The organism is Amycolatopsis sp. cmx-11-32 (assembly GCF_047608695.1).
In the GTDB taxonomy this organism is placed as follows: domain Bacteria; phylum Actinomycetota; class Actinomycetes; order Mycobacteriales; family Pseudonocardiaceae; genus Amycolatopsis.
This window is the reverse complement of record NZ_JADNQN010000005.1, coordinates 110,474-336,043: the sequence shown is the minus strand read 5'-3', so window position 1 is coordinate 336,043 and position 225,570 is coordinate 110,474. Positions and strand designations below refer to the sequence as shown.

Sequence of the window (225,570 nt, the reverse complement as noted above, 5' to 3'; positions counted from 1 at the left end):
GCCCTCCCGGTTCCTCGCTCCAGTCTTCCACCCGGAACCGGCGCGGCCCCTCGTCGTCGACGATGAAGAACCAGCGCGGGACGAATCCGTCGCTCGCGATCGGCAACCAGCGCGACAGGGTGTCCTGCTGAAGGGCCGCATCGGCGGACGAGGGCAGGTCGACCGAACCGTCGATGTCGTCACGCCATTCGTAACGGCAGGATTCACCGGTGGCGAGATAACGCGCCAGGCGCTGGAAGAAATCCGTCCAGCCGGTCAGCAGTTCATCCGATTCCGCCGGGGTCCGGTGCGGGTCGCGGTCCTCGACGGCGATTTCGGTGCCGTCCGGCACCACCTTCGCCGTCCAGCGGATCCTCGCGATCGGCGAGAGCCCGAGAAAACGCCATTCGAAATCGATCACCCGGCACTCGGTGACCTCGTGCGTGAGCACTTCGAAGAAATCGCCGTCGCCGAATTCGATCCGGTCTCGGCTGCCCGGCAGCCACGGCCCGCCGATTTCACCGAACCAGCGAGCCAGCCGCACCGGGTCGGCCAGTGCGAGCCAAGCCTTCTCGACCGGCACGGTGACCTTGAGCCCGACCCGGACCACTCCCGGTTCCATCACCGAACACTCCAGTACCGGACCGTCCACCTCGGCCTCCCCGGCGGCCTCCTGCTGATCGGACACGGCTGCTGGGAACACCGCCTGGAACGACCAGAATCACCATATGTTCTTTTAGCATCCTACTGGCCGAACCCAATCAGTACCATCACTCATCCATACGAATCACCCGGGCGTCGGTGATCATTTTCCGGTCCCGGAGGAAAGGTGAACAGACGCTCCAGCCGGGCCAACTGCGCGCGTTCCGGAGCGAAGCTCATCAGCTTTTCCCGCAGCAGGCACGCCAGCGGATTGCGCCACCCGCCGATCCGGGCGAGCATCCGGGCCTGCGACCACGCGGCACGCGCACGACGCCGTCTGCGCCGTTCGTACTCCGCCAGCGCCGACTCGATCCCCGCGCCGCCACCGAGACAATCGGCCAGCACCGCGGCGTCCTCGAACGCCTGCGAGGTGCCCTGCCCCATGTTCGGCATGCTCGGGTGCGCCGCGTCGCCCGCCAGCACCACGCTGGCCGCGCTCCACGCGCGCAGTGGCTCACTGTCGTAGATATCGGTCGCGGTGATCTCTTCGCTCCCGGTCGCGGCGAGCAATTCCGGAATCGGCGCGTGCCAGTTTTCGAAGAAGGCGGGCGGCCTCGATTCGCGCGCACCTTCGACGGCGGGCGCGGACGCGAACCAGTAAACCCGGCCTGCCGGCAGCCGCCAGATTCCGAATTGACTCGGCCCGCCCATCGAGAGCACCCCGGGAAACGGCGGCAGCTCGAATTCGATCGTCGCACGCCAGACCGTGAAACCGGCGTACCGGAGCGGCTCGGCCAGCCCGATGCCGTCCCGCACGGAAGACCGGATGCCGTCGGCGCCGACTACGAGATCCGCGCGCGCCTCGGTGCCGTCGGCGAAATCGGCCACCGCGCGCCCGGCTTCGGTGCGCGCACCGACGCAGCGGACGCCGAAGATGGGGCGTTCGCCGAGCACTCCGGTGAGCGCTTCGAGCAAATCCTTGCGGTGCATACCCACTCCGCGTCCACCGATCGTGTCCATGACGGGCCCGGACACCTCGTAGAGGGACCGGCCCGCCTTTGACCGCATCGAAGTACCCGGTGCCGGCATCGCCCCCGCACGCACCGCGGCCCCGGCGCCGATCGCGTCCAGCGCGCGAAGACCGTTGGGCCACAAGGTAAGTCCATTGCCGGGCCGCGGCTCGGCCGCTCGCTCGCGGACCTCGACCCCGAACCCGGCCCGGCGCAGCGCGATCGCGGTGGCGAGCCCGGCAGGCCCGGCGCCGATGACCATCGCGGTGCGGTCGTGTGTCACGAAAGCCCTCCTCGCGCCACGACGAACTTAAGACCACCCATACGGGTAACACTTCTCTCCCATTGCTGGGGAAAGGGGCGGTTGCGGACCGGAATAGCAATCTCGAAGAAGTTCTTCTCCGACGCCGGAAAAGACTGTTTCTGCCACTCCGGGGGCGGCTGTGCCGTGCGATCCGGTTTCGGTACCTTGGGCATCCGCGTAGCGAGCCGGTTACTCAACGCCGAAGGCCCGCGCTGACATTTTGGGAGTTTCGCCTTGTCTTCGAATACCGCTCTCGCGATAGAAACCACCGGACTGGTGAAGAGATTCGGCGACACCACCGCCGTGGACGGGGTCGACCTGGTCGTCCGGCCCGGCGTGGTGCACGGCCTGCTCGGGCCGAACGGCGCCGGCAAGACGACCACCATCCGGATGCTCGCCACCCTGCTGCGCCCGGACGCCGGTTCGGCGCGGGTGTTCGGCCACGACGTGGCCACCGAACCGGACGCCGTGCGCAGCAGGGTCAGCCTCACCGGGCAGTTCGCCTCCGTGGACGAGAACATCAGCGGCTACGAGAACCTGGTTCTGGTGGCGAGGCTGCTCGGGCACTCCAGGGCGGCGGCCAAGGCCAGGGCGACCGAGCTGATCGAGGCGTTCGACCTCACCGAGGCCGCCGGGAAGCAGGCGGCCAAGTACTCCGGCGGCATGCGCCGCAGGCTCGACATCGCGGCGAGCATCGTGGTCACCCCGGACCTGCTCTTCCTGGACGAGCCGACGGCGGGGCTGGACCCGCGCAGCCGCAACCAGGTGTGGCACATCGTCCGCGAACTGGTCGAGGCCGGTACCACGATCCTGCTCACCACCCAGTATCTCGACGAGGCCGACCAACTGGCCGACCGCATCGCGGTGCTCGACCACGGCAAGACGATCGCGGAGGGCACCAGCGCCGATCTGAAGTCCTCGCTCGGGTCCGGCGCGCTCCGGGTGCGGCTGAAGGACCCCAGCGAGCGCCCCGAGGCCAAACGGCTGCTCGACCTCGCGCTCGGCGTGCCGATCACCCTCGACAGCGAGCCGACCGCCCTGTCCGCGCAGGTTCCGGACCCGGACCGGGTGGCGCCCGCGCTGGCGATCCTGTCCAGCTCGGGGATCTCCGTGTCGGACTTCTCGCTGGGCCAGCCGAGCCTCGACGAGGTGTTCCTCGCACTCACCGGTCACCCCGCCGAAGCCACCACCGAAGACGACGTCGACAAGGAAGAGGCAGTCCGATGACCGCGCCCGAAGCCACCGCCGTCCCGGACACCAAACTCCGCGGCGCGCTCGCGGCGCACGACCGCCCGTCCCGGCCGAATCCGATCTACGCGTCACTGACTTTCGCCTGGCGCGCGATGCTCGGCTTCAAGCACGCGCCGGAGCAGCTGAGCGAAGCCGTCGTCATGCCGTTCATGTTCGTGCTGATGTTCACCTATCTCTTCGGTGGCGCGATCGCGAACTCCAGCGGCGAATATCTGCACTACTTCCTGCCCGGCATCCTGGTGATGACCGTACTGATCATGACCGTGAACACCGGTGCCGCGCTGAACGCCGAAATGGCGAAGGGCATCTTCGACCGGTTCCGTACTTTGCCGTTCTGGCAGCCGGCGCCGATCGTCGGGGCGCTGATCGGCGACATCGTCCGCTACACCTTCGCGATCGTGCTGACCGTCGGGCTCGGCCTGCTGCTCGGCTTCCGGCCCGACGGCGGTTTCGCCGGCGTCGTGCTCGCCATCCTGGTGCTGCTGGTGTTCGCGTTCAGCGTGGGCTGGATCTTCACCACGCTCGGCATGCTGGTGCGCAAACCGGAGTCGATCACGAACACCAGCATGATGCTGCTGTTCCCGCTCAGCTTCATCAGCAACATCTTCACCATGCCGGAGACCATGCCGTCCTGGATGGCCGCGATCGTGCGGGTGAACCCGGTCAGCCACGCCGCGACGGCCGTGCGCGGGCTCATGCACGGCACCGCGACGGCCGGTCAGATCGTGCTGGTGCTGATCATCTCGGCTGCGCTCGTCGTGGTGTTCGGCTCGCTGACCATGTTGCTCTACCGCCGGAAGAGCTGACCGGGCTCCGCGAGCAATGCCTCGAGTCGATCTTCGCCTACCCAGCCTGCCGGGGGTGGAAACCCGGGTACTGCATGCCCTGCGGCTCGAACAACCTGATCCTGCTCGCGGGCTCCGAAGCGCAGGTGAGCCGGCGGTCCACCGGGACGTATCGTTCGCGCAGGTACACCGTGCAGCCGGGTTCGGCGAATTCCACCCGCCAGTCGGAGCCGCTGACGCGAACGTCCTCGACCAGGCGGAGAGCGTCGATTCCGGTGGTGCCGGTGGCCACGCGGGCATGATGCTGGGCCGCTTGAACGATCTGGTCGAGCGAAGACCTCCCACGGAGGAACTCCGTGCCGAGCGTGCCACGCAGATACCGGTGGACGAGGGCGCCCGCCTCGTCCGGCCGCACGCCGCCGAAGGTGAAACCGTGCGGCAGCACCACCATCGAGGGAGCGAACCGGCAGCCGCCGAGGTGACTGCACTCCCAGGTGGCGTCGGGGAATTCTTCGGCGAGTGCGGCCGCGAGCGAACGACCGCGGACCGCGCAACACGTGTCGTGTTTGCCATGAACGCACACGAGCACCAAAGGCCCTGGCAACACGTCCCCCGGTGCGGACGGGACGAGGGAGAGCCCGGCGGCGTCGGTGAATTTCCCGGTTCGGATCTCTTCTTGGCCGGGGCGCGCGTCGATCCTGAACCAGCGAGAGGGCCGAACCCGGGCCTCAGGACGGCGGTTGCGCCGGCGCACCAAGGCGATCCGGCCGTTCACCCGTGCCGCCCAAGAGGTCAGCGAAGCGACCACCCCCGGATCGAGACCGGACTCCTTGAGCGCGAACCTCCCCCACGGACCCGGATGCTCGATCAGCAGCCACTGCTCCGCCGGCGAGGCCGTGCCTTCACCGGGATCGCCCGCGGAGTCGGCTAGGTCCGCGCACCGGCCCGCCGGCGCGGTCATGCGCTCGCGGCCATCAGCACGCCTTCCCGGAGCAGGCGGCGCACGAGCACGAGCTGGTCGGTTCGGTCCATCCCCGGTATCTCCCCCACGCACCACGTTCTGCCGTCGAGCAACGCCGACAAGGCTGTCAAGGTCGAATCGGGTAGCGAGAGGTGCCGATCCTGGAGTTCGAGGACGACCTCGCCGGTCCCAGTGTCACGAACGCGGAAACGCAGGCCTTCGCGGCGCCGCACGGAGTCTCCCTCGCCGAGGTTCAACACGAACGTGGCGGCGGCGACCGGGGGCAGGGGCTCCGGTCGGTTTCCCTTCCACACCCTCTCGCGAACATGCCTCGCGACATCCTCACTCGGCACGGTCCGCAGCGCGGCGATCAGATCTTCCCGGACGGATTCGAGATGGCCGTCCAGCCTGCCCGGATCGGCGACGTCGATTCCCAGTGGCAAGGTGGCACGTAACCGTTCGTCGGACGCGACGAGTGCGGCGAGCGCTTCCACCACGGCGAATCTCGTGACGACGTGGACGCCGACGGTCAGATGCGCGGAAACATCGCCGAGCGCGGTCGCCGAGTGAAGCCAGCCGCGGGGCAGATACATCACGTCGCCGGGTTCGAGGACTTCGTCGATGACCGGGGCATCGTCACGAGCCCGAGCGGCGACCGCGTCGGCATGCTCGCTCCAAGGCTGGTCGCGCAGCGGCGCTGGGTGGACGGGCTCGTGGACCTTCCAGTGCTTGCGGCCCGCCAGCTGAAGGACGAAGACGTCATGCACGTCGTAGTGGGCTGAAAAGCCCTGTGACGACGGCGGCGTGATGTAGGCGTTGACCTGCGCCGGGTGACCGAGCTCGTCGGTCAGGCGGGTGGTGAAGTCGATGATGCTCGGCCAGGTGCGGTGCAGGGCCTGCAGCACGATGGTGCTGCCTTCGGCGAAGAGAGCGGCGATCCGGTCGTCGCGGACCTGATCCCCGATTTCGGCGCCGACCCCGCCACCCTCGGTGAACGAACGGGAATCGACCACCGATCCGTTCCGCGCCAACCGCAGGAACGGCGTACGCAACCCTCGGCGGGACAACATCTCGTCGACCCCATCGAGGTCGAGCAGATCCCCGAAGCCGCCGCCGGTCCGCCGCAACAACGGCTCACGGCCCCAGTGCCGGGAAGAGAACTCCTCGACGTCGGAACCGACCAATCGGGCCAAAACACCCTTCGGAGCGCGGCCGGCGACCGGTACCGGGAGGCTTTCGCCGCCTCGCCCGGTACCGGTGGCCGGTTCGCTCAGCTCAGCTCGCGCCACTGTCCGCGCCGCCGTCGGCGCCGCCGTCGTGCTGGCCGACAGTGCCCTCACCGGCGCCGGAGTCGGCCGGACCTTCGGCACCGCCGTCCGCCCCGCCGTCGTGCTCACCGGGAGTCCCCTTGCCCGCACCGGAGTCGGCCGGGCCTTCGTTTTCCTTGTCCGTCGTGGTGGAGATGTCGTCGTCGTTCAGGCTCACGTCAGTTCCCTTTCGGATGATCCGGATGCGACACCCGGGTGACTACCCCCGACTGGCACCGCGCACACCTGTGGCTCCTGACACGAAAGAGCTTTCCGGCGGAATCGCATAAAAAAGGCCAGGGCGGGGTATACGCGGCGCACCACCACTCTCGGCAAGGAGAATCATGCCCCCGAAACGTCAGCGCGAGCAGACAGCACCGGCCGAAGACGAATCGAACGCGACGGTCGGCCGGTCGGGTGAGGGGCAGCGTGGGAACTACCTGACGACGGCTCAAGGGGTCCGGCTGCCGGACACCGACCACTCGCTGAAGGCAGGCCCGCGAGGACCGTCTTTGATGGAGGATTTCCACCTCCGCGAAAAAATCACCCATTTCGACCACGAACGCATCCCGGAACGGGTCGTCCACGCGCGGGGCGCGGCCGCGCACGGCACTTTTCGCGCCTACGGCAACGCGTCTTCGGTGACCAAGGCCGGTTTCCTGGAGAGGGGCCGGGAGACTCCCGTCTTCGTGCGGTTCTCGACGGTACTGGGATCGCGGGGCTCCGCGGACACCGTCCGGGACGTCCGCGGGTTCGCGGTGAAGTTCTACACGGACGAGGGCAACTTCGATCTGGTCGGCAACAACATGCCGGTCTTCTTCATCCAGGACGGCATCAAGTTCCCCGACGTCATTCACGCGGGCAAGCCCCATCCTGACCGTGAAATCCCGCAGGCGCAGACGGCGCACGACACTTTCTGGGACTTCGTTTCCCTGCACACCGAAGCGACGCACCACGTCATGTGGGCCATGTCCGATCGCGGGATCCCCCGCTCCTATCGGACCATGGAGGGCTTCGGGGTGCACACCTTCCGGCTGGTCGACGCCGAGGGCGGGACCAGCCTGGTGAAGTTCCATTGGAAACCGGTGGCCGGGGTGCACTCGCTGGTCTGGGAGGAAGCCCAGATCGCCGCGGGCGCCGATCCCGACTTCCACCGCCGGGACATGGCCGACGGCATCGACGCCGGGGCGCCGTTGGAATACGAGCTCGGCCTGCAGGTCCTGCCGGACTCCGACGACGAGATGTTCGAGGGGATCGATCTGCTCGATCCGACCAAACTCGTCCCGGAGGAACTCGCCGAGGTCCAGCTGGTCGGCAAGCTCACCCTGGACCGGAACCCGACCAACTACTTCGCCGAGACCGAACAGGTCGCCTTCCACACCGGCAACCTGGTGCCGGGCATCGAGGTGACGGACGACCCGCTGATGCAGGCGAGGCTGTTCTCCTATCTGGACACTCAGCTCACCCGGCTCGGTGGCCCCAATTTCACCCAGCTCCCGATCAACTGCCCGCATGTGGCCGTGAACGACAATCTGCGTGACGGGATGCATCAAACTCTCATTCACCACGGGCAGGCCCCGTATCTGCCCAACAGCGTCGACGGCGCCCTGCCGACGACGGCGACGGAAGCCGAAGGCGCCTACGTCCACCGGCCCATCGAAGTGGCGGGCCCGAAGATCAGGGCCAACCCGGTGTCGTTCGACGATCACTTCTCGCAGGCCACGCTCTTCTGGAAGAGCCTGTCCGGGATCGAGAAGGTCCACGTGATCGAAGCGTTCACGTTCGAGCTCGGGAAGTGCTTCGCACAGACGATCCAGGCACGTGTCCTCCAGTCGCTCGCCCGCGTCGACAGCGAACTCTGCGCGGCGGTCGCCGCCGGACTCGGGCTGCCCGCTCCGGAAGGCACTCCCGCCCGAGACGTCACCCCGTCGGCCGCGTTGTCACAGATCCCCACGGGCCCGGGCCCGATCACCGGCCGCATCATCGGGGTCGTGGCGACTCACGGGTCCGACCTCGGCGGGATCGGCAAGCTCCGCCGGACCGTCGAGGCTCAAGGCGCGATTCTGCGGGTTCTGGCGCCGGCCGGCGGAACACTGAAGCGAGGACGCGGGCAACTGCCGGTGGCGAGGACCTTCCTCACCGCCCGTTCCATCGAGTTCGACGCGGTGGTGGTCGCCGGCGGTACGGCCGGCTTGCACGACATCAAGCTGACCGTGCTGTTGCAGGAGATGTTCCGTCACTGCAAGGCCATCGGCGCGTGGGGTGACGGAGTGCGAGTGCTGACCGACGCCGGGATCGACGTCGGCGCGCCGGGAATCGTGCTCGCCGACGAGGTCGCCAAACCGTTCTCCTCGGGGCTGGTGAACGCCGTGGGGCTGCACCGCGCGTGGGAGCGGGCCGAACAGGTGATGAACGACTGAGGAATCGCACTTTGATGAAGACCTTGCTCGAACCGACCGCACCGGAACCTTTGCCGGGGCCGCGATCCGTCGAGACCATCACCACCATGGTGCGGCTGTTGATGGCGAACGGCGTTCTCGACCTGCCACGCCCCGGCGAGGGCGACACATGGGGCCGTTGGACGACACTCGCCGGGCTCGGGCGCCGCGATCTGGTGCTCGGGCGGCTCGCCGAAGGCCACACCGACGCCCTCGCGATCCTCGCCGAAGCCGGTCGTGAACCCGTACCGGACGCGCTGTACGGCGTCTGGGCCGCCCGGTCCGGCGGTACCGGCGCGGTCGTCGTGGGCGGCGCCCTCACCGGTACCGTCCGGTTCTGCTCCGGCGCTCAGGTCCTCGACCGCGCCTTGGTGGTGGCGGAGTACGAGGACGGTCCGCCGATCCTGCTCGAGATCGGCCTGGACGAGCCGGGCGTCCAAGCACTGCCGGAAACGTGGCAGGCGATCGGGATGGACGCCTCCGACAGTGGTGACGTCCGGTTCGACGGGGTCCCGGTGACCGCGGCCCATATCGTCGGCGAGCCGGGCTGGTACGTGTCCAGGCCGGGGTTCGCCCTCGGCGGAGCGGGCGTCGCCGCGGTGTGGCTCGGCGGCTGCGCGGCCGTCGTGGACTCGGTGACGGCGTACCTGCTGGCCCGGGGCGCGGCGGACGACCACCAGTACGCCCACCTCGGCGCGCTCCACACCGCGATCCACCAGGCCGACGCGCTGCTCGTGCGGACAGCGGGCGACATCGACACCAATCCGGACGAGGACCTGACGCTGCTGACCGGACTCTGCCGGGCCGCCGTCGAGCACACGGCCCGGCAGGTCCTCGACCGCGCGCCGGAGATCACCGGGCCGACGGCGCTCTGCCGCGACCGGCGGCTGCCACAGCAGCTGGCCGACCTGATGGTCTACGTCCGGCAGCATCACGGTGCGCGCGACCTCGCCGCTTTGGGCGTCGAACTGGTGAAGGACGGGCGGCGATGAGCACGGGCCCGTTCCACCCCGAAGCGGGCTGGCGTGACCTGGCGCGGCTCCCGCCGTTCCCCGTCGAGGACGTCCGCCGCGTCTGTGTCGTCGCCGCACACCCGGACGACGAGACCCTGGGTGTTTCCGGGCTCCTCCAGCGTCTGCACGCCCGTGGAGCCGAGATCCGGCTGGTCGTCGCCACGGACGGGGAGGCCGCGTTCCCCGGGTCGTCGGCCGCCGAGCGCCAGGCTCTCGGCGCGCGGCGTCGAGCCGAACTCCTGGAGGCGCTGCGGTGCCAGGGAATGGGCGACGTGGAGCCGGTTTGGGTTGGTCTTCCCGATTCGGCGCTCGTCGAGCACGAGCCCGAACTGGCCGACGTCGTCCGTGTGGTCGCCGCGGACAGCGAGCTCTGTCTGGCACCGTGGCCGGAAGATCCCCACCCGGACCACCGCGTGGCGGGCCGGGCCGCGTTCCGTGCCGCGCCGCTGGGCGCGCACCGGTGGTCCTACCCGATCTGGCTGTGGCACCTGGTGGCGCCGGACGACCCGGCCATTCCCTGGGCCCGGGCCGCGGAAGTCCGGCTCGACGACGCGACGGTGGCGGTCAAGGCGAAAGCCGTCGAGGTCTTCCGGTCACAGCTGGAGCCCGGCCCGAGCGGCGAGGATCCGATCCTGACGCCGGCGGTGCTGGAACATTTCGCGCGCGACCGGGAGATCCTGTTCCACGAACCGAGGACGACATCGACCCCGGTGAGCAGATTCGAGACGCTCTACCGCGAGCCCGATCCGTGGACGATGGACAGCTGGTACGAGCGTCGCAAAAGGACGGTCGCCTTGGCGGCCCTGCCGCGCGAGCGATACGCCTTCGCCGTGGAACCCGCCTGCGGCACGGGTGCGCTGACGCTGGAGCTCGCCGGTCGCTGCGACCGCGTCCGCGCGTTCGATCCGGTGCCTGCCGCTCTGTCGATCGCGCGGGATCGCTTGGCCCATCTGTCCACTGTGGAGTTGTCCGCGGGTTCGCTCCCCGGCGATGTACGAGGCCCGGCGGATCTGGTGGTGCTGAGCGAAATCCTCTACTACCTGAGCGAAGCGGATCTGATGGCGACGCTGGACCGCACCGTGGCGTCACTGGGACCGGACGGGCAGGTGCTGGCCGTGCACTGGCGCCCGCAAGCGCCTGACGCGCCCCACCACGGCTTCGAAGTCCACGCAAAGCTGCGGGCGCACCCAGGTCTGCGGAGCCTGGTGACGCACAGCGAGGACGAGTTCGTGGTCGACGTCCTGGAACGCCGTTGATCACGTCCGTGGGCGTGCTGATTCCGGCGCGCGACGAGGGAACCGACCTTCCGGCATGCCTGCGCGCGCTGGCCGTCGCCCTGCGCGAACTGCCTCCGGAGCTGGAGCGACGTGTCTGCGTGGTGGCCGACCGTTGCCGCGACGACACCGCCGAACTGGCCAGGGGTGCGGGAGCCGAGGTCCTTGTCAACACTCGCGACCTGACGATAGGAGCGACCCGGGCGCTGGGCGCACGGCATCTGCTTCGCGGTCTGGATCATCACGCCTCGGCCCGCACCCTGTTGCTGAGCACGGACGCGGACACCGTGGTCGACCGCGACTGGGCGGTCCGGCATGTCCGCAGGGCGGACGCGGGCTGGGACGCCGTGGCCGGAACGGCGAAGCTGAACGCCCGGTTGGCGGCCACCGCGCAGCCGCGTTACGAGGCCCTGCTGGCCACCGTGCGGAGCCCGGCGGGTCACGGGAACGTCTACTGTCGATCAGGGCGAGCGCCTATCACGCGGTCGGCGGCTTCTTCCCGATCCGGACCGCCGAGGACCACGACCTGTGGCGCCGCCTCGCCAACGCCGGATTCCGGCTGGCCTATGCCGAGGAGGCGAAGGTGATGACGAGTGCCCGGTTGGACGGCCGGGCGCCGGACGGTCTTTCGACCCTGCTGCGCGCGCTCGCCAGTGCCTCGTGAACCATCCACCCGCATGGAACCGAGGCGACGGTGAGCATCTCGCCCAGGCGCGAGCACGAACCCGGCCGGGCTCCTCCTGGTCAGTTCGCTGTGCGCGCAGCGGATCGGATTCCACCTACGCCTAAGCTGTCCTGTACAGCGGGAAGTGTCAGGCTTGGCGGGAGGGCAACGACGTGGAGAACGCCGCGGTCTCCGGCGGTCAGGACCACGACCAGCGAGACGACGACCTCGGGTTGCGGATATCCGACCTGCCCGGAGCGAGTGGGATACAGGTGTCGGGAGCGATCGACGTCACGACCCGGGCGACGTGGGGCAAGAGCCTGGGCGTCCTGGTGACAACAGGTGGCACCACCGTGGACTTGTCCGGCCTGACATACACCGACGTCCATGGGGTAAGCGCGCTGGTCGAAGCCGCCCGCCAGGCCCGGGCGATAAAGATTCGGCATCCACCAGAAAACGTGCAGAAGGTTCTGCGCCTGTTCTGGCCGGAGGAATCCGAGCAACTCCTCAGCGACGATGGCAGGCCACGATGAACCCGACCACGACGGCGACAGCCGACGACCCGTTCGTCCATCCCGCGCTGTTCTACCAAAGCCCGGATGACTACCTCGCGGGCACCATCCCGTTCATCCGGCAAGGCCTCCGTGCGGGAGAGCCGGTCGCGGTGTCAGTGCCCGGCCCCAACCTGGAATTGCTCCGCGCCGCGCTGGGCCGAGACGCCGAGCAGGTCCGAATGCTGGACATGACCAAGGAAGGTCGCAACCCCGGCCGGATCATCCCCGGCGTCCTCCGCGCATTCGCTGACACGCATCCCACCAGGCGGGTCCGTATCATCGGCGAGCCGATCTGGGCCGACCGTTCGGAGCTGGAATACCCGGCCTGCGCCCAGCACGAAGCCTTGATCAACCTCGCGTTCACCGGCCGTGAGGTCACTATTCTCTGCCCGTACGACACCACACGTCTGGACGCGCGCACCCTGGCGGACGCCGAGACCACCCACCCGGTCTTGGTCGATACCGCCGGTGAGCGCACCAGCACCGTCTACGACCCCGACCGCATCATCACCGGATACAACACACCGCTGCCTGAGCCTGTCGCCCCGGACACGGTCACCGCCATCGACGCTGTCACAGGCGACGCAGCCTCCCTGTCCCAGGCCCGCGCCTTTACCCGCGAACAGGCACAACGGGCCGGGTTCGCTCCGGACCGGATCGGGGAAGTCGAACTCGCCGTAGCCGAACTGCTGGGAAACAGTATCGACCACGGCGGCGGACAGGGGCGGCTGCGCATCTGGCGTGAGGAAGATCGGCTGGTCTGCGAAACCCACGACGCCGGTCACCTCACCGACCCCCTGGCCGGACGACACCCCGCCCCACCTGGACAGTTGCGCGGCCGCGGACTGCTCTTGGTCAACCATCTGGCCGATCTCGTGCGTATCCACACCGGGCCGCGTGGCACCACCATCCGAGTCTGCTTCATCGACCCGCCCAGGGTGCCGAACTGATCCGGTCTCGGGCATCAGTCCCCGTGCGGGTTCAAGACCGGGCGTCTCCCGAGCCCGCGCGGTGACATCCGGTAGCCGGGGTTGAGTTTGCGGCCGAGGCGGTCGGCCTTGGGCCAGCGGACATCGGTCGCCCAGCGCGTCTTCTCGAACAGCCAGATCAGCCGCGCGGAAATATCCAACTGACCACGCCGGACACCATGCCGGGCACCGGTCGGATCAGCGTGATGAGAGTTGTGCCAGGACTCACCCATCGACGCGATGGCCAACGGCCAGAAATTCGCGGACTTGTCACGAGCGGCGAACGGACGATCACCGATCAGGTGACACAACGAGTTCACCGACCACGTGACATGGTGCAACAACGCGACACGGACCAGACTCGCCCAGAAGAACGCGGTCACCGCACCCCACCAGGACATCGTGAGCACACCACCGAGCACAGCGGGCGCGACCAGCGTGACCACGGTGAGCACCGGGAACAACCTGTCGATCCGGGCAATGTCCCGATCGGCCAGCAAATCCGGGGCGAAACGCTGAGCGTTGGTCTTCTCCCGGTCGAACAGCCAGCCCATATGGGCGTGCCAGAAACCACGGGCCAACGCGGCCGGACCAGTGCCGAACCGCCACGGCGAATGCGGATCACCCTCACGATCGGAGAACGCGTGGTGACGCCGATGATCGGCCACCCAGCCGATGACCGGACCCTGCATCGCCATACTGCCGGTAACCGCGAGCGCGACCCGCAGACCACGAGTGGCCTTGAAAGCCCCATGAGTGAAGTACCGGTGAAACCCGACCGTCACCCCGAGACCTGTCAGGAAATAGAACCCCGCGGCCAGACCCAGATCCACCCAACCAAGCCCCCAACCCCAAGCAAACGGAACAGCCGCGGCCAGCGCCAGCAACGGCACCACCGCGAACAGCTTGACGAGAAGATTCTCGGTACGGGACTGCTCCCCGGACAACATCGGCTGCGGTGCTCGATGCTCCTGCTTTCGGGGATATTCCAGTGCTTGTGTCATAGAGATTGCTCTTCCAGAGTCGTGTTCTGACGCCAGGGGCCGGGGCGATCACACAAGGGTGTACCCGCTGATAGCGGGCGGAAAACTGGTTCACGAGCGTGTGCCCTCCGCGAGCGGGGTCGCGGCCCGCCCTGCCTTCACGTTCGCCGGGAAGCCTTTCAGCGGTGAACCAAGTCACGTGTCAGACGACTACTTCCCCGGCTTACCCCGCAAGAAAGCAGTGAGACGCCCGCGACAATTCCTCTTACCGTAGCGGGCTTCGCCTGGGTTGCGGGTGCTTCAAGATCGCGGTCAGGTCCGCGTCCGCGGTGCGTCCGGAGACCGCGTAGGCGAGTTCGGTCAGCCGGTGGTGGTGGGTGCGGGCGTAGCCGCGCAGCCGCGTGAACGCCTCGTCCATCGTGACCTGGCCGTGCTCGGCGAGCACACCTTTGGCCTGTTCGATCACGACGCGGCTGTCCAGCGCGGTTTGCAGTTGCTCGGTGAGCTGGTCGCCGCGCTGGATGCTGCGCTGCTGCAGGATGCCGATGGTGGCGACGTCGGCAAGAGCTTGCCCGAGTTCGATGTCGTCGCGATCCGGCCCGCCGGTACCGATGTTCAAGAGCGTCATGACGCCGACGACCTGGTCCCGCAGCCGCATCGGCAAGGCTTGAACGGCGCGGAACCCGCACTCCGTCGCCGCCGCGGAGAACCTCGGCCAGCGGTGCGCCTCGGCAGGCAGGTCCGCGCTGGACACCGGGGCGCCACCGCGGACACAGTCGATGCACGGCCCGTCATCGGTCTGCACCGCGAACAGCTCCAGCAACTCGGCCCGTTCCGAGGAGGTGGCCGCGACCCGCAAGCCGCCACTGGAGTCGAGCAGGATCACGCCGACCGCGGAGACACCGAGCAGGTCGACGCACTGCTCGGTGAGCATGCTCAGGAAGTCGGCGATGTCGAAGTCGGCCACCAGGGTGTCGGCGAGGCTGACGAACGTGCGGGACACCTGCCTTTCCCGATCACGCGACGTTTCCTGCAACGAGTCGGGAGTCTGAGACATGAGCTGCGCTCCTCTGTCTTTTCGCGGGGTCACGACCGAGTGACGTCGGCCGTGCCGGTCAGCAGGGCGTGCGGGTCCAAAGACGTGGTCGCGACGTCTCGCGCGATTTCGGACAACCGCCGTCGGTGCGCGTGGGCATAGCCGCGTAACGCGAGGTACGCCTGGTGCATGTCCAGCCCACCGGCTTCGGCCAGCACACCCTTGGCCTGTTCGACGACGGTGCGGTGATGCAGGGCCGCTTGCAACTGCTCGGACACGATCTCGTCGTGCAGGATCGCGCGATGCTGCAGGATCCCGATGGTGGCGATGTCGGCGAGTGACTGACCCAAGGCGACACTGGCGTCGTCGATGGCCACCGGGTCGGTGCTCAACAACGTCAAGGCGCCGATGACGTCGTCACGTAGCCGCATCGGCACGGCGCACGCGGCACGGAAGCCCGCGCTGACCGCCGCGGGCGCGAATTGGGGCCACCGTTCAGTCTCCGCGGACAGATCAGCCGTGGACACCGCCTTGCCACTGCGGACGCAGTCGAGGCACGGTCCCTGCCGGGTTTGCGCGGCGAAGACCTCGACCAGGTCGGCCTGCTCGGACGACCCGGCCGTGGGCCGCCATCCGCCGCGCTGATCGGACAGGATCACCGCGGCGGCGTCGACGTTGAGCAAGTCGACGGCCCGTTCGGTGAGCAGACCGAGGAAATCGAGCACGTCGAAGTCCGCGACCAGCGTGTCCGCCAGCGACACGAATGTATCGGCGACTGTTTGATCCCGGTCAGTGGGCATCTCGTGGGCCTCTCCCTCGCTGCGCATGGTTGCCGTCCTCGTTGTCGGTGAAGCGCAGGGAACGCTCGACGACCTGCTGGGCGACCTCGGCCAGGGGAACATCATGGGTGAAGGCGTAGCCACGGAGTCGCATCAGCGCCACCTCCGTGGTCGAATTCAGCTGGACCTGCACCATTCCCGCGGCCTGATGCACCTGCACATGCGGATCCGCCAGCCAGCTCACATCCTCGACACTGTGCCCGTTCAGGTCATCCACCACCCCTTGCGTGGCCAGATCGGTCAAGATCAGCGCGTCAGCCAACTCGACCCGCGTCAGCGGTCCGACCTTGTCGCGATAGAGATCCAACGATCCCAACCGCGCCACCCCGACCTGCAACGGGAACGAGAACACCGCCGCGGCGCCCAGCTCGCACGCCGCAGGCGTGAACGCCGGCCACCGCGCCACCTCCGCCGCCAGATCGGCGACCAGCACCGGCCCCCCGGTGGCGAACGCGTCCAGGCACGGCCCCTCCCCGACAGTGAGCTGCAGATCTTCCAACCCCGCGCTCACCGTATTCGTCGCGTGCACCAGACCACGACTCTGACGACCATCACCATTGCCTCTTCCAGCGGGTATCTCAGCCAGAACAGTCGCCCCTGCGCCGGTGACGGACAGTTCCACCACACATCGACCGCATGTCAGGCTCACCACCGAGGCGGGATTGGCGGCACGGTCGGCGGCCAGCAGCGCCTGCAGCCGCTGACGCCGGTTCTCCACCATCGGTCCTCCCTGGCGCTCGACACCCGCACGGATTACCCGCAGCGTACGGCTCCCACACACACGCGGCCGTTCGGAGGCTTTTTGCGAAAGGTCCACCGGATCGGTCGCGGTCGATCTGTCCTTCCGCGGCGAGCAGGGTGGCGCCCCAAGGCTTCAAGCCGTGTCAGCGGGGTACTCGGGTTCTGCCACCCCAAAACAGGAGGACACCGTGACCGAGGTCAGCCGCATCATCGATGTACCGCCGGACGCCGTTTTCGCCGTGCTCGCCGATGGCTGGCTCTACGCGGGCTGGGTGGTCGGCAGTTCCCACATCCGTGACGTCGATGAGGACTGGCCTGCCGTCGGGTCACGGATCCACCACAGTGTCGGGCCGTGGCCGCTGCACATTCAGGACGTCACCGTGGTCAAGGCCGTCGAACCCGGCACTTTCCTTTCCCTGGAGGCGAGGGGCTGGCCGCTGGGTGCGGCCGACGTCGGGCTCACCCTGCTCCCCCACGGCGAAAACAAGACCGAGGTCCGGATGACGGAAAAAGTCATCCGTGGTCCCGGCAAAGTGCTGCCGGAGGCGGTTCAGGCGCTCGTCGCGAAGCCTCGCAACACCGAGGCCCTCGCGCGGCTCGCCGATCTGGTGACCGGGAAGTACGCGAACCGCAAGAGCGCTCAGTCGTAGACCGCCCGGTTCGCGGCGCGGATCACCGCCGCGTAACCCCCGCCGAACCGACCGGCCCGTGCCAGCGCGGCGCGGGCCGCGTTGGCTCCTGGTCCGCCGTGGACCGCTCCTCCCGGATGGGCCGCGGAGCCCGCCAGGAACAAGCGGTCGACCGGGGTGTCCGCACGGCCGAGGCCAGGGATCGGACGGAAGAACAACTGCTGGTGGATGGCCGTGGTGCCGCCGTTGATCGCGCCGCCGACCAGGCCGGGATCGTGACCCGCGAGTTCGAGGGGGCCCTGCACGTACCGGCCCTGGATCAGGTCGAGGAATCCCGGCGCGTTCGCCTCGACCGTCTTCTCGATCCTCGCGACCTGCCGGTCCAGTGCCTTCCGGTTCTCCATGATTCCGCGTGGTGCGTGGGTGTACGCCCAGGCCGCTTCGGTGCCTGGAGGTGACCTGTCCGGGTCGCTCGTCGTCATCTGCCCGAACAACAGGAACGGAGTACGCGGGCTCCGGCCGCGCACAAGGTCGCCGCCGAACGCCGACAGGCCGTCCAGGTCGGTGCCGAGGTGGATTGTTCCCGCGCCGCGAGCGCCTTCGGCCTTCCACGGAACGGGGCCGGACAGCGCCCAATCCACCTTCACCGTTGCGCTGTCCCACTGGAACCGGCCGAGATCGTCGAGCAGCCGGGACGGAAGCCATTCCGGCGCGACCATTTCGCCGTACAACGTCGGCGCCGGTACGTCCGCGAGAACGGCTTTGCGGGCCCGGATCGGATCACCCGCGCTGTCGCGCACTCCCATCGCACGTCCGCCCGCGACAAGTACTTCCGTGACAGGACAACGGCATCGGACCTCCCCGCCGCGAGCGACCAGTCGCCGCACCAGCGCGGCGGTCAGCTCCCCCGCTCCGCCGACCGGCACCGGAAAACCAGCGTCCTGGCCGATCATCGCGAGCAGCCAGCCGAACACCGCGCTGCCCGCGTTGTCGACGGAAAGGTCGCTGTGCGCGGCGTTCCCGGCCAGCAGCAACCGCGCCCCTTCGCCGTCGAAGAGCTCTTCCCCGAAACGGCGCGCGGGCAACGTGAGCATCCGGGCCAGGCGCAGCGCGTCGGCGGTCCCCGTGTGCCGCAGCAGCCGCAGAGCCGGGCGCACCGGCGGGAACGGGGTGAACAAGGCGTTGAGCAACGGCTCGCGGATGTCCTGCCATTGCGCGAAAAGACGCTTCCAGGCGGCGCCGTCTCCCGGCGCGAACTCGTCGGCCGACGCCGCCGTTCGCTCGATGTCCCGTGAGAGCACCACGCATCTGTTGTCGGGCAACACGTGCGCGAGCACTTCGGGAGCATGCCGCCAGCGCAGGCCTCGCTCCTCCAGACCCAGTCCCCTGATCACCGGCGACACCGCGGTGAGCGGGAAGAAGGCACTGCAGAGGTCGTTGCGGAAGCCCGGCCCGGTGACTTCTTCGGTCCGCACCGCGCCGCCCGGCTTGTCCGCCTGTTCCAGTACCAGGACCGACCAACCCTCGTCGGCCAGGAGGTTCGCCGCTACCAGGCCGTTGTGGCCGGCACCGATGACGACCGCGTCGAAGACTTCCGTGCTCATCCGAGCCTCCCGATCGTCGGGTCGTCAGGTCGTCAGGATTGCGATTGGTGGCTCGGCCTCACCCGGGCGAGCGAGCGGAGCCGGGGAAGAAGGCCGTCGCCGCGCGGTGGGGCGAGCGGCGGGCTCGCCGCGCCCTCACCCGCCCGGAGTCCGGCGACCAGTTCGGCGATCACACTCGCGGCGTCGTGGCGGGGATTCCACCCCAGTACGGTCTCGGCGAGCGTGGTGTCCATGAGCGGCGCTTTGTCGGCGAGATCCAGCCAGCCGGGGTGCAGTGGCAAGGCACCGGCCCGCCAAGCGGCGAGCGCGGCCACGCGGACGAGCGATCGCGGCGCCGGGACGCGGATCCCGCCGAGCAGACCGGCCAGCGCGTCGGCGTCGAGCACTTCGGGCGCGGCCAGATTGACGGCTCCGGTGAAGCGGCTCGCGAGCACCAGGCGGATGGCTTCGGCGACATCGGCACTGTGCACCGCCTGCGCTCGCAAATCCGTCCACAGTGGAATCGGCAGCCATCGCCTGCCCACGATGCCGGCGGGCACGGCCGGACCGAGCAGCCAGCGCTCGAACTCCCCCGCCGCCCCTCGCTGCAAAATCGCGCACGGACGCAACCGCGCCACCCCGATGTCCGGGTTGTTCCCCTCGAACCGGTCGAGCAGACCCTCCAGCGCGGCCTTCCCGCGACTGTAGGCGCTGGTCGCGATCCCCTCGCACGGCCAGTCCTCGGTCACCTTGTCCCACCGCGGCGCGACCCCGTATGCGGCGACCGACGACAGGACGACCAGATGCGGCACCCCGGCCGCCGCCACCGCGGCGAGCACGTTGCGGGTGCCGTGATCGTTCGTCCGCCACATCGGCGGATCGTCGCGCCCCGGCGAAATCGCCCAGGCGAGATGGACGACCGCGTCCGCACCTTGGACCAGATCCGCCAGCTTCGCGCGGCCGACGTCATCCCCGAGGTCCGCCGCCCACCAGCTGGCCGCGCGATACGGCTCGGCCGTGGTGTCGGGGAGTCTCCGTGCCACCCCGATCACCTCGTCGTCACCGGGTTCGAGGGCATGAAGCAGCGCTGTCCCGACATTGCCGGTGGCACCGGTGATCACAATCCGCACAAGGGAGGCTTACCCGGCCGGATGGAGGTGGAAACCCTGGCGTTCCGGCCATCCGAGGCGTTTGCCCGCTGTTCACCCCGGGTGGTTGGTCGGCTGCGCGGCCGTCTTGCTTCTGACCGTCGGCCTTCTTGGGCCAGGCGAACGTCGTGGTCGAGACCATGACCGTCGGCGACCCTGAGGTCACTGGTGCTGGATTTCGGGTTCGGGATATTCGCCGCGCCGTCGCTCGATTCCAGTGGTGATCAGCCCCAACGCGATCATTCCGATCCCCAACCCGAAGTGCAGCCAGTTGTCGGCGCTGTTCACCGGAAGGAAATTGGCGTCGCCGTGACCGGACGAGCCCCGACAGACACACCTTGTTCGCTGGAAGCATGACATCGGTGGCGTTTTCGAAATGCGGCATGCCGTCTTCCAAGGGATAGGGCGAATTCCGGGCGACAGAACGCGGCCGGTCCCCCTTCGAGAATGTCCCTCACGAAGGGAAACCGGCCGCTATGCGGCGGCGGACCTCCGGAGTGGAATCCGCCGCCTGCCCTCGGATCCGCGAAAGCGGAAGCGGAAGTCAGCTCGGCTGCTGGGGCGCGCGGTCGACGTCACCGCGCCAGGAGCCGGTCGCGTGACCGTCCCGGTTCTCGATGAAGGTCTTGAAGCGGTCCAGGTCGCTTTGGACGCGACGGTCGATGATGCCGAGCTTGTCCGCGACGTTCTCCACGAATCCCTCGGGATCGATGTCCATCTGCACCGTGACGCGCGTGTGGGCGTCGTCGATGCGATGGACGGTCACCACGCCGGCGTGGTTGGGGCCTGAAACAGACTGCCAGGCGACTCGCTCGTCGGGATGCTGCTCCGTGATCGTCGCGTCGAACTCACGGGTCACCCCGCCGATGGTGGTCTTCCAGTGCGTGTGCGTGTCGTCGATCTGGTCGATCTGATCGACGCCTTCCATGAACCGGGGGAAGTCGGAGAACTGGGTCCACTGGTTGTACACCGCCGGCACGGTGGCCTCGACGTCGACCGACTTGATGATGGTGCTCATTGCGGCAGCTCCTTGAGGTGGTGGTTCGGTTGCCGCACCTGCGTGCGCGGGCATTCCCTGGCTACCCGCCCAGCGCGGAGGTAAACCGATCCGTATTCGACTCGCTTCGGGAACGGGCTCGCCGCCACAACCGGGCGGAGGCGCGGCGCATCGGCGGCCGGGCGAATCAGCCCTTCACACTTTCGGCGGCGAGATCCAGCGCGTCGGTCAGCTCGTCGACCCGAGGGACGTCGTCGACGGCGCGTTCCTTCCAGCCAGGGCCGGCCAGGGCGACGTCGAAGCCCCGGCGCCGCAGGCGCTGGCTCAGCATGTCGTCGGCGGTGTTGACCGACATCGACCACAGCAGGGTCAGGGCCGGATCCAACCTCGACGCCATCCCGAGAGTGGTCTCGGCAGGGGCCATTTGCCCGAGGAACACGGCGGGGATTCCGACTTCCGCCATCGATGCCCGCAGGACCTCCATCGGCAGACTGTGCCGCTCTTCCGGGCAGCAGGCGAGGAGCACGACACGACCGGAAGCCGTGGACGCGAACCTGCCGCTGAAACGCTGAAGCGCGAGTGAAACCTCGGCCGTCAGCGCCCATTCCGATTCGAAGCACACATCGCCACGCAGCCAGCGGCCCCCGAGGTCGCGCAGGACCGGGATCACCACATCGGCCCACATCCCGGCGGGGCCGAGCGCGTCGAGCGTCTCGTCCAACAGCACCGCCAGCGACGCGAACTCGAGCGCTTCCGCCGCGCTCTCGATCTCCTCGACCCTCCGGCCGATCGAGATTTCGGGGATCGCGTCTTCCTCGCCGGAGAACACCGCCCCGGCGGCTTCGCGCGCCCGCATACCGCGGTCTATGAGTCGCTGCATATGCTGCAGCCGACGCACGTCGGCATCGGAATAGCGGCGATGGCGCCCATCCGCCCTCAGCGTGGGTCCAACTCCGTAACGCGCCCCCCAAGTACGCAGCGTAACCGGTGAGACACCCAGCAGTTCCGCGACTCTGCCCGGGGTCCACGAGCCCGCACCCCGGGGTCCGGCAGGGTGGTTCATCTCGTCGACGTCCATTTGCTCCGCGTTTCCACGGGCCGGAAACCGCCCCGTTGCCACGCTCCGTGCCTCTCCACTTCCCTTTGCGCCGTCCGACAACCGGCCGACGCCCGCCTCTACGGATACGGCATTCGACGACAGAAGGACACTCGCCCAGGGCAACAATCGTAGCCGTCGGCACATTTTGTGACCTAAATCGCAGTAGATCACCCACTGGAGGCGGTGAAGCCACGACCCGCCTCGTCGGTGGACAAGCCCACCCAGGTGTGAAACGGTTGCGAATCGAATAGCTCGGCGACGGAGTTACCGCACGCCGGGCCGCGTGCGGCTCGGCGTGCGGCGCACTGCTATCGACCCGCCCGTCGCGTTCGTGGACCTCACCGACGGGAGAATCAGATGACCGAAACACCCGATGTCCTCGTCGTCGGAGCGGGCCTCGCCGGACTGAGCGCGGCGACCCGCCTTCACCGGAGCGGTGTCCGGGTCACCGTGCTCGAGGCGGCCGACGACGTCGGCGGCCGCGTGCGCACGGACGAGCTCGACGGCTTCCGCCTGGATCGAGGTTTCCAGGTCCTCCTCCCCGCCTATCCGGCGATCCGTCGTCTGGTCGCCGTGGACGAACTGCGGCTGCGGAAGTTCACGCGCGGGACCATCACCGCCGACCATCGCTGGCTGGCGGGCCCGTGGCACGGCCTCCCCGCGATCGAGGGACTGACCTGGTTCCTCGCGCGTCATCCGAGTGACGGCGTCCGCATGGCGGCGCTGGTTTCGCGGGATTTCCTCGCGCCCGATTCGGTCGTCCGCAAGGACAACCAGCGCACGACAGCCGAGGAGTTCCGACGCTGGGGACTGTCGGCGAGCACAATCGAGAAGGTGCTGAGGCCGTTCCTCGCGGGAGTGTTCCTCGATCCGGCGTTGAGCACCTCTTCCCGGCTCTTTCACTTGCTGTGGCGGAGTTTTCTCCGCGGAGGCGGTGCGCTGCCCTCGGAAGGAATGCAAGCTCTTCCCCGGTCGCTGGCGGCCGGCCTGCCGACCGAGACGATCCGGACGGACAGCGCGGTCGCCGAGGTCACCCACGACGGTGTCCGGACGAAATCAGGCAAGCACCTGACCGCCCGTGCCGTCGTGGTGGCCACCGACGGAGAAACCGCCTCGCAGCTGCTTCCCGGGGTGGAACCACCGGAATGGCACGCGGTCACGACCTTCTATTACCGGGCGAGCGCGCCTCCCCTGCGTTCGCCCACTCTGCTCGTCGACGGCACCAGTGGCCTGCTGATCAACACCGCGGTCATCAGCGAAGTAGCCCCGGAATACGCGCCAGAGGGCTCGGCTCTCATCGCCGCCTCGGTGCCCGACCGAGCCGACACGCACCTGGAAGCACAGGTACGGGAACGCCTGGCTTTCCTCTATCGAACCGACACGAGCGCTTGGGAACTCTTACGCGCTTACGCGCTGCCACGAGCTCTGCCGGTCTTCCCCGCCGGCGCCCCGTTACGACGTCCGGTGCGCGTCGGTGACGGCCGCTACGTCTGCGGCGACCACCGCGACACGCCTTCCGTCCAGGGTGCGCTGGTGTCTGGTCAGCGGGCCGCCACCGCCGTCCTCGCCGACCTCGGACGTCTTTGATCGAGCCGGCCGCCGGGCGCCGGCGCGTCGTTTCGATCCCGGCGGGCCGGGTATGCGCCGAAGGACAAGAGAGGAAGGTGTCACGATGGCCACTCGGGCTACGGCCAACCCATCATTGTGGTCGCAAGACGTTCCGGCCACGGCGTCCGAAGTGCTTTCCGGCAGGCACACCAGCCACGTGGTCGTCATCGGAGGCGGGATCGCCGGCCTCACCACCGCCCTTCTGCTCCTGCGTCGCGGCTTCGAAGTCGCACTCGTCGAGGCCGAAACCGTCGGTAGCGGGGCGAGCGGCAACAACACCGCGAAGGTGACGGCGCTGCAGTCCACAAAGTACTCGACCTTGACCAAGTCCCACAGCGCCGCGACCGCGGCAGGCTACGCGTCGGCCGCCACAGCCGGTGTGGAACTCCTGTCCACATTGGCCGAACCGCTCAGCTGCGACTTGCGGCGCGCTCCGGCGGCGACCTTCGCCTTGACCGAGGCCGAACGCGACACCGTCCGTTCCGAAGCCGACGCGGCGGGAAAAGCCGGCCTCCCCGTGGAGTGGGCCGAGGAGTTGGATCTGCCCTTTCCCACCTACGGCGCCGTCCGCCTGCCCGGTCAACTCGTCCTGCATCCGGTGAAATACCTGCGGGGGCTCGCTGCCGCGTTCGTCGCCGAGGGTGGCCGGTTGTTCGAACACAGCAGGGTCCTGAGCGTGTCCAACACCATGCCGTTCGAGGCCAGGACCGCCGGCGGAACCGTCCGGGCCGAGCACATCGTGGTGGCGACCCACTATCCGATCCTGGATCGCGGCCTGTTCTTCGCCCGGCTCGACGCCGAAAGGTCCTATTGCGTCGCGATGCGCCTGCGTGACGAGGCCCTGCCTGAAGACTTGTCGATCAGTGCGGGAAGTCCGTCTTACTCCTTCAGCCGTCACGGCGAACACCTCATCCTCGGAGGCCAGAGTCATCCGGTCGGAGACCGCGGCATCGACTTCGAGCGTTATACCGCCCTCACCGACTTCGCCCAGAAGTACTTCGACGTCACCGAAGTAACCCACCGCTGGTCAGCGCAGGATCCACACGCCTACGACGACTTGCCCATGGTCGGCTCCTATTTGCCGGGAGCTTCGCGACTTTGGGTCGCGACAGGATTCGCCAAATGGGGCCTCGCCATGGCCACGATCGGCGCCGAGGTCCTCGCCGATCGCATCAGCGGTGCCGGAAATCCGCACGCCGCCCTGTTCTCCCCGCATCGCCTCAGTCTCCGGAACGTTCCCGCGCTGGTTCAGCAGAACACGAAGACCGCCAAAGACCTTGTCGGAGACCGGTTTTCCCCGGTGGACGGACACGACACGGCCGAGGTCCCGATCGATGAGGCACGGGTATGCCGTGACGGAACCGGCAAGAAGGGCGTGTACCGGGATCAGTCGGGCGCCCTGCACGCGGTCTCGCTACGGTGCACCCACCTGGGTTGCCTTCTGCGCTTCAACGGGGCCGAACGCAGCTGGGACTGCCCCTGCCACGGCTCTCGATTCGACGTCGACGGAGCAGTTCTCGAAGGACCTGCCGTCGAGCCGCTCCCCCAGCGCGATCCCTGAAGCATCGGTCAGTGAGGCTCCGGCCAGTGCCCGTGTACGCGTTCACGCGCGGGCACCGGCCGGTGTACGTTGCCCGCGGTGGGCTTCGAGTGCCCGCGGCTGAGCGCGGCCAGCCGGAACAGCGGGCCGACCAGCCTGTCGTAGAGCATCGGCAGGAGCCGGAATCCGGCGATGACCATCGGATTGCCCGGTCCGACCGCGACGGACACGTGTCCGCGCGGCCGGTCGGCCAGCCGGACGATCGCCGCGCCCACCCGTTCCGGGGCGAGGACCGGCCACGGTGGCCGGACGACCCGGCCGGAGTAGTTGGCGGCCTGGTAGTAGATCGGGGTATTGATACTTCCGGGACTCACGACGCAGACGTGGACCCCGGGTTCGTCCCGCGTCTCTTGTTGCAGGGTGCGCAGCACTGCGCGCTGTCCCCATTTCGACGCCGCGTAGGCACCCATCTGCGGGACGGTGACCGAGCCGAGCAATGAGTTGACCCCGATGAACGTGCCCGTGCGCTGTCTGCGCAGTACCGGGAGAACCGCGCGGCTCAAGTGGACAGTGCCGTGTACCGCGGTGTCGACGACGGCGGTGAACACATCCGCCGGCATCGCCTCGACAGTGCCGTAAGCCATCACCGTCGCGGTGTGCACGACGACGTCGATGCGGCCGTGCCGGTCCAGCGTCCGCGCGACGATCCGCTCGGCGGCGGCCGGATCGCCGATGTCTTCGACAACGGCGTCGACTTCACCGCTCCCCGCGTCCCGGCACGCCGTTTCCGCGGCTTTGAGCGCGTCGGCGCTGCGCGAGACCAGCACCAGGTCGTCATCGCGGGCGGCGAAGGCGATCGCGGCGGCCAGCCCGATCCCGCTGCTGGCACCGACGATGATCACGACCCGACCGGTCAAGGGTTGAGCACCACCTTGACGCAGCCGTCGAGCTTGTCCCGGAACATCTCGTAGCCGCGCGCGGCGTCAGCGAGGGGAAGGTGATGCGTGGTGAGGTCCAACGCGCCGAGCGGGTCGGCCGGGTCGAGCAGGAGCGGCAGGATCTCATCGGTCCACAGCCGCACGTGGGCCTGGCCCATGCGCAATTGAATGCCCCGGTCGAACATCTCCATCATCGGCATCGCGTCGACCTCGCCGCCATACACGCCGGAGATCGACGCCGTCCCACCCCGTCGCACCCCCTTCACGGCCGCGTGCAGAGCGTCGAGCCGGTCGACGGCCAGCTTGTCGGTCACCTTCTGGGCGAGCGCGTCCGGGAGGAGGCCCATGGCCTTCTGCGCGGCGGCGACGAGTCGTCCGCCGTGGGCTTCCATCCCGACGGCGTCGATGGTGGCGTCCGGACCGCGGCCGTCGACCAGGTCGATCAACGCGGCGGCGACGTCGTCGACGTGATCGAGGTTGACGGGTTCGGCCCCGTATCGCGCGGCGAGCGCGAGCCGTTCCGGTACCCGGTCGACCCCGATGATCCGGCCGGCCCCGAGGTGGGCGGCGATGCGGACGGCGAACTGCCCGACCGGGCCGAGGCCGAGGACCGCCACCGTGCCGCCGGGTGGCACGTCGGCGTAGCGGACGGCTTGCCACGCGGTCGGCAGGATGTCGGAGAGGAACAGGAACCGCTCGTCCGGCGTGCCCTCCGGGACGACGATCGGCCCGAACTGGGCTTGCGGCACGCGGAGGTACTCGGCCTGTCCGCCCGGCACGGAGCCGTAGAGGGAGGTGTACCCGAAGAGGCTCGCGCCTTTGCCCTGATCGCGGACCTGCGTCGTCTCGCACTGCGCGAACAGGCCGCGGCCGCACATCCAGCAGTGACCGCAAGAGATGTTGAACGGCACCACCACGCGGTCCCCCACCGACAGATGACCGGCGGCGTCGGAACCCACTTCTTCGACGATGCCCATCGCCTCGTGACCGAGGACGTCACCCGGCTTGAGGTACGGGCCCAGCACACCGTAGAGGTGCAGGTCCGAGCCACAGATCGCGGTCGAGGTGACCTTGATGATCGCGTCGGTCGGCTCCTCGATGCGGGGGTCCGGCACCTCGGTAACCTGAACCTTTTCGTTTCCTTGCCATGTCAATGCTTTGATGTCGACTCCCGGGTTCGTGCTTTCAGGCGACCGCGGACGAGGCCGACCACGGACGGCATACCCTCGCCCGTCGGCGGCAAACGGGCTGTCGCTTCCGCGATCAGGCGGTCGCCGCCGAACCGCCCCGACGGCTGAGGACCACTGCTCGTTCGGCGACCGTCAGGCCGCCCCAGACGCCGTAAGGCTCCCGTACTGCCAAGGCATAAGTGCGACACGACTGGATGACCGGGCAACGGAAACAGACCGCCTTGGCGCGATTGGCGCGGCCGCCGGCGGCCGCGCCGCGTTCGTATTCCGGATGAAAGAACATGTCGCTGTCCAGTTCGCGGCACGCGGCGTCGATCTGCCAATCCCCGAGCGTCGTGATCGGGCGGGGCAACCGGCTCACGTCGGCCATGACGGCCCTCGCGAAGACAAATGCATGTCGACCGGCCTCCTCGATGCATGGTTTTACCGGGCGGGTTCCGCCATGGACCGGGGCGGTGACGCGAGCCGGATCGGTCGCGCCGTCCACCGGCGCGCCGCGTGCCGAGATCGACAACTCGGTCTTTCATAGCGTTGCACAATCGATTCAACGCGGCAAGAGGTGCGATGTGTGAGATCACCGCCGAGGGGTATCCGCCCGTCAATCGATGCCAGACCGATGCAAACCCCCAGCAAGGACGGTACCCATGGGTGACTACCAGAAATCGATCACGGTCGACGTCACGCCGGCGCGTTTGTTCGCCTACCTCTCCGACGTACGCAATCTTCCGAAGTACATGCCTCGCTTGACCTCCGCCGAGCCCACCGACGGAAACAAGGTCGAGGTCACCGCTCAGATCTCCCCGGACGACGCTCCCGACCGGAAGGTGGAAGGAGAGGCCTGGGTCAACGTGATCGAAGACGGCAAGCGGCTGGAATGGGGCGCCACCGGTCCTCACGACTATCACGGTGAGTTGCACATCGGCCCCGGTGACACCGCGCAAAACGCCACTCTCGTCGTCGAGTTGCACACCGAACGCACCGAAGGAGACCAGGTCGATCGCGGACTGACCGAAACCCTTTCCGGTATCAAACAGGCTGCAGAACACGGCTGAACACCGTCGTCACAGCAAGGTCCGAACCACTCCACAGCAAGGAGAACCAAGATGGTCGAGGTCACCCGGAGTTTCACCGTCGACACGTCCCCGGATGCCGTCGTGGACTATCTGCGCGATTTCTCTCGTGCCGTCGAATGGGATCCGGGGACCGTAGCCTGCGAGCAGATCAGCCCCGGACCGATCGCCGCCGGCGCTCGATGGCACAACACGTCCAAGATCGGCGGCATCGAAACGGAACTGACCTACGAATTGACCCGGCTCGAGCCAGGCAGGGTCGTCTTCGTGGGAAAGAACGACACCGCGACGTCGACCGACGACATCACCGTCACCATCGGCGCGAAGAGCGGAACGGCGAAGCTGACCTACCACGCCACCATCGAATTCCATGGCGCGGCGAAACTGGCGGCCCCCATCGCCAAGGTCGTGTTCGAGAAGGTCGGCAAGGACACCGAGGACAGTCTCATCCGGATTTTCAGCGCCTCGGCGAAATAGGACAACGATCCTGAACCCGCCCCCACCGGTTCGAAATCCGACGACAGACGGGATCATTGATGTTCACGGTGACCGAGTCCGCCATCGAGGCGATCACCAAACTGGTGCAGGCGGAGAACGTGCAGTCCGACGGCGGCCTGCGCCTGACCCTGGACGGTCTCCCCGAAGACGGGGCGAAGCTGGATGTCGAAGTCGCCGCCCGGCCTGCCCAGGGTGACGACATCATCGCGACCGCGGGCACTCAGGTGTTCCTCGCCAGGGAGACCAGGGTCCGCCTTACAGACAAGGTCCTCGATGTCCGCAAAGACGTCAACGGGCACTACACGTTCCTCATCACGTCAGAACTCTGAGCCCGTCTACGGACTCGTCGGAGACCACGACTCCGACGCGGCATCCCACCCGCGCACTTCGGTGCCCAGCGAACCGTGGTCTCCGCCCATCGGCGCGGCGATCCGCGCCGATGGGCCAACTCCCCGGCAGTCGATCGACTGTACCGGTGCCGTGTCGTTCGTCAAGGGAATTTATCTTGCGGTGGCGGGAATTCAGAGGACTTCCGCCACGCGATGGGGGAAGTTCCTTCGTCTTGCCCAGCGCGGACTCCCCTGATCACGAACTCGGCCCGGGGTCGTAAACGGGGTGCTGCAGTGCCACTTCTCGTACCGCATCGGACAGCCGCGGATAGACCGGCACCCGTACATCGAGGGCGAACAGCCGCAAGATCCGCAGCACCGATGACGTGGCGGTGACCAGACCCATCCGGCGACGCTCGGCTCGAGTTCGGGCGCAGGCAGTCTCGAGCACGCCCAGCCCCGCGGCGCCGAGGAACGTCACCCCGGACAGGTCGATCACGGTGCAGGCGGGCAAAGGCTGGTTCAGCTTCCGTTGCAGCAGCGGCGAGGTGGTCACGTCCAATTCGCCGGACACAGCGAGGATCAGCAGGTCGGCGGAGTAAACGTGCCCGACAACTTGCGTCCGCCGGTACACGAAGGGCTGGGCGTAGAAACCAAGGCGGTCACCGGAGGCCGTGGCCTCGAGGACCGTAGCGGCATGGTCGTGATCGAGCCGCACCGATGACTGGAACGGAGAGGTCATGAGGATCTCCCGGAAAGCGGGACGACGAGCAACCTGCGAACGGGACCCTGCACAGCATGCGAAAGCCTCGCGGTAGCGCGTCGCCAGGCCGCACGTCGCAAAGCGTGGACAGTGCGGAGGCGGACATTGGCGTCAGTCACGCGAAGCTGGGTCCGGAGCCCACGCACCATCAGCATACTCCGTCGAGGGATTTTTAACAGTGCTCGCACCAGGGGTTTCCGAACCATGAATCGATCGTGCATCGTTTCGCGTGTGCGCTCTTTGCGCCGCCTCTCACCCGAACCGATACCTGGTCTGCCCAGAGTGGCGACGTGTTTGCCGACTGAGTGCCGGGGTAATCCAGTGGCACAAGGGCTGCCCCAGTCCCCGGCGGTGTGAGTCTTCCCGTCCACTTGGGAGCGGCCTGGTGACCGACACCGACAATCCAGCACTCTGCCGGAGACTGCTGCAGCGAGCAGGGCACGGCGATACCGCCGCCTTCGCCGAACTGTACGACCGCACCTCTCAAAGCGTCTTCAGGCTTGTTCGCAGCATCCTGACTGAAGCGGGCGCGGCCGAAGACGTCACCTGTGAGGTGTACCTGCACCTTTGGCGCACAGCGCCCCACTATGGACCCGGCGACGGCGACCCGTTCACTCTCTTGATGACCACGGCACGCAGGTACGCGCTCGACCAGATCGACAACACTCCGACCGGTGACGGGGCATCAGAACAACTACCGCGAACCGTGTCTTCCGAGTGCGTCGCCGGACTCGTCGAGCAGTGGGCGTGTACTCACCTGCTGGCCGCGGTTCCCCTCGAGTCCCGCGAGACCCTTGTCCTGGTTTACGTTCGCGGTCGGACGCCGTCGGAAGTCGCCGAGCAGATCGGTATCCCGGAGGCCACGGTGATCTCACGGCTACACGATGCCTTCTCGGCTTTGCGTCGGCAGGGCTGCGACCGCCCTGGCATTGCTTCACCCCAGGCCGCCGCGCCGAGTCAGTCCCGACCGCGGGAGGACGCACGATGACCGACGTCATGCCACAGTCATCGGTTTCCGCCGCGGCGGAGACCGTCTCTTTCCGTTCGGCCGACGCCGTGCTGCTGTTCAGCCGGCGCGCGCTGACCGCTATCCACCACGCCACCCACCACGGGCTGTTCACCCTGCACGAAGCCTCCGCCATGGCGGACCGTGTCCGTACTCTGACCGCCGAGACGCTCATGTCGCTGGCGGCAGCCACAAAAGACCAGGACGGCCTCGATCGGCAGGCGGTGCCGGGATCCACTTCGGATATCCGCGCTCGCACCTAGCGACGAATGATCGCGCGCTCGCACCCAACTGAGCCGCCGATGCCCGGACCGAGCGGGCTGGGCGACGTTGCCGCTTGCCGGTTCTGCGCGAGTGAGCCGCGCGCTACGGCTCGTTGCGGGGAGATCACCCGCAACGAGCCGTAGCCGCGATCCGTTGACCAGGCCCGTGGCTCTGCGGCGCCTTTCCCCCAGTGACACCAGGCTGCACCGGCAACTCAGATACAGAAGGACTCCCGAGGTCACGTCTGGTAGCGCAGGTACCGCATACCGAGACCCACCGCGGCGCAGAACACCAGCCCGACAACGACCAGTACTCGGCGCACACCCTTCGGCTTCGGCTCTCGAGCCTCCATCGACAACCCGAAACCGAACAGCGCGCCGAACACCACCCCGATGACACCACCCAGCACCGGGTCCAACCAACTCACTTCGGCATCCGCGGTGGAGCCGTACCACACACCCAGCCCGCCAAAGACCACAGCCGGAACAACCGTCATCACTCCGGCGTGACCGGCAATCCAGCGCCTGCGCCGGTGTTGCCCCTCCGACACGGCAGCTTCCTCACCCAGTGAACTCGACATGACCGTGTGCTTCCCGAACCGGACACCCGCCAAACCCGAACGATGCTCAGATTACGCAGGGATCGGGACTGCCCCGACGCGTCGAGCACCTGAGGGGACGTGAACGATCACAGGCGCAGGTCAGGGTCCTCGGAGACGGAGCGAAGCGCGGTCACCGTCGGATAGCCGTCGGCGAGCAGGCGAGCGTCGCTGTCGGGTGCCAGGTCTCCGTCGACGGTCACAGCGGTGAGAGTGAACGTGCCGTCTTCGCCGTCCTGGATGTGGCTGCGCACCGCGCCGAACTCGGCCAGCCCGGCGGACTTGGGGGTGTCCGTCTCGGCGCGGTCGGGAACGTTGAGGTTGAGGACAGCGCCCGCCGGCAGCGCCGTGAGCCTGTCGAACAGCGTCGCGGCGACGGTGACCGCGGCGTCCCAGTGTGGTTCCGGACCTGGATCCAAACCGACGTCAAGGGAGACCGCGAGCGCCCGCGCGCCGTTGATCGACGCGGTCAGCGCCGCGCCCACGGTGCCGGAATGCAGGACCGCGCGGCCGACATTCGCCCCGCGGTTCACCCCGGACAGGACGATGTCCGGTGGCTCGCCGAACGCTCCCTGGGCGGCTGCCAGCACGATCAGACCGGGATGTGCGGTGACGGCGTGCGCCGGCACACCAGGTAAACCGGGTAGCTCTCGCCGTTCGGCTGTGACCCGCCCCTTCTCCCCGGCTCCGGTCAGGCCCGCGCTCGTACCGCTGGCCTCCGCGGCGGGCGCGGCGACCACAACGGTCCAGCCGTGCTCCACGGCACCGCGCACGAGGGCGGCGAGACCCGGTGACTCGATCCCGTCGTCGTTGGTGATCAGCGCACGCATCAGGAGCCCTCCCACGGCGTCAACCGCACACGTTCGGTCAGTTCCCGTACCGCTTCGTCATTACCCGAACCGAGGCCGTGCCGGGTCACGTTGACCGCTCCCGCGGCCGCCCCGAGCTTCAGCGCCTCCTCCAGTGAACGGCCCTGCGCGAGGCCGACGGCGAGCCCGGCGGTCATCGAGTCGCCGCCGCCGCGGGTGTCCACGGGCGTCAATTCGGGGGACTTCACCAGGACCAGCCGATCCTCGAGAAGGGCGAGCGTCTCCTCGGCCGCACGGGACACCACGACCACGCGAGCGCCACAGGACGCCAGCTTGCGGCATCCGGCCGCGAGGTCGTCCAGCGAGTCGGACTCGGCCAGGCCGTCGCCGACCATTTCTTCGTGGCTGATCTTGATCACCGCCGGGCCACCGTCGAGCGCCCTGGCAAGCCGTTCCCCGGACAGATCCACCACCACCTGCGTGCCCTGGGAACCGAGGTCACGGGTAAGCCGCTCGTATACCGAATGTGGCACCGGGACATCGTCTTCGGCGGGGCCGCTGAGGATGGCGACGTCCGCACGTAGCCCCTGGACCAGCATCAGTTCGTAGAGATCGTCCAGCTCGTGCCGGGTCAGCGCGTCGGCGGGCATCCGTACGACTTCGTCGCGGTGACCGTCCCGTCGATCGTGCACGTAGGCGCCGTTACGCGCGGCCACCTCGCGGACCTCGACGTCGACACCGATCAGGTGCCGCAGCACCTGACCGGTCTCACCGCCCAGCGCGCAGCACACCACCGCCCGCGCGCCCAGAGCGTCGATCATCCGCGACTGCCACACCCCCTGCCCGCCCGCGTGCACGTGGACATCGGGCACGCCCTCGATCTCTTCCACCGTCACCGTCAACTGCGGAGACGGCGCGAACACCGCTACTCGACCTTCAGCCATACTCGCTGTTACCCGTATTGTCTGATTTCATGCATTCGTGTGGTGTCAGATCAAGACACCTCGACGGAAACCGTGGGCGACGGCTTGGGCCCGGTCTTGCGCCCCGAGCTTCTTGAACAGCCGCTGCGCGTGGGTCTTCACCGTGTCTTCGGCCAGGTGCAGTTCACGACCGATCTCACCGTTGCGTTTGCCTTGGCTCATCCCGGTGAGGACCTGTAGTTCACGACCTGTCAGCTGGACGCCGAGAGACGACGGCTGACGCGGCGCGGGTACCGAAATGCTGCTGAGGGTGTCGGTGAGGGCGGCGACGACCGCCGGCCAGGCCGAGTCCCAGCGAACGTAACCCCGGGCGCCGCCGATGATCGCGCCCGCCACCACACGAGGATCGTTGGCGACCCCGAAGACCAGGACGTTGGCCCGGCCGTGCGCGGCGACGAGCCGTCGAACCGCCTCCACGCCGGTCGGCGCAGTGCGCTCCAGACCGACAAGGACCAGATCGGCAGGCCGTTGGGAATACCTGACCAGCAACTCCTCGGTCGTTGCCACGCAGTCGATCTGGCCGACGCCGGGAAGTGTGGACACGACCCGGCTGACCGCGTCCCGTACTTTGCCTCGGCTGTCACAGATCAAGATCGCTGTCACGGCGTTACCCTTACTCGCATGTGCGACCACAAAATGAGCACACAACCTCTTCGTATTTGACTTGCCGTAGCGACGCTGCGCGAATACTCGTAGACCGGGAAGTTCCGCGGCCTGACCCACGAGCGCCTGCCGGGGCCCGGCACACCCGGGCCCCGGCCACGATCGAACCTCGCCGCTACTTGCGCAGCAGGGTCCCCGCCGAGTCGGCGACTTGCCGCACCGCCGCCAAGACGGGCGCGTCCGTCAGCGAAGGCGCGACAAGGCCGGTCGAGGTCTGGCCGCTGTCGAGCAGGGGCACCTTTTGGGCCAGCGTGGCGAGCCCTCCGAGGTCGGGTGTCGAGACGCGGCTCAAGGCTTCGCGGGGGGTTGCGATGTCCGGAGTATCAGCGTGGAGAGTGGTAACGCGAGTCCCCGTACCGACGTCGAGCGAATCGGCGGAGACAGTCCCGTTCACCGGAAGCGAGTCCTGCGCGTGCTCCACGCGCGAGAGAACCGGCAGAACAGCGGGTTCGACGGCATCCAGCACGCTGGTCAGGTCCGGGTCCGGGTAGATCGGCCCGACCGGTGTCGTGGTCGGAGGCACCGCGGCCGGGACATCGGTCGTCACCGTCGCGATGGCGGGCCGCAGTGAATCCTGGTTCGCCGTGTCCAGCTGTTCCAGCGGCCGCGCTTGCCGCAGGGCCTCGGTCGATCCGCTCACCGCGGGGGTGACGATGTGCTGGTCCAGCGCGGAGGCAGGCAGATCGGGGTTGACGTTCTCGGTCGCCGAGGCGACACCCGTCCCCAGCATCAACAGGCCACCACTGGCCAGCGTGGTGCGCAGGAGGTACTTCACCCAATTTTGCATGACAAATACTCCTTGTTCTTGAACAGGAAACGTTCGTGGCGGCCCGTTGACAGGTGTAGTGGGCAAATCCACCACAGGGAAAGAGAACTGAAGATCGACCGCCGAACTCGTGGACGGTCAGCCAGGCGTGGCATCGGGCCGGATCACTGCGGCCTGTGCAGCCTCGTGCCCGAATTCGCCGTAGGCCAAAGAAATTCGAATGGTCCTTGCCGCGCAGCCGAGTACGACAGCGCAACTCCTGTGCTCACCGCCGCATGCCACGGCGAGACTTGGCGAGGTTCCACATGCCGACAACGGCGACCGCGGTGGATCCGGCTCCCCCGCCAGGTGACCGGTTTCGCGCGGGTGCGGCGCCGGAGGTGAATGATCATCGAGGACCTTGTGCCGACTCGACGACGGAAAAGCAATGGCGTCGCCTGCCCCACTCCAGGAGGCCAGGACTAAAAAGGTGCCGTCCGGATTCGATACCGGCAGAGCACGGGGAAAAGTCGCGACTTCGACGCGGCCGCGTCTGGCATCGATCGGCTGCCGCGAAGTGGATACGTCAAGCGACGCGGCCGCATGGCGAACTGTCCCGGCGTCGGCGGCGACCTCACTCGCTGCGGGACTCGCCGCGTCCTCAAGGTGTTTCGTCGAAGCGGCGGCGCGTCCGATGAGCGCTTCCGCGACCACGTGCGGGGTTCGGCTCGCTACCGCGAATACAGGATCAGGCAACCGAAAACGGGTCGCCGCGGCCGTCGGAGCGCTCGGCCCGTCGGCGATCGGGGTATCGGCCCCCGCGGTGACATCGCCTGCGATCCATGCCACGGCGGTAGCCGCGACCACACCGCCCACCAGGATGAGCGTCCGAGCCAGAACCCGACCGGCACGCACCGTGTCGATCGTCTGGCCACCCGCGTCCATCACAGCGTCTGACTCCGATTACTCGTCGATTCTGTTCGTCTCCGACATCAGCACTCCGATGTCGCGAGCGAATCATAATTACGACGCGTGGCCGCTATCCGGCACCCCTGGCCCGAAAATTCGCCGATGCCGACACGCCTCCGCTCCTGCGAACGCCGAGTCGAAGCTGACCAGCGACAATTCACTGAGTGCCACGAAAGCGGTGCAGTCAATAGGCGCAATACCAATCCACTCGAATCGGTGACCACGGCGTGGGTAAACGGCGTCTGGGCGTAACACGATCGCGGGTATTGCTCGCCTGGAGACCAGATGCTCGCGTAGCTCTTGAAGAACCTTCGTGAGCAGTCGGGGACGTTTTCATGGTCCGCTAAAGTGGTCTTAACCTCTCGGGAAGCCCGGGAACACCCGGAGGGCAGCGGTCAGTTCGGCAGGTGACAGGAGTACGCCAGAGATGTCAGCCGATTCCTCAGCCTTTGAACTGGCCCACGAGGTCTCCGCGGTATCGGCCCAGGCCGCCCGCCTGAGGAACGTGCTCGCCGAGTGGGCCCGTGCTCAAGGTCTGTCCGCCGAGCTGGCCGAGGACGTCAAGCTCACCGCGTATGAGGCCATGACGAACGTCATCCGGCATGCCTATGCGGGCGGAACCGACAACCTCATGACGGTCACCGCGGTGCGCGCGGCGGGCTGGATCACGATCACCGTCGCCGATACCGGCAGCTGGCGAGAAGGTCATCGTCCGGGCGGTGGCCGCGGAGTGCCGATCATCGCCACCTTCGCGCCGAAATCCTCGGTGACCACCACCTCGGCCGGCACCACCGTCAGCGTCTCCTGGCCGCTGGCCCACCACTGACAGCCGGCCCGGAAAAGGGGAATTCCCTTTTTCACGAGAAATCGATCACACTGCGAGGAATTCGCTTCGGAAAATTGACGCGACAAAACAGCCCTATGCCGCCGATGGGGCGCGGACGCGCCTTCTCGGCCGGAGCGCGGTTCACGTTAGTGCGTCAGGGAAACGGCTGATGGGGAGCACTGCGGCGTCTCGCTCGGCGGGATGCGGCTGGCTGCTCAACCGTTGCGGCATAGCCTAGTACAACTTCGCTATGCTCGGGAACGCCCGGGTCGTTCCTTCCCGCCCGTGCGCTTCAGCTGGTTAGTTGGTTCTTTTCCTCGACGCTACAAATGAAGAGACGTGGTGACGGATGGGCGGGTCGGCAGCTGCGACGATGAGTCGTGCCGGAGAAGAAGAGCTGCGCCAGCTCCTGGCCGGGCTGACTGCGGTCCGGGACGGGGACTTCGGCATCAGGTTGCCGGACGGTGCCGACGGTCTGCTGGGCGACATCGCCACCGTGTTCAACGGGATGGCGGACCAGTTGTCCCTGTTCACCTCGGAGGTCACCCGTGTCGCACGGGAGGTCGGCAGCGAGGGGCAACTCGGCGGCCAGGCGAAGGTTCCGGGGGTGTCCGGTACCTGGAAGGACCTCACCGACTCGGTGAACGCGATGGCGGGAAACCTCACCACCCAGGTGCGGGACATCGCCCAGGTGGCGACGGCGGTGGCACGGGGTGATCTGTCGCAGAAGATCGACGTCGACGCGCGCGGCGAGATCCTCGAACTCAAGGACACCGTGAACACCATGGTGGACCAGCTGTCCTCGTTCGCCGACGAGGTCACCCGCGTCGCCCGCGAGGTCGGCAGTGAGGGGCGGCTGGGCGGCCAGGCGGAGGTGCCGGGCGTCGGCGGTGTCTGGCGCGATCTCACCGACTCGGTGAACTTCATGGCGGGCAACCTCACCGACCAGGTCCGGAATGTGGCGCAGGTGACGACCGCGGTCGCCAAGGGCGATCTGTCGCAGAAGATCACGGTGGACGCGCGCGGGGAGATCCTCGAACTCAAGAACACCATCAACACGATGGTCGACCAGCTGTCCTCGTTCGCCGACGAGGTCACCCGCGTCGCCCGCGAAGTCGGCACCGAAGGACGACTCGGCGGCCAAGCCGACGTCAAGGGCGTCTCCGGCACCTGGCGAGACCTCACCGACTCCGTGAACTTCATGGCGGGCAACCTCACCGACCAGGTCCGCAACATCGCCCAGGTCGCCACCGCGGTCGCCAAGGGCGATCTGTCGCAGAAGATCAACGTGACGGCTCGTGGCGAGGTACTGGAACTCAAAGACACGCTGAACACCATGGTGGGCCAGCTATCCGCCTTCGCCGACGAAGTCACCCGCGTCGCCCGCGAAGTCGGCACCGAAGGACGACTCGGCGGCCAAGCCGACGTCAAGGGCGTCTCCGGCACCTGGCGAGACCTCACCGACTCCGTGAACTTCATGGCGGACAACCTGACGGCGCAGGTCCGCTCGATCGCCGAGGTCACCACCGCGGTGGCCCGCGGGGACCTGTCGCAGAAGATCCGGGTCGACGCGCGCGGCGAGATCCTGGAACTCAAGGACACCATCAACACGATGGTCGACCAGCTGTCCGCCTTCGCCGACGAGGTCACCCGCGTCGCCCGCGAGGTCGGCACCGAGGGAAACCTCGGCGGGCAGGCGACCGTCCGGGGTGTCTCGGGAACTTGGAAGGACCTGACCGACAACGTCAACGTGATGGCGTCCAACCTGACCGGTCAGGTGCGCTCGATCGCACAGGTCGCCACGGCGGTCGCGCGAGGTGACCTGTCCCGCAAGATCACCGTCGAGGCCAAGGGCGAGGTCGCGGCGCTGGCCGACGTCATCAACACGATGGTCGACACGCTCTCGGCCTTCGCGGACGAGGTCACCCGCGTGGCCCGCGAGGTCGGCACCGAGGGCATCCTCGGCGGACAGGCCCGCGTGCCGAACGTCGCGGGCACCTGGAAGGACCTCACCGACAACGTCAACTCGATGGCGAACAACCTCACCGGCCAGGTCCGCAACATCGCCCAGGTGACCACCGCCGTCGCACAGGGCGACCTGACCCGCAAGATCGACGTCGACGCGCGCGGCGAGATCCTCGAACTCAAGACCACCATCAACACGATGGTCGACCAGCTGTCCGCGTTCGCCGCCGAAGTCACCCGCGTCGCGCGCGAAGTCGGCAGTGAGGGACGGCTTGGTGGGCAGGCCGAAGTCGAAGGCGTTTCGGGCACCTGGAAACGCCTCACGGAGAACGTCAACGAACTCGCCGGGAACCTCACCCGGCAGGTCAGGGCGATCGCCAAGGTCACCAGCGCGGTCGCGGAAGGCGACCTCACCCGCTCGATCACCGTGGACGCCTCCGGCGAGGTCGCCGAACTCAAGGACAACATCAACTCGATGGTGGAGTCGCTGCGCGAGACCACGCGGGCGAACCAGGAGCAGGACTGGCTGAAGTCGAACCTGGCCACCATCACCGGCCTGATGCAGGGGCGCCGCGACCTCGCCGTGGTCGCGGCCGCGGTGATGGACGAGCTGGTCCCGTTGGTCGCCGCACAGTACGGCGCTTTCTATCTCGCCGACGAGACGACGGAAACGCCGGAACTGCGACTCGTCGGCGCCTACGGGCATCCCGACGCCGGCGAAGGCCCGGTGGTGCGCTTCCGGATCGGTCAATCACTGGTCGGACAGGCGGCACGCAGCCGTCGCCCGATCATGGTCGACGACGTCCCGGAGGACTATGTCGCCATCTCCTCCGGGCTGGGGAAGACAAGACCGGCGAACCTGATCGTTCTTCCGATCGTGGTGGAAGACCAGGTCCTCGGGGTGATCGAGCTGGCCTCGATCCACGGTTTCACCGCGGTGCACCGGGCCTTCCTCGAACTGCTGATGGAACAGATCGGCGTCAACGTCAACAGCATCGTCGCCAACGCGCGTACGGACGAACTGCTCGACGAATCGCAGCGACTGACCGCCGAACTCCAGACGCGTTCGGAGGAATTGCAGTCACAGCAAGAAGAACTGCAACGTTCCAACGCCGAGCTGGAAGAGAAGGCCGCGTTGCTGGCCACCCAGAACCGCGACATCGAGACGAAGAACCTCGAAATCGAGCAGGCCCGCCAAGAACTCGAGACCCGCGCCCACCAGCTGACGCTGGCGTCGAAGTACAAGTCGGAGTTCCTGGCCAACATGAGCCACGAACTCCGGACCCCGCTCAACAGCCTGTTGATCCTCGCGCAGCTCCTGGCCCAGAATCCGACCCGCAACCTCACCTCCAAGCAGGTGGAGTACGCGGGCATCATCCACTCGGCGGGTTCGGATCTGCTGCAGTTGATCAACGACATCCTCGACCTGTCCAAGGTCGAGGCGGGGAAGATGGACGTCACGCCGGAGCAGATCCCCTTGCGTCAACTGCTGGACTACGTCGAAGCGACCTTCCGGCCGATGACCTCGCAGCGTCATCTCGACTTCCGGATCGTCGTCGGCCAGGACTCCCCCGCCCAGGTGCTGACCGACGATTCCCGCCTCCGGCAAGTACTGCGGAATCTCCTCTCCAACGCCGTGAAGTTCACCAGCACGGGCGGGATCGAGCTGCACATCGCGCCGGTCGGGATCGAAGAGCTGCCTCCGTCCATGCGTACGAACGGGCCCGCGGTCGCCTTCCGGGTCGTCGACACGGGTATCGGGATCGCGGAACACCAGCTCGAATCGATCTTCGGCGCGTTCCAGCAGGCCGACGGCACCACCAGCCGCAAATACGGCGGAACCGGCCTCGGGTTGTCGATCAGCCGGGAGATCGCGCAGTTACTCGGTGGTCACCTCACCGCGGAGAGCACTCTCGGTGAGGGCAGTACGTTCACCTTCTATCTCCCGGTCGCTCGACCGGACTTCGCGGTGCGGCCTGCCCTCGATTCGGAATCGGCCGCCAAGGCGGTCGTTCGAGAACCGCCGCCCCGGACGCACCGGCGGTTGCTCGTGGTCGAAGGACGTCAACGCGGCTTGCTGACCCTCGTCGCCGAAAGCGCCGCCGGCGATCTGGCCGACAGCAGGGACTTCGGGGTGGTGACCGCCGACGTCGAGGTCGTGACCGCGGCAGGCACGGAGGAAGCGGCGGCCGCGCTCGCCACCGACGCCTACCACTGTGTCGTTCTCGACCTCGATCTGCGGGAAGGGACCTCCTTCACCTTCCTCGACGCCATGCAGGGCGACAGCGCGCTGCGGACGGTGCCGATCCTGGTCCACAACAGCAGACGTCTCGAGCAGGAACAAGAACAGCTTCTGCAGGCAAGAGCCGAGACCCTCTCGCTCGAAGTACTTTCCGGCCTGGACGAACTGCGCGAACGGATCGCTCTGCACCTTTCGGCGGAGGAGCCGGGGGCGGTACTACCGCTGGTCCCCCCAGGTGAGAAACCGGCGGCGGTTCATTCTCAGGACGTCGACATCACCCTCCACGGCCGCACCGTGCTGATCGTCGACGACGACCCACGCAACGTCTACGCCCTGACCGGAATCCTGGAACTGCACGGTCTGCAGGTGCTGCACGCCGAAGACGGCCGCAAGGGTGTCGAGCGGGTGGCCACGCATCCGGGCATCGACCTGGTCCTGATGGACATCATGATGCCCGAAATGGACGGTTACACGGCGACCGCGACGATTCGGGCGATGCCCGAGCACGCCCGGCTGCCGATCGTCGCCGTCACGGCGAAGGCGATGCCGGGAGACCGCGAGAAGAGCATCGCCTCTGGCGCGAACGACTACGTCACCAAACCCGTGGACACGGACGAGCTGATCGCCGTCCTCAAACGGCACCTGACGGTCTGAGCGGGGAGCGAGAATGTCGGTCGACGAAACCGGTCCGGTGCGCCCTGCCGACCTCGCCCCGAACCTGGAACGGTTGGCCGCCACGGTTGGCCGCCTTCGCGAAGAGGTCGATCACGCCCAGGCGGTCGCCGACGGCCGCGCCCTGATCGAACTCGCCAAGGGCGTGCTGATGGAGCGACTGCGCTGCGGCCCCGGCGAAGCCGCGCGGCAGCTCACGACCCTCGCCGAACGCGCCGGGGTGACCCGGCTGGAATTCGCCGCCGACGTCGTCGGCGACGCCGCCAAGGACCGGCTGAGCGAGGTCGCGGCGGAATTCCTGGCTCGTACGGACAAATCCGGCGGTGACGACTCGGTCGCCGTCCGTCTGCGCACGGCGGAAAGCGGCGTGCTGGCGGCCGACGATACCCAGCGGGCCGCCGAGGCGATCCTCGAGCACGCCCTGCGCCCCCTCGGGGCGACCGCGGTCGCGGTCTGGCTCGCGGGTCCGGACGGATCTCTCACCTTGGCGGGCTCGGCCGGATTCTCCGCCGAGGAGGCCACCCGCTGGCGCTACGTCCCTCCCGGAGTGTCGACCCCCGCGCAGGCGGGTCTCGCCGAACGCGAGCCGGTGTGGTTTCCGACGCTGTCCTCGTCCGGCCTGCCTTCGATCGGGCAGCACACCATGGGCGCCGGCACGCGGATCGCCATTCCGACCGGTACCGGCGGGCGGATCATCGGTGTCGTCGAAATGTGCTGGCCGGCGCAGGTGAGTCTCGAAGCCGACCGGATGCGACGGCAACTGGAGGCGCTGGCGGAGCTGTGCGCACACACCCTGGACAACGCCGACGGAACCGTCGCGGCCGCGTCCGTCCCTCCCTCGACGGGAGTGCTCGGCGAGCTGGTCGATTTCGTGGACGGCTTGCCCGACCCCACTGTCCTGCTCTCCCCCTGGGTGGACGATGGAGACCGGCTCAGCGACTTTCGGATCCATCACGTCAATCCCCGTTTCGTCGACCCGGGCGGACGACCGCGCGCCCGGCTCATCGGAGCCCGGTTGCTCGAGATGTATCCGCTCGCGGCCGAGAAAAGCGGTCTGCTGGACACGATCCACCGGGTCTACGCGACGGGAGAGCCGTTCCGCGACCAGAACATGACGATCACCACCTCCGTTGACCAGGTGCCACTGCCGGTACTCGCCGACGTCAACATCAGCAGGCTCGCGGACACGGTCCTGCTCGGCCTGCGCCTGCAGGACGATGCCGCGAAGCTGGGCATGCTGTTGCAGCACGCCCAGCGGCTCGGCCGAATCGGTGGCTTCGAAGAGAACCCGGTGACCGGAGCCGTGCTTTGGAACTCGGAACTGTTCGCCCTCTACGGACTGCCTTCCACGGCGTCCCCGCTGCCACTGGCCCTGCTCGCCGACTACGCGCACCCTGATGATTCGGCCTCGATCGGGCGGTTCCTCCGCACCCTGCTGCACCACCGGCGATCCGCGTCGACCGCGTTCCGGCTCCAGCGCTCCGATGGCGTCTCCCGCTACATCCGGGTCGTCGCCGAGCCCGTCGTCGACAGCCGGGGAGACCTTCTCGGCATCCGCGGTGCCTATCAGGACGTCTCCGCCCAGCACTGGGCCGAAGTCGCCCTCGCAGCCACCCGCGACCGGCTGGCCGCCACCGAACAGCAAGCGATCGAACACAACCGCCTCACCCTGCAGCTGCAGCATGCGATCATGCCGCCCGCACGAGATCCGCTGGACGTCGCCGGAATACGGACGGCTGTCCGGTACCGGCCCGCCGAAAAGGAGAACCTCGTCGGTGGCGACTGGTACGACGCCGTCGCCTTGCCCGGCGGTGAGATCCTGCTCTGCGTCGGCGACATCGCCGGACACGGCATCGACGCGGCCACCGGCATGGTCAACCTGCGCAACGCCTTGCGCGGCCTCGCCGCCACCGGCGCCGGGCCCGCCCAGCTGCTCACCTGGCTCAATCTCGTCGCCTACAACCTCACCAACCACGTCACCGCCACCGCCGTCGCCGCCCTCTACAACCCCGCGACCAGGATCCTGCGCTGGGCACGCGCAGGCCATCTCCCGCCTATCCTCCGGCGCCAGGGACGGACCACGACGCTTCCGCTCATCAAGGGCGCCTTGCTCGGAGCCGTTCCCGAGGTGACCTATCAGGAAGAACAGCTACATCTCGACAATGGCGACGTCCTGCTCCTCTACACCGACGGCCTGATCGAACGCCGCGACCGGCCGGTGCAGGACTCGATCGCCCACCTGGTCGGCCTCGTGGACGAGCACAACGGCACCCTGGAGCAGCAGCTCGACGCTCTGCTCACCTACAGCACCGCCGACACCGACGACGACACCTGTGTCGTAGCGATCGAAGTCACCGAAGCGTCCTGATCCGTCGAGCCGGGGTCGCCCTTCCGGAGGCTCATCGCGTCGTCGTGACCCACGGATTGGGGCGGCAGACCGCTCCGTCCGGGCGGACCTTCGCCGCCGCCAGCGGCTCAGCGCGATTGAGATCCGCTACGTAGCTGTTGGACAGCCCGAAGGTCTGCTGCATCATCACCGGCGCCACCGCTCCGGCGGCGGGACAGCCGACATGCCCGTGCCCGAGGGCATGCCCCACCTCGTGGTTGATCGCGTACCGGTGATAGTCCAGAAGATCTCGCTCGAACGAATGGGCGCCACGAACCCAGCGAGCGAGGTTGACGACGACCCTGTGATCGCGGGTGAGGTAGCAAGACGAGTCGTAGGGAATTTCGAACCCGCAGAGGTCAGGGCGGCGACTCGTGGTGTGGCTGGTGAGACTGATCCGGAACGACGGGGAGGTGCCCGGATCATCGATCCGCCGGAGCGACACGTCGTCGAGCCCGATCCACCCCCGCGGGTCCGCGAGGATCGTCTCCACTTCCGGGGCGAACGAGGGGAACTCCACCCCGTCCTCGATCTCGACGGTGTAGGTCAGTTGCCGCGCCCCGGCGCCTGCCACCGGATCACTGACGCTGGGTAGCACCCGCCAAGTTCCCGCGCCGGCCGGTGTGAAGGGAGCGCCATCCGGCAACGCGGCGGACTCTGGCGGGTGGGCGGCCGGCTGCGTGGCTGTCGGCTGCGTGGCTGTCGGCTGAGGCGCCGTCGGCTGAGTGGCTGTCGGTTGTGGCGACGGCCACGGATCAGGGAGACCCGGGGCGACTCGAGTCTCCATGGCGAAGGGCGCCACGAAAAGCGCCAACGAAAGCACCAGTGCGAGGAGGATGGCGATCAACGGCCACCACGTCCGGTCAGCCTCCGAAGCCTTCCATGGCACGCGAGTCTTCTCCGGACAACTCGCGGTCGTCTCCTGGCTACGGGCGGGCAGCCGGTGTTTCGGAGGCGACGCCGGTTCGGGGCTCGCGGGAACCGGCGGCTTGTTCAGGGGAGCGCGGGGCTGTGGCAGCCAATCGACGAGGCCGCCGTCGCGTCGCACGTGTGGGGGCTCAGTAGGCAAGGCTCACGCTCGCGCACGCTGGTGCGGGGTCGACGCCGGATCGGGGATACGACACCGTCTCCGGGTCACCGTCCGAAGTGTACCGATGCCCGGCGGGTGAACCGAGCTCGTCGAGCCAATGAGCCGAACCGTATTCCGCTTCCTCGCCGGGTCCCTGAGAGCGGATCCGAGGGATCGCCGCGGGTTCGAACAGGGAGGAACACGGAGACGGCGCGGGCCCGGCACCCACGAGCAGCGCGCCGCGGTAGGTGTAGCCCGGCCCTTGGAGCGCCAGCTCTTCTCGCCGCGGCTGGGCACCGTACGGCAGCGCGAGCGTGCTGGGTGCGTAGCCGGGCACCGCGCGCCTGATCAGGACGTCTCCCTCGGCGATCGCCGCTGTCGCCGAGGCTTCGTCCGCGCGGCGCAGGTTCGTATGCCGCGCGGTGTGGTTGCCGATCTCGAAGTGATGGTCGGACAGCCACCGCAAAGCACGATCATCACCGCCGAAGGGTTGTTCGTTGACATACAGGCTGGCGACCGGCCGGAACCGGGGATGTTTGGCCGCGACGTCCAACAGGATCCGTACGGCGGTCCCCGGCGCCGGGGACCCTTCCGGCGTGAGGGCGAACACGCTCGGGTCGCCGTCGTCGAAGGTCAGCACGACCGGGTGCGCACCGGCGGGCAGATCGAGCCGCCTGCTCACCAGATCGGCCGTCGTGACCGGGACGTAGTCCTCGGCGGCCAGCCGTTCCAGCTCCGCCGCGAACTCGGCGGGAGTGCGGTCATAGACCGATCGGGGTTTGGCGACGAGCCGGTGGTACATCAGGATCGGTACCCGGCCGAGCTCGTCGGCGGCCACCTGACGCGCGAACGCCGCTGTGACGCGTGCCGGGGCGACGGCGGGAACGGTTCCCAGTTCCGGCGACGGGGAAGCCGCCGGCCCCGGGGCCCCGCATGCCGTCACGAGGACGGCGGCGATCCCTGCGCCGAGCCGGAGAAGGAAGGACATTCCGGAAGTGTCCTGCCAGAACCAGCCGCGGGCACACCGATCCACCGAGTCGGGTGAGTGCGAACTTTGGTGCCCTCGCGTGAAAAACAACGTATCCGCAGCTAGGGACGCCTGCCCGGAAATCGTCTCCGGCACGATGTGGTGATCGTCGGGAACCGCGTTTGCCCGAAGATCACCACGGGTATTTCATTGCACTGGTACCGAAAACATGAGCACCCGTCGTGCGCGCAGCCTTGAAGGAGACCGGATGCCCAACCACAGCCGCCGCTTCGTACTCACTGTCGGACTGGCGGGACTGGCGGCGAGCGCGTGCGGCACGCCCCCGCGAGACAGCGCCGCCGCCGCGCCGATGCCCGCCGCCCCGGTCGCGGCACCGGCGGTCGCCCCACCGCCCGCCGACCCACTCGCGACGAATCTGCTGGTCGGGTTCTGCGGGGCACCCGGCGCAAAGGCCCTCGGACGAATGACAGGTGACCTCACCGCCGCGAGTCGCGAGCTTCGGAAACAGATCGGGACCTTCCCGCCTGGGCGACCGGTCACGCCGGTCGTCGAGTTGATCGCCACCACTGTGCACCGGTCGCCCGGCACGGACGGCATGTACCGCAGCCGGTGCTCCGACGAGACCGTGCGGGAATACCTCGATGCGGCGCGGGCGCTGAACGGCCTGCTGCTGCTGGACATCCAGCCGGGCCGGGCGGACTTCCTGCCCGAGGTGCAAGCCTATGAGCACTGGTTGAAGGAGCCCGACGTCGGTGTCGCGCTCGATCCCGAGTGGGCTGTCGAGCCGGGTGTCATCCCCGGGAAGAAGTTCGGACGCACCACCGGTACCGAACTCGACGAGGTCGCCCGCTATCTCGGCGAGCTGGCACAGCGTCACCGACTGCCCGCCAAAGTCATGATCTACCACCAAGTGGCCTCTTCGGTGGTGCGCGACGAGGAACTCCTGAGCCCTCACCCGGGTGTCTCCGTAGTGAAGGTGGTGGACGGAATCGGCTCCGCCGCGGCGAAGAAGGCGACCTGGAGGACGCTCATGCCGAGCAAGCCCGGCCACGTGCGGTCCGGTTTCAAACTCTTCTTCGACGAGGACACCCGCCGAGGTGCAGCCTTGATGACCCCGGCCGAGGTCATCGCCCTGACACCGACCCCGGCTTACGTCCTTTACGAATAGCACGGCATTTTTGCCGTCCTATCTGTCGCGCTTCGCCCTTTCCGCGCAGATGGCTTCGTACCGTGCGGTGCAGCTTTGTCCTCCAGCCGCAGCCTGGCTGTTCTCGACGCGAGATCTTCGCGCGGACAATTACTGAAAGTCATACTCGCACTCAGGCCTCTCACTCTTTCGTGGCTCATAGCGGCCAAATTCACCAAGAGCGACACATGACTCAACCCTCCGCACTTCACTTATTCGTGTTGTTTACACCCTGGACTCAGCAGGTGACAATGAAAGTTGCCGCCTGTTTCGGCGGTCGGAAACACGGCCCCGCAGCATCAGCACACGGCAAGAGGTGCGACTGACATCGAACATGCGAACGTCCGACGCGAGTCGCGTCGGACGTTCGCCGAAGAAGACGAGAACCGGTCGATACCGACCGTCGACGTGGTCAGACCCCCGGAGGTTGACGCCGCGGGTCGGCGGGCGGGTAGGTGTTGACGGGCGGAGCATCGGCGCCCGCGTCCGGATACCCGGTCATCGCTCCGGGTTTCGGGCCTCGCCGGGCGAGGCCGGCGAGGCCGAGCAGACCCACCAAGCCGAGCAGACCCCACAGCCCGTTGTCGCCTTCACCGGCATCGGTTCGTTCGTCGCGCGTGCTTTCGTTTCCGTCGTTGTCGACCTGTTGTGACACTGGTGCCGCAGGCCCCGGCGCACCTGTCGCCGTTGCCGGGACGGCGCCCGTCAGCAGGACGGCGGCGGACGCCGCGCAGGCGCAGGTCGCTACTTGTAATGCCCTTTTCATTTCTGTCCTCTTTCGAATCGGGGATGGATGACCGCTCGACCTTGGCATACCCGCACTGAACGAGTTCACACTCGACGTCACGTGAACGTGTCGGCATTACGCTCGCCTGCCCCGGATTTCGCTCCGACTTTCCTCTCACTAGTATGGCGATCGGTTCAAACAGGAGCCGTGGAAGTACGGGCCGTGTCCACAAGTCCTCCACTCGCCGTCCTTCCTTGTTCGCGCAGCTGCGCATCCTTCAGCGAGCAACATGGTCCGCATCTCGTGGGCTGGGGGGAAATTGAACAGTAGTCAAGTAGTCGCGCCCTTGGGCGCGGCTTTCACGTCGCGCCTGGTCTGCACCGCCGGAGACCGGCTCATCCATCCGGCGGACAGTCACAACGACCTCGCTCGCATCGTCGTGCGCTGGGCTCGCACCTGGGTTCCCGAGACCTGGCCCGCGCGTCGGTACTTCAGTTCGCTGGGCATCGGCGAAGACGAAAACCCTTGCTATACCGACAAGGACGTCGCCGGCTGGCTACTCATGCAGCCCCAGCCGGGCTCGCTCGCCTGGCGCGTGCGTTCGGGAGAGATCGACGTCGCCACGGCACTCACGGCAGAGGCGGAGGCCTGGCCCGGATAACGAACAAAGGAAACAAGCAGCCCGGCTTCGACCGCCTCCCGGCGAAGCCGGGCTACTTGTCGTTCCCGGGATCTTGTTGCCGAGACAGAACACCGTGCACACGCCGGACAAAGACTGACCCGCAACCCGATCGGACCACTGATCACGCGGTCAGCGGACTGCCGGAGCCACACGATGGTGGAACGGCGTGGAAGGGACGGACGATCGTCAGTACGTTTCCTCACACTGGACGGGAACACACCTTCACTGCCGTCCCGGACGACGTATTCGTCGATATCGAGGAGAATTTATGCTGAAGAAAATCGGTTTCGTCGTGGCCACCATGGCCGCCGGAGCGATCGTGAGTGGCGGCATCGCGTCCGCCGACACCCCGGACTGGGGCCACTACGGCGGCTACGACCACAGCGGCCAGGTGGGCTTGGTCAACGCGAACAACATCGACCTGCTGCACAACGTCAACGCCGTGGTGGGTGTGTGTGGCAACGATGTGAACGTGCTCGGCGTCCAGGTGCCGATCCGTGACTCGCTGAACGGCATTGGTGTGCCGATCCTTTCGCCGGGTGCGCACGAGGCCAGTGGCGAGTCCCCCTACAACTGCGCCGCCGGTGGCATCGTCGACGGTGGCACGTCGCAGGGCAACTAGTAGCTCCCTGCCGAAGCCGTCCGCCGTGGTGCGCGGACGGCTGAGGCAAGGGGTCCGGCGAGACGCATCGAGATCGTGAAGCGTGCGCGGAAGACGATGAAGAGATGCACACTCCGCTTCGTCTTCCGGGCACGTCGCGACGCGAAGCGACGCTGGCACGGGTGGGGCCGGTCATCCTGCCCAGGAGTTGACCGGCCCCACCCGGCGTGAACGCACCATGATCAACGTTCCCGGGCACGGCGAGCCGGAGTTCCTTCGCCCGGGCCTTTTTCTTCACCGGATCTGTGTCCGGCTGGGGTTTGTCTGAGGAGTTTTCTGTGATCAAGCAGCTTGGTTTCGTGGCTACCGCTGTGGCGGCTGGGATGGCGATCGTGGGTGGGTCCGCGTCGGCGGCGAATGTGTCGGTGGCGGGTCACCCGGTGGACCACAATGAGCAGATCGGTCTGGCGAACGTGCAGAACCTGGACGTGGTCCACAATCTCAATGTGGTCGGCGGGGTGTGTGACAACAACGTCAACGTGCTCGGTGTCCAGGTCCCGGTTCGTGACGTCGCCGAGGGTATCGCTATTCCGGTCTTGTCTCCTGGTGAGACCGAGGCCGAGGGTGCCACTCCGGACAACTGTGCCGGTGGCGGCATCGTCGACGGCGGGACCGTCCAAGAAAACTGATCGATCCCGTTAGCAGCCGCCGCGTGGAAGCCCCTCCACGCGGCGGCTTCTTTATGCGACAAAACTTGATGCCCCTTGAGGCACCGATACTCCGCCGTGCTCCGGTGCATGCCTTCGAACCGGGTGAAGTGGGCCAACCCGACGCCGGCTTCTGGGCGCCCGACATGACCCAGCTTCCGGACGGTACCTTTCTGCTCTACTTCTCCGCGGCCGTCGGTCACGGTGGAAATGGGCATCGGTACCGCATCGGCGGCCAAGGCCGAAGGCCCCTGCACCCCAGAGTTTCGTGACACCGACGGGACACGGTATCTGCTCTACAAATCCGTTGGCGCCGACACCTCGGCGGCAAGGTCGACGCACCCGGCGGTGCCGACGTCGTGGACGGCCACATCTTTTCCACGGCCGGCTCGGCGGCGGCCGCACGGCACGAGGTCTCTACGAACTTCCTCTCAGCTTCCCCAACGACGTTCCCCAGCTCGCGTGATCGACGAGACACCAGCGGACGACGAAGGCCCGGTGCGGGGGAAAGTCCCGCACCGGGCCTTCGCCGGGCGCCCCGTCCGGGGTCCGGTCGCTCTAAGCGACCGGGACGGTCAGCCCGCCAAGGAGATCGTTCACCAGCACCGACAAGCTGAGCAGCAGTCGCTGTAGCAGTGCGTTGAGCAAGCTTGCCACCGACGGCAGTCCCTGCCGGGACTCCAAGTCCGTCGCCAATTCGTCGACGCCCTGTTTCGCCGTCGTGTTGTCCTGCCGAGCCGTGGCGGCACCGTCCTTCGCCTCCGCCTGGATCATGTACCGCTCGCCCTGAGCGAGATCGGTGAGCACCGGGGCGAGCTTGGCGAGAGTGGCCTGCGTACCTGTCACATCGCCGTTGTCCGCGCGCGACACCAAGGCTTCGCGCATCGACTGCACTTCCGCCGCCACGCTGGTGGTGCTGGACGACCCACTACCACCGGGTCCACCGGCCGCGGCGACACCCGCACCTGTCAACGTCAAGGACGCCGCGGTGACGAATACGGCCAGCGCCCGCGTCAGTTGACTTCTCATGTCGCACTCCTCTGGATTCCCGCTGTCGACCGGATCATGGTGAACCTTCTACCCGAATAACGCGAACGCACGCCATCCGATCGGCCTCGACCTCAATTTCACACCGTGTACACCCGGGGCAGAACCGGCGAAACAAACGTGAAGTTCGGTTGAAACATTTCGGCACATCCGGACCTGGACGAACACTCTGGGTGCCCATGGCACCCGGTCGAGGCCGTAAGAGCAACACCTTGGCTGACTTTTCGCTTACCGCTCGGCACAAGGCGCAGTGCAAGCACTCCACCTGTCACACTTGACGTTCACTCATCGGCGCCGTTTGATCAACTCCGCACAGGGGTAATCAAATACTTTCGCCGCCGCCGAAAAGACACTCTTGAGAACGGCCTGGCTGCGAGAAAGTTCTTATGCCGACGACACATGGCCAATGTCGGAGATGGCTGAAAGTCCGACCCCTCGGCGCTGGGACCTGACACAAGGCGGCCGGACGGAATTCAGCGGGGAGAGCATCCCGGCATGGGCGTGCCGGGACGCTCTTCCTCAAGCGCCGGCCACTGTGTCGCGAGGGCCATGACGGCGCGGCGCTTCTCCCTTTCGTGTCGACCGGCCCTCTTGCCGGAAGGCCAACAAGGAATTTTCCCTTCGCAGCACACTTCCAGGATTCGGTCGATGCACGACGTTTCCCACACCGGGACAACGAAAAGCGCTCCGACTCGTACCGCAGTTGGGTCACGCCACCCTGGAAAAGACACCTGACGAAGGTACCGAACGGGTGCGATGCCTCGTCCGATCTTTTCCTCATGTTAGATCCGGGTAATGTCCTTGAGCGGGCGGACTTCCTGCCCGGAGTCGATTCTCGTGACTCAATTCGTGTGAGGTATTACCAGCTCGGAAAGGATCACAACAATCATGACTGAATTGCGTCGGTTGGCGCTCGCGGCCGCGGCCGTCATCCCGCTTTCCCTCTTCTCCGCCGGCATCGCGTCTGCCGACCTCGGCGGTGGCCCCGGCACGGTCGGTATCACCAAGAGTTCCGCGACCTACGCGGGTATCGGTGGTGCCGGAACGATCGACAGCGCTTCGGCTGTCGATCACCACGGAAACTGGTGGACAAAGGAAAGCGCTGTTTTGGCCGGCCCCATGGGTGCCGCGGTGGTGCACAACGAGGAGTCCGAGTTCGACACGAACAACCACCACTGGGTTCATGACGACAAACCCGGCCGTCCGACTCACAGCCATGGAAAGCGACCCATCGCTCATACCCACAGCGACGGATACTCGTCCACACGTCGCCCCGTGAAGGTTCACCCTGTCCGGAACACCCACCACGACCACGTCGCCTACACCGAGTCCACCAAGACGGCGGACTCGACCGGCGCGACGTCGTCGCACGTCGTCAGCCACGCCAGCGACAATCACGCGGCCTACCAGGCCAGCGACCTCTCGGCAGGTCCTGACGGTGCCGCATCCGAGGGCGTCAAGGCTGTCGCGAAGCCCGAGGTCGCCGGCTATCACAAGTGGTACACCGCAGCCGGTGAGGACGGCGCCATCACGCACGAGGTGACCGCGGTCGCCGACGCGGACGAGTGGTACGACGACCACCACACGCTCGACCGTCGATGAGCAGCGTGGGCCGGGCCGCCATGGCGGTCCGGCCCACCTCGACGAGAGCGTCTTGTCAGCCGGGGATGTCGCGGGGATCGTTGCCGTAGGAGTGGCGTTCGCCGATCGTTTCCGTCCTGTTTGCGGACGAGGTGCTCCACCTGTCGCTCCCGGGCCATCTCACGCCCCTTGGCGACCCTGCACGTCGTGCTCCTTCCGGATCCCCTTCGCGTCGAGTTCATCACCCACGCCACCGGTGTGCCACCGAAGCCGAATCCGAACCTAGCCGAAGCTCGGCTGGCAGGCGGGCGCCGGTCAGGACACGAAATCCGGCAAGGTAATCCCGGTCTCGGCGAACATGCAGGCGGCGGTTCCACCGTCGGCCGCTCCGCCGGACAGAGTCCATTCGAGTCGCACGGCATAGTGCTCGGCCAGGAGCCGAGCGTCCTCCAGGACGTTCTCCACGAGGGAAGCGATGTCCTCGTCACTGCGCTCGATACCCAGGTTCGTGCCCCGAAGACTCCACTCGGCACTCCACAGAAGGCGTGCGCCCGCCTTGTTCGCGTCGCGACGCAACTCGATGTCGATGACACGCTCGAGTTTCGGCGTCGCACGGGGCACCGGCCGGTGCGCCGCTCGCAGAGCAGCGAGTTCGCGGGCGCGCTGCTGTTCTCGGGATTCGCTCACCCTTGCTCTATCGGCAGGTCGAACCCCTCGGAAAAGTCCTGTCAGTCGTTGGGGACCAAGATCGACCCGCAAGAGGCCGCTACCTGTCGCGCGCACGGCAATGTGCCCGGTACAGAGGGACAGTTCCCTCCGTACCGGGCACATCACACTGGTGAATCGTCGGTTCCCGTGCACCCAACGGGTACCTGGACTCAGTTGTGCTGGTTCGTCCCACCGTCGAGCACGCTGCCGGCGGCGCAGTTGTAGGGGGACTCGCCGCTGGCCTCGTGCGCACCCGGCGAAAGGATCGGCACACCGATGCCGTTGAGCGTGTCGCGGATCGGCACCTGGACGCCGAGCACGTTCACGTTGTTGTCGCACAAGCCGACCACGGCGTTGACGTTGTGCAGCACGTCGATGTTGTTCAGGTTGGCCAGGCCGACCTGCTCACTCACGTCGTGCGTGGGGTGACCGTGGCCTTCTTCGTCCGGGGTTCCGGCGGACGCGATGCCGCCCGTCAGGAACGCTCCGGCCGCCATCGCGGCGGTGACGAAGCCAATCTTCTTCAGCATGAGTACCTCTCGAATCGGAATAGTGACGGCGAGGCGTCAAATGAAAGTGCGCCTCTGTGCCGCGGGAGCAAACGTACAGGGGTGGGACGATCTGTTCGACGCCGTTCGCATCATCGTGTGGTGCTGCAAGGCGTCTGACCGAGGTTGTTGTAGTCCGAAAGGGTATTACCCGCGTTTGCCGACCTGGGCTTGTCCGGCTTGAAATCGACCGGAGTTCCAGTCCGCGGGGCCGGACGGTCACGGCCAGTATTTGACTGATGATCAACTATCGCCGCGACACCCTTTTGTGCCGTCGGCTCCACCGTCGATTATTTCCCTGCGTGACGAATCCGCCGATCTGTCCTTCGAACGTGGCCTTTCCGCTCCGCCTCTACGCTTTCGAAAAACCAGCGTGACGAGGTCGCTTGCCGGCCCGGTCCGCGTCGTGGGTCAGAGGAGCCGTTCGTGGTCGCTTACGGGATACTCATCGCTTCCGCCGCCCTGTATGCGATGGGGATCGTCGCTCAGAGTGTCGCCGCCCGGCGGGCCGGACACCGAAGCGGCGCGGGGCTGGGTCTGCTCGCCCGCCTGGCCTCGGATCCCTTGTACCTATTGGGATTCGGCGGCCAGGTCAGCGGTTTCGCACTCGCCTTCTTCGCCCGTGAGTCGCTGCCGCTGTACCTGGTCCAGACCGCGTCGTCCTCGGCGATCGGCCTGGCCACCGTGTTCGGGATCGTGGTCCTGCGGTGGCGGATACAGAACACCGAGGCGTCGATGCTGGTGCTGATGGCGATCGGGCTCGTCGCCCTCGCCGGTTCCTCGGAACCGTCGGTCGCCGCGGATCTTTCCCCCGCCACAGTCCTGATCCTGACGGGCACCCTGCTGGGGGTCGGGATCGCCATGACGCGGGTGCCCCGAACCACTACGTTTTCCCTCCCCGCCGTTCTTTCCGGGGTGGCGTTCGCCGTCGTGGCGATCACGAGCCGCACCCTTGCCCATCTGGATTTCGCTTCACTGCCTCGAAATCCGCTGACCTGGCTGATGCTGGCCGCCGCCGTGCTCGGCCAGGCCTCGATGGCGCTCGCCCTGCAGCGCGGCCTGGCCACCGCGGTGGTCGCCACCGCCGATGCGACGACGATCGTGTTGTCCTCCGTCACCGGCATCACGGTGCTCGGTGACCAGGTCGCCGACGGAACCGAACCTTGGGTCGCTTTCGGCCTCATCGCGGTCGTAATCGGAGTCCTGGTGCTCGGCTCCCGATCACGGACCACCACCTCGGTCGAAGCGGTGGAGAAAGTCGCATGAGGACGCGACCGCTGGCAAGCGTGTCGGTCGATCTCGACAACCTGTGGGCCTATCTCAAAACCCATGGTGATCCCGGCTGGCGCCGGTATCCCAGTTTCCTCCCCTCGGCCGTGCCCCGGCTGCTGGAAGTCCTCGGTGAGCAGCGACTGACGACCACGGTGTTCGCGGTCGGAGCCGATGTCGTCCGTGAAGACGGCGCCAAGGCGGTCAACGAGATCGCCGCGGCAGGGCACGAAGTCGGCAACCACTCCTTCGGCCACGAGCCCTGGCTGCACCGGTATTCCCGTGACCGCCTCGAGAACGAGCTACGCCGGACCGAGGACGCGATCGTCGAGGCAGGCGCGCCGACCCCCATCGGCTTTCGTGGTCCCGGTTTCAGCGTCACCCGCGAGCTCGTCGAAGTCCTGGCGGATCGGGGCTACGCCTACGATGCCAGCACACTGCCTACCTGGATCGGACCGCTGGCCCGGGCCTACCACAACCGCACCGCTCCCCCGGCGGCCCGCGACGACGGACGCGGTGAACTGTTCGGCGGCTTCTCGCGAGTGCTGGCACCGGTGCACGCCTACCGCTGGCGGACGACCGAGGGCAGCGCTCTCGTGGAACTGCCGGTGACGACGATGCCCTTGCTGCGCACGCCGATCCACGGGTCGTACCTCCTCCAACTCCACGGCGTCTCCCCGAGGCTGGCGCGCGCGTACTTCAAGACGGCACTTCGGCTTTGCCTCGCCCGCGGGGTCGCGCCATCGCTGCTGCTGCACCCCACCGACGTCCTCGGTGGCACCGAAGCCCCCGGCATGGAGTTCTTTCCTGGTATGGCCACGCCCGGGGCCGGGAAGGTCGCTTGGCTGGGCTGGGTGCTGGAAACGCTGCGCGAGCACTTCGACGTCGTCGGCACCGGTGAGTACGTCCGCCGGGCCGACCCGCGGCGGGAGCGCGCGGTGACGCGACTGGACGCCGGATGATGACACTGCGGGTTCTCGCGTACGCCACGGTGGGTCTGGCGCCGGTCGAGGGTTACCTGGCGGCCGTGAACCCCCACCTCGGCAAGGTCGCGCCCGCGCTGCTGATCGCCGTCTGGCTGGTGGTCCGTGTCCGGCAGCGACAGCTTCCCCGGCCGACGCCGCTGCACGCGGTGCTGGCACTTCTCGCCGTGATGGTGGCGGCGACCGCCGCGATCCATTCGCCCGGTGCGTTCACCGCCGAATACACCCTGCGCTGGTTGCCGTTCCTCGTGATCACCGCGGTACTCGCGGACGTCGCCTGCCGCGAGGTCCCGATCCGTGGACTGCTGCTGGCCATGGCCACGGGGGCCACCGCGGCCGGGATCGGCGCGCTGTACAGCCTGATCATCGGCGGAGAGGCGCGGGCCGGCGGCCCGCAGACCGATCCGAACGATCTGGCCTACTTTCTCGTCGCCGCGATTCCCTTGCTGTTTTTGGCGGGCAAGGCTTCACGTCAGCGCGTCGCCGCCGCCATCGGCGGCGCCGTACTGGTGGCGGGAGCGATGGCCACGTTCTCCCGTGGCGGTGCGCTGGGGCTGACCGCGGCGGTCGGCTGGCTGGCCGCGCGCCGGGTACTGCCGTGGCGCGCCCTCGCCGCCACCGCCTCGGTGGTCGCGTTGCTGGGACTCGCGACGCTGCAGTTCGCCGGGCCGCAGATCGAGCGAGCGGTACAGGAGAAGAGCTTCATCGCAGCATCCAATGTGGACACCCGGGAACTGCGCTGGCAGGCCGCGGCCAGGATGGTCGCCGAAGAGCCGGTCTGGGGCGTGGGACCCGGTGGTTTCCGCGAGGCGTACGCCGCCGAGTCGCACAACGCGGAGATCGACGAGCAGACGCCGGTGGCGCACAACATGTACCTCGAGGTGGCCGCGGAACTGGGCCTGCCGGGGTTCACGCTGTTCGCGTCGGTGATCGGTATCGCCGGGGTGGCGAGCGAACGGACGATCCGGCTGAGGGCCTTGTCGAGCCCCGGCCGGACCGAAGCCATCGCGATCCAGGCGTCGTTGCTGGCCGTGCTGGTCGCCTCGACGTTCCTGTCCGAGCAGTACTACCTGCCGTTGTGGTCGTTGGCCGCGCTCGCCGTCGCGGCCGAAATCCGAGCTCGCCGAGAAGATCGGGAGAGGAGTAGTGCCGATGCGTGTTCTGCACGTGATCAGTGAGATGGGCGCCGGCGGGGCCGAAACCCTCGTGGCGGGCATGGTGGCTCGCGGCGAGGAGTACGGCTGGACGTCCGCCGTCGCCAGCGGCGGTGGATTCCGCGCCGACATGTTGGCCGACGACGGCGTGCGGACCTTTCCCGTACCGCTCGCCCTCCGCAGCAGGATGGGCGCGCTGCGGGCCGCGTGGGCGGTGCGCCGGGCGATCGCCGACTTCCGCCCGGACGCCGTGCTGTCCCACAACGTCGGTGCGAGCCTGGTCGCCAGGCTCGCGCTGATGCCAGGACGAAGGCCGCCGTTGGTGACCGTCTTCCACGGTGTCGCCGACCACGACTTCCCCACGGCCGCGCGGATCGTGCGACGCACGTCCGACCACGTCATCGCCGTCTCCCCCGCCACCGCCGACCAGCTGATCGAGGCGGGTCTGAGCGACCTGACCGTGATCCGCAACGCGGTGTTCGCCCAGCGGCCGGTGTTCGGCCGCGCGAAGGTCCGCGCGGCGTTCGGGGTCGCGGACGACACACCGGTCGCGCTCTGCCTCGCCCGGCTGGAGCCCCAGAAGCGCCACGACGTACTCCTGGACGCCTGGGCCCGGCTCGAAGGCGAGGCTGTGTTGTGGCTGGCCGGCGACGGGAGCCTTCGCGCGGAACTCGAGGCGCGCAGCGAGTCGCTGAACGGACGGGTCCGGTTCCTCGGCACCCGCAAAGACGTGCCCGATCTACTCGCGGCGGCCGACGTGATGGTGCTGAGCAGCGATTGGGAAGGGCTCCCGCTGGCGGTGCTCGAAGCGATGGCGGCCGGATGCCCGGTCGTCGCGACCGACGTCGGCGGCGTCCGTGACGTGCTGTCCGGCGGGGCCGGACTGGTGGTGCCGCCCGGCGACCCGGCGGCCATCGCGAAAGCGTTGGACCTGCTGCTTGGCGACCGGTCCGCACGGGCCCACGTGGCCTCCGAGGGGCTGCGCACCGTCCAACGGGAGTACGACGCGCACACCGTGATGAAGGCCTACGACGAACTGCTTCGGACCATGATCGAAGGTGGCCGGTGAAGAACCCGGCGGCGCGGACCGCCGTCATCAGCTGCGCCGCGGCGGTCGTGATCGGCTTGCTCGTCCTGACCGTGGGTCTGACCCGGGGCGAGCAGTATCAGGGCCGGGTGAGCTTGCTGGCCGAACCCGCCACCCAGGCGGAGGGCACGGCCGCGCAGTACGGCGAGGTCGTCTCGCTGGCGTTGCCCGCGTTGGTCGAACTCGCCCGCAGCCCGTCGGTCTTGCAGACAGCGGCCCCGGTTTCCGGCTTCTCACCCGAAGAACTCGGGCGCCAGGTATCGGTGGAGCTGGTGCCGGCGTCCGGACTGGCGCGCCTGTCCGTGCGGACGTCGTCGGCGGAGCGTGCGGGGGCGACCGCGTCAGCGCTGGGCAAGGCGATGATCGACGCGAACCTGCTGGCCCCGGCGGGTCGGTTGCGGTTGCTGGACTCCCGGGCCGATGTGGCCGCGATCGCCCCGGACGTCCGTTTGGTGGCAGGGCTGTCCCTGATCGCCGCGGTGGCGGCCGGGCTCGCGACGGCGGCGATCCGACGGCTGACGCCGGGGAAACTCCGGGGTGAGGCGGGGTCGGTGCGCCGGTCGCTGGCCGCGGCGGGACTTCACCGCCCGGTGGCGGTGCTGCGCGGAGATGACCCGGAAACCACCGATCGGCTGGCCGTCCTCGGGCTCGCGGCCGGTTCTCCGCTGCGCGTGGTACCGGTCGCCCCGGAGTTCACCGAAGCGGCGGCCAAGCTGGCGGCCTCGCTTTCGGTCGGCGACGGAACCGGCACCGCGGTGGTGGCGGTGACCGGACGGCGGTTCGACGAGCTGGCCGAGGCCGCCGGTGTGCTGCCGTCCGACGCCGTTCTCGTGGCGGTGGTGCTGGCGTGAGCGCGAGACATCGCGTCGTCGTGTCCGTCGGCATCGTCGTCGGTTTGCTGAGTGCCTGGCACGCCCTCGCGCCGTCTTGGCAGGTACCGCTGCCCGACGAGGCGAACCTGGCCGAGGAACGGCTGCAGGACTTCCGCGACGCGCTGTATTTCCCGATCCGGGAGTTCCTCGCGGGCGGCAATCCCTACGACCCGGCCGCGATGTTCGCGCACTGGCCGGTGCGGCAGGACTTCAATCTCTATCAGCCGTATCACCTGCTGGTGCACCTGCCGTTCGCGCTGCCCGGCTACCGGGTGGGCGCGGTGGCCTTCACGGTGCTCGGCGCGCTGCTGCTGGTCGCGCTCGCGGCGATGGCCGCGCACGCGGTCCGGCGGATCGTGCCCGTCCCGGTCCTGGTCACCACCGTGGTGATCGCCGCGTTGCTGGTGACGAGCCAGGTCGGCAAGGCACAGCTCTACGTCGGCCAGGTCAACCCGCTGATCGCGCTCGGCGCGGCGGGGGCACTGCTCGCCCGGCGGGATCGGCCGGGCTGGGCCGCGGTGGCTCTCGCCCTCGCGTGGCTGAAACCGCAGTACGGCTTTCCACTGGCGATCCTGTTGTACGCCAGGGGGTCGCGGAGGGTAGCGCTGGCCGGAACCGCGGTGGCGGCGGCCGCGAGCCTGCCGGTCGTGGCGCTGCTGGTGATCCGGGGCGGCGGGATCAGCGCCTTCTTCGACGTCGTCGTCGCGAACCTCACCCACGCCCGTGGCACCGACTACGGCGCCGTCGATTCTCCGACGGCGCAGCGGGTCGACGTCGCGGCCGTCCTGTTCCGCGTCACCGGCTGGGTTCCGTCCGGTGTCGAACTGACCGTCCTGGCCGGTGTGCTCGTCACGAGCGTCCTGCTCGTACGGCGGCTGGACCGGGCGGGCTCCCTTCCCGTCGCGGATCTGCTCACTTGCCTCGCCGTCGTCGTCTGCGTGGTGCATCAGCCCGGTGACATCCTGCTCGCCGTGCCCGCGATGGCGGCGGTGGCCGCGCTGTGGTGGCGTAACCGGGCCGAGCCGGGATGGGGTGCGGCCGGATTCGCGGTTCTCGCCTTGGCGGTGCCCTTCGCGCATCTGTACATAGTGGACTCGACGGTGGTTTCGGTGCTCGGCGCGCGGGCGGCCGTCACGGTCGACGGCGTCGCCGTCGTCGCCGCGTGGTGCCTGCTCGTCTTCGCCGCCGTCCGGCTGACCGGAGTGCGCGTCGCCCGGCCGGTCGTGGCCGGGAGCGGCGGATGACCGGCGATCTCGGCACGCGGGCGGTACGGGGCTCGCTCTGGCTCGGCGCGGTCAACCTGGTCAGCAAGAGCAGCCAGATGCTGGTCACCCTGGTGCTGGCGGCGTTGCTGACCGAGGGCCAGCTCGGCGTGGTGGCGCTCGCGGTGTCGCTGGTCAACCTCGGCCAGGTGGTGCAGTCGGTCGGCGTCTACGACGTGATCGGCCGCACCGAACAGGACCCGCGCAGGATGGCGGGGACCGTGCTGACGATGAGCGTGGGCGCGGGGGTGGTCCTGGCCATCGTCCTCGCCGCCGCGGCGGAGCCGATCACCGCGCTGCTCGGCGCCCCGGACGCCGCCGGACTGGTTCGGCTGGCCGCACTCGGACTGCCGTTCTCGGCCGCGGGCGGAGTGCAGATGGGGTTGATGCACCGGGAGCTGGACTTCCGCCGCCGTCTGCTGCCCGACGGCGGCAGCGCGATCCTGGGCGCGGGGGTGACGGTCGTGCTCGCCGTCGGCGGCGTCGGCCCCGCCTCCCTGGTGATCGGTCTCGTCAGCACCGCGGTCGTCCAGCCGCTGCTCGGTGCGCTGGCAGGCGGTGGCGTGCGACCGCATTGGGACACCGCGGCCGCGGGTGAAGCCCTGCGCTGGGCCGCCGTCGTCGGGCCGGCCGCGGTCGTGGGAGCACTGCTGGTCAACCTCGACTACCTGGCGGTCGGGCACCGGCTCGGACCGGACGCGGTCGGCGTCTACTCGCTGGCCTACCGGCTGGCCTGGGTGCCGTACATCATGGTGGCGGTCGTCTTGGGCGCGGTGGCTTTTCCGGTGTTCACGCGATTGTGTCGTGAACACCGCACGCTGACGGAGACACTCACGCGCTTCACCCGCGCCGTGCTCGTGCTCACCGGCGGCCTGTACCTCGCGCTCGCCGTCCTGGCCGACCGTGTCGTGCTGCTGGGCGCGCGCTGGGCCGACGCGGCGGGTCCGCTGGCACTGCTGGCGGGATACGGCCTGGGGATCTGCCTGCTGCAGATCTGGTACCAGGCGGTGAAAGCGACCGGGCACGCGCGGCGGTACCTGGCCCTGGAATGCACTCATCTGCTGCTGCTCGCGGCGGGGCTGGTGCTGCTGACCCAGCTCGGGATCACCGCCGTCGCCGCCGTCCAGTTCGGTGCGGCCTTGCTGGTCGTGCCGATCGCCTGGCGCGTGCTGGCCGGCCTTGGCGTGGCACCACCGGCGCGTGAACTGGCCGGGATCTTCGCGCGGGTGCTGGGTGCGTGCGCCGTCGGTGCGCTACCCGCAGTTCTTCTGGCACACACAGGATTCTTCGGGCCTGCGGACTCGTTGTCGGGCGCTCTCTGCGAAGGCACCGTCCTCGTCGCCGGATACGCCGGTGCGACGCTCGTGCTGCACCGCGGCGAGCTGGCCGAACTGCGGCGAGGGGCCCTGCGGTGAAGATCGTGCACGTCTCGCAGCCGGTGTCGGCGGGAGTCGCCGTGGTCGTACTGGAACTCGCGGCGGCACAGCGGGACCGGGGCTGGTCGGTGACCGTGGTGTGCCCGCCTGCCGGCTGGCTGGCCACGACCGCCCGCCGCCTCGGGATCGAGGTGCGCGGCTGGCAAGCGACTCGCTCCCCCGGTCCCGGTGTGATCACGGAAACCGTGCGACTGCACCGGCTACTGACCGACTTGCGGCCGGACGTCGTGCATCTGCACAGTTCGAAGGCAGGCCTGGCCGGGCGCTTGGCGCTGCGCGGTGGCCGTCCGACGGTGTTCCAGCCACACCTGTGGTCCTTCGAAACCGCACGCGGCCCGCTGCGGTGGGCGTCGGCCGCGTGGGAGCGGTTCGCGTCCCGGTGGACCGACCTCGTCGTATGCGTGAGTGACGACGAACTCGCCGTCGGTCGGGACGCGGGCATCACCGCCGACGCGGAAGTCGTCTGCAACGGCGTCGACACGACGAAGTTCGCCCCGGGAGACCGGACCGCGGCGCGTCGGCGGCTCGGCTTGCCCGAACACGCGCCGATCGCCGTCTGCCTCGGCAGGCTGGCCGAACTCAAAGGGCAGGACCAGCTCCTGTCCGCTTGGCCGGAGGTCCTGCGGCGCCTGCCGAACGCGAAGCTCGTTCTCGCCGGTGACGGGCCGATGGGCGACGTGTGGCGTGAACGTCATCCGGTCGCGGCGCACCTTTCGGTGCGATGGCCGGGCCATACCGACGACTCGGCCGCGTTCTACACGGCCGCCGACGTCGTGGTGCTCCCGTCGCGGGCCGAAGGCATGGCGCTCGTTCCCCTGGAGGCCATGGCGTGTGCCCGGTCGGTGGTCGCGTTCGACGTCGGCGGGATGCGGCAAAGCATCGCCGACGCGGGAGCCGTGCTGCCACCGGGTGATCTCGGCCTGCTCGCCGACGCGGTCGCGAACCGGCTCGCCGATCCCTGTCTGGCCCGGAGCGAAGGCGAACGGGGACGCCGTCGCGCGGAACTGTCCTTCGACCGGCGCCGGATGACCGACCAACTCGCCGTCCTCGTCGACAAACTCACCTCCACGGAGCGAATTCAGTGAAGCGCATCGCCTACCTGCTGACTCAGGACCGGGGCGGTCCGGTGGACGTCACCGTGCGTCTCGCCACGACCCTGCTCGACGAGGGGGTCGACGTCCGTGTCTTCGGTCCTGTCCCGGCACGAGGTGCCGAGCTGCTCAAGGACCGCCACGAGTACCTCCTCGTGGCGGGCAAACAGAGCCTCTCGGCCGCAGGCCGTGCGCGAGCGGTGATCCGGGACTGGCGGCCGGACGTCGTGCATGCCCAGGACCGGCGGGCGGGGCTGGTGATCGCGGGCCTTCGCGTCGGCCGCGGTGCGCGTCCCGCGCTCGTCCAGACCTACCACGGCGTCCCGGACGACGTGACCGAACCGTGGTTCCGTGACGCACCCGGCGCCGCCGGGCCGTCCGCGTACACACGGGCGGTTCTGGCGGGGGATGCCGTGGTCGCCCGGATGCTGGACACCACGATCGTGCCCGCCGAAGCGATGGGCCGGTTCCTGCGCCGACGGCTCCGGGCACCCGCAGGACGCCTGACGCACATCGACAACTGCGTTGGACTGGTGAAGCCGAGTCCGCCGGAAGGGCCGGTCCGTCACCTGGTCTTCGTAGGGCTCTTGGTGGAACGCAAAGGAATCCTCGACCTGCTCGCCGCGCTCGCGGCGCTCGGCGTCTTTCCTCGCGATGCCCGGCTGACCGTGGTGGGTGACGGCCCGCAACGGGCCGAAGCCGAACAGGCCGCGCAGGCCCCTCCCCTACGCGGGCGCGTGACCTTCTTGGGCTTCCGGCCGGATGTCCCCGCTCTGGTGGCGAGCGCGGACGCCCTGGTGCTGCCCTCCACGATGGAACAACAACCCCTGGTGGTGGCGGAGGCGATGGCCGCCGGAAAGCCCGTCATAGCCACCGATACCGGCGGTGTCTCCGACATGCTGGGACCGGGCCACCTGGTGCCGCCGGGCGACATCCGGGCACTGGCCGCACGTTTGCGCGCGCTGTTCGCCGATCCGGCTCCGGCCCGGACCGGGGTCCTGCTCGCCGCGCGAGCCCGGCGGCGGTTCGCCCCGGAGGTGTGCGCGCGGCGTCACCTCGACCTCTACGAGTCGCTACTGCCCTGAGTCGCTGGATCGTGTCATGCCATGCTGCCCACTACTTCGGTTTGACCATCACCACCGCGTCGGCCGCGGCCAGTTCGACGACGGCCGGCGGTGGCGGCGATGACGGCGGTGTGGACGACACCCACGAACTGACCGGAGCGGGCATGGAAGTCGTGGGGCGGATGGGCGGACTACCCGCGGGCACCAGTCCTTCGGGAGGCGTCACGGTCTGGGTCGCCGACGTCGGGTTCACCGCGACCCAGCCGCTGGTGAAGGTCCGGGTCCAGACGCCGTTCGGCTGGCGGCTCGCGGCGTCCACGGCTTCCCCGAGCCCGCTGCTCTGCAGTTTCGACCATTCGGGATCCCGGTAGTCGTCCGTGGTGGCCGGGGTCCAGCACGTCCGGGGCCCCGCCAGCAGTGCCGCGCTGGCATAGCCCGCCCGGTCCTGCTGAGCGGACCTTGTCCGGGTGACCAGCAGCAGCAACGATTCACCGAGCGCGGCTTGGGCACGCAACTCCTGGAACTCGTTGCCGCGGAAGGTGAGCAGGCCGCCTGCCCCACCGTTCTCGCGGAAACCGAAGTTCTCCTCCATGGCACCGCCGAACCGGGAGTGCGCCGTCCACCTCCCCGGCAGCAGGTGGGTCTCGGACACGTTCGGCACGAACAGCTTGCCCGCCTTCTGGAGCGCATCACCCACCAGTGACAGAAAGGCTTCGAGGCCGTCACGCAGCTTCCGGTCGGTTTCAGCCGCTGTCGCGGTGCCGGTGAGGATCGCCGACGAATAGTGACTCAACGAGTTGAAGTCGTTGTCGGCGAGGATGCCGTCCCAACCCTCTCGGATCACCTCTGCCACCACAGCGGACTTCCAAGCCTGCTGGTAAGCCGGGTCCCACACTGTCATCTGCCAGTGTTTCGGGTACCCCTGCCACTCGATGCGGCTGCCACGGGTGTCGGTCGCGAACCACTCGGGGTGCGCACGCTGCGCCGCGACATAGCCGATGCCGCTGGGCAGGAACTCCGCGTCCTCGCCACCGTTCACCGCGCCCGCGTAGTTGCGGGTACTCGACAAGTCCTTGTACACCAGGATCTTGATCCGAGGGTTGAGCTCCCGCAGCTTCCGCATCGCCGGGCCCTGGTCGGCGTTGAGCACCACGACTTCGTAACGCTGCGCGGCCAGTTTGAGGTCGCTGTCCGTCGGTGGCTGACCGATCCCGTACCACCACGCGCACGGCGCCAACGGTTTCGGCGGCGGTGCCGCCGAAACCTCGCCGGCTGAACTCGAGGTGCATCCGGCCACGCACCCCGCGGCCAGCACGAGCGCGGCGTACCCGGCGGAAAGCCTGGTCGCCATCGGGTGAGCACGCCTCAGCGCTGCCTTCGGCACCACAGTTCTCCCACCGTGAGGATGATGATCTTCAGGTCCAGCCAGAGTGACCAGTTGGCGATGTAATAGTTGTCGTAGCGTGCCCTGTCCGCGATAGACGTGTCCCCACGGAGGCCGTGCACCTGCGCGAGACCGGTCAGTCCGGTGGGCACCCGGTGCCGTGCCCAGTACAGATCGTGAACGGCGGAGAACTCCTCGACGAACACCGGCCGCTCCGGACGCGGGCCGACGAGCGCCATGTCCCCGCGTACGACGTTCCACAGCTGCGGTATTTCGTCCAAAGAGGTCCTTCGCAGGAAGCGGCCGACCGGACCGACCCGGTGATCCCCGGCCACCGACCAGCGCGTCTGTGAATCGTCCACAGTGTCCTGTCGCACGCTGCGAATCTTATAGAGCAAAAAGGTCTCACCGCCCACTCCGACCCGCACCTGGCGGAAGAGCACCGGAAACCCACTCTCCAGCACGACAGCCAGCGCGCACACCGCGATGACCGGCGCCAGGACGCCGAGCGCGGCGGCGGCCAGCACTGCTTCGAGCACCCGCTTGATCCGCCAACTGGGCCGGCGGGTCGGCGCGCCTGCCAACCACACCAAAGGATGACTGCGTAGCCGGTCGATCCCTGGTTTGTCCGGGCAGAGCGCGGACAAACGTGGCAAAACCAGTGTGACGCAACGGAGCCGGTGCGCCGTGACGGCGGCATCGACGATCGCGCTGTCGCTGTCCCTGGAATGAGCGAACACGACCGTGCCCGCGCCACACCGGACGATGGCTTCGGCCAGGCCGTCGCGAATCACCTGAACGGGAAGATCCTCGGTCCGCGCGTCCGAATCGGAAGGAACGAATCCGACCGGCAGCAGACCGAATTCGGGATGCCGCACCATGGTCCGGATCAGCTCACCGGCACTCTCCGCCCCTCCCACCACGATGGCGCGGTCACACCTGCGGAGCCGACGGCGTCCCCACCGGCCGATCGCGAAGACAGCCGGCCGAACGCCTTCGCTGAGCACGGCGAACACCAGCACGAGTTCTTGCGCGGCGGACATTTTCTGTCCGTGCGGGCCGGTCACCAGCGCCACGCAGGCGATCAGCGCGAACGCGACTCCGGAAGTGGCCACTGATCGCGGCAGGTCCTGCAGCCAGGAAAGCCACAGGCGACGTCGGTGAACCCGCCCGGCGAACCGCGCGCTCGCCAACGCCGCACCGGCGACGACCGCTTCCAGCGGGCCGGCGCCGGTCATCGCGGTCGCCACCAGCCATGCGCCGAAATCGACCGCCAGCAACAAGAACACGACGGCGTTGACTCGCATCAGCAAGGGACGCTTCCGTGCCGTGGAGGCGAGCCTTCGACGTCTTTGACTCGGCAACGCCCCGGCAGGGACCGACGTCCTCAATTCGGTCACCGGCCTCGGCCTTTCCGAAAAGAGCGGAACTGTCGCGTGTCGCACATCCCACATTTCATGGGTTCTTCCGCTACGGTCATTCCTCCACCTTCGGCAAAACTCATCCATTCGAGGTAAGCTCGGTTTCGCCGACGCATGCTTACTGTGCGTTTCAAGGCATAGGCACGATCGGGGAACATGGTGAACCCCTTTGAGCTACGCAGGTGAACGCCACGTAGTTGCACGCTTACCCCTCCTTTTGGGGGACCTCTGGCGGCCCTAAAGAAAGGGCACAACATAGCCGAATATGAGCTGACGGCCGAATTGAGGATGACGGCCGCGGATCGTATCGACTCGTCGAAGGGGACTCGTGGCAGTGGAGAAGACCGCTCTGGCCACCAGAGCGGAACCGGACCGGAAAGCGAAGACAGGTGGGCGCGCGCACGTGGTCCTGCCCGCCTTCAACGAAGAAGCGGCATTGCCCGCACTGCTCCGGCGGCTCGCCGAGGTGGCACTCACCGAACAGATCACCGTCTGGGTCGTCGACGACGGTTCGTCCGACCGCTCCGCGGCGGTGGCGGAATCCGGCTTCGGCGGGCTCGAGGTGCGCGTCGTGCGGCACGCGATCAACCTCGGGTTGGGCCGCGCCGTGCTGTCCGGGCTCCGCGCGGCGCTGGAAGACTCCGGCCCCGACGACATCGTCGTGGTCATGGACGCCGACGACACTCACGATCCCGGCCTGATCAGCCTGCTGCAGGCGGAAATCGCCGCCGGCTCGGATGTCGCCATCTGCTCACGTTTCGTCCAGGGCGGCGACGATCGGACCGCCCCGCTCGGCAGGCGACTCCTCTCCCGCGGGGCCGCGCAACTCTTTCAGCGCGCGCTCGCCGTCGAAGGGGTCCGCGATTTCACCAGTGGCTACCGCGCCTATCGCGCGACCTTGCTGACCAGGGCGTCCGACCACTGGGGCGAGCGGCTCATCGAAGAACAGGGGTTCGCCTGCATGGTGGAACTGCTGCTCAAACTCCGCCATTGCCGACCGGTGATCACGGAGATCCCGCTGGCCCTGCGCTACGACCGCAAACAGGGGCCGAGCAAGCTGAAGCTCCGGCGGACCATCCTGCAGTACGTGAGACTGCTCGCCCGCGACCGGCTCAGCCCGGCGCCCTTCCGAAAGCTGTGACCCCGGTGACGACCTCTCCCCCGCACGTCGCCGTGATCGGCGGCGGCATCTGCGGCCTGGCCGCGGCACACCGGCTCGCTCGCGACGGCGTCCGCGTGACCCTGCTGGAAGCCAGTGACCAGCTCGGCGGGCTCGGAAGTTTCTTCCCGTATCGGGACGGGTGGGTGGAGCGGTTCTACCACTGCGTCATGCCGACCGACGACGACCTTCTTCGGCTACTGGACGAATTGGGCCTGAAAGACTCGGTGCGGTGGCGCGAGACGACCATGGGCATGGTCGTCGACGGTAGGCGGCACCGGTTCAACTCAGCCCTCGACCTCCTGCGGTTCACGCCTCTCCGGTTTCACGACAGGGTGCGCTTCGGCGCGGTGTCGCTGTTGTTGCGGCAGCTGGGGCAGGGACGGGACCTCGACACGCTTCGCACCGAGGACTGGCTGCGCGGGCTCTACGGTCGCCGGGTGTGGGAGGAACTCCTCGCGCCGATGTTCGGCTCGAAGTTCGGTTCCTCCTTCGGTGATGTCCCCGCTCTGTACCTGTGGCAGCGGCTGGGGCGTGAACGGAACGTCTCGACTCGGGGATACCCCGACGGCGGCTACAAGGCGATCATCGACGCGTTGCGCGTGTCCATCGAGGACGCGGGTGGGACCGTCCGCACATCGACACCGGTCCATCGGTTGCACAGCGGGGCGGAAAGCAGCTCCCTCACGCTGGCCGACGGCGAGGTTCTCACCGTCGGGCAGGTGATCTCGACGGTGCCGCTGCCGATGTTGCGCGGACTCGCCGACGAAGAACTCGCCGCTCTCCTCCCGCGGACCGAACTCCCCTACCAAGGAGTGGTCACCGCCGCGTTCTTCCTTCGTCGTCCGTTGACCGGGCACTACTGGACACCGGTGCTGCGCTCGGGGACCGGGTTCGACGGAGTGGTCGAGATGTCCGCACTCACCGGCATTGAAGCCTACGGAGGCTCGCACCTCGTCTATGTCATGCGCTACACCGATCGCGCGTCAAGGCTCTACGCCCGCGACGCCGCCAAAACAGCCACACACTGGACGGCTCAGCTCATCGACCTCTTCCCCGAACTCACGCCGGACGATGTCGAGGAGGTGCGGGTGTTCAAGGCACCGTTCGTCGAACCGGTCTATCCACTGGGATATCTCGCGCTTCGCCCACCCACCACTGTGGACGGTACGAGCCTGCGGCTGGCGACCACCGCGCATGTCTACCCGGACGTGACCAGCTGGAACTCGAGCGTCAAGCTCGCGAACGACGTGACCGGCCGGATTCTCGACGGCACCGCGCTCATGCCCACGGGAACTTCGCCTCGATAGCGTCCACGATCCGGCGAGAAGCCGACCCGTCCCCGTACGGCGAAGGCAGCAGGCTGAGTCGCTCACGGTGGGCCGCGACGTCGGTCAGCCACGCCGCGGTCTCCACACCGATCAGAGGTCCAGGCGGAACCAGGACACCGAACAGACCGGAGATCTCGGGACGCTCGGTGCTCCGCCGCACCACGACCACCGGTCGTTTCAGCACGCTCACCTCTTCCTGGATACCACCGGAATCCGAGATGATCACCGCGGCTTCCGCGGCCAACGCGAGGAACGCCGGATAGGCCTGGGGTTCGAGTACCAGAAGCGGCTCCAAAAACCGGGTCAGGCCGAAGCGCTCGATACTCTTGCTCGTCCGGGGGTGCAACGGGAACACGACGGGGATCGGCAGCCCGCAGAGCTCGCGCAGGATCTCAGTCAGCTGCTCGGGATCGTCGACGTTCTCCGGTCGGTGGATGGTGGCGAGGACGTACTCGTCCCGGCGGAGTCCGCGAGCCGAGAGGACCGCGGCCCGGTCCCCCGCCGACGGGAGAGCTGCTTCCAGTGCCTCCACGACGGTGTTGCCCGTGACGGCGATACGCCCGGACGGGATGTTCTCGGCGAGGAGATTCAGCCGATTGAGGTCGGTCGGCGCGCAGCAGAGGTCGGCGACATGGTCGATCAGCACACGGTTGTGTTCCTCGGGCATGGCGCGATCGTGACTGCGCAACCCCGCTTCGACGTGCACCACCGGGAGTTCACGCGCGTTGGCCGCCAGCGCGCCGGCGAGCGCGGACGTCGTGTCACCCTGCACCAGCACCACCGGACGCGGGTACGTGGCCAGGACCTCGTCGACGGCGCTGATCGCCCGGCCGAGCTGCGCACCGCGGCCGGCAACGGTCACACCCAGCTCGTGAAAGCGCTTCGACGGTGGGAGATCCGCCCGGATACGTGAGTACAGCGAGTCGTCGTAGTGTTGTCCTGTGTAGACAGTCATGCAGTCGTCTCCCAAGTAGCGCATCAACGGCGACAACTTGATGAGTTCCGGCCGGGTCCCACAGACCAGAACGACACCACCGGCCGTCACGGCCCGGGAGGTACCACTGTGATCCGCCGCTGGTGCGCGGAGACCGGCGGAAATCGACATTCGGACATCCTTTCGGAGCGGGTTTGAACGCACGCTACGCACCGGACCCACGGCAATGGTGACAAGATCAATCCATGGTGTGATCCGGTTGTGCCTTCCACCAGAAAAGAGATTACTCGAATAGGGTTACCTCGTCGAAGATCTCAGCACAGAACGGGTCCCACCTCTTGCTCAAGAAATACCTCACCCTGGCCGCGGTAGTGCTCCTGACGGCCGCCACGACTTCCATCCCGACCTCTGACGCGTCACCACAACTCCTGTTGCCGGATCTCCGCCAGGCCCCACCGGGATGCGCCGGAGGGCATGCCGGCGACGCCCTGAAGTGCGTGGACTGGGACGTCTGCATGGTGATCGACCCGGCCGCCCCGAACGGCCGCTGCGTCCTCCCTGCCGCCGCGAAGGCCGTCCGGCTGCGATTCACCAGCTCGGAAGAAAACATCGGCGACGGGCCTCTGCTGCTTTACGGTCGACGCAGCGACACGACACAAGGGCGCATGACGGTCCGGCAGGCTCTTCGCAACGCCGCGGACGGTTCGATACCAGCCGATTACGACAAAGCACAGCGGCCCACGCGTACCTTCACCTACTACGAACCCGCCACGGATCACCAGCACTGGCACTTGATGAACTTCGAGCACTTCGCGCTGGTCTCGAAGCAGGGAAAGACCGTCGTCACCGATCGCAAGAACGGCTTCTGTCTCGGCGATCGCTTCCGGGTCGCGGACATCGGCGCGCTCGACCGGGTTCCGGGCGAATCCGGCCCTGACGCGGAACTCGCCCAGCGCCTGCGCGCGAACAAATGCCGCCACCACGAACCGGCCGCACTCGACGTGGTCGAAGGAATCTCCGTCGGAGCCGGTGACGACTACAAGTACGACGTCGACTTTCAGTGGCTGGACATCACCGACGTCCCGTCGGGGACCTACGACCTGGTCAACACCGTCAACGACGACCGGACTCTGGCGGAAACCGACTACGGCAACAACTCCTCGTCCATCGCCCTGTCCATCGAATGGCCGGACGGGAAACCGGGCCTGCACCAGGTTCTCCCCCGAGGTCCGGTCGTGAAGTTCCTCCGCAGTTGCCCTGGCCGGAAACGGTGCGGTTGACCGACTCGCAACTCAGGGAACGACGCCGTCCCGGATCGGATGACTCGAGTCGCGACGATGGCGACCTCTGGGCAAGCTTTCGATCAGTCGCTGTTCGGGGCGGCGAAAAGCGGTGAGGTCAGGCCGCCCGGACCGTGCCGGGAGCCTGACCTCACCCGCGTGACACCTCAAGGGGCATCATGTTTCGTCGCATAAAGAAGCCGCCGCGTGGAGGGGCTTCCACGCGGCGGCTGCTAACGGGATCGATCAGTTTTCTTGGACGGTCCCGCCGTCGACGATGCCGCCACCGGCACAGTTGTCCGGAGTGGCACCCTCGGCCTCGGTCTCACCAGGAGACAAGACCGGAATAGCGATACCCTCGGCGACGTCACGAACCGGGACCTGGACACCGAGCACGTTGACGTTGTTGTCACACACCCCGCCGACCACATTGAGATTGTGGACCACGTCCAGGTTCTGCACGTTCGCCAGACCGATCTGCTCATTGTGGTCCACCGGGTGACCCGCCACCGACACATTCGCCGCCGACGCGGACCCACCCACGATCGCCATCCCAGCCGCCACAGCGGTAGCCACGAAACCAAGCTGCTTGATCACAGAAAACTCCTCAGACAAACCCACCGGAATAACCAGTGAGGGAAATCCCGGCGGCGGAACTTCAGTTCGCAGCAGCCGGGGATATCGGTTATCGTGCATGTCACGCTGGATGGGGCCGGTCAACTCCTGGGCAGGACGAACCGGCCCCACCCGTGCCGGCGTCGCTTCGCGCCGTGACGTGCCCGGAACGTGGAACGGAGTATGCACTCTTTTCCACGTTCCGGGCACGCTTCACGACCTCGATGCGTCTCGCCGGACCCCTTGCCTCAGCCGACTTCCGTACACACAACGGGCGACCTCGGCAGGGAGCTACTAGTTGCCCTGCGACGTGCCACCGTCGACGATGCCACCGGCGGCGCAGTTGTAGGGGGACTCGCCACTGGCCTCGTGCGCACCCGGCGAAAGGATCGGCACACCAATGCCGTTCAGCGAGTCACGGATCGGCACCTGGACGCCGAGCACGTTCACATCGTTGCCACATACACCCACCACGGCGTTGACGTTGTGCAGCGCGTCGATGTTGTTCAGGTTGACCAGACCGACCTGCTCACTGATGTCGTGGCCGTCGTAGTCGTAGCGGTCGTCGGTGGTGTCGGCGGAAGCGACCCCACCACCGATGAAGGCACCGGCGGCCATGGCGGCCGCGACGAAGCCGATCTTCTTCAGCATGAATTCTCCTTGAGGACGTTTGCATCGAACAGGACGGCAGCGAGAGTGTGTTTTCGTCCCGTGTCACGGGAAACGTACTGATGCGAGCCGGTCTTTTCCACGCCGTTCCACCATCGTGTGGGTCCGGCGGCCCGTTGACCGCGTGATCAGTGGTCCGATCGAGTTACGCGCTTTTCGGCCGGCACATCGAACATTCCTGTGTCACAAGGACTCCGGATCCACGGTGACACCGGCCTCAGCGTGACCACGCATGCCGGACTGAGTCAGCGTTGCCGTTCCTTCGTTGGAACGCAAGAGATGTCGGGCGCGTAGGAAATGTGGACGCCGGGGCTCGCGCCGGGGACAGCACTGCTGGCGGCGTGATCGCACGGGAATCCGGCCGTCATCGCCTGACCGGTGACCTGGATTCGTAGCGCGCACTTTCTCGCCTCGATCCAGCCCCTGAACAGGACAGGCCGGCGCCTCGCGCGAACCGCCGACCTAGCACTCTGTTCCACCATCACCTGCGGTAGAACATCACTACCGGTATCGATCAGCCGTGGCGCTGACAGTCGCTCAGCTGCCCGAAGGCGCGTTGCTGAGGTCGACGACACAAAAGCGGTTGCCGTCCGGGTCGGCGAGAACGACGAAGTCAGGCTTGGGCGGATACCGGTCCCAACCGACGTCTGTGGCACCGAGTTCCTTCAGGCGTAAGACTTCTGCCCTTTGTTCGGCGGCGGTGTCGACGACGAGGTCGAGGTGGATCCGGGGGTACGGTTCGATCGGGGACTCGCTAGTCATCAACCCCAGCGCGCGCCCGGAGCCATCCGCGTGGACCAGGGTCCGCCAGCCGTCGCTCGCCCACTCGTCACTGGCCACCAGGTTCACCGCGGCAGTCCAGAACCTGACCGCCCGCGGTAGATCCGACACACCGATCACAGGAAAGCCGAGCCTGAGCATGCCTCCAGGCTATCCCCCGCCCCGGGTTCGCGGGAATCTCACTTGCCGGACTCACGCGTCTCGGCTGCGGCGACCTCGGCGGTCTCCTCGTCGTCCATCGCCTGGGTGTCGCGCGGCGGGAGGAACGGTTCGTCCTTGGCCGGACGGCCCGCCGCCCGTTCCTTGCCCCGGGTGAGCTCCGCGTCGAGTTCGGCACCGAGCAGGACGGCGATGTTCGAGATCCACAGCCAGACCAAGAATACGATCACTCCGGCCAGCGAGCCGTAGATCTTGTTGTAAGAGGCGAAGTTGCTCACGTAGATGGCGAACCCGAGGGTGGCCGCGGCCCACAGCACGACGGCGACCAGGCCGCCAGGCGTCATCCAGCGGAACCGGGGTTGCCGCACATTGGGACTCGCCCAGTAGAGCACCGCGAACGCCAGGACAGCCAGTAGCGCGATCACGGGCCATTTCGCGATGTCCCAGACCATAACGCCGGTCGAGCCCAGCCCGACGAGATCGCCGAGTGACCGGGCGACGTCGCCCGTCGCGACGATCCCGATCGCGCAGAGGGCGAGGATGACGAGCAGCGCGAGGGTCAGGCCGAGCCGCAACGGCCAGGTCTTCCAGACCGGGCGGCCTTCGGGCATCGAGTAGATGACGTTGGAAGCACGCATGAACGCGCCGATATAGCCCGAAGACGACCAAAGAGCCGCCAGGACACCGAAGATCGCGGCGGCGCTGGCCAGTCCACTCGACCGGGACAGTTCCTCGATCGCGCCGACCAGGATCTCGCGGCCCTGGCCTGGCACGATCCGTCCGGCATTGTCGATCAGGGTCTGGGTGGCAGACGGCCCGAGAAGGCCGAGGATGGCGGTCAGTACGAGCAGGCCGGGAAACAGCGAAAGAACGCCGTAGTAGGTGAGCGCGGCCGCCCAATCCAACAGGTTGTCACGGTTGAATTGGACGACCGTCCGCTTGAGGACAGCCCACCAGGATCGCCGTGGCAGATCGGTCGGGCCGTCGGGTTCGGTGGAGTGCTTCGAGGCAGCCAAGGTGACCTCCTGGGTGGGGATCCCTTGGCATACCCCGGAACACCGCGGTGAAACAGTGAACGGTCAGGCGAGATCGAACCGGTCGAGCTCCATCACCTTGGTCCACGCCGAGACGAAGTCCGCGACGAACCTGTCACGAGCGCTCTGGCCGGAGTAGACCTCCGCGAGAGCCCGCAACTGGGAGTTGGAGCCGAAAACGAGGTCGACCGCGGTGGCGGTCCACTTCACCTCGTCGGTCGCCGAGTCGCGGATCTCGTAGACGTTCTCCTCGGACTCCGACACCTTCCACCGGGTCCCCGGCGAGAGCAGATTGGTGAAGAAGTCGTTGGTGAGCACGCCCGGCCGCTCGGTGAGAACGCCGTGACGGCTGTCCCCGGCGTTGGCACCGAGGGAACGCAGACCACCGACCAGGACGGTCATCTCGGGTGCGGTCAGGTTGAGCAGGTAGGCGCGGTCTACGAGCAGGACCTCGGGCTGGAGCTTCTCTTCGGCACGCAGATAGTTGCGGAACCCGTCGGCGCGCGGCTCGAGCACCTCGAACGATTCGACGTCGGTCTGCTCCTGGGTGGCGTCGGTGCGGCCGGGGTGGAACGGCACGGTCGTCTCGACACCGGCGTCGCGCGCCGCCTTCTCGACGGCGGCCGAACCGGCCAGCACGATCAGGTCCGCGAGCGAGATCTTCGCGCCACCCGCGTCGTTGAACTCGCGCTGGATGCCCTCGAGGACCTCCAAGACCGTCGCGAGCTGCTCCGGCTGGTTGACCTCCCAGCCTCGCTGGGGCTCGAGACGGATCCGGGCGCCGTTAGCCCCACCGCGCTTGTCGGTGGACCGGAAACTCGCCGCCGACGCCCAAGCCGCGGAAACCAGCTGGGCGACCGAGAGACCGGAGTCGAGCACCTTCGCCTTGAGCGTGGCGATGTCGGAGTCGTCCACGAGGTCGTGGTCGACGGCGGGCACCGGGTCCTGCCACAACTGCGGCTCGGGGACCCACGGTCCCAGGAAACGGCTGACCGGGCCCATGTCACGGTGCAGCAGCTTGTACCAGGCCTTGGCGAACGCCAGCGCGAACTCGTCGGGGTGCTCCAGGAACCGGCGCGAGATCTTCTCGTAAGTCGGGTCGAAGCGCAGCGACAGGTCGGTGGTGAGCATGGTCGGCCGGTACTTCTTGGCCGGGTCGTATGGATCCGGGATGATCTCCGGGGCGTCCTTGGCGACGTACTGCTTCGCGCCGCCAGGGCTCTGGGTGAGCTCCCATTCGTAGCCGAAGAGGATCTCGAAGAAGCGATTACTCCACTCGGTCGGCCGGTCGGTCCACGTCACCTCGAGACCGCTGGTGATCGTGTCGGCGCCCTTGCCGCTCCCGTGTGTGCTCAGCCAGCCCAGCCCCTGCGTCTCCAGCGGCGCGCCCTCGGGTTCCGGGCCGACGTGGTCGTCGGCGATGCCCGCACCGTGGGTCTTGCCGAAGGTGTGCCCACCGGCGATGAGGGCGACGGTCTCCTCGTCATTCATCGCCATCCGGCCGAAGGTCTCCCGGATGAAGTGGGCCGCCGCGCGGAAGTCCGCGCTGCCGCGGGGCCCCTCGGGGTTGACGTAGATGAGGCCCATCTCGGTCGCGCCGACGTCGGGCACCATCTCCGCGTCGCCGGCATAGCGCTCGTCGCCCAGCCAGGCGTCCTCCGGTCCCCAGAAGATTTCCTCGGGCTCCCAGGTGTCCTGACGCCCGAAGCCGAAACCGAAAGTCTTGAAACCCATCGACTCCAGGGCGACGTTGCCGGCGAGCACCAGCAGGTCGGCCCACGAGATCTGCTGACCGTACTTTTCCTTGACCGGCCACAGCAAACGGCGTGCCTTGTCGAGGTTGGCGTTGTCGGGCCAGCTGTTCAGCGGCGCGAAGCGCTGAGAACCGTCACCGGCCCCGCCACGGCCGTCATGGATGCGGTAGGTGCCTGCGGCGTGCCAGCTCATCCGGATCATCAGGCCGCCGTAGTGCCCGAAGTCGGCGGGCCACCAGTCCTGCGAGGTGGTGAGCACACCGGCGATGTCACTCTTGAGGGCTTCGACGTCGAGCTTGGCGAACTCTTTGGCGTAGCTGAAGTTCTCGCCGAGCGGGTTGGCCTTCGACGAATGGGCGTGCAGTATCGAAAGGTCGAGCTGGTTGGGCCACCAGTCCTGGTTCGTCCGCGGACGCCCGCCCGTCTTCGGGGTCGGCGAGTCGATCGCCGGGTTCTCGCTCTCGCTGCCGTGCGCGGTCACCGAATCGTGAGCCACCGGGCAGCCTTCAGCCGCTTTCCGGTCCACGCCCTGCGCGCTCGACGGGACCTTCTCCGGGGTGTCGCTCATTAACTTCCTTCCGAGGCGGATCATCACTGGACGGTTCGGCCGCACAATCGGGGCAAAGACCCCAAAAGACGACCTCCGCCTCATCGACCACGAAGCCGTGGTCAGCCGAGGCGGTGAGACAGGGTGCATGGCCGACAGCACAATCGACGTCCGCGATCGCACCGCAAGAGCGGCACACGACGTGGTGGTGGTTGTCCCCCACCCTGGATTCGTATCGGGCGAGCGCTCCGGCGGGTTGGATACGCCTCAGCAGACGAGCGTCGGTGAGCGCCCGGAGCACGTCGTAGATCGCCTGATGCGACACCGAGGGAAGCTCGGCCCGCACCAGTGCGATCACCGCTTCGGTGTCGACATGGGGATGGTCACGGAGCGCGGCGAGCACAGCCAACCGAGGCCGGGTCACGCGCAACGAGGCCGCCCGCAGCTGCGCTGCGAATTCGGACATCACCAAGGATCCTAGAAGGTTTTCTGGAACGAGTCAAATCAAACTCGGCGTGCTGGTGTCGCGCTCGCCTCTTCCACGGTCCCGCCAGGTCAAGCCGCGGGCTGAAGGAGGATCTTCTGCGCACCGTCGAGCTTCTTCTGGAAGATTTCGTACGCCCGGGGTGCGTCAGCCAACGGCAGCTTGTGCGTGGCGAACCCTTCGACGCCGAGCGGGTCGTCGTCAGCGGTGAGGACCGGCATGATGTCGTCTATCCATCGACGGACGTTGGCCTGCCCCATCCGCAGCTGGATCTGCTTGTCGAACAGATCCATCATCGGGATCGGGTCGACCATCCCGCCGTACACTCCGGACAGCGAGATCGTGCCGCCGCGGCGGACGCTGTCGATCGCCGCGTACAGCACACTGAGCCTGTCGATGCCCGCTTTCTCCGTGAGCTTGGCCCCCAGCTGCTGCGGCAACAACCCGACCAGGTTCTGCGCCAGCCTGCCCACCGGCGCGCCATGCGCCTCCATACCCACCGCGTCGATCACCGAGTCGGCGCCGCGACCGCCGGTGAGCTGCCGGATGGCGTCGCCGATCTCCTTGTGGTCCCGGGTGTCGAGCGTGGTGGCACCGTGTTCGCGAGCGCGAGCCAGCCGCTCGGGCACCAGGTCGACACCGATGACCTCGCCGGCACCGCGGTGGCGGGCGACCCGGCAGGCCATCTGCCCGATCGGGCCCAAGCCGAACACCACGACAGTGCCATCGCGCGGGATGTTCGCGTAGTCGACGGCTTGCCAAGCGGTCGGGACGACATCGGACAGATAGACGAACCGCTCGTCCGGCGGGCCGTCCGGAACCTTGATCGGCCCGTAGTGCGCCTGCGGAACCCGCAGGTATTCGGCCTGTCCCCCGGGGACCTGTCCGTAGAGCTTGGTATAGCCCAGCAACGCCGCGCCCTTGCCCTGGTCGGTCACCTGGGTGGTCTCGCACTGTGACTGGAGGCCACGGGTGCACATGTAGCAATGGCCACAGGAGATATTGAACGGGACGACCACCCGGTCACCCGCTTTGAGCCCGCTGACCTCGGAGCCGACCTCCTCGACCACACCCATCGGCTCATGCCCCAGGATGTCGCCTTCGGTCATGAACGCTCCGAGCACCTCGTACAGATGCAGGTCGGAGCCGCAGATGCCGGTGGAGGTGATCCGCACGATCGCGTCCGTGGAAGCCTCGATCTTCGGGTCCGGCACCGTGTCGACGCGCACGTCGCGCTTGCCGTGCCAGGTGACTGCCTTCATGGTGCTCCCTCTTCCGCGTGCGTCCTGCCGAATGTCTACGGTTTCCCTTCCCCGCCGACGGCAAACCCACCGGAAGCGTGGTGCGTTTCGAGGGCGGTCAGCCGGGTATCCGGCGGGCGGACAGAAAGTGGACCCGCCTCAGGAGGCGCTTGATGAGCACGATCACCAAGTCGGTAGATGTCGAGGCCCCGGTCAGCGACGTCTACAACCAGTGGACCCAGTTCGCCGAATTCCCCCGGTTCATGGAAGGCGTGGAACGGGTCGAGCAGCGCGACAACACCCACACGCATTGGACCATCACCGTCGCCGGTGTCTCCAAGGAATTCGACGCCACCATCACCGAGCAGCACCCGGACGAACGGGTCGCGTGGAAGTCCGATGACGGCCCGAACCACGCCGGTGTCGTCACCGTGCACCGCCTCGACGAGCACCACACCCGGGTCACCGTCCAGATGGACATCGACCCCGAGGGCTTCGTGGAGAACGTCGCCGACAAGCTCGGGATCCTTGACCGACGCGTCCAAGGCGATCTGGATCGGTTCAAGACCTTTCTCGAGAACCGCGACGGCGCCGAGACGGGCGCGTGGCGTGGCGACGTGTCTCGTCCCGGACAGTCCTGACCTCTTAAGACATCCTCACCAGAGCAGGGTCGTTGCCCGACGGCAAAGGTGAGGTCGGCGGCCGATTCTCCCGACCCAGGCCGTTGCACAGATGTGGCCGGTTCCGTACGCCAGGAACCGGCCACATCGCTGCCACGCTCGCCCGACGGCGGCCAGTGGGCTGTTTGCTCAACCGACCGACCACCACTCGACCTGGTACCCGTTGACACGCGTTGTTACGCCCAGAGCCCTTGATGAAACCCGGAATGCTTCGACGGCATCGATGCCGTCGCTCGCCTGGGCGGCATAGGGGCCACCCGCCTCGATACACGGTGAGGGGTTCTTTCTCACGCTATCGCGAGAAAGAACCCCTCTGGCCGTCTTCTAGTTCTTGGCCTTCTTCTGCTTCACGGTAGCCTTGTTCTTGGCCGCCTTGGCTTTCCCCTTGATCGTTCCGACAGCGTCTTGCACCGGCGAGTAAGTCCCGTAGAGCGCGGGATCGGGTTTGGGAGCGGTGCCGGGGCCGCCGAGCGGCATGGGGTCGTTCAAGTATTCGATCTCTTCACCTTCGAAACTCCAGGCACCCTTGCTGCCGTCCGTTCCGTCGGACAGTCGCCACACGGTGTTGTTGTGCTCTTGGTTCTCCTCGTCGAACAACGCGTCCGGCACGATGGAACCCTCCAGCCCGTCCGCTTCGAGTTCTTCGATGGCCGCCAGCCACTGCTTCTGGTGCACCGTGTCGCGGGCGAGATTGAACTGCAGCATCGCCTTCACGCCGGGATCGTCGGTCATGTTGTACAACCGCGCCGTCTGCAGTCGGCCCTGGGCTTCGGCGGCGGCGTTCGCCCGGAAATCGGCCAGCAGGTTCCCGCTCGCCACGATGTAGCCACCATTCCACGGCACCCCCTGGCTGTTGCCCAGCATGGCGCCACCGCCCGCGACGATCGCCTGCTGCGGATCCATCCCGCCGAGGATCGCCGCCGTCACCGGGTCCTTGGCCGCCTCGGCGGTCGCTGTCGCGGGCGCGCCTTCCAGCAACCGGGCGACCATGGTGGCGAGCATTTCGACATGCCCGATCTCCTCGGTCGCCGTGTCCATGATCAGATCCTTGTACTTGCCTTCGATCCGGCAGTTCCAGCCCTGGAACAGGTACTGCATGGTCACGGTCATCTCACCGTAAGCGCCGCCGATCAGTTCCTGCAGCTTCCGGGCGTACACCGCGTCCGGCTTTTCGGGTTTGGCTTCGAACTGGAGTAATTTGGTATGACGGAACACAAGTAACCTCCGAAGAGAAAAAGTGAAATCAGCGGGAGTCTGCGATGGGCGCCTTGCCGCCGGACAGCGGTACGACTCCCAAGAGGATCATCAAGATGCCGAGCCCGAGGTGCAGCCAGTTGTCGGCACTGTTGACCGGCACGAAGTTGGCCGCCGACCCGTGGTCGATGAGCAGGCCGTACACCCACAGCACGAGATAGATCACCCCGCCGCCGACCAGAAAAGACTTCGCGCCATTGACCGTCCGTGCCAGCAGAATTCCCGCCAGCCCGAACGCGAGGTGGACGAGATTGTGCAGGATCGAAACCTGGAACACCCCCAGCAAGAGAGCGCCGGACTCGTGGCCGGCACCGCTCAACTGGTCGTAATTTGTCGTTACCCCGGGGATGAACCCTAAAATGCCGACAAGCAGAAATACCGTGCCTACAGTCATCGCGAAAAGCTGACGTGGGCTTCGCTGTACTTTGGTGGCCGATGCGGTCATGGTGCTCCTTCCGATACACGTGGAAACGGACGGGCCGGACACCCGAATGTCGTTCCGGGACGGCTTTCTCCAGCCCGGAACCGGGTGAACATGGTCTCGGGTACCCCGGACCGGGCCCCTCACACGGAACTGACGGGTGAGTTTGACCTGATCTTTCGAGTTGACGGCTCTACCGCCGACGAAGGGAGCCAGGGTGGATCGCGCTTGTTATGACTCACCAGGCACGGTTCTACTGTCAAGGCCTGAAAACGTGTTCACGTTATCCGGGCCTCGGGTCCGAGCCATCAAGGACCTAGAATCCCGGTGATCTCGTTCAGGGCCGGGCAGATCGTCCACGTGGATTCGACCAATAGTGGTCAGAACAGGTCGAGCGCCCGCACGATGAAGAAGCCGGCCACTCCCAGGACGAGGACCCCGATCACGACGATCGTGATGATCGACGGCAGCCGCGAGGGAATCGGTTGGGGGTGCGACAAACCCGACGTCTGACCCGCGTCCGGCGGGGTGTCCCCGGGTGTTACGGACCCACCTGGTTCCAAGCCGGGGACGTCCTTGGGTTCTGGTCCTGGTGTTGTCATGTCTCCTCCATGCGGAAAGGGTGGGTCTCAACTGACACCGCGCACCAAGGTCGCCGTCTTCGTCACTTTGCCGTGCGAAAAGGTGCGCTGACATCGCGTAGGTGCCGCAGGACGTGACCGTAGGTCGTCAGTAATCCGCACTGGGCGTAGCCGATCTCGTGTGCGACACAGAACTCGCGCACCAGTGGTTGCGCGCGGCGCAAGTTGCCCCGCGGCATGCTGGGGAACAGATGGTGCTCGATCTGGTAGTTCAGGCCGCCGAGTGCGAAGTCGACCCACGGGCCCCCGCGAACGTTGCGGCTGGTGAGGACCTGCTTGCGCAGGAAGTCCAGTTTGGTCTTGTCGGTGTAGGTCGGCATACCTTTGTGGCCGGGCGCGAACGAGCAACCCATATAGACACCCCACAACCCCTGATGCACGGCGATGAACGCGATCGCCACCGGCGGGGACATCACCAGGAATATCGCGCCGAGATAGCCACCGATGTGCGCGATCAGCAACACCGCTTCCAGGCGACGGGCTTTGACCTCGCCGCGCCACACGGCTCGGATGCCTGCCCAGTGCAGGCTGATGCCTTCCAGCAACAGGAGCGGGAAGAAGAGGCCGGCCTGATGTTTCGTGGTCCAGTGCACGAATCCGCTCTTGTCGCCCAGTTGCGCACGGGTGAAGGCGAGCAGAGGAATTTCGATATCGGGATCGTCGCCTTCGTGATTGGGGCTCGCGTGGTGCCGGGTGTGCTTACCCATCCACCAGCCGTAACTCATGCCGACGATCGCGGCGAAGCCGTATCCGAGCCGGTCGTTGGCCCGTCCGGTCCGAAGAATCTGGTTGTGCCCCGCGTCATGGCCGAGGAACGCGACCTGAGCGAACAGCACCGCGAAGAACGCCGCCATCGCGAGTTGCCACCAAGAGTCACCCAGTACTACGAACGCCACACAACCGCCGACCAACGCGAGTGCGGTGAGACTGATCTTCGCCGCGTAGTAGCCGTAGCGGCGGTCGAGCAGACCTTGGCGCCGTACCAAACCCGCGAGGTCCCGAAAATCGTTACGGACCCCCGCACGAGAATCTGCTTCGGCGCTCGGCGGCGTCATTGACGATAGGGCCATGGACGTCCTTCCCCTTATCCTGCGGCGCCGGGGCTGGGGCGACCTGCCGTACCACCCCGGAGTTCCCTCACCGGACGTGAGCTAAACGAGTCGCGAAGTGCGCTCGGGCACTCTGAGCCCTCATCGCTGCACGGTCGTTCAACTCTGCCGAGCCGAGGGATGCGGCGAGTGACGGGAAGGTGCCCCAACTCGGTCACCTTGCCGAACATGCTTCGTCATCGCTTTCCTCCTGCCTCCTGAACGGGCCGTAAGACCGGATACCCGGCAACGATCAAGGCGAAACGATGCGAAACCGATTCAAAATGTGAAACTCCCTGCTCGGAGGGGCTGCGGAAACGTCCCGGTTGACGTACGGTCGAGAAGCGCGGGGTTCAACCTCAGCTTCGTGCGTCCGACGACCTGTCCGCCGCCGCATCAGCCGAATCGGTGTCGAGTGCGGCCCAACGACGCGCTCCCGCGAGTATTTCGTATAGCTCGCTTGTAGGCCCGTGTCGTCCCGCTTCCCGGGGAGACCACTCTTATGCCTTCCTCGTCCCAGCCATCCCTTGAGTTCGAAGACCGGCCAGCCACCCGCCTTCTCTCGGCAGCGAACACCGGCGATCGCCTCGGCTTCTACGCGCAGCCCACCCCTTCCCCACCGGCACGGGTGACCAACCACGTTCACACCGCCGACCTGGTCATCCTCAGCGTGACCGGCGAACTGGACACGGCCACCGCCCCACTTCTGCGGCGGAATCTGCATCAACCCTTGCCTGTCTGCACCTTGATCGATCTGTCTCGCGTGACGTTCCTGGGCGTGGCGGGGCTCCGGGTGCTGGAAGCAGCCGCGGCCCAGGCCCAGTCCGAACGCCGCCGGATCGGCCTGGTCACCGCCTCCCCCGGTGTCTTGCGGATCCTGCGACTGTTCGCCGTCGACGTGCGGGCGCCGGTCTACCCGCGACTGTCCGACGCGATGCGGGAGGTGGCACTGGGGCAACCCGCACGCGATCCAGGCCCGCTTTCCTGATCAGGTTGCGCGACGTGTGAAGCCATGTCCCGCGGGGTATCCGCGCTGCATCGATCCAAGAGCGATGCAGCTTCTGTTCGGAGTGAGTGTTCATGTGGTGACTACGATCACCGAAATCCATGGCGCGACAGAACTGCCTCACTCGGATATTCAGCACCAAAGAATGAACCTTGACGAAAGGGAGGTACTCCGATGAGCAAACCGGCGACACTGTCTTCTCTCCGTCTGGCGGTGCTGATCCTCGCGCTCGTGCATCTCACTGTCGGTGTGCTCGGTTTCTTCTTCATGCCTGAGAACAACCCGACCGGAGAGAACACGGTCTGGATCTTCAGCGCCACCGGGATGCTGGACCTCCTCCGTACCGCCACCGGGGTGGTCGGGCTCGTCGCGGTGTTCAGACCGGCTTTGATGCCCATTTACGGCTGGTTCGTCTTTGTGGCTTTCGCCGGGCTCACTTGCTTCGGAATCCTCTCCGCGGCCACGACATCGGCCGGAGACGAGGTCAACCTCAACTGGGCGGATAACATCCTTCACGCGCTGACCGCGCTAGTAGCGCTCGTCGTGGCGATCTTGGGGGTCCGGCAGCCGCGCCAGACCTCGGATGCGGTGCCCGAGTAGCCGATACGACAGGCACTCTGCCGGCGAGGGCCGTCGATTCTCGCTCGACACGGAAAGCCCTTTCGCTCCGGTGTGGAGGTCTCACCTTGCCCACCACCGCACGACTTTTCCCCACCCGAGTTCCGCGATCTCTTGCCACGGCGGTCGTCGTGCCGCACGGTGGCGGCGGCCTTCCTGCGGCGCGTTGGCCCAGGTCCTGGCCGGCGCGTCATCCGCGACCTCATGAACGTCCGGGGATCGATGGCTGCCCTGCCGCATTCACCCAGGAGGTGCCGGATGTCCTCACCTGACGAAGAACGCGACGCACTACGCCGGATCGAAAAGGGACTGAAGGCCGACGACCGCGCTTTCGCGGCCAAAATGAGCAGACGGAACGGAATGGACGATCCGCGGATTCGGATATTTTTGCTGTTCCTTTCCGATGCGACAGCGGTTCTCATGGTTTTGACAGGCGTACTGGCAGGGAGTCCGCTGTTGTTCTTCGTCGGCTTCGTCGCCACGTGCGGCCTCGTGTGGACGCATCGGTTCCTTCGCGACAAGTCCCGCGATAGCCATCACGTCAACGATCCTTTGTCACAGTAACGCTTCGCGCAAAGCGTGTGAGCCGACTGGTGCCGAGTCGAGCAGTATCGACGCGGTCGAGGTTGTCGTCGGCACGGCGTGCGGGGGCCGCCCCAGACCTGTCCAGCTGAAACCCGCTTGGCCGAGGGAAACGGGGTCGAGCAGGTTGCGGGTGTCGACAACAGAGGGAGCGCGGACCACGGCGGCGAGGCGTGGCCAGTCCAGTTCCCGGAACTCCGGCCATTCCGTGAGAACGACGATCGCGTCGGCCCCGCGCGCCGCGTCGTAGGCGTTGTCCGTCACGGCGAACGGAAGATCGGCGACCCGCTCGTCGCCGGGATTCACGGCGGGATCGAAAGCCACCAGTTCGGCGCCGGCTTCACGCAGCAGGGCGGCCACGGCCAGCGCGGGTGAATCGCGCAGGTCGTTGGTTCCGGCCTTGAAGGTCAACCCCAGCAGCGCCAGCCGCACCTGACTCAGCGAGCCGAGGCGGGTTCCCGTGACGACGTCGCGGATTTTGTCCACCACCCGCTTGTGCTGGCGGATGTTGGTGTCGATGGCGGCGCGGACCAGACGGAACTCGAAATCCATGGAGTCCGCGAGTTGGAGCAGTGCCGAAGTGTCCTTCGGCAGGCAGGAGCCTCCCCAGCCCGGGCCCGGTGCCAGGAACTCCTGGCCGATTCGCCGGTCGTATCCCATACCTTCGGCGACGTCGACGACGTCGGCGCCGGCTCGGTCGCATAATTCGGCGATGGCATTGGCGTAGGACAGTTTCACGGCCAGGAAACAGTTGGCGGCATACTTGATCAGCTCGGCGGAAGCGGCGTCTGTCAGCACCGTCGGAGCACCCAGTGGCGCATAGAGAGCCGCGACCCTTCCGGCCGCTTCCCGGCAAGCCGAGCCGACCACGATCCGATCCGGGTGGAGAAAGTCCCGTACGGCGGTGCCTTCACGGAGGAACTCCGGATTGGACACCACGGCCACATCGTCGCGGCGCAGAATCCGCGTCAGCTGTGTCGCGGTGCCGACCGGCACGGTGGATTTGGTCACCACCGTGCAGTCCGGCGAAAGCACGCCGCTGATCTGCTTCACCACCGACTCGAGGATGCTGAGATCGGCGAGGCCACCCGCGCCCATGGGCGTCGGTACGCAAAGAAAAACCATCTCCGCCCGCTTCAGGAAGTGGGCGAACGCGGACTCGGTGGTGCTCACACATTTCAGGCGACCGTTCGCGGTACCCGCGGTGACCAGATCGGCCAGCCCAGGCTCGAGGATGTCGATCCGGCCGTCGGTCAACCGGTCGATCTTGCCCTGATCGGTGTCAGCGCACACCACCGTGTGGCCCAGTGATGCCAGACACGCGCCCGTGGTGAGCCCGACGTATCCGGTTCCGATGACGACGACGCGTGGTGAGGACATCTTGATCCTTTACGTGAAGTTGTGGAGTGCGAGTCGGTGCTCGAATCCGGGAAGTAGGCGGAGGACGTCCTGTCCGGGGTCGAAGCGAACGACCCCGGCACGGTCCAGCTCGATCAGCCAGCCGGTCATCGGCCAGCACCCGTGGCGCCGGTGGAACAGGTGGGCGTTCGTCACCAGTTCACGAACGTGCCGCGGCTCGTGTCTGCTGGGCGGGTGGTACTGGTGGAAGGCCGTGGCCCCACCGACCCAGGCCAGCCGGGCGCCGCGGCCGGCGGCTCGCAGGGCGAAATCGGTGTCTTCGGCGCCATACCCGGCGAACTCCTCGCAGAAACCGCCGAAACGACGCCAATCTTCCCGCGAAGTCGCGAAGGACAACGACCAGAAGAGTTCGAACCGGTCGTCCTCCAAGGTGATCTCGCCCGGCGGAGGCGCCGGCCTGCCCGGATGCGGCTCGGCCAGCCTGGCGAGTTCCCCCGCCGCGGGATATCCCCGAGGCGGCGGAGGCGGCAGATAGGCCACCGGGCCGCAGAGCACCGTGTGCGGAGGTACCCGTCGAGCCGCGGCTTGGTAGCGCGCGAGCGAACCAGGGCCCAGGATGCAGTCGACGTCCAAGAACACCAGCAGTTCGATGTCGTGTTCGAGTGCCACCCGCGCCCCGGCGTTGCGAGCGGCGGCCAACGGAAGGCCCCGGTCTCCCGCCACCACGTGGGCCGACACGACCGGCGATGAGCCAGGGGCGCCCCGCAGATCCGGGGGCCCCGCCATGCCGACCACGACATGCAGGTCGGCCTCTTCTTCGGCCAGCGCCTCCCGCTGCCGCCGCAAATGGGCATCGCGGCCGGCGGTGATGGTGACGACAGCGGTTCGCGGGCGGGCAGTCATCTCTCACCTGCCACTTCCCGCAGCATGGCCGCGGCCTGTGTCGCGCCGTTCCCACTCGACCATTTCCGCCAGTCGCCACCTCGGGCTTGTGCGCGGGCCAGGAGCGCGGACCAGCGGCGGGGCTCGGGCCAGGAAGGGACGACCACACCCAGCCGGGCGCGGATGAGCGCGGCGGCGGTGGCCTGCTGCTCACCGAAAGGTCGGGGCTGCGGGATGACGACCGCGGCACGCCTCGCCGCCGCCACTTCGGCCAGAGCGTTCTGCCCGGCGTGAGTGATCACGACGCCGGCGTCGCCCAGCAGCGGCCAGGGGTCGGCCACCCAGCCTTGGTGCCGTAGATTCGGCGCCCGGAAATCCGGGGTCTCACCCGGGCGGCTCGGACCGGCGACGTCCCACCGCCAGTCCGGGGTGGCCGCCGCGGCCGCTCGCAACTGGGCCGAAGACACCGCGAGTCCGCCCGTGCCCCACAGCACCAGGACATTCCGGTCCGCGGCGACCGGTGTCACCGGACGTCGGTCGAACCGCGAAAGCGCGCCGACGTGAACGGTTTTGTCGAGCCATGGTTGCGGCCAGTCCGGGGCGGGTCGCCGCGGCCACGGCGCGATGATCACTTCGGCGAGGTCGTAGGCGGTCCGGTGGGCCCGGTCGGTACGACGGCCCGGTTGTGCCACGACCGCTACTGGTACGCCGTGCAGGCGGGCCAGTAGCGCCACTTCGACCGACACATCGCTGACCAGGAGCCGGACGTCTTCGTCGCGCAACACCGAACTGATCAGTGCCATGCGATCACGCAGGCCTTCGTGATGCCGGGGCGCCCAGTGCAAGGTGGACCCCGCGGTCACCTCGTCGTGTCGCCGGTCGACCCCGTCCGCGTCGCCGGGCAGCACGGTCCAGTGACCAGGCCACTCGGCGGGCGCGGGAAGACTGGACAACCCGATGGCCTTCCCACCCAGGGCTTGGGCGATGGTGACAGCCCGATGGAGATGCCCGGAACCGTGGTGGTGGACGTAGAAGGCGATCATGACAGCAGTTCCCGGTACAGCTGCACGTACTCGTCCACCATTCGGTCCACCGAGCACGCCGTTTCCGCGCGCTGTCGTGCCGCCGCTCGGTCCAAAGTGGATGCGATGGCGATGGCGGTGGCCAGGCCGGTGACGTCGTCGGGGGTGGCCAGTGCGCCGCTGGAGGCGTCGAGGATTTCCGGGAGGGCTCCCCGCGCGAATCCGGCCACCGGGGTTCCGCAAGCCAGGGCTTCGGCGACCACCAGCCCGTAAGGTTCCTCCCAGCGCGGGGACACCACCGCGACACTGGCGGATCCGACGAGGTGGACGAGATCGTGATGGGCCAGATGCCCCAGGTACTCGATCTCCTTCCCCAGTAGTGGCTCGATCTGTTCGCGGAAGTAGTCGGTGTCCGGCAGCGGACCCGCCAGCCGGAGGCCGGTGCCGGCCTCGAGCGCTGCCCTGATGGCCAGTTCCGGGCCCTTCTCCGGCACGATCCGGCCGAACCACACCGGCACGCCGGATCCGGCGCCGGGCGTCCACCGGTCCAGGTCGACTCCGTTGCGCACCACCGTGATCCCGGGCACGAGCGAGGACCACTGGCGGGCGGTGTGCGCGCTGACCGCGGCGAAACTGGTATGGCGCGGAGAACGCAACCGGACCGCGGATTCCAGCCAGGGAGTCGGCGGGGTGTGCAGCGTGGTGAGCGTCGGTGTCCGCAGCGTCGAGGCCATGGCGATGGGCAGATAGTGCAGTGAGTTGTTGTGCACGAGGTCGCATCGCCCGGCGGCGCCGAGATCGAGCATCAACCCCAGATAGGCGTGGTGCTCGGCGATGAAGTAGTCGGCGGGCATGCTGACGTCCATCCGGGCCTGTGTGGAAAGAGCGGGCAGGACGGGCATCGTCTGGACCCGCAGATCGGGATCGGAATCCGTTCCCCCGAAGACGGTCACATCGTGTCCCCGCCGGCGCAAACCTGTCGCCAGTTGCCAGGTGTGCGCTTCCAGGCCACCGGCGAAAGGTTCACGGATGGGGTAGCGGGCGGACGCGACCAGGCCGATGGACAGTTTCGCGCCGTCGCGGCCGGCCGCCGGTGAGCGTGGCGCCACGCGACCGCCGCCATCGATCACAGGCCGAGCAGGGCCATCTGGTCGCGGTGCCGCGAGATACCGGCTTCGATCCACTGTGGATGTCGTTCGTACCATCGCGTGTGCTCCTTCCACAGTAGATGCTCGTCGACCGGTTCACCGGCCACCAGCCAGTCCGGCCGGGCTCGGGCCTGCAAGCCCAGCGTGGTTATCACCCGTTGGCTCAGTGGAGCGTGGATGTCGTTCAGCAGCGGCCGTCCCGGGTCTGTGGCGTCGGCGGGCAGGTCCAAGGCACCTTGCAGTCGCCACGCCAGACCGAGTAGGACGGCGTTACCCGGATGGTTCGGTGTGCGCATCGCGTCAGCCCCCGCGGACGTCAGCAGATCGGAAACGGCAACGTCTGCCGTCGAGCGCTCCCGTCGGCGCAACTCGGCCACTGACAGGGCGGCCACCGCGGTCACCGCTTCCGCGGCTGGTGCGCAGTGGACATCCACCTGGCGGCCGGCAAGCTGGGAAATCAGCCGCAGGTCGTGGTACGGCACGAGCGGAGGCACGGCCGACCGAGCGCTGGGATGCCGCACGATCGCCGTGTACGGGTGCAGCCCTCCATAACGGACGACAGGCCAGCGTACCGTCCGCGCCGACGACGGAAGCCGGGCCGACAGCTGGGTCGTCCCCACGGGAAGGCCGCGATAGTTCGTCCGCACCGGCTGAGTCAGCAGAATTTCCGTTCTCGTCAACAACGCTTCAAGTGGGTCCATGTCATTCGGGCTCAGTTCATGTATCGGTGGTACCCGCACCAGCACACACGGAAACGATTTCGACGACGCCAACATGATGCGCACCGACTCGGCCTGACAGTTCCCCATCACCAAGGCGATCGGCGCTGCCGACTTGGGGCCTTCGTAGAAGTCCCGGTAGTGCGCGAACCGGCCGTGATCCATGAGGTCCATCATGGACGAGTACCACTCGCGCCGCCGAGCGGAATTCCAGCCGGCTGAACTCACTCCCGACCGATGTTTGACCGCGGGAAAAACGGCTACTTTGCGGAGGTGCGTACTCCGCTGAACGTGGCCTCCGTGCCTGCTTGCCATTCTTATGTCCGGCACATCTCGGACAAGGCGACGGCACAGGACTTCCATGTTCTTCCCGATCCGCCGGTCCCCGGTGCCCCGGCCGGTCAGTGGTGGCCGCATCAGATGCTGCGGCCGTCTTGGTTGCGTACGCAGCACCACCGATTCGACCTGCTGCACCTGCATTTCGGGTATGAACACCGCACACCCGGAGACTTGCGAGCAATGGTGGAAGCGCTGCGTGCGCACGGAAAACCTCTGGTGCTGACCGTCCATGACCTGCGCAATCCACACCAAGCCGATCCCGGCCCGCATCGAGCAGCTCTGGACATCCTGGTGCCCTCGGCCGACGCGGTGATCACCCTGACCCAGGGCGCGGCCGCGCGAATCGCCACCACGTGGGGTCGTGAGGCGAAGGTCATCCCGCACCCGCACGTTGTCGATCCGGCGCGGATGCGTCGACGGGCCTCGCGCGGCGACAGAGAAGCGTTCGTGGTCGGCGTGCACGCGAAGAGCATGCGTGCCAACTGTGACGCCATCGCCGTCGCCGAGCAGCTCGCACGAACGGTGGCCTCATTACCCGACGCCCGGCTCTCCGTACTCGCCCACGACGACACCGGTGGCCGAAGGGCCGCCGACGAACTGCGGCGGTGCGGAGTGTCGGTCTCTCTGCGACCGCGATTCTCCGACGCCGAATTGTTCGACTATCTCGAAGGTCTCGACGTCTCCGTGCTGCCCCATCGGTTCGGCACCCATTCCGGCTGGCTGGAGGCCTGTTACGATCTGGGAACCACCGTCCTCGCCCCGGATTGCGGGTTCTACCAGGAACAAGCCCCTTGTTGGCTGTACCACCGCACCGAGACCGCTCTGGACCCGCACAGCCTGGACGCCGCGGTCCGCCGAGCCTACGCGGAACGGCCCCGATGGCGCGCGGATCCGGGGCGGCGGGAGACCGACAGGGTCGCCATCGCCCAGGCCCACCGCGCCCTCTATCGCACGGTGACCCGTCTTCCGGCACCGGCGACGGTGAGCGGCCGGTGAGATTCCAAATCTACGCGCCGGGACCGGCCGGACACGGAGTCGTCCGTCACGCACGATCGGTCACCAGCCTCTGTGAGGCCCACGGAGCGATCGGCACCGACGACGAACCGGATCTGACGCACGTCCACTTCACCGACGCGCTGTTCGGCGACACGATCGAAAAGGCCGTCAACGCGTACCGGGACTGGGCGGCATCCGCGCGCCGTCCCTTGGTGGTCACCGTGCACGACGTTCCGGACCCCTTCGGCCACACCTGGCGCGACCGGAACCGTTGCCGGGGTTACGCGGCCGTGCTGGAGGCAAGCGACGCGGTGATCGTCTCGGCCGAACACGAGGCCCGCAAAGTCACCGCGTTGACCCGGAAACCCGTGCATCACATCGACCTGCCCCTACCTCCGGAACCGGTATCGGCACCTAACGACACTCCGCTCCAACCAGCGTCGTCTCTCGTTCTGCTTGGCTACCTCTACCCGGGCAAGGGGCACCTCGAAGCCATCGACCTGGCCGCGGCGGTGGGCCAGGGCAACGCCGACGGCCCACCCGCGGTCATCGCCGCCGGAGCCGTGAGCGCGGGACACGGCGACCTGCTGGACCGAGTCCGCGAGCACGCCGTCCGGCGGCAGGTCCCGTTCCTGCTCACCGGCCATCTGAGCGACACGGAATTCACCGATCTGGCCCGCTCGGCGCGCGTACCGGTAGTACTCAATCGCAACGTCAGCGCCAGCGGTTCCCTGCTGTCCTGGTTGTCCTGCCGTCGCAGGCCGGTGACCTGGGCCGGGCGGTACAGCAGGGAGATCGACCGCCGGTATCCTGGCAATCTCCTGCTGGGCGAATCTGAGCGAGAGCTGACCCGTCACATCATCCGGGCCTTGGCCCACCCCGGAGTGACTCGATCGCCGACTCGTCCAGCGTGGTCCGACACAGGCGCGGAGCACCTCGCGGTATACCGGCGGGTGCTGGCCAACGTCGATCGTCGTCCGGTGGTGACGCCGTGCTGACCGATGTCCTGGTGCCCCGCAACCGCTGGGATCTGCTGAAACCCTACCCGCGGCCCGTGCCGACCATCACCGTCATCGTGACGCACTTCGAGCAACATCGGCACCTCACCCGCATGGCCGCGGCGCTGCGGTGCCAGACCTTACGTCCTTCGCAGGTGATCCTCGCCGACGACGGCTCGTCGACAACCCCGGCCTTCGAGATCAAAGGCGTCGATACCCTGGTGGTGAGCCAGCCGGACCAGGGTTTTCGCGCCGCGGCCATCCGGAACCACGCCGCGCGACGCAGTACCGGTGAGGTCCTTGTCTTCCTTGACGCCGACACCGTTCCCGAACCCGGTTACCTCGCGGAGATGGTCCGACACGTCGCCCGGTGCCCCGATGTGCTGGCCACAGGACGACGGCGGCACACTTCGTTCGCGGATCTGGGAGACGGTGCCCGGCCCGAATCGACAGAGCTAGCGGAGCCCAGTTGGCTGAAGGACGCCTACACCGCCACAGCGGACCTCCTGCACGCCGACGGCCGTAGCTTCCGTTTCATGATCGGGGCGGTTTTGGCCTGCCGTCGAGAACTGTTCAACGACCTCGGAGGTTTCGACGAGCGCTTCGTGGGTTACGGCGGCGAGGACTGGGATCTCGCCTATCGGGCGTGGAACGCGGGTGCGGTCCTCGTGCACGAGCGTGACGCCGTCGCCTGGCACGACGGGCCGGACTGGGCCGGACGGGACGAGGACGGCGAAATCCTGGACCGCCAAAGCGCACGGCTGGCCGCCGTGATCCCCGAACCTTCGACGCGCGGCGCCCCGTTGCCCGGAACTATTTCCGACGTACTGGTCACGGTGCGCGCCGAAAGGACCTTCGGTCACGTGGTACGCACGGTGCACTCGCTGCTCCGGCAAACCCATCGCGACCTGAAAATCCGGCTGCCGACCCAAGACGAACGGCTGACGGAGACCTACGCGGGAGTCGTGCGCACCGACCCGTGGACCGAAGACCAGCTCAGGCGAGCGAGGGTGCGTGTCGAGGTTTACGAACCGCTGCCGGACTCGGCCATCCACAGGGCGGTGGAAGCGCTCACCGTGTCCGACCGCGGAAGGATCGACCTGATCCGGGGGGAGACACTGGCCGGCGTGGCGTGGTCGACCCGAGCAATCGGACGCGCGCGCCGCTGGTCGACCCGGCTCACCCAGAACGAGGTGCTGGAGCACGCTTTCGGGCAAGATCACCTGCTGCTCGATGCCGAGGATGATCGGACACGCACCTTGGACGGGTTCTTCGGCCAGTGGCGGTGATCCTCTCCGCATGCGCACCATCGGCACTTTGTTCCCACTGGGCGAGCTGAACCGGAGCTGTCATAACCGGGCCTGAGCCCGGTCATGATGCCTGAGATTTCGGCGCTGACTCGCACTCGCACGCTGCGGCCCGATGAGTTCCGCGGTCATCGCTCGGCTTCGCCTCGAATCGGACGATTCGGATACAGCACCGACTTCGATCGCCACGGAACTCCAGTACTTCACGATGAAGATCTCATCACCGCGTTGCGGCGACGGCTGGAAAGTCGGACAGCCGGTCTTCGCATCCTTTCTTTGTCGGCTGTGATGCCACCCCGCCAGCGCGATCACATCGGCGGGTCGTGCAGGCCTTCTTCCCCGCTCTCAGGGCCAGTGTCCCGGCAGAGTCGCAGAGCTGCTGGTCTGCGCTGCTGGTGGTAATCCGGGCTTGACATCGCTACTGCTTGCAAGGGCCGAGGGGACATGTCCCCGAATTTCTGTTAAGCAAGCTCCGCACCCGGTACGACCCCGCGACGATAAAGGATTTGTCGAGACCCGGACTCTCAAAGTAGGGAAGGAGGTCCTTCACTACCAGGAGAACGCGTTCGGTTGATCACATCACCGCTGTCGTTTTTTGAGGGGTAGGGCGAAGTCGGTCGAGATCGTGCTCCACGCGGCACGACACACCGCAGGAATGATGCCCCCAATGCGGCATCGAGGACAGCCCCCTCAGACACGCCACCTTCGTCCCGCCCCTCGAATAACCCTCTTCAGGACGGGCGGCACGAAAATGAACGCATGAAAGGTAAACCTGGACAGTGCCAAGGATCGGGCATTTCCGTTGACATCGTCTCCCAGCCCAGAGAACACCGGATTCGATTCACAAGTCCCCTGCCAGGGCACGTTACTCGCAGGAAATGACAGCCAGCAGCTTCGGCCGGCGACCAAGTCGGTCAGCTTTTGCTCCCGCGTGGCGACAATTCGCGATGGTGTTCGACGAACCATTCAGCGACCTGGTGCAGTTTTATATTGGTCGCCTGGGAGGACTCGATGAGTAGCCGGAAGGCTTCGACAGCGTCGATGCCGTGACGTTGCATCAAAATTCCCTTGGCCATGCCGATGACATCGCGATGTCCGAGCGCGATATTCAACCGCGCTTCGGTCTGCGCCCCGATAAGGGCGATCGCCGCGTGAGAGGCGAATACGCGACCAGCCTGTTCGGTCTGGTCGCTGAACGCTTCAACGCTGCGGGAATAGAGGTTGAGCGAGCCGAGGGTGTTCTCGCTGACGAACAGCCGGTAAGCCAGCATCGAGCGCATCCCGGTCGCGGCGGCCGCAGGGGTGAACTTCGGCCAGCGGGCCTCGGCGGCAAGGTCACCGGTACGGAAGACCTGATGCTCGGCGATCGCGTTCACACATGGGCCCTGCTTGGTGCGATACTGCACTTCGTCGATCGTGACCACCACTTCGTCCGTGGGCGCGACGGTGCGGATCCGACCATGCTCGACCAGGGAAATCCCGGCGTAATCGGCGCCGGCCACGTGGTCAACGGCGGCCTTCACGATGGCCGCGATGGTGGTGTCGACGTTGGGCTCGGCTTGCAGGCTGCGCGCGACGCTTCCCAGTACGGCACTGAGGCCTTCACCTGCAGAACTGTCAATGCTGGACATCTCCACCTCCTTCGTCGCCGTGGAAACGGCCTCGCTTCGCGAACGCCTGACCGTTGCGAGTTTCATAGCGGTGTACTCCATCTGAGTACCTCACCCGACATGAACCTCAAACTCGCGCATTCGGCCGAACCCTCCCCCTTCGCCGCACCGGGAGCTGGCCACTCCGACCCCACCTGCCATAGTCTCGCGGCTCTCTCAAGCTGGATCGAAACCGGGCCTTCGTCCCTGAATGGTCACCGTGGAGCTGACCGGCACCCGAGACAGCGGCATGCGAGGTGGAACAAGGTGATCGCAGCGTTGTCACATCGCCTTGGGCATCCTCGAACCACCTTGATCACATCGTACGACCTCGGAACGACGACGAGACCCAGCCACGTCGGGGAGCAGGGTTACTTCGAGAGATCTCAGATAGATGGCGACGTGGCGGACGCCGGGGAGGTGCGAGGGTCGGCGCGCTGAGAGCGCTGCTCCGATCTAAAGAGATGTCGACGACGGCGGCCATCACGCGGCAGGCAACGGTGTACCGGCCGCGGCGTGACAGAGAAAGGCACCTCGGCGAACGGCGCCGGATCTCCATCAAAAGCACGAAATCCGCACTCCTGATCCGTGCGTATGCCCCAGTATCCGTTTGGCGTACACACAGCATCCAGCATCTCGTGCGACTCACCGAAAGAAATACCGGCTGTGCCTCAACCGACATGCACGAACCACGCCAGGACCGGTTCTCCAAAGTTCACAAGAACGCTCGATCGAACTATTTTCGGAAATCGCAGAGTGAGGCTTAGGCGCTAAAGCGTGGTCGAGATCAGCAGCATGACATCGAGGATCGCGATCACGATCGTCAACCGGAACGCCACTGGACTTCGGGGTGCGCGAATCGCGGCCATGGCGGTCGCGGCGGCCAGCGCGATCCCGGCCGCCGATACAGCCAACGCGAAGATGACTGACATGGTCGCGGGGGCGAAACCGAGGATGACCGACGCGGCGGCCAACGCGACAGCCATGACGATCACCCCCGCTCCGGGGCCGAGCCGGTGCGGAAGTCCGCGTACTCCGGTTTCCGCGTCCGACCGCAGGTCGGGCAGAACATTCGCGAAGTGCGCGCCGAATCCGAGCAGCGCCCCGACGACGGGTATCCACCAAGGGGGCCACGGCTGTCCGGGCAGCGCGACGTACGGTGCGACGGGCAGGGCTCCGAAGGCGAGCAGGTAGGTCGCGCCGGACCAGATCGTGGACTTGAGGCCGAGGTTGTAAGCCCACCCGGCCGCGACGCCGATCAGCAAGGCCGCCGCCGCGGACAATCCGAGCAGAATGGACAACACGATCGTCGCCGCCAGAGCGGTCGATGCGGCGACCGCGATCAACCCCACCGGGACGGTCCCCGCGGCGACCGGCTTGTCGGTGCGGCCGACGGCGCGGTCGCGGGCTGCGTCGATCCAGTCGTTGGACCAGCCGATCGACAACTGGCCGGTCAGCACCGCGGCACCGAGCAGCGCCACCCGGCCCACGTCGAGACCTGTGCCGGCGGCAAGCACCACGGCCACCACCGTCACCGCCAGCCCGGGAACGGGGTGGCATGCCCCGGCGAGACCTCGCAGCAACCCTCGCCGACGCGGTCTTGTCACCGTCTGGTGGGTCGCACCGTCCGGTGTGGTCGGAAAGCCGGTCATCTGCCAAGTGTAGGCGGAGGTCGTACCGTGAACGAGGTGACGACAATTTCAGCGGTCCACGGTGTGCTCCCGCCGCACCGTTATCCGCAGGCGCAACTGACCGAGTTGTTCGGGCGGCTGTGCCTGCCGGACAAGGCCGCGCGAGCGGTGGCGAACCGCTTCCACGCCAGTGCGCGGGTCGCCACCCGTCATCTGGCGCTACCCATCGAAAGCTATGACGCGATCGACGATTTCACGGCGGCGAACGACGCTTTCCTGTCGGCCGCGGTGGATCTCGGCTGCGAAGCCGCGCTCGCCGCCCTCGCCGACGCGGGACTCACACCGTCCGATGTGGACTTGGTGATGTCCACGACGGTGACCGGTATCGCGGTTCCGTCATTGGACGCGCGCATCGCCTCGCGGATCGGGATGCGCGCGAACGTCAAACGACTGCCGATCGTCGGTCTGGGCTGTCTGGCCGGGGCGGCGGGTATCGCGCGGCTGCACGACTTCCTGCGCGGCTGGCCGACGTCGGTGGCGATGCTGGTGTCGGTCGAGCTGTGCTCACTCACCGTCCAGCGCCAGGATGCCAGCGCTGCCAACATGATCGCGTCCGGACTGTTCGGCGACGGTGCAGCCGCGGTGATCGCGGTGGGTGAAGATCACGCCAAGGCGGCGGTGGGCCCCTATGTGGTGGACTCGGTCAGCCACCTGTACGAAAACACCGAACGCGCGATGGGCTGGGACATCGGGAGCACCGGATTGAAAGTCGTGCTGGGCGCGGAAGTTCCGGATCTCGTCCACGAATACCTCGCGGGAGATGTCGAGGAACTACTGTCCCCGCACGGCCTCAAGACCGGTGACATCGCCCGCTGGATCTGCCATCCAGGCGGGCCGAAGGTGATCGAAGCGATCCAGACGGAGCTGGGTCTGGACGAGGAGGACCTGGCGATGACCTGGCGTTCCCTCGACCGAATCGGGAACCTGTCGTCAGCCTCGGTCCTGCACGTGTTCGCCGATACGCTCGCCGAGCGGCCCGCGTCCGCGGGTGACTGGGGAGTGGTGATGGCGATGGGCCCGGGTTTCTGCGCTGAGCTGGTGTTGCTGCGATGGTGAGCCAGATCTGGTACACGGTCCTGGTCGGACTGGTCTCGATCGAACGAGTGGCCGAACTGGTCGTCGCGAAACGCAACCTGGCCTGGAGCCTGGCCCGGGGAGGACACGAAACCGGGTTCGGGCACTACCCCTTCATGGTGGTGCTGCACACTGGGCTCTTGGCCGGTTGCCTGCTCGAAGTGTGGCTCGCCGACCGCCCTTTCATCGCCGTACTGGGCTGGCCGATGCTGGCCATGGTGGTCGCGTCGCAAGCGCTGCGATGGTGGTGCATCCGTACCCTCGGCCGTCAGTGGAACACCCGCATCGTGGTCGTCCCGGGTCTCCCCCGCGTCACCGGCGGCCCGTATCGCTTGGTCCCGCACCCCAACTACGTCGCCGTCGTCGTCGAGGGTTTCGCCCTGCCGCTCGTCCACGGCGCGTGGCTGACCGCCACGGTGTTCACCGTGCTCAACGCCGGATTGCTGACCGTCCGGATCCGCGCGGAAAATCAAGCGCTGAAGTCGGCACATGACTGACGATCTACACGACGTGGTCGTGGTCGGTGGCGGCCCTGCCGGACTCGCCGTCGCGCTCGGGTGTGCGCGAGAAGGCCTGGACGTGGTGGTGTGCGAGAAACGTGCCGGAGTGATCGACAAGGCGTGCGGGGAAGGGTTGATGCCGGGTGCCGTGCGTGCACTGGCAGCGCTCGGGGTCGACCCGCCAGGTCATCCGATCCGCGGCATCACCTACCGGCAGGGCTCCACCATCGTGCGAGCCGCGTTCCGTGTCGGCGCCGGCAAAGGAGTGCGGCGGACCGCACTGCACAACGCCTTGCGTACGGAGGTGGACCGGCAGGGCGTGCCGATCCTCCCGATCGCGGTAGCGGAAGTGACGCAACACGACGACCACGTACGGGCCGGTGAACTGCGGGCGCGGTATCTGGTCGCGGCCGATGGGCTGCACTCGCCGCTCCGTGCTCTCACCGGTCTGGCCAAACCCGGCACCGCGAGTTCGACGGGCACGCCTCGCTGGGGACTGCGCCGCCACTACGCCCTGCCCCCTGGCACCGACACGGTCGAGGTGACCTGGGCGGCCCGGTCCGAGGCCTACGTGACGCCGGTCGGGCCGGACACGATCGGGGTCGCGGTCCTGTCCTCGGTCCGTGGCGGGTTCACTGAACAGCTCGCCGCGTTTCCCGAGCTCGCGGCGCGACTCGCCGGGGCGGAACCGGTGTCGTCGGTCCGGGGCGCGGGTCCGCTTCGGCAACGCACATCGAACCGGGTGGCAGGACGGGTCCTGCTCGTCGGGGACGCGGCCGGTTACGTCGACGCCCTCACCGGCGAAGGCCTCGCGGTCTCCCTGGCCACCGCGGCCGAACTCGTCCGCTGCCTGCGCGCGGATCGTCCCGCCGACTATGACCGCGCCTGGAAGCAGGCTTCGCGGCGGTCGCGCTGGCTGACCGAAACCTTGCTGTGGGCGCGAGGGCGGCCTGCGCTCGCGCCGTTGATCGTGCCTGCCGCCGCCAGAGCACCACGGTTGTTCGCCGCCGTCGTCGACCAGCTCGCGCACTGATGCGCGACACGAGCGATCGTTCCACTGGGCAGTGGACTGGCGAATTCCCGATCGAACAAGTCCTGAACTCGGTACGGGAAAGCCGATGCATTACCGCGGCCAACGGCTGAGGCATCCCGGCGGTCCTTGAAATGTACAACCGCGACGACGAGATCCGGGATCGAGCGGCTTGGTCGAGGAAAGCCGACATCGAATCGCTGTTGCAGTGACGGTCAGCTGGTTGCTCAACCAACCGCCACCATTTCAGGCTACCCGCCGGAATGCTTTCTCAACCAGATTCCGGCCGGAGAGGCGTGAAGGGCAGCGCGGTGATGTGGTCGTACTCGCGCAATTGCCCGAACGCCGTCATGCATACCGAGGCGCCGTACTCTGCGAGCGCACCCTTGGCCCGCGCGATGACAGTTCGTTGGCGAACTGTGGCTTCGGGCAGCTCGCCACGGGCGGCGGCACGGTGGTGCAGGACCGTCTGTATTTTCAGCCTCGGCAAAGCCACGGCCAATCCCAGAAGGCGGAAAGGCCTTCACCGAAGACCGGCTTTCATCGTCGTCAGTCAGGTGGCGGTCGGCGGGACGGTGACGGGCGAGAGGAGGGCGGCCAATAGCAGTGCGCCGAGGTCGTTGCTGTCGGCGAGGACTTCGCGGGTGCCGGTGCTGTGGAGGATGTCGAGGACTGGGCCGTGGGCGTGCAGGACCCGGTAGTTCGTGCCGTAGTCGATCGCGGTGGTGTAGCCGGTGAGCAGCGTATTCACACCGGCCAGGCTGAGCGCGGTGGTGCGACCGAGATTGATCACGAGCGTCTCCGGAACGTTCGACACGATCACCCCGATGATCAGTTTCTGCAGAGACACCGTCGCTGGGCCGAGCACGGGGCCGAGTACGTCCAACTGCAGGCTGGCGCGGCCGGAGGAATGGACGTTCGTCGAGTACAGCATCGCAGGTACCTCTCGCCGTTGACAGATGATGGCGGGGCCGGGCCACGAGTAGATCTCAGGGTAGTCCCCAGCGGCACCCCTCGGCGCGTTCGCCAGAAGCCCAGGGACGCCGAGTGTGCACACAATGTCGAACCCGAGGACCGGGTCTTCCCGGCGATCTCCCACTGTCCGGCCTTTGTTGCCCGGTGGGGGCTGTCTTCGACCGGACGACGAGTTCGGGCTGGAAATCGACGCGACGACCACTCGACCGGGGGAAAAGTCATGGGGAAACGCTGGGCCGTGGTGTCGCCTGCCACGACGAAGGGACCACCGGCAGCGGGTGTTTGGCAATCCCGGAGGGCGGTGGCGGTGGGTTCCGGTGACGTTCGACGCCGATATCTGGGCTCCGGGATGGGAACGGCAGAATCATCGAGGTGACCGTGGTCGCCGTAGAAGGCCCGACACGGCCGGAACACCACTTGGTGCCGGCAGCACTTCCCCGACCATGTGTAGACGAGTATCAACCCATCCGGGGTGAGCCGGGCAATGACGGCCCGGCTGTGCAGGCGACCTACTGGAGCACGATTGACTCCCGGCGGTGGGCCGCCGCGCTGGACCGAGAAGAGGCATTCGGCTCGGCGGTCTGCGATAGCGATTCACTCGATTTGCACGACAATTCGGTGCCTCGCCGCGTACGCGCCCGAAGCCGCCAGCGCATCGGAAAAAGACTTCGGAGAATCGTCGGCGCCGCACCCGTGGTCTCGGTCACGGCGGCGGTTCTCACGTTCGGTGAGGTCAAGGTTCGCGATTCGTGGTGTGCGTCGGTGGGTTATGTGCCTGGCGGAAGGAGTTGGGCGATTCCGTCGAGTAGGCGTTGAAGGCCGAACTCGAAGATGCTGGCGGGTTCGGACGCGGCGATGGCGTCCGTGTCGAATCGGGCGATCATCGAGAGGCCGTGGGGACCGAAGGTCTCCCGGATCCGGGCGCTGCGGGCGTCGAGCCATTCCCCGCGGGTGTCTTTCGAGTGTCGCTCGCGGGATAGCGGCAAAGCCGCGCTCTGTACGTGGGCGGAGATCGCGATGGCGGTGCGGACCATGGTGGGGAAGTCCAGGCCGAGGCCGTCGACGGCGCGGATCCGCCAGTCGGTGTAGGCCATCATGCGAGGTGCGAGCGGTGGCCGGGTGGTCAGCGCGAAGATCCGGGGAATCCACGGGTGCTGCAGATAGATGTCCCATTCGCGGTGGGCGGACAGTTCGAGTTTCGCGCGCCAGCCGCCGGGGCCGGGTTCAGGCAGGGGGCGGTCGCCGAAAACCGTGTCGATCATCAGTCCGCCGAGTTCCTCTTTGTCCGGGAGGTAGCGGTAGAGCGACATCGTGCCCACTCCGAGTTCCGCGGCGGTGCGGCGCATCGAGAGGCCGACGTCGCCTTCTCGGTCGGCCAGCGCGATCGCGGCCCGGACGATCCGCTCGACACTGAGGGTTGTGCTGACGGTTTCGGGCAGTGCGAAGTCGTGGCGTTGTTTGCGGGCGACCCGCTCGCGGTAGGCCCGGGCACGGCAGGCGCGCGAGCAGTACCGCGGCGGCCGACCTCGGCCGGGGTCGGGCAGCGGCCGTCCGCACACCAGGCACTCGGCCATCCGCCTCCTCCTTTTCGTCACGAAACTCTAGTTGTGACGAAATTATACGTGACGTACGAGGCACACGGCGAATACATGGGCAGTTACCTGGCTATATGAACATTTTCGTACGTCCAAGTCGAGCTCGTGATGGCACCATGTACGGTGTATTTATGACTCGTACAACGTACTCAACAGGCTTGGCGGCCGAGCAGCTTGGGTCTCGGCCCAGCGTGGCCGTCCGCGATTTGGTCAAGACCTACGGAACTGGTCCCGCTGCCCGCAGGGTGCTGGAGGGCGTGACGGTGGCGTTCCCACGCGGGACGTTCACCGCGGTGATGGGCCCGTCCGGCTCCGGCAAGAGCACCCTGCTGCAGTGTGCCGCCGGGTTGGACCGGCCGACGTCCGGCTCGGTGACGATCGAGGGCACCGAGCTGACCGGGCTGGACGAAGCCGCGCTGACCCGCTTCCGCCGCGACCGTCTCGGTTTCGTGTTCCAGGCCTACAATTTGGTGTCGACGCTGACCGTCCGCCAGAACGTCACGCTGCCTGCGGAACTCGCCGGCCGCCGGGTCGCCGGGTCGGCCGTGCGCGACGTGCTCGCGCGGCTCGGGCTCACCGAACACGCGGACGCCCGGCCGGCCGCGATGTCTGGTGGGCAGCAGCAGCGGGTGGCCATCGCCCGCGCGCTGCTGAGCGAGCCCGCGGTGATCTTCGCCGATGAGCCGACCGGCGCGCTGGACAGCCGTTCCGCGGCGCAGGTGCTCGAGTTGCTGCGCGACGCGGTCAGCGGTGCCGGCCGCACGATCGTGATGGTGACCCACGACCCGGTCGCGGCGTCGGTCGCCGACGCCGTCGTGTTCTTCGCCGACGGCCGGGTGGTCGACACCGTGGTCCGGCCCCGCGCCGAGGCCGTGGCCGCCCGGATGGCGACGCTGGGCGCGCCGGTGGGAGCCGGGCGATGATCGGCAGGCTCGCCCTACGCACCGTGCGCACCCGGATACCGGCCTACCTCGCCTCGGGGAGCGCGATGTTCGCGGGCACCGCGTTGCTGACCGCGTTCGCGGCGCTCGCCGAAACCGGATACTCCTCCGCCTCGGAGGCACTGGGCATGTTGGCCGTCATCATGGGCGGCTGGACCGTCGTGGTGGTGGCGTTCGGCGTGGTGTCCACTGTGTCCCTGGTAATCCAGCAACGGGAACACGAACTCGCGCTGCTGCGCGCCGTCGGCACGACACCGGGCCAGGTCCGGCGCATGGTCGTGGTGGAGACCGTCGCGGTGGCGATACCCGCGGTGATCCTCGGTGTGCCGCCGGGCATCGGGCTCGGCTCGTTCCTGCTCGACCGGATGACCGGACTGGGGGTCGTCACCACCGGTGGGTTGGTGGCCACCTGGCGCACCGTGGTCGCCGGCGCAACGGTCGCTCTGCTGTCCGCCGCCCTCGCCTCGGTCTTCGCCGGGCGCCGGGCGGCGCGGGTCGCGCCGGTGCGGGCGTTGGCAGGCGCCGCGGACGCCCCGGACCATGCCACCGCGCTGTCGCGGACGAAGCTGTGGCTCGGCGGCGTCTTCGTCTTGGCCGGCATCGGGACCGGGATCGGGACACTGGCCATGCCGGACGGGCCACTGCTCGGTGCCGCGGCCGGGCCGGCCTGCATCGCGACGGCGATCGGGCTCGCGCTGCTCAGCCCGGCGGTGGTCGCCGCGGTCTGCCGGGCCGCCGACTGGCTGCCCGGTGGAGTAGGCCGGCTCGCGCTGCGCAACCTCGGTGCCCGCGCGCCGCGCGCGGGCACCATCATCGGCCCGCTCACACTGCTCGTCGGGATCGCGGTCGGCACGCTGTACATGCAGAGCACCGAAGACAGCACGGCCGCTACCCGCCCGCCCGACGACATCGGCCCGCAGTTCGCCGCGGCGAACTACCTCATCGTGGCCATGATCATCGCGTTCTGCGCGATCGCGGTGACGAACTCACTGATCGCCGCGACCTGGCACCGTCGGCGCGAGTTCGGCCTCCTGCGCCTGACCGCGTCGACCCGGCAACAGGTACTGGGCATGGTGGCGGTGGAAACCATCGTCTCGGCCGTCGTCGCGATCGTGCTCGGGTCGCTCGCGGCACTGACCACGACGATCCCCTACAGCCTGGTCAAAACCCGCTCACCGATACCAGGCGGTCCACTGTGGATGTACCTGGCCATCATCGCGGGCGCCGCCGCGATCACCGCCGCCGCCACCCTGCTGCCCACCCTCCGCGCGACTCGGCAACAGCCGATCACGGCACTGACCAATTGAGACCCACCAAAGCCGTGCCGCAACACCTGACTGATGATGGGAAATGGGGAGATGACCTTGATGACTCGTGCACTGCGTTCGCTTCTGATCGCGACCAGCCTGGTCGCGTCGCTCGGCAGCGCGGTACCTGCTGCCGCCGAGCCCGCCGGCGGCAGCCCGGATTCCGCGATCGTGCGGACCGGCTCCGGGGCGGTGCGGGGAGTGGTCGCCAAAGACCACCGGACGTTCCAGGGGATTCCGTACGCGGCACCGCCGGTCGGTCCGCTGCGATGGGCACCGCCCCAACCGGTGACACCCTGGAACACGCCCCGCGACGCCAGCAGACCCGGCAACACCTGCGCACAGAACGATGGGCTGCTCGGTGAGAAGCGCAGCGAAAGCGAGGATTGCCTGTACCTCAACGTGACCACCCCCCGGCGGACATCCGGACGCAAGCTCCCGGTGATGGTCTGGATCCACGGCAGCGGCTTCGCGCACGGCTCCGGCAGCATGTACCAGGCCAGGGATCTGGCGGTCGACGGTGCTGTTGTCGTGGTGACGATCAACTACCGACTCGGCCTGTTCGGTTTCTTGGCGCATCCGGCACTGGACACGGCGCGGCCATCGGGCAACTTCGGGCTGCAGGACCAGCAGGAGGCCATGCGCTGGGTGCGGCGCAACGCGGCGGCCTTCGGTGGCGATGGGAACAACGTCACGATCTTCGGCGAATCCGCCGGTGGCATCAGCACCTGCGCCCACCTGGTGTCCCCCGGATCGGCTGGTCTGTTCCACCGCACCATCATCCAGAGTGGACCATGCACCGGGACCTGGACGGACGCCTCGGGCAACTGGCTGCCGCGGTCCCGTCAGGAAGCCCGCCAGCACAGCGCCGCGGTTGCCGGGCAGCTCGGCTGCCCCGACCCCACCACGGCGGCGGCCTGCTTGCGTGGCAAGTCCACAAAGGAGCTATTGCCGCAGTCGAACTACGGGTGGGGTCCGGTGTACGGCGGAGGCGGCGAACTGCCGCTGTCCCCGCAACAAGCGTTGAGCACGGGCCGGTTCAACCACGTACCCGTGATGAACGGAATGACCCGCGACGAGCACCGCATGTTCGTGGCAGGCTCGGAACTCCTGGGTAGGCCACCCCTCACGGACGCGGCTTACCGCACCGAAATCGAAACGATCTTCGGCACCGACAAGGCACCCGGCATCCTGGCCCGCTACCCCAGCAACCACTACGCCTCACCCAGCCTCGCACTGTCCGCCGCAGTGACCGACGGCATCTGGGCACACTCAGCCGGACAGGTCAGCCGGCTGCTCGCCAGGCAGGTTCCGACCTACACCTACGAATTCGCCGACGAACACACCCCCTGGGTGACAACCCTGCCCCCACCCAGCTTCCCCACCGGCGCGTACCACGCGGCCGAACTGCAGTACCTTTTCGACGCCGACTACTTCGGCGGCCAACTGACCCGAAATCAGAAACACCTGTCCGCCACAATCATCCGATACTGGACGCAATTCGCACGCACCGGAAACCCGAACAGCCCGCACACACCCTACTGGCCACAGGACCACAACACCGGCGACGACGCCCAGTCACTCGCACCAGGACCCCGCGGCATCAAGCAAACCGCCTTCGACCGCGAACACCAAGCCGACTTCTGGCGATCACTCGACCAGCGATAGCACCAACGTCCACCCTCGGAACCGATAGGGGTTAGGCCCGTAAAATCATTTATTCGGACACAGGGACGTCGGTGGCGCCAAGAGCCGCCGACGTTTCTGGGGGACTGTAACGCGAACGGTGTTTCCGGCCGTGGTTGTCAGCAGGTCTCGACGCCCGGCCAGCGGTCACTGAAGGTGATCGAGAAAGCGTTCAGTCCGCGAGGCGTACCTCGGCCAGCCGGACCCGGTCGAGACCGGCTCGCAGAACCCCGTCGGCTACTGCGACCTGCCCGAGGAAACGTTGCAGGCAAGCGGATCCGGCTACGAATGCGGTGGCTGTCCCTGGTCAGCCGGCCCGCAGGACGAAGAAGAGGAAGCCCAGGAACCTCGTGCCGGTGATTTCCCGGAATTCCTCGGGAAACAGCTCGCGGGCTTCGGGCGCGGGCGGTGGCTCGCTGATGACGTTGATGCGGAACCCGGCCGCGGTGAAGGCATCGGTCATCGCGTGCAGCGGGCGGTCCCACAAGGTCAACCGGGTGGACTGGCCGCCCAGTGTCCATTCTTCAGTCCGGTAGCGGGTCTGGAAATAGCGGGGTTTGTCCCCGGCCTCGCGCTGCATCAGGGTGATTGCGAAAGGATGGTCGACCGAGACGATGAGCCGCCCGCCGGGTGTCAGGACGCGTCGCAGTTCGGTCAGCGTCGGCCCCCAGTCCTGCAGGTAGTGCAGCACCAGGGACCCGACGACGTCGTCGAACTCACCGTCGGAGAAGGGCAGCGGATCAGCCAGATCGGCGACCCGCAGGTCGGCACCCGCGCCCAGCCGTCGCCGAGCCAGCTCCACCATGCCTGCGCTCGCGTCGACACCGGTCACGACCGCACCTCGATCGCGCAGCGCGGCGAACAGGGGCCCCGAGCCGCAACCCGCGTCGAGGATCCGCCGACCGGTCACGTCGCCGACGAGCGCCAGCATCGCGGGCCGCTCGTAGTACGCGTTCATCAAGCTGGTCTCGGTCTCGGCCGAATATCCCTCGGCGATACCATCATAGCCGTTTTCCCGGGCAGGATCAGCAGAAGCCACACCGCTCTCCGGAGTCGAAGTCATGCTGACAGGACGCCTGAGCGGTGCCGAAGTTGCCAGCAGGGGTCGCTTGTAATATCCGGGAAAAGCCTGGCGGATATCGCCGACCAGCGGTAATAGCCACGGTTGCCGAGCACGTTGCCGTCGGACGTGTTCAGCGTGAAGTCGGTGGCGCCTCGGGTGGCCCGCCGAGGAGTCGCGCGAATAAATCCGACAGGCCGTCCACCTGCAGCGGTCTTAAGAATCCGACCGCGCATGAGGGATACGCCCGCCACGCGAACGTGGCGGGCGCTGTCGTTCACCGGCTCTGAGCTCCAGTCCCAGCCGAAGCGACTCCTCGTCAGGCCCGCAGGTGAAGGGCCTGCACTGGCGGCTGAGTCAGGACGTGTCGGCGCAGGGGGTTGCTATCGAGGCGGCTGCACGCGGCGCTCGCGTTACAGGGCAAGGCCCGCCCTACCGCCCCGCAAGATCAAGTATTGGCGGCTTTTGGGCTTACCTCGGCGCTACCCCGTACGGGCGGCGGTGGCCGAACCGGGCCAACTCGTCCCGGTCGACCTCCGGGAACTCCCGCAGACGCTTCAAATTCCTCGTCCGTGAACACCTGCGTCGCCACGCACGACTCCCCGCCCGGGAACCTCAGGCCAGAACCTAGTGATCGACGTACGCCCCACCGTCAGCGTCTACTGGGGGGCACAGCGGACGGCTGTTCCGCTACTTGTCAGTGACCAGCTCAAATTCCCCAGGGATGGCCAGCTTAGTTTCACCGCCTGTAATCGGCGCGAGCGCCGCGGCGCGGGCTAATTGAGTTGCTGGGACATACGAATTTGGTGGAAGGTCAAGATCGTGGGCAAGATCTTGGACACTGGCGGCAGCGTGCTCCTGCGGCCCTGGCGGCGCGCGGACGCGCCGGTCGTGCTCGCGGCGGCGCGGGAGCCGTTGATGGCCCGCCAGTTTGATAAGCCGGTGGACACGGTAGCGGCTGCGGAGGGGTGGATAGCCGACGGGGACCTTGCCCGGTCCGCTGGCACGGCCTTCGCTTTCGCCGTCCTGGACGCACAGGGCTCACCGGTCGGCAACGTGGCGGTGTCGAACGTGGACCGTCGTCACCTGACCGGTTGGATGTCCTATTGGGTCCGCGAACGGGCGCAGGGCCAAGGCCTGGCCTCGCGGGCCTGCCGGGTCGCCGCTCGGTGGGCGTTTGCAGAGCTGACGCTCTTCCGCCTGGAACTGGGTCACCGGGTCGACAACCCTGCCTCCTGCAAGGTCGCGCTGGCTGCCGGGTTCACACCCGAGGGGGTGGAGCGGGCCAAACTGCTGTACAACGGCACGCGCTTCGACGTGGAACGCCACGCCCGCCTGGCAACAGATCCAGGACCCGCCTGAACCACCACCGTCCGACCCGCCTTCGTATCAACTGGTCTACTGAAGCCTGGCCGAACGGATTGTCCAGCCACAGCCAGCCGATCGATGCGTCGTTGCCCGCGGCCTTCACTCGTGCCATCGTCGCGTATAGCAGCACACCGGCGGTCACCCGTTGCCCGCCTGAGAAGTTCTTCAGCTCGGCGACGTCGACCCGGTCGAGGACGAGGTCGGTGTGGGGCTTGAGCAGGCGGACGCGGAACGGCGCGTCGACCAGGACGCGTGCGGCGGCGAACAACATCACCTGGGCGTCCGAGCGGCCGGCGCCGGGAGCCAGCAGCGCGTGGACCACCCGTGCCACGCGGTCGACCGCGACGGACTCGTTGGCCGTTCGGACGCGTTCGTCGTGCTGGTCAAGATCGTCGCGCAAAGTCGCCACCCGTTGCTCGAACTGGCTCGCGATCCGCTCTGCGTCGGCAGCGAGGCTCCGGTCCGCCCGCAACCGCACGATGAGATCCGCGAGCCGAGGGGCTTCGCGGTCCGCGACGGATCTTGCGTCCTTGCCGTTGGCATGAGTGCGCACCTTGTCGACGAGACCGTTCATCACGGCTGCGTCGTCACTCACAGCCTTCTCTGCCTGTCGCAGGTCCTCCACGGCTTTGGCGAGCCGTGTGGTCAGCTCGTTGACGTCGTCGAACCCGGTCGCGCAGCCCGCCGGGCGGCCGCTGCGTCGCACCGGCCTTCTCTCCGCGCGGCGGAACGCCTGCGGGGCACGGTCCGGGGCGGGAAATCTGCCGGCAGGGCCCGCCACCCGATGCCGTTGTCCAACCACGGAGAGAGGGCTCCGAAATTGTTGGCGGTGAGGCCGGTGGCGTTGATGGTGTCGACACCGCCCCGCCCCTAGCAGTTGTCCCTCGTTGCCGAACAGGACAGCGTCGACGGTGATTGGGCCGACTACCTCGCCGCGCGAACCGCCGAACGCGTCGGGCGGATACGGGACGAATAGTTCCCGATCAGCGGCATGACAGCGCGTTCCGCACGCGACCGGAAAATGGTCGGCCGTACAAACCACCACACGATCCGCCAGGGCCGAGCCCAAAGCCGGCTCGGCCGCCGAGCAACGTACCGACTCATTCACTTGCTACCGGTGTCATGGAAATACTCCAGAAATCGGCGTAGCGGCCGCCGCGGCGCAGTAGCTCGTCGTGGCTGCCTTCCTCCACGATCCGACCGCCGTCCAGAAAGACGACTCGATCGGCGCGTCGGACGGTCCGCATCCGATGCGCCACCATCACCACCGTCCGGCCCGCCATCAGGCGCTCGATTCCCTCGTGGACGGCCGCCTCGTTCACCGGGTCCAATGCGGAGGTCACCTCGTCCAGCAGCACGACGGGCGCATTCTTCAGCAGCGCTCGCGCGATCGAGACACGCTGGCGCTCACCACCCGACAGCAGTGCGCCGCCCTCGCCGACTTGAGTCGCCAACCCATCAGGCAGTCGCTCGATCACCTCGTCCAACCGCGCAGCGGTCGCTACTGCCCGCACCTCGGCAACGCCCGCTTCGGGACGGCCGAGACGCACGTTCTCCTCGATCGTGCCTTCGAAGAGATAGACGTCCTGGAAGACGATGGCGATCTGCGCCATCAACACCTCAGTGCTGATCCCGCGCACGTCCACGCCTCCCACGCGCACAGCACCCGCGTCCACGTCGTAGAACCGCGCGAGCAACTGCAGCAATGTGCTCTTACCCGCACCAGACGGGCCGACGACGGCGAGCCGCTGTCCCTGCGGAACGGACAACGACACGTCGTCGAACACAATGCGGTCGCCGTGCCGGAAGGTGACGGACTCGAACTCCAGGTCATAACTTACCGGCTGGACCGGTTCGGGAGGCTCGGTCAGCGGCTCGGTGCGCAATACCGTGTCGAGTCTCGCCAACTCGAAACGTGCGCCGCGCAGTTTGCCACCGAACTCCGCCAGCGACTGCAGCGGATCCGCGCAGCGGGCGGCCAGCACCAGGATTGCCAGAATCTCTGCCGCACCGATGTTCCCGCCGAGCGCGAGGAAGGCGCCCAGTACCAACAACACGGTGAACATCGCCTGCACTGTGAGCGTCAAGCCTAATGCGCCGGGCAGGGCTGACAGCGTGGAACGGCGGGACGCGCGCTGGACTTCACGCAGCGAGTCGTCGAGCAACTGGAAACGTTCGCCGGTTCGGCCGCCGGCTCGCAGCACCGGCTGAGCCTGGAGAAATTCGATGACGCGTGCGGTGGCCTCGTGGTCGCGTTCGTGGCGCTCCGCATCGGTGGCGGCCATCGAGCGTCCCGTCCGGACCTGGATCGCTGCCACGACTGGTACGGCGACCAGGGCGGCCAGCCCCATCCGCCAGTCGACGGCGAGCATCACGACGACGATCGTCAGCGGAGTCACGCAGGCGGAGATGAACGGTGCCAGCAAATGCGCGATCACGCTCATCGCCGCCAGGAGGCCGCGGCTGGCCAGTACGGACACCTCCCCGACCCGGCCCGCGCCGTACCAGCCGATGGGCAATCGGGCTAGATGATCACCGAGCCGGTGATACATCCCGCGCAACAGCGTGGTCCCGGCGCGGAAACCGGACAGATCGCTGATGTAGCGCAGCACCGCGTAGACCGCGACCGCGGCCCCGAACGCGATCAGCCAGGGCCGCACATCTGCGGGGGTGTTGCCGAACAGTGCCCGCAGCACAGGAACCAGCAGTGCGCAGGACAGCCCCTCGAGCACTGCGGTCGCCGTCATCAGTGCCACGGTGCGACGCACCGGCTGGGCGTACTCGTGTCCCAGCACGCGCAGCAGCATTCGAATCATAGAAGTTCGGCTCCTTGCTCATCGGCGATCGCCGATCGGTGGGATTGCCAGAACGCGGCGAACTTTCCGTGCTGTGCCAGCAGCTCGGCGGGCTTGCCGCGCTCGACGATCGACCCGCGCTCCAGCAGCACGACGGTGTCAGCGTCGGCGACCGTCTCCAGGCGGTGGGCGATGACCAGAATCGTCCGATCGCCTTCCAGCGTCGCGAGGGCCTGGCGCATTGCCTGTTCGGTCTGCGGGTCGGCGAAGGCGGTCGCCTCGTCGAGCACCAGAACGGGCGTGTCGGCGAGCAGTGCGCGTGCGATCGAGATCCGCTGTGCCTCACCGCCCGACAGTTTGACGTCGTCACCGAGCACCGTTTCGTATCCGCGCGGCAGCTCGAGAATTCGGTCATGAATGTTCGCCAGCCGGGCGGCGCGAACCACGTCATCGAGGTCAGCGTGCGGTACCGCCAGCGCGATATTGTCCGCGACCGACGCGCGCAGCAGGCGAACATCCTGGAAGACGAAGGAGACCGTCCGGTAGAGTTCCCGGCTGCCGAGCTCGCGCAGATCGACACCGCCGAGGACGACCGAACCGTGGGTCGGGTCGAAGAACCGAGGCAACAGCTGAACCAGCGTGGACTTCCCGCTTCCCGACGGCCCGACGACCGCGGTGACCGTCCCCGGCTCGAGCACCAGGTCGATCCCGCGCAGCACCTCGTGATCGGCCTTGTAGCCGAATCGAACGTCACGCAGTTCCACCCGGTGTCCCTGTGGTGCGACCGGGTTCGCGGGCTCCGGTAGCGACTGCACCTTGAGCACGTCCCGGATCCGGCCGACCGCGCGACCGGCGGCCTGCATATCGTCGAAACCGTGGCCCAGCGCCGCCACCGGAGCGGTCAGGCCCAGTCCGAGCAACAGGAAGGGCATTAGGTCGGCCGGTGCCATGCCACCGGTCGTGATCATCCCCGCACCGCCGATCACCACGACCAGCAGCACGAACGGCGGCGCCAGCGCCAGCTGCATCCCCGCGGCGATTCCGGAGAGACCGCGCACCATCCGGTAGAAGGCGTCGACGAAATCGTCTACGGCCGTGCGGAACTTACGATGGGCGCGCTCGCCTCCACCGAACGCCTTGACCACCGAGATGCCCTGTACGAACTCGACAGCCGAACTCGCGATCCGCCCCATTCCCCCGTCGAACTCCTTCTGCTCGCGCAGCCGGGTCGGGGTCATCATCAGGGGGACCAGCGCCACTGCCAGCACCACCGGAATCAGCGTGATCAGCGTGAGCCGCCAGTCGATGGTGAACAGGTAGATCAGCGACACCAGCGGCACCACGAACGCGGAGACGAGCTCGCCGGGGGTGTGGGCGATGAACGGATGGACGGCACTCACGTCCTCGCCCACCACCTTTGCCAGCTCGCCGGTTCGGCGCCGGGAGAACCAGCCGATCGGTACGCGCCCCAGCCGCGCGGCCAGAGCTCGTCGGAACGACAGTTGTACCTGGCCGTCGAGGATGTGCCCGATTCCGGACGACGCGCCCGTGCACAGCAGCCGGACGAACAAGCCGACCACACCCGCGATCACGACGAACCAGACATGATCACGATCGATTGGGCCTGGCGACAACAGGGTGCGACCCAATTCGACCACCGCAAGCAGGGGCGCCAACCCCGCGATAGCGCCGATGATCTGCAGGATCGCAACGGCCGCGAAACTCCCGAGATAAGGGCGCAGCAGCCGTGCCGTGCTCTCTTCCGCCGCGGAGTCTGATGTGGACTGCTCGCTCGCCTCGGCGAGGTCGGTGGTGGTCATCGGGCGTTTCCGTCGCCACACAGTGCTTGCCGCTGGAAGGTCGACAGCGCGTCGTCGATGGGGTGGTGCGGTGGCTCGCCCGAGGAGTTCGGTTTGTTCCACCGTGCGAGGTTCATCGCGACGGACAGCCGCCGCTTGCCGTCGGCGCGGATCCAAGACATCGTCAAGGCTCCCCAGACCGTGCCGTCGCTGCCCCAGAAGGTGCCGCAGTCCGGGATCGTAAGCTTGTGCAGACCGAGGCCGTAGTCGATCTTCTTCCCGTCCAGCGCGATGACCGGGACCGTGCGCTGCATCTGTGCCAGCGATGACGGCTTGACGATCTTGCCGTCGAGCAGCTTGCCGTAGAAGCGGTTGAGATCCTTGACAGTCGATACCAGCGAGGCCGCAGGCCCCACCCAGGACATGTCGTAGACGCTGTAGTCCCGCGGCGGGTCGATCAAGCCGAACAGCGCCTCGTACAGCCGCGAGTGCGGCCCCTCGATCTGTGGCCCGTCCGGAAACTCGGTGTGCTGGAGCCCAGCGCGCTCGATGACGTTGCGGGTGATGTACTTCTCGGCCGTGGTGCCGGTCACCCGCTCCAGGAGTTGGCCGAGGAGCAGGTAGTTCGTGTTGGAGTACACCCCGGGCGTGCTTCCCGGCTCGCCTGCGGCAGGCGCCGTCACTCCCATCTCGATCAGCTCGGCCGGGCGAAACCGCCTGAACCGGTTGTCGTCCAGGCTCTTGGGCGATGGTGGGACCTCTTGCAGAGACGGGAACGCATAGGGGAGGTAGTCGGGGAAGCCGCTGGTGTGGTTGAGCAGCATCCGGACCGTGATCTTGTTGCCGCGTTCTCCCGGCACCAGCAGCGGCAGCCAGCGGCCGATCGGCGCGTCGAGCTGGAGCCGACCCTTCTCGACCTGCTGCAGGATTGCGGCGGCGGTGAAGGTCTTGGTGATGCTGCCGACGCGCTGCCGCATGTCGGGCCGGATGGGACGGCCGGTCCGGAGATCGGCGACCCCGGAGGCGCCGCGCCACACCTGTCCGGCGTCGCGCACCTCGGCGTACACACCCGGCAACCCCGCGCGGTGCACACTGTCCATAGTGGACTTCAGCTCGGTCGGATCGAGGACGGTCGACGGGCTCGTGGTGTCAGCCAGCACGGCCGCTTCTCCTTTGGGGGCGGGTATTGCCGTCACCGTGCCGGCACTGACACTCAGCACGGCGACGCTGGCACATGCGGCCAGTCCGATCTTCAGGACACCTCGTGCTCTGGACATCGATGGCTCACGTCGCCAGTGCACGGCGCAGGACCGCGCCGACTTCGGCGAACTGCCGCTGGGACACCTCGGCGGACTGGATCGCCAGCGATCCGTGGAAGGTGCCGGGCCACTGGTGCAGCTCGACCGAGACGCCCGCCCGCAGCAGGCGCAGCGCGTAGGCGATGTCTTCGTCGCGGTTCGGGCAGAACTCCGCGCTGGCGATGTAGGCGGGCGGAAGGCCGGTCAGGTCGGCGGCCCGTGCCGGAGCGGCGTACCCAGTGGCGGGTGCGGCGCCGAGGTAGTGCCCCCACCATGCGGCGACCCGGTCGCGATTGGCCCATGGCGTGTCCGTGAAGTTGCGCGCCGACCACGTCTCCTGCCGGTCGTCGAGCGCCGGCTCGTTCAGCACCTGCAAGCGGATCGGTGGTCCCTGCGCATCACGCGCTCGCAAGGCCACCGCGGCCGCGAGCGACCCGCCGGCGCTGTGGCCCGCGACCGCGATACGAGCGGGGTCGACGCCGAGTTCGGCCGCGTGCTCGGCCGTCCAGACCAGCACGGCGTAGGCGTCGTCCAGTGCGGCCGGGAACCGGTGCTCGGGGGCCAGGCGATAGCCCACCGAGATCACCACCGCGCCGGAACTGTCGGCGATCCGCGTGGCCCACTTGTGCTCGGTGTCCAGGGTGCCCATGGTCCATCCGCCGCCGTGCAGCCAGACGACGGCGCCCTGTGCCTGGTGCGGGCGATAGATCCGCACCGGCACGTCCGGATCGGCGGGGACCGTGCGGTCCTCGATCTCCATCCCCGTGGTGTCCGGTGCCGGCACCGCGGCCGCGTATTCGGCGAAGATCTCGCGCGCGGCGACCGGGTCGGTCGGGTCGAGAGTGGGCAACAACGGGACGAACGCTTCCAATTCGGGGTCCATGGCGGCAATCCTCTCGGCCATCACCACCGAGATCATGCGCCAACCGTTGCGCGTTTCACCTCGAACACGCACCGATCGGCGCTACCCTCCGATTGTGGAGGCATTGGCCCAGCGGCTGTCGCACCTGGATTCGCACGTCGAAGGCGCGCTCCGCGTCGTCATGTTCTACGACACGTTGATGCGCCGCCGGGTGGATCTCCCGGCGCTCACCAGGGCCTCGGCGGGCCTGGCCGGGTGCAGGGCAGGGATCCGGCTCCACGGCATGGGCCGGGAGATCCGCGTATCGCAGGACGGCAGGGAAACGTTCGCCCCGCCACTACCCGCGTCCACCACGGCACCGATCATCCTGGACGGGGAGGAAATCGGCACGGTGTGGCTGGAACGCCCCGACCGGCCCGACCCGCTCGACGAGGTGCTGCTTGACCGGCTCGCCATCGCCGCCGCGGGGGTCGTCGAGAGGTATGGCCCGGCCCGCACCACCATGGCCGACCCCGCCCTCGTCGAACTGGTGATCAGCTCCGAAAGCGACCAGGTGGCCAGAGCCCGGGCACTACGGCTCCTGGGTTTCGCCGCCGACCTGCCGGTCCGCGTCGTCGCCGTACGCTCGCAGCTTCCGCTCGACCAGGTCAGCGGCCTGGTCTGCGCTGCCCGCCTGGTGAAGGCGGCACCGCTCGCCGACGTGGGCGTCATCCTGGCCACCGCCGTGGACCCGGCCCGGTTCCCGGCAGGCGTACGCGCGGGCATCGGCGCCGCCGAAAGTCCCGATCAATCCTGGCGGAAAGCCCGCACCGCCCTCCGCTTCACCACCGCCAACCAGCCAGTCGTCCACTACGACGAACTGGGGGCGTTAGCGCTGCTCGCACAGATACCCCAGGACGCCGTGCGAGACAACGCCGACGTGGCCGCGATCGCCGGAATGGCAGGCAGCCCAGTAGATCTGGATACTCTGGACGCCTACTGCACCACCGGCTCCCAACGCCGGGCCGCTGATCTTCTCCACCTGCACCACAGCAGCGTCGCCCGCCGACTCGAACAGCTCGGAAAGACCCTGGGCATCGAACTCACCGAGCCCACCGGACTACTACGGGCCAGACTCGCCCTCACCGCATGGCGGCTACTCAACGACTAAGGGAGACCCGCCGCGCCACCGCAGCGGGACAACACCAGTAGTCAAGCACCTCCGCCGCAGCTGCCTGACCACGACCCTCACGGCTACCCCGGACGCTACGTCGCCTGTGTCCACAACGCGAGCAAAGCCTTGTGTCACAACGGGAACGGCACCACTCCCACCCTCGGAGACTGTCGACCGCCGGCCTGCCGCAACGTCGCCCTCGCCCCTGCCAACATTACTGTCTGGCGCGAACATCTATCCGAAGTGGACACCGAGTTCGAAGCTGCGGACGCGCTCGCGCCCTACGTCGGCCAACGACTGCGTTCCCGGCGTGACCAGATCAGCCGACTTCTCGACACGACGAACGGGAAGCAGGGTCACGAGTGAAACGACCCGCCCCGACGGATCACGATGTGCAAGCGGCGGTCGACGCTGTCCTCGCCGACGCTCACGCCCGTGGCGTCCGCGCAACGGTCACCGCTCTGGCCGAACGAGCAGGCGCCACGCCAGCACCCGACCGACTCGTCGGCCGGCGGCACGCACGGCAGGCTCAAGGTGAGCATTGGGAAGGATCCGCGCGATCGGATTCTCGCGCGGCTTCACGGCCGAGCCTCAATCCCCATCACCTGATGCAGGCGTTTGCGCAACGCCTAATCACCGGAGCCGGCGAGAGCGTTCAGCGCGTCGCAGGCTGGAAACCCGACACCTCGAGAAACCTTCGAAGCTCTTCGTACAACTGCCTGTCGACCAAGGTCGACGCGAAGCGCGGATCTCGTGACGGCGACACAGCCAACAAGCGTCCGCTTACCGCTCGCACCCATCTCTTCCGGAGCCGGATCACCTGTGGACGCGGTCGTCGGATGTACGGATGCGTCCGCAACAAGGCCGCGTAGATGCTGAATGTGCCCCCGGTGAGATTCGAACTCACACTGGACGGGTTTTGAATCCGTTGCCTCTGCCAGTTGGGCTACGGGGGCGGTGCCGGATGAACTTTACGGGATCACGGCCACGCGTCCTTCGCCGGGCCCGGGAGTGTGACGACCGCCTGGACGTGGTGAACGCCATCTAGCCGTCTGGATCGTTCCCGGTAGGCTTCAGGTTCGCGGACAGCCCGCGAATCGAACTGCCCGACGACCCTCAGGAGGACCCCGGTGACCGAGCAGGCTGCCGAGGCCGACGGTGCCGTCGCCGCACCCCAGCGGCGGGTGCTCGTGGCCGAAGACGAGGCCCTCATCCGGCTGGATCTCGTCGAGATGCTCCGCGAAGAGGGCTACGAGGTCGTCGGTGAGGCCGGGGATGGCGAGCAGGCCATCAACCTGGCTACCGAATTGAAGCCCGACCTGGTGATCCTCGACGTCAAGATGCCCAAGCTCGACGGTATCGAGGCCGCGTCCAAGATCACCGGCGACCGGATCGCGCCGGTCGTCATCCTGACCGCGTTCAGTCAGCGTGACCTCGTCGAGCGGGCCAGGGACGCCGGCACGATGGCGTACCTGGTTAAGCCGTTCGCCAAACGCGACCTGGTGCCCGCCATCGAGTTGGCCGTGAGCCGGTTTTCCGAGCTCCAGGCACTTGAGGCCGAGGTTGCGGGCCTCACCGACCGGTTGGAGACCCGCAAGGTCATCGACCGGGCCAAGGGCCTTTTGATGAGCCGTCAGGGGCTCACCGAGCCGGACGCGTTCCGCTGGATACAGCGCACCGCGATGGACCGCCGGACCACGATGAAGGCGGTGGCCGAGGCCGTCGTCGAGAGCATCGGCTGACGCTCCCGGACAATGCCGTGAAGGCCTCCTTCCTTACTCCATCAGAGTGGGGAAGGAGGCCTTCACGGCGTTCGGGCCTTACAGACGGCCGGCGGCTCGCATCACCCGATAGACGTCGGTGTTCTCGACGGTGCCACCCAACCGATCGGAGCCGGGGCCTTCGGCGGTCACCGGGGTATCGGCGCCGGTGTGGTCGTGCGTCGTCCAGTCCACAGTGAACTTGAGCTTCGAGCCCGGTACGTCGAAGGGGCCGTCCTGGTCGGGGTCGGTATCGGAATCGTCGTAGTTCTCGATGCTCAGCCCGCCGGTCTCGTGGTCCCCGCCGATGATCACGAGCGTGTCGGGGTGCCTGCGGACGAACCGCATGACCTCGGCGATCGTGCCGTCGAGGGCTCGGCCCGCGTCGATGACGCCGTGCGCGTTGTTCTCGTGCGACATCCCGTCGGTGCCCTCTTCCTCCAGGAACAGGAACAAGCCGCGCTGGTTCTTCGACAGCGTGTCCAGCGCCTTGCGTGCCATCTGCTGGAGCGGTACCCGCGGCGCGTATTTGCCGACGCCGTCCTGGCCGTAGTCGACCATGTCCTCGTTCGCGAACAGGCCGAGGATCCGGTTCGCCCGCGTGTTCCGCAGTTCGTCGCCGTCACGCACATAGGTGTAGCCCGTCCGTTGCGCGCGTTCGACCAGGTTGCCGTAGGGGCTGCGGCTCTCCTCCCCCGGCTTGTCCGGCCAGAGACCGGGGTTCCCCTTCGGATACCACCAGTCCTCGCCGCCGCCGAGCAGGACGTCCGGACGGCTGTTCTCGATGTACTGCTTCGCGATGTCACTCTGCGAATCCCGGCTGGGCACGTGCGCCGCGAACGCCGCCGGCGAAGCGCCCGTCACCTGCGCGGTGGTGACCAGCCCGGTCGACTTCCCGGCCCGTTTCGCCTGCTCCAGGATCGTTTCCAGCGGACGCCCATGGACGTCCACGCCGACCGCCCCGTTGCGCGTCTTGTGCCCGGTGGCCAGGGCGGTGGCCGCCGCGGCCGAGTCGGTGACGATCTCGTCGGGGTCGTCCGACGACGTCCGCACGAGACCGGTGACCGCGAGGCCGTCCATCGCCAGTTCACCACGTTTGCCCTTCAGCGCCAGCCGGAGCAGGTCGCGCTGGCCGAGGCCGAGGCCGTCGCCCTGGATGTAGATGATGTTGCGCGCCACCCGCGCCCCGGACCCCGCCGTCGTCGTCTCCGCGACGGCGGCCGAGCCGCCGCACAGGACCACCAGAACCGTCGCCGCCGCCAGACCTCGTCCGCGCACATCGCCTCCCGTTAGTTAGGAACCTTTCCTAACAGAGAATTCGCGGGAAGGCGAGAGCCTGCGGCGAAGGACTCCCCTGACCGGTATACCCACGATCGGCGAGATCCAGACCACACGATCGGGACGTGACGATCTTGTCGCGGCTGGGTCCATGGAGTGTGGGAGCGAACCGGGAAACCCGCGAACTTCCGTCACAGGCAAGGGAATCCGAACCGAGGAGATAACGATGACGAACACCGTCACCACCGCCAGGCCGAACTCGAACTCCGCCGCCCCCGCCGAGAACAGCGCACTCGTCTCCACCCAGGGCGTGACCACGATCGCCGACACCGTCGTGCAGAAGGTCGCGGGCCTCGCGACCAGCGAGATCACCGGTGTCCACGCGCTCGGCGGCGGTGCCGCGCGGGCGTTCAACGCGCTGCGTGAGCGCATCCCGGGCGCCACCGCGTCCGCCGGGCAGGGTGTCTCGGTCGAGGTCGGCGAGCGCCAGGCCGCGGTCGACCTGCAGATCGTCGTCGAATACGGCGTCGCGATCGCGGATCTCGCCAAGTCCATCCGCCGCAACGTGATCGGCGCGGTCGAGCAGATGACCGGGCTCGAGGTCGTCGAGGTCAACATCAACGTGGCCGACGTGTACATCCCGGGCGACGACGACACCGACGAGACCACCGAATCCCGCCGCGTCCAGTGATCACCGGCGCCGGCCCGCGCCCGACCGCGAGGAGAACGTTCATGAACGCCACTCATCTCGGCCTGTTGACCGGTCTCGTACTCGGCGTGGCAGGCGCGTTCGGCGGCTTCGGCGCCTTCCTCGTCGTACTCGTCCTCGGCGCGCTGGGCCTGCTGGTCGGCCGGTTCCTCGACGGCAAACTCGACCTTTCGGCCCTGGCCGGCCGCGACGGGGGCTGACCACCATGACGACATGACCGCCGCCGCGCCGGACATTCCCGTATTCACTGAGGTTCCGAAGCTGGGTCAGCTCCGGCGGGATGTACAGCCGGCCGCTGCGCACCGACGACCTCCACCAAACGGATGCAGGTGGGGCTCGCCGAACTCTGGGCGAACGAGGCGGACGGCTCCGGAGTCACCGCGCACAGCGCCCACCCAGGCTGGGCCGACACTCCCGGGGCACGACCGCGTCCAGCGGCCGACGCACTACTTCGTCAAGACCCGGGAAACCGCCGTGCAGCGACAGCAACGCTGGCAGGCCTGCGGGCGGCTGACCGATCCGCGGGCCGTGCCCTAGGCCAGGGCGATCATCGCGACGGCCGGAGTGGACGGGGTCCGCGAACCCCCGGCCGGTTCGGCGGTGATGCCGACCCGGTCGATCCCTCCCGGCAGGTCCGCGAGGACCGGATGAGTCCGATGTGGACCGTCCGAAACGAGTAGTCCCGCCGAATGCACGCCGCTCGCCCCGATGAGCCAGACTTGATACGCCTTGCCGGGCGCCAACGGCGGAAGATCACCCGCCAGTACGACGACCTTGCCCTGGCTCCGCGAAGTCACCACCGTGGTCGTGCCGCGTTCCGGTCCCTTCACAGTCGAGGCGTCGGGGGCGGTGAGCACCGAATTCACCGAGGCGAGTGGCTGTTGCGCGGGGCCGGTCCCCGGCCCGGCGTTCGTGGTGACCAGGCCGAACACCAGCGCCCCGGCGGCGGCCGCTGCGGCACCCCACAGCGCGATCCGGACGGGCGGCTTCTTCGCGGGCTGGGTCCGCCGCGCGGCCGCGACCAGCGGAGGCCACTGGCGGGTCTGGGCGACCTGCGTGAGCGTCTCTTCCCGCAGCCTCGGCGGTGGCACGGCGGCGAGCACCGCCCCCAGCCGCGCCGCGGTCTCCCGCAGTTCCCGGACCTCCTGGCCGCAAGCGGGACAGCCCCGCAGGTGCCGCCTGAACGCCGCGGCCTCCTCCTCCGGGACGGCGTCCACGGCGTAAGCCCCGGTCAGTGTGTGCAGTTCCGCCGTCATTGCCCCACCCCCAAACAGTCGCGCAACCTGATCAGGCCGTCGCGGATCCGGGTCTTCACCGTGCCGGGCGCGGTCTTGAGCACTTCCGCGACCTCCGGGTAGGTGTACCCGTTGTAATAGGCCAGCACGACCGATTCGCGTTGCAGATCGGTCAGCGCGGACAGGCATTGGCGCACCCGCTGCTGCTCCAGATTGCTGATCGTGGACTCGGCGACCTCGTCGAACGGGCGCCGGAAGTCGAGTCTGCCCGCGCGGTCGTCCCGATCGAGCGCGGCCTGGTGCGAGCGCACCCGGTCCACGGCCCGCCGGTGCGCGATGGTGAGCACCCAGGCCAGCGTGGTCCCCTTGCCCGGTTTGAACCGCGCCGCCGTCCGCCACACCTCCACCAGGACCTCCTGGGTGACCTCCTCGGCGAACGTGCCGTTGCGGACGACCCTGTTCACCACTCCCCACACCGGTCCCGCCACGGCGTCGTACAGGTCGGCGAACGCTTGTTCGTCGCCGGTCGCGACCCGTTCCATCAGGCTCGCTCCGGCGGGCTCCGCTCCGGTGCCGCCGTTTTCACGCAGACTCGTCCGCACACCCTCGACCATCAAGCTGCCTCCACCTCGCCCGACGCCCGGCTACGCGGTTTCCATGGCGTCTGGGAGGGATTCGGTGCCGGAGGCGACGCGGACTGGTCAGGTGGGTGAGAACACTCGAACGGAGCGGGAGCCCCTACCCCTGCTCCTCGAGCACCTTGTCCATTGTGGACCGTAGATTCCGCAGAAAGGCCTCGAACCGTTCGATCTCCTCCGCCGGATACTCCGCCACCAGCGCCGCGAGCCCCGCGCTGAACGGGCCGAAGAACTCGCGCGCGGGTCCCTGGATGTCGGGGCCGCTGCGCAGGGTCACCATCCGCCGGTCGGTGCTTTCCCTCGTCCGCACCACATAACCGAGGTTTTCCAGGCGGTTCAGCAGGTTCGTGGTCGCTCCCGAGGTCAGCGAGATCCGTTCACCGAGCCGGGCCGGGGAGAGCGGCGAGCCCGTGTCCTCGGCGTAGAGGATCTCCACCAGCGCGACGGCGTCGGTCGAGTGCAGGCCGAGCCAGCTCGCGAAGCGCCGGGTGAACTCGGTGTAGTTCGCGCCGAAGCTCCGGAGGCCGTCCAGCAACGACGTGACCCGATCCTCCACTGAACCTCCTCGAGTAAGTGCTTTGACAACCTACCGGTCACCAATATACCTTCATCGTGAAGCTACTTTCTTGTGAAGGAGTTCCTTTGCTCCCCGACCCGTTCACCGCCACGACCCGCGGCATCACCGAGCCCGACCCCGTCCGTCCCGCGTTGCGCGCCGCCGGTCCCCTCGTCGAAGTGGCCGCGCCGTCGGGCGGCAAAGCGTGGATCGTGACCGACGAGAAGCTGGCCCGCGAGGTCCTGTCAGACCCGCGGATCGCCAAGGATCCCGCGCTGGCCCCCGAGAACTGGACCGGCCTCGAACAAACCGCCGCCGAACAGCCGTCCCTCACCACACTGGACGGCCCGGATCACACCGAATTGCGGCGAGCACACGCTCCGCTGCTGAGCGCCAAACGGATCCAGGCGCAGTCGGACCGGATCCACAAGATCGCGCGCGTCCTGCTGACGGACCTCGGTGGCGGAACCGTCGACCTCATGGACGGCTTCTCCACCCGGTTCCCGCTCACCGTGCTGCTCGATCTGCTCGGTATCCCGCTCCACCTGCTCGACGTCGCCGTCGACGCCTGCCGCCGCATGTCCGACCCCGAGCCGGGCGCCCAGGGCAAGGCCATCGCCGCGATCGCCAACCTCGCCGCCGCGGGATTGACGCCGGACCGGAACGGGCTCGCGGCGGAATTACGCGACAACCTCCCGCCCGGGACGTCCGAGGACGACCTGCGGTATCACCTGTTCGCGTTGATCTTCGCCGGACAGTTGACCACTGACGCGTCGATAGGCTTCCTGATCGCACGGCTCCTCGACGGCGACACCACCCCCGAGGGGCACCTGGTCCGCGAAACCCTCCGGGTATGTCCGCCCGCGCCGTTCACCCTCTGGCGGTTCACCACCACGGAGCTCGACCTCGCCGGGGTCCGGCTCCCCGCCAGGGCCCCGGTACTCGTCGACATCCAGGGCACCAACACCGACCCGGCCAGGAAACCGGGCCCGGACCTGACCTTCGGCGCGGGACCGCACTTCTGCGTCGGCGCCCAGCTCGCGCAGCTCGAACTGCGGGCGGTGGCGACGGTCCTGCGCACGGACTTCCCCCAAGCCCGGCTCGCCGTGCCGTACGCCGAACTCCGGCAGACGTTCCTCGGCGGCATCCAGGGCACACGGCTCACCGGCCTGCCGGTCGTCTTGCACAGCTGAAGAGACGGGCCGGGGCGCGGAATCCGCTGCCCCGGCCCGGAAGGAACCGCTACTTCTTGAAGGTGTCGCGGAGCTTGTCCGCCGCGTCACCGACAGCGTCCTTCACGTTCTCGACGGCGCCCTTGAGACCGGCCTTCGCCTGGTCTGTCTGGCCTTCCGCGCGCAGTTCTTCGTTGCCGGTGGCGTCGCCGGCGGTCTCCTTGGCCTTGCCACCGAACTCTTCGGCCTTGTTGCCGATCTTGTCGCCCAACGACATCGGGTCCTCCTCACGTCCGTGGCGCCCGGATCGTGCGCCGTACTCAGGAAGGACAAATCAAGATCCGGATTCGTCATGCGCACGGACGGGTGATCACGCTCACGCGACGCGCCAGGGCATGTGCTGGAGCGTCCAGGTGTTGCCGTCCGGGTCACTGAAGGCCGCGTAGAAGACGCCGCCCATGTCCTCGACCGGGCCGACCTCGGTCCCCCTGGCGATGAGCGCGGCACGGGACTCCTCGATGTCGGCGACCACCAGATGGAGCCCGCGCAGCGTCCCGACCGGCATGTCGAGCGACGATCCCCGTGGCCAAGGTGATCGAGCAGGCCGAACCGGGCGGGGTGAGCTGGACGATCCGGACCCCGTCGGCGGGCCGCACGTCGACGTCGAGGTGGAAACCGAGCCGTTCCGTGTAGAACTCCTTCGCCCGGTCGATGTCGCTGACCGGCACCGGGACGAGTTCGAGCAGGAACGTCCCTGGCGGGACCGGAGGTGCGGGCTGGGGGTCGGTCACGGACGTTCCTTTCGCCGGACGAGCAGGGAAGCGACCGCGGCGGCGAACGCTTCCGGGGCCTCCTGGGGAACGTTGTGACCCACCCCAGGCAGAACGCGGTGGTCGTACGCCCCCGTGAAGTACTCGCGGTCCTCTTCCGCGCTGGGCCCGCCGATGCCGTCGTCCCCGCCTTCCAGCACGACCGTCGGTACCGTGATGGCCGGTTCTTCCGCGATCAGGTCTTCGAGCGCCTGGTAACGCGGATCCCCTTCCGCCAGGCCGAAACGGTGCCGGTAGGAGTGGATGACGACGTCGACGAAGTCGGGGTTGTGGAGGCTGGGAGCGCTGGCCGGGAAGGCGGCCCCGGCGCCGGTCCAGGTCGGCGACCAGGTGCGCCACAACAGGGCGCACAGCTCCTCGCGGTTCGCCGCCAGTCCGCGACGGCCGCGCTCGGAATGGAAGTAATACTGGTACCAGTAGGTGCTTTCCCACTCCGGCGGCGCCGGTTTCCCGGCGGAGGCGAGGTTCTGGACGTTGTAGCCGTCCACCGAGACCAGCCCGCGCACGCGCTCCGGCCTGAGCGCGGCCGCGATGCAAGCCGCGCGGCCGCCCCAGTCGTACCCTGCGACGACGGCGCTTTCGAGCCCCAGCGCGTCCATGAAGTCGAGCAGATCCTGCGCGAGCGCGGCCTGCTGCCCGGAGCGGGGCGTGGCGCCGTCGAGGAACCCCGTCCCGCCGAATCCCCGGAGGTACGGGGTGTACACCGAGGCACCGCCGTCCGCGAGGATCGGGGCGACCTCGGCGTAGGCCCGCACGTCGTACGGGAACCCGTGGAGCAGGATCACCGCCGGCGCGCCGGCCTCACCGGCTTGCTCGTACTCGATCTCCAGAACCGGTGTGGTGACGCGTTTCGAGCCCATCCGCGGATCCTTTCACGAGGATCAGCCGGACCAGCCACTCAGCCGCGACAAAAGTCGTTCCAGGACTTCGGGATCGGCGCCGACGGGCTCACCGGAGACGGGTTCGTCCACCAGCGTCCTGCGGTCCCCCCGCCGCGGCAGCCGCACCTGTCCGGCGGACAGGCCGCCGGGCAGCGGCAGCTCGCACCAGGCGGTCACACCGCCGGTCTCGCACGGCACCACCCCGGTCCGCTCGCCAGGCGCGGGTGTCGGCGCGGGCAGACCGCCCAGCTCGTGGTCGACCTCGATGACCAGGACGTCCGACCGCAGCCGCAATCTCAGCGTCAGGAACGGCGGCGCCTTCGGATCGGCGGCGTCGACGAGTGCGCCCACGAGTCTGGCGGCGGCGGTCTTCGCCTGGTCGAGCAACGGCCGCAAGGACCAATCCGACAAGATGAGACGGACGAAGAGCTCAGAGCACAACAGGGCATTCGGTTGTGCCACCAGCCGGAGGTCGTCCACCTGGGAGGTGCGCGCGCTCAAAACAAGGCCTTCCTCGTCGACGTGCGAGCGTGCATCATGCCACTACATCCGGTGACGCCCCCAGGCCGCCTCACGCAGGCCTTTGGTCCAGTGGAGCAGCACGGCTTTGGTTCTGTTCATCAGACCAAAAAGCGCGCAAAGTGAGCGGCGTGAGCATCGCCTTCCTGATCACCACCCTGGTCGTGGTCGCCACGCCCGGCACCGGCGTGGTCTACACGTTGTCCGCCGGGCTGGCCCGTGGGAGACGCGCGAGCGTCCTCGCCGCGACAGCCTGCACGCTCGGCATCATCCCGCACATGGTCGCCGCGATCACCGGCCTCGCGGCGCTGCTGTACGCGAGCGCGGTGGCCTTCGAAATCATCAAATACCTTGGCGTCGCTTACCTTCTGTACATGGCGTTCGCGACGTTGAGGGATCGGGACGCGATCGTCGTGGAAGGCGATCCCGAACCGAAGCCGGCGCTGCGGACGATCACCTCCGGCGTGCTGATCAACGTCCTGAACCCGAAGCTGACGCTGTTCTTCTTCGCGTTCCTGCCCCAGTTCGTCCCGGCGGGCGAGCCCGGTTCGCTGCCTCGGATGCTCCTGCTGAGCGGGGTGTTCATGCTGGCGACGTTCGTCGTGTTCAGCGTGTACGGCGTCCTCGCCGCCGGCGTGCGCCGCCACGTCATCTCCCGGCCACGCGTGCTCGCCTGGATGCGGCGGATCTTCGCCGGTTCCTTCGCCGCGCTCGGCGCCAAACTCGCGTTCACCACCCAATAGACAGGTCTAGTATGCGACTCCAGCACCACCCCGAAGTCCGCGCCGATCACCCCGGCCTCGCCGTCGGCACCCTCCAAGCCACCGGCATCACCCCCGAACTGCCTGTCGACCTCGAAAGATTCGTCGCGCGGGCGGCGCGACGGCTCGCGGACGGCCCGGAATCGGAATTCCCCGAGATCCAGGCCTGGCGCCGGGCGTTCGCCAAGATGGGCCTGAAGCCGACGCAGTACCGCTGCGCGTCGGAATCGCTGCTTCGCCGGCTGCGGAAGGAGGGCACACTCCCCCGGATCCATCCGGTGATCGACCTCTGCAACGCGGTGTCGGTCGCCTACGCCATCCCTGTCGCGGTGCTCGACGTCGCGAAGATCGGCGGCTCACTCGAGGTCCGCCACGCGCGAGGCGACGAGAAATACGTGACCTTCGCGGGCACGGTCGAGAACCCGAACCCGGGCGAAGTGATCTTCGCCGACGAAGACGGCCAAGCTCACGCGCGCCGGTGGACGAACCGGCAGAGCGGGCATTCCGCGGTCTCCGCCACGACGTCCGACGTCCTGATCGTTTCGGAAGGGCTGCACACGACGGCCGCGGAGGACGTCCGGCTGCTGATCGAGGCCATCGCGGGCGAACTGGCGACCGCGGGCGTCGTCACGAAGCCTTGAGCGCCTTCTCCAGCCCGGCCCGCGTCATCTTCGACCGTCCCTTGATGTCCCGCTCCCGCGCCAGCTTTTCCAGGTCCGCCTTCGACAGCGAGGACAAGTCCTTCTTCTTCGGAGCCTTCGGGGCCTTTGGGGTCCTGGCGCCGGAAGCCTTCTTCTTGGGTTTCCCGCTCTCGACGCTCTTCGCGAGGGCCTCGAACAGGTCGACGACCTTCGTCGGCTCACCGGGTTCGGTGGCTGGCGTGATGGTCTCGCCCTTCTTCTTGGCCTTGATCAGCTTCCGCACGCGATCGGTGTAGGTGTCGCGGTACTCCTCGGGCCGCCAATCGTCGCTCATCGCGTCGATGAGGTTGACGGCCATGTCGAGTTCCTTGCCGCGCGCCCTGGCCTTGCCCGGCAGGTCCGGCAGCTGCTCGGCGGGGTCGCGCAGATCGGCGGCGAAATGCAGGGTATTGAGCACCATGACGCCGTCCCCCGAACGGGCCAGCGCCAGGTACTCGCGGCCGCGCATGACGAACTTCGCGATCCCTGCCCTGCCCGACGACCGCATCGCTTCGAGCAGCAGCGCGTACGGACGCTCGAATTCCTCTTTCGCGGGCGCGAGCCAGTACGTCTTGTCGAAGAACATGGGATCGATGGCGTCCAGCTCGACGAAGCTCTCGATGTCGAGCGACTTCGACCGGCCGGGAGCGATCTCGTCGAGTTCCTCGGGTTCCACCACCACGTACTCGCCGCTGTCGAGCTCGTAACCCTTGACGATGTCGTCGAAGTCGACTTCCTTACCGGTGCGCTCGTTCACCCTCCGGTACCGGATGCGGTCCTCGGTCCCGCGCTGGAATTGGCGGAAGTGCACCGTGTGATCCTCGACCGCGCTGTACAACCGGACCGGCACCGTCACCAGACCGAGTGAAAGCGAACCGCTCCAGACCGGACGCATGGGCACACTCCTCTCCGTCACCGCCCTGGTACCCGGAATCGCGGTGGATCACACCTGGTCAGAGGCTGAACGCGACGGACCGCAGGAGGGCGACCGCGAGAAACACGAGGGTGAAGGCGAGGTCGAACGCCACCCCACCGGCCCGCACCGGACGAACCACGCGGCGGAACGGCGCCAGTACGGGCTCGGTCAGCCGATGGCTGATGCCGCGGGCCCGGAACGACCAGGAAGGCGGCCGGGCGGCGAGGTTGACGGTCCAGTCCAGCACCATCCGGACGACGAGCACGATCAGGAAAAGGGTGAGCAGGACGCCCAGCAGATCGCCAGCCGGAAAAGGGGCTACCAGGGCGGTTGGCCACCCCCAGTTCGAAGGCCAACCGCCGCGGAGCCCCTACCTGCGGTTCGGCACGCTGCCCCGTCGCGCCGAACCCGCCCAGCTGACATCTTCAGCTTTCCAAGGCCTTGCATCGGAATTACATCGGCTCTCCACCGGCGGGCATCCGCGCAGCTCAGGGTCCGCCAGGCGTAGAATCGGACCGGTTCCAAGGCAGGCGCGCACCCGCCCGTTAGGCCGAATGCCACACGGCGTACCCCCACGTCGATCTGGCTGGAGGGCGAAGCGGTGGGTTAAGGTGCCGGTCACCGGGCGAGCAGACGACTGGGAGGTAGTGCTGAGCACTCTCACGGTCTCGGACGACATAGTCGCATATGACCGCCGACCGTTCACCTGAATCGGCAGGATCGCCCCGCACCACCGGCGATCCGAAGCTCACCGGCCAGCCCTCGCAGCTCAGCTTTTCCGTCCTCGGCCCGCTCGAAGCCGAGGTCGACGGCGTCCCCGTCCGGCTCGGCGGACGCCGTGAACAGCGCCTCCTCGCCTCTCTGCTGATCAACGCGGGCAGGCTGGTCCCGGCGTCCTACCTGATCAGCACGATGTGGCCGGACAGGCCGCCGAAGACGGCGGTCCGCCAGGTCAGCAACGCGATCGCGCGGCTGCGGCACGATCTCGGCGCGGCGCGGTCCGCCGTGGTCACCACCGGCTCCGCGTACCGCGTCGTCATCAGCAGCGCTTCGCTCGACTCGGCCCGCTTCGAAGCCGACTACAACCAGGGCGCCGAACTCCTGGCCGCCGGGCTGATCTCGCAGGCCGCGGGCAAGCTCGCCGAGGCGCTCGCGCTCTGGCGCGGCCCGGCCTTCGACGGTCTCGAAGGTGACGCCATCGAACAGACGGCGCGACGACTCGACGAAGAACGCCTCGCCGCTTGCGAACTCCTGATCGGCGCCAGGCTCCGGCTCGGCGAGACCGACGTGGCGGCCCGCGAGGCCTTCGACCTCGCCGCCTGGAATCCCACCCGTGAGACGCTGCAGTGCCTCACCATGCTGGCGCTCTACCGGGCGGGCCGTGGCGCCGACGCGCTCCGGACGTTCGAGAGGACCAGGAACGCGCTCGCCGAGGAACTCGGTGTCGACCCGAGTGCCGAACTGAGCGCGCTCCACCAGCAGATCCTGCGCACCGACGCCGAACTGCTGGAGGACGGCGCCCTCGTCCGCTACGGCGTCGGCGGGCTCCGTGCCGGGATGGACACCGGCGGGCGCCGCGAGGACGCGGACGCGCAGAAGGCGCTCTTCCCCCGCCCCGCGCAGCTTCCCGCAGATCTCCCAGCGTTCGGCGGGCGCGCCGCGGAACTGCGTACGGTCCTCGAAATCGGCCAGGACGAGTCCACGGCGGGGCCGCGGCTGATCGCGATCGACGGCATGCCCGGTGTCGGCAAGACCGCGCTGGCCGTCCACGCCGCGCACCGGCTCGCCCCGCGGTTCACCGACGGACAGCTTTTCGTGAACCTCGAGGGCTTCTCGCCGGCGGGCGATCCGGTCGACCCGGCCTCGGCGCTCGAGGCGTTGTTGCGGTCGCTCGGCATCCAGGGCTCGGACATTCCCGCCGGGACCGGGCAGCGCGCGGCGTTGTTCCGCAGTTGCCTCGCCGGCAAACGCGCGCTCCTGGTGCTGGACAACGCCATCGGGGCAGCCCAGGTGAGCCCGCTGCTGCCAGGGTCGGCGAGTTGCTGTGTGCTGATCACCAGCCGGACCCGGCTCGTGGACCTCGACGGCGCCGAACTGCTCTCCCTGGAACCGTTCAGCCGGGCGGACGCGGTGGACCTCCTCGGCCGGATCGTCGGGCCGTCCAGGCTGAAGAAGGAATCCCCCGACGCGGCCGACCAGGTCGCGAGCCTGTGCGGTGACCTCCCACTCGCGCTGGCCGTCACGGCGAGCCGGCTGCGGGCTCGGGCGTCCTGGACACTCGACTTCGTCGCCAGGCAGTTACGCGACGAACGGAACCGATTCGGCGAACTCACCGCCGGGGAACGCGACGTCGCGGGCGCGTTCCGGGTGTCCTATCTGAACTTGGCCGAAGCCGAACGCCGGGTGTTCCGGCGGTTGAGCCATCATCCCGGCGCCGCGTTCGACCTCCATTCGACGGCGGCTTTGGCCGAAGTGGACCTCGGCGAGGCCCGCCGCCTGGCCGAGCGCCTCGTCGACGTGAACCTCCTGCGCCAGCCGTCGATGGGCCGCTACGAGATGCACGACCTCCTCCGCAGCTACGGCCGCGAACTCCTGCTCGCGGAGGAGCCCGAACACCAGCGTGAAGCGATGATGCGGCGGCTGTTCGACTACTACCGCTGCACCGTCGCCGCCGCGATGGAGTTCATCGACCCGGATTCCGAAGAGGAGCCGGGCGGCCTTGAGGTTCCGAAGAGCGAGTTCGGACAGTCCTTCGCCGACTACGACCAGGCCGCGCACTGGATGGACGCCCACTGGCAGAACGTCTTGCCGGTGGCCGTCGCGATGAACAACCACCAGCAGTACTCGGATCTCGTGCCGTTCTGCTCGTCGGTCTGGCGCTACTTCGACAACCGCGGCTACTACCGCCAGGCCAGGGAGCTGGAGACGCTCGCCCTGTCCGCCGCACGGGTCACGGGGAACGTGGTCCTCGAGTACCAAGCCCTGCACATGTACGCGCTGACCCTGTGGCGGCTCAACGAGTTCACCGAGGCGAACCGGTTGTTCAACGAGGTGTTCGAACTGGCCGCGACCACCGGCGACGTGCGGATGCAGTGCCGGGCGAGGGGGAATTCCGGCGTCACCCACTGGCTCAGGGGCGAGTCCGACGAGGCGATCGAGCACCTCGGCTGGGTGCGCGAGACCGCCCATGCCCATGGCAGCGTGCTCATCGAGGCCCGCGCCAGGCATCGGATCGGGCTGATCCACACCGAGAACAGGCGGCATCCCGAAGCCGCCGAGGAACTCGACCAGGCACTGCGACTGGCCCACGAGAACGAATCACCCGATCTCGAGGCGGAATGCTTTCTGGCCCTCGGCATGAATTCGCGGGAAACCGGCGATGCCGTACTCGCGATCACCCAGTTCACCACCGCACTGGAAGTGCTGGAATCGACCGGGAATCGCAGCATGCTGCCCATCGCCCACAAGGAGATGGCGATCGCGTTCGACATTCTCGGTGAGCAACCGAAAGCGGACAGTCATCGTCGCTTCGCTTTGCGCTTATACACCGCCTTGGGCGTTTCGGACTCCACCGAGGTTCGCGAACTCAAACAGCGCCTAGGCGATTACTCGGCGTAATTTGTCGTTCTCCTTCGGTACTCTGTTGGCGTAGGTATATTCGCTTGACCGGAGTAACCGCTCACGGAGAGGATCGGCGACATGCACGATGATGACGACGACGAGTTCTTGCTGGAGCTCGAAGCGGAGTACAAGGCGCAGAGCACCTGGGGTGGGTTCGAGCCGCCGCCGAACGGCGGACCTCCTTTCCGCTCGCACCGCTGAATGACCTGGGATATCGGAAAGAATTACTGGGGACTGGGGCGCAAGACATTCGATGCTGGTAAGGGTTTCCTCTTGCGGAACGCTCTATTGGTCCGATGGTGACGTCGTCTGGGACGACCACCTCGGGCATCGCCAGCTCAAACTCGCCGAAGGAACCGAACGCGTCCTGCGATGGTTCAGTTCTTGGCGAGAACCGGAATCCGTCCGTGAAGCGGACGACAATCCCGAGACAGGGGAAAGACTCGTCCGTATCGCGCGAGCGATGATCCGGTACGACGTGCTGGTGGTCAAAGGTTCCTCCCGTCAGCGGCGGGAAGAAGAGATCCTTCGGGATTGGGGTCCTTGGGGAACGTCCGCGCGGGCGTTTCACTTCAGCACCCGATCCTTACGTGAGACCGAGTTCACGACCAGCGAAATGACGGCGAAAACCTTGCTGGAGAAGGCGAAGGCCAGTCCTCCGCCTTCTCCAGTGAGGCCTTCGGCCGAGTACGACGTGTTACCGCTGCCCGAACCGTCGCTGGAACCGCTGAACGCGATCGGGCTCGGTGACGCGCTGAACCAGCGCAGAAGCACCCGCGAGTTCGGCGAAGAACCCGTACGGCTACGTGATTTGAGCGCACTTCTCACGGCGGCCCGGCCGACGAGACCGGAGACGCATTCGGACATCCCGGCCACCGGGAACGTCTTCAAGACGAGCCCGTCGGGCGGGGCTCGGCACCCGACAGAGGTGTACGTCTACGCGAGGAATGTCGAGGAGCTGGATCGCGGGATCTACCGCTACGACGGATTCCGGCACGGGCTCACCCCGCTGGACGGCAAGATCGACGACGACGAACTGGTCGCGCTCGCCGGTGATCAGCACTGGGCCGGGAACGCCGGCGCGCTGCTGATCTACACCAGCGTCATCGAGCGGAACCAGTGGAAGTATCCGGTGAGCCGGACGTACCGGGTGCTGCTGATGGACGTAGGGCATCTCAGCCAGACCGTCTACCTGCTGGCGACGGCGCTCGGGCTGAACGTCACGTTCACCGCGGCGCTCCGCGACGAACTGGTCGAGGACCTCCTCGGCTGTGACCCGGCGAACGAACTGGTGCTCGGCATGTCGGTGCTCGGCACCCGCGTGTGAACAGCCCCTAGTCTTCGATGCCCAGAGATCGTCGAGCGCCTGGACCGGTTGAACTCGGTGATCCGCTGCCACGCCCCGCGCCAATCGGTGCCCATCTCGCTCGGCACCCCGGCCAGCTGCTCGACCCCTTCGGCGCCCCCCAACCGGCGAGCGCCTAATGCCGAGACCGCGTGGCAGCACGCCGCCACTCCACGAGGTAGTACATCGACTTCCGCAGATGATCGGCCGCGGCGGCGACCCGGCCGTGCGCGGTCAGGGATCCTCCAGATCCACGTCCGACCGGCGGGTGCGTCGTCTTCGCCGACCGGACGATGAAGCCATAAGTCGACTCGGCGTCGTCACAGCGCCGCATCTCGGCCGAAACGAGCGACCAAAAAGCGGCTCGCCGGTCGCGAAGGTACTTCGACAGGTTTTCCCGGAGCACCACCCGTCTTCCTCGACGCCGTCCGACAGCCGCGTCAGCGCTTCCGCCACTTCGTCGATGTCGGGGGCGGCGGAGAGGAACGTCTTCTGAGAGGCTTGGCTGGTCAGGGCAGTACGAGTACCCATAACACCGCTTGAAATGTCGAGCAGTGCCGGGAGATTTGGCGATTCGTGATGACGGGCCGCGATGTCAGAGCGCTTGCCGTTGCCGGTTTTCGGTGACGGGCTGGTGCGGCGGCGGTTGGTCAGCGGGTCTCGACGGTGCGAAGTCGTCGGTCGTGGCCGCTGGGGTGGGAACGGCAGGCGTGGCCATCTTTCGGTAATGGACTGGTGCGGTGGCGGTAGGTCGACGAAGTCGAGGCGTTGGGTGGTTGACGTTTCGAGGCCGCTCGGGCTGGAGAAGCAGGTGTGGCCGATTTCCGGTAACGGGCTCACGCGACGGCGTTAGGCCAGCGAAGTCGCGGATAGACACCGAACATCACATCACCGGCGTGGCGATGTGGTCCGCCGTTGCCGTTTTCCGGCGATGGCATCAGAACGGTGGCGGCGTATCGGTCAGGGGCTCTGTCGTGCGGGGTTCGGTAGGGGCGGTGGTGCGCTGTCGTAGCTGTGTCCGGTGGGGGTGGTGACGGTGAGGGTGCCGTCGGTTGTGAGCTGGTAGGTCCAGCCGGGTTGGTCTTTGAGCCGGTGGTCTCGTCGGCAGAAGCTGACGAGGTCGGCGGCATCGGTGCTGCCACCGAACTGCCACGGCACCGAATGGTCGAGATCACGGGCCTGCGCGGGACGGTGCCAACCGGATCTTCGGCATTCGCGGTCACGAACCCGGACGAACTCGTCAAGGCCCGCGGTGGGCCGGTATCGGCTCCGGCCGAGGTCGGTGACCTGTCCCGACAGTGGGTCGGTGATGATGCGGCGCAGCACGGTGTTCGGTCCGGTCGCGATGTGCCTGCCAGCGACGCCGGAATGTGACCGTGCCCAGCCATCTCCGCCGGATCGTCATTCAGGCCGAGGTAAGTGAACAGATCCATATAGAGGAACACTTCCGTCCGTTCACTCGTCCCGCCTTGTCCTCCCAAGAGGAGGTCGAGTGCGACGTCGGCGCGGAGCGGGTCGAGGGTGCGGGGTTCGTCGCCGGTTTTGAGGGCGCGTGCCTCGCGGTCGATCCGGCGGTAGGCGGCGGTGACTTTCTCGGTGGGACCGTCTTCGATCTCGATCGACGCCACCCCTGTCTCGCCCTGCCTCACCGCCAGCCGTCGGCCTTCGCGATGGTGCTCGCAGCGTTTGTCCGCGCCCTCGCGGTCGACGGTTGTCGCCACATGGCTCGCCGCCCGCCGGATCTGCTCGGGGTTCTTCTCTGGCAGCCGCCTTTCCTGCAGAGCATCAGCGGCGAGGGCGTTCTCGTTCGACAGCCAGGCAGTGGCGGCGGCGACCTTCATCGCCCCGAAACCACTCACCAGTCCCCGGTCCATCAGATCCAGCGTGCGGGGCAGGCGGGTGGTCAACGCCTCGGCGGCGGCGACCATCGCACCCGCGTGAATGTCCATAAAGGACAAAGCGAAAGCGACCTCCGGCACGACACCGGCCGCACCGTCACGATGACGGTTCAGCTGGGCCACAGCGCGGAACCGGATCGCTTCCAGCCGGGCGATGCCCTCGGACGCGGTCTGCGCGACAGCGACGGATTCGTGGTCGTCCAGGAAACCCACGGAAACGTTGATATACTCCAAAGAGTTCGGGTCGGTCAAGTTCTTGAGAAGCGCCACGGTGGCGTTGTGAGTGTCCACGAGAAGAACCGTACAACCGACCACCGACAGTTTCCGGCTCCTGCGACGCCGCGCGCTTTACCGATTTTCGGCAACACCACGTCAAACCACCCCGGAAGCCAAGAACTGCGGCACAGCAACACAATCCCCGCGCTCCACCTGCTCAGCCATCCAAACCTCCCCCTCCTCAACGGAAACCGCCCCAATCCGAACAGCCACGTCCGACAACTCGCGAACAAACGGCTCCCCACCGAGGAACCCGACAACTCCCGCCACCGAAACCTCGCGAAACCCAGCCTCGGCGAGCAGCCGCCGATACCCGCCCGAGGCCCGAGGCGCGGCGATCACCGAAGCCCTGGCGCGCACGATCTCCCGCGTCAGGGCCGGATAGGAGGAATCGATCACCAGCGCCTCCCAATCGTGCCCGGACAACACGATCCGTCCGCCCGCGACCAGAACGCGCCGCGCCTCGGCCAGGGCGAGTGCCGTTCCGCCAGTTCGTGGAACACCTTGTCCGCCCGGTACCCCGCGAACCCGCCGTCCACTGGCAGCGCGGAGGCGTCTCCGACCAGGAACTCCGTTTCAGGTGATCGTCGTCGGGCCTCTTCGACCATCGCAGGAGAGAGATCGACGCCGACAGCGCGGATTCCCCGAGACGACAACTCGCACACGGCCAGTCCGGCACCGCAACCGACGTCGAGCACGGCGGAACCGGGCTCGATCCGGAGCAGTTCGTAGGTTCGGGCCCGCAGTTCGGCGGCTCCGGGCAGGGCATCGGCGGCGTCGAGCCGCTGCAACATGGACATACCGGGGATCGTCCGACTTGATGGTGACATGAAGTCAAGCTCCTTGAGCGTCGGCGAGGTCGCGAGGCGCTTCGGCCTGGCGACACATGTCTTGCGCCATTGGGAATCCGTCGGACTCCTCAAGCCGGCGCGGGCGGGCGACCGTCGGCGGTACGACGACAACGACCTGTACCGGATAGCGGCCATCCTGCGTTCCAAGGAAGCGGGACTCAGCCTCGACGGCATTCGTGAGATGTTCCAAAAGCCCGGCGCACGGGACAAGGTTCTCAGGCGTCACAAGGAAGAACTCACGCGACGCATCGCGGCCGCACAGACCTCGCTCGCGCTGATCGACTGCGCTCTCGGGTGCGAGCAAGACGACTTCACCCAGTGCTCGCACTTCCGGGAGGCGGTCGCGCGGGCGGGCTGAATCCTGGCTCGCGCGACCTTCCCGACTCAGCCCCAGCGCCACCACGCACAACAACGCCACCGCAAGGCGACCGGGTACGAGGACCGGGGCACGGCTCCACCGTGGCCGCGCACGCCCATGAGATCGTGTACGGGTGACGCTGTCCGAAAACGACATCCGCGCGGTCCGCGCCCGAGCACAACTACTCGGCGCCCCGGCCGAGGACGTGCTCGCCGTGGCCAGGACCGTCGCCGCGATCCAGGCGCAGTCGAGCCCCGCCGCCAGGCTCGCGGTCCGGGCCCGCAGCCGGGGTTTGACCGCATCGGACGTCGACGCGTCCCGTGCGGTGGCCCGCACCTGGCTGATGCGCAAGACGCTCCATCTCGTCCCCACGGCGGATCTCCGCTGGCTGAACCGCCTGTTCGGACCGCGCAACGCCCAGGCGGGCCAAGGACGCCGCTGGCAACTCGATCTCACCGACGAACTCTGCGAACAGGCGTTGAAGCACCTCCTGGACCTCTTGCCGGGCAGGGCACTCACGCGGCAGGAGATCGTGGACGGCTTGGCAGGCAACGGGATCGCACTCGACGCGAGGTCTCAGGCACCGGCCCACCTCTTGGCGTACGCGGCCAACCGCGGGCTGCTCTGCCGGGGCCAGGACGACGGAGCGGAGCCGACGTACGTTCTCCTCGACGAGTGGATCACCGAGGATGACACCCCGGACGACCCGCACGCGGAACTCGCCCGCCGCTACCTGACCGCGTACGGCGTCGCGACGGCCGAGGACTTCAGCGCCTGGTCAGGCCTCCCGCTCGGCCTCTGCCGCAAGGCCTTCGACGCCGTAGATCTCATACCGACGAGCAACGGCTTCGCCCTCGGGGAAACCGATCTGTCCGCCCCCGCCTGCCCGCCTCGTCTGCTCGGCGCCTTCGATCCCTGTCTGCTGGGCTATCGCGATCGCGATCTGCTCCTCGACCCCGCCGAGGCGAAGCGCGTCAACTCGGGTGGCGGGATGATCGCACCCACTCTGCTGGTGGACGGCCGGATCGCGGGCACCTGGCACAGCAAGCGGACCGCGAAGCAGACGAAGGTCGTCGTCGAACCCTTCGCCGCGCTTTCGCGGTCCGCCATCACCGGACTGGAGTCCGAAGTGGACGATTACGGCCGCTTCCTCGGGGAAGCGGCCGTCCTCGTCATTTGAGGGACCGGAAGAACTCCCGCACGTCCGCGATCAGGATCTCGGGCTCCTCCAACGCCGCGAAGTGTCCGCCGCGATCCACGTCGGTCCACCGCACGATCGTGTGCGCGTCCTCCGAGTACCGCCGGATCCCGACATCGTGCGCGAAGATCAGCGCAGCCGTCGGCACCCCGGAGTTCTTCTCCACGGCGCCCCAGGTTTCCGCCTGCGCGTAGCCGACGTACGCCGACGATGCCGCCGTACCGGTGAGCCAGGTGAACATGACGTTGGTGAGCAGGGTGTCGCGTTCGATGATCTCGTCCGGGAGCGTCTGGCGCGGATGCGTCCACTCGCGGAACTTGTCCATGATCCAGGCCAGCTGTGCGACCGGCGAGTCCACCAGCCCGTAGCCGAGTGTCTGCGGCCGTGTCGACTGGATCGAGATGTACCCGAACTCCTCCTGCATGAACGCACCGATCCGCTCGAGGCGATCGCGTTCGATGTCGGTGAGCGAGGCGAGTTCCTTTTCCGGCAACTCCATCGGGGGCATCGGGCTGAGTCCACCGTTGACGTGCACACCGATGACGTTGTCCGGCGCGACCCTGCCGACCTCCGGCGACACCGACGCCCCGAGGTCGCCGCCCTGCACGCCGTAGCGTTCGTAGCCGAGACGACGCATCAGCTCGGCCCAGGCACGGCCGATCCGCGGCATGGTCCAGCCGGAATCCGAGACCGGGCCCGAGAAACCGAAGCCGGGCAGCGACGGGATCACGACATGGAACGCGTCGGCCGGGTCTCCACCGTGCGCCTTCGGGTCGGTCAGCGGACCGATGACGTCCAGGAACTCCACCACCGACCCCGGCCAGCCGTGTGTGAGCACCAGCGGGGTCGCGTCGGCTTCGGCCGAACGGATGTGCAGGAAATGAATCCGTTGTCCATCGATGACCGTGGTGAACTGCGGGAAGCGGTTGATCCTGGCTTCGACGGCGCGCCAGTCGTAGCCGTCACGCCAGTACTCGGCGAGCCCGCGCAGCCACGCCACCGGCACTCCGGTGTCCCAACCATCGCCAGGAAGCGGAGCAGGCCAGCGCGTGCTGTCGAGCTTCGCGTGCAGTTCGTCGAGCTGCTCCTGGGGAATGTCGAGGCGGAAGGGGCGGATCTCGGTGTTTTCCATAATACGTACGCTACGAGCAATTGCGGACAGGTTCGGTCCTTGATAGGAAAGCTTCTCCGGCTACGGGAAGATGCGCTGGTGACGGACAAGAACTTGGCTTACGGCAGGCTCATCCGCGACGGGAAGATCCTGTTCATCCGGCGGCGGCCGGGCTCCTTCCTCGGCGGTCACTGGGAACTGCCGGGCGGGACCGTCGAGCCGGGTGAGGCGACCGCGGAGACCGTGGTCCGCGAGTTCGCCGAAGAGACCGGGCTGACCGTGCGGGTCACCGGCGAACGCGGCACCCACAGCTGGGACGACGTCGAGGGCAGGCCGATGCGGATCCACGCCACGGTGTACGCGCTCGCCGAAGACGAACCGGGCGAAGTCGTGCTCGATCCCGAGGAACACGACGCCTTCACCTGGTACACCCGGGAAGAAGCCGCCGGACTCGACCTAGCCGATCACTTCCGCCAGGCACTCGAGGGCTGAGCCCGGGCCACGGCGTCTGCGAGGTGAGTGCGCCGGTCGGTGCGAAGGTGGCGCTCCCCGAGCAGACCAAAGTCGAGTTCGTGACCGTGCTGTCCGTCGACGCCGGCACCGTCGTACTGATCGCCAGGGGCATCGGGAGCCGTCAGGGCGGAACCTGTGCCGGCAGATGCGAGGCGTCGGGCACGGGCAAAGATTTCCAAGCCAAGCTATGGGCGGGCAGCGGCCTGAGCTACGACGACCTTCCGGTCGAGCTGCTCGGTGTGGGAGGCGGTGCCGCCGTCCTCAAGATCAAACCGCTGTGACCTGGTCCGCTCGGCCCAGCGAACGGCGGGCGCGGTGAGCGTGCCCGCCAGCAGGAACAGTCCGCCAAGCACCATCCAGCCCACCACGCCGCCCACCAGGATCAGGCTGGTCAGCAGTACCGGGCCGAGCATGCGGGCGATGGCCGTCCCGGCACCGAAGAGTCCTTGGTACTGGCCCTGTTTGCCCTCAGGGGCCAGACCGAAACCGATTTCCCACGAGCCCGCCGCCTGCGCCATCTCCCCCAGCACCTGCAACGCGGCTCCCGCGAGCAGGGCCAGCGCCGCGAGCCACGCGGAACTGCTCATCGCGGAGAACGAGAAGATCAAGCAGGAGACGAAAAGCAGCATCCCCGCGTGCCGGGCACAGCGGGACGCGCCGCGCAGGCCGGTCACGCCACGCGCCACCCGCACCTGGAAGACCACGACGCTCGCCGTGTTGAGCACCAGCATCGCCGAAACCAGCCAGCTCGGGGCCGCGGTGCGGGTCGAGATCCACAGCGGCAGGACCAGGCTGAACAGCGGCATATAGAGCAGCATGATCATGTTGAGCAGCGCCAGCAGCGCGTACGGGCGATCGCGGAGAACGGCCACGGGCGGCTCGCCGGTTCTCACCGTCACTGGCGCCACCGAGGGCACCTTGCGGAGGACGAGAGCCGCGGCGACGAAACTCAGCGCGTCGATGACGAAGACGGTCAAGAAGGCCTCTCGCGTCCCGAGCGCCAACGCGATCCCGCCGAGCGCCGCGCCGATCGCGATCCCCGCGTTGGCCATCGCCTGCAGCCGGGCGCGGAACGTCGTGCGCTCGGCCGGGCCGATCAGGCCGGCGAGCAGCGCCTGCCTCGCCGCGCCGAGACCGCATTGGAAGCAGGCGTAGACACCGGCGGCGATCACGAACGCGACGACCGAGCTGACGAAGAGAAACGCCGTGACCGACGCGGCCGTCCCGAGTCCCAGCAGGACGGCCGTTCCTTTCGGGCCGCGACGGTCGGCCAGGTGTCCCAGCGCGACTCCGGCCACCGAGCCGACCGCCCAGCCCACGGTGAGACCGAGGCCCACCTGCGCGGGCGAAAGCCCGACGATCAGCGTGAAGTAGAGAGCCGAGCTGACGTAGTAGGCGCCGTCGCCGACGGAGCTGATCAGCTGTGCCGCGGTCAGTCTCTTCGTGGACTCCATGGACTCAAATTAGGCGCCGGATTGGCCACGTCACAGTTCCAATCTCCGGCAGTTTGATTGGGCCAATATAAGCTCGGAGGGTGTCGTTCCACATCAGCCTCGACGGTCACTCCGACCTGGCCGCGCGGATCTATCGCCAGCTCCGCGACGGCATCCTCGACGGACGCCTGCGCTCCGGGGAACGCCTGCCGCCGACCAGGGAGCTGGCCAGGGAACTCGACGTCTCGCGCAACACCGTCGCGGTCGCCTACGAACGGCTCACCGCGGAGGGCTTCCTCAGCGGCCACGTCGGCCGCGGGACGTTCGTCAGCGCCGATCCCGTGGCGCGGGCGGATCGCGCGGCACCGACGGGCGCCAGTGTGCGACCGGTCGCACACTGGCGTTCGCTTCCGGCCCCGCTGGGCGCCGACCGGTCCGCGCCCGCCTTCGACTTCCGCGTCGGCGTCCCGGACCCCGCCCTGTTCCCGCTGCGGACCTGGCGACGGCTGGTCAGCCAGGCATTGCGGCCCTCGCTGCTGCCGCCGTCGGGATACGCCGACCCGGCCGGGCTCGAAGCACTGCGGGTGGCGATCGCCCGGCACGTCGGTGCCGCCCGGTCGGTGCGGGCAGGCGGCGAGGACGTCCTGGTCACCCAGGGGGCACAACAGGCCCTCGACCTGATCGGCCGGGTCCTGATCGAACCGGGCACACGTGTCGCCGTCGAAGACCCCGGCTATCCCCCGGCAGAGCGGCTTTTCTCCGCTCTCGGCGCCCGGGTCGAGAAGGTGCCTGTGGACGCCGAAGGCCTCGACGTCACCGCACTCGCCAGGGGCACCCGGTTGATCTATACGACGCCGTCACACCAGTTCCCGCTCGGCACGCCGATGTCACTCGCCAGGAGGACGGCGTTGCTGGCCTGGGCGGAGCGGAACGACGCGGTGATCGTCGAAGACGACTACGACAGCGAGTACCGGTTCTCGGATCGGCCGCTCGAACCACTCCAAAGCTTGGACCACAACGGCAGGGTGATTTACGTCGGTTCGTTCTCGAAGACCTTGCTTCCCTTGCTGCGTATCGGTTTCCTCGTCGCACCGGCTTCGCTGCGCCCGGCGTTGCGGCAGGCGAAGCAACTGATGGACTGGCACGGTGACCTCGTCACCCAATCGGCGTTGGCGAGCTTCATCGACGAAGGCCTGCTCGCCCGCCACGTACGTAAGGCCACCCGGGAGTATTCGGTGCGGCGGGATCGGATCCAGGCCTTCGTACGCGACGAACTGCAGGGCGTACTGGAGCTCGTTCCTTCGAGCGCGGGGCTTCACCTGTGCGCGGCGGTCACTCCACATGCGACGGTCACTGTGGACGATGCCGTCTCGAACGCGGCCCTGGCCGGGGTAGCCGTGGAAAGCCTGTCCACGTACGGGGGAACGCGCGGCGGGCTGGTGATCGGTTACGGGCTGGTCGGTTCCGATCGGATCGATGAAGGGCTCTCTCTGCTCGGGGAGTGCTTTTCGGCCGCCAAGATGTCACGAAAGGGGCTTTCAAGACACTTTCCGTCTTGAAAGCCCCTTTCATGACATCCGAGCGCCACGGACCGGCCGAAACTGTCGTACCCCGGTGGTCTCCTCTTCCCAGGCGACAGCGGGCCCGGTCGGGACCCGCGCGCGGAAGCGAGGAGGAAAGTCCCATGGCCGGAGAAACGGTGCTCACGGTGATCGGCAACCTGACGACCGATCCGGAACTGCGGTTCACCCCGTCGGGGGCGGCGGTCGCGAACTTCACGGTCGCGTCGACGCCGCGCGTGCTGGACCGCGCGAGCGGGGAATGGCGCGACGGCGACCCGCTGTTCCTGCGCTGCTCGCTCTGGAAGCAGGCGGCGGAGAACCTGACCGAATCACTGATCCGGGGCACCCGGGTGATCGTGCAGGGCAGGTTGAAGCAGCGATCGTTCGAAACGAAGGAAGGCGAGAAACGGACGGTGGTGGAACTCGACGTCGACGAGATCGGCCCGTCCTTGCGGTATGCCACGGCGAAGGTGAACAAGGCGGGCCGCAGTTCCGGCGGTGCCCCTTCGGACGGGGCCTGGGAGCGAACGCCGGTGGCCGCCGGTAGCCCGGAGCCGCCCTTCTGATCCGGAGTTTTCCTCCTGGGAGGGAGCGATTTCCCTCTCCCGCGCCATGCGAGGCCGCATCAGCACCCGTCCCGCGAAACGTTCGTCATCGTCCGCGACAGGGCCAGGTTCACCATCGGGCCGACGAACGCGAGGGCGGGGCGGGGGACGTCTCGGTCGTGCCCGCGGACACCCCGCACAAGTTCGCCGTGATCGGTCCGGAAACCTACGAAGCCGTCCACATCCACGAAAGCGACCACTTCGTCACCGAGTGGCTCGAATGAATTCTGTCGGAGGTAAGAAAACCCTTTCCGGGGTTAGAATCCCGACGACGTGCTCGTGGTCGGCGGGCACCGAGGCGACGGGAACCGGGAACTGTGACCGACGTAGCGGACCGCAGCGGTGACGAGACCCACCGGGTGGACAGATTCGAGCAACGACGTGCGCAGCTGGCGAGGTCGGCTCTGCTCACCTTGTCCGAACTGGGCTATGCACGCACGAGCCTGCGGGAGATCGCGCAGAACTCCGAGTTCTCCCATGGGGTCCTGCACTACTACTTCCGGAACAAGGCCGAGCTGATCACCTACTGCGTCAAGCAGTACAAGACCGAATGCGTCACCCGGTACGACCAGCTGGTCGAGATCGCGGAAACGGCCGAAGCACTGAAAGGGGCCTTCGGCGCCGCGATGGCGACCACGCTGCGCGAAGACGCCCGGCTGCATCGGCTCTGGTACGACCTGCGCAACCAGAGCCTGTTCGAGAAGGTGTTCCGGTCCGACGTCCTCGCCATCGACGAGACACTCGAACTGATGATCTGGCGGATCGTCGCCCGCTACGCGGAACTGCTGGGCAAGCCGCTGGATCTCGCACCGTCGACGACGTATGCGCTTTTCGACGGCCTGTTCCAGCAGGGCCTGCTGAGGTACCTCGCCGGCCGGGAGGACGCGGCGAGGTGCCTTCAGAATTCGGTCGAACAAGTACTGGCCCGGATCTTCACCACGTGATGATCGGGTACCAGATGACGCCGGTCCGGCCGAGCACGCGCAGGTCCCAGTACAGCAGTGTGAACGTGCCGGCGACCAGCAACGCGGCACCGGTCACCACGGCGATCCTGGTGGGCTTCGCGAGCATCCACCGCTGCGGCCGTCCGCCCGTGCCGTGCGTCAGCAGGAGGAACAACAACGCCATCACCAGGATGTTGCCGACCGATTGCAGGGAGAACGCGGCCGCGCCGTAGAAGACGTTGTGGCTTTCGGCCGCGCTGCGGAACATCATCCGGAACAGCGGGAACGGACGGCCGATCAGGAAGCCGCCGATGAGCACGCCCATCAGGACGAGCGGCGCGGGCGGGAACCGGCGGGTCAGGCCGGCGATCGGGTTGCGGACGATCCCGACGGAAGCCAGGCCCAGCACGATGAACACGATCCCGATCACGCCGTAGACGATCATCGACTGGATGTTCCGCGGCGTGAGCCCGCCCGGCGACGAAGCCGTCGAGAACTGCGGCATCCGCGTGCCGACGAGCGCGACGATGACGCCGTACACCACGGAAACGGTCAGCATTCCCGCCGCGATCCAGCCCAGTGGCTTCAAGGTGTCGACGAACTTCGGCCGTCCGGTGGTCTCACCGCCGACAAGCGGGGCGACGGCTCCGAAGGCGGCGATGTTGCACGCGGTGAACGTTCCGGCGAGCCCCGAGACGAACGCAAAGAACGTCCCCGCGACCACACCGCCGATCGGGGTCTCTTTGGCGTTGTGACCCAGCAGGGTGTTCGCCACGCTGTCGCCGATCACACTGTCCACGAACGGCGCCGACCAGATCACCGTCAGCGCGAAACCGGCGAGAACGGACCAGAGAACCACTCGCCACCGGTGTTCCGGATACGGTCCGGAGCCGAGGAAGTTCGGTCGAGGGGAAACGGGAGCGCGTTCGGTGACGGACATTCGTGCCTCCAGCGGCAGATGGCGAGATCCCCGGTGCTCATCGTTGTTCCAACAGTGGGGGCACGCCACCTCCAAAGTGCCGATCCTTCCTTGGTCCGACCGGCTCCCGGCAAACGCGGATTCACCGGTCCGGCGGGTGCCACCGAACGAGCGAATACGCTACGACGGCCGCGTTGCGGACCCCGAAAAAGATGAAAACCCCGGAGTCTCGTGGGATCGTGGTCGGACGAGAACCTCGAGCGAGACCTGGCTACTGACCCTGCGGAGGACGATGGACTTCGACGAGGTCGCGGACGAGCTCTACGCCGGCGATCCGGCCGAGTTCGTCTCGGTGCGCAACCAGCGGGCGAAAGAGGCCAAAGCGGCGGGTGACGCCGCACTGGCCGAACGCATCCGCGCGCTCCGGAAGCCCACCCTCGCGGCCACGATCCTCAACCGCCGGGCCGGTTCCCGCGAGCTGGAGGACCTGGCCAGGCTGGGCGAGGATCTGCGGAAGGCGCATTCGGCGCTGGCGGGCGCGGACCTGCGCAAGCTCACCCGGCGACGGCAGGAGCTGGTGAACCGGATCCTGCAGGACGAACGCTCGATGAGCGAGCCGGTCGCCCGCGAGGTCGAAGCGACCCTCGAAGCCGTAGTCGCCGATCCCGAGGTGGCGGCGCTCGCGCTGGCCGGGCGCCTGAGCACCGGCGCGGACAGCGCCGCCGATCAGTGGCTGACCAGCGGATTCGCCCCGCGACCGACCCGGGGACCCGCCCCGGAGCGCGAAAAGCCCGCCACCGTGTCGCATTTGGACGACCGGCGGAAGGCGAAACGGAAGGCCGAGCAGGAGCGGACGGCCAAGGCTCGCGAAGAGGCCGAGCGCGAAGAGAAACGGGTGGCGGAGTTCAACCGGCTCCGGCGCGAGGCGACCGATCTCGCGAAGGCCCGCAAGCAGGCCGAGATCGATCTCTCCCGCGCCGAACGCCGGGCCGAGAAGACCACGGCGAAGGCGAACGATCTCCGTCAGCGGCTCGCCGACGCCGAATTCGAGGAAGAGGCGGCGAACGGCGAGACCGCCGCCGCCCAGGCCACCTTGGACGATCTGACCACCGAAGCCGAGCGGATCGACGAAGCGCTCGAGCAGTTCTAGGCGGTTTGGCGTTCGCGGACCCGAGCCGCCATCACCCGGCGTCCGTAAGCCGTCTTCCCGCCCGGCTTGTACACCGACAGCACGGTCATGGTCACGTACATCGCCGTGGACACGATGATCGGGTAGAACCCGTCCACGCGACGGCCCATTTCGACGAATACACCGTCCATAGTGGACTCAGCGGCCGCTGCCAGCTCCCTGGTCCCCGGCAGCAGTGAGAACAACGTCAGCGCGACCGCGATCAGGGTCAGCACCAGTTTGATCGCGACCCACCTGTACCGGACCAGACCCCATTTCGTGCCGACGCTGAGCACGATCCCGCTGACCAGGGCGGTCAGGCTGACCGGCAGCAGCAGGTATCCGCCGACCTGGTCCATCATCAGGATGGCCGCGTGCTGGCGCAGGGGATCGTCGGTGAACACGGAGGTGAAGGTCAGGACCGTGTTCACCATGGTGATCCCGAGCCAGCCGAGGGACGAGACGACATGGACGACGATGGCGAGTTTCCGCCACCGCGGGGTGAGCGTCATCGGCGGTCGCCGCACTGTGGAAGTACTCATGCGCCCAGTGTTTCCGCGGGCGGCGCTCCTGTCGTCCGGCGTGGAGCGGCACCTCGCCTACGTATCGCGGAGTACGAGCCCCCGGAGGTAGGCGGCCTGCCCGGCGTGCTGGAGATCGTCGGACAGCACGCTGACCAGGCGTACCCCGAGGGTCACGGGCGGATCCCACGCGTCGTCGACGATACGGTCGAGGGCGGCTTCGTCGAGATCGGCGGCCCAAGCCGTCGTCGCCTCGTGCACCGCGTCGTAGTACCCGGTCAGCAGGTCGGCGGAATCGACCCGGACCACGTCGACGTCTTCGGGGCGATGTCCGTACCCGATGTCGGCCGCCGGGAACGGCAGCGCGAACCGGTCCAGCCAGCCCTGTGCGGTCCAGATCTGCTCGGTGCCCATGAGGTCGGCGATGTGGTCGTCCTGCACCCTGGCCAGATGCCAGACCAGCCAGGCGATCGTGTTCGCGCCCGGCGCCGGGCTCGCGGCCAGCTGTTCGACGCTGAGGCCTTCGACCGCCTCGTGCACGACCTCCTGGATGCGGCCGAACCCGTCGGCCACCACCTCGGCCAGTTTCATCGCATCCCCTTCCGAAGCCTCGTCTCCCGCCCACGATGCCACCACGAGGTGACCCCGACCTTGCAACCTTGACTTATATAAGCCCAGGCCGTGATAGTTGCCGGATGCACGCGTTCGACGTCCTGGGGGATCCGGTGCGCCGCCGGATCCTGGAACTGCTGGCGGACGGGGAACTGAGTTCCGGCGACGTGACCACGGTGGTCCGCGGCGAATTCGGGATCTCGCAGCCCGCGGTCTCCCAGCATCTGCGCGTTCTCCGCGAAAACGGCTTCACCACCGTCCGCGCCGAGGGCGCGCGACGCCTGTATTCGGTGGATCCGGGTCCGCTCAAGGACATCGACGGCTGGCTGGAACAGTACCGCCGGTTCTGGACGGGGCCGCTCGACGCGCTCGCCACCGAGATCGCGCGCGGCCGCCGGGAACGCCGGAAGGCCGCCGAAGAGGGCGGTTAGTCTCTGACCGTGCGCAAGAACTGGGGGCGCGCGGCGGTGATCGCCGTCGCGAGCATCGTCATCGTGCTCGGGCTCGTCTTCGCGGTCACGGTGCGCAGCGGGAAACCCGGCGGCGCTCAGTGGCTCTCCGCCGAGCAGCCCCTGCGGACGACGCCGAGGACGCCGTCCTATTCCACCGCCGCACCCACCCTCACGACACGGCCGACCTTGACCGTCGACAGTGGCTGCCGTCCCGGGCAGGGCCCGGCCGCGCTCGACCCGGTCTCCGACGCCACCACCCGCCGCGTCGGCGCCGCGTGGGACCGCGTCGAGCGGTGGCTCAAGGCCAACGCGCCGACGACGGCCGCGTCCCTGCGGCCTCCCGCGACGACCGCGCGGATCACCGAGGCGCAACGGCGGATCGGGGTCGCCTTGCCCGCCGAACTCATCGCCTCCCTTCGGCGGCACGACGGCGTTTCGGGAATCGGCGAGAGTTTCGCTCTTCCCCCGTTCCATCACCTGGCGTCCACAGAGACCGTCGCGAGGGAGGCGAAGGTCCTGTGCGAAGTGCTGATCTCGAACGGATCGGACGACAGCGTCGGCTCCTGGTGGCACGGGCGGTTCGTGCCCATCGCCGTCAACGGCGGTGGCGACGGGCTGTTCCTCGACCAGCGCACCGGGACCGGAAGGCTCGGCGAATGGGACCACGAGGGATCGGTGGACTTCGACCGCCTGCCCACCACCCTGACCGAGCTGCTGGAGCAGACCGCCACAGCGCTCGAAACCGGCGGGGCGGTCCTCGGCGGCTACCGGCCGGTCGTCACCGGGAACCGGGCGCTGGACTGGGACTTCCCGCGCTGAGGTGCGCGGGCGCGGGCGCTGTCGGACCCCGCCCCTAGAATCGTCCGGGTGGCAGCCCCCGACATCGGTACCTCGGAAGCCCTCCAGACGCTGAACCGCGTTTTCGGCTACGACAACTTCCGCGGCGACCAGCAAGCCATCGTCGAACACGTCATCTCAGGCGGTGACGCGCTCGTTCTCATGCCCACCGGCGGCGGCAAGTCGCTGTGTTACCAGATCCCGGCGCTGGTACGGCCGGGTGTCGGTGTGGTGATCTCACCGCTGATCGCGTTGATGCAGGACCAGGTCGACGCGCTGCGGAACCTCGGCGTGCGCGCCGGCTTCCTGAACTCGACGCAGGACTACGCCGATCGCAACCGGGTCGAGGCCGACTTCCTCTCCGGCGAGCTGGACCTGCTGTACCTGGCGCCGGAACGGCTTTCCGTCGAAGCGACCGTGCGGCTGCTCGACCGCGGCAAGATCTCGCTGTTCGCGATCGACGAGGCGCACTGTGTCTCCCAGTGGGGCCACGACTTCCGGCCCGACTACCTGATGCTGTCCGCGGTGCACGAGCGCTGGCCGGACGTGCCGAGGATCGCGCTCACCGCCACCGCCACCAAGACGACACACGCCGAGATCGCGTCCCGGCTCAACCTCGAGGACGCGCGACACTTCGTCGCGAGCTTCGACCGGCCGAACATCCAGTACCGGATCATCGGCAAGAACTCGCCGCAGCGCCAGTTGCTGGAACTGCTGCGCACCGAGCACAAGGGCGACGCGGGGATCGTCTACTGCCTGTCGAGGAACTCGGTGGAGAAGACCGCGGACTTCCTGGTGGAGAACGGGATTCCGGCGGTGCCCTATCACGCCGGGCTGGACGCGCGGACGCGCGCGAAGCACCAGTCCCGGTTCCTGCGCGAGGACGGGCTGACCGTCGTCGCGACGATCGCGTTCGGCATGGGCATCGACAAACCGGACGTGCGGTTCGTCGCGCATCTGGACCTGCCGAAGTCCGTCGAGGGCTACTACCAGGAGACCGGCCGCGCGGGTCGGGACGGGCTGCCTTCGACGGCGTGGCTGGCGTACGGCCTCCAAGACGTCGTGCAGCAGCGCAAGATGATCGACATGTCGGAGGGATCCGAGGCGCACAAGCGGTCGCAGAGCGCCCATCTCAACGCGATGCTGGCGCTGTGCGAGACGGTCGAATGCCGTCGTGTGCAGGTGCTGACCTACTTCGGGCAGAAGAGTGAGCCGTGCGGCAACTGCGACACCTGCCTGGCGCCCCCGGAGACCTGGGACGGCACGATCCCGGCGCAGAAACTCCTCTCCACCATCGTCCGGCTGCAGAACGAACGGCGGCAGAAGTTCGGCGCGGGTCAGATCATCGACATCCTGCTCGGCAAAGCGACGCCGAAGGTGACCCAGCACCGGCACGATTCGCTGAAGGTCTTCGGGATCGGCACGGAACTGAAGGAGCCCGAGTGGCGGGCGGTGGTCCGGCAACTGCTGGCGCAGGGGCTCGCCGCGGTCGAGGGCGACTACGGCTCACTCGTGCTGACCGAGGGCAGCGCCGAGGTGCTCGGCGGGCAGCGGAAGGTCCAACTGCGGCGTGAGCCGGAACGGGCGGCCAAGGCGGCGGCCAGGTCCGGCGCGAAGAAGGCGGCGGCCGCCGACATGCCTGCCGAAGCGGCGCCGGTGTTCGAACTGCTGCGTTCGTGGCGAGCCGCGGCGGCGAAGGAGCAAGGGGTGCCCGCGTACGTGATCTTCCACGACGCGACCCTGCGCCAGATCGCCACCAAACGGCCCGCCACGCTGCAGGAGCTGGGTACGGTCAGCGGCGTCGGCGAGAACAAGCTCGCGAAGTACGGCGAGCAGATCCTCGAGACGCTCTCAGCCGAGAGCTAGCGGCTCAGTACTCATTGGGGCGACGCGGGGGCCGTCCGGTCATCCCGTCGACCTTGCGGACGGCACCGTCGATCCGGTGGTGGTATTTGCCCTTGGTCTTGTGGTCGACGAAGGTCGCGGCCTTGTTCACGGCCTTGGAGACCTTCTCGGGATTTTTCCGCACGTAGGCGCGCACGGCCCCGGCGGTGCCGGCCAGGGCGGTCAACTTCCGCAGTAGAGCCACGATGGGTCCCTTTCCTTGGGGTCGTCTGATTGTCTGCTCAACGACCGGTGGTGCCCATCGGGTTCCCCGTAGCGCGCCAAGTCACTCATTTCGGATATCCTCGCTGCTCAGACCCCTTAAAACCAGGCGCGTGACGCGGCGCCCGCCGCTAAGTTCGGGCTCATGCGTGATCTTTCGCGGCTGCCCAAGGCTCATCTGCACGTCCACCTCGAAAGCACCATCCGGCCGGACACGCTCCGTGATCTCGGCGAGGCGAACGGTATCGCCGTACCCGCCGAGCAACCGGTGTTCGACGGATTCCGCGCGTTCGGTGACTACAACGGCCTGCTGCGGTCCTGTCTACGGCGACCGGAGGACTTCGAACGGGTGGCGCGGGAGTTCTGCGAGGACCAGGTCGCGGACGGCGTCCGCTACGCCGAAGTCACCTTCACGGCGGGGTCGCACGGCGAACGGCTCGGCGAGCCGGACATGCCGCTGGCGTCCGTCCTCAAAGGACTCTCGGTCGGTGCGGCCGAACACGGGCTCACCACCAGGGTGATCCTGGACCACTCCCGCCGCCGGTCGGTCGAACGCGCCCGGCTCACCCTCGACCTCGCCCGCCGCTATGCCCGGGACGGGGTGTTCGCGATCGGGCTCGCCGGGGAGGAGAAGTACCCGCTCGCGCCGTTCGCGGGGATCTGCGACGAGGCCGAGGAGGCCGGTCTGCACCTGATCCACCACGCCGGGGAGGACGCCGGCCCGGACAGCATCCGCGAGGCACTCGACCTCGGGCACAGCGAACGGATCGGCCACGGCATCCGGATCCTGGAGGACGTCGCGCTGGTCGCCGAAGTGCGGGAACGCGGCATCGCGCTGGAGGTCTGCCCATCGTCGAACGTGACGCTCGGGCTCGTGCCGTCCTTCGAAGAGCACCCACTCCCCCGGCTGGCCGACGCCGGTCTCGTGGTCACCCTCAGCACCGACGTCCCCTCGGTCACCGGGACCACGCTGACCGACGAGTTCCTGCGCGCCCGGGAGGCGTTCGCCTACGACGACCTCACGCTCGCCGGTCTCGCCAGGGCGTCTGTCGACGCCTCCTTCGCGCCCGCCGAGCTCAAGCGTGCGATCCAGGTGGAGATCGACGCCTGGCTCGGCTGACGGGTGGCCCGGCTCACCCGGGGGGCGGGCTCCACGACTTCTCCACATCCGTCACGTACCGTGGAACCGGTGACCGCTTCGTCCCCTTCGACCCTGGACCTGATGGGCCAATGGCAAACCCCGCCCAAGAGGCGCGGCCCGCGCGGCTGCGTAATGCTCACCCTGCTGGTCGTGGGCGCCCTGGTGGCCGGTGCGGTGTGGGTGGCGGTCAGCCTCGGCGACCGCGAGCGGGTGCCGGTCAAACCGGTGTTCGCCGTTCCCGCGCTCAAGCCCGAGCCGCGTTCGGGGATTCCTGGCGACCCCGGGCCGCTGCCCGCGGCGCCCGCGAAGGACGCCTGGATCGCGAAGGTGTCGGAGAACACAGACATCCCTTCGCGCACGCTGCGTGCTTACGTGAACGCGGCCGAAAAAGCCCCTGCTCGCTGTGACATCACCTGGGCGACCGTCGCCGGGATCGGCCGCACCGAGTCCCAGCACGCCCGGCACGACGGTTCCCGTGCCGGCGAGGACGGCGTCGTGACGCCGCCGATCATCGGCATCCCGCTCGACGGCTCCCCCGGCGTGATGGCGGTCGTCGACACCGACAAGGGCGCCCTCGACGGCGACCCGAAGTGGGATCGCGCGGTCGGGCCGATGCAGTTCCTGCCGGCCACCTGGAAGCGGTACGGCGTCCGCGCGAGCGGCGACGGCGCCACGCCGGATCCGCAGCACATCGACGACGCCGCGATGACGGCAGCGCGGTACCTGTGCGCGCGGGGCGGCGACCTCGGCAAGCCGGCCGGCTGGTGGACCGCGGTGCTGACCTACAACAACTCCACCGCGTACGGGCAGGAAGTGTTCAGCAACGCCGACGCGTACGGCAAGGCGGCGCTCGGAAAGTGACAGCCAGGCGCAGCCTGCCCGTTGAGGGTGGCGGTGGGGCGGGGTCCGGGCTAGGCGGGCAGCAACCGGGTGACCAACCTGGTCAGCTGGTGCACGTTCCGGCATTCGTACATCTCGACGACCTCAGCGTAGGCGTGCGCCTCGGAGTCACCGGTGGACCACAGCGCGGTCCGCTCGGGATTGAGCCAGTACGTATGCCTCGCCTTGGAGGCGATCGCGCGTACCGCGGCCAGGTTCGGGTCGCCGCCGTTGGTCCTGGCGTCACCGAGGATGAGCATGGACGTCCTTGGCCCCACGGCGTCCGCGTAGCGCTCGGCGAATTCGCCTAGCGCGTTCCCGTAATCGCTGTGGCCGTCCCACCGGGTGAGTTCGGCGTCGGCGAGGATGCGGGCGCCGAGGTCTTCGGGGTCGGCCGCGCCCGTGTCGACGAGGTGGGTGATCTCGTCGCAGGCGTCGATGAACGCGAACACCCGCACCTTGCCGAACTGGTCGCGCAAGGCCTGCACCAGGAGCATGGTGAAGTTCGCGAATCCGGCCACCGACCCCGACATGTCGCACAGCAGCACGATTTCCGGCCGCCCCGGCCGGTGCCGCCGGTACGACGGCCGCATCGGGACGCCGCCGGTGGACAGCGAACGCCGCAACGTCCGGCGCAGGTCGATCTGCCCGCGCGCGTGCCGCCGGCGCCGGGCGGCCAGCCGGGTGGCGAGCTTGCGCGACAACGGTTGCACGACCCGGCGGAGTTCTGCCAGCTGCGCGCGGCTGGCGAGCAGGAAGTCGACACGGTCGGCGGCCGCCGGGACGGCGTGCCGCGAAACCCGTTCCCTGCCACGGACCTCCGCCACCCTGCGGCGCGCTTCGGTCCGCACCAGCCCACGGAATCCTTCGACACGGCGGCGGACGTCATCGCGATCCAGTCTGTCAGTGAAATCGTTCAAGGCGCCCGTACGGATCGCTTCGAGCACGCGCACCACGAGCGTCTGCGGCTGAAGCCGTTCCAGTGTCTGGTGGGCCGACCAGCCACCCGCGCCCGCCGTGCCGCCGTACTCCCCCAGCATGGCGACGGCGAGCCCGGCGAGTTGCGTCAGTTCCGTCTGGTCGTCGGCCGCGAGCGCCGAGGCGAGCCGATCGCGCAGTGCCGCCAGGTCATCGACGGGCTCCTGCGACGGCGCGCCGATCCCGAGCGGGAAGTAGATGTCGAACGTCGCGTCGAACACCGCGCGCTGGCCGCCGCGCCGGACGAGTGCCGCCGCGAGGCCTTCCCGCATCTGCTCGCGTGAGGCGAGACCGAGCACCTCCAGTGCCGCGGCGGCGTCGACCGTCTCACTCGGACCCGCCGGGATCCCGTGTTCCCGCAACGCTTGCACGAATTCGACGAGCCTGCCCGGCACGCCGCTCACGAGTCGAGGACCTTGCCGAGTTCCAGTCGCGCGTCCGCCTTCACGATGTCGTCCCGGTGTTTGAGGATGACGCCGAGACTCGCGCGGACGACGTCCTCGCCGAGGCTGTCGGCGCCGAGCGCCAGCAAGGTGCGGGCCCAGTCGATGGTTTCGGCGACCGACGGGGCCTTCCGCAGTTCCATCGCCCGCAGCGCGGTGATCACCTTGACCACGGACGCGGCCAGCGCGTCGTCGACGCCCGGCACCTTGAGCCGCACGATGCGCTGTTCCAGTGCCGCGTCGGGGAAATCGATGTGCAGGAACAGACAGCGCCGTCGCAGCGCCTCGGACAGTTCCCGGGTCGCGTTCGAAGTCAGCACCACGAACGGTGTGCGCCCGGCGGTGATCGTGCCGAGTTCCGGGACGGTGATCTGGAAGTCACCGAGGACCTCCAGCAGCAGGCCTTCGATCTCGACGTCGGCCTTGTCGGTCTCGTCGATGAGCAGAACGGTCGGCTCGTCGCCCTTGATCGCCGTCAGCAGCGGCCGGGCCAGCAGGAACTCTTCACCGAAGATGTCGTTGCGGGCTTCGTCCCACGTCTCGTCTTTGCCGGCGGTGATCCGGAGAAGCTGCTTCGCGTGGTTCCACTCGTACAGCGCGCGGGACTCGTCGACACCTTCGTAGCACTGAAGCCGCACGAGCCGAGACCCGCTGGCCTCGGCGACCGCCTTGGCGAGTTCGGTCTTGCCGACCCCCGCGGGGCCCTCGATCAGCAACGGCTTGCCGAGGGCGTCCGCGAGGAACACCGTGGTGGCGACGGCCGCGGAGGCCAGGTAGCCGGTGTCGGCGAGCTTCGCCGTCACGTCTTCGACGGATGTGAAGTATCCGGTCCCAGCCACGCGGCCTCCCAGCTCGATCGCTTACCCGGCCGACTCTACGTCGCGGATCTGCTTAAGCAGCAGGAACCCGACCGCGAAGGTGAGCATCACCATCACCGCGACCACCCAGAACGTCCGCTGGGCCGCGTCGGCGGTCCCGGCGTCGAGTCGGGTCCCCAGGTCATCGCGGCCGGCCTGACGGTGATCGCGCAGGCCAGCCTGGACGACGAGCGGCTGAAGTTCGACTACGCGGCCCGCGGCGGCGAGGAGTCCGGACGGCTGGTCGAACCGCATCGGCTCGGCTCACCCGGCCGACGGTGGTACCTGGTGGCGTGGGACTTCGTCGAGGCCCAGATCAAGGCCAGGCCGAACCCGCCGCCTGACGATGAACGTCGACACCTTCGATTGGCCCGTGCTGATCCTCGCCGCCATCGGCGCACCCTTCGAGGTCGAGCGGCCTTCGGCGTTCAAAAATCACCTCGGCGCCGTCGCCACCCTCTTCTCCCGGGCTTCCGGCGGCTAGCATCGGGCCCGTGAGCACCTATGTCGCGGCCGAGGGCCGATACGAGAGCATCCCCTACCGCCGCACCGGGCGCAGCGGGCTGAAGCTGCCCGCGATCTCGCTGGGCCTGTGGCACAACTTCGGGCACGACAAGCCGCTGGGCACGCAGCGGGACATCGCGCGGCGGGCGTTCGACCTGGGTATCACCCATTTCGACCTCGCCAACAACTACGGCCCGCCCTACGGCTCGGCGGAGGAGAACTTCGGCAGGCTGCTGGCCTCGGACTTCAAGCCGTACCGCGACGAACTGGTCATCTCGACCAAGGCGGGCTACGACATGTGGCCGGGCCCTTACGGTGAGTGGGGCTCGCGCAAATACCTGCTGTCCTCTTTGGACCAGTCGCTCGGCCGGATGGGCCTGGACCACGTCGACATCTTCTACTCGCACCGCTTCGATCCCGACACGCCGCTCGAGGAGACCGTCGGCGCGCTCGACACCGCCGTCCGCTCCGGGCGCGCGCTGTACGTCGGTATTTCGTCGTACTCGTCGGAGAAGACCGCCGAAGCCGCGCGGCTCCTGCGGGAACTGGGCACGCCGCTGCTGATCCACCAGCCGTCGTACTCGATGTTCAACCGCTGGCTCGAAGGCGACAAGCTGCTCGACACCCTCGAAACCGAAGGCGCGGGCTGCATCGCGTTCTCGCCGCTGGCGCAGGGCATGCTGACGAGCCGCTACCTCGACGGCATCCCGGAGAACTCCCGTGCCGCGCAAGGAAAGTCCCTGAACCCGGACACCATCACCGAGAGCACCCTCGGCAAGATCCGGGCACTGAACGAGATCGCGCGGCGTCGCGGGCAGACGCTGGCCCAGCTCGCGCTGGCGTGGGGTCTGCGCGACCCGCGGATGACGTCGGTGCTGATCGGCGCGAGCAGCGTCGCCCAGCTGGAGGACAACGTCGGCGCGCTGAAGAACCTGCACTTCACCAACGAAGAGCTGGCCGAGATCGACCGCTACGCCACCGAGGCCGACATCAACCTGTGGAAGCGGTCTACCGACGGAGCTTGATCGCTCGCGCGACGAGAACGCCGGCGTAGAGCGCGGAAAGGGTGAATCCGAACACGTAGGAGAGTGTCGGGTTCTCGAGAAACATCCCGAGGATGACACCGAGGATCAAGGTGCCGACGATCAGGATGAGCGCCGTACCGACCACCCAGCCGAGCACACTCGCCGGTGTCCACACGAGCTCGGGTTCGGTGTCTCGGTTCATCCGCCCAGTGTGACCGTCACGTTCGGGGACAGGTCCCGAAAACGCGTTGCCCCAGCGGGCGGAGGGACCGAGACTGCGGACATGACGTTCGGAGATCTACTCGCCGAAGGAGAGGCCGTCCCGGTCGAAGGCTGGGACTTCTCGTGGTTCGAAGGCCGGGCCACGGAGGAACGGCCGCCATGGGGTTACTCGCGGCTGCTCGGCCAGCGGATGGCGACGGCGGGGGGCGGGCTGGACCTGCAGACCGGCGGCGGCGAGGTGCTCGCGGGCATCCCGAAACCGCCGCCGGTCCTCGCCGCGACGGAAGGCTGGCCGCCGAACGTCGAGGTCGCCCGGAAAACCCTCGCGCCGCTCGGCGGCGATGTGGTCGAAGCGGAATACGACGCGCCTCTGCCCTTCCCCGACGAGTCCTTCGACGTGGTGAGCAGTCGCCATCCGATCGACAACCCGTGGCGGGAGATCGCACGCGTCCTGCGGCCCGGCGGAATTTTCCTGTCGCAACAGATCGGTGCCGGGACCGTCCGGGAACTGAAGGAGTTCTTCCTCGGCCCGCAGGACTACGGCGGCTGGACCCCCGAGGTGCTGCGCACCGAGGCGGAAGCCGTCGGACTCCGCGTGGAGCGGCTGGAACCGGCGAAACTACGGATGGAGTTCTTCGATCTCGCCGCGGTGGTGCACTTCCTGCGGAAGGTGATCTGGATCGTCCCGGGCTTCACCGTGAACGGCCATCGCGACAAGCTCGCGGAACTCCATCGGATGATCGAGACCGACGGGAAGTTCGTCGCGCACTCGCGGCGGGTGCTCGTCGAGGCCGTCAAGCCTGGCCACACCTTCGAGTGATCGGCGGCCGCGCACCGCGGTAGGTACCTAAACCCTGACCCGTCCTTATCACTCACGAGCCCAAGCGCTCCAGGTGCTCAGCCGTCAACTCGACCTTCGCGGCGGCGAAGTTCTCTTCCAGGTGCGCGATCTTCGCCGTCCCCGGGATCGGCAGGATCACCGGTGACCGCGCGAGCAGCCACGCGAGCCCGACCTGCGCCGTCGTCACCCCGAGTTCTTGCGCGACGGAGGCGATCTCGGCGGTGGCGTTCGACGCGGCGCCCAGCACCGGACGCCAAGGCAGGAAAGCGACCCCGGCCGCCTCACACGCGTTCAGTACCGCTTCGTACTCCCGGTCCACGACGCTGTAGCGGTTCTGCACGCTGGCGATTTCGACGATCTCGCGGGCACGGGTGAGTTCGTCCACGGTGACCTCGGACAACCCGACCCGGCCGATTTTGCCCTCGTCACGCAGCTCCCGCAGCGCGCCGAGCTGATCGGCCAGTGGGGTCTCCGGATCGAGGCGGTGCAACTGAAGCAATTCGATCCGTCCGACCCGGAGACGGCGCAGCCCCTCGTCGACCTGCACCCGCAGCGATTCCGGCCGGGCGTCGTACTTCCAGTCGTCCCCGGTCCGCACGACGCCGACCTTGGTGGTGACCACGAGGTCGTCCGGGTACGGGTACAGCGCTTCGGCGAGCAGCTCCTCGTTGGCTCCTCCGCCGTACAGGTGCGCGGTGTCGATCAGCGTGATGCCGATTTCGACGGCCCTTCGCACCAAGGCGATGGACGCCTCGCGCCCGGGTCCGGGCTCGGTCGGCAGCCGCATCGCGCCGAAGCCGAGACGTTGTACGGGCAGGTCTCCGCCGATGGCGAACGTGTTCATGGGGGAAACCTAGCGCAGCGGATCCCGCGGCGAAGGCAGATGTGAGGTGTCCGGGAACATGTGGAGCGCGCGCAGGGCGGCGCCGAGTTCGGCGATGTCGGCCGGGTCGGTCAGCGAACGGCCGAGTTCCTCGGTGATCCGCTTCAGGCGGTGCCGGATCGTGTTGGGGTGGCAGAACATCCGTTCCGACGTCAGTTTCGTGGAACCCTGGCATTCGAACCACGCCCGCAGCGTCAGCAGCAGCACGTTCCGGTCGTCGCCGGGCAGGTCCAGGATCGGCCGCAGCACGTGGTGCGCGAGCTGGACCGACGCCTCGGGCGCGCTGGCGACGAGACCGGCGAGCGGGGATTCGTTGAACTGCACCATTCCCGTCGTCCCCGCCGTCATGCTCGAGAGCGCGACCCGCGCCAGGTGCAGCGCGCGGGAGGTGTTCCCGAGACCGGTGAACACCGGGCTGACGCCGATGCGGCCGATCGAGTTCTCCCGCAGCAGCTCGATGATCACCTGCGACGCCAACGGATCCCGCATCGACACGACGCCGACCTGGAGGTCCGGAGTGAGCCGCCACGCGGACGCGTGATGCCGGTCGCGAAGCCGGCTTTCTATCTGTGGCAGAGGTTCGTGCCCGACGCGCGGGGTCTCCGCCGCGACGACCACATAGGTCCCGTCGAGTGAGAGTTCCAGCACACGCGCGATGTCCCACAGCGTGCCCTCGGTCGCGGCGCCACCGGCGAAGAGCGCCTCGACCAACGCGGAGCGTCGGCTTTGGTGCGCCAGCATGACTTCGGCGGTGGTGTCGCGGTAGGTCGTCGTCAAGGCCTCGGCGTAGTCGTCGATCAGCGCCCAGATCGCCGACGTCGCGGCGACGAGGCCGCGGAGGTCATGGTGCTCGCCCGAAGCGGTCAGTTCGACGAACCGGTTCCACACCTCGGTGAGCCCGATCCGGTACGCCCGCAGGAGTTCCGGCAGCGGCGCGCCCTGCAGGGCCCGTGCGCGCCCGGTCGCCCGTGCCTGCGCGAGGTCGGGTTCCTCCGTGCCGCGCAGGGTCCGCATGACGTACTCGAGATTGTTCCGCACCGAGGTCCGCAGTTCGGCGAGGGACACGAACCGCGCGTCGTGGTACACCGGCATCTCGGCGCGGATCTGTTCGACCGTGGTCTCGATCAATCCGGGCAGCTGCCGTTCGACCTCGACGGCGAGTTCGGCGACCACGGCCGCCGAACCTTCGCGGAGCACAGTTCGATAGTGCATGGACGCCCTCCGAGGCAAGGACTGCGCGTCGAGCCCCTGGGAACGTCATCTAACACGACATCTTCGAAAGTGGCCGGTCGAAACCAAAAGGCGCCGCCGGTACGGCGAAAAATGGGGATTTTCACCGCACCGGCGGAATTCTCACATCTTCGCTGCCGCGCTCTTGATAGCCTCGCGGATCCGGAAGTAGGTGCCGCACCGGCAGACGTTCTGGATCGCGTCGATCTCGGCGTCCGTCGGGTTCTTCGTCTTCTTCAGCAGCGCCACCGCGGCCATGATCTGCCCCGGCTGACAGTAGCCGCACTGCGCGACGTCCTGCTCCAGCCAGGCCTCCTGCACCGGATGCAGGTCTTCGCCGTCGGCGAGGCCTTCGATCGTGGTGACGTCCTTGCCCGAGCAATCGGACACCGGCGTCACGCACGGGTTGAACGCCTCGCCGTCGAGGTGACTGGTGCAGGCCTTGCAGACGTTGATCCCGCAGCCGTACTTCGGGCCGCGGACACCGAGCTTGTCCCGCAGGGCCCACAGCATGGGCAGATCCGCGGGCGCGTCGACGGTGACGGTCTTCCCGTTCACCGTGAAGGTGTAGTTGGGCATCGCAACTCCTTGGCAGGGCGAGAAATTCAGCGGGGGAACGGCTCGAAGTCGACCGGGAAGTTGATCGGGAAGCTGCGCGGTTTGATGCCGGTGGCCCGCGCGTAGGCGTTTCCGATCGCGCCGACCGGAGCGGGCACGCCCAGTTCGCCCGCGCCACCGATCTCACCCGTCTCGGGCATGACGAACACCTCGACGTCCGTCGGCGAGTTCTTCTGCCGCGCGTAGTGGAATTGCGAGTAGCTGCCCTCCAGCGGCAGGCCCTTGTCGATGTGCAGGCCGGCGGTCAGCGTCGTGGAGATGCCGTCGGTCAGGCCGCCGAGCATCTGTGCCTCGATCCCGCGCGGGTTGATCGGCTTGCCGACGTCGACCGCGATCGTCGCCTTGGTGACGCGCGGGTTCTTCGGGTCGCGGCCGTCGAGTTCGACGAGGCAAGCGGTGTACGACTTGTACTCGCCGTGCACGGCGACACCCTGCGCGAAGCCCTCGGGCATCTTCTTGCCCCACTCGCCGAGTTCGGCGACCTTGTCCAGCACGGCGCGCTGCCGCTCGTTCTTGATGAACTCCCGCCGGAACGCGACGGGGTCCTTGCCGAGCTTCGCGGCGATCTCGTCGACCATGATCTCTTCCGCGCCGCGGGTGCTCGCCGAGTACACCGACCGCCAGGCGCCGGTGTGGAAGGCATGCGGGACCTCGTTGAGCAGCTGTGTGGTGACGCCGAAGTTGTACGGCGACTTCACCGTCAGCAGGAACACCGTCTGCGCGAAGCTCAGGTTCCCGGCGACCGGCAGCTGGGCGGCGAAGGCGGTGAGAACCTCGCCGAGCCCGTGACCCCAGTCGGTCTCCACACTGGCGACGCGGTGTTCGAAGGTGAGCACCTGGCCGAGCGCGAAGGTGGCGCGGATCTTGTGGTGGCTCGCGGCGCGGGCGCGGCCGTGGCGCATGTCGTCGATGCGGCTCCACATCAACCGCACCGGCCGCTTCATCGCCTTCGAGATCCGCGCGGCTTCGATCGCGCCGTCGGAGAACAGCCTTCGGCCGAACGAACCGCCGGCCTGCTGGACGTGCACGGTGACCTTGTTCACCGGCAACCCGAGTTCCTGCGCGATGTTCTGCTTCGCGAGGATCGGGACCTTCATGCCGGACCAGATGGTCGCGCTGTCCTCACGGACGTCGGCGACCGCCGAGTTGGTCTCCAGCGGCGCGTGGCTCGCGAAGGCGAAGTCGAATTCACCGTCGACGTACTGCGTCAGCAGCGGCGGCACGACGAACGGCAGTGCCGCGGCCCGCAGCTTCTTCTTGATCGTCGCGTTGTTCTCGCCGTCGACGGTGCCGCCGTTCCAGGTGACCTCGAGCGCGTTCTTACCGTCGAGCGCCTGGCCGAAGGTCTCCGCCATCACCGCGACACCGGTCTTGATGACGGCGATGTCGAGGATGCCGGGCATCGCGCGGACGGCGGCCTCGTTGTCGACCTTCTTGACCGTGCCGTTGATCGAGGGCGGACGGCGGACCATGACCGGTTTCGCGTCCGGGATGTCCAGGTCGAGCGTGTACTTCAGCTGTCCGGTGACCATCGCGCGGGCGTCCTTGCGCGACTGCGGCGTGCCGACCAGTTTGTGCGTGGACTCGGCCTTCGGGGTCGCCACGAGCTTTCCCAGATCGGCGCGGGCGGCGGGTTGGGACAGCGCGCCGTAGCCGAGGCGGCGGCCGTCCGGCGCGATCACCGAACCGTCCCTTGTGGACAGTCGATCGGCATTGGCACCCCACTGTCGCGCGGCGGTCGTGACCAGCCGGGCGCGGGCGGTGGCGGCCGCTGTCCGCACGGGGGTGTACAACGAGCGCATCGTGTTGGAGCCGCCGGTCAGCTGGTTGAACAGCAGTTCCGGACGGGCGTCGGAAAGCACGACGTCGACACGGTCGAGCGGAAGGTCCATCTCTTCGGCGACCAGCATCGCGTTCGCCGTGGTGATGCCCTGGCCGACCTCGGACCGAGGCAGTTCCAGCCGCACGCGGCCGTCTTCGCGGACTTCGAGTACGAGCAGGCCGGCGGTGGGGGCGTTCGAAAGGATCAGGACGTCGCCGAGGTCGAGGATCTCGGCCGGGCCGGGCAGGGTCGGGATGACGGCTTCGGCCTCTTCGGGCGCGACGGCGTCGATACCGATCTTCGTGGCGATCGTGAGAGTGGGCGCCGCGACGAGGAAGGTCAGAAACCGGCGACGGCCGAGGCCACCGGGGTCCTGGCCCTCGGTTGTGGTGGGACTGGCCATCGGGAAGATCCCTTCGAGAGCGCGCGGAGAAGGTGGGGACCTCGCGCGGCCTGGGGTGGATGGCGACACGCTAGGCAGCGGCATTCGGCCTAGTCAACGCGGAGTAGTCGGGTCAGCCCATCTGTGTGACGAGGTGACAGCGAACGCCCCCAAATGTGTGCCGCGCCACAGCGCACCCCCGCAATTAGTCCTCTAGTTGCGGTAGTTGCACGCGCTAAGGACCGCAACTAGAGGACTAATTGCGGCGGGGAGGTCAGATGGAGTCGCGCTCCCGGCCCGCTTCGAGCAGGTCTTCGCGGGCACGCGCGATACGGGAGCGGACGGTGCCGACCGGACAGCCGCAGATCTCGGCGGCCTCGGCATACGAAAGCCCCAGCACCTGGGTGAGGACGAGGACCTCGCGTCGTTCCGGGTCGAGCCCGTCGAGCAGCATCCGCAGCTCCACCAGGTCCTCGAACCCCGCGACACCCTCCGCTTGACGAGCGCCGCGACGCTCGGCGGTGGCTTCCCAGTCGACGTCGGCGAGCTTCGGACGCGCGGACGCCGCCCGGATGCGGTCGACGACCACGCGCCGGGCGATCGACAGGAGCCAGGTCCGCGAGGAGGACCGGCCGGCGAACCGGCGCAGGCTGCCGAACGCGCGCAGGTACGTCTCCTGGGTGAGATCGTCGGCGGCACTGACGTCGGCGAGGTGCGCGACGAAGCGCCAGACGTCGGCCTGGGTGGCCCGCACCCAGTCCTCGAGCGCCCGCCGGTCACCACGCGCCGCGTCGAGTGCGAGCGCGGTCAGCCGCTCGTCGTCGTGGTTGCGCGGCCCGGCCATACGGGAAACGTAGCAGCGTCTTGGGAACCGGGGCAGGCCCGCGCCCGACAAGTGAGACGTGAAGTGCGAGACCTGCCGCGAGGCCCTGTCGGCCCGGCTCGACGGCGAAACCGAACCCGCCCCGCCCGAGGTGGCCGACCGGCACGTGGCCGGCTGCGCCGCCTGCCGGTCGTGGCTCGCCCGCGCCGAGCGGCTGCACCGGACGATGCTGCTCCGGCCCGCTCCCCCGGTCCCGGACCTCACCGCGGTCATCCTGGAGCGCACCCCCGCCCCGCCGAGCGAGGGCTGGCCCGCCAGGATCGCGCTCGCCCTGGTCGCCGTCGCGCAGCTCGCCCTCGCTTTCGCCCAACTGCTGGGTGTCGACGACCACGCCGCCGGACACGACACGGAGTCCCTGGTCGGGCACCTTTCGCACGAGAGCAGCGCGTGGAATCTCGCCGTCGGTGTCGGACTCGGCTGGGCGGCCGCCCGCACGAAGGCGGCGTCCGGGCAACTGCCGGCGTTGACCGGCTTCGTCGCGCTACTGCTGGCGTTGTCGGCGGGCGACCTCGTCACGGGACAGGTCACCGCCGGGCGCGTGCTCACCCACGGACTGGTCGTCCTCGGCCTGGTGCTGCTGTTCGTGGTGAACCGCCAGCATCGCCTCCGCAACCGTCCCAGCCCGGCGACGACGGCCGACACGCCGGATTCCTACTCCACGGAATCGGACTACGAAACCGGTGAGACCCCCGAACGATCCCGCCAGCACAGGGGATTCCGGCGTCCGGCGAGCCGCCACGTCGCTTGACCCGATTGGTCTAGACCATTGCCCGTCACTGGGAGCACCCATCCGGATACCGGGTGAATCACCGGATTTCGCGCGCGGCGTGCGCGGTTCGCGGCCCGGACACGTTTATCGTCGCCAAGAACCACCGAATGTAAACCTTCTTGCCCTTTTCGGGCCGGACCCGGATAACTTTGGTGGGAACACCTTGGTTCGACAGGAGGCGAAGCTCGTGGTTGGCGCAGAAAGTCCGCCCGTCGGCACCCCCGCCGGGATGCGGAAGATCAATCAGCGCGCCGTGCTGGACCTCCTGCGCCGCAGCGGCCCCGCCACGCGGCCGCAAGTCGCCAAGGACACCGGCCTTTCGAAACCCACGGTGAGCCAAGCGTTACTGGCCCTCGAAGCGGCCGGTCTCGCCAGGGCGACCGGGCACACCTCGACCGGCACCGGCCGGTCCGCCGTCCTCTACGAAGCGGATCCCACGGCCGGGTACGTCCTCGGTGTCGACATCGGACGCGAGCATCTCCGTGTCGCCGTCTCGGATCTCGGCCACACCGTGGTCGCCCGCCGTGACGAGCGGAACACCTCGCGTTCGGGCACCGCGCTCGTCAGCGCCGTCGGCGCCCTCGCGACGGCGACGGTGCGCGAAGCGGGACTGAGCCAGGCCGACATCGTCGTGCGAGTCCTCGGTTCGCCGGGCGTCGCGGACCCGGCCAAGCGCTGCTTCCGGCACGCGCCGAACCTGCCCGGCTGGGGCAAGGCCGGTCTGCTCGACGAACTCGAAGGCGTTCTCGGCCCGGATCTCATGGTCGAGAACGACGCGAATCTCACCGCCGTCGGCGAATGGGAACACGGTGCCGCGCGTGGCGCGTCCGTGTTCGGCTGCATCACCATCGGCACCGGCGTCGGCATGGGCGTGATGGTCAACGGCGAGGTCTTCCGCGGCGCGACGGGCGCGGCGGGCGAAATCGGCTACCTGCCCTACGGCCAATCGCACGCGGCGAACGACGGCGAAGACGCGCCGCCGGTCCGCGGCCACCTCGAAGAGGCCACAGCGGCGCAGTCCGTGGTCCGCGGCGCACGCGAACTCGGCCTCGGCACGGCGAAATCGGCGCGCGAGGTCTTCCGCCTCGCCCGCGACGGCGACGAACTCGCCCTGCGCGCCGTCGAGGAGGAGGCGGACAGGCTCGCCTACACCGTGGCCTCGGTGGCCGCGGTGATCGACCCCGAACTGATCGTGCTCGGCGGCGGCATCGGCACCGCGGCCGATCTGCTGCTCGACCCGATCGACCGCGCGCTGCGCTCGTTCACCCCCCTCGTCCCGTCGGTCGTACAGGGCGAATTGGGCGACGACGGCGTGCTGACCGGCGCGATCAGCGTCGGCCTGCGGGCGGCCGAGGGCCTGGTCTTCGAACGGAAGGTCGGCGCGGCCTGAACCGCATTACCTCAGCGGTAATCGACGGCGGAGCGCTCTCGCGAAACATCCCGGAAGCTGAGCGAGCACCGGCGGGCACGGGTAGCGTGCGGAGGCATGATCGGTCTGCCCCACACCATCACGGCCTGCCTCTTCGACCTCGACGGCGTGCTGACCGGAACCGCGGCCCAGCACCGCGCAGCATGGAAACGCACGTTCGACGACTTCCTGCGCACCCGCGACAGTGACGTGTTCTCCCCCTTCACCGACGCCGACTACGCGGCCTACGTCGACGGAAGGCCGAGGGCGGACGGCGTCCGCACCTTCCTCACCTCGCGCGGGATCGAACTGCCAGAGGGAAAGCCGGACGACGCCATCGACGCCGCCACCGTCAACGGCGTCGGGAACCGCAAGAACCAGCTCGTCCTGAAGATCATCGACGAGGAGGGCGTCACCCCGTACCCGGGTTCCGTGCGGTATCTGGAGGCGGCGAAGGCGGCCGGACTACGCATCGGCGTCGTCACCTCGTCGGCCAATGGCGCGAAGGTGCTCGACGCCGCCGACCTGACCAAGTTCGTCGAAACGCGGATCGACGGGATCGTGCTCGCCGAAAAGGGCCTGCGCGGCAAACCCGCTCCCGACTCGTTCCTCGCCGGCGCCGAGGCATTCGGTGTCGCACCGGAGAACGCCGCCGTCTTCGAGGACGCGCTCGCGGGCGTCCAGGCCGGGAAAGACGGCGGATTCGGTTACGTGGTCGGGGTGAACCGCGCGCACCAGGCGGGCGAACTGCTCGAACACGGCGCGAACGTCGTGGTGGACGATCTCGCCGAACTCCTGGAGGACCGCAAGTGACCGACTCGCTTTTCCACGGCTACGAGGTCGCACCCTGGGAGCTGCGGTGGCGCGGCATGGACGTCGACGCCCTGCAGCGCACCGAATCGGCGTTCGCGTTGTCCAACGGGCACATCGGCCTGCGCGGCACGCTGGAGGAAGCCGAGCCCCGCGGCCTGCCTGGCACCTACCTGAACGGTTTCTACGAGCAGCACGACCTTCCGTACGCGGAAACCGGTTACGGCTACCCGGAGGAGGGACAGACCGTCGTCAACGTGACCGACGGCAAGATCATCCGGCTGCTGGTCGAGGACGAGCCGCTCGACATGCGGTACGGCCAGGCGACCGACCACGACCGCGTCCTCGACTTCCGGAAGGGCACGCTCGCGCGCAGCACCGTGTGGTCCTCGCCGACCGGGCGCCGGGTCCGGGTGAAGACCGAACGCCTGGTCTCCTTCACCCAGCGGGCCGTCGCCGCGATCCGGTACGAGGTCGAACCGCTCGACGACGAACTCCAGCTGGTGGTGCAGTCGGATCTGCTGGCCAACGAGCCGATCGAGTCCGACACGCGTGACCCGCGGGTCGCGGCGGCGCTGGAGTCGCCACTGGTCTCGGAGTTCCACCATTCCGAGGCCTATCACGCCGTGCTGGTGCACCAGACCCGCAAATCCGGGCTGCGGATGGCCGCGGCGATGGACCACAAGATCGACGTCACCGACGGCGTCCGCACGCAGATCCAGGCCGAAGACGACATGGCACGGCTCACCATCGCCGTCGACGTGCCGAAGGGCGGACGCCTGCGGATCACCAAGTTCCTCGCCTACGGCTGGTCCGCGAAACGTTCGGTACCCGCCGTGCGCGCGCAGGTCGACGCCGCCCTGGCCGGGGCGCGGCAGACCGGCTGGAAAGGACTGCTCGCCGAGCAGAAGGAGTTCCTCGACGACTTCTGGGAGACGTCGGACATCGAGATCGACGGCGATCCGGAACTTCAGCAGGCGGTGCGGTTCGCGCTCTTCCATCTCCTGCAGGCCGGGGCCCGCGGCGAGACGAGGGCCTTGGCGGGCAAGGGCTTGACCGGTCCCGGCTACGACGGGCACGCGTTCTGGGACACGGAGACCTTCGTCCTGCCCGCACTCACCTACAGTATACCGGACGCCGCCCGCGACGCCCTGCGCTGGCGTCACTCCACTTTGGACAAAGCAAGGGAAAGGGCGACACAGCTGGGTTTACGCGGTGCGGCGTTCCCCTGGCGATCCATCAACGGCGCGGAATGCTCAGCGTACTGGCCGGCGGGCACGGCGGCGTTCCACGTCAGCGCGGACATCTCGGACGCCGTCGTGCGCTACCTCAACGCCACCGGCGACAGCGAGTTCATGCGGACCTGCGGCGCGGAATTGCTCCTCGAAACCGCGCGGATGTGGTTGTCGCTTGGCCATTTCGATCGCCATGGCCGGTTCCGGATCGACGGTGTCACCGGGCCGGACGAGTACTCCGCGGTGGCGGACAACAACGTCTACACGAACCTGATGGCACGCCGGAACCTGTTCTACGCCGCCGAAATCTGCGGACAGCACGAGGATGTCGCGACCGCTTTCGACGTCGGCGCGGACGAGGTCGAGTCTTGGCGCGAGGCGGCCGACGCGATGCTGGTGCCCTACGACGAAGACCTCGGCGTCCACCCGCAGTCCGAAGGGTTCCTGGAGCACGACGAATGGGATTTCGAGGCCACGGAACCTGATTTCTACCCGCTGCTGCTGCACTTCCCCTACTTCGACCTGTACCGCAAGCAGGTGGTCAAGCAGGCGGATCTGGTGCTCGCGCTGCACCTGTGCGGGGATTCCTTCACCCCGGAGGAAAAGGCGCGCGACTTCGCCTACTACGAGGCGCGGACGGTGCGGGACTCCTCCCTGTCGGCGGGAACGCAGGCCGTGGTGGCGGCCGAGGTCGGGCATCTCGAACTGGCCTACGACTATCTCGCCGAGGCCGCGCTGACCGACCTGCACGACGTACACAACAACGTCCGCAACGGCCTGCACATGGCTTCGCTGGCAGGCGCGTGGCAAGGCACCGTCGCCGGGTTCGGCGGACTGCGCGACTACGGCGGCCGGCTGACCTTCGCGCCGCGACTGCCTCCGCAGTTGCAGCGCATCGCGTTCCGGCTGACCTTCCGCGGCACCCGGTTCCAGGTCGAGATCGACGGCGAGGGTGCGACGTATCACGTGATCACCGGGGAGCCGCTCGAGCTGGCGCACCATGGGGAGACGTTCACCGTGAGTTCGGAGCCGGTGCGGCTGCCGATCCCGGCGCTCGACCCGGGTCCGGCGCCGGTGCAGCCTCAGGGCCGGGCTCCGGTGCGGCGGCGACCGAAGGGCGCGTGACCGGGCCTCCCATCGGACCCGAGCGTGTGATGAACGGGACTTTCATGGCAAATTTGCCATGAAAGTCCCGTTCATAAAGCTTTCTCGTCCTGTTGCGGAGGAAGTGACCGATACAGTCTCACCACCCGAAGGACGCCTTCCCCTCATGCCATGCGAGGAAAGTCTCCTTCAGCCCTCACACAGGACAAAGGGCTCGCCGCACGCGACCGGCTCGATCAAGCGGCGGGTGTCCGGTCACCTCAGTCCGGGGGTTCGATCGGCACTTCGCCGCTGCCCGGCACGTCGTCGATCTCCTCGGTGCCGTGCGGGCCGATGTCACGGTTGGGCGCGCTCGGCACGTCGGTTTTCGGCTGGGTCTTGCGGAGGTCTCCGAGGTCTTCGTCGTCGTCCTGTCCGAAGCTCTTCTTGCTTTCCCTCATGTGTCCGGGGTACCCGCTCTCGACCGGATACGCCAGTTTTCAGGCGGCTTTCGCCGGTTTGCCGTCGAGCGTGACCAGCCCGTCGAGCAGGCCGAGCAGCAGTCCGTCCCTGGTGGACCACGGGCAGATGGCGACCTGGCCGCCGGAAAGCGTCAGCAGCGCCTCGGCGACGATCGCGCCCGCGAGCGCCTGGTGGGAACGCTGCCGCGAGATGCCCGGCAGTTCGGCGCGGCGTTTCGCCGGCAGTTTCGCCAGCCGCGGGATCCACGCGCGGAGGTCTTCGAGGTGCAGCTCCCGTGCGCGGGACGGCCTGTCGCCGGCGAGCCGGGCGAGTTGCCGCAGCACCTTGGAGCAGCCGACGGCGCGGTGATCGCGGATCTCCGGCAGCACGTCCTGCATCGCGTCGCGGACCTCGTCGAGGACGTGGTCCCGCATGGCCCACACGACCTTGGGCGACGGGCATTCGGTGGCGAACCAGTTCCGCGTGAGCGACCGGGCGCCGAGCGGCAACGAATGCGCGAACTCGGCTTCCTCGGCGTTGCCCGCGGCGAGCTCGACGGTCCCGCCGCCGATGTCGAGCACCAGCAGCGCGCCGGCGGAAGCGCCGTACCACCGGCGCGCGCCGACGTAGGCCAGTTCCGCCTCACGGCGGCCGGTGAGAAACCGCAGGGTGACGCCGGTGGCCTTCGAGACGGCACAAACGACGTCCTTCACGTTGGCCGCGTCGCGGATCGAGGAGGTCGCGAGCGGATACACATTCTCGACGCCGTGCTTGGCCGCTGTCGTCATTCCGGCCTCGACCGCGCAGGAGACCGCGTCGATGCCGCGACGGCTCAGGTTCCCGGCTTCGTCGAGTTCCCGGTCCAGCCGCAGGCGCGTCTGGTGGCTCAGCACGGGATCGAGCGGTGAACCGCCCTTGGCCAGAACGACCAGCCGCGCACTGAACGACCCGACGTCCAGGACCGCGGCGGACGGCTCCTCGATCTGCTTGCGCACGCGAGGCACCTCACCTTCATCGCGAACGTATTCCCCGAGATTTCCGTTTCACTCCTGATAATGGCCGATTTTCTTGCCGTTCAGGCGTGCTTAACGTTCTCTTTCCACCGAAACGCCGCTTTTCGACTACATCGGTGCAGGTGGAGGATACCGTAACGATACAGGTGAGAGGTTCGACGCCGCAGAGTGCCGTGACCTTCGGACGGACTACTCGACCAGTTCGCGCAACTTCGACACCTGCGCGACCCGGGTTTCGCGCCCCGGGAGCAGCGGGTTGACCACCAGTGTGGTGGCCCCGGCTTCGCGGAACGCGGCCAGCCGCTCCTTGATGTAGCCCGCGGGTCCGATCAGCGAGATCGCCTTGATCAGCTCCTTCGGCACCGCCGCGGCGGCCTCGTCCTTCTTGCCGTCCAGGTACAGGTCCTGGATCAGCTTGGCTTCGGCCTCGTAGCCGTAGCGCTGCGCGAGACTGTTGTAGAAGTTCTTGCCGCGGGCGCCCATCCCGCCGATGTACAGCGCGAGGTAGCCGCGCAGGTGGTCCAGCAGCTCGTCGACGTCGTCACCGATCGCCAGCGCGGTCCCCACGAAGGTGTCCAGCTCGCCCAGCGACGGGTCGCGCTTCGCCTTGCCCTCGGCCAGTGACGCACCCCAGACCTCGGCGGCCTTCTCGGGATGGAAGAAGATCGGCTCCCAGCCCTCGGCGAGTTCGGCGGTGAGCGCGACGTTCTTCGGGCCGATCGAGGCCAGCAGGATCGGAATTCGCTCGCGCACCGGGTGATTGATCAGCTTCAGCGGCTTGCCGAGGCCCGTGCCCTGCTCCGGCGGCAGCGGGATCGTGTAGTGCGTTCCGGAGTGCACGACCTTCTCCCGCCGCCACACCTGACGGCAGATGTCGATGATCTCCCGGGTCCTGCCCAGCGGCGCGTCGTACTTCACGCCGTGGAAACCCTCGATGACCTGCGGACCGGACGCGCCGATGCCGAGGGTGAACCGGCCGTCGGAGACGAAGTCGAGCCCGGCGGCGGTCATCGCGGTCAGCGTCGGCGTCCGCGTGTAGATCTGAAAGATGCCGGAGGCGATCTGGACCCGCTCGGTCTTCGCCGCGACGTAGCCGAGCTGGCTGACCGCGTCGAACGAGTAGGCCTCGGGGACGAAGACGATGTCCAACCCGGCCTTCTCCAGCTCGACGATGTCCGCCACGCTCTCGGCGAAGCCGCCGGCGTAGTTGATCGCGGTCCCGATCCTCATCCGCATCTCCTTACAAGTTACTGAGCGTTCGCTTAGCGATAGTATGCCCGGTGCGGGGCCGCCGCGAACTCGAGGAACCGGCGACGGAACTCCTCACCGCGCTCGGGCGGACACCCACTCCTTGACGACGTCGTCCAGCACTCGCAGCGGCAGGATCCCGTTGCTCAGCACGACCTCGTGGAAGTCCTTGATGTCGAACCGGTCGCCGAGCGCGGCCTCGGCCTCGGCGCGGATCCGCTCGATCTCCAGCCGCCCCACCATGTACGACAGCGCCTGCGCCGGATACGCGGCGTACCGGTCGATCTCGGCCTCGATCTCCACACGCGCCATCGGCGTGTGCTCGACCAGGTAGTCCACCGCCTGCTGACGGCTCCAGCCGAGCGCGTGCATCCCGGTGTCGACGACCAGGCGGCCTGCCCGCATCGAGTCCTGCGTGAGCATGCCGAACCTGGTCAGATCGCTGGAATACAAGCCCATCTCGTCGGCGAGGCGCTCCGAGTAGAGCCCCCAGCCTTCGACATAGGCGTTGACGTCGGCGTGGCTCCGCAGCATCGGCAACCCCTTGAGGTGGTGCGCGATGCAGATCTGGAAGTGGTGCCCCGGAACGGCTTCGTGGAAGGCGATCGCCTCACTCGTGTGCTTCGGGCGCTGCTCGGCCTCGTAGGTGTTCGCGTAGTACGTGCCCGGACGGGAGCCGTCGAGCGCGGCCTCCAGGTAGTACGCGAGCGTGCCGCCTGGCGCTTCCGCGGGCGGGACCGGCTCGACCTGGCACCGCTCCTCGGGAATGGTCGAGAACCATTGCGGGGCGACGACTTCGGCGCGGGCGATGGCGTCACGCGCGGCTTCGAGCAGTTCGTCGCCGTCTCGCCAGCGCAAGGCCGGGTCGGTGCGGAGCCGTTCGAAGATCTCGCCGAGATCTTCGATGCCGAAGACCTTCTCACCCAGCTCGCGATACTGGTCGGCCAATTTCGCGATCATGTCGAGCCCGGTGTCGTGCAGGTCCTGCGCGGTGCGGTCGGTGGAGGTATGCGCCCGGATCAGCGCGGCGTACTTCTCCTGCCCGCCCGGCAGCGCGCACAGCCCGGGCTCCTCCTCGGCCTTCGCGAGGGGACGCAGTTCGCCGTCGAGGAAGTCGCGGTACCGCCGGTACGCGGGCCGGACCACCTCGGCGAGCAGCCGGTCCCGTTCGGCTTCGTAGCCCTCCACGGCAACGGACGCGGTGAGCGCCAGCGGGTCACCCGCCTCGTCACCGAGATACCGCTCCACATAAGCGACACCGCCGTCCACGAGGAAGCCGGGTGGCACCAGTCCTTCGGCCGCCGCCGCACGCTGGCGCACGATCAACGCGTCCAAATAGGAGCCGAGTCCTTCCAGTCGTTCGAGGTAACCCCGGACCCGTTCCTCGTCGGACAGCGTCAGCATCGCGAGGTCGTTGAGGATGTACAACGCGGGCGAGGCCAGCCCGTCGCTGACCGAGATGTCGGCGAAACAGGAGTCGACCACGTCGATCATCGCCTTCGCCTGCTGGATCACGACCTCACGGGTGACCGCCTCGGCCGGGGAAAGTCCTTCGACGGCAAGGGCTTCGGCCCGCTCGGCGATAGCGACCGCCGACGCGCGCTGGGCGGCCGCGGCCGACGCGCTCGGGTCCGGCATCGCGCCGTGGTCACCGGGAAGCCCGAGCAGGGACCGCCACAGCGGGAATTCGTCGAATTTGAGTGACATCAGCTCGTCGGCGAGGCTGTTCGGCGTGTCGCCGTGGCCGGCGACCCAGTCGCGGACGACGCCGTCCAGCACCGAAAGCGGCAGCGATCCCCCGCAGAGCACGACGTCATGGAAAGCCTTGATGTCGAACCGGCTGCCCAGTGTCGACTCGGCTTCCTCGCGGATGCGCTGGATCTCCAGGCGTCCCACCATGTACGACAGCGCCTGACCGGGGAAGGCGATGTAACGGTCCACTTCGGACTCGATCTCGACCACCGCCATCGGCGTGTTCTCGGTGAGGAAGTCGATGGCCTGGCCACGGCTCCAGCCCAGCGCGTGCAGGCCGGTGTCGACGACCAGGCGTCCGGCGCGCATCGAGTCCATGGTCAGCATGCCGAGTTTCGCGACGTCGTCGGAGTACAGCCCCATTTCGTCGGCGAGACGCTCGGTGTAGAGACCCCAGCCCTCGGCGTACGCGGTGAAGTCGCCGACACGGCGCAGAAGCGGGAGCTCGGTGAGGCCCTGCGCGAGGCTCAGCTGGAAGTGGTGACCGGGGATGGCCTCGTGGAACGCCGTCGCCTCGGCCGCGTGCCGGAACCGCTCCTCCGCCTTGTGGGTGTTGGCGAAGTAGATCCCCGGCCGGGATCCGTCGACCGCGGGCCACATGTAGTACGCGGCGGGAGCACCGGGCGCGGATTCGGCGGGGACCGGCTCGACCTTCCACGGCTGCGGCGGGATCCGGCCGAACCACTTCGGCGCCTCGGCTTCGGCCCTGGTGATGGCCGCGCGGGCGGAGTCGAGCATTTCGTCGGCGCTGGACCAGCGCAGGGCCGGGTCGGTGCGGAGCTTGGCGAAGATCTCGGCGAGGTCGGTGGTGCCGAACACGCGGGAGCCGTACTCGCGGTACTCGGCGGCGAGGTTCGCGATCACGTCGAGCCCGGTCTGGTGCAGCTCACGCGGGGTGCGAACGGTCGTGGTGTGCATCTCGGCGAGCAGGGCGTAGACGCGCTCGCCGTCGGGCAGCCAGCAGACGCCGGGCTTGTCCTCGGGACGGCCGTGCGGCGCGATCTCCTTCGCGAGCACCTCGCGGTACTCGGCGATCGCAGGCCGGACGGCGTCGTTCAGCAGGGCGGCGCGGCGGGTCTCGAAGTCGTCGTCGGGCGCGGGCTGGCGCAGCAGCGGGTCGGCCGACGGGTCGGCGAGATGCCGGTCGAGGTACGCGACGGTGGCGTCGACCAGGTAAGCGACCGGGACCAGGCCGCGGGCGACACCGTCACGATGGCGCTGGGCGGCCTGCCGCAGGTACTCGGGGATGGCGGCGATCCGCCCGAGATGCGCCTCCGCCTGCGCGTCCGTCCCGACCGACATCATCGGCAGCACGGTGAGCACCTCGGCGGCGGGCGAGATGAACAGGTCGCTGACGGTGAACTCGACGAACCGCGAGTCCAGCAGCGCGATCTTCGCCCGAGCTACCGCGATCAGGACGTCACGGGTGGTCTTCTCCTCCGCGCTCAATCCGTCGGTGCCGATGGCCTCGGCCCGCTCCACGAAACCGGACAGTTTCGCGCGGAAGGCGTCTCCCGCGGCCTCGCTGAGATCGGTGAGTCCGGACGATTCCGGACGAAAGCCCTGCAAAGCGGGCGTGACCGGCTCGGCGTCGAAGAGGGCTTCGATGAACTCGTCGGCGAGGGCGGAGACTTCGCTCATGTTTCTTCCCCAGTGATCGGTGGAGGCGGTATCCCCGACCCTAATGGAGACCACGTCCTACCGAAGCCGGGTTTTGCGGCACCCGGACGGCCTCTCCCGCGGTGCCGGGGCCGAGGCGGTAGCGTTCCCGGACGTGGCCGTGACCGATCCCGTGGATACCCGCCTGCTCGCCGCCCTCGCGGAGCTGGGCAAGGCGGCCGTGCACGAACTCGCGGCAAAGGTCGGCATGGACCCGCGTGAGGTCGCATACCGCCTGGTCGCCCTCTCGGGAAGCGGGTTGCCGCTGCTCGTGGGCGTGGAAAGTGACCCGAACGGGCTACGCGCCGCCATCGCCGCCTCTCCGCCTTCCTGGGCACAGCAGCAGCCCCAGCAGCGTCCGCCTGCTCAGGGGTCCGTCCAGGGCACCCCATCAGGGCCGTACAACGTCCAGGGGACGCCTTCGGGTCCGTACAACGTGCACGGAACGCCTTCGGGCCGCTACCCCGGCCCGCCGTCCACCCCGGTGCGCCAGCCGATGGCACCGATGGCGCCGCCCCAGCAGCGTCCGCCCGCCCCGCCGCAGCAGTTCGCGCCCCCGATGGCGCCCGCCGACCCGGTGATGAGCACGTGGGGCGTCCCGCAGACCGCGTCCTGGGCCCGCGGCGACGAACAGCAAGTCACGCCGCGGCAGGTGCCGGAGGGCAAGAAGGGCCGGACCGGCGACGTCATGGAGACCCACGGCCTGGAGGGCGAGCAGCTCGCCGTCCAGCTGCTCGAGGTCCAGGACCCGGCGGACTACCTGTTCAGCGCGGCAGGCTACTCGCTGGAGGCCGGGGAACGGTCGGTCGTGGTGCACACCGAGATCACCAACCGCGGGAACACCCCGTTCGTCTCACTGCCGGACAACTACCTCGAACTGCTCACCGCGGACGGCAAGCCGATCACGAAGGCACCGGTCTCCCTGACCTCGCGGCCGCCGCACAAGATCGGCGTCCGGCCGGGCGAGACCCTCGGCGGTCACACCGTCTACGTGCTGCCGGACGCCACCCGGGTGGTCGCCGTGCGCTGGTCGCCCCGGCCGGAACCCGACGAGCGCACGCTGACCTGGTCGATCGACGACTAGTTCTCGTCCTGCAGGATGCGCAGCGCGTTGGCCAGGTCGTCCGGGTACTCCGACTCGAACTCGACCCAGCGCCCGTCGGACGGATGCGCGAAGCCGAGCGTCTTCGCGTGCAGCCACTGCCGGGAAAGCCCGAGTTTGCGCGCCAGCACCGGGTCCGCGCCGTAGGTCAGGTCGCCGACACACGGGTGCTTGAGCGCCGAGAAGTGCACGCGGATCTGGTGCGTGCGGCCGGTCTCCAGTTTGATCTGGGCCAGCGAAGCGGCGCGGAAGGCCTCGACGACCTCGTAGTGCGTGACGCTGGGCCGTCCGCCCTGTACGACGGCGAACTTGTAGTCGTGCCGGGGGTGCCGGTCGATCGGCGCGTCGATGGTGCCGCGCGTCGGATCCGGGTGACCCTGGACGATGGCGTGGTAGCCCTTGTCGACGGTGCGTTCCTTGAACGCCCGCTTCAGCACGGTGTACGCGTGCTCGCTCTTGGCCACGACCATCACGCCGGTGGTGCCTGCGTCCAGCCGGTGCACGACACCCTGGCGTTCGGCCGCGCCCGAGGTCGCGATCCGCAGTCCGGCGGCGGCGAGCCCGCCGACGACGGTCGGCCCGGTCCAGCCGGGGCTCGGATGCACGGCGACGCCGACCGGCTTCGAGATCACCACGATGTCATCGTCGTCGTGCAGGATCTTCATGCCGTCGACGTGTTCCGCGACGACCTCGATGGGCGAAGCCGGATCGGGAAGGGTCACTTCGAGCAGTCCACCGGCGGCCAGCCGGTCCGACTTCCCGGCGGGCCTGCCGTCGAGCAGGATCTCGCCGGATTCGGCCAGTTCCGCCACGACCGTGCGGGAAAGTCCCAGTAGTTTCGCCAGACCCGCGTCGACACGCATTCCGTCGAGCCCGTCGGGAACGGGCAGCATACGCGCGCTCATTCGGTTGCCGCTTTCTTCTTGTCCTTTGTAGACGATCCGTCGTAGTCCTTGCCTAGCAAGGAAAGAGTCACGATGAGCACTCCGCCGACGCAGATCGCGGAGTCGGCGACGTTGAAGATCGCCCAGCCCTGCCCGTTCGGCGCGAACGCGGAGATCATGTCGACCACGTGGCCCTGCAGCGGGCCCGGCGCGCGGAAGATCCGGTCGGTCAGGTTGCCGAGCGCGCCCGCCAGCACGAGGCCGAGGCCGATCGCCCAGCCGACCGAGCGCAGCCGCCGCGCCAGCCAGCTGATGGCGACCACGACCGCGGCCGCGACCAGCGCGAGCACCCAGGTCAGCCCGGTCGCCATCGAGAAGGCGGCGCCGGGGTTGCGCACGAGCTGGAAGTACACCAGCCCGTCGAGGAACTCGACCGGCTGCTTGCCCTCCAGCGTGGACACGGCGATCTGCTTGGCGAGGAGGTCGATCCCCCACAGCACCGCGGCGACGACGAACACCACGGCGACGCGCTTCTTGGGCAGCGGCGGCGACGGTGGCGCGGTTTCGGGCTCAGTACTCACTCACCCATTGTCCACTGAGCGTGCTCAGGTCTCCTCGGCGGCCGTCTTCGGCCTGCTCAGCAGCGCCGTGAACGCCCCGGCCAGCGCGACCAGCGACGACAGCACTAACGCGAGCTGTCCTTGGGCGAGCACCACCGCGCAGAGCACGAACGCCGCGGCCACGACCAGTACCAGCACGCTGCGGTCCAGCCAGGCGAGCAGGATCAGCCCCAGTGTCAGCAGGACCGCGCTCCGCGCGTCGCCGTCCATGTCGAGTTCCCAGTAGCCGACCAGATCCGCCAGCACGATGGCGACCAGGCCGCCGAGGGCGATCGCGAGGATCCTCCACCACCGCACGGGCTTCGTCCGCCAGGCATAGAACAGCACCGTGCCGAGGTAGACCGCGAGCACGGCGAACAGCCAGTTGTCCAGCCGGCTCATGCCGACGACCGAGACGGCGGACGCGGCCTCCCGGCTCATCTCCACGCCGTACAGGTTCTGGTAGTAACCCTGTTCGCCGCGGGGCGGGTAGCCCATCCAGCCCCCGGAGCGGCGCGGATCCCCGGCCAGCGCCACCACGATCAGCTGTGCGAATCCCAGCAACGCCAGCGGAAACCAGTAACGCGGTCGCTCGTTCCCCATGCGGGGTGAGGGTAGTGGGTCAGGCGCAGAACGGGGGCAGCTCCCGCGGATCGTTCTCCGGCACCCAGCGGCCCTCCGGCTTCTCGTACTGCCAGCGGGCGCCGCGGGCGACGATCTGACGCAGCGCCAGGACGACCCGGTCCACATGTTCGGTGGTGCTGCCGAGGCCAAGGCTGACCCGGACGGCCTGCTGGCCGGTCGAACCGGCGGCGGAGATCAGCCGCTTGGTGGCGATGTGCGCGCAGAACGCGCCGTCCCGCACGCCGATGCCGTACTCCGCGGACAGGACCGCGGCGAGCCAGCCCGGTTCGAAGCCGTCGACGACGAAGCTGAGCGTGCCGACCCGGTCGACCGGCGCGTCGAACAGCCGCAGTTCGGCGAAACCGGGGATGGCGGCGAGCCCACGCCGCAGCCGCGTCAGCAGTTCGTCTTCGTGGGCGACGATCGCGTCCCAGTTCCCGGAAAGCGTCTCGCAGGCGACACCGAGCGCGTAGACGCCGACGGTGTTGGGGGAACCGGCTTCGTGCCGCTCGGCGCCGGCGTTCCAGACCACGCCGAAGTCTTCGGAGTCGCGGGTGACGAGCTTCGTCGCGCCGCCACCGGCGAGGTACGGCTGGGCGGCACGCAGCCAGTCGGCGCGGCCGATCAGCGCACCGGCACCGAAAGGCGCGTACAGCTTGTGGCCAGACAGCGCGATGTAGTCGACGTCCAGTTTGCGCACGGAGATCTTGCGGTGCGGCGCGAGCTGCGCGGCGTCGAGCGCGATCCGGGCGCCATGTCGTCGCGCGACGGCGGCGATCTCCTTGACCGGCAACAGTTCCCCGGTCACGTTGGACGCGCCGGTGATGACGACCAGCCGCGAGCCCTGCGGGCAGTCGGCGAGCGCTTCGTCCACCGCGGACACCGCGGCGAGGCGGGTGCGGGGCGTCTCGATCCGGCGGACGTTCGGACCCTTCCACGGCAGCAGCGCGGCGTGGTGGTCGGTGTCGAACACGACGACCGACGTGTGCTTCGGCAGGCTGCGCGCGAGAAGGTTGAAGGAATCGGTGGTGTTGCGGGTGAACACGACGGTGTCGGTCGACCGCGCGTCGACGAAGTTCCGCAGGCTTCCCCGCGTGCGCTCGTAAAGCTTGGTGGAGACCTGCGACGCGAATCCGGCGCCGCGGTGGACGCTGGCGTACCAGGGCAAGAATTCGTCGACCGCGTCACGCACCTTGTCCAGACAGGGAGCGCTCGCCGCGTGATCGAGGTTGGCGTACCCGATGTCGCCCCCGGTGACCAGCGGGACCCGCAGATCGGCGCACGCGACCGTCGGGATTTCGTGTGTGACAACGGTTTCCGCGATAGTGGCGGGGGTGCTGGTGCGTTCGAGAGCGAGTGTCATCGTCATCCTCCGGGCCAGGGGACCCCGACGAGGATCCCGCGCTTGCCCGTCGCACCACGCGACGAGCCAGGTCCTCACCCGGGGCACCCCACCGCGGAAGGAGGGTTGCCGGTCAGCTAGCCGGGGCTTGACGCTGACACTCGTGACCTACGAACGAAGTTAGCCGATGCACCGGCGATCAAGCCACCCCTTGCCCGCATGGTGAGACGCCGGTCACGCATTCCGCAACCGAGGAGAACCCCCGCAATTAGTCCTCTAGTTGCGATAGATGCATGTGCAAGTACCGCAACTAGAGGACGAAACGCGGGAGGTCAGACGCGGAATCGGCCGGGCAGGGGAATGGTCGAACGGGACGAGACCTCGGTCGCCGTACCCGAGTACTGATCGGTGCCCGCGGTGAACTGCCAGCCGCCGAAGATCTTGCGGTCGACGGCCTCGCCGTGGGCGTCGGCGACCTTGGTCGAGAGCTCGTCGTAGGACACGCCGTTCCAGTTGCCAGCGCCGACACCGAAGTCGCGCGAGTCGCCACCCTTGACGGTGGCTGTGGGCAGGGTCCACAGGGTGAAGTGCACGTGGGCGCCGGTACTGCGGCCACCACAGGGCAGCGCGTTTCCGGTCAGGCCGAGGGCGTCGCCCGGGACGACCCGCTGGCCGTCGGTGACCGAAATGTCCTCCATGTGGTAGTACCCGGTCCGCCAGCCACTCGCGTGGTCGATGGTCACCCAGTCGCCCCCGTCGCAGTGCTGAACTCGGACGGTGCCCGCCAGCGGCGCACGCACGGTCTTGTTCCCAGGACTGAAGTCGATGGCGTTTTTCACGCCGGAGGTGCCGTTGTCCGAGTGAATTCCCGCCGAGTAGACCGACTGACCCGTGTCGAACGGCAATCCGAACGCGGGAAACGCGCCGGCCGCGGAGGCTACCGGAGCGGAGAGAACCACCCCGACGAGTGCAGCCGCAGCCCCCAGAACGGCGAACCGTGCAGGAAGTTTCGTCACCTTGCGTACTCCTTAACCCGTGACACTCACCCATTCGATGGAGTCAATTGCGGGAAAGGTAGTCCAAAAGGGGGACGAAGAGGAAGAAGTTTCTGAGATCAACCGACGAACAGCTGGTGCCGGTTCGTGACCTATTGGCCGGATTCGCCCTTCCACCTGGCGAGGCGACCGGCCCGGTCGACGGCACGGAGCCGTCGTTCGGCCGCGTCACGCGCGTCGGAGGTGGTCACGACGAGTAACTGATCGCGTTCCTGGAGCCGGGTGTTCTTGTTCGGCGTGAAGCCGGTGCCGTCCCGGACGAGCAGGCTGATCGTCGCCCCGACCGGAAGCCGCAGTTCGGCCAGGTAGACGCCGTGCATCTTCGACCCGGAGTTGATCCGGACCTGCAGGAGTTCGGCACCCATCTCATCGAGTGGCGCGGAGTCGACGTCGATTTCGTGCGCTTCGGTGTGCTGAGCCAGCCCGAGCACTCTCGCGAGCGGGGTCAGCGTCGCCCCCTGAAGCAGGGTCAGCACGATGACCAGCACGAACACCGCGTCGACCAGCTCCTGCGCGCCGGGCACGCCGGACGACAGCGGGATCAGTGCGAGCACGATCGGGACCGCCCCGCGTAACCCCGCCCAGGACAGGAACACCTGTTCTCGCCACGGGATCTTGAACGGCAGTGCCGACAGCACCACTGACAGCGGCCGGGCGAGCAACAGCACGACCGCGCCCGCGACCAGGCCCTGGACCAGGCTCTCGAAGATCCTGCTCGGCGATGCGAACAGGCCGAGCAGCACGAACAGCCCGATCTGCGCGAGCCAGCCGAGCCCTTCGGCGAAGGACAGTGTGTCCGACCGGTGCGGCAGCTTCGAATTCCCCAGCACCAGGGCGGCGACGTAGGTGGCGAGCAGGCCCGACGCGTGAGCCAGCTGCCCACTCGAGTACGCCACGACGCAGACCGCGACCGTGGCCAGCGGATACAGACCGGTGGCGGGAAGCGCCGCCCGGCGCAGCGCGAACGCCCCGCCCCAGCCGAAGGCCAAGCCGATCACCAGCCCGGCGCCGAGTTCGTAGACGACCAGCAGCGGCAGCGACCAGTCAACGGTCGTGCCCTCGGCGAGGACGACGACGGCGATGTAGGCCGGGGCGTCGTTGATCCCCGACTCGATCTCCAGCGCACCGACGAGCCGCTTCCCGATCCCCGCCGATCTCAGCACCGAGAAGACCGCGGCGGCGTCGGTCGACGCGAGCACCGCGCCCCACAGCAACGCCATCCGCCAATCCAGGCCCAGCAACCAATGCAGGGCCGCGCCGGTGACCGCGATACTCACCACGACGGCCACTGTGGACAGTGCGATTCCAATGCCCAGCGAGGGTTTCACGGCCGTCCACCGGGTGGTGAGACCACCTTCGGACAGGATCATCACCAGTGCGGCGAGGCCGAGCGACTGGGTGAGTTCAGGGTTGTCGTACTGGATGCCGAACCCGGCTTCGCCGAGCAGGACCCCCATCCCCAGGTAGAGCAGCAGCGAGGGAAGGCCGACCTTGATCGACACCCGGACGGCGATCACGGCGACGAGGAGAACCGCGCCACCGGTACCCAAGATGAACGGGAGCTGTTCCATGTCGCCTCCCGTCCGGCCGCCGTGAGGCCTCCAGAATAGTGAGGCGGTGATCGTCACACCTTCGTGCACCGCCGACGGCGAGCCGAACGGACTGTGTTACAGACTGTCCTTTACGGACTCCGCAGGGCCATCAGGTCGACACCTAGTTCCGCGAAGGGTTTCGCCGCCGCGGGCAGGACCTTCACCGCTCGGTTGCCCTCACGCGACAACCAGCCGGCACTCACTCCGTGGGACAGTAACGCCGCGGGGACCCGGCCCGCCAAATGATCACGGCGGACTGTCCAATCCAGACAGTCGCGGAGCATCGGACGGCGGCTATCGGCGATCTCCACCCCGAGTGTGCCGAGCACGTCGCGCCCGCGACCGGTCAACGTCAGGCCGTCGGCCTCGTCGATCAGCCCGGCGGCGAGCATCCCGTCCCGCAGCGCGACCCCGACCGTCCCGGCGAGGTGGTCGTAGCAGGTCCGGGCGAACTCGAGCCGCTTCACCCGGACCGACGACCGCAGCCCCTTCACCGGGCGGTGTTCGGCGTGCTGCGCCAATTGCTCGATCAGCTCCGCCACCCGGGGATCGGCGATCCGGACGTAGCTGTGCCGCCCCTGTTTGACCCGGACGACGAACCCGGCCTCGGTCAGCTTCGTCACGTGCTCGCTCGCCGTCGACGCGGCCACTTCGGCCGCTCCGGCCAGCTCGGTCACCGTCCAGGCACGCCCGTCGAGCAGCGCGAGGCACATCGACGCGCGGCTCGGATCGGCGAGCACGGCCGCGACCTCGGCCAAGGCGATCGTTTCCATGCGCTCACCGTAGAAGACCCACGGTTCGGCACGGACCGAAATATCAGCCCGCCAGGAACCTCGCCGCCAGCTGGACCGCGGGTTCGGAGTCGTTGGCGCCTTCGAGCATGACGGCGAACGCGACGTCTCCCCGGTAGCCGACGAACCAGCCGTTGGCGTCGGCACCCGAGCCGAACTGCGCGGTCCCGGTCTTGCCGAAGACGTTTCCGCTGCCCTTCAACGCCTTCGCGGTCCCCGTCGTGCAGACCTCGCGCATCATCGCCCGGACCTGGTTCAGCACCCCGGCAGGCGGGGCCTGGTAGCCGGCGTTGACGTTGGTCTCCAATCCCTGCCACAGCTTCGGCACCACCGGTTTCCCCGTCGCGACCGTGGCGGCCATGAGCGCCGCGCCCAACGGGCTGACCTGCACCTTTCCCTGTCCGATCCCGGCCTCGACTTGCTCGTCGGCGCTACTCGACGGTTCGACCTTCCCGGTTTCGGTGGCCAGTCCCGGGATCTCGAAGTCGGCGTTGAGGCCTAGCTGGCTCGCGGCCTTCGCGAGGCCGTCGGCAGGCAGTTGCCCGGCGAGCCGCCCGAAGGTCGTGTTGCACGATGCGGCGAACGCCGTCTTCAGCGAAACAGTCCCCAGGTCGAAACCGTTTTCGTTCATGAGCGTGCGGGTCCGGATCTGCTCACTCCCAGGGCAGGCCATCGGCGAGTCGGCGGAGACCCCGCCCTGCTGCAGCGCCGCGGTCGCCGTAGCGATCTTGAACGCCGAACCCGGTGCGTACAGGCCGCTGAGCGCCTTCGGCTGGTTGCCCGCCGCGGCGTTCTGGGCGACCGCCAGCAGGTCACCGCTGGTTTTCATCGCGACGATGATCGCCGAACCTTGAAGGCCGTCGACAGCCTTCTGCGCGGCACTCTGGGACGCCACGCTCAAGGTCGAGACCAGCGGCTGACCGGCTTCTTCGGCCTGGCCGAAGAGTGTTTCGACCGGTTTGCCGGAAGCGTCGACGCGCGACACGGTGACGGTGGCCGGGGTCCCGGTTCCGCCGTTCTGCTCGGACGCGACCTTGGACAGCGCCCCCTGCAGGATCGGCGCGACACCCGCCGCGTCACCGCCGACGAGAGCCTTGCCCTCCCTGTCGGCCACGACCGGCTTGGCCGAAACGGGCGCGACGGAGAGCCACTGATCGGCTTCGAGTTTCGGGTGGATCACCGACATCGCCCAGCGGACCACCCATTTCCCGGCGTTGCGGACCAGGTCCAGCTTGCCCTCGTACTTCCAGACGCTGGTGCCCTTGAAGGTCCAGGAGGCGTGGAAGGTGGCCGACGTGCTGGTCGCCTCCCCCGGCGTCGTCGGGACCTCGCCGAGGGCCGCTTCGACCGCCGTCGGGGTGAGCGCGCCGCGCGCCGCGGACAGCGCCGCGGTGGCCGCCGGCGGGTCATCGACCGGGGCGGTGTTCAGGTCGCCGGCCTCGAACTGCCGCAGGAACCGGGCGGCGACCCGCGCCGGGCTCTCCTGCGCTGTCCCGGTGGGCTCCCCCGGGCCACCGGTGGCGGCGGGCGCCTGATCCTCCTTGACCAACAGCACCACCGCGGCCACCACGATGGCGACGACCGCCAGCGCGGCGCCGATCAGGATCCCTCTTTTCCGGCCAGGACTCATGGACTCGTTCTCCCCCAGTGCGGCACGTCCTTCACGCGCTCCGGGTCAGCCTGCCGATTTCCTCCGCGCAAGGCCGTTTCCCAGCGAGAAAGCGACGGTTCCGAATCCGTTTCGTGATCCCGGTGGTCCAGACCGCGTTCTGGATGAGATGAACGGGACTTTCATGGCAAATTTGCCATGAAAGTCCCGTTCATCTCACTCTCGGAGTCAGGCTTTGGCGACCGCCACGGTCACCTTGGTTCCCTCCCCGACCGTCCCGGCCGAGCCGTCGGCGACGGTACCGTAGGCCACCGAAGTCGCCAGGGTCTCCGAAGCGATGAACTCCTCGTGCGTGGTCGCGGCCGTGACCACGTCCTCCGGCGCGTCGACGGTGAGCGCGATCCGGTCGGCGACGTCGAGACCCGCGTCCCGGCGGGCCTGCTGGACGACCCGGACCAGGTCGCGGGCCAGGCCCTCGGCCGCCAGTTCGTCGGTGACCTCGGTGTCGATCAGCACCAGACCCGCTCCGCCCGGCAGTTCCGCGGCCGCACCGCCGCCCTTGGCGACCAGGCGCCGCTCGTACTCACCTTCGATGAGTTCGATGCCGGCGGCCACGACGGCTCCGCTCTCCGACGTCGTCCATTCGCCCGCCTTGACGGCCTTGATCACCGTCTGGACGTCCTTGCCCAGCCGCGGCCCGGCGGCGCGGGCGTTGACCGCGACCTCGAACCCGCCGTGCGTGGCGACCTCCGTGGTCAGTTCGACGGACTTGACGTTGACCTCGTCGCGCAGGATGTCGGTGAACTCGCGCAGCGAATCCGCCTCGTCCGCGGCGACGACCAGTTTGGCCAGAGGCAACCGGACCCGCAGCTTGTTCGACTTCCGCAGCGAAAGCGCCGAAGAGGCCACCTGACGCACCCGGTCCATCGCCGTCACCAGCGCCGCGTCGGCGGGCAGGTCGAGCGAGTTCGGCCAGTCGGTCAAGTGGACCGAACGGCCACCGGTCAGCCCACGCCAGATGACCTCCGCTGTCAGCGGCAGCAACGGCGCCACCACCCGCGACGTCACCTCCAGCACGGTGTGCAGGGTGTCGATCGCGTCCTGCTCACCCGCCCAGAACCGGTCGCGCGACCTGCGCACGTACCAGTTCGTCAGCACCTCGAGGAAGTCACGGACGGTCGAGCAGGCACCGGCGACGTCATAGGTGTCGAGCGCGTGCTCGACGTCGGTCACCAGTTCGTGCGTCTTCGCCAGCGCGTACCGGTCGAGGACGTGCTTGGAATCCGTGCGCCACTGGCCTTCGACGCCCTCGGCGTTCGCGTAGAGCGCGAGGAAGTAGTACGAGTTCCACAGCGGCAGCACGGCCTGGCGGACAGCGTCGCGGATGCCCTTGTCGGTGACGATCAGGTTCCCGCCGCGCAGGATCGGGCTCGCCATCAGGTACCAGCGCATCGCGTCGGAACCGTCTCGGTCGAAGACCTCGTTGACATCCGGGTAGTTGCGCAGCGACTTGGACATCTTCTGGCCGTCCGAGCCCAGCACGATCCCGTGCGAGATGCAGGTGCGGAACGCCGGCCGGTCGAACAGCGCGGTCGCCAGCACGTGCAGCAGGTAGAACCAGCCGCGCGTCTGCCCCATGTACTCGACGATGAAGTCGCCCGGGTAGTGGTGCTCGAACCACTCGGTGTTCTCGAACGGGTAGTGCACCTGGGCGTAGGGCATCGAGCCCGAGTCGAACCAGACGTCGAACACGTCCTCGATCCGGCGCATGGTGGACTTCCCGGTCGGGTCGTCCGGGTTGGGCCGGGTCAGCTCGTCGATGAACGGCCGGTGCAGATCCTCCAGCCGCACGCCGAAGTCACGCTCGAGTTCTTCGAGCGAGCCGTAGACGTCCGTGCGCGGGTACGCCGGGTCGTCCGACTGCCACACCGGGATCGGCGTGCCCCAGTAGCGGTTCCGGGAGATCGACCAGTCGCGGGCGTTCTCCAGCCACTTGCCGAACTGGCCGTCCTTGACGTTCTCCGGGTACCAGGTGATCTGCTGGTTCAGCTCGATCATCCGGTCCTTGAACTCGGTCACCGCGACGAACCACGACGAGACGGCGCGGTAGATCAGCGGGTTCCGGCAGCGCCAGCAGTGCGGGTACGGGTGTTCGTAGGTCTCGTGGCGCAGCAGCACCGCGCCCTGGCGACCGGCGGAACCGGTGCCGTTCTTGAGATCCTTGATGATGTTCGGATTCGCGTCGAACACCTGCTGGCCCGCGTAGTCCGGCACGGTGGCGTCGAACTTGCCCTGCGCGTCGACCGGCGTGACCGGGGCGATCCCGACGGCGTCGGTGACGGCCTTGTCCTCTTCACCGTAGGCGGGCGCGATGTGCACGACACCGGTGCCGTCTTCGGTGGTGACGTAGTCCGCGGACAGCACACGGTGGGCGTTCTCGTGCCCGGCGAAGTACGGGAACGGTGGGGCGTAACGGGTTCCGAGCAGCTCGGTGCCGGTGTAGTGCCCGACGACTGTCGGCTCCTCGCCGAGCTCGCGGGCGTACGACGCGACGCGTGCTTCGGCGAGCAGGAACCGCTTGCCGTCCTGTTCCGCCGACTCCACCACGACGTACCGGACATCCGGGTGCACCGCGGTCGCGAGGTTGGACGGCAGCGTCCACGGCGTCGTCGTCCAGATCAGCAGATAGGTGCCGTCGAGCTCGTTGTCGTTGCCCTCCAAGCGGAACCCGACCGTGACGGCCGGGTCCTGGCGGCTGGCGTAGACCTCGTCGTCCATGCGCAGCTCGTGGTTGGACAGCGGGGTCTCGTCGCGCCAGCAGTAGGGCAGGACGCGGTAGCCCTCGTAGACGAGGCCCTTGTCCCACAGCTGCTTGAACGCCCAGAGCACCGACTCCATGTACGTGACATCGAGCGTCTTGTAGTCGTTGTCGAAGTCGACCCAGCGGGCCTGGCGGGTGACGTAGTCCTGCCATTCGCCGGTGTAGCGCAGCACGGACTCGCGGCACGCGTCGTTGAAGACGTTGATGCCCATGGCGTCGATCTCGGACTTCTCGGTGATCCCGAGCTGGCGCATGGCTTCGAGTTCGGCGGGCAGACCGTGCGTGTCCCAGCCGAAGCGGCGCTCGACGCGCTTGCCCTTCATGGTCTGGTAACGCGGCACCAAGTCCTTCACGTACCCGGTGAGAAGGTGACCGTAGTGCGGAAGACCGTTGGCGAACGGCGGGCCGTCGTAGAAGACGTACTCGTTCGAGCCATTGCTCCCGGCTTCGCGGGCATCGATCGAGGCCTGGAAAGTCCGATCGGACTCCCAGTACGCGAGGACGCGCTTTTCCGACTCGGGGAACGAAGGCTGGGACGGGACGCCGGTCTCGCCGTCCATCTGTGCCTTGGGATACATCTTCGGTGCTCCTCGCGGTTCGTCTCTCTCGTACGGGCTCTCACCCACACGGGGACGAGACGGCCGTTTCCGGCGCGTTCCGCGGTACCACCCCGCTTGCCCGGCCGGTGGTGTTCCGGCTGGGCCGCTCATTCGACGGCTGTGACGGGCCATACCCGTCCGGTTCTACTGGGGGCGCGGACGCCCTGTTCTTCCGGAGGCTCCCCGGTGATGACCGGATCGGTGCCAGTTGACTCAAGGGTAGCGCGCGGGGGCAACCGGGTTGTCGGGGTGGGGTCGGGAGACGCAACGCCCTTCCCCGGTCTCGCTCCGGCGAGTCCACTGGCGACGGGTTCGCCTCTCGGAAATGAGCTGGACCGGGCCGACCCACGCGGAGTCGCCGTCCGTGCGGACGGCCCGTATCTGGAACCGCCCCTTCTCGATCGCGATCTCGGCCTGCTCCGGCGTCCCGCCGGCCGGATACTCGCCGAGCAGGTCCGCCTCGGAATCCGCAGCAGGCCAGCGGAGGAAGGTGTGCTGCTCCGGGAGATAGCAGGTAGTGACCGGGGTCGTCGCCGAGAACCAGACCCAGCGCTTCGCCGATAGGGACAGTGGCCGCGAGCGCGTTCACCGCACAGGCACGGTCGTAGTCGTCTTGGCCTTCGCTTTCTTCCGCATTCCCCTTCCAGTCCGGCAAGGCCGAGACGGGGACGATGATGAGCGGGCCGCCGAAGGATTTCGACCCAGGTTGTCTTCGTCGGCGCTGAGTTCACGACTGGATGTGCCCCCGGGAACCGACAGTTTCGCGCGGCGTCGCGACATACTTCCGTCATGACGGATTGGGTGACCGGGCAGTCACGGGGGTTCACGACGTTGCTCGGCGCGCGCATCGAGGAGTGGGCCGGTGTCGAAATCGCCTTGCGGGAAGACGTGGCGGGAACCGGTCCTCCTGGCCGAGGTTCACTTGCGGATCGACGGACGGCCGCTGCTCCTGCTCGCGGGCGAACTGGAAGAAACGCACACGTGCGCTCGTCCATCAACGGCTCGACGAGTCGATCCTTGCATTCGTTGATCTCGCGGCGCCGATCGAATACGCTGACGTGTAGGACGTTATACACAATCGGCCTATACTCGTAGGTGCATGGTGTTGCGTCTCGGTTCCCCCGCTTGGGTCGAGGTAGGTGGGTGCGATGAATTCCGGTAGCCCGTCTTGGGCGATCTGGACTTTCCATTCGCTTTTGTGGATCAGCCGATGGTGTCTCGTGCAGAGGAGCACGAGGTTGTCGGTTTTCGTTTCGCCGCGGTGCCGCCAGAAAACCAGATGATGCGCCGTGCACCGTTGGACCGGTATGGCGCAACCTGGACACGCGCAGCCGCCGTCCCGGATTTTCAGCGCGTGTTTCTGCCGGGGTGGTGGCGGAACGGCTGGAGTGTCCCACGTCCAGCGGTTGCCCAGCACCGGAGAGAACGACCGGGCGGATGCGGGCGTCGCAGGCGAGGATCCGGACATCGGTGGCGGAGATCGGGCCGACCGGATCGAGGACGCCGTCGCCGACCTCGTTCATCAGGTCGTCGTAGGCCATGGTGATCAGGATCTGCGTCGACTCCCGGCCTGGCCGGGAAGATCGGGGCTGGCGGTCTTGAGTCGTACGTAGTCGGCGAACGCGTCCCCGTAGCGTTCATCCTGACTGCTGGTGTCGCGGACACCGTCGACGGCCTTGTGCGGTTTGGCCAGCGGATCGAGATCGGACTTCAACCGGGCGTAGGTTTCCAGATCCAAGGTTCCCGCGAACCCGAGCGTGCCATCACGGTGTTTGACGAACCGCAACTCCGGACGCGTGTCCTGGGGGTCTGACTGTTTTCGCTGGCCACAGAATCAACAATACCGCTGTTCGAACACCTGTGCTAGCCCGATTTGCGTAGCGATCCCGCGTAAAGCGAAGGGCGCGAAGCACCTTTAAGACGCGAAGGAAACCCCGAAACCTGCAAAGTGATGTTCAACCGCCCCGCCAGCCCCACGCCGGGGCAGCGGTCCCCGGCAACGCCCACGGCAACCCGCTAAAAGCCGGCAGCGACTCCCCGCCGAAAAGAAGACCCGTAGGCATCAAGAACGGCTTCCCACCCCAGATCGCCCAGCAAGAAATGAAACGAAAGCACCGACGGGCCACATCGGTACCTGAACACATGCCGGGTCAAATTGACGCAAAACGAACAACCAGCCGCAATTAGTCCTCTAGTTGCGGTCCGCCGGGGCCCGGTCACGACAAGGGCTCGAGTTGCCGTTCACGCCATCGCCTCTAGGTTGACGGTATGTCGATCTGCGGGGCCCGATGAAGGGGCCCGGATTCCTCGTCGTCCTGTTGGTGGTCCTCGGCGGCGTCAGCGGGCTCGGGTTCCTGCTGGGACTGGGCAACGCGGCCGTTCTCGCCGCGCTCACCGCGCTCTTCTGTCTCATCGCGGCGGTCGGCGGTCCACTCTGGGCGGATCTGCGGCTGCTGGCCTGGTTCGCGCCCGCGGTGATCCTCGCGGTCGGCGTACCGCGGCTACTGGGCGAGGTTTCGCAGTGGGCCGCGATCAGCCTGCTGGTGGTGATCGTGGTCGTCGCCGGACTGCTGCCCGTGCTCGGCCCGCGGTTCGTCACGGTCGGGCTGGGGCTCGGGATGGCGTCCTTGTTCGGTTACGGCTTCCAGTTGACGGGGACGGCGTCGGCCGGGCAGATCCTGGGCGCGCCCGCGCTCGCGGTGGGGGTCGTTCTGCTGCTGCGGGTGCTGATCGGTGCCAAGGACCCGGCAAAGCCGACCCGTGAGGCGCTGGCGGAAGCGCTCGCCGCGGGGACGTCCGACACACAGGAACGCGCGGCGCGGCTCTGGCTCGCGGATCGGCCGCAGCGCTGGACGGCCGGGGTCCTCGGCGGCACGTTCCGGCACCGCGCGGCGGCCGGGTTGCTCGAGATCCGCCGGAAACGACTGGACAGCGAGGAAATCGGTGTAACCCTCGACGCCGCCAAGGAAGAAGCCGTCAGACTGGCCGATGCCGTCCGGAACCCGGCGGCGCCGGACGAAGTCGAACCGGTGCGCCGCAAGGAACCCGCCGAGTTGCCCGGCGCCACGGCCGGGCTCGTCACCGCGCTCTGGGACTCCCTCGAGACCATTCGGACCGCGGCCACCGAGCGCGATAAGTCGCGTGTGGACGTTCCGAAAGGACTCCGTAAGGAACTACGCCGGATCGAGTTGAGCGGCGCGTTCTCCTGGCGGTCAGCGCAGTTCCGGCACGCGCTGCGGTGCGGTCTCGGGGTGGCGCTGGCCCTCGTCGTGGCGAGTTTCCGGCCCGGCGACCCGCTCACCGTGTCCTTCCTGCTCGGCACTTTCGCCATCATGCAGCCGGAATGGCATGACAGCCTCGGCAAGGCCTGGCAGCGCATCGGCGGCTCCCTCGGCGGCGCGGTCGTGCTCGCGCTCGTTCTTTGGCTGTTGCCGCAGGGGTTTCTGCTGCCGGTCGGGCTCGTCGCCCTGCTCGGCGGGTTCTCCGTCATGCGGACGCGGCCCACGATCTTCAACGGCTGCATGGTGCTCATGTCCGTCGGCGTGAACGCGACGACCAAACACCTCGACCCGCGGTACGTGCTCGTCGAATACCTGCTCCTGATGGTCCTCGCCGGCGCCATCGCGCTGCTGTTCGGTTTCGCCGCGATCCCTGGCGTACCGAAACCCGGCGCGGCGGAACGCTTCGACACGGCGGTCGACGCCACCCGCACCCTGCTCGGCTCTGTCGGGCGGAAACTACGCGGCGACGACGTCGATCCGCGGACGCTCGGCCGTGAGTTCCGTGGCGCCACCGTCGCGCAGCATGGTCTGCTCGCCGCGGAACCCGGCACGAAGGAACCCGCGCCCGGACAACGCGGCGCGCTGGAGAAGACGGCGGAAGCCTTGCGTGGCCTGTCCGTCACGGCCTCGTCACTCTTGCTGCGCCCAGGATCGACCGGGGTCGCGGACGCCGTCGACGAAGCCGCCCGCGCGCTCGGGACCGAAGAAGCGACGGAAATTCCGGTGCCGTCGGACGCCGACGAGGAACAACGCCTGGTGCTCGACACGATCGTCGCCGAAGTGGTCGCGGTCGGCGAAGTGGCTCAGACGTTCAAGTGCGGCTAGCTGTCCGCTTTGGTCTCGTCGCGGTGCTGCCCGGCGATCTCGGCGTCGGGCGCGCACAGCGCGCACGGGGTGAACCCGAGCTGCCGGGCCTCTCCGATACCGAGCGGGATCGTGTCCCGGGTTTCGAGCCAAGCGCACGTGGTCACGTGATAGCGCGGGTATTCGTCGACGACGACGACCTCGGTCTCGAGTTCGGAGACGACCGCCACATCCGCGGGGTCGCTCTTCTCCTCACCCGGGTCGCCGTTGTGCTGCTTCTCCGAAGACGCGACCTCGGCTTCGTCCTCATCACCCAGCTCACCGGCGGCGGGCATCAGGACGGTCTGCTCGGCGTCCTCGGGTTTGACATCGGCTTCGTCAGGCTCATCGGCCTCGGACGCCTCGTCGTCCGCCGTGTCCTCGGCGGGAGTGGCGGCCTCGGCGGACCGCTTCTTCCGACGGCGTAGCCAGTCGAAGACGAGCAACAACCCGGCGACGACGGAGAGACCGATGGAGATCCAGGCCCACAGGGAGTTCGCGGTGATGAGCGCCGCGACGAGCAGCCCCAGAGCCGCCAGTACCAGTACTAGGACGATGTAGAGCACGGTGAATTACAACACGAGAGGCAAGCGAAACGGCCCCGACCCTCCGGAGAGTGCCGAGGCCGTTCCACTGGGTAGAAATAGCCTGGGGTAGAAGTAGCCCAGGGTAGACAAGTCCGGGTAGGAAATCAGCCCGCTTCGGCCCGAGGACCGAACGAGTAACCCTGTCCGCCACCCGAGGACGACGCCGACTGCCCCGAGTTCGACGAAGACGCCGAAGCGGGAGCGGCCGAACCGCGGTCGTCGAGCTCGCGCAGCTGGGACTCGAGGAACCCGCGCAGCCTCGTGCGGTACTCCCGCTCGATCGTGCGCAGCTCTTCGATCTTCTTGCCCAGCGAGCCCTTCTCCGCGTTCATGTTGTTCATGGTCTCGGTGTACTTGCGCTGAGCCTCGCGCTCCATGGTCGTCGCCTTGTCGCGCGCCTGGCGCTCCAAGGTCTCGGCACGGGTCCGCGCGTCGTTCAGCATGGTCTCGGCGCGGGTGCGCGCCTCGTTCACCATCGAATCCGACTTCGACCGTGCGTCCGAGAGCAACTGCTCGGACTTGGTCCTCGCCTCGGCGAGCATGCCGTCCGACTCGGTCTTGGCCTCGGCGGTGAGCCGGTCGGCCATTTCCTGCGCCAGCCCGAGCACCTTGGCGGCCTGGACGTTGGGCTCCCCGTTGTCCGGCACCATCGAGTGGGCCTGGGTCTGCTCCATCGCCGACTGTGGCGGCGGAACCGGGGCCAGGCGACGCGACGGTTCGTCGCGCACCTGTGGTGGCGGGCCGACAGGTCCCGCCTTCGCATTCTCGAGCTCTCCACGGGTGGTCTCGAGCTCGTTGTCGAGCTGTTCGACCTGCTGCCGCAGCTCGTTGTTGTCCTCGATCAACCGGGCAAGCTCGGTCTCCACCAGGTCGAGGAACGCGTCCACCTCGTCCTCGTTGTAGCCCCTTTTGCCAATGGGCGGCTTGCTGAACGCGACGTTGTGCACGTCAGCGGGGGTCAACGACATCAGATCACCTCACGCACTCCATGGCCTGCAGGTCCACCCGGGCTTCCCCGAAAATCACCCTGGCGTTGTCAGCTGCATCGCGAAGAACACAACCAACAGCAGCACCATAATCGATAAGTCCAGTCCGACGCCGCCGATTCGTACGGTCGGGATGATTCGTCTGAACAGACGAACCGGTGGGTCGGTCACTGTGTAGATGGTCTCGAGCGTTACCGCAACCCCTCCGGCAGGACGCCACTCGCGAGCGAAAGCACGCACGAGTTCAACGACGATCCGTGCCGTCAGCAGGAGCCAGAAAGCGAACAGCACGTACCAGACGACCAGCAACACAGCATTCACGTAACCACTCTGCCATGTCTCGCGTCAAAAGACGCAGTTGACGGGCACGAGATGCCGATGAGTCGACAAAATCACATCCGGCTGCGCTCAGCGGTCACCAGGTGATCAGCCGCGCAGGAATAATCCGCCTTCGGCAATCCGCCGACGGTCTTCCGCGGTGACGTCCACATCGGGCGGTGAGAGAAGGAACACCTTGTTGGTGACCTTGTCCATCGACCCACGCAGCGCGAAGGCGAGCCCCGCGGCGAAGTCGACGAGACGCTTCGCGTCCGCGTTCTCCATCTCGGTGAGGTTCATGATCACCGGGATGCCCTCGCGGTAGTGCTCACCGATCGCCCGCGCCTCGGCGTAGCTCGTCGGGTGCAACGTCGTGATCCGGCTCAGCGGGTCACGGACGGCCGGACGGACCGGCTCCGTGACCGGACGCAGCCGGGCGACCGGTTCCGGCTGGCGATCGATCGCCAGTGCCCCGTGGACCGCCGGCTCGGCGGCGATCACAGAGCGTGACCGAGTCCGCGAGACGGGCTCGTCATACGTGTCTTCGACGTCCCGGTAACGTCCACCCCGCGACCGGGCTGGTGGCTCGTCGTCGTAGTCGTACTCGTCGTCGGCGTATTCCTTTGGGGCATAGCCTCGCCGGTAGTCCTCTTCGACGTCATAGCCGTCTTCGTCCGCGGGCACCATCCCGAAGTAGGCCTTCAGCTTCTGCAGCGCGCTCATGCCTCTCCCTAGCCTTAGCCGCGTCCCGCACCATGCTCCCCCGCCCTCGCCACCACTCCCCGTAACGACGAGACGGTATTCCCTAGGGCGAGGCTAAACCGCGCCCACCGAGCAACGCGGTTCCGACACGCACACACGTCGAGCCGTGCGCGATCGCCTGCTCGAGATCGTTGCTCATTCCGGCGGAGAGTTCACGGGCTTTTGGGTGTTCTTCCCGTAGACGCTCCGACGCACGAGCGAGCTTCTCGAACGCCTCTGCGGGATCAATACCCAGCGGAGCCACCGCCATAAGCCCAAGGAGGCGAATATCACCCACATGGGCTATCCGCTCCGCCAACTGGCCTAACTCGTTCACCCGGACGCCCCCGCGCTTCGGATCGTCATCGAGACTTACTTGAATGAGGACGTCCAACGGGTGATCACGTTGCCCGGAATCGAGCGCTGATCTGGTCGCCTTCGCGAGTGCGTCGGCGAGGCGTTCGGAGTCGACGGACTGGACCTCGTCGGCCCAGCGCACGACCGAGCGGGCCTTGTTCCGCTGGAGACTGCCGACCATGTGCCAGCGGATCCGGGCGTCCGGACGCAAACCGGCGACCTCTTCGGCTTTCGAGCCCGCCTCCTGATCACGGTTCTCGGCGAGGTCGAGCGCGCCGAGGTCGGCGAGCAGCGCCGCGTCGAGCGCCGGGAAGGTCTTGGTGACCGTGAGCAGCCGGACCTCGTCGCGCTGTCGGCCGGCGGCCTTGCACGCCGCCGCGATCCGGTCTTCCACTTCGGCGAGGTTGGCGGCGAGTTCCCCCTTGCGGGCGTCACTCACGAGGCGTCCAGCCACGTGATGCCCGCGATCCGGCCGGTGGTGCCGTCGCGGCGGAAGCTGAACAGCGTCTTTTCTTCGTTGGTACAGCGTGGATCGACGCCGATCTTCCCGACGCCGAGGTCGGCCAGTTGTCGCCAGAGCCCGGCGCGCAGGTCGAGTCCCGGCGTGCCTTTGCGGGTTTTGCAGGCGCTGCCCGGCACGTGCTTCTCGACGTCGGCGGCCATGTCGGCGGGGACTTCGTAGCAGTCGCCGCAGATCGCCGGACCGAGCAGCGCTTCGGTCCGGCCCGGTTCGGCACCGAGCGAGCGCATCGCCTCGACGGCGGCGGGGACGACACCGACCCTGGCGCCGACGCGGCCCGCGTGAACGGCGGCGACGACACCGGCTTCGACGTCGGCGAGCATGACGGGAACGCAGTCGGCGACGAGCACGACGAGCGCGAGACCGGGCTCGGCCGTCACGAGAGCGTCGGTCGCTTCGGCGGCGGAGGTCTCGGAGCCGTCGACGACGGTGGCGGTGCGGCCGTGGACCTGCTCCATCCACGCCAGCCTGTCCTCGGCGAGGCCGAGTTCGGCGGCGAGGCGTTTGCGGTTGGCGAAGACGTCGCCCGCGTCATCACCGACGTGATCACCGAGGTTGAAGGTGTCGTAAGGCGGCCGGGAAGCCCCGCCGGCCCTTGTCGTGACAACCCGCCGTACCCGCAAGACTTGCCTCCTTGGTGACTTTGCCCGCATCTCACGCAGTGAAGGGGACTTTGCCCACATGACATGCGGGCAAAGTCCCCTTCAGCTCACCGTGAAATCTTACCGCCGCATGAACGGAGGCACGTCGACCTCGTCGTCCGACGGGTCGTCGTGCACCGGGGTGGCGCGGCCGGGCAGGCTGCCGTGGGTCGAGTTCGACCCGATCGGCGAGTAGCCGCGCGAACCGCCGCCGGGCTGGGGGAGCCCGCCGGTCAGCGAGCCGTTGCCCTCGTTACGGGAGGACGGCATCGGCGAGTGCGTGCGCGGCGGCGCCACCGGGTAGCCGTTGGAACCGGTCGACGGCGGTACCGGAGTCGCCCCGGAGGGCTGGCTCTGCACCGGCGTCGCTCCGCCGCCGTTGACCTGGCCCGCCTGTGCGGACGCGGTCGAGTTCGACCGGGAGCCGAACGTCGACGGGTCGAGCTTCTTGTGGGTCGGCGTGCCCGCGTCGAAACCGGCCGCGATCACGGTGACCCGGACCTCGTCGCCGAGCGAGTCGTCGATGATCGTCCCGAAGATGATGTTCGCGTCGGGGTGCGCGGATTCCTGCACCAGCGACGCGGCCTCGTTGATCTCGAACAGGCCGAGGTCCGACCCGCCCGCGATCGACAGCAGCGCGCCGTGCGCCCCGTCCATGGAAGCTTCCAGCAGCGGCGAGTTGATCGCCTTCTCCGCCGCCTGGATCGCCCGGCCCTCGCCGCGCGCCGAGCCGATGCCCATCAGCGCGGAGCCCGCGCCGGACATGACGCTCTTGACGTCGGCGAAGTCCAGGTTGATCAGACCCGGCGTGGTGATCAGGTCGGTGATGCCCTGGACACCCGAAAGCAGGACCTCGTCCGCCGAGCGGAAGGCGTCCATCAGCGAAACCCCGATGTCGCCCAGCTGCAGCAGCCGGTCGTTCGGGATGACGATCAGGGTGTCGCATTCGTTGCGCAGCTGCTGGATGCCGTCTTCGGCCTGCTTGCTGCGGCGTTTGCCCTCGAACGTGAACGGGCGGGTGACGACGCCGATGGTCAGCGCGCCGAGTTTGCGGGCGATCTGGGCGACGACGGGCGCGCCACCGGTGCCGGTGCCACCACCCTCACCCGCGGTCACGAACACCATGTCGGCGCCCTTGATGACCTCTTCGATCTCTTCGCGGTGGTCCTCGGCGGCCTTCTGCCCCACCTCGGGGGCGGCGCCGGCACCGAGGCCGCGGGTCAGTTCCCGGCCGATGTCGAGTTTGACGTCGGCGTCGGACATGAGCAGTGCCTGAGCATCGGTGTTCACCGCGATGAACTCGACACCCTTGAGGCCGACCTCGATCATGCGGTTCACGGCGTTAACTCCGCCGCCGCCGATACCGACGACCTTGATCACCGCAAGGTAGTTGTGCGGGGGCGTCATCGGGTCCGCCTTCCTGATCGTGTGTGCCCGTGCTGCCGGCCGGTCGCTGAGCTTGTATCTGAACCCTCGAGCTGAAGTTCAGAGTGAGAGTTATGTCAACTGCCGACGTTGAAGCAGGACGGTATGCACCAGGCAGGCTCGAATCCAGTAGCCACGCCGTGTGTCGCAAAGGTGTTTTGCCACAACATGTTCCCGGGCGCAAGAGCGAGGCCCCGCCGCAGCGCCGAACGGCGGCCTGGTAGGAGCCGAGATCAGGTGGGCATGGACATGACCATGACGACGTCCTTCGACGGCGATCCGGTCGGTGATCCACCCGCCTGCTCGACGCTGAGCGCGAACTTCTCGGCCCCGCCGAGTCCGTCGGCGACCAGCAGCTCACTGTCCTGACCACCCGAAATGAGCCCGGCGGGCTTGGGCGCGCCGCCCGGGTACATGAACCACGCCTGGTAGGTCCGGCCCGGTTCGTTCTTCGGCAGCTGAGCCGCCATGAAGACGAGCCGGTCCTTGGCGCGCGACATCATCACGGTCCCGCCGCCCCCGGCGGAGGCCTCGGCGTGACCGGTCCGGAGATCGGCGGCCGAAAGGATGTCCGCGACCGGCGCGTACCGATCCGCGTACCGCGCCGCCTGTTCCCGCGCGGCGGTCAGCTGCGAATGGGTGTCGTAGGCGATGCCGCCGAACACGGCGGTGCCCGCCAGCCCGACGATCGCCGCCGCGGCCGCGGCGATCGCCCAGCGTGGGGCGCGACGGCGGTCCTCGACGCGTCCCCCGGTTTCGAACCGCGTCTTCGGCGGCTCCTGCCGGGTCGCCATCGCCTGCGTGAGCACGCGGCGCTTGAGTTCGGGCGGCGGGTCTTCGGCCAGCGCGGCGCCGAGCCGGGTCGCGGTCATCTGCAGTTCGAGGACCTCTTGAGCGCACGAAGCGCACTCGCCGAGGTGCCGCTGGAACTGGGCACGCTCCAATTCGGACAGTGCGTCGACGGCGTAGGCGCCGGTGAGCGTGTGCATTTCGGGCATCGTCATGCCGTCACCCCCAAACAGTCCCGGAGCCTGATCAGGCCGTCCCGGAGTCGAGTCTTGATGGTCCCGTGCGGAGTCTGCAGCACCTCGGCGACCTCGCGATAGGTGTAGCCCTGGTAGTAGGCGAGCAGCACGGATTCCCGTTGCAGCTCGGTCAGGCTGGTCAGGCAGCGGCGCACCTGCGAACGCTCCCAGCGGGCCGCGACGGCCTCGGCCACCTCGTCGAAGGGGCGGGCGCGGGCGGCCTCGAAGGTCGCCTTGACCTCGCGGTCCGAGCTGGCCCGTGCCGACCGGACGCGGTCGACGGCACGGCGGTGCGCGAGCGTCATGGCCCAGTTCAGCGCGCTCCCCCGATCCGGGGAGTAGCGCGTGGCCGTGCGCCACAGCTCGACCATGACCTCCTGAGTGACCTCTTCGGCCTGGGCGACGTCACGGAGGATCCGCCGCACCAGGCCGAGGACGGGGCCTGCGAGCCGGTCGTACAGCGCTTCGAAGGCCCGCTCGTCCCCTTTCGCCACCCGGACGAGCAGTTCCTCGGCCGTCGGACCCGCCGGTTCGCCGTCCGTTGCGGGAGCGGGCGCCATCCGGCGCGGGCGTGCCGATTCATCCATCAAGCCTGCCTCCGGCCGTCTGCGGCGTCCGCGGGGTCAGCGGCGCCTTCTTCACCCACAGTTTGACCCCGTGCCGCCGGATCAGCGCGGAGACCCGGTGCGGCATGAGCGGACGGGTGACCAGCATGTGCACCAGCCACCTGGCGGTGGCGGGCCGTCGCACGCCGCTCAGCGACGCGGTCAGCGGTGTCTGCCCACCCTGCCGGAGCGCGATCTGGACCGAAAGCAGCGACTCCGGCCGCGGCACCGCCATCCGGTACTCGCCGTCCATCGACTGGAAGGGCGAGACGTAGAACTCTTTGTCCGCGCGGGCGATCCCGTCGGCGTCGGGGCGCAGGAGATACGCGTGCCTGCCCCGGTAGGTGTTGTGGACCTCGGCGACGACGCATTCGAGTTCGCCGTCGGGCCGGTGGCACCAGTAGAGGGTGATCGGGTTGAAGTTGTGCCCGAGCAACCGCGCGCCCGCGAGCATCAGCACCCGGCCGCCTTGAAGGTCGACACCACGCGCCGCGAGCCAGCGGTCCAATTTGGACCGGATGCTGGAGGTGTCTTCGGGGGCGAAGTGGTCTCTCGAGTCGAAGCGGGCGAAAGGCCGAAGCCACCGCGGCAGCTTCGGCGGCGCGTCGAGGTCGATGAGCCAGAGATAGACGCGGTGGGCGAACGAGATCGGCGGATCGTTGCGCCGGACATGCGCCACCGTGGAGTCGTAGAGCACGGCTATGACGGTCACCATCGCACCCCGAAGTTCTCGGCCGCGCGGACACCGGACGCGCAGCCGTCCTCGTGGAACCCCCAGCCGTGGTACGCGCCGGCGAACGCGACCGTGTCGTCGTCGAGTTCGGGCAGACGACGCTGGGCGGCGACGGAGTCCGGCGTGTAGACGGGGTGTTCGTAGGTCATCTTGGCCAGCACCGAACCGTCGTCGGGGGCGGTGCCGGGGTTGAGCGTGACGACGTACCCGGTCGGCTCGTCGAGCCGCATCAGGCGGTTCATGTCGTAGGACACCTGGACGGCACCCGCGTTCGCGCCGCAGGCGGGCGTGGCGTAGTTCCAGCCGGCCCGCGCCGATCCCGCGGTCGGGAGCACGCCGGTGTCGGTGTGCAGCCACGCCTCGTTGCTGGAGTACCGGAACGAGCCGAGGACGTCACGTTCGGCTTCGGTCGGCGACGCGAGCAGGTTCAACGCCTGGTCCGCGTGCGTGGCCAGGACGACCTTGTCGAGCCGGTGCCGGGTGTCGGCGTCGTCGCGGACCTCGATCCCCCGCGCGGTGCGCCTGACCGAGCGGACCGGCGTCGACAGGTGCACGGCGGTCAGTTGCTTGGCGGCCAGGTCGACGTACTCACGGGACCCGCCGACGACGGTGCGCCAGCTCGGGGACCCGCCGACCGACAGCATCCCGTGGTTGCGCAGGAATTCGAACAGGTAGCGCGCGGGGTATTCGAGCGTGTCGTTCCGGTCGGCCGACCAGACGGTGGAGACGACCGGGAGCAGGAAGTGGTCGACGAAATACTTCGTGTACCCACCGATGGCGAGGAACGCGCCGAGGGTGACGTCGCCCGCTTCGGGCGCTTCAAGGACGCGCGTCGCGTGCTGGTGGAAGCGTTTGACGTCGGCGAGCATCCGCAGGTAGCGCCCGCGTGTGGCGTTGCGCGGCTGGGCGAAGAGGCCCTTCAAGCCCTTCGCGCCGGCGTACTGGAGGCCGCAGCCGTCGCAGCGGATGCTCATCGACATCTCGGTGTCGCGGGTGGCCACACCCAGTTCGGCGAACAGCCGTAGCAGGTTCGGGTAGGTGCGCTCGTTGTGCACGATGAACCCGGAGTCGATGCCGACGGTGCCGCCGTGCGCGCTCGGGACGTCATGGGTGTGCGCGTGCCCGCCCAGCCTGTCTTCGGCTTCGAACAGCAGCACTTCGTAGCGGCGTTGCAGCAGGTACGCGGCCGTGAGGCCGGCGACGCCGCTGCCGATGACTCCGATGCGTTGACCCGTGGTGTGCACGTGAGGCATTCGAAGCCGGATCGCGAGCGGATTGGATCGCGTGACCGGCGCATCATCCGACCCATCCCTTTCCGGTCCGGGAGCGAATGACGACTATGCCGAACAGTCCCGCGTCCCGTCTGGTCCCGTTCGTCGAGCGGCTCCTCGGTGGTTCCCTCCCGGTCGGTCTCCGCACCTGGGACGGCGTCCGCGCCGGTCCGCCGGACGCCCCGACCGTGGTCCTCCGCAACCGCCGCGCGCTGCGCCGTCTCCTGTACGCCCCTGGCGAATTGGGGCTGGCGAGGGCCTACGTCTCCGGCGATCTCGACGTCGAAGGCGACCTCGCCGACGGATTCCGCCGGATCTGGGCGCTGACCCGGTCGGGCGCCGTGCGCGGCGCCGAGCTCCGCCCTCGCGAATGGGCCGAGGCAGTCCGGCTCGCGGTGAGCCTCGGCGTCGTCGGGCCGCCGCCCGAACCGCCCGCCGAGGAGGCCCGGCTGTCGGGGAAACTGCACAGCCTGCTCCGCGACAAGTCCGCGATCTCGCACCATTACGACCTCGGCAACGCCTTCTACCAGCTGCTGATGGACGAATCGATGGCCTACTCGTCGGCGTACTGGACGTCCGAGGAAGACGGCTACGACCTCGAACAAGCCCAGCGGGACAAGCTCGAACTGATCTGCCGCAAGCTCGGCCTGCGGCCGGGGATGCGGCTGCTCGACGTCGGTTGCGGCTGGGGCTCGCTGCTGGTGCACGCGGCGAAGCACCACGGCGTGCACGCCGTCGGCATCACGCTTTCGGCGGAACAGCTGCAGCACATCCGCGGCCGCCTCGCCCAGCACGACCTGGAGGATCGCGTCGAAGTCCGTCGTCAGGACTATCGCGAGCTGACAGATGAGCCGTTCGACGCGGTCGCGACCATCGAGATGGGTGAGCACGTCGGCGAAGAGAACTACCCCGAGTACACGCGGACGCTGTTCCGCATGCTCAAGCCCACCGGGCGGCTGGTCCTGCAGCAGATGTCCCGCGGCGCGGTGGCGCCCGGTGGCGGCGCGTTCATCGAGCGCTACATCGCCCCCGACATGACGATGCGGCCGCTGAGCCGCACGCTCGGACACTTGGAGAACGCCGGGTTCGAGATCCGTGACGTCCAGGCGCTGCGCGAGCACTACGTGTGGACGGTCCGGGCATGGGAGAAGACGCTGGAAAGCAACTGGGAAGACGTCGTGGCGCTGATCGGTGAATCCGGCGCCCGGGTTTGGCGGCTCTACCTGGTCGGCGGCGCGCTGGCGTTCGAGGAGAACCGGATGGGCGTGGACCAGATCCTCGCGGTCCGCTCGTCCGACGAAGGCTTGAGCGCGCTGCCCGCCACGAAAGAGTGGTCCTGATGTCGCTTGGGGGGACCCTGCTCGTCACCGCCGGGGTGACCCTGCTGGCGGTCGTCGTCACCTTCGGCATCGCGCTGGCGCGCAAGCGCTACGACACCGTCGACACGTTCTGGGGTCCGGGCTTCGCACTCGTCGCGCTGGTCGCGGCGCCGCTCGGGGACGGGTCGGTGGCGCTGCGCGTGGTCACCGCGGCGCTGACGGCGATCTGGGGTGTGCGCCTCGGCGTGCACCTGCACCTGCGCAACCACAAGCTGCCCGAAGACCCCCGCTACGTGCGGATGGCGGAGAGCGCCGGCCCGAATCCGGCGCTCAAGCTGTTCGTCCGCGTGTACCTGTTCCAGGCGGTGGTGCTCTGGTTCGTGTCGCTGCCGGTCCAGTTCGCGATGTACGGCGACTCCTTCGGCGTGACGGCCTGGCTCGGCGTCGCGGTGTGGCTGGTCGGCTTCGGGTTCGAGACCATCGGCGACGAGCAGCTACGCCGCTTCAAGGCCCCGGACAACAAGGGGAAGGTGCTCGACAGCGGGCTGTGGCGCTACACGCGGCATCCCAACTACTTCGGGGACGCGTGCGTGTGGTGGGGCCTGTACCTGCTGGCGTGTTCGAGCTGGGTGGGGGCGGCGACGATCCTGTCGCCGATCGCGATGACGTTCACGCTGGCCAAGGGCACCGGAAAACCTTTGCTGGAGAAGGGCTTGCATCGTTCCCGGCCGGGGTACGCGACCTACGTCGAGCGGACCAGCGGGTTCTTCCCGCTGCCCCCTCGCCGCGGGCGTGTCTCCTGAGCTGTATTCGCGTGATCGGGTGAGGAAACGCGCGCGTTTCTTGTCGGCCGCCTGTAGGCCTGAGTGAGTGACCAGGCGGTACTGCGGCCCGGCTACGGAAATCCGAGAGCGCGCTTTGTAGACACAGCCGGGCTACTCCCCGGTGAGACCATCGGTCAGTTCACGCAACAGGTCGAGGTGGCCGGCGTGCCTGCCGGTCTCCTCGATCATGTGCGCGACCACGAACCGGACGTTGACCTTGCGGTCGCCTCGGAAGGCGACCTCGTCGTCGAGCCCCATCCGGGCGACGATCCCGCGGCTCCGCTCGCATTCGGCCTGGTAGGCGGCGATCAGCTGGTCGACCGGGGTCCGCATGGCGACCCGGAACTCGGCGTCGGGGTCGGTTTCGAGCGCCTCCTTCCAGACGTCCTCCTGGCCGTCGAGCACCACGTTGAACCAGTACTGCTCGACCAGGGTCAGATGACCGAGCAGACCGGCGACGGTGGTCAACTCGCTGGGCACGAGTGGCCGCCGGGCCTGTTCGTCGGTGAGTCCGGAGCACTTCCACACCACGGTGGCGCGGAGGAAGTCGAGAAAGCCGTTCAACTGGGTGCGCTCGTCGCCGGTGAGCGGTGGTTCGGGGCGCTTCGGTTCGTCGGTCATGGTGGTGCAGTCTGCCGGGCCCCACCGACGGTTCGCGAACGAGTTCCCGTGCCGGGCTTTCCACCATCTGCCGCGGAGTGGTGATCCATGTCCGACCGGGATCCCATCGTTCGAGTGAAACCGGCGGTAGTTGGCGCCCACGAAACATGACGACCACCCGTCCGTCATGTCAGGCTGATGCAGTTGTGCCCATCGCCGCCAGATCCGAGAAAGGTCACTGATGTCAGGCCCTCAGCTGAGCGCACTCGATATCGCTTTCCTTTGCCTGGAAAGCGAAACGACGCCCATGCACATGGGCGCGGTGGTCACCTTCCGTCCGCACGGGCGGGTGCACGCGCGTAAGCTGACCGCGTTGCTCGCCGAGCGGGCCGCGCGGATCCCCAAGCTTCGCCAACGTCCCCGCACCGCACTGTTCCCGCCTGGTGCCGCCAGCTGGGCCGAGGACCCGTATTTCGTTGCAAGTGAACATATTTCACATCACCATCTGAGCTCACTGGACGAACCGGACCCACTCTCCGCCTACGCGTCACGGTGGATGGGACGACCGCTCGACACCGGAAAACCCTTGTGGGACTTGCGTCTCGTCACCGGCCTGCCGGACGGCGAGTTCGCGCTGCTGCTGAAACTGCACCACGCGCTCACCGACGGTGCCGGCGCGTACGCCGTCGCCGCGGGACTGCTCGACGCGCTCCCCCGCACGGCAGGGCGCGCCCGCGGCGGGGCCGAACCGCCCGCGCCCCGGTCCCCTGTGGACGCGGTCAAGGACGCGCTCGGTACCACTCTGGCCCAGGCCGGGACGTCCGCCGGGATCGCGTCGTCGGTCGTCCGCGCGACCCGCTCACCGCTGTCCCCGCTCAGCGCGCCGCCGTCGACAGAGCGCCGTCTCGGGTTCGTCCGGCTGGACACCGCCGAGATCCGTCGAATCCGGCGGTCCCACGGCGGTACCGCCAACGACGTCGTCCTGGCGATCCTCGCCGGTGCGCTGCGCGAATGGATGATCAACCGCGGCCAGCGCGCCGACGGCCGGACGCTGCGGGCACTCGTCCCGGTCAGCGTGCGCGGGCGCTCGGCCGAGCGATCCGGCGGTAACAAGCTGTCCGGGTATCTCTGCGATCTGCCGGTCGGCCTCGACGATCCGCCTGCGCGGCTGCTGGCCGTCCACCGCGAGATGAACCGGAACAAGGCCGCCGGCCCGGCCCGGGGCGCCGGCGCGTTCCCGCTGCTCGCCGACCGGATGCCGCCGATGCTGCACAGGCTCGGCGCCAAGACGGCCGGGCTGGCCGCGCCGCTGCTGTTCGACCTCGTGGTGACCACGGTGCCGGTGCCGCCGAACCGGCTCACCCTCGACGGGACGCGCCTCGAAAGCGTGTTCCCGTTCGTGCCGCTGGCGCCGCGGCAAGCGGTCGGGATCGCGGTGGCGACCTACCGGGATTCCGTCCACATCGGACTGCAGGCGAACGGGGCTGCGGTCTCGGACGTGGGTTCGCTGCGGGACGGCGTGCTCAAGTCGGCCGCGAAGTTGCTCGACACCGCTCATTGACGCGATCGCGAAGCGAGAGGAAGGCTCCGTCAGCCGCGAAGCATCTCCGCGACCAGGAACGCCAGCTCCAGCGACTGCTGCGTGTTCAGGCGCGGGTCGCAAGCGGTCTCGTACCGGCCGGAAAGGTCCAGATCCGAGATCTCCTGCGCGCCGCCGAGGCATTCGGTGACGTCCTCGCCGGTCAGCTCGACGTGGATGCCGCCGGGGTAGGTGCCGAGCTTGCGGTGCACCTCGAAGAAGCCCTGGACCTCGTCCACGATGCGGTCGAAGTGCCGGGTCTTGTAGCCGTTCGACGACTCGTGCGTGTTGCCGTGCATCGGGTCGCACTGCCAGATGACCTTGTGCCCGGACGCCTCGACCTTCTCGACGATCGCGGGCAGCACCTCGCGGACCTTGCCGTTGCCCATCCGGGCGATCAGCGTCAGTCGGCCGGGCTCGTTGCGCGGGTCGAGCCGCCGGACGTACTCGACGGCCTGCTCGGGCGTGGTCGTCGGGCCGATCTTGATGCCGATCGGGTTGGCCAGCAGTTCGGCGAAGGCGATGTGCGCGCCGTCGAGCTGCCGGGTCCGCTCGCCCACCCAGAGGAAGTGCGAGGACAGGTTGTACAGCTTGGGGTTCGTCGCGTCCGCGCGGTCCATCCGCAGCATCGAGCGCTCGTAGTCCAGCAGCAGCGCCTCGTGACTGGCGAAGATCTCGGTGGACTGCAGTGAGGCGTCGGTGACCCCGCAGGCCGACATGAACCGCAGGCCGCGGTCGATCTCAGCGGCCAGCGCCTCGTAGCGTTCGCTGGCGGGCGAGGACTTCACGAAGTCCTTGTTCCAGTCGTGCACCTGGTGCAGGTCCGCCATCCCGGCGCCGGTGAGCGCGCGGACGAGGTTCATCGCGGCGCCCGCGTTGGCGTAGGCGCGGATCATCCGGCCAGGGTCGGGCACGCGGAGTTCGGGCTTGGCGACGAGCGAGTTGATGATGTCGCCGCGGTACACCGGCAGGCCGAGCGCGTCGGTGGAGGCCGATCGCGGCTTCGCGTACTGGCCGGCGATCCGGCCGACCTTCACCACCGGCAGGCTCGCGCCGTAGGTGAGGACGACGGCCATCTGCAGCAGCGTGCGCAGGTTGGCGCGGATGTGCGGTTCGGTGTTCGACTCGAACGTCTCCGCGCAGTCACCGCCCTGCAGCAGGAACGCCTCGCCGCGGGCGACCATGGCGAGCCGGTCGGCGAGCCGGTCGATCTCGGCCGGGACGGTGATCGGCGGCACACTCTCCAGCACGCCACGTACGCGCTTCGTCAGCTCGGGGTCCGGCCATTCGGGCTGCTGCGCCGCGGGCCGCGAAAGCGCGTCGTCGAGCCGACTGCGCAGCTCTGGAGGCAAAGGAGGCAGTTCGGGGAGCGTGTCGACGGGAACGTCCACTGTCCAGTTCACAGGCACCAGGATATGCCGCCGCGAAAGCCGCCCGCCCACCGGGACGACGCTCCCAAAAGGTGGACGGGCGGCCGATGTGCTTAAGCGGCCTGCGCCTTGTTGTAGAGGTTCTGGACGTCCGCGCCGAAGTACGGACCGAACATGTAGCCGGGCAGGAAGGTGTAGCCGAAACTGTTTACCGAAGCCTGGATTCCCGCACCGGTCGCCTCGCTGAAGTTGAGGAACCACGGGCCACCGCTCGAACCACCGGTCATGTTGCAGTTCATCCCGTGGTCCTTGGTCAGCAGGAAGTCGGTGAACGTGCTGCCGCTGCAATAAATCAGCTTCGTGCCGTCGTACGGCGCCGCCGCCGGGTAACCGAACGTGTACATCGACTGGTTACGCGCCTGGTTGAACGCGATCCCCTGCGCGCCGACGACGTCGGTCAGCTTCTGCCCGTTGAGCGGGTTGACCACGGCCGCGCCGACGTCGTAGTTCATGTCCTCACTCGCTTCCCACTGCGGAGTGGTCAGCGTGCTCTTCGCGGCCCAGGTGCCGTAGGGCGCGTTGCCGTTGTCGTAACCGGGCGCGAAGGTCCAGTTGGTGTGCCAGGCGCCCTGGTACTTCACGCAGTGCCCGGCGGTGATCACGACGCTGCCGTTCGCACTGGTGACCGCGTCACCGGAGCACGACGCGTTCCGCCCGCCCATGGTGAAGAACACGCGGCCCGCGGTCTGCACGACCTTGCCCGCCCCCGTCCACGCGCCACCGCCGTTGGGGATGCTCTGGATGATCGTGCTCTGCCCCTTCGCGACGTCCTTCGGCGAAAGGTTCGGAGCCTTGACCAGCTGTTCGATCGGGATCGCCGACCGCATCCGCTCGGGCGTCCAGTACGCCGCGACCGCCTGCGCGTCGGCCGCCGCCTGTTGCTCGGCAGGAGCCGCTTGCGCGGGACTCGCGACCACTGTCAGCGTGGTCACCGCCAACCCCACGAGCGCCGCCAGGATCCCGGTCCGGGAAGCCGTCCTCTTCATGGCGTACCACCTTTCGCCACCGGTGAACTGCCGTATGACTTGCACGACATTCCGAAAGTATTTGTCTCACTACTCGGCGTACAAGCGGCCGTTCGGCCGCATCCGCGATCGCGGATGGACCGTTCGGCCGAGCATGATGAGCTGCCGGTGGTTTTCGCTTCAGCACGCCCCGCCGTCGGTGACGTCGCACGGCCGGGTCAGGTGGCCGGGTCCGTGAAGGACGCCTTCACTACTTTCAGGGTAGGCAAGGAGGCCTTCACGGACAGCTGAGCACCCGCGCGGCAGGAACGCCACATTGCGGTACTTCCGATAGAACCCGAATCGCCACTCACGACCTCTAGACCACGGCGAGCGGCAACGCCGTCGGGTGCACCGGCGCGGGAAGATCCGAGGCACCGGTGAGATAAGCGTCGACGGCGCTGGCCACCGAGCGTCCTTCAGCGATCGCCCACACCACCAGCGACGCACCGCGATGCGCGTCGCCGCAGACGAACACGCCAGGTGAGGAGGTCTGCCAGTCCGCGCCGCATGAGAGCGTGCCACGTTTGGTCAGCGACAGGCCGAGTCCGTCGAGCAGTGGCATGTGCTCGACACCCTCGAACCCGATCGCGAGCAGCACGAGGTCGGCTGGCAGTTCCTCGACCTCGTCGTTGACCGGGGTCACCATGCGCTTGCCGGTCTCGGGGTCCTTGACCACGCGGACCTGCCGGAGTTCGACGGCACGCACGTTGCCGTCGTCGTCGCCGACGAACCGGGTGACCGCGACGGCGAACTTGCGCTCGCCCGCCTCCTCGTGCGCCGGGTAGGTGCGCAGGAGGTACGGCCAGGTCGGCCACGGCGAGCGCTCATCGTCCCTTGTGGACGGTGGGGTCGGGTACTGGTCAAGCTGTGTCACCGAAAGCGCGCCCTGCCGGGTCGCGGTGCCGTACGAGTCGGCGCCGGTGTCGCCACCGCCGATGATGACCACGTGCTTGCCGGCCGCGTCGACCGGCGACGGGCCGTCGCCCTCGACGTACTTGTTGGCCGGGACCAGATGTTCCATCGCCAGATGGATCCCGGACAGCTCGCGCCCGGGCGTCGTCGTGTCGTCGCGGCCGCGCAGCGCACCCACGGCGAGCACCACCGCGTCATAGCCTGCCCGGAGTTCCTCGACGGTCAGGTCGACGCCGACCTCGCAGCCGGTGACGAACTTCGTGCCCTCGTTGCGGAGTTGCGAGAGCCGCCGGTCGAGGACCTTTTTCTCCATCTTGAACTCGGGGATGCCGTACCGCAGCAGGCCGCCGAGCCGGTCGTCCCGTTCGTAGACGGTCACTTCGTGGCCGGCGCGGGTCAGCTGCTGCGCGGCGGCGAGCCCGGCGGGGCCGGAGCCGACGACCGCGACCCGCTGGCCCGACGAGACCGCCGAGATCTGCGGCTGGACGTAGCCCGCCTCCCAGGACTGGTCGGCGATCGTCTGCTCGACGCGTTTGATCGCCACCGGGCCGCCGGACAGCGGCGAGACCGACAGGACGCAGCCCGCCTCGCACGGCGCGGGGCACAGCTTCCCGGTGAACTCGGGGAAGTTGTTGGTCGCGTGGAGCCGGTCGCTCGCCGCCGCCCAGTCGCCGCGGCGTACCAGGTCGTTCCACTCCGGGATCAGGTTGCCCAGCGGGCAGCCGGAACCACTGGAGTGACAGAACGGGATGCCGCAGTCCATGCACCGCGAAGCCTGCTTGCGCACCTTTTCGTTGCGCTCGCCGGATTGCACGTCGGCGTACACCTCGCCCCAGTTGGCGAGACGCTCCTCTTTGGACTTCTTCTTCGGCTCTTCGCGCTCGTACTTCAGGAAACCCGTCGGATCAGCCACGAGCGGCCTCCATGATCGCTTCGTCGACGTCGCGGCCCGCGGCGCGCGCCGCCTTCGCCGCGTCAAGGACACGCTGGTAGTCGCGGGGCATCACCTTGGTGAACGCCGCCGAGCGACGCGGCCAGTCGCCGAGCAACGACGCGGCCACGGCCGAACGTGTGAGGTCGTAGTGCTTCTGCACGGTCTTCTTGAGCCAGGCGAGATCCTCGGACCGAGGGGTCAGGAGGTTCACCATCTCCTTGTTGACCTTGCTTCGATCGAGATCGAGCACGAAGGCCTCGCCGCCGGACATGCCCGCGGCGAGGTTGCGCCCGGTCGGGCCGAGCACCACGGCCTGTCCACCGGTCATGTACTCGAAGGCGTGGTCACCGACGCCCTCTACGACGACCATCGCCCCGGAGTTGCGCACGCAGAACCGTTCGCCGACCTGGCCGCGCAGGAACATCTCCCCGCCGGTGGCCCCGTAGGCGAGCGTGTTCCCGGCGATGGTCTGGCCTTCGGCGGCGAACTTCGCGTCCGGATGCGGGCGCACGATGATCCGCCCGCCGGACAGGCCCTTGCCGACGTAGTCGTTGGCGTCCCCGACCATGTCGAGGGTGATGCCACGCGGCAGGAACGCGCCGAGCGACTGCCCGGCGGAACCGGTCAGCAGCACGTGGATCGTGTCCTCGGGCAGGCCCTCACCGCCGTAGCGGCGGGTGATCTCGGAGCCGAGCAGCGTGCCGACGGTCCGGTTCACGTTCCGCACCGGCAGTTCGATACGCACCCGGTGCGCGTCCTCCAGCGCCGCCTCGGCGAGCTGGATCAGCGTCCGGTCGAGCGCGTGTTCCAAACCGTGGTCCTGCGTCCGCGTGCGCCGCTTCGCCCCGCCGTAAGGGGTCTCAATCGGCATCTCGAAGATCGGCGCGAGGTCGAGACCGGAGGCCTTCCAGTGCTCGATCGCCTTGTCGGTGTCGAGGATCTCGGCGTGGCCGATCGCCTCGTCGAGGGTACGGAAACCGAGTGCCGCCAACGTTTCCCGGACTTCTTCGGCGACGAACCGGAAGTAGTTGACCACGTGGTCGGCCTGGCCGGTGTAGCGCTTGCGCAGGTCCGGGCTCTGGGTCGCGACGCCGACCGGACAGGTGTCGAGGTGGCAGACGCGCATCATGACGCAGCCTTCGACGATCAGCGGCGCCGTCGCGAAGCCGTACTCCTCCGCGCCGAGCAGCGCGGCGATGACGACGTCCTTGCCGGTCTTCATCGCGCCGTCGACCTGCACGGTGATCCGGTCGCGCAAACCGTTGAGCAGCAACGTCTGCTGTGTCTCGGCGAGTCCGATCTCCCACGGCGTCCCCGCGTGCTTGAGCGAGTTCATCGGGGAGGCGCCGGTGCCGCCGTCGTGGCCGGAGATCAGCACGACGTCGGCGTGCGCCTTGGACACGCCCGCCGCGACCGTGCCGACGCCGAGCGAGGACACCAGCTTCACGTGGATGCGGGCGTTCTCGTTGGCGTTCTTGAGGTCGTGGATCAGCTGGGCGAGATCCTCGATCGAGTAGATGTCGTGGTGCGGCGGCGGCGAAATGAGCCCGACGCCCGGTGTGGAGTGCCGCGTGCGCGCGATCCACGGGTACACCTTGTTCGGCGGCAGCTGCCCGCCTTCACCCGGCTTCGCGCCCTGCGCCATCTTGATCTGGATGTCGTCGGCGTTGACAAGGTACTCGCTCGTGACACCGAACCGGCCGCTCGCGACCTGCTTGATCGCGCTGCGCCGTTCCGGGTCGTAAAGGCGCTCGGGGTCTTCCCCGCCTTCACCCGTGTTGGAGCGGCCGCCGATGCGGTTCATCGCGATGGCGAGGGTTTCGTGTGCCTCGGCCGAAATCGAGCCGTAGGACATCGCGCCGGTGTTGAAGCGCTTGAAAATCGCCTCGACGGGCTCGACCTCGTCCAGCGGGACGGGCTCACGCGTGCCCTCGCGGAAGGCGAACAGCCCACGCAGGGCGCCACCCTGGCGGTAGAGGCGGTGCACCTCGTCGGAGTACTGCTTGTACACCTCTTCGCGGCCGGTCTTCGTCGCGTGCTGCAACAGGAAGACGGTCTCCGGGGTGAACAGGTGCAGTTCGCCCTCACGGCGGTACGCGTACTCGCCGCCGGTCTCGAGTCCACGGTGGACACGGTCGGTCGGGTTGTCCGGGTACGCGCGGCGGTGGCGCGTGGCGACCTCTTCGGCGAGCACGTTCAGGCCGACGCCGCCGAGCTTCGACGACGTCCCGGTGAAGTACTCGTCGAGCAGATCCTGTGCAAGGCCGAAGGATTCGAACACCTGCGCCGCGGTGTACGCGCCGACGGTCGAGATGCCCATCTTCGACATGATCTTCAGGACGCCCTTCACCAGCGCCTTGACGTAGTTGCGAATCGCTTTGGCAGGCTCGATACCGGTGACGGCACCGGTCGAGATCATGTCCTCGATGGTCTCGAAGGCCAGGTACGGGTTCACCGCGGCGGCGCCGTAGCCCAGCAGCAGCGCGATGTGGTGGACCTCGCGGGCGTCGCCGGTCTCGACGACCAGCGCGACGCGGAGCCTTTCCTTGGTGCGCACCAGATGGTGGTGCACCGAGGACACCAGCAGCAGCGACGGGATCGGCGCCATGCGGTGATCGGAGTCGCGGTCGGACAGCACGAGTGTGCGCGCGCCCGCCGCGATCGCCTCGGAGGCTTCGCGCCGGACCCGTTCGATCGCCGATGCCAGCGCGTCGGCTCCACCGTCCACTTCGTACAGTCCGGAAAGGACACTGCACGCGAAGCCGGGAAGATCGCCGTCGTCGTTGATGTGGATCAGCTTGGCGAGTTCGTCGTTGTCGATCACCGGATACGGCAGCTGCACATGGCGGCAGGAGGCAGGCCCGGGGGCGAGCAGGTTCCGCTCGGGGCCCATGATCCGGCTCATCGAGGTGACCAGTTCTTCACGGATCGCGTCCAGCGGCGGGTTGGTGACCTGCGCGAAGTTCTGCTTGAAGTAGTCGTAGAGCAGCCTCGAACGCTGCGACAGCACCGCGGGCGGGCTGTCGGAGCCCATCGAACCGATCGGCTCCGCCGCCTTGACCACCATCGGCGCGAGGAGGATCTTCAGCTCTTCTTCGGTGTAGCCGAAGGAAAGCTGGCGCCGCAGCACCGAATCGTGGCTCTGCACGATGTGGTCGCGGTCGGGCAGGTCGGCGATCTGCAGGAGACCGGCGTGCAGCCAGCCCTCGTACGGCAGTTCCTTGGCCAGCTCCGACTTGACCTCTTCGTCGTCGACGATCCGGCCTGCTTCGGTGTCCACCAGGAACATGCGGCCGGGCTTGAGTCGCCCCTTGGCCACGACGTCCGCGGGGGCGACGTCGAGGACCCCTGCCTCGCTGGCCAGTACGACGCGGTCGTCGGCGGTGCGCCACCATCGGGCGGGACGCAGGCCGTTGCGGTCCAGCACCGCGCCGACGAGCGTGCCGTCGGTGAAGGTGACACAGGCCGGGCCGTCCCACGGCTCCATCAGGCTGGCGTGGAACTGGTAGAACGCACGACGCTGGGCGTTCATCCCGGTGTGGTTCTCCCACGCCTCGGGGATCATCATCAGCACCGCGTGCGGCAGCGACCGGCCGCCGAGGTGCAGCAGCTCCAGCACCTCGTCGAAGGAGGCGGAGTCCGACGCGTCGGCCGAGCAGATCGGATACAGGCGGGTGAGGTCGCCGGAGATGAGGTCCGATTCGAGCAGCGCCTCACGGGCGCGCATGCGGTTGCGGTTGCCCCGGATGGTGTTGATCTCGCCGTTGTGCGCGACGAACCGGAACGGATGCGCCAGCGGCCACGACGGGAAGGTGTTGGTGGAGAACCGGGAGTGCACGAGCGCGATGGCACTGGTGAGCCGGGTGTCGGTCAGGTCGGTGAAGAAGAGCGGAAGCTGCCCCGGGGTCAGCATTCCCTTGTAGACGATCGTCCGCGAGGACAGCGACGGGAAGTAGGTGCCGCAATCCGCGGTCACACTCTCGTTCTCGACGCGCTTGCGCAGGCAGAAGGCCAGGCGATCCAGTTCGAGACCGCCGGGGCGCCGTCCGTCGGTCTCCGCGGCCGCGACGAACAGCATCGCGAAATGCGGCATCACCGAACGCGCCGTCGGGCCGATGCCGGCGAGATCGGCGTCGACCGGGACCTCCCGCCAGCCGAGGACGTCGAGACCCTCTTCGGTGGCGATCCGTTCGATCAGGGCGACGGCCTTGCCGCGCTCCTCGGTGTCCGAGGGCAGGAAACCGAGCCCGGTCGCGTAGGTCTGCTGACCGTCCGCGTCCGCCTCGGGCAGGGCGAACTCCACTTCGGCCCGGAACAGCCCGTCGGGCAGCTGCAACAGGATGCCCGCACCGTCACCACTGGTCGGCTCCGCACCGGCGGCGCCACGGTGGTCGAGGTTCGTCAGCGCGGCAAGGCCGTCGGTGACGATGCCGTGCGAGCGGCGCCCACGGACGTCGGCCACCATGGCCACACCGCAGGAGTCCTGTTCGGATTCGGGATCGTAGAGACCCTGTTTGCCGGGAATGGCGGAGAAGATCATGAAGGGACCTCCTTCGTCGTCTGTGCTCAGCGACCGGACGGACCGGCCGGGGGAATGCGCACGGGACGACGATGGCCCGTTCGTTAGCGCGACTTTAACACCTGGGAAACATGCGGGCATCAGTTCATCGGACGAGAAAGCCTGCTGATGGGTAACGATCTGGATGCCCGGAACGACACAGTTCCTGATGGGGTCACGGTAGTTCGTTCCGCTAAGTATATGTCTTGTTCCGGGATGTCACGAGACGCGGTGAGGCGACCCTAGTCACTTCAGGCGTACTCCGCACCCCGGGACACATAAATAGAACGTGTTTCAGTTTCGCGCATGCTCCTGGCCTTGGCCCTCGCCGACGTGGCGTCCCTGGTCGCCGCCACCGGCAGGCGCGCATCGCGACGGCGGAACCTATCCTCGGCCACTGCTGGAAACCACCGCCGACTTCCTCGAAGAAGCCTTTCGTTTCACCGTTTCACCGTTTCACCGTTCCACCGCCCACGCGCTGACCGTCGCGGCGGCACCGTCCTTACTGGAGAACGGGTGACGGGGCCGCTGTGCCGATCCCCGAGTCCGTGAAGGCCTCCTTGAGGGACCCAGAGTCCCTTAAGGAGGCCTTCACGGACCACCGCTCCACGCCGGTGCGAGGACCTGGAGCGGCTACTTCTCGGAGTCGGGTTTCGGGTCCTCGGTCGCCTTGTCCGCGGCCGAGTCCCGCACCGTGTCCGGAGCCGCCGCGACCTCCGCGTGTTCCTCGCTCTTGGGCGCCTCGTCGGAGGAAGTGGAAGTGGAAGTGTCGTCGCGTGGCACGCCCTTGCTCCACAGCGTTTCCGGCAACTCCCGTGGCCCCCGCTTGGCGGCCAGGACGAAGTAGGCGATCGCCGCCGCGAACAGCAGGATCGAGGTCCACACGTTGACCCGCAGGCCGAGGATGTGGTTCGCGGTGTCGGTCCGCATCATCTCGATCCAGAACCGGCCCGCGGTGTATCCGGCGACGTAGAGCGCGAACACGCGGCCGTGGCCGAGGCGGAACTTCTTGTCCGCCCAGATGACCAGCAGCGCGACGCCGAGGTTCCAGATCAGCTCGTAGAGGAACGTCGGGTGCACCGGGCTGTCCGGCAGCGGGACGTGCCCGATCGCGATGCCGTTCAGGAAGTCGTCCGGGTTGGTCGGGTTGTAGCGCTGGTAGATCTCCAGGCCCCACGGCAGATCCGTGTGCGCGCCGTAGAGCTCCTGGTTGAAGTAGTTGCCGACCCGCCCGATGGCCTGGGCGATCACGATGCCCGGCGCGAGCGCGTCCGCCATCGCGGGCAGCGGGATCCCCCGGCGGCGGCAGGCGATGAGCGCGCCGACCGCGCCCAGCGCGATCGCGCCCCAGATGCCGAGGCCGCCGTCCCAGATCTTCAGCGCGTTGATCGGGTTTTTGCCCTCGCCGAAGTAAAGCTGGTTGTCGGTGATGACGTGATACAGCCGCCCGCCGACCAGGCCGAACGGCACCGCGAAGACGGCGACGTCGACGACGGTCCCCTTCGTGCCACCCCGGGCCACCCAGCGCCGCTCGCCCAGCCAGATCGCCACGATGATGCCGGCGATGATGCAGAGCGCGTAGGCGCGGAGCGGGACCGGTCCGATATGCCAGACGCCCTGGTCGGGGCTGGGGATGGTCGCGAGGAACGCTGCCGAGGCGGTATTCACGTCGGCCACCGTAGCGCTTCTTCCACGTCTTGGGACCGTCAGCCCTCGACGGCGGCCAGATAACCGGCGATCAGGGCCCGCGCGACGTAGCCGACCGCGGCGTCCGGCGGCAGGAACAGCTCATCGTGCAGGCTGGGCGCACCGGCGGTGTCGCCGAGGCCGACGAACAGCATCAGCCCGCGCGTCACCCCGCAGTAGTGCGCGAAATCGTCGGCGCCGAACGACCGGAAATCGAGGTCGACGCCCGCCCCGGCGCGGACGAGCCGCCGGTGCGCGTGCTGAGTGAGCCCGGCGTCGTTGTGCAACACGGGTTCACACGGGCTGATCTCCAGTTCCGCCCGGCAGCCATGCGCTTTCGCGGTGCCGTGGACGACCTCGGCGAGTCCCTCCAGCGCGAGGTCACGGTCCTCCGCGCGCATCAGCCGCAACGAGCCGGACAGGCGGGCCTCGTTCGGCACCACGTTCGCCGTCGTCCCCGCCTCGATCCGGCCCACCGAGCAGACCGCGCCGAACACGGGGTCGACGCGGCGGCTCGCGAGCTGCTGCAGGCTCACCACGATCTGGCTGAGCGCGAGGATCGGGTCCCGCAGCAGATGCGGGTAGCCCGCGTGCCCGCCCTGGCCGCGGACGACCACGTCGAACTCGTCGGTGGACGCGTTGACCGGTCCCGGCACCGCCGAGACCACACCCACGGCGAGCCGCGGCTGGACGTGCGCGCCGATGACCGTCTCGACGCCGTACTCGGCGAGCACCCCGGACTCGACGATGTCCAGCGCGCCGGACGGCGATGTCTCCTCACGCGGCTGCAGGAGCGCGAGAAGCGGCCGCGGCACCCCGACGACGGCCGCCGCGCGGCAGGTCGCGACGAGTGCGGCCATGTGCACGTCGTGCCCGCACGCGTGCATCAACGGCGTCTCCGAAGCCCACGGGACGCCGGTCCGTTCGGTGACCGGCAACGCGTCCAATTCGGCGCGCAGCGCCACGGCCGGTCCCGGACCGGTGCCGGGGAACAGCACGGCACGCCCGGTCTTGGCGACCCGGACACCGTCGGCGCCCAGCGCTTCGACGAGGACCCGCGCGGTGTCCTCTTCATCCCCCGACGCGCGGGGATCGGCGTGTACCCGGTGCCGCAGCTCGATCGCGGACGGCAGTTCCGCCTCGACGGCCACCTCCCACCGGTCCTGCAGTTCGTCCAGTTCCGTCATGTCCCCTCCAGCCCGTACACCCGTTCGGCGTTGCGATGCCCCACCAGCGCCGTGATCCGGCGAGCGTCCACTTCGGACAGTACGTCGGCGGACAGCCCGGCGTACAGGAAGTCCGACAGTCCCTGCCGGAACAACCCGGTGCCGAGGTGGTACAGCTCGGCGAGCCCGAACGCGTCGGTGGAGAACAGCAGTTTCCCGAACGGCACTGTCTCCATTGTCTCCGCGATGATCGCGGGCGCACGGTGACCGGCGTTGTGTGTCGCGAGTCCCACGTCGATGAACACGTGCTCGAAGACCTGCGCCAGATACACGGCGTTCCGGTGGAAGGGGTAGTTGTGCAGCAGCATGATCGGCACCCCACGAGACCGCGTCGCCCGCAGCAGCCCGGTGAGCAGCAGCGGATCGCAGCGGTGCGGGTCGACGTCGGAATCGCCGAAGCCGACGTGGAACTGGATCGGCAGGGCCAGGTCGATCCCGGCCCAAATCAGGAACCGGTGCAGCACCTCGTCCGCGAGCCGGGCCGGTTCGCCCGCCTCGATTCCGGCGAGCCAGCGGCCGGCCGCCTCGGTGACTTCGGTGGCCGCAGGGCGCTCCCCCGCCAGGTCCAGGCCGACCCGGTAGGCGGCGATGGACTCGAAGCAGATCGCCGTCGTGGCGCGTTTCGCCAGCTCAGCGGTGAAGGCCGCACCGAAGCCGGCCGCGGTGGTGGAGACGATCACCGCTTCGGCGACCTGTTCGAGCCGGACGATTTCCCGCGCGTTGGCACCGGACAGAGCCGCGAATTGCCCGGTCGTGGTCAGTGTGTCCGGCTGAAAGCCGCCGTCGAGGAGGAACTCGGTCGTACCGGTGGCGCGCAGGAAGCGCGCGTTCACCTCGGCCGCTCCCAGTTCGGCGCGGCGGGCCAGGTAGACCTCGGCCGGGACGTGCGGCGGCAGGCCGAGCACCGGGGCGCAGCGGGCCCGGACCGCGAGACCGATCAGCGAGTCGAACAAGGTCGTGCCCAGCGACGAGACGGTGTCGGCCTCGGTGAGCATCTGCTCGAACTCGATCCGGCCGAGATCGCCGGTGACGACGCCGTGGCAGTGGTGGTCCACCAGCCGCGTCTCGGCGACGAACGGCAGCATCGGAGTTCCCGGCATGGCACGTCCTTTCTCGTGATCGACGAGTGCGCCCCACCTTATGACCGGATCCGGGCGTGGCAAGGGCCTCGCGATGAGGCCAGGACGGGGAACCATGGTGAACCGGGAAACTCCGACAGCCCGCGCGACCGCCTCGTCGGAGATCTCCGGGCGCGGGGTGTCGAACTGGTGGCGCTGACCTTCGTGGACAACGCCGGATCGCGCGGGTCAAGGCGGTGCCACTACGGAAGCTGCCGTCCGCGGCCGCGTGAGGTGTGGGTGCCGCGAACTGCTTCGACGACGGCATCACCGGTGGCGAGCATTCGCTCGGACCGGTCGGCGATCTGCGGCTGCATCCGGATCTCGACGCGCTGACCGTCCTCGCCGGGCAGCCCGGACGATCCGACGTCGGCCACCGCGGGCCCGGCCTACGGCTACACGCGGCTTTCCGAGCGTGCGGACTATCTCCGCCAGCTGGTGTCCACTTTGGACCAAAGGGGGTCGGGGTGGAGCAGATCCACCCCGAGTACGCCGACGGCTGGTGCGGGGTGGCCGGGAACCGTGACTCGGCGGCGACCCCGGGTCGCTGAGCGTTCGGCGCGCCGCTGGCGACGACGATCGTGGACGTTCGGCGGACCGAGATCGAGCGGTTCGCGCTCGCGGGCCCGGAGGAGATCACCGAGGCGCAGCGGTGGCGGCACTGACCACCGCCGCGCCTTCGGCTCACGTCGGATCAAGCGGGGGCGACGGTTTTCCGCACCCCCGCGGACAGCTCGGCCGAAAGCTCGCGAACCGCGTCGAGTCCGCTCGCCGCGGCCGTCACCAAAGCCGAGCCGACGATGACACCGTCGGCGAAGCCTGCGACCTGGGCGGCCTGCTCGCCGGAGCGAACGCCCAGCCCGACACCGATCGGCAGATCCGTATGCGCGCGGGTCCGTGCGACCAGGTCCTCGGCGTGCACGCCGACCTGGTCACGAGCGCCTGTCACGCCCATGACCGCGGTGGCGTACACAAAGCCTGAAGAGGCCTCGACGGTCTTCGCGATTCGCTCCTCCGAGGAGGACGGCGCGACCAGGAAGATCCGGTCCAGACCGTGCTGCTCGGACGCGGCCATCCACTCGTCGGCCTCGTCCGGGATCAGGTCCGGGGTGATCATCCCGAGCCCGCCCGCCGCGGCGAGGTCTCGCGCGAAGCGGTCGACGCCGTAGCGGTGCACCGGGTTCCAGTACGTCATCACGACGGCCTTGCCGCCGCGTGAGGACACCGACTCGACGATCTCGAACAGGTGCTTGAGCTTGAAACCACCGGAAAGGGCGCTCACCGAAGCGGCTTGGATGGTGGGGCCGTCCATCACCGGGTCCGAGTAGGGCACACCCACCTCGACCACGTCGGCGCCACCGTCGACCACCGCGGCCAGCAGGTCCTTGGACCCGTCGACCGTGGGGAAGCCCGCCGGGAGGTACCCGATCAGGGCACCGCGGCCCTCCGCACGCGTCTTCGCGAAGAGGTCACAAAGCCCGCTCACGCGTCCTCCACCAGGCCGAAGTACTTCGCGGCGGTGTCCATGTCCTTGTCGCCACGACCGGACAGGTTCACCACGATCAGGCCCTCGGGGCCCAGTTCACGGCCCAGCACCAGCGCGCCGGCCAGCGCGTGCGCCGACTCGATCGCGGGGATGATGCCCTCGGTGCGCGAAAGCAGCTTGAAAGCGTCCATCGCCTCGGCGTCGGTCACCGACCGGTACTCGGCGCGGCCGCTGTCCTTGAGCCACGAGTGCTCCGGGCCGACGCCCGGGTAGTCCAGGCCCGCGGAGATCGAGTGCGACTCGACGGTCTGCCCGTCCTCGTCCTGCAGCAGGTACGTCATCGCGCCGTGCAGGTTGCCAGGGGTGCCCTTGGTCAGCGTGGCGCCGTGGCGATTGCCGTCGATGCCCTCACCGCCCGGCTCGAGGCCGACGAGCCGGACCGCCGGGTCGTCGATGAAGCCGTGGAAGATCCCGATCGCGTTCGATCCGCCGCCGACGCAGGCCGCGACGGCGTCCGGCAGGCGTCCGGCCTGCTCCAGGATCTGGACGCGGGCCTCCTCGCCGATGATCTTGTGGAAGTTCCGCACCATCATCGGGAACGGGTACGGGCCCGCCGCCGTGCCGAACAGGTAGTGCGTGGTGTCGGCGTTGGTGACCCAGTCGCGCAGTGCCTCGTTGATCGCGTCCTTGAGCGTGCGCGAACCGGTCTTCACCGGGATGACCTCGGCGCCGAGCAGCTTCATGCGCGCCACGTTCAGCGCCTGCCGCTCGGTGTCGACCTGGCCCATGTAGACGATGCATTCCAGGTCGAGCAGCGCGCAGGCGGTGGCCGTCGCCACGCCGTGCTGCCCGGCCCCGGTCTCGGCGATGACCCGCTTCTTGCCCATCCGTTTGGTGAGCAGCGCCTGGCCCAGCACGTTGTTGATCTTGTGCGAGCCGGTGTGGTTCAGGTCCTCGCGCTTGAGGAAGACCCGGGCACCGCCGGCGTGCTCACCGAAGCGCTTGGCCTCGGTGAGCAGCGACGGACGGCCGGCGTAGTCGCGCAGCAGGCGCCGGAACTCGTTGACGAACTCCGGGTCGGTCCGTGCCTTGTCGTACTCGGCCGCGACCTCGTCGACGACGCCGATCAGCGCCTCGGGCATGAACCGCCCGCCGAACGGGCCGTAGTAACCCCGCTCGTCCGGGTCGTGCTTGCCGTGCGGCTCCTCGGTGTACTCGGTGGTCATCGAGAAGGCCTCGGGCACGCGGGGTGCGATCCGGCGGTGACCAGCTTGACCAGCGCGCCCTTCGGGTCGCCGGACGCGACGAGCCCTTCGCCCACGAGGACGGCGTCGGCACCGTGACCCGCGTAGGACATCAGGTCACCAGGGCCGCGGACACCGGACTCGGCGATCTTGAAGACGTCCATCGGCAGGCCGGGGGCCAGCCGTGAGAAGACGTCCCTGTCGACCTCGAGCGTGTGCAGGTTGCGGGCGTTGACGCCGATCACCTTCGCGCCTGCTTCGAGGGCCTTGTCGGCCTCTTCGGCGTTGTGGATCTCGACCAGCGCTGTCATCCCCAGGGATTCCACCCGGTCCAGCAGCGCGATGAGGGCGTTCTGCTCCAGCGCCGCCACGATCAGCAGGACCATGTCCGCGCCGTGCAGCCTCGCTTCGTGGACCTGATACGGGCTGACGACGAAGTCCTTGCGCAGCACCGGGATGTCGACCGCCGCGCGGACCGCGTCGAGGTCGGCGAGCGAGCCGCCGAACCGTCGCTGCTCGGTCAGCACGCTGATCACCCGTGCGCCGCCGTCGGCGTAGTCCTTCGCCAGTGCGGCCGGATCCGGGATCTCGGCCAGGTCGCCCTTCGACGGGCTGCGCCGCTTCACCTCGGCGATGACGCCGATACCGGACTCCCGCAGGGCCGCGAGCACGTCTCGGGGAGGCGCGACCTGGGTCGCGCGCTTCTTCAGTTCGTCGAACGGCAGAACCGCCTCGCGCTCGGCGAGATCGGCCCGGACGCCGGCGACGATGTCTTCGAGCACGCTCACCGGAGGTCCCCACCGGCCGTCGTACTCACGGATTCCTTCGCAAGGTCGCTCACAAAAACCTTCCCCTTCCCGCCGAAACGATGCTAACCCCCGCACTGATACGGCCTGGTTCCGGGTATGTCCGTTACTCCGAATGCCAACCGTGTCATCTTTGCCGGGAAAGATCTCCGAAACCCGCGAATTCCGCTGTCATCGCCGGGTCGCGGTGGGATCTTCGCCTTCGGACAGCGCCTCCCACAGCTCGGTCTCCGGATCTTTCGCGGCCCGCTTCTTCTTCCCCGGCGCCGAGTACTTCGCGCCCAGGCGTGGCATCCGGCCCGCGCCCTTGATGGCTGCCAACCCCCCGGCGATCACGAGAATTCCCCCGAGGATCGCGAGACCGCGGGCTCCCAGCATCTGGGCGACGGGCAGGCCGTCGGCGAACCCGCTGAACGAGCCGCCCACCACGCCCACCCACACCGCGGCGACGCCCGCGACGGCGAGTACCACGCCGAGCACCCGGCGTGGCCAGCCGCCGGTGGCGATCAGTCCCGCCGTGCCGGCCAGTGCCAGCAGCGCGAGCGGAATCAGCGCAACCGCACGCTCTGAACCGGTTTCGGTGTACTGGACGGTGCCGCGCACCCCGCCGTCACGGAACTCCGCGAACCACACCAGCTGGGAAGACCCCCACAACGCGACCGCGCCGAGCAGCAGTCCGACCACGGCGATCCACAGTGGACGCTTGGCCTTCTCGGCCGGCGGGGCCGTGTCTTCCGGGGCCTCAGACACGAGCGCTGTCACCCGCCGGATCGAATTCGTCCGCCGCGATCATCGTCTGCGCCGCCGCGACGGCGGACAGCACGGTGCGGGCCTTGTTGAGTGACTCGTTGTCCTCGTAGTCGGCCACCGAGTCGGCGACCACGCCGCCGCCGGCCTGGACGTACGCGACGCCGTCCTTCATCAGCGCGGTGCGGATGGCGATCGCGGTGTCGGCGTCCCCGGCGAAGTCGAGGTAGCCGACGACGCCGCCGTAGAGCGCCCTACGGGTCGGCTCCAGCTCCTCGATCAGCTGCATCGCGCGGACCTTCGGCGCCCCTGAGAGCGTCCCTGCCGGGAAGCAGGCGGTGACCGCGTCGAAGGCCGTCTTGTCGTCGAGGAGTTCGCCGGTGACCGTCGAGACGATGTGCATGACGTGGCTGTAGCGCTCGACGTCGAAGAAGTCGACGACGCGAACGGTGCCGGGCTTGCAGACCTTGCCGAGGTCGTTGCGGCCGAGGTCGACGAGCATCAGGTGCTCGGCGCGCTCCTTCTCGTCCGCCAGCAGGTCCTTGGCCAGCTGCGCGTCCTCTTCCGGATCGGCGCCGCGCCAGCGGGTGCCCGCGATCGGATGCGTGGTCGCGCGGCCGTCCCGGACGGTGACCAGCGATTCCGGGCTGGACCCGACGATGTCGAAGCCGTCCAGGCGCAGCAAGTACATGTACGGACTCGGATTGGACGTGCGCAGCACGCGGTACACGTCCAGCGCGTCGGCCTGGGTCTCGATCTCGAACCGTTGCGACGGCACGATCTGGAACGCTTCGCCCGCCTTGATCGCCTCGACGGCCTTCTCGACCGCCGCGTGGAAGTCCGGCTTGGACCGGCGGCGGGTGAACTCGGGCGCGGGGCGATCGAAGACGGCGGCCGTGGCCGGGGCCGCGACGTGCAGCTGCTTGGTCATCGCGTTGAGGCGGGCGACGGCGTCGTCGTACGCGGCGTCGACCCGCTCGGGCGAGTCGTCCCAGTTGACCGCGTTGGCGATCAGCGTGACCGTGCCCTCGTGGTGGTCGAAGGCGGCCAGGTCGGTCGCCAGGAGCATGGTGAGTTCGGGGATGTCGAGGTCGCGCTTGGCGAGTTCGGGGAGCCGTTCGAGCCAGCGGACGGCGTCGTAGCCGATGTAGCCGACCATCCCGCCGGTGAGCGGCGGCATTCCTGGCAGCTGCTCGGTGTGGAGCGCGGCGACGGTCTCGCGCAGCACGGTGAGCGGGTCACCCTCGGTCGGGAGGCCGACCGGCGGGGTGCCGGTCCAGACGGCCTTGCCGTCACGCACGGTCAGCGCGGCGGGGCTGTCGACGCCGATGAACGACCATCGGCTCCAGGACGCGCCGTTCTCCGCGGATTCGAACAGGAACGTCCCCGGCCGGTCGGCGGCGAGCTTGCGGTAGACCCCGATGGGGGTCTCACCGTCGGCGAGCACGCGGCGGACAACGGGGATGACGCGACGGCCCTCGGCGAGCGCGCGGAACTCGTCGCGCGAAGGGCTGACCGAGCCGAGCCCCGACGGGCTGGCGTTAGCGGCGCTGACCATGTCGCTCATTGTGCTGCAACGCACCGGGCGGGCGGGGACCGGGGATGAATTCAAGGATTGTTGAATTCTGCGCCGGGTCCGTTCATGATGACGCCATGGCTGTTGAAGACACTACCGCGCGCCGCCGGGGGCGGCGTCCCGGTGGACAGGACACCCGCACCGCCCTGATCGAAGCGGCCCGCGCGGTGTTCGGCGAGAGCGGCTTCGACGGCGCGACGGTCCGCGCGATCGCAACCCGCGCCGGGGTCGACGCGGCGATGGTCAACCACTGGTTCGGCAGCAAGGAAGGGCTGTTCGCCCAAGCCGTGCTGAAACTGCCGTTCGACCCGCACGAACTCCTCGCGGAACTGACGAACGGGCCTGACGACGAGTTCGGCCGCCGGATCGTGCGGACCTTCCTCGCCCGGTGGGACGGCGCGGGCGGCGAGGTCTTCCAAGCGCTCGTCCGTAGTGTCGCCGGACACGAGCAGGCCGCGCTGGTGCTGCGCAGTTTCTTCCAGAACTTCTTCACGAAGATCATCGCGGACCTGGGCTCGGACCGCGTCGAACTGCGGACGTCACTCTGCGCTTCCCAGCTGGTCGGAATGGGGCTGGTGCGGTACGTCGCGAAGTTCGAACCCATGGCGACGAGTGAGATCGAGCCTTTGGTGACCGCGATCGCGCCGACGGTGCAGCGGTATTTGACCGGGGACATCGACTGAAGGCCGCGGTCAGCCGGTCGCAACCGTTGGCCCGCTTAGGGCGTGCAAGTGAGCAGGTGGTCAGCCCGCGAGCAGGTCGCCGTCCCGTAGATCCCGACCTGGACGT

At 68.0% G+C, this 225,570-nt stretch carries 215 protein-coding genes, 1 tRNA gene, 1 pseudogene and 1 riboswitch (1 of these 218 running past the window's edge); of the genes and pseudogenes, 86 read left to right on the top strand and 131 right to left on the bottom strand.

Going from position 1 to position 225,570, the window contains the following annotated elements; all coding sequences use genetic code 11:
• Both ACM6LR_RS17750 and ACM6LR_RS17745 read right to left on the bottom strand, forming a co-directional pair.
• Positions 1-667: the 5' portion of an SRPBCC family protein gene (locus ACM6LR_RS17750; RefSeq protein WP_414944129.1), read on the bottom strand. 203 nt of this gene lie to the left of the window's left edge; only the first 667 of its 870 coding nucleotides appear in the window; the start codon lies at positions 665-667; its stop codon lies beyond the left edge, outside the window.
• A gap of 86 nt (positions 668-753) precedes the next feature.
• Positions 754-1,914: an FAD-dependent monooxygenase gene (locus ACM6LR_RS17745; RefSeq protein ID WP_414944128.1), complete on the bottom strand. Its 1,161-nt coding sequence runs from the start codon at positions 1,912-1,914 to the stop codon at positions 754-756.
• Positions 1,915-2,211: 297 nt separating this feature from the next.
• Here ACM6LR_RS17745 and ACM6LR_RS17740 point away from each other — a divergent pair, with 297 nt between their 5' ends.
• Together ACM6LR_RS17740 and ACM6LR_RS17735 are read left to right on the top strand one after the other, a co-directional pair.
• Positions 2,212-3,162 carry an ATP-binding cassette domain-containing protein gene (locus tag ACM6LR_RS17740; protein ID WP_414944127.1) on the top strand — a complete coding sequence of 317 codons (951 nt, stop codon included), beginning with the start codon at positions 2,212-2,214 and terminating at the stop codon, positions 3,160-3,162.
• Positions 3,159-3,992 (top strand): ABC transporter permease, encoded by an 834-nt coding sequence (locus ACM6LR_RS17735; RefSeq protein WP_414938278.1) that lies wholly within the window; start codon positions 3,159-3,161, stop codon positions 3,990-3,992. The genes ACM6LR_RS17740 and ACM6LR_RS17735 overlap by 4 nt, the downstream gene beginning before the upstream one ends.
• Positions 3,993-4,029: 37 nt before the next feature.
• Here ACM6LR_RS17735 and ACM6LR_RS17730 read toward each other — a convergent pair whose 3' ends face one another.
• The 3 genes from ACM6LR_RS17730 to ACM6LR_RS17720 all read right to left on the bottom strand — a co-directional run bounded on the left by ACM6LR_RS17730 (position 4,030) and on the right by ACM6LR_RS17720 (position 6,417).
• Positions 4,030-4,932 (bottom strand): sucrase ferredoxin, encoded by a 903-nt coding sequence (locus tag ACM6LR_RS17730; RefSeq protein WP_414938277.1) that lies wholly within the window; start codon positions 4,930-4,932, stop codon positions 4,030-4,032.
• Positions 4,929-6,125, bottom strand: a complete 1,197-nt coding sequence (locus ACM6LR_RS17725) for a cupin domain-containing protein (protein ID WP_414938276.1) — start codon at positions 6,123-6,125, stop codon at positions 4,929-4,931. Before ACM6LR_RS17725 ends, ACM6LR_RS17730 begins: the two co-directional genes overlap by 4 nt.
• 82 nt (positions 6,126-6,207) lie before the next feature.
• Positions 6,208-6,417 carry a hypothetical protein gene (locus tag ACM6LR_RS17720; RefSeq protein WP_414938275.1) on the bottom strand — a complete coding sequence of 70 codons (210 nt, stop codon included), beginning with the start codon at positions 6,415-6,417 and terminating at the stop codon, positions 6,208-6,210.
• A 166-nt stretch (positions 6,418-6,583) separates the two neighbouring features.
• Between ACM6LR_RS17720 and ACM6LR_RS17715 the strand changes: the two genes are divergently transcribed.
• The 6 genes from ACM6LR_RS17715 (at position 6,584) to ACM6LR_RS17690 (ending at position 13,132) form a co-directional block, all read left to right on the top strand.
• On the top strand, positions 6,584-8,659 hold the full coding sequence (locus ACM6LR_RS17715; protein WP_414944126.1) for a catalase: 2,076 nt from the start codon (positions 6,584-6,586) through the stop codon (positions 8,657-8,659).
• A gap of 14 nt (positions 8,660-8,673) precedes the next feature.
• Positions 8,674-9,669 (top strand): acyl-CoA dehydrogenase family protein, encoded by a 996-nt coding sequence (locus ACM6LR_RS17710; RefSeq protein ID WP_414944125.1) that lies wholly within the window; start codon positions 8,674-8,676, stop codon positions 9,667-9,669.
• Positions 9,666-10,946 (top strand): PIG-L family deacetylase, encoded by a 1,281-nt coding sequence (locus ACM6LR_RS17705; RefSeq protein ID WP_414944124.1) that lies wholly within the window; start codon positions 9,666-9,668, stop codon positions 10,944-10,946. The genes ACM6LR_RS17710 and ACM6LR_RS17705 overlap by 4 nt, the downstream gene beginning before the upstream one ends.
• Positions 10,943-11,551, top strand: coding sequence for a glycosyltransferase (locus ACM6LR_RS17700; RefSeq protein WP_414944123.1), 609 nt, complete (start codon positions 10,943-10,945; stop codon positions 11,549-11,551). Before ACM6LR_RS17705 ends, ACM6LR_RS17700 begins: the two co-directional genes overlap by 4 nt.
• A 250-nt stretch (positions 11,552-11,801) precedes the next feature.
• Entirely contained in the window at positions 11,802-12,161 is a 360-nt protein-coding gene (locus ACM6LR_RS17695) for an STAS domain-containing protein (protein ID WP_414938270.1), read from the top strand.
• A complete protein-coding gene (locus ACM6LR_RS17690) occupies positions 12,158-13,132 on the top strand; it encodes an anti-sigma factor RsbA family regulatory protein (RefSeq protein ID WP_414938269.1) in 975 nt (324 codons plus the stop codon). The genes ACM6LR_RS17695 and ACM6LR_RS17690 overlap by 4 nt, the downstream gene beginning before the upstream one ends.
• Before the next feature lie 14 nt (positions 13,133-13,146).
• Here ACM6LR_RS17690 and ACM6LR_RS17685 read toward each other — a convergent pair whose 3' ends face one another.
• The 4 genes from ACM6LR_RS17685 to ACM6LR_RS17670 all read right to left on the bottom strand — a co-directional run bounded on the left by ACM6LR_RS17685 (position 13,147) and on the right by ACM6LR_RS17670 (position 16,729).
• A complete protein-coding gene (locus ACM6LR_RS17685; RefSeq protein WP_414944122.1) occupies positions 13,147-14,154 on the bottom strand; it encodes an acyl-CoA desaturase in 1,008 nt (335 codons plus the stop codon).
• A 244-nt stretch (positions 14,155-14,398) separates the two neighbouring features.
• Positions 14,399-15,190 (bottom strand): GAF and ANTAR domain-containing protein, encoded by a 792-nt coding sequence (locus ACM6LR_RS17680; protein ID WP_414944121.1) that lies wholly within the window; start codon positions 15,188-15,190, stop codon positions 14,399-14,401.
• Positions 15,191-15,219: 29 nt separating this feature from the next.
• Complete coding sequence (locus ACM6LR_RS17675; protein WP_414944120.1) at positions 15,220-15,996, bottom strand: GAF and ANTAR domain-containing protein; 777 nt, start codon at positions 15,994-15,996, stop codon at positions 15,220-15,222.
• Positions 15,959-16,729: a GAF and ANTAR domain-containing protein gene (locus tag ACM6LR_RS17670; protein ID WP_414944119.1), complete on the bottom strand. Its 771-nt coding sequence runs from the start codon at positions 16,727-16,729 to the stop codon at positions 15,959-15,961. Before ACM6LR_RS17670 ends, ACM6LR_RS17675 begins: the two co-directional genes overlap by 38 nt.
• A gap of 208 nt (positions 16,730-16,937) precedes the next feature.
• Here ACM6LR_RS17670 and ACM6LR_RS17665 point away from each other — a divergent pair, with 208 nt between their 5' ends.
• A complete protein-coding gene (locus tag ACM6LR_RS17665) occupies positions 16,938-17,399 on the top strand; it encodes an SRPBCC family protein (RefSeq protein ID WP_414938264.1) in 462 nt (153 codons plus the stop codon).
• On the opposite strand, the gene ACM6LR_RS17660 is transcribed toward ACM6LR_RS17665, so the two are convergent.
• The 5 genes from ACM6LR_RS17660 to ACM6LR_RS17640 all read right to left on the bottom strand — a co-directional run bounded on the left by ACM6LR_RS17660 (position 17,390) and on the right by ACM6LR_RS17640 (position 22,184).
• Positions 17,390-18,982 carry a phytoene desaturase family protein gene (locus ACM6LR_RS17660; protein WP_414938263.1) on the bottom strand — a complete coding sequence of 531 codons (1,593 nt, stop codon included), beginning with the start codon at positions 18,980-18,982 and terminating at the stop codon, positions 17,390-17,392. The two genes, ACM6LR_RS17665 and ACM6LR_RS17660, sit on opposite strands and share 10 nt — an antisense overlap.
• Positions 18,983-19,014: 32 nt before the next feature.
• Entirely contained in the window at positions 19,015-20,091 is a 1,077-nt protein-coding gene (locus tag ACM6LR_RS17655) for an NAD-dependent epimerase/dehydratase family protein (protein ID WP_414938262.1), read from the bottom strand.
• Between the two features lie 180 nt (positions 20,092-20,271).
• Positions 20,272-20,469: a DUF4383 domain-containing protein gene (locus tag ACM6LR_RS17650; RefSeq protein WP_414938261.1), complete on the bottom strand. Its 198-nt coding sequence runs from the start codon at positions 20,467-20,469 to the stop codon at positions 20,272-20,274.
• Between the two features lie 184 nt (positions 20,470-20,653).
• The gene (locus ACM6LR_RS17645; protein WP_414938260.1) at positions 20,654-21,127 is read right to left on the bottom strand and encodes an SRPBCC family protein; all 474 of its coding nucleotides are present in this window, start codon (positions 21,125-21,127) and stop codon (positions 20,654-20,656) included.
• A 166-nt stretch (positions 21,128-21,293) separates the two neighbouring features.
• Entirely contained in the window at positions 21,294-22,184 is an 891-nt protein-coding gene (locus tag ACM6LR_RS17640) for a MerR family transcriptional regulator (RefSeq protein WP_414938259.1), read from the bottom strand.
• 378 nt (positions 22,185-22,562) lie between these two features.
• Between ACM6LR_RS17640 and ACM6LR_RS17635 the strand changes: the two genes are divergently transcribed.
• On the top strand, positions 22,563-23,792 hold the full coding sequence (locus ACM6LR_RS17635) for a protoporphyrinogen/coproporphyrinogen oxidase (RefSeq protein WP_414944118.1): 1,230 nt from the start codon (positions 22,563-22,565) through the stop codon (positions 23,790-23,792).
• An 85-nt stretch (positions 23,793-23,877) separates the two neighbouring features.
• Positions 23,878-25,374, top strand: coding sequence for an FAD-dependent oxidoreductase (locus ACM6LR_RS17630; RefSeq protein ID WP_414938257.1), 1,497 nt, complete (start codon positions 23,878-23,880; stop codon positions 25,372-25,374).
• 8 nt (positions 25,375-25,382) lie between these two features.
• On the opposite strand, the gene ACM6LR_RS17625 is transcribed toward ACM6LR_RS17630, so the two are convergent.
• The 3 genes from ACM6LR_RS17625 to ACM6LR_RS17615 all read right to left on the bottom strand — a co-directional run bounded on the left by ACM6LR_RS17625 (position 25,383) and on the right by ACM6LR_RS17615 (position 27,851).
• Positions 25,383-26,270, bottom strand: coding sequence for an SDR family NAD(P)-dependent oxidoreductase (locus ACM6LR_RS17625; protein WP_414938256.1), 888 nt, complete (start codon positions 26,268-26,270; stop codon positions 25,383-25,385).
• Positions 26,267-27,454, bottom strand: a complete 1,188-nt coding sequence (locus ACM6LR_RS17620) for a zinc-dependent alcohol dehydrogenase (protein ID WP_414938578.1) — start codon at positions 27,452-27,454, stop codon at positions 26,267-26,269. Before ACM6LR_RS17620 ends, ACM6LR_RS17625 begins: the two co-directional genes overlap by 4 nt.
• A gap of 100 nt (positions 27,455-27,554) precedes the next feature.
• Entirely contained in the window at positions 27,555-27,851 is a 297-nt protein-coding gene (locus ACM6LR_RS17615; protein ID WP_414938577.1) for a WhiB family transcriptional regulator, read from the bottom strand.
• A gap of 274 nt (positions 27,852-28,125) precedes the next feature.
• On the opposite strand from ACM6LR_RS17615, the gene ACM6LR_RS17610 reads away from it, so the two are divergent.
• The 3 genes from ACM6LR_RS17610 to ACM6LR_RS17600 are packed head-to-tail and all read left to right on the top strand — an operon-like array spanning position 28,126 to position 29,378.
• The gene (locus ACM6LR_RS17610) at positions 28,126-28,533 is read left to right on the top strand and encodes an SRPBCC family protein (protein WP_414938255.1); all 408 of its coding nucleotides are present in this window, start codon (positions 28,126-28,128) and stop codon (positions 28,531-28,533) included.
• Positions 28,534-28,584: 51 nt separating this feature from the next.
• Positions 28,585-29,028 (top strand): SRPBCC family protein, encoded by a 444-nt coding sequence (locus ACM6LR_RS17605; RefSeq protein WP_414938254.1) that lies wholly within the window; start codon positions 28,585-28,587, stop codon positions 29,026-29,028.
• Between the two features lie 59 nt (positions 29,029-29,087).
• Positions 29,088-29,378, top strand: a complete 291-nt coding sequence (locus ACM6LR_RS17600) for an iron-sulfur cluster biosynthesis protein (protein WP_414938253.1) — start codon at positions 29,088-29,090, stop codon at positions 29,376-29,378.
• A 256-nt stretch (positions 29,379-29,634) separates the two neighbouring features.
• On the opposite strand, the gene ACM6LR_RS17595 is transcribed toward ACM6LR_RS17600, so the two are convergent.
• Entirely contained in the window at positions 29,635-30,120 is a 486-nt protein-coding gene (locus ACM6LR_RS17595) for an STAS domain-containing protein (RefSeq protein ID WP_414938252.1), read from the bottom strand.
• A gap of 406 nt (positions 30,121-30,526) precedes the next feature.
• On the opposite strand from ACM6LR_RS17595, the gene ACM6LR_RS17590 reads away from it, so the two are divergent.
• Together ACM6LR_RS17590 and ACM6LR_RS17585 are read left to right on the top strand one after the other, a co-directional pair.
• The gene (locus ACM6LR_RS17590) at positions 30,527-31,129 is read left to right on the top strand and encodes a sigma-70 family RNA polymerase sigma factor (protein ID WP_414938251.1); all 603 of its coding nucleotides are present in this window, start codon (positions 30,527-30,529) and stop codon (positions 31,127-31,129) included.
• Positions 31,126-31,410, top strand: coding sequence for a hypothetical protein (locus ACM6LR_RS17585; protein WP_414938250.1), 285 nt, complete (start codon positions 31,126-31,128; stop codon positions 31,408-31,410). Before ACM6LR_RS17590 ends, ACM6LR_RS17585 begins: the two co-directional genes overlap by 4 nt.
• Before the next feature lie 239 nt (positions 31,411-31,649).
• On the opposite strand, the gene ACM6LR_RS17580 is transcribed toward ACM6LR_RS17585, so the two are convergent.
• The 5 genes from ACM6LR_RS17580 to ACM6LR_RS17560 all read right to left on the bottom strand — a co-directional run bounded on the left by ACM6LR_RS17580 (position 31,650) and on the right by ACM6LR_RS17560 (position 35,251).
• The gene (locus tag ACM6LR_RS17580; RefSeq protein ID WP_414938249.1) at positions 31,650-31,838 is read right to left on the bottom strand and encodes a hypothetical protein; all 189 of its coding nucleotides are present in this window, start codon (positions 31,836-31,838) and stop codon (positions 31,650-31,652) included.
• A 260-nt stretch (positions 31,839-32,098) separates the two neighbouring features.
• Positions 32,099-32,839 carry a 5'/3'-nucleotidase SurE gene (surE, locus tag ACM6LR_RS17575; RefSeq protein ID WP_414938248.1) on the bottom strand — a complete coding sequence of 247 codons (741 nt, stop codon included), beginning with the start codon at positions 32,837-32,839 and terminating at the stop codon, positions 32,099-32,101.
• Positions 32,839-33,762: a PfkB family carbohydrate kinase gene (locus ACM6LR_RS17570; protein WP_414938247.1), complete on the bottom strand. Its 924-nt coding sequence runs from the start codon at positions 33,760-33,762 to the stop codon at positions 32,839-32,841. The genes surE and ACM6LR_RS17570 overlap by 1 nt, the downstream gene beginning before the upstream one ends.
• Before the next feature lie 45 nt (positions 33,763-33,807).
• On the bottom strand, positions 33,808-34,404 hold the full coding sequence (locus tag ACM6LR_RS17565; RefSeq protein WP_414938246.1) for a response regulator transcription factor: 597 nt from the start codon (positions 34,402-34,404) through the stop codon (positions 33,808-33,810).
• 175 nt (positions 34,405-34,579) lie between these two features.
• Entirely contained in the window at positions 34,580-35,251 is a 672-nt protein-coding gene (locus ACM6LR_RS17560; protein WP_414938245.1) for a hypothetical protein, read from the bottom strand.
• 1,354 nt (positions 35,252-36,605) lie between these two features.
• Between ACM6LR_RS17560 and ACM6LR_RS17555 the strand changes: the two genes are divergently transcribed.
• From ACM6LR_RS17555 to ACM6LR_RS17545, 3 genes are all read left to right on the top strand, one after another.
• The gene (locus ACM6LR_RS17555) at positions 36,606-37,004 is read left to right on the top strand and encodes an ATP-binding protein (protein ID WP_414938244.1); all 399 of its coding nucleotides are present in this window, start codon (positions 36,606-36,608) and stop codon (positions 37,002-37,004) included.
• Positions 37,005-37,377: 373 nt separating this feature from the next.
• Positions 37,378-41,865, top strand: a complete 4,488-nt coding sequence (locus ACM6LR_RS17550) for a HAMP domain-containing protein (RefSeq protein WP_414938243.1) — start codon at positions 37,378-37,380, stop codon at positions 41,863-41,865.
• A gap of 13 nt (positions 41,866-41,878) precedes the next feature.
• Positions 41,879-44,251 carry a SpoIIE family protein phosphatase gene (locus tag ACM6LR_RS17545; protein ID WP_414938242.1) on the top strand — a complete coding sequence of 791 codons (2,373 nt, stop codon included), beginning with the start codon at positions 41,879-41,881 and terminating at the stop codon, positions 44,249-44,251.
• A 31-nt stretch (positions 44,252-44,282) separates the two neighbouring features.
• Here ACM6LR_RS17545 and ACM6LR_RS17540 read toward each other — a convergent pair whose 3' ends face one another.
• Both ACM6LR_RS17540 and ACM6LR_RS17535 read right to left on the bottom strand, forming a co-directional pair.
• Positions 44,283-45,056 (bottom strand): DUF3152 domain-containing protein, encoded by a 774-nt coding sequence (locus tag ACM6LR_RS17540; RefSeq protein WP_414938576.1) that lies wholly within the window; start codon positions 45,054-45,056, stop codon positions 44,283-44,285.
• 271 nt (positions 45,057-45,327) lie between these two features.
• The gene (locus ACM6LR_RS17535) at positions 45,328-46,326 is read right to left on the bottom strand and encodes a polysaccharide deacetylase family protein (protein ID WP_414938241.1); all 999 of its coding nucleotides are present in this window, start codon (positions 46,324-46,326) and stop codon (positions 45,328-45,330) included.
• 247 nt (positions 46,327-46,573) lie between these two features.
• On the opposite strand from ACM6LR_RS17535, the gene ACM6LR_RS17530 reads away from it, so the two are divergent.
• Complete coding sequence (locus tag ACM6LR_RS17530; RefSeq protein ID WP_414938240.1) at positions 46,574-47,494, top strand: hypothetical protein; 921 nt, start codon at positions 46,574-46,576, stop codon at positions 47,492-47,494.
• A gap of 430 nt (positions 47,495-47,924) precedes the next feature.
• On the opposite strand, the gene ACM6LR_RS17525 is transcribed toward ACM6LR_RS17530, so the two are convergent.
• Positions 47,925-48,278, bottom strand: coding sequence for a WGxxGxxG family protein (locus ACM6LR_RS17525; protein WP_414938239.1), 354 nt, complete (start codon positions 48,276-48,278; stop codon positions 47,925-47,927).
• A 307-nt stretch (positions 48,279-48,585) separates the two neighbouring features.
• Between ACM6LR_RS17525 and ACM6LR_RS17520 the strand changes: the two genes are divergently transcribed.
• The 3 genes from ACM6LR_RS17520 to ACM6LR_RS17510 all read left to right on the top strand — a co-directional run bounded on the left by ACM6LR_RS17520 (position 48,586) and on the right by ACM6LR_RS17510 (position 50,211).
• Positions 48,586-48,900 carry a hypothetical protein gene (locus tag ACM6LR_RS17520; protein ID WP_414938238.1) on the top strand — a complete coding sequence of 105 codons (315 nt, stop codon included), beginning with the start codon at positions 48,586-48,588 and terminating at the stop codon, positions 48,898-48,900.
• A gap of 289 nt (positions 48,901-49,189) precedes the next feature.
• The gene (locus ACM6LR_RS17515) at positions 49,190-49,543 is read left to right on the top strand and encodes a hypothetical protein (RefSeq protein ID WP_414938237.1); all 354 of its coding nucleotides are present in this window, start codon (positions 49,190-49,192) and stop codon (positions 49,541-49,543) included.
• A gap of 317 nt (positions 49,544-49,860) precedes the next feature.
• Positions 49,861-50,211 (top strand): hypothetical protein, encoded by a 351-nt coding sequence (locus ACM6LR_RS17510; RefSeq protein ID WP_414938219.1) that lies wholly within the window; start codon positions 49,861-49,863, stop codon positions 50,209-50,211.
• Positions 50,212-50,787: 576 nt separating this feature from the next.
• Here ACM6LR_RS17510 and ACM6LR_RS17505 read toward each other — a convergent pair.
• Entirely contained in the window at positions 50,788-51,258 is a 471-nt protein-coding gene (locus ACM6LR_RS17505; protein ID WP_414938236.1) for a hypothetical protein, read from the bottom strand.
• Between the two features lie 906 nt (positions 51,259-52,164).
• On the opposite strand from ACM6LR_RS17505, the gene ACM6LR_RS17500 reads away from it, so the two are divergent.
• Entirely contained in the window at positions 52,165-52,878 is a 714-nt protein-coding gene (locus ACM6LR_RS17500; RefSeq protein WP_414938235.1) for a hypothetical protein, read from the top strand.
• 294 nt (positions 52,879-53,172) lie between these two features.
• Here the strand turns inward: ACM6LR_RS17500 and ACM6LR_RS17495 are convergent, their stop codons facing one another.
• A complete protein-coding gene (locus ACM6LR_RS17495) occupies positions 53,173-53,544 on the bottom strand; it encodes a hypothetical protein (RefSeq protein WP_414938234.1) in 372 nt (123 codons plus the stop codon).
• 191 nt (positions 53,545-53,735) lie between these two features.
• The gene (locus ACM6LR_RS17490; RefSeq protein WP_414938233.1) at positions 53,736-54,095 is read right to left on the bottom strand and encodes a hypothetical protein; all 360 of its coding nucleotides are present in this window, start codon (positions 54,093-54,095) and stop codon (positions 53,736-53,738) included.
• Between the two features lie 444 nt (positions 54,096-54,539).
• Here ACM6LR_RS17490 and ACM6LR_RS17485 point away from each other — a divergent pair, with 444 nt between their 5' ends.
• Genes ACM6LR_RS17485 through ACM6LR_RS17445 form a run of 9 tightly spaced genes read left to right on the top strand, consistent with a single transcriptional unit; the run spans position 54,540 to position 64,352 of the window.
• Positions 54,540-55,379 (top strand): hypothetical protein, encoded by an 840-nt coding sequence (locus ACM6LR_RS17485; protein ID WP_414938232.1) that lies wholly within the window; start codon positions 54,540-54,542, stop codon positions 55,377-55,379.
• On the top strand, positions 55,376-56,344 hold the full coding sequence (locus tag ACM6LR_RS17480; RefSeq protein WP_414944117.1) for a polysaccharide deacetylase family protein: 969 nt from the start codon (positions 55,376-55,378) through the stop codon (positions 56,342-56,344). The genes ACM6LR_RS17485 and ACM6LR_RS17480 overlap by 4 nt, the downstream gene beginning before the upstream one ends.
• On the top strand, positions 56,341-57,543 hold the full coding sequence (locus tag ACM6LR_RS17475) for an O-antigen ligase family protein (protein WP_414944116.1): 1,203 nt from the start codon (positions 56,341-56,343) through the stop codon (positions 57,541-57,543). The genes ACM6LR_RS17480 and ACM6LR_RS17475 overlap by 4 nt, the downstream gene beginning before the upstream one ends.
• On the top strand, positions 57,518-58,588 hold the full coding sequence (locus tag ACM6LR_RS17470; protein WP_414938229.1) for a glycosyltransferase: 1,071 nt from the start codon (positions 57,518-57,520) through the stop codon (positions 58,586-58,588). The genes ACM6LR_RS17475 and ACM6LR_RS17470 overlap by 26 nt, the downstream gene beginning before the upstream one ends.
• Entirely contained in the window at positions 58,585-59,457 is an 873-nt protein-coding gene (locus tag ACM6LR_RS17465) for a hypothetical protein (RefSeq protein WP_414938228.1), read from the top strand. Before ACM6LR_RS17470 ends, ACM6LR_RS17465 begins: the two co-directional genes overlap by 4 nt.
• On the top strand, positions 59,454-60,722 hold the full coding sequence (locus ACM6LR_RS17460; RefSeq protein ID WP_414938227.1) for a glycosyltransferase 87 family protein: 1,269 nt from the start codon (positions 59,454-59,456) through the stop codon (positions 60,720-60,722). The genes ACM6LR_RS17465 and ACM6LR_RS17460 overlap by 4 nt, the downstream gene beginning before the upstream one ends.
• A complete protein-coding gene (locus ACM6LR_RS17455) occupies positions 60,719-62,155 on the top strand; it encodes an oligosaccharide flippase family protein (RefSeq protein WP_414938226.1) in 1,437 nt (478 codons plus the stop codon). The genes ACM6LR_RS17460 and ACM6LR_RS17455 overlap by 4 nt, the downstream gene beginning before the upstream one ends.
• Positions 62,152-63,261 (top strand): glycosyltransferase, encoded by a 1,110-nt coding sequence (locus tag ACM6LR_RS17450; protein WP_414944115.1) that lies wholly within the window; start codon positions 62,152-62,154, stop codon positions 63,259-63,261. The genes ACM6LR_RS17455 and ACM6LR_RS17450 overlap by 4 nt, the downstream gene beginning before the upstream one ends.
• On the top strand, positions 63,258-64,352 hold the full coding sequence (locus ACM6LR_RS17445) for a glycosyltransferase family 4 protein (protein ID WP_414938224.1): 1,095 nt from the start codon (positions 63,258-63,260) through the stop codon (positions 64,350-64,352). The genes ACM6LR_RS17450 and ACM6LR_RS17445 overlap by 4 nt, the downstream gene beginning before the upstream one ends.
• Positions 64,353-64,383: 31 nt before the next feature.
• On the opposite strand, the gene ACM6LR_RS17440 is transcribed toward ACM6LR_RS17445, so the two are convergent.
• Positions 64,384-65,715 (bottom strand): putative glycoside hydrolase family 15 protein, encoded by a 1,332-nt coding sequence (locus ACM6LR_RS17440; RefSeq protein ID WP_414938223.1) that lies wholly within the window; start codon positions 65,713-65,715, stop codon positions 64,384-64,386.
• Positions 65,697-67,022, bottom strand: coding sequence for an exopolysaccharide biosynthesis polyprenyl glycosylphosphotransferase (locus ACM6LR_RS17435; protein ID WP_414938575.1), 1,326 nt, complete (start codon positions 67,020-67,022; stop codon positions 65,697-65,699). The genes ACM6LR_RS17440 and ACM6LR_RS17435 overlap by 19 nt, the downstream gene beginning before the upstream one ends.
• Before the next feature lie 448 nt (positions 67,023-67,470).
• Here ACM6LR_RS17435 and ACM6LR_RS17430 point away from each other — a divergent pair, with 448 nt between their 5' ends.
• A complete protein-coding gene (locus ACM6LR_RS17430; protein WP_414938222.1) occupies positions 67,471-68,277 on the top strand; it encodes a glycosyltransferase in 807 nt (268 codons plus the stop codon).
• Between the two features lie 5 nt (positions 68,278-68,282).
• Positions 68,283-69,605, top strand: coding sequence for an NAD(P)/FAD-dependent oxidoreductase (locus ACM6LR_RS17425; protein ID WP_414938221.1), 1,323 nt, complete (start codon positions 68,283-68,285; stop codon positions 69,603-69,605).
• Here the strand turns inward: ACM6LR_RS17425 and wecB are convergent.
• Positions 69,577-70,605, bottom strand: a complete 1,029-nt coding sequence (gene wecB / locus ACM6LR_RS17420) for a non-hydrolyzing UDP-N-acetylglucosamine 2-epimerase (protein WP_414938574.1) — start codon at positions 70,603-70,605, stop codon at positions 69,577-69,579. The two genes, ACM6LR_RS17425 and wecB, sit on opposite strands and share 29 nt — an antisense overlap.
• Positions 70,606-71,057: 452 nt before the next feature.
• On the opposite strand from wecB, the gene ACM6LR_RS17415 reads away from it, so the two are divergent.
• Positions 71,058-71,840: a lysyl oxidase family protein gene (locus ACM6LR_RS17415; RefSeq protein ID WP_414938220.1), complete on the top strand. Its 783-nt coding sequence runs from the start codon at positions 71,058-71,060 to the stop codon at positions 71,838-71,840.
• Positions 71,841-72,086: 246 nt separating this feature from the next.
• Here ACM6LR_RS17415 and ACM6LR_RS17410 read toward each other — a convergent pair whose 3' ends face one another.
• The 7 genes from ACM6LR_RS17410 to ACM6LR_RS17380 form a co-directional block, all read right to left on the bottom strand.
• Complete coding sequence (locus tag ACM6LR_RS17410) at positions 72,087-72,437, bottom strand: hypothetical protein (protein WP_414938219.1); 351 nt, start codon at positions 72,435-72,437, stop codon at positions 72,087-72,089.
• Between the two features lie 312 nt (positions 72,438-72,749).
• Positions 72,750-73,106, bottom strand: coding sequence for a hypothetical protein (locus ACM6LR_RS17405; RefSeq protein ID WP_414938218.1), 357 nt, complete (start codon positions 73,104-73,106; stop codon positions 72,750-72,752).
• A gap of 555 nt (positions 73,107-73,661) precedes the next feature.
• The gene (locus tag ACM6LR_RS17400; protein WP_414944114.1) at positions 73,662-74,045 is read right to left on the bottom strand and encodes a VOC family protein; all 384 of its coding nucleotides are present in this window, start codon (positions 74,043-74,045) and stop codon (positions 73,662-73,664) included.
• A 38-nt stretch (positions 74,046-74,083) separates the two neighbouring features.
• Complete coding sequence (locus ACM6LR_RS17395) at positions 74,084-75,079, bottom strand: YihY/virulence factor BrkB family protein (RefSeq protein WP_414944113.1); 996 nt, start codon at positions 75,077-75,079, stop codon at positions 74,084-74,086.
• Between the two features lie 63 nt (positions 75,080-75,142).
• Positions 75,143-77,419: a catalase/peroxidase HPI gene (gene katG / locus ACM6LR_RS17390; RefSeq protein ID WP_414938215.1), complete on the bottom strand. Its 2,277-nt coding sequence runs from the start codon at positions 77,417-77,419 to the stop codon at positions 75,143-75,145.
• Positions 77,358-77,864: a Fur family transcriptional regulator gene (locus ACM6LR_RS17385; protein ID WP_414944262.1), complete on the bottom strand. Its 507-nt coding sequence runs from the start codon at positions 77,862-77,864 to the stop codon at positions 77,358-77,360. Before ACM6LR_RS17385 ends, katG begins: the two co-directional genes overlap by 62 nt.
• An 89-nt stretch (positions 77,865-77,953) precedes the next feature.
• Entirely contained in the window at positions 77,954-79,144 is a 1,191-nt protein-coding gene (locus ACM6LR_RS17380) for a zinc-dependent alcohol dehydrogenase (protein WP_414938213.1), read from the bottom strand.
• A 152-nt stretch (positions 79,145-79,296) separates the two neighbouring features.
• On the opposite strand from ACM6LR_RS17380, the gene ACM6LR_RS17375 reads away from it, so the two are divergent.
• Positions 79,297-79,764: an SRPBCC family protein gene (locus tag ACM6LR_RS17375; protein ID WP_414938212.1), complete on the top strand. Its 468-nt coding sequence runs from the start codon at positions 79,297-79,299 to the stop codon at positions 79,762-79,764.
• A 363-nt stretch (positions 79,765-80,127) separates the two neighbouring features.
• Here the strand turns inward: ACM6LR_RS17375 and ACM6LR_RS17370 are convergent, their stop codons facing one another.
• The 4 genes from ACM6LR_RS17370 to ACM6LR_RS17355 all read right to left on the bottom strand — a co-directional run bounded on the left by ACM6LR_RS17370 (position 80,128) and on the right by ACM6LR_RS17355 (position 83,189).
• A complete protein-coding gene (locus tag ACM6LR_RS17370; RefSeq protein WP_414938211.1) occupies positions 80,128-81,018 on the bottom strand; it encodes a manganese catalase family protein in 891 nt (296 codons plus the stop codon).
• Positions 81,019-81,046: 28 nt separating this feature from the next.
• Positions 81,047-81,502: a DUF4383 domain-containing protein gene (locus ACM6LR_RS17365; RefSeq protein WP_414938210.1), complete on the bottom strand. Its 456-nt coding sequence runs from the start codon at positions 81,500-81,502 to the stop codon at positions 81,047-81,049.
• Between the two features lie 356 nt (positions 81,503-81,858).
• Positions 81,859-82,080: a DUF6480 family protein gene (locus ACM6LR_RS17360; protein WP_414938209.1), complete on the bottom strand. Its 222-nt coding sequence runs from the start codon at positions 82,078-82,080 to the stop codon at positions 81,859-81,861.
• A 62-nt stretch (positions 82,081-82,142) separates the two neighbouring features.
• Entirely contained in the window at positions 82,143-83,189 is a 1,047-nt protein-coding gene (locus tag ACM6LR_RS17355; RefSeq protein ID WP_414944112.1) for a fatty acid desaturase family protein, read from the bottom strand.
• 646 nt (positions 83,190-83,835) lie between these two features.
• Between ACM6LR_RS17355 and ACM6LR_RS17350 the strand changes: the two genes are divergently transcribed.
• The 3 genes from ACM6LR_RS17350 to ACM6LR_RS17340 all read left to right on the top strand — a co-directional run bounded on the left by ACM6LR_RS17350 (position 83,836) and on the right by ACM6LR_RS17340 (position 85,395).
• A complete protein-coding gene (locus ACM6LR_RS17350; RefSeq protein WP_414938207.1) occupies positions 83,836-84,195 on the top strand; it encodes an STAS domain-containing protein in 360 nt (119 codons plus the stop codon).
• 192 nt (positions 84,196-84,387) lie between these two features.
• Entirely contained in the window at positions 84,388-84,813 is a 426-nt protein-coding gene (locus ACM6LR_RS17345; RefSeq protein ID WP_414938206.1) for a DUF4383 domain-containing protein, read from the top strand.
• 276 nt (positions 84,814-85,089) lie between these two features.
• The gene (locus tag ACM6LR_RS17340) at positions 85,090-85,395 is read left to right on the top strand and encodes a DUF3040 domain-containing protein (protein ID WP_414938205.1); all 306 of its coding nucleotides are present in this window, start codon (positions 85,090-85,092) and stop codon (positions 85,393-85,395) included.
• On the opposite strand, the gene ACM6LR_RS17335 is transcribed toward ACM6LR_RS17340, so the two are convergent.
• From ACM6LR_RS17335 to ACM6LR_RS17315, 5 genes are read right to left on the bottom strand one after another with little or no spacing between them, the layout of a single operon-like run.
• On the bottom strand, positions 85,387-86,793 hold the full coding sequence (locus tag ACM6LR_RS17335) for a UDP-glucose dehydrogenase family protein (protein ID WP_414938204.1): 1,407 nt from the start codon (positions 86,791-86,793) through the stop codon (positions 85,387-85,389). The genes ACM6LR_RS17340 and ACM6LR_RS17335 overlap by 9 nt on opposite strands.
• A 9-nt stretch (positions 86,794-86,802) precedes the next feature.
• A complete protein-coding gene (locus tag ACM6LR_RS17330) occupies positions 86,803-87,675 on the bottom strand; it encodes a glycosyltransferase family 2 protein (RefSeq protein WP_414938203.1) in 873 nt (290 codons plus the stop codon).
• Entirely contained in the window at positions 87,672-88,697 is a 1,026-nt protein-coding gene (locus ACM6LR_RS17325) for a glycosyltransferase (protein WP_414938202.1), read from the bottom strand. The genes ACM6LR_RS17330 and ACM6LR_RS17325 overlap by 4 nt, the downstream gene beginning before the upstream one ends.
• Complete coding sequence (locus ACM6LR_RS17320) at positions 88,694-89,785, bottom strand: glycosyltransferase (protein WP_414938201.1); 1,092 nt, start codon at positions 89,783-89,785, stop codon at positions 88,694-88,696. Before ACM6LR_RS17320 ends, ACM6LR_RS17325 begins: the two co-directional genes overlap by 4 nt.
• A gap of 17 nt (positions 89,786-89,802) precedes the next feature.
• Positions 89,803-90,633: a WcbI family polysaccharide biosynthesis putative acetyltransferase gene (locus ACM6LR_RS17315; RefSeq protein WP_414938573.1), complete on the bottom strand. Its 831-nt coding sequence runs from the start codon at positions 90,631-90,633 to the stop codon at positions 89,803-89,805.
• Between the two features lie 183 nt (positions 90,634-90,816).
• Here ACM6LR_RS17315 and ACM6LR_RS17310 point away from each other — a divergent pair, with 183 nt between their 5' ends.
• From ACM6LR_RS17310 to ACM6LR_RS17300, 3 genes are read left to right on the top strand one after another with little or no spacing between them, the layout of a single operon-like run.
• Positions 90,817-91,878 carry a glycosyltransferase gene (locus ACM6LR_RS17310; protein ID WP_414938200.1) on the top strand — a complete coding sequence of 354 codons (1,062 nt, stop codon included), beginning with the start codon at positions 90,817-90,819 and terminating at the stop codon, positions 91,876-91,878.
• A complete protein-coding gene (locus tag ACM6LR_RS17305) occupies positions 91,875-92,876 on the top strand; it encodes a hypothetical protein (protein WP_414944111.1) in 1,002 nt (333 codons plus the stop codon). The genes ACM6LR_RS17310 and ACM6LR_RS17305 overlap by 4 nt, the downstream gene beginning before the upstream one ends.
• Positions 92,870-94,165, top strand: a complete 1,296-nt coding sequence (locus ACM6LR_RS17300; protein ID WP_414938198.1) for a glycosyltransferase family 2 protein — start codon at positions 92,870-92,872, stop codon at positions 94,163-94,165. Before ACM6LR_RS17305 ends, ACM6LR_RS17300 begins: the two co-directional genes overlap by 7 nt.
• 932 nt (positions 94,166-95,097) lie before the next feature.
• Here ACM6LR_RS17300 and ACM6LR_RS17295 read toward each other — a convergent pair.
• A complete protein-coding gene (locus tag ACM6LR_RS17295; RefSeq protein ID WP_414944110.1) occupies positions 95,098-95,814 on the bottom strand; it encodes a GAF and ANTAR domain-containing protein in 717 nt (238 codons plus the stop codon).
• Positions 95,815-96,602: 788 nt separating this feature from the next.
• Entirely contained in the window at positions 96,603-97,484 is an 882-nt protein-coding gene (locus tag ACM6LR_RS17290; RefSeq protein WP_414938196.1) for a UbiA family prenyltransferase, read from the bottom strand.
• A 36-nt stretch (positions 97,485-97,520) separates the two neighbouring features.
• Between ACM6LR_RS17290 and ACM6LR_RS17285 the strand changes: the two genes are divergently transcribed.
• The 3 genes from ACM6LR_RS17285 to ACM6LR_RS17275 are packed head-to-tail and all read left to right on the top strand — an operon-like array spanning position 97,521 to position 100,130.
• Positions 97,521-98,579, top strand: a complete 1,059-nt coding sequence (locus tag ACM6LR_RS17285; protein WP_414938195.1) for a type III polyketide synthase — start codon at positions 97,521-97,523, stop codon at positions 98,577-98,579.
• Entirely contained in the window at positions 98,573-99,094 is a 522-nt protein-coding gene (locus ACM6LR_RS17280; protein ID WP_414938194.1) for an isoprenylcysteine carboxyl methyltransferase family protein, read from the top strand. The genes ACM6LR_RS17285 and ACM6LR_RS17280 overlap by 7 nt, the downstream gene beginning before the upstream one ends.
• Positions 99,087-100,130, top strand: coding sequence for an NAD(P)/FAD-dependent oxidoreductase (locus ACM6LR_RS17275; protein WP_414938193.1), 1,044 nt, complete (start codon positions 99,087-99,089; stop codon positions 100,128-100,130). Before ACM6LR_RS17280 ends, ACM6LR_RS17275 begins: the two co-directional genes overlap by 8 nt.
• 268 nt (positions 100,131-100,398) lie before the next feature.
• Here ACM6LR_RS17275 and ACM6LR_RS17270 read toward each other — a convergent pair whose 3' ends face one another.
• From ACM6LR_RS17270 to ACM6LR_RS17260, 3 genes are all read right to left on the bottom strand, one after another.
• A complete protein-coding gene (locus ACM6LR_RS17270; RefSeq protein ID WP_414938192.1) occupies positions 100,399-100,623 on the bottom strand; it encodes a hypothetical protein in 225 nt (74 codons plus the stop codon).
• A 57-nt stretch (positions 100,624-100,680) separates the two neighbouring features.
• On the bottom strand, positions 100,681-101,061 hold the full coding sequence (locus ACM6LR_RS17265) for a hypothetical protein (protein WP_414938191.1): 381 nt from the start codon (positions 101,059-101,061) through the stop codon (positions 100,681-100,683).
• Between the two features lie 808 nt (positions 101,062-101,869).
• Positions 101,870-102,676: a TetR/AcrR family transcriptional regulator gene (locus tag ACM6LR_RS17260; protein WP_414944109.1), complete on the bottom strand. Its 807-nt coding sequence runs from the start codon at positions 102,674-102,676 to the stop codon at positions 101,870-101,872.
• Positions 102,677-102,828: 152 nt separating this feature from the next.
• Here ACM6LR_RS17260 and ACM6LR_RS17255 point away from each other — a divergent pair, with 152 nt between their 5' ends.
• From ACM6LR_RS17255 to ACM6LR_RS17245, 3 genes are read left to right on the top strand one after another with little or no spacing between them, the layout of a single operon-like run.
• Entirely contained in the window at positions 102,829-103,620 is a 792-nt protein-coding gene (locus tag ACM6LR_RS17255) for an ABC transporter ATP-binding protein (protein ID WP_414938189.1), read from the top strand.
• Entirely contained in the window at positions 103,617-104,945 is a 1,329-nt protein-coding gene (locus ACM6LR_RS17250; protein WP_414938188.1) for an FtsX-like permease family protein, read from the top strand. Before ACM6LR_RS17255 ends, ACM6LR_RS17250 begins: the two co-directional genes overlap by 4 nt.
• Positions 104,946-105,005: 60 nt before the next feature.
• Entirely contained in the window at positions 105,006-106,613 is a 1,608-nt protein-coding gene (locus tag ACM6LR_RS17245; RefSeq protein WP_414938187.1) for a carboxylesterase/lipase family protein, read from the top strand.
• Between the two features lie 325 nt (positions 106,614-106,938).
• Here ACM6LR_RS17245 and ACM6LR_RS17240 read toward each other — a convergent pair whose 3' ends face one another.
• Positions 106,939-107,694: a class I SAM-dependent methyltransferase gene (locus tag ACM6LR_RS17240; protein WP_414938186.1), complete on the bottom strand. Its 756-nt coding sequence runs from the start codon at positions 107,692-107,694 to the stop codon at positions 106,939-106,941.
• An 819-nt stretch (positions 107,695-108,513) separates the two neighbouring features.
• Here ACM6LR_RS17240 and ACM6LR_RS17235 point away from each other — a divergent pair.
• On the top strand, positions 108,514-109,053 hold the full coding sequence (locus ACM6LR_RS17235; RefSeq protein ID WP_414938185.1) for a GNAT family N-acetyltransferase: 540 nt from the start codon (positions 108,514-108,516) through the stop codon (positions 109,051-109,053).
• On the opposite strand, the gene ACM6LR_RS17230 is transcribed toward ACM6LR_RS17235, so the two are convergent.
• The 5 genes from ACM6LR_RS17230 to ACM6LR_RS17210 form a co-directional block, all read right to left on the bottom strand.
• Complete coding sequence (locus tag ACM6LR_RS17230) at positions 108,953-109,765, bottom strand: hypothetical protein (protein ID WP_414938184.1); 813 nt, start codon at positions 109,763-109,765, stop codon at positions 108,953-108,955. The two genes, ACM6LR_RS17235 and ACM6LR_RS17230, sit on opposite strands and share 101 nt — an antisense overlap.
• Positions 109,766-110,159: 394 nt before the next feature.
• Positions 110,160-111,866, bottom strand: coding sequence for an ABC transporter ATP-binding protein (locus ACM6LR_RS17225; RefSeq protein ID WP_414944108.1), 1,707 nt, complete (start codon positions 111,864-111,866; stop codon positions 110,160-110,162).
• 5 nt (positions 111,867-111,871) lie between these two features.
• Positions 111,872-113,674 carry an ABC transporter ATP-binding protein gene (locus tag ACM6LR_RS17220; protein WP_414944107.1) on the bottom strand — a complete coding sequence of 601 codons (1,803 nt, stop codon included), beginning with the start codon at positions 113,672-113,674 and terminating at the stop codon, positions 111,872-111,874.
• Complete coding sequence (locus ACM6LR_RS17215) at positions 113,671-114,813, bottom strand: serine hydrolase domain-containing protein (RefSeq protein WP_414944106.1); 1,143 nt, start codon at positions 114,811-114,813, stop codon at positions 113,671-113,673. The genes ACM6LR_RS17220 and ACM6LR_RS17215 overlap by 4 nt, the downstream gene beginning before the upstream one ends.
• Positions 114,814-114,937: 124 nt before the next feature.
• A complete protein-coding gene (locus tag ACM6LR_RS17210) occupies positions 114,938-115,834 on the bottom strand; it encodes an alpha/beta hydrolase (protein ID WP_414938180.1) in 897 nt (298 codons plus the stop codon).
• Positions 115,835-115,928: 94 nt separating this feature from the next.
• Between ACM6LR_RS17210 and ACM6LR_RS17205 the strand changes: the two genes are divergently transcribed.
• Together ACM6LR_RS17205 and ACM6LR_RS17200 are read left to right on the top strand one after the other, a co-directional pair.
• Positions 115,929-116,963 carry a PucR family transcriptional regulator gene (locus ACM6LR_RS17205; RefSeq protein ID WP_414938179.1) on the top strand — a complete coding sequence of 345 codons (1,035 nt, stop codon included), beginning with the start codon at positions 115,929-115,931 and terminating at the stop codon, positions 116,961-116,963.
• Between the two features lie 246 nt (positions 116,964-117,209).
• Positions 117,210-117,332: a hypothetical protein gene (locus ACM6LR_RS17200; protein ID WP_414938178.1), complete on the top strand. Its 123-nt coding sequence runs from the start codon at positions 117,210-117,212 to the stop codon at positions 117,330-117,332.
• Between the two features lie 516 nt (positions 117,333-117,848).
• Here the strand turns inward: ACM6LR_RS17200 and ACM6LR_RS17195 are convergent.
• Positions 117,849-117,922, bottom strand: a tRNA-Leu gene (locus ACM6LR_RS17195).
• Between the two features lie 174 nt (positions 117,923-118,096).
• Here ACM6LR_RS17195 and ACM6LR_RS17190 point away from each other — a divergent pair.
• Entirely contained in the window at positions 118,097-118,708 is a 612-nt protein-coding gene (locus ACM6LR_RS17190) for an ANTAR domain-containing response regulator (RefSeq protein ID WP_414938170.1), read from the top strand.
• A gap of 78 nt (positions 118,709-118,786) precedes the next feature.
• Here the strand turns inward: ACM6LR_RS17190 and ACM6LR_RS17185 are convergent, their stop codons facing one another.
• Positions 118,787-120,004 carry an alkaline phosphatase gene (locus ACM6LR_RS17185; RefSeq protein ID WP_414944105.1) on the bottom strand — a complete coding sequence of 406 codons (1,218 nt, stop codon included), beginning with the start codon at positions 120,002-120,004 and terminating at the stop codon, positions 118,787-118,789.
• 226 nt (positions 120,005-120,230) lie between these two features.
• Here ACM6LR_RS17185 and ACM6LR_RS17180 point away from each other — a divergent pair, with 226 nt between their 5' ends.
• Positions 120,231-120,695, top strand: a complete 465-nt coding sequence (locus tag ACM6LR_RS17180; RefSeq protein ID WP_414938168.1) for an Asp23/Gls24 family envelope stress response protein — start codon at positions 120,231-120,233, stop codon at positions 120,693-120,695.
• A 41-nt stretch (positions 120,696-120,736) separates the two neighbouring features.
• Positions 120,737-120,913, top strand: a complete 177-nt coding sequence (locus tag ACM6LR_RS17175; RefSeq protein ID WP_414938167.1) for a hypothetical protein — start codon at positions 120,737-120,739, stop codon at positions 120,911-120,913.
• Positions 120,914-121,246: 333 nt separating this feature from the next.
• Here ACM6LR_RS17175 and ACM6LR_RS17170 read toward each other — a convergent pair whose 3' ends face one another.
• The 3 genes from ACM6LR_RS17170 to ACM6LR_RS17160 all read right to left on the bottom strand — a co-directional run bounded on the left by ACM6LR_RS17170 (position 121,247) and on the right by ACM6LR_RS17160 (position 123,142).
• Positions 121,247-121,969, bottom strand: a complete 723-nt coding sequence (locus tag ACM6LR_RS17170; protein ID WP_414938166.1) for an anti-sigma factor domain-containing protein — start codon at positions 121,967-121,969, stop codon at positions 121,247-121,249.
• A complete protein-coding gene (gene sigK, locus ACM6LR_RS17165) occupies positions 121,966-122,562 on the bottom strand; it encodes an ECF RNA polymerase sigma factor SigK (RefSeq protein WP_414938165.1) in 597 nt (198 codons plus the stop codon). Before sigK (ACM6LR_RS17165) ends, ACM6LR_RS17170 begins: the two co-directional genes overlap by 4 nt.
• Positions 122,563-122,686: 124 nt before the next feature.
• On the bottom strand, positions 122,687-123,142 hold the full coding sequence (locus ACM6LR_RS17160) for a MarR family winged helix-turn-helix transcriptional regulator (protein ID WP_414938164.1): 456 nt from the start codon (positions 123,140-123,142) through the stop codon (positions 122,687-122,689).
• A gap of 86 nt (positions 123,143-123,228) precedes the next feature.
• Between ACM6LR_RS17160 and ACM6LR_RS17155 the strand changes: the two genes are divergently transcribed.
• Complete coding sequence (locus ACM6LR_RS17155) at positions 123,229-124,335, top strand: cytochrome P450 (RefSeq protein WP_414938163.1); 1,107 nt, start codon at positions 123,229-123,231, stop codon at positions 124,333-124,335.
• A gap of 49 nt (positions 124,336-124,384) precedes the next feature.
• Here ACM6LR_RS17155 and ACM6LR_RS17150 read toward each other — a convergent pair whose 3' ends face one another.
• From ACM6LR_RS17150 to ACM6LR_RS17130, 5 genes and pseudogenes are all read right to left on the bottom strand, one after another.
• The gene (locus ACM6LR_RS17150) at positions 124,385-124,591 is read right to left on the bottom strand and encodes a CsbD family protein (RefSeq protein WP_414938162.1); all 207 of its coding nucleotides are present in this window, start codon (positions 124,589-124,591) and stop codon (positions 124,385-124,387) included.
• Positions 124,592-124,690: 99 nt separating this feature from the next.
• On the bottom strand, positions 124,691-124,879 hold the full coding sequence (locus tag ACM6LR_RS17145) for a hypothetical protein (RefSeq protein ID WP_414944266.1): 189 nt from the start codon (positions 124,877-124,879) through the stop codon (positions 124,691-124,693).
• Positions 124,880-124,934: 55 nt separating this feature from the next.
• A pseudogene (locus ACM6LR_RS17140) lies at positions 124,935-125,042 on the bottom strand (VOC family protein); the annotation flags it as partial.
• Between the two features lie 59 nt (positions 125,043-125,101).
• Positions 125,102-126,004, bottom strand: coding sequence for an alpha/beta fold hydrolase (locus tag ACM6LR_RS17135; RefSeq protein WP_414944104.1), 903 nt, complete (start codon positions 126,002-126,004; stop codon positions 125,102-125,104).
• A gap of 21 nt (positions 126,005-126,025) precedes the next feature.
• Positions 126,026-126,526, bottom strand: a complete 501-nt coding sequence (locus tag ACM6LR_RS17130) for an ATP-binding protein (RefSeq protein WP_414944103.1) — start codon at positions 126,524-126,526, stop codon at positions 126,026-126,028.
• A gap of 149 nt (positions 126,527-126,675) precedes the next feature.
• Here ACM6LR_RS17130 and ACM6LR_RS17125 point away from each other — a divergent pair, with 149 nt between their 5' ends.
• Complete coding sequence (locus tag ACM6LR_RS17125; protein WP_414938159.1) at positions 126,676-127,287, top strand: LysE family translocator; 612 nt, start codon at positions 126,676-126,678, stop codon at positions 127,285-127,287.
• 11 nt (positions 127,288-127,298) lie between these two features.
• Positions 127,299-127,946, top strand: coding sequence for a B3/4 domain-containing protein (locus ACM6LR_RS17120; protein WP_414938158.1), 648 nt, complete (start codon positions 127,299-127,301; stop codon positions 127,944-127,946).
• On the opposite strand, the gene ACM6LR_RS17115 is transcribed toward ACM6LR_RS17120, so the two are convergent.
• Both ACM6LR_RS17115 and ACM6LR_RS17110 read right to left on the bottom strand, forming a co-directional pair.
• Positions 127,933-128,880 carry a Ku protein gene (locus ACM6LR_RS17115; RefSeq protein WP_414944102.1) on the bottom strand — a complete coding sequence of 316 codons (948 nt, stop codon included), beginning with the start codon at positions 128,878-128,880 and terminating at the stop codon, positions 127,933-127,935. The genes ACM6LR_RS17120 and ACM6LR_RS17115 overlap by 14 nt on opposite strands.
• A gap of 58 nt (positions 128,881-128,938) precedes the next feature.
• Positions 128,939-129,187: a YggT family protein gene (locus ACM6LR_RS17110; RefSeq protein ID WP_414944261.1), complete on the bottom strand. Its 249-nt coding sequence runs from the start codon at positions 129,185-129,187 to the stop codon at positions 128,939-128,941.
• 401 nt (positions 129,188-129,588) lie between these two features.
• Here ACM6LR_RS17110 and ACM6LR_RS17105 point away from each other — a divergent pair, with 401 nt between their 5' ends.
• From ACM6LR_RS17105 to ACM6LR_RS17095, 3 genes are all read left to right on the top strand, one after another.
• Entirely contained in the window at positions 129,589-132,519 is a 2,931-nt protein-coding gene (locus tag ACM6LR_RS17105) for an AfsR/SARP family transcriptional regulator (protein WP_414944101.1), read from the top strand.
• 81 nt (positions 132,520-132,600) lie between these two features.
• Positions 132,601-132,723: a hypothetical protein gene (locus ACM6LR_RS17100; protein WP_414938155.1), complete on the top strand. Its 123-nt coding sequence runs from the start codon at positions 132,601-132,603 to the stop codon at positions 132,721-132,723.
• Positions 132,724-132,775: 52 nt separating this feature from the next.
• Positions 132,776-133,849, top strand: coding sequence for a SagB/ThcOx family dehydrogenase (locus ACM6LR_RS17095; RefSeq protein WP_414944100.1), 1,074 nt, complete (start codon positions 132,776-132,778; stop codon positions 133,847-133,849).
• A 154-nt stretch (positions 133,850-134,003) separates the two neighbouring features.
• Here the strand turns inward: ACM6LR_RS17095 and ACM6LR_RS17090 are convergent, their stop codons facing one another.
• From ACM6LR_RS17090 to ACM6LR_RS17075, 4 genes are all read right to left on the bottom strand, one after another.
• Positions 134,004-134,276 carry a hypothetical protein gene (locus ACM6LR_RS17090; RefSeq protein WP_414944099.1) on the bottom strand — a complete coding sequence of 91 codons (273 nt, stop codon included), beginning with the start codon at positions 134,274-134,276 and terminating at the stop codon, positions 134,004-134,006.
• A 427-nt stretch (positions 134,277-134,703) separates the two neighbouring features.
• Complete coding sequence (locus ACM6LR_RS17085) at positions 134,704-136,017, bottom strand: DUF222 domain-containing protein (RefSeq protein ID WP_414944098.1); 1,314 nt, start codon at positions 136,015-136,017, stop codon at positions 134,704-134,706.
• 120 nt (positions 136,018-136,137) lie between these two features.
• Entirely contained in the window at positions 136,138-136,440 is a 303-nt protein-coding gene (locus ACM6LR_RS17080; protein ID WP_414944097.1) for a hypothetical protein, read from the bottom strand.
• Positions 136,437-136,841: a methyltransferase domain-containing protein gene (locus tag ACM6LR_RS17075; protein ID WP_414944096.1), complete on the bottom strand. Its 405-nt coding sequence runs from the start codon at positions 136,839-136,841 to the stop codon at positions 136,437-136,439. The genes ACM6LR_RS17080 and ACM6LR_RS17075 overlap by 4 nt, the downstream gene beginning before the upstream one ends.
• Before the next feature lie 28 nt (positions 136,842-136,869).
• Here ACM6LR_RS17075 and ACM6LR_RS17070 point away from each other — a divergent pair, with 28 nt between their 5' ends.
• Together ACM6LR_RS17070 and ACM6LR_RS17065 are read left to right on the top strand one after the other, a co-directional pair.
• Positions 136,870-137,250: a MerR family transcriptional regulator gene (locus ACM6LR_RS17070; protein ID WP_414944095.1), complete on the top strand. Its 381-nt coding sequence runs from the start codon at positions 136,870-136,872 to the stop codon at positions 137,248-137,250.
• A gap of 133 nt (positions 137,251-137,383) precedes the next feature.
• Positions 137,384-138,430, top strand: coding sequence for a winged helix DNA-binding domain-containing protein (locus tag ACM6LR_RS17065; protein ID WP_414938150.1), 1,047 nt, complete (start codon positions 137,384-137,386; stop codon positions 138,428-138,430).
• On the opposite strand, the gene ACM6LR_RS17060 is transcribed toward ACM6LR_RS17065, so the two are convergent.
• On the bottom strand, positions 138,423-139,580 hold the full coding sequence (locus ACM6LR_RS17060) for an epoxide hydrolase family protein (RefSeq protein WP_414944094.1): 1,158 nt from the start codon (positions 139,578-139,580) through the stop codon (positions 138,423-138,425). The two genes, ACM6LR_RS17065 and ACM6LR_RS17060, sit on opposite strands and share 8 nt — an antisense overlap.
• Positions 139,581-139,658: 78 nt before the next feature.
• Between ACM6LR_RS17060 and ACM6LR_RS17055 the strand changes: the two genes are divergently transcribed.
• Positions 139,659-140,051, top strand: a complete 393-nt coding sequence (locus tag ACM6LR_RS17055; protein WP_414938148.1) for an NUDIX hydrolase — start codon at positions 139,659-139,661, stop codon at positions 140,049-140,051.
• Positions 140,052-140,257: 206 nt separating this feature from the next.
• Here the strand turns inward: ACM6LR_RS17055 and ACM6LR_RS17050 are convergent, their stop codons facing one another.
• Complete coding sequence (locus tag ACM6LR_RS17050) at positions 140,258-141,526, bottom strand: MFS transporter (RefSeq protein WP_414938147.1); 1,269 nt, start codon at positions 141,524-141,526, stop codon at positions 140,258-140,260.
• Between the two features lie 80 nt (positions 141,527-141,606).
• Here ACM6LR_RS17050 and ACM6LR_RS17045 point away from each other — a divergent pair, with 80 nt between their 5' ends.
• From ACM6LR_RS17045 to ACM6LR_RS17035, 3 genes are all read left to right on the top strand, one after another.
• On the top strand, positions 141,607-143,064 hold the full coding sequence (locus ACM6LR_RS17045; protein WP_414938146.1) for a PLP-dependent aminotransferase family protein: 1,458 nt from the start codon (positions 141,607-141,609) through the stop codon (positions 143,062-143,064).
• Positions 143,065-143,189: 125 nt separating this feature from the next.
• On the top strand, positions 143,190-143,633 hold the full coding sequence (locus tag ACM6LR_RS17040) for a single-stranded DNA-binding protein (protein WP_414938145.1): 444 nt from the start codon (positions 143,190-143,192) through the stop codon (positions 143,631-143,633).
• A 356-nt stretch (positions 143,634-143,989) separates the two neighbouring features.
• Positions 143,990-144,616, top strand: coding sequence for a TetR/AcrR family transcriptional regulator (locus ACM6LR_RS17035; protein ID WP_414938144.1), 627 nt, complete (start codon positions 143,990-143,992; stop codon positions 144,614-144,616).
• Here ACM6LR_RS17035 and ACM6LR_RS17030 read toward each other — a convergent pair.
• Positions 144,606-145,556: a hypothetical protein gene (locus tag ACM6LR_RS17030; protein WP_414938143.1), complete on the bottom strand. Its 951-nt coding sequence runs from the start codon at positions 145,554-145,556 to the stop codon at positions 144,606-144,608. The genes ACM6LR_RS17035 and ACM6LR_RS17030 overlap by 11 nt on opposite strands.
• A 271-nt stretch (positions 145,557-145,827) precedes the next feature.
• Here ACM6LR_RS17030 and ACM6LR_RS17025 point away from each other — a divergent pair, with 271 nt between their 5' ends.
• Positions 145,828-146,685, top strand: coding sequence for a hypothetical protein (locus tag ACM6LR_RS17025; protein WP_414938142.1), 858 nt, complete (start codon positions 145,828-145,830; stop codon positions 146,683-146,685).
• On the opposite strand, the gene ACM6LR_RS17020 is transcribed toward ACM6LR_RS17025, so the two are convergent.
• Together ACM6LR_RS17020 and ACM6LR_RS17015 are read right to left on the bottom strand one after the other, a co-directional pair.
• On the bottom strand, positions 146,682-147,245 hold the full coding sequence (locus ACM6LR_RS17020; protein WP_414938141.1) for a hypothetical protein: 564 nt from the start codon (positions 147,243-147,245) through the stop codon (positions 146,682-146,684). The genes ACM6LR_RS17025 and ACM6LR_RS17020 overlap by 4 nt on opposite strands.
• A gap of 57 nt (positions 147,246-147,302) precedes the next feature.
• Positions 147,303-147,815, bottom strand: coding sequence for a mycothiol transferase (locus tag ACM6LR_RS17015; protein ID WP_414944093.1), 513 nt, complete (start codon positions 147,813-147,815; stop codon positions 147,303-147,305).
• A gap of 104 nt (positions 147,816-147,919) precedes the next feature.
• Here ACM6LR_RS17015 and ACM6LR_RS17010 point away from each other — a divergent pair, with 104 nt between their 5' ends.
• From ACM6LR_RS17010 to recQ, 3 genes are read left to right on the top strand one after another with little or no spacing between them, the layout of a single operon-like run.
• On the top strand, positions 147,920-148,267 hold the full coding sequence (locus ACM6LR_RS17010; RefSeq protein ID WP_414938139.1) for an ArsR/SmtB family transcription factor: 348 nt from the start codon (positions 147,920-147,922) through the stop codon (positions 148,265-148,267).
• A gap of 9 nt (positions 148,268-148,276) precedes the next feature.
• Positions 148,277-149,107, top strand: a complete 831-nt coding sequence (locus ACM6LR_RS17005; RefSeq protein ID WP_414944092.1) for an SMI1/KNR4 family protein — start codon at positions 148,277-148,279, stop codon at positions 149,105-149,107.
• 48 nt (positions 149,108-149,155) lie between these two features.
• The gene (gene recQ / locus ACM6LR_RS17000; protein ID WP_414944091.1) at positions 149,156-150,991 is read left to right on the top strand and encodes a DNA helicase RecQ; all 1,836 of its coding nucleotides are present in this window, start codon (positions 149,156-149,158) and stop codon (positions 150,989-150,991) included.
• Positions 150,992-150,995: 4 nt separating this feature from the next.
• Here the strand turns inward: recQ and ACM6LR_RS16995 are convergent, their stop codons facing one another.
• Positions 150,996-151,214 carry an antitoxin gene (locus ACM6LR_RS16995; RefSeq protein ID WP_414938136.1) on the bottom strand — a complete coding sequence of 73 codons (219 nt, stop codon included), beginning with the start codon at positions 151,212-151,214 and terminating at the stop codon, positions 150,996-150,998.
• 162 nt (positions 151,215-151,376) lie between these two features.
• On the opposite strand from ACM6LR_RS16995, the gene add reads away from it, so the two are divergent.
• Positions 151,377-152,351 carry an adenosine deaminase gene (add, locus tag ACM6LR_RS16990; protein ID WP_414938135.1) on the top strand — a complete coding sequence of 325 codons (975 nt, stop codon included), beginning with the start codon at positions 151,377-151,379 and terminating at the stop codon, positions 152,349-152,351.
• A gap of 69 nt (positions 152,352-152,420) precedes the next feature.
• Entirely contained in the window at positions 152,421-153,233 is an 813-nt protein-coding gene (locus ACM6LR_RS16985) for a lytic transglycosylase domain-containing protein (RefSeq protein ID WP_414938134.1), read from the top strand.
• 50 nt (positions 153,234-153,283) lie between these two features.
• On the opposite strand, the gene ACM6LR_RS16980 is transcribed toward ACM6LR_RS16985, so the two are convergent.
• Genes ACM6LR_RS16980 through ACM6LR_RS16970 form a run of 3 tightly spaced genes read right to left on the bottom strand, consistent with a single transcriptional unit; the run spans position 153,284 to position 155,784 of the window.
• Entirely contained in the window at positions 153,284-154,633 is a 1,350-nt protein-coding gene (locus ACM6LR_RS16980) for a vWA domain-containing protein (RefSeq protein WP_414938133.1), read from the bottom strand.
• Complete coding sequence (locus ACM6LR_RS16975; protein ID WP_414938132.1) at positions 154,630-155,511, bottom strand: AAA family ATPase; 882 nt, start codon at positions 155,509-155,511, stop codon at positions 154,630-154,632. Before ACM6LR_RS16975 ends, ACM6LR_RS16980 begins: the two co-directional genes overlap by 4 nt.
• Positions 155,512-155,532: 21 nt before the next feature.
• Positions 155,533-155,784 (bottom strand): hypothetical protein, encoded by a 252-nt coding sequence (locus ACM6LR_RS16970; protein ID WP_414938591.1) that lies wholly within the window; start codon positions 155,782-155,784, stop codon positions 155,533-155,535.
• Here ACM6LR_RS16970 and ACM6LR_RS16965 point away from each other — a divergent pair.
• Positions 155,692-156,027 (top strand): WYL domain-containing protein, encoded by a 336-nt coding sequence (locus tag ACM6LR_RS16965; RefSeq protein WP_414938131.1) that lies wholly within the window; start codon positions 155,692-155,694, stop codon positions 156,025-156,027. The two genes, ACM6LR_RS16970 and ACM6LR_RS16965, sit on opposite strands and share 93 nt — an antisense overlap.
• Positions 156,024-157,058, top strand: coding sequence for an L-glyceraldehyde 3-phosphate reductase (gene mgrA, locus ACM6LR_RS16960; protein ID WP_414938130.1), 1,035 nt, complete (start codon positions 156,024-156,026; stop codon positions 157,056-157,058). The genes ACM6LR_RS16965 and mgrA overlap by 4 nt, the downstream gene beginning before the upstream one ends.
• On the opposite strand, the gene ACM6LR_RS16955 is transcribed toward mgrA, so the two are convergent.
• Positions 157,042-157,260 carry a hypothetical protein gene (locus tag ACM6LR_RS16955; RefSeq protein WP_414944090.1) on the bottom strand — a complete coding sequence of 73 codons (219 nt, stop codon included), beginning with the start codon at positions 157,258-157,260 and terminating at the stop codon, positions 157,042-157,044. The genes mgrA and ACM6LR_RS16955 overlap by 17 nt on opposite strands.
• Positions 157,261-157,341: 81 nt before the next feature.
• Here ACM6LR_RS16955 and ACM6LR_RS16950 point away from each other — a divergent pair, with 81 nt between their 5' ends.
• On the top strand, positions 157,342-158,100 hold the full coding sequence (locus tag ACM6LR_RS16950) for a class I SAM-dependent methyltransferase (protein WP_414944089.1): 759 nt from the start codon (positions 157,342-157,344) through the stop codon (positions 158,098-158,100).
• Positions 158,101-158,152: 52 nt separating this feature from the next.
• On the opposite strand, the gene ACM6LR_RS16945 is transcribed toward ACM6LR_RS16950, so the two are convergent.
• The 5 genes from ACM6LR_RS16945 to sigC all read right to left on the bottom strand — a co-directional run bounded on the left by ACM6LR_RS16945 (position 158,153) and on the right by sigC (position 163,900).
• Positions 158,153-158,965 carry an aldo/keto reductase gene (locus ACM6LR_RS16945; RefSeq protein WP_414944088.1) on the bottom strand — a complete coding sequence of 271 codons (813 nt, stop codon included), beginning with the start codon at positions 158,963-158,965 and terminating at the stop codon, positions 158,153-158,155.
• 9 nt (positions 158,966-158,974) lie between these two features.
• Positions 158,975-160,216, bottom strand: coding sequence for a PucR family transcriptional regulator (locus ACM6LR_RS16940; RefSeq protein ID WP_414938126.1), 1,242 nt, complete (start codon positions 160,214-160,216; stop codon positions 158,975-158,977).
• Positions 160,217-160,357: 141 nt separating this feature from the next.
• Positions 160,358-160,813, bottom strand: a complete 456-nt coding sequence (locus tag ACM6LR_RS16935) for a (2Fe-2S)-binding protein (protein ID WP_005155104.1) — start codon at positions 160,811-160,813, stop codon at positions 160,358-160,360.
• Between the two features lie 26 nt (positions 160,814-160,839).
• The gene (locus tag ACM6LR_RS16930) at positions 160,840-163,077 is read right to left on the bottom strand and encodes a molybdopterin cofactor-binding domain-containing protein (RefSeq protein ID WP_414938125.1); all 2,238 of its coding nucleotides are present in this window, start codon (positions 163,075-163,077) and stop codon (positions 160,840-160,842) included.
• 253 nt (positions 163,078-163,330) lie between these two features.
• Complete coding sequence (gene sigC, locus ACM6LR_RS16925; RefSeq protein WP_414944087.1) at positions 163,331-163,900, bottom strand: RNA polymerase sigma factor SigC; 570 nt, start codon at positions 163,898-163,900, stop codon at positions 163,331-163,333.
• 58 nt (positions 163,901-163,958) lie between these two features.
• Between sigC and ACM6LR_RS16920 the strand changes: the two genes are divergently transcribed.
• The 4 genes from ACM6LR_RS16920 to ACM6LR_RS16905 all read left to right on the top strand — a co-directional run bounded on the left by ACM6LR_RS16920 (position 163,959) and on the right by ACM6LR_RS16905 (position 169,286).
• Positions 163,959-164,687 carry a zf-HC2 domain-containing protein gene (locus tag ACM6LR_RS16920; protein WP_414944086.1) on the top strand — a complete coding sequence of 243 codons (729 nt, stop codon included), beginning with the start codon at positions 163,959-163,961 and terminating at the stop codon, positions 164,685-164,687.
• A 208-nt stretch (positions 164,688-164,895) separates the two neighbouring features.
• Positions 164,896-166,098, top strand: a complete 1,203-nt coding sequence (locus ACM6LR_RS16915) for an ROK family protein (protein WP_414944085.1) — start codon at positions 164,896-164,898, stop codon at positions 166,096-166,098.
• A 96-nt stretch (positions 166,099-166,194) separates the two neighbouring features.
• Entirely contained in the window at positions 166,195-166,929 is a 735-nt protein-coding gene (locus ACM6LR_RS16910; protein ID WP_414944084.1) for an HAD family hydrolase, read from the top strand.
• Between the two features lie 56 nt (positions 166,930-166,985).
• Positions 166,986-169,286, top strand: a complete 2,301-nt coding sequence (locus ACM6LR_RS16905) for a glycoside hydrolase family 65 protein (protein ID WP_414938570.1) — start codon at positions 166,986-166,988, stop codon at positions 169,284-169,286.
• Positions 169,287-169,525: 239 nt separating this feature from the next.
• Here ACM6LR_RS16905 and ACM6LR_RS16900 read toward each other — a convergent pair whose 3' ends face one another.
• The 4 genes from ACM6LR_RS16900 to ACM6LR_RS16885 form a co-directional block, all read right to left on the bottom strand.
• The gene (locus ACM6LR_RS16900; protein WP_414938120.1) at positions 169,526-169,705 is read right to left on the bottom strand and encodes a hypothetical protein; all 180 of its coding nucleotides are present in this window, start codon (positions 169,703-169,705) and stop codon (positions 169,526-169,528) included.
• A 39-nt stretch (positions 169,706-169,744) separates the two neighbouring features.
• A complete protein-coding gene (locus ACM6LR_RS16895; RefSeq protein WP_414938119.1) occupies positions 169,745-170,701 on the bottom strand; it encodes a Ppx/GppA phosphatase family protein in 957 nt (318 codons plus the stop codon).
• A 207-nt stretch (positions 170,702-170,908) separates the two neighbouring features.
• Entirely contained in the window at positions 170,909-171,949 is a 1,041-nt protein-coding gene (locus ACM6LR_RS16890) for an LLM class F420-dependent oxidoreductase (protein ID WP_414944083.1), read from the bottom strand.
• Positions 171,950-172,042: 93 nt separating this feature from the next.
• Positions 172,043-175,360 carry a DUF885 domain-containing protein gene (locus ACM6LR_RS16885; protein WP_414944082.1) on the bottom strand — a complete coding sequence of 1,106 codons (3,318 nt, stop codon included), beginning with the start codon at positions 175,358-175,360 and terminating at the stop codon, positions 172,043-172,045.
• 133 nt (positions 175,361-175,493) lie between these two features.
• On the opposite strand from ACM6LR_RS16885, the gene ACM6LR_RS16880 reads away from it, so the two are divergent.
• A complete protein-coding gene (locus tag ACM6LR_RS16880; protein ID WP_414944260.1) occupies positions 175,494-176,462 on the top strand; it encodes an AsnC family protein in 969 nt (322 codons plus the stop codon).
• On the opposite strand, the gene ACM6LR_RS16875 is transcribed toward ACM6LR_RS16880, so the two are convergent.
• The 12 genes from ACM6LR_RS16875 to ACM6LR_RS16820 form a co-directional block, all read right to left on the bottom strand.
• On the bottom strand, positions 176,459-177,385 hold the full coding sequence (locus ACM6LR_RS16875; RefSeq protein ID WP_414944081.1) for an RluA family pseudouridine synthase: 927 nt from the start codon (positions 177,383-177,385) through the stop codon (positions 176,459-176,461). The genes ACM6LR_RS16880 and ACM6LR_RS16875 overlap by 4 nt on opposite strands.
• Entirely contained in the window at positions 177,382-177,945 is a 564-nt protein-coding gene (gene lspA, locus ACM6LR_RS16870) for a signal peptidase II (RefSeq protein ID WP_414944080.1), read from the bottom strand. Before lspA ends, ACM6LR_RS16875 begins: the two co-directional genes overlap by 4 nt.
• Before the next feature lie 24 nt (positions 177,946-177,969).
• Complete coding sequence (locus ACM6LR_RS16865; protein WP_414938114.1) at positions 177,970-178,566, bottom strand: hypothetical protein; 597 nt, start codon at positions 178,564-178,566, stop codon at positions 177,970-177,972.
• A gap of 19 nt (positions 178,567-178,585) precedes the next feature.
• Positions 178,586-179,950, bottom strand: coding sequence for an aminotransferase class V-fold PLP-dependent enzyme (locus ACM6LR_RS16860; RefSeq protein WP_414944079.1), 1,365 nt, complete (start codon positions 179,948-179,950; stop codon positions 178,586-178,588).
• Positions 179,951-179,983: 33 nt separating this feature from the next.
• A riboswitch (SAM riboswitch) is annotated at positions 179,984-180,098 on the bottom strand.
• Between the two features lie 163 nt (positions 180,099-180,261).
• Positions 180,262-180,945 (bottom strand): M23 family metallopeptidase, encoded by a 684-nt coding sequence (locus tag ACM6LR_RS16855; protein ID WP_414938112.1) that lies wholly within the window; start codon positions 180,943-180,945, stop codon positions 180,262-180,264.
• A gap of 131 nt (positions 180,946-181,076) precedes the next feature.
• Complete coding sequence (locus tag ACM6LR_RS16850; protein WP_414938111.1) at positions 181,077-182,555, bottom strand: potassium/proton antiporter; 1,479 nt, start codon at positions 182,553-182,555, stop codon at positions 181,077-181,079.
• Positions 182,556-182,665: 110 nt separating this feature from the next.
• Positions 182,666-183,349 carry an ArsR/SmtB family transcription factor gene (locus tag ACM6LR_RS16845; RefSeq protein ID WP_414944078.1) on the bottom strand — a complete coding sequence of 228 codons (684 nt, stop codon included), beginning with the start codon at positions 183,347-183,349 and terminating at the stop codon, positions 182,666-182,668.
• 43 nt (positions 183,350-183,392) lie between these two features.
• A complete protein-coding gene (locus tag ACM6LR_RS16840; protein WP_414944077.1) occupies positions 183,393-184,997 on the bottom strand; it encodes a penicillin-binding transpeptidase domain-containing protein in 1,605 nt (534 codons plus the stop codon).
• A 207-nt stretch (positions 184,998-185,204) separates the two neighbouring features.
• Complete coding sequence (gene ileS / locus ACM6LR_RS16835; protein WP_414944076.1) at positions 185,205-188,375, bottom strand: isoleucine--tRNA ligase; 3,171 nt, start codon at positions 188,373-188,375, stop codon at positions 185,205-185,207.
• A 40-nt stretch (positions 188,376-188,415) separates the two neighbouring features.
• Positions 188,416-189,051, bottom strand: coding sequence for a hypothetical protein (locus ACM6LR_RS16830; RefSeq protein WP_414944075.1), 636 nt, complete (start codon positions 189,049-189,051; stop codon positions 188,416-188,418).
• Between the two features lie 339 nt (positions 189,052-189,390).
• On the bottom strand, positions 189,391-189,864 hold the full coding sequence (locus ACM6LR_RS16825; RefSeq protein ID WP_414944074.1) for an HNH endonuclease signature motif containing protein: 474 nt from the start codon (positions 189,862-189,864) through the stop codon (positions 189,391-189,393).
• Between the two features lie 78 nt (positions 189,865-189,942).
• Positions 189,943-190,134, bottom strand: coding sequence for a hypothetical protein (locus ACM6LR_RS16820; protein WP_414944073.1), 192 nt, complete (start codon positions 190,132-190,134; stop codon positions 189,943-189,945).
• 550 nt (positions 190,135-190,684) lie between these two features.
• Here ACM6LR_RS16820 and ACM6LR_RS16815 point away from each other — a divergent pair.
• Entirely contained in the window at positions 190,685-192,502 is a 1,818-nt protein-coding gene (locus ACM6LR_RS16815) for an FUSC family protein (RefSeq protein ID WP_414938107.1), read from the top strand.
• Here the strand turns inward: ACM6LR_RS16815 and ACM6LR_RS16810 are convergent.
• The 11 genes from ACM6LR_RS16810 to ACM6LR_RS16760 all read right to left on the bottom strand — a co-directional run bounded on the left by ACM6LR_RS16810 (position 192,499) and on the right by ACM6LR_RS16760 (position 201,711).
• Positions 192,499-193,086 carry a hypothetical protein gene (locus ACM6LR_RS16810; protein WP_414938106.1) on the bottom strand — a complete coding sequence of 196 codons (588 nt, stop codon included), beginning with the start codon at positions 193,084-193,086 and terminating at the stop codon, positions 192,499-192,501. The genes ACM6LR_RS16815 and ACM6LR_RS16810 overlap by 4 nt on opposite strands.
• A 125-nt stretch (positions 193,087-193,211) precedes the next feature.
• On the bottom strand, positions 193,212-194,075 hold the full coding sequence (locus ACM6LR_RS16805) for a DivIVA domain-containing protein (RefSeq protein WP_414938105.1): 864 nt from the start codon (positions 194,073-194,075) through the stop codon (positions 193,212-193,214).
• A gap of 54 nt (positions 194,076-194,129) precedes the next feature.
• A complete protein-coding gene (locus ACM6LR_RS16800; RefSeq protein ID WP_076164547.1) occupies positions 194,130-194,405 on the bottom strand; it encodes a YggT family protein in 276 nt (91 codons plus the stop codon).
• Between the two features lie 114 nt (positions 194,406-194,519).
• The gene (locus ACM6LR_RS16795) at positions 194,520-195,134 is read right to left on the bottom strand and encodes a cell division protein SepF (RefSeq protein ID WP_414944072.1); all 615 of its coding nucleotides are present in this window, start codon (positions 195,132-195,134) and stop codon (positions 194,520-194,522) included.
• 82 nt (positions 195,135-195,216) lie between these two features.
• Entirely contained in the window at positions 195,217-195,948 is a 732-nt protein-coding gene (locus tag ACM6LR_RS16790) for a YggS family pyridoxal phosphate-dependent enzyme (RefSeq protein ID WP_414944071.1), read from the bottom strand.
• Positions 195,945-196,652: a peptidoglycan editing factor PgeF gene (gene pgeF, locus ACM6LR_RS16785; protein WP_414938102.1), complete on the bottom strand. Its 708-nt coding sequence runs from the start codon at positions 196,650-196,652 to the stop codon at positions 195,945-195,947. Before pgeF ends, ACM6LR_RS16790 begins: the two co-directional genes overlap by 4 nt.
• Before the next feature lie 99 nt (positions 196,653-196,751).
• The gene (ftsZ, locus tag ACM6LR_RS16780; RefSeq protein ID WP_414938101.1) at positions 196,752-198,077 is read right to left on the bottom strand and encodes a cell division protein FtsZ; all 1,326 of its coding nucleotides are present in this window, start codon (positions 198,075-198,077) and stop codon (positions 196,752-196,754) included.
• Between the two features lie 251 nt (positions 198,078-198,328).
• The gene (locus tag ACM6LR_RS16775; RefSeq protein WP_414944070.1) at positions 198,329-199,099 is read right to left on the bottom strand and encodes an anti-sigma factor domain-containing protein; all 771 of its coding nucleotides are present in this window, start codon (positions 199,097-199,099) and stop codon (positions 198,329-198,331) included.
• Positions 199,096-199,707 carry an ECF RNA polymerase sigma factor SigK gene (gene sigK / locus ACM6LR_RS16770; RefSeq protein WP_414944069.1) on the bottom strand — a complete coding sequence of 204 codons (612 nt, stop codon included), beginning with the start codon at positions 199,705-199,707 and terminating at the stop codon, positions 199,096-199,098. Before sigK (ACM6LR_RS16770) ends, ACM6LR_RS16775 begins: the two co-directional genes overlap by 4 nt.
• A complete protein-coding gene (locus tag ACM6LR_RS16765; protein WP_414938098.1) occupies positions 199,700-200,440 on the bottom strand; it encodes a DUF1365 domain-containing protein in 741 nt (246 codons plus the stop codon). Before ACM6LR_RS16765 ends, sigK (ACM6LR_RS16770) begins: the two co-directional genes overlap by 8 nt.
• Positions 200,434-201,711 carry an NAD(P)/FAD-dependent oxidoreductase gene (locus tag ACM6LR_RS16760; RefSeq protein WP_414938097.1) on the bottom strand — a complete coding sequence of 426 codons (1,278 nt, stop codon included), beginning with the start codon at positions 201,709-201,711 and terminating at the stop codon, positions 200,434-200,436. Before ACM6LR_RS16760 ends, ACM6LR_RS16765 begins: the two co-directional genes overlap by 7 nt.
• Positions 201,712-201,797: 86 nt before the next feature.
• Here ACM6LR_RS16760 and ACM6LR_RS16755 point away from each other — a divergent pair, with 86 nt between their 5' ends.
• Together ACM6LR_RS16755 and ACM6LR_RS16750 are read left to right on the top strand one after the other, a co-directional pair.
• A complete protein-coding gene (locus tag ACM6LR_RS16755) occupies positions 201,798-203,069 on the top strand; it encodes a class I SAM-dependent methyltransferase (protein ID WP_414938567.1) in 1,272 nt (423 codons plus the stop codon).
• Positions 203,069-203,851, top strand: coding sequence for a DUF1295 domain-containing protein (locus ACM6LR_RS16750; RefSeq protein ID WP_414944068.1), 783 nt, complete (start codon positions 203,069-203,071; stop codon positions 203,849-203,851). The genes ACM6LR_RS16755 and ACM6LR_RS16750 overlap by 1 nt, the downstream gene beginning before the upstream one ends.
• 132 nt (positions 203,852-203,983) lie before the next feature.
• Here ACM6LR_RS16750 and ACM6LR_RS16745 read toward each other — a convergent pair whose 3' ends face one another.
• Positions 203,984-204,493 (bottom strand): DinB family protein, encoded by a 510-nt coding sequence (locus ACM6LR_RS16745; RefSeq protein WP_414938095.1) that lies wholly within the window; start codon positions 204,491-204,493, stop codon positions 203,984-203,986.
• Between the two features lie 220 nt (positions 204,494-204,713).
• On the opposite strand from ACM6LR_RS16745, the gene ACM6LR_RS16740 reads away from it, so the two are divergent.
• Positions 204,714-206,033, top strand: a complete 1,320-nt coding sequence (locus tag ACM6LR_RS16740) for a wax ester/triacylglycerol synthase family O-acyltransferase (protein ID WP_414938094.1) — start codon at positions 204,714-204,716, stop codon at positions 206,031-206,033.
• A gap of 29 nt (positions 206,034-206,062) precedes the next feature.
• Here ACM6LR_RS16740 and ACM6LR_RS16735 read toward each other — a convergent pair whose 3' ends face one another.
• The 13 genes from ACM6LR_RS16735 to ACM6LR_RS16675 form a co-directional block, all read right to left on the bottom strand.
• Entirely contained in the window at positions 206,063-207,454 is a 1,392-nt protein-coding gene (locus ACM6LR_RS16735) for a class II 3-deoxy-7-phosphoheptulonate synthase (RefSeq protein WP_414938093.1), read from the bottom strand.
• Between the two features lie 80 nt (positions 207,455-207,534).
• On the bottom strand, positions 207,535-208,467 hold the full coding sequence (locus tag ACM6LR_RS16730) for a trypsin-like serine peptidase (protein ID WP_414944067.1): 933 nt from the start codon (positions 208,465-208,467) through the stop codon (positions 207,535-207,537).
• Between the two features lie 337 nt (positions 208,468-208,804).
• Positions 208,805-210,313, bottom strand: a complete 1,509-nt coding sequence (locus tag ACM6LR_RS16725) for a glutamate synthase subunit beta (RefSeq protein WP_414938091.1) — start codon at positions 210,311-210,313, stop codon at positions 208,805-208,807.
• The gene (gltB, locus tag ACM6LR_RS16720) at positions 210,306-214,874 is read right to left on the bottom strand and encodes a glutamate synthase large subunit (protein WP_414938090.1); all 4,569 of its coding nucleotides are present in this window, start codon (positions 214,872-214,874) and stop codon (positions 210,306-210,308) included. Before gltB ends, ACM6LR_RS16725 begins: the two co-directional genes overlap by 8 nt.
• A 651-nt stretch (positions 214,875-215,525) precedes the next feature.
• Positions 215,526-216,569 (bottom strand): prolipoprotein diacylglyceryl transferase, encoded by a 1,044-nt coding sequence (lgt, locus tag ACM6LR_RS16715; protein WP_414938089.1) that lies wholly within the window; start codon positions 216,567-216,569, stop codon positions 215,526-215,528.
• Positions 216,570-216,598: 29 nt separating this feature from the next.
• Complete coding sequence (locus ACM6LR_RS16710; RefSeq protein ID WP_414938088.1) at positions 216,599-217,765, bottom strand: M20 metallopeptidase family protein; 1,167 nt, start codon at positions 217,763-217,765, stop codon at positions 216,599-216,601.
• Positions 217,762-218,904, bottom strand: a complete 1,143-nt coding sequence (locus tag ACM6LR_RS16705; RefSeq protein ID WP_414944066.1) for an amidohydrolase family protein — start codon at positions 218,902-218,904, stop codon at positions 217,762-217,764. Before ACM6LR_RS16705 ends, ACM6LR_RS16710 begins: the two co-directional genes overlap by 4 nt.
• A gap of 221 nt (positions 218,905-219,125) precedes the next feature.
• Positions 219,126-219,299, bottom strand: a complete 174-nt coding sequence (locus ACM6LR_RS16700) for a hypothetical protein (protein WP_414938086.1) — start codon at positions 219,297-219,299, stop codon at positions 219,126-219,128.
• A 317-nt stretch (positions 219,300-219,616) separates the two neighbouring features.
• The gene (gene trpA, locus ACM6LR_RS16695) at positions 219,617-220,408 is read right to left on the bottom strand and encodes a tryptophan synthase subunit alpha (protein ID WP_414938085.1); all 792 of its coding nucleotides are present in this window, start codon (positions 220,406-220,408) and stop codon (positions 219,617-219,619) included.
• A complete protein-coding gene (trpB, locus tag ACM6LR_RS16690) occupies positions 220,405-221,634 on the bottom strand; it encodes a tryptophan synthase subunit beta (RefSeq protein ID WP_414944259.1) in 1,230 nt (409 codons plus the stop codon). Before trpB ends, trpA begins: the two co-directional genes overlap by 4 nt.
• Positions 221,631-222,440 carry an indole-3-glycerol phosphate synthase TrpC gene (gene trpC / locus ACM6LR_RS16685; RefSeq protein ID WP_414938083.1) on the bottom strand — a complete coding sequence of 270 codons (810 nt, stop codon included), beginning with the start codon at positions 222,438-222,440 and terminating at the stop codon, positions 221,631-221,633. The genes trpB and trpC overlap by 4 nt, the downstream gene beginning before the upstream one ends.
• Positions 222,441-222,629: 189 nt before the next feature.
• The gene (locus ACM6LR_RS16680) at positions 222,630-223,208 is read right to left on the bottom strand and encodes a Trp biosynthesis-associated membrane protein (protein ID WP_414938082.1); all 579 of its coding nucleotides are present in this window, start codon (positions 223,206-223,208) and stop codon (positions 222,630-222,632) included.
• Positions 223,201-224,763 carry an anthranilate synthase component I gene (locus tag ACM6LR_RS16675; protein WP_414944065.1) on the bottom strand — a complete coding sequence of 521 codons (1,563 nt, stop codon included), beginning with the start codon at positions 224,761-224,763 and terminating at the stop codon, positions 223,201-223,203. The genes ACM6LR_RS16680 and ACM6LR_RS16675 overlap by 8 nt, the downstream gene beginning before the upstream one ends.
• 95 nt (positions 224,764-224,858) lie before the next feature.
• On the opposite strand from ACM6LR_RS16675, the gene ACM6LR_RS16670 reads away from it, so the two are divergent.
• On the top strand, positions 224,859-225,464 hold the full coding sequence (locus tag ACM6LR_RS16670; RefSeq protein WP_414938080.1) for a TetR family transcriptional regulator: 606 nt from the start codon (positions 224,859-224,861) through the stop codon (positions 225,462-225,464).
• Positions 225,465-225,570: the final 106 nt, after the last annotated feature.

What these genes read in the sequence shown, in the direction of transcription:
- ACM6LR_RS17735 (WP_414938278.1), top strand. Translation starts at nt 3,159, where the DNA reads ATGACCGCGCCCGAAGCCACCGCCGTCCCGGACACCAAACTCCGCGGC.
- ACM6LR_RS17730 (WP_414938277.1), bottom strand. Translation starts at nt 4,932, where the DNA reads ATGACCGCGCCGGCGGGCCGGTGCGCGGACCTAGCCGACTCCGCGGGC.
- ACM6LR_RS17715 (WP_414944126.1), top strand. Translation starts at nt 6,584, where the DNA reads ATGCCCCCGAAACGTCAGCGCGAGCAGACAGCACCGGCCGAAGACGAA.
- ACM6LR_RS17710 (WP_414944125.1), top strand. Translation starts at nt 8,674, where the DNA reads ATGAAGACCTTGCTCGAACCGACCGCACCGGAACCTTTGCCGGGGCCG.
- ACM6LR_RS17705 (WP_414944124.1), top strand. Translation starts at nt 9,666, where the DNA reads ATGAGCACGGGCCCGTTCCACCCCGAAGCGGGCTGGCGTGACCTGGCG.
- ACM6LR_RS17690 (WP_414938269.1), top strand. Translation starts at nt 12,158, where the DNA reads ATGAACCCGACCACGACGGCGACAGCCGACGACCCGTTCGTCCATCCC.
- ACM6LR_RS17685 (WP_414944122.1), bottom strand. Translation starts at nt 14,154, where the DNA reads ATGACACAAGCACTGGAATATCCCCGAAAGCAGGAGCATCGAGCACCG.
- ACM6LR_RS17680 (WP_414944121.1), bottom strand. Translation starts at nt 15,190, where the DNA reads ATGTCTCAGACTCCCGACTCGTTGCAGGAAACGTCGCGTGATCGGGAA.
- ACM6LR_RS17675 (WP_414944120.1), bottom strand. Translation starts at nt 15,996, where the DNA reads ATGCGCAGCGAGGGAGAGGCCCACGAGATGCCCACTGACCGGGATCAA.
- ACM6LR_RS17670 (WP_414944119.1), bottom strand. Translation starts at nt 16,729, where the DNA reads ATGGTGGAGAACCGGCGTCAGCGGCTGCAGGCGCTGCTGGCCGCCGAC.
- ACM6LR_RS17660 (WP_414938263.1), bottom strand. Translation starts at nt 18,982, where the DNA reads ATGAGCACGGAAGTCTTCGACGCGGTCGTCATCGGTGCCGGCCACAAC.
- ACM6LR_RS17650 (WP_414938261.1), bottom strand. Translation starts at nt 20,469, where the DNA reads ATGTCATGCTTCCAGCGAACAAGGTGTGTCTGTCGGGGCTCGTCCGGT.
- ACM6LR_RS17645 (WP_414938260.1), bottom strand. Translation starts at nt 21,127, where the DNA reads ATGAGCACCATCATCAAGTCGGTCGACGTCGAGGCCACCGTGCCGGCG.
- ACM6LR_RS17640 (WP_414938259.1), bottom strand. Translation starts at nt 22,184, where the DNA reads ATGGACGTCGACGAGATGAACCACCCTGCCGGACCCCGGGGTGCGGGC.
- ACM6LR_RS17635 (WP_414944118.1), top strand. Translation starts at nt 22,563, where the DNA reads ATGACCGAAACACCCGATGTCCTCGTCGTCGGAGCGGGCCTCGCCGGA.
- ACM6LR_RS17630 (WP_414938257.1), top strand. Translation starts at nt 23,878, where the DNA reads ATGGCCACTCGGGCTACGGCCAACCCATCATTGTGGTCGCAAGACGTT.
- ACM6LR_RS17615 (WP_414938577.1), bottom strand. Translation starts at nt 27,851, where the DNA reads ATGGCCGACGTGAGCCGGTTGCCCCGCCCGATCACGACGCTCGGGGAT.
- ACM6LR_RS17610 (WP_414938255.1), top strand. Translation starts at nt 28,126, where the DNA reads ATGGGTGACTACCAGAAATCGATCACGGTCGACGTCACGCCGGCGCGT.
- ACM6LR_RS17605 (WP_414938254.1), top strand. Translation starts at nt 28,585, where the DNA reads ATGGTCGAGGTCACCCGGAGTTTCACCGTCGACACGTCCCCGGATGCC.
- ACM6LR_RS17600 (WP_414938253.1), top strand. Translation starts at nt 29,088, where the DNA reads ATGTTCACGGTGACCGAGTCCGCCATCGAGGCGATCACCAAACTGGTG.
- ACM6LR_RS17595 (WP_414938252.1), bottom strand. Translation starts at nt 30,120, where the DNA reads ATGACCTCTCCGTTCCAGTCATCGGTGCGGCTCGATCACGACCATGCC.
- ACM6LR_RS17585 (WP_414938250.1), top strand. Translation starts at nt 31,126, where the DNA reads ATGACCGACGTCATGCCACAGTCATCGGTTTCCGCCGCGGCGGAGACC.
- surE (WP_414938248.1), bottom strand. Translation starts at nt 32,839, where the DNA reads ATGCGTGCGCTGATCACCAACGACGACGGGATCGAGTCACCGGGTCTC.
- ACM6LR_RS17570 (WP_414938247.1), bottom strand. Translation starts at nt 33,762, where the DNA reads ATGGCTGAAGGTCGAGTAGCGGTGTTCGCGCCGTCTCCGCAGTTGACG.
- ACM6LR_RS17560 (WP_414938245.1), bottom strand. Translation starts at nt 35,251, where the DNA reads ATGCAAAATTGGGTGAAGTACCTCCTGCGCACCACGCTGGCCAGTGGT.
- ACM6LR_RS17555 (WP_414938244.1), top strand. Translation starts at nt 36,606, where the DNA reads ATGTCAGCCGATTCCTCAGCCTTTGAACTGGCCCACGAGGTCTCCGCG.
- ACM6LR_RS17550 (WP_414938243.1), top strand. Translation starts at nt 37,378, where the DNA reads ATGAGTCGTGCCGGAGAAGAAGAGCTGCGCCAGCTCCTGGCCGGGCTG.
- ACM6LR_RS17545 (WP_414938242.1), top strand. Translation starts at nt 41,879, where the DNA reads ATGTCGGTCGACGAAACCGGTCCGGTGCGCCCTGCCGACCTCGCCCCG.
- ACM6LR_RS17540 (WP_414938576.1), bottom strand. Translation starts at nt 45,056, where the DNA reads ATGGAGACTCGAGTCGCCCCGGGTCTCCCTGATCCGTGGCCGTCGCCA.
- ACM6LR_RS17535 (WP_414938241.1), bottom strand. Translation starts at nt 46,326, where the DNA reads ATGTCCTTCCTTCTCCGGCTCGGCGCAGGGATCGCCGCCGTCCTCGTG.
- ACM6LR_RS17530 (WP_414938240.1), top strand. Translation starts at nt 46,574, where the DNA reads ATGCCCAACCACAGCCGCCGCTTCGTACTCACTGTCGGACTGGCGGGA.
- ACM6LR_RS17525 (WP_414938239.1), bottom strand. Translation starts at nt 48,278, where the DNA reads ATGAAAAGGGCATTACAAGTAGCGACCTGCGCCTGCGCGGCGTCCGCC.
- ACM6LR_RS17515 (WP_414938237.1), top strand. Translation starts at nt 49,190, where the DNA reads ATGCTGAAGAAAATCGGTTTCGTCGTGGCCACCATGGCCGCCGGAGCG.
- ACM6LR_RS17505 (WP_414938236.1), bottom strand. Translation starts at nt 51,258, where the DNA reads ATGAGAAGTCAACTGACGCGGGCGCTGGCCGTATTCGTCACCGCGGCG.
- ACM6LR_RS17500 (WP_414938235.1), top strand. Translation starts at nt 52,165, where the DNA reads ATGACTGAATTGCGTCGGTTGGCGCTCGCGGCCGCGGCCGTCATCCCG.
- ACM6LR_RS17490 (WP_414938233.1), bottom strand. Translation starts at nt 54,095, where the DNA reads ATGCTGAAGAAGATTGGCTTCGTCACCGCCGCGATGGCGGCCGGAGCG.
- ACM6LR_RS17480 (WP_414944117.1), top strand. Translation starts at nt 55,376, where the DNA reads ATGAGGACGCGACCGCTGGCAAGCGTGTCGGTCGATCTCGACAACCTG.
- ACM6LR_RS17475 (WP_414944116.1), top strand. Translation starts at nt 56,341, where the DNA reads ATGATGACACTGCGGGTTCTCGCGTACGCCACGGTGGGTCTGGCGCCG.
- ACM6LR_RS17470 (WP_414938229.1), top strand. Translation starts at nt 57,518, where the DNA reads ATGCGTGTTCTGCACGTGATCAGTGAGATGGGCGCCGGCGGGGCCGAA.
- ACM6LR_RS17455 (WP_414938226.1), top strand. Translation starts at nt 60,719, where the DNA reads ATGACCGGCGATCTCGGCACGCGGGCGGTACGGGGCTCGCTCTGGCTC.
- ACM6LR_RS17435 (WP_414938575.1), bottom strand. Translation starts at nt 67,022, where the DNA reads ATGCGAGTCAACGCCGTCGTGTTCTTGTTGCTGGCGGTCGATTTCGGC.
- wecB (WP_414938574.1), bottom strand. Translation starts at nt 70,605, where the DNA reads ATGCGCTACTTGGGAGACGACTGCATGACTGTCTACACAGGACAACAC.
- ACM6LR_RS17405 (WP_414938218.1), bottom strand. Translation starts at nt 73,106, where the DNA reads ATGCTGAAGAAGATCGGCTTCGTCGCGGCCGCCATGGCCGCCGGTGCC.
- ACM6LR_RS17400 (WP_414944114.1), bottom strand. Translation starts at nt 74,045, where the DNA reads ATGCTCAGGCTCGGCTTTCCTGTGATCGGTGTGTCGGATCTACCGCGG.
- katG (WP_414938215.1), bottom strand. Translation starts at nt 77,419, where the DNA reads ATGAGCGACACCCCGGAGAAGGTCCCGTCGAGCGCGCAGGGCGTGGAC.
- ACM6LR_RS17385 (WP_414944262.1), bottom strand. Translation starts at nt 77,864, where the DNA reads ATGTCCGAATTCGCAGCGCAGCTGCGGGCGGCCTCGTTGCGCGTGACC.
- ACM6LR_RS17380 (WP_414938213.1), bottom strand. Translation starts at nt 79,144, where the DNA reads ATGAAGGCAGTCACCTGGCACGGCAAGCGCGACGTGCGCGTCGACACG.
- ACM6LR_RS17375 (WP_414938212.1), top strand. Translation starts at nt 79,297, where the DNA reads ATGAGCACGATCACCAAGTCGGTAGATGTCGAGGCCCCGGTCAGCGAC.
- ACM6LR_RS17365 (WP_414938210.1), bottom strand. Translation starts at nt 81,502, where the DNA reads ATGACCGCATCGGCCACCAAAGTACAGCGAAGCCCACGTCAGCTTTTC.
- ACM6LR_RS17360 (WP_414938209.1), bottom strand. Translation starts at nt 82,080, where the DNA reads ATGACAACACCAGGACCAGAACCCAAGGACGTCCCCGGCTTGGAACCA.
- ACM6LR_RS17355 (WP_414944112.1), bottom strand. Translation starts at nt 83,189, where the DNA reads ATGGCCCTATCGTCAATGACGCCGCCGAGCGCCGAAGCAGATTCTCGT.
- ACM6LR_RS17345 (WP_414938206.1), top strand. Translation starts at nt 84,388, where the DNA reads ATGAGCAAACCGGCGACACTGTCTTCTCTCCGTCTGGCGGTGCTGATC.
- ACM6LR_RS17340 (WP_414938205.1), top strand. Translation starts at nt 85,090, where the DNA reads ATGTCCTCACCTGACGAAGAACGCGACGCACTACGCCGGATCGAAAAG.
- ACM6LR_RS17335 (WP_414938204.1), bottom strand. Translation starts at nt 86,793, where the DNA reads ATGTCCTCACCACGCGTCGTCGTCATCGGAACCGGATACGTCGGGCTC.
- ACM6LR_RS17330 (WP_414938203.1), bottom strand. Translation starts at nt 87,675, where the DNA reads ATGACTGCCCGCCCGCGAACCGCTGTCGTCACCATCACCGCCGGCCGC.
- ACM6LR_RS17325 (WP_414938202.1), bottom strand. Translation starts at nt 88,697, where the DNA reads ATGATCGCCTTCTACGTCCACCACCACGGTTCCGGGCATCTCCATCGG.
- ACM6LR_RS17315 (WP_414938573.1), bottom strand. Translation starts at nt 90,633, where the DNA reads ATGGGGAACTGTCAGGCCGAGTCGGTGCGCATCATGTTGGCGTCGTCG.
- ACM6LR_RS17295 (WP_414944110.1), bottom strand. Translation starts at nt 95,814, where the DNA reads ATGTCCAGCATTGACAGTTCTGCAGGTGAAGGCCTCAGTGCCGTACTG.
- ACM6LR_RS17290 (WP_414938196.1), bottom strand. Translation starts at nt 97,484, where the DNA reads ATGACCGGCTTTCCGACCACACCGGACGGTGCGACCCACCAGACGGTG.
- ACM6LR_RS17280 (WP_414938194.1), top strand. Translation starts at nt 98,573, where the DNA reads ATGGTGAGCCAGATCTGGTACACGGTCCTGGTCGGACTGGTCTCGATC.
- ACM6LR_RS17275 (WP_414938193.1), top strand. Translation starts at nt 99,087, where the DNA reads ATGACTGACGATCTACACGACGTGGTCGTGGTCGGTGGCGGCCCTGCC.
- ACM6LR_RS17265 (WP_414938191.1), bottom strand. Translation starts at nt 101,061, where the DNA reads ATGCTGTACTCGACGAACGTCCATTCCTCCGGCCGCGCCAGCCTGCAG.
- ACM6LR_RS17260 (WP_414944109.1), bottom strand. Translation starts at nt 102,676, where the DNA reads ATGGCCGAGTGCCTGGTGTGCGGACGGCCGCTGCCCGACCCCGGCCGA.
- ACM6LR_RS17255 (WP_414938189.1), top strand. Translation starts at nt 102,829, where the DNA reads ATGACTCGTACAACGTACTCAACAGGCTTGGCGGCCGAGCAGCTTGGG.
- ACM6LR_RS17250 (WP_414938188.1), top strand. Translation starts at nt 103,617, where the DNA reads ATGATCGGCAGGCTCGCCCTACGCACCGTGCGCACCCGGATACCGGCC.
- ACM6LR_RS17245 (WP_414938187.1), top strand. Translation starts at nt 105,006, where the DNA reads ATGACTCGTGCACTGCGTTCGCTTCTGATCGCGACCAGCCTGGTCGCG.
- ACM6LR_RS17240 (WP_414938186.1), bottom strand. Translation starts at nt 107,694, where the DNA reads ATGACTTCGACTCCGGAGAGCGGTGTGGCTTCTGCTGATCCTGCCCGG.
- ACM6LR_RS17225 (WP_414944108.1), bottom strand. Translation starts at nt 111,866, where the DNA reads ATGCTGCTGCGCGTGCTGGGACACGAGTACGCCCAGCCGGTGCGTCGC.
- ACM6LR_RS17220 (WP_414944107.1), bottom strand. Translation starts at nt 113,674, where the DNA reads ATGACCACCACCGACCTCGCCGAGGCGAGCGAGCAGTCCACATCAGAC.
- ACM6LR_RS17210 (WP_414938180.1), bottom strand. Translation starts at nt 115,834, where the DNA reads ATGGACCCCGAATTGGAAGCGTTCGTCCCGTTGTTGCCCACTCTCGAC.
- ACM6LR_RS17180 (WP_414938168.1), top strand. Translation starts at nt 120,231, where the DNA reads ATGACGAACACCGTCACCACCGCCAGGCCGAACTCGAACTCCGCCGCC.
- ACM6LR_RS17175 (WP_414938167.1), top strand. Translation starts at nt 120,737, where the DNA reads ATGAACGCCACTCATCTCGGCCTGTTGACCGGTCTCGTACTCGGCGTG.
- ACM6LR_RS17170 (WP_414938166.1), bottom strand. Translation starts at nt 121,969, where the DNA reads ATGACGGCGGAACTGCACACACTGACCGGGGCTTACGCCGTGGACGCC.
- sigK (WP_414938165.1), bottom strand. Translation starts at nt 122,562, where the DNA reads ATGGTCGAGGGTGTGCGGACGAGTCTGCGTGAAAACGGCGGCACCGGA.
- ACM6LR_RS17150 (WP_414938162.1), bottom strand. Translation starts at nt 124,591, where the DNA reads ATGTCGTTGGGCGACAAGATCGGCAACAAGGCCGAAGAGTTCGGTGGC.
- ACM6LR_RS17145 (WP_414944266.1), bottom strand. Translation starts at nt 124,879, where the DNA reads ATGCCGGTCGGGACGCTGCGCGGGCTCCATCTGGTGGTCGCCGACATC.
- ACM6LR_RS17135 (WP_414944104.1), bottom strand. Translation starts at nt 126,004, where the DNA reads ATGGGCTCGAAACGCGTCACCACACCGGTTCTGGAGATCGAGTACGAG.
- ACM6LR_RS17120 (WP_414938158.1), top strand. Translation starts at nt 127,299, where the DNA reads ATGCGACTCCAGCACCACCCCGAAGTCCGCGCCGATCACCCCGGCCTC.
- ACM6LR_RS17115 (WP_414944102.1), bottom strand. Translation starts at nt 128,880, where the DNA reads ATGCGTCCGGTCTGGAGCGGTTCGCTTTCACTCGGTCTGGTGACGGTG.
- ACM6LR_RS17105 (WP_414944101.1), top strand. Translation starts at nt 129,589, where the DNA reads ATGACCGCCGACCGTTCACCTGAATCGGCAGGATCGCCCCGCACCACC.
- ACM6LR_RS17100 (WP_414938155.1), top strand. Translation starts at nt 132,601, where the DNA reads ATGCACGATGATGACGACGACGAGTTCTTGCTGGAGCTCGAAGCGGAG.
- ACM6LR_RS17095 (WP_414944100.1), top strand. Translation starts at nt 132,776, where the DNA reads ATGCTGGTAAGGGTTTCCTCTTGCGGAACGCTCTATTGGTCCGATGGT.
- ACM6LR_RS17075 (WP_414944096.1), bottom strand. Translation starts at nt 136,841, where the DNA reads ATGTCCATGTTGCAGCGGCTCGACGCCGCCGATGCCCTGCCCGGAGCC.
- ACM6LR_RS17070 (WP_414944095.1), top strand. Translation starts at nt 136,870, where the DNA reads ATGAAGTCAAGCTCCTTGAGCGTCGGCGAGGTCGCGAGGCGCTTCGGC.
- ACM6LR_RS17060 (WP_414944094.1), bottom strand. Translation starts at nt 139,580, where the DNA reads ATGGAAAACACCGAGATCCGCCCCTTCCGCCTCGACATTCCCCAGGAG.
- ACM6LR_RS17050 (WP_414938147.1), bottom strand. Translation starts at nt 141,526, where the DNA reads ATGGAGTCCACGAAGAGACTGACCGCGGCACAGCTGATCAGCTCCGTC.
- ACM6LR_RS17040 (WP_414938145.1), top strand. Translation starts at nt 143,190, where the DNA reads ATGGCCGGAGAAACGGTGCTCACGGTGATCGGCAACCTGACGACCGAT.
- ACM6LR_RS17030 (WP_414938143.1), bottom strand. Translation starts at nt 145,556, where the DNA reads ATGTCCGTCACCGAACGCGCTCCCGTTTCCCCTCGACCGAACTTCCTC.
- ACM6LR_RS17025 (WP_414938142.1), top strand. Translation starts at nt 145,828, where the DNA reads ATGGACTTCGACGAGGTCGCGGACGAGCTCTACGCCGGCGATCCGGCC.
- ACM6LR_RS17020 (WP_414938141.1), bottom strand. Translation starts at nt 147,245, where the DNA reads ATGAGTACTTCCACAGTGCGGCGACCGCCGATGACGCTCACCCCGCGG.
- ACM6LR_RS17015 (WP_414944093.1), bottom strand. Translation starts at nt 147,815, where the DNA reads ATGAAACTGGCCGAGGTGGTGGCCGACGGGTTCGGCCGCATCCAGGAG.
- ACM6LR_RS17010 (WP_414938139.1), top strand. Translation starts at nt 147,920, where the DNA reads ATGCACGCGTTCGACGTCCTGGGGGATCCGGTGCGCCGCCGGATCCTG.
- add (WP_414938135.1), top strand. Translation starts at nt 151,377, where the DNA reads ATGCGTGATCTTTCGCGGCTGCCCAAGGCTCATCTGCACGTCCACCTC.
- ACM6LR_RS16970 (WP_414938591.1), bottom strand. Translation starts at nt 155,784, where the DNA reads ATGCGGTTCGACCAGCCGTCCGGACTCCTCGCCGCCGCGGGCCGCGTA.
- ACM6LR_RS16955 (WP_414944090.1), bottom strand. Translation starts at nt 157,260, where the DNA reads ATGAACCGAGACACCGAACCCGAGCTCGTGTGGACACCGGCGAGTGTG.
- ACM6LR_RS16950 (WP_414944089.1), top strand. Translation starts at nt 157,342, where the DNA reads ATGACGTTCGGAGATCTACTCGCCGAAGGAGAGGCCGTCCCGGTCGAA.
- ACM6LR_RS16945 (WP_414944088.1), bottom strand. Translation starts at nt 158,965, where the DNA reads ATGAACACGTTCGCCATCGGCGGAGACCTGCCCGTACAACGTCTCGGC.
- ACM6LR_RS16940 (WP_414938126.1), bottom strand. Translation starts at nt 160,216, where the DNA reads ATGCACTATCGAACTGTGCTCCGCGAAGGTTCGGCGGCCGTGGTCGCC.
- ACM6LR_RS16935 (WP_005155104.1), bottom strand. Translation starts at nt 160,813, where the DNA reads ATGCCCAACTACACCTTCACGGTGAACGGGAAGACCGTCACCGTCGAC.
- ACM6LR_RS16930 (WP_414938125.1), bottom strand. Translation starts at nt 163,077, where the DNA reads ATGGCCAGTCCCACCACAACCGAGGGCCAGGACCCCGGTGGCCTCGGC.
- sigC (WP_414944087.1), bottom strand. Translation starts at nt 163,900, where the DNA reads ATGGCCGGGCCGCGCAACCACGACGACGAGCGGCTGACCGCGCTCGCA.
- ACM6LR_RS16910 (WP_414944084.1), top strand. Translation starts at nt 166,195, where the DNA reads ATGATCGGTCTGCCCCACACCATCACGGCCTGCCTCTTCGACCTCGAC.
- ACM6LR_RS16905 (WP_414938570.1), top strand. Translation starts at nt 166,986, where the DNA reads ATGGACGTCGACGCCCTGCAGCGCACCGAATCGGCGTTCGCGTTGTCC.
- ACM6LR_RS16900 (WP_414938120.1), bottom strand. Translation starts at nt 169,705, where the DNA reads ATGAGGGAAAGCAAGAAGAGCTTCGGACAGGACGACGACGAAGACCTC.
- ACM6LR_RS16890 (WP_414944083.1), bottom strand. Translation starts at nt 171,949, where the DNA reads ATGAGGATCGGGACCGCGATCAACTACGCCGGCGGCTTCGCCGAGAGC.
- ACM6LR_RS16885 (WP_414944082.1), bottom strand. Translation starts at nt 175,360, where the DNA reads ATGAGCGAAGTCTCCGCCCTCGCCGACGAGTTCATCGAAGCCCTCTTC.
- ACM6LR_RS16875 (WP_414944081.1), bottom strand. Translation starts at nt 177,385, where the DNA reads ATGAGCGCGCGTATGCTGCCCGTTCCCGACGGGCTCGACGGAATGCGT.
- ACM6LR_RS16865 (WP_414938114.1), bottom strand. Translation starts at nt 178,566, where the DNA reads ATGGGGAACGAGCGACCGCGTTACTGGTTTCCGCTGGCGTTGCTGGGA.
- ACM6LR_RS16860 (WP_414944079.1), bottom strand. Translation starts at nt 179,950, where the DNA reads ATGACACTCGCTCTCGAACGCACCAGCACCCCCGCCACTATCGCGGAA.
- ACM6LR_RS16850 (WP_414938111.1), bottom strand. Translation starts at nt 182,555, where the DNA reads ATGGAACAGCTCCCGTTCATCTTGGGTACCGGTGGCGCGGTTCTCCTC.
- ACM6LR_RS16845 (WP_414944078.1), bottom strand. Translation starts at nt 183,349, where the DNA reads ATGGAAACGATCGCCTTGGCCGAGGTCGCGGCCGTGCTCGCCGATCCG.
- ACM6LR_RS16840 (WP_414944077.1), bottom strand. Translation starts at nt 184,997, where the DNA reads ATGAGTCCTGGCCGGAAAAGAGGGATCCTGATCGGCGCCGCGCTGGCG.
- ileS (WP_414944076.1), bottom strand. Translation starts at nt 188,375, where the DNA reads ATGTATCCCAAGGCACAGATGGACGGCGAGACCGGCGTCCCGTCCCAG.
- ACM6LR_RS16825 (WP_414944074.1), bottom strand. Translation starts at nt 189,864, where the DNA reads ATGTCCGGATCCTCGCCTGCGACGCCCGCATCCGCCCGGTCGTTCTCT.
- ACM6LR_RS16815 (WP_414938107.1), top strand. Translation starts at nt 190,685, where the DNA reads ATGAAGGGGCCCGGATTCCTCGTCGTCCTGTTGGTGGTCCTCGGCGGC.
- ACM6LR_RS16805 (WP_414938105.1), bottom strand. Translation starts at nt 194,075, where the DNA reads ATGTCGTTGACCCCCGCTGACGTGCACAACGTCGCGTTCAGCAAGCCG.
- ACM6LR_RS16795 (WP_414944072.1), bottom strand. Translation starts at nt 195,134, where the DNA reads ATGAGCGCGCTGCAGAAGCTGAAGGCCTACTTCGGGATGGTGCCCGCG.
- ftsZ (WP_414938101.1), bottom strand. Translation starts at nt 198,077, where the DNA reads ATGACGCCCCCGCACAACTACCTTGCGGTGATCAAGGTCGTCGGTATC.
- ACM6LR_RS16775 (WP_414944070.1), bottom strand. Translation starts at nt 199,099, where the DNA reads ATGACGATGCCCGAAATGCACACGCTCACCGGCGCCTACGCCGTCGAC.
- sigK (WP_414944069.1), bottom strand. Translation starts at nt 199,707, where the DNA reads ATGGATGAATCGGCACGCCCGCGCCGGATGGCGCCCGCTCCCGCAACG.
- ACM6LR_RS16765 (WP_414938098.1), bottom strand. Translation starts at nt 200,440, where the DNA reads ATGGTGACCGTCATAGCCGTGCTCTACGACTCCACGGTGGCGCATGTC.
- ACM6LR_RS16760 (WP_414938097.1), bottom strand. Translation starts at nt 201,711, where the DNA reads ATGCCTCACGTGCACACCACGGGTCAACGCATCGGAGTCATCGGCAGC.
- ACM6LR_RS16755 (WP_414938567.1), top strand. Translation starts at nt 201,798, where the DNA reads ATGCCGAACAGTCCCGCGTCCCGTCTGGTCCCGTTCGTCGAGCGGCTC.
- ACM6LR_RS16750 (WP_414944068.1), top strand. Translation starts at nt 203,069, where the DNA reads ATGTCGCTTGGGGGGACCCTGCTCGTCACCGCCGGGGTGACCCTGCTG.
- ACM6LR_RS16745 (WP_414938095.1), bottom strand. Translation starts at nt 204,493, where the DNA reads ATGACCGACGAACCGAAGCGCCCCGAACCACCGCTCACCGGCGACGAG.
- ACM6LR_RS16740 (WP_414938094.1), top strand. Translation starts at nt 204,714, where the DNA reads ATGTCAGGCCCTCAGCTGAGCGCACTCGATATCGCTTTCCTTTGCCTG.
- ACM6LR_RS16730 (WP_414944067.1), bottom strand. Translation starts at nt 208,467, where the DNA reads ATGAAGAGGACGGCTTCCCGGACCGGGATCCTGGCGGCGCTCGTGGGG.
- gltB (WP_414938090.1), bottom strand. Translation starts at nt 214,874, where the DNA reads ATGATCTTCTCCGCCATTCCCGGCAAACAGGGTCTCTACGATCCCGAA.
- ACM6LR_RS16710 (WP_414938088.1), bottom strand. Translation starts at nt 217,765, where the DNA reads ATGACGGAACTGGACGAACTGCAGGACCGGTGGGAGGTGGCCGTCGAG.
- ACM6LR_RS16705 (WP_414944066.1), bottom strand. Translation starts at nt 218,904, where the DNA reads ATGCCGGGAACTCCGATGCTGCCGTTCGTCGCCGAGACGCGGCTGGTG.
- trpB (WP_414944259.1), bottom strand. Translation starts at nt 221,634, where the DNA reads ATGACCACCGAGTACACCGAGGAGCCGCACGGCAAGCACGACCCGGAC.
- ACM6LR_RS16675 (WP_414944065.1), bottom strand. Translation starts at nt 224,763, where the DNA reads ATGGTCAGCGCCGCTAACGCCAGCCCGTCGGGGCTCGGCTCGGTCAGC.
- ACM6LR_RS16670 (WP_414938080.1), top strand. Translation starts at nt 224,859, where the DNA reads ATGGCTGTTGAAGACACTACCGCGCGCCGCCGGGGGCGGCGTCCCGGT.